Here is a 224,902-nt window from a genome sequence, read left to right on the forward strand (position 1 = left end):
AGTCCGAGATAGTCGCCGATGTCCATGCGCGACATGGGCAGTTCGATCTGCCGCAACCCGCCTTGCCGCTCGGCCATGTCGACCAAGAAGGCGGCGACACGTTCGATGGCGTTCTGACGACCGAGGACCAGCAGGTGTTCCTGAGCTCTGGTCAAGCCCTTGAGCGCCAATGGCAACAACTGACGGGACATGTCCGTTCCAGCAGTGACGCGGAAGACGCGGACACCCGTGGCATTGATTGCTTCCGCGAAGAAATGGTGCGTCGTGTCGGCTTCGAAGCCGAATGTCTCTCCAGGCAGGTGGAAGGCGCTTATCTGCCGTCGGCCGTCAGCAAGCAGGCGGTAGACGCGCACGGCGCCGAACTCGATCTGATAGACGGCTCCGGCCTTCTCCCCGTGGGCATAGATCTCCGCGCTGGCGGGATAGAAGCTAAGCGGTTGCCGCAGTGTGGGCTCGAATGCCACAGGCGATGACAGGGCAGTTCTGGAGGCCGTGTAAGCGTGCATGGCTGTTTTCCCGGTTGATCCGTGACACACAAATCGCGCGAATCGGGGGGTGGCGAAATTCGGTTTTGTCCCTACGGGAAACTACCTAGGCTGACGGTTAGCATGGTGCCAATGCCGCTTCGGAGGTGGGGCGAAGCCAGTCGAGCGTCGCCAAGGTGCTTTGCGGAAACCTATCGTTATTCGCGCTGGGATGGTGAACGCACATCTTGCCTTTGCCGATCCTGTCAAGGGAGAGACCCATACAGCCAAAGCCGGGCCAACAGCCCGCAAAGTCGACGCGCCATTGACTCGCATCAAGGTGCCGAGATCCCGTCCCTTCAATGTGGTTTCATATTCATTGAAGAGGCACGCCATGAACAGCGTCCACGATGCGAATGGCTACTCGGTTCTGTTTTCGCGCTTGCAATCATTGTGACAGGGATAGGACTTGCAGTCGGTTAGCCCCTCTCGGATTACGTGTCGCGAGTTCAAGTCGCGACAGAACGGCCGCTGACGGAGGAGAGGGTCACAGAATTGGCCCGTGGGGCGCGGAGGAACTCCGCGATGTCGTGACCGGTCGCCATGTCTCCGCACACTTGTCTGATGCAACTCACACGCCGGCAGTTCGCCGCAGTGACGCCATCCCCGACAAGCACGTGCCCTAATTCTTTCCGCTCCAACGGCAGCTATCGGAATTGCCGTAAGCCACTCTGGACGGCCGAGATGCGGCGCAAAGCGGTCATGTGCGCTTTCACCTGGGAGAGTCCGCTTTTTGGTCAAAAGCTGACGCATCCAACGTCATCAAATGATCCAAAGGAGGCATTCGAGCGCTCTCTGGTTTTTGGTCCCGTCGATGTTGGTCAACACAACATGCACTCCATTCAATGGGCGGCGCGCTTCTCAAGCGAACGCGCGTATTGCGTCAGCGGGAAGCACATGGCGAAGAAGATCAGCGCCACCAGGCCGTAAACCTTGAACGGTTCGAAGGTGGCGTTGTTGATGGCGTTGGAGGTCCGCACCAACTCCTCGAAGCCTATGATCGAGGTGAGCGCCGTCGACTTGATCAGCTGTACCAGGAAGCCGACCGTCGGCGCGCGGGTGATCGAAAACGCCTGCGGCAGGATGATCAGCCGCAGCTGCTGCAGATAGTGCAGGCCGAGGCTGGCGCCGGCGTCCCATTGGCCAAGCGGCAGCGCGTCGACGCCGGAGCGCCAGATTTCGGCGAGATAGGCACTGGCGAAGAAGGTGAGGCCGAGCACCGCCGCCGTCCACGGTTCGATGCGCAGGCCGAGCATGGGCAGGCCGAAGAACATCAGGAAGAGCTGCATGAGCAGCGGCGTTCCCTGGAACAGCGCGATGTAGCCGGAGGCGAGGCGCCGGCTCCATGTGTTCTTGGCGATCCGGAAGAACAAGACGATCATGCCGACGATACCGCCGCCGATGAAGGCGGCCAGCGACAACAGCACCGTCCAGCGGGCGGCAAGCAGCAGGTTGCGAACAATGTCCCAGAAGGTGAATTCGATCATGACACGCCAGCCCCAAGCACGTGGCGTCCGCCGGAAACCAGCAGCCGGCGCAAGGCCATCGACAGGACCAGATAGACCATCGTCACGACAAGATAGGTCTCGAAAGAGCGGAAGGTGCGTGCCTGCAGCATATCCGCCTCGTAGGTCAGCTCCCGCACCGCGATCTGCGACACGACGGCGGACTCCAGCATCATGATGACGATCTGGCTGGTGAGCGCGGGATAGATCACCGTGAGCGCCTGCGGCAGCACGATCTTGATGAACACCTGGCGTGGCCGCAGCCCAAGCGACAGGGCTGCTTCCGTCTGCCCGATAGGGACGGCGTCAAGCCCGGCGCCAACGATCTCGATGGTGTAGGCCGCCATGTTGAGCGTCATCGCCAGCATGGCGGCCAGCATCGGGTCGAGCCTGATGCCGAGGCTGGGCAGCCCGAAGAAGATGAAGAACAGCTGCACCAGGAACGGCGTGTTGCGGACGATCTCGACATACCAGGCGATCGCCCGCTTGAGCAGCACCGGGCCGTTTCGGCGTCCCGCCGCACCCAGGATGCTGAGGAACGTTCCCGCGAGCGTGGTCACAGCGATCAACAGGATCGTCGTGGCCGCCCCTCGCGCGATGTCGCCTGCAGCACCTGGAAGCCAGGCAAAGGCCACGGAAACTCAATCCTTGAGGTTGTCGGGATTGAGCGGCGTCTTCAGCCAGGCTTTTGAGCTTTCGTCCAGCTTGCCGTCGGCCAGCATCTTGGCGATGGCGTCGTTGACCGCCTTCTTGAGGCTGTCCTCATTCTTGTTGAGACCGATATGCGAGGGCGAGGTCAGAAGCTGGAATTTCTGCTCCGGCTTGAGCTGATCCTGCTTTGCCAGAACCTGCGCGCCGACATCGTTGCCGACGACCATCAGCTGGGTCTGGCCGGAGATGAAGGCCTGGATCACCGAATTGTAGTTGTCGAAGCGCTTGATGTCGGCCGAGGCGGGTGCCGCCTCGGTGAGCGAGGTATCCTCGAGCGTGCCGCGATTGACGGCGATCGACTTGCCGGCAAGGTCTTCCTTGCCTTTGACCGTCAGGGCCGCCGGACCGATCACCGCGATGTAGTAGGGCGCGTAAGCGGCGGCGAAGTCGATGACCTGCTCACGTTCCTTCGAATAGCCGACGCTCATCAGGATGTCGACGCGGTGGTCGTTCAGATAAGGGATGCGGTTCTGGCCGGTGACGGCGACGGGATTGAGCTTCACCTTGAGCGTGTCGGCAATGTATTGCGCGACGTCCATGTCGTAGCCCTTGAGGCTCATGTCGGCGCTGGCCGAGGAGAAGGGCGGAAAATCGGCGAAGACGCCGACATTGATGGTGCCGGCCTTGGTGATGTCGGCCAGTGCGTCGGCGTTGGCGGCCTGTGTGGCGAAGCCGAGGCCGGCGGCGCCCAGCACCAGGACGGCGGCGATGGTTGATTTGAGTGTCGTGCGGATTGTCATTGTTATTCCCCTGTCTGGAAGCTTTGTCTGTTTGAGGCGGTCGCCGGCTCCAGCGCGGCGGCCGCCCTTTGCTTTGGCAGGATCAGGCTGCCTTGCCGGTGACGGCCGGGCTGAACACCATCAGGCTCAGGATCTCGAACAGCACCTGTGCCGCGGCATGCGCCGTGTTTGTGGTGGCGTCGTATTGCGGCGCCACTTCGACGACGTCGCCGCCGACGATGTTGAGGCCCTTCAGGCCGCGCAGCAGTTCCAGCACTTCCCGCGTCGTCAGCCCGCCGACTTCCGGCGTGCCGGTGCCGGGCGCGAAGGCCGGGTCGACACTGTCGATGTCGAAGGAGACATAGGTCGGGCCGTCGCCGACGATCTTGCGCGCCTTCTCGATGATGGCGGGAATGCCGAGGCCGGTGACCTCCTCGGCGTGGACCACGGTCATGCCGGACTCGTAGGTGAACTCCCACAGATATTCGGCCGAGCCGCGGATACCGATCTGGATGGTGCGCGTCGGGTCGAGCACGCCGTCCAGCACCGCGTTGCGGAATGGACCGCCATGATGGAACTTGGTCATGTCGAACAGGCCGCTGGTGTCGCAATGGGCGTCGATGTGGATCAGCCCGACCGGGGCCTTCTTGCCGACGGCTTTCAGGATCGGATGGGTGATCGAATGGTCGCCGCCAACCGAAAGCGGAATGACGCCGGCATCGACGATCTGGTTGGTGCGGCGCTCGATATCCTCATGGCTGATCTCCAGCCGGTAGCGGCTGCGGAACGGCGTGTCGCCGATGTCGGCGACCCTGAGCTCGTGGGTCGGGGCGCATTCCAGCACATGATTGTAGGGGCCGATGCGCTCGATGGCGCGCAGCGCCCTTGGCCCGAAGCGCGAGCCCGGCCGATTGGTGACGCCGAGATCCATCGGCACGCCGATCATCGCCACCTGCAGGTCGCCGAAATCCGGGTTCTCGGCCGCGATTTCGCGGTAGGGCGCGGCAAGGAAGGTTGGGATGCCGGAGTAGGGCGCCAGTCTTGTGCCGGACTTGGAAAAGATCTTGTCGGCGACCTTGCGGAATTTCGGGTCGAACATCTCGCCGCCATGGCTCTCGCCATATTTGCGACGCAACGCGTCGAGCTTGCCGCGATCGTAACCCATGCTGGTTCTCCCTGCTTGACTGGAGCGATCTGGTCTTCGGCGACGCGTGGCTCGATCCGTCTCGGATCCCGCCGTGGTTGCGCCGGCCGCCTGCTGACCTGACGTCTTGATGCTGTTCCCGGGGCAAAGTGTCGGGCAGCCCCTTTGAAAAATCAATTGATATTGTTAGGTTGTTTTCTGTGAGAAAAACTCACAAACTATCGAGAGCAAGATGGCCAAACGCCTGCCGCCCCTCAATCCGTTGCGCGCCTTCGAGGCAACGGCCCGTCATGGTTCACTGACCAAGGCGGCGAGCGAGCTGAATGTCACCCACGGCGCCATCAGCCACCAGATCAAGGCGCTGGAGCAGTCGCTCGGCGTCAAGCTGTTCGAGCGTGTCGGCCAGCGGGTCAAACTGACCCCGCATGGCGCCGAACTCTTGCCGGCCGTATCGACCGCCTTCGACGGCATCGCGGCCGCCACCCAGCGGTTGACAAGGCCGGCGAGCAGCGGCGCGCTGTCGGTATCCTGCGTGCCGGCGCTGCTGTTGCTGTGGATGACGCCCCGGCTGGGCAGCTTCACCGCGCAATATCCCGACATCCAGCTGACGCTTAATCCCTCCAACGATCCCAAGGATATCCGGGCGCCGCATATCGATGTCTGCGTGCACTATGGCGACGGCAGCTGGGCCGATTGCTGGATGCGCAAATGGTCGGGCCTCGAGCTGTTTCCCGTGGTCAGCCCGACATTGATCAACAACCGCCCGATCCGCAGCGTGCGCGATCTCGCCGACCATGTCTTCCTGCATGGCGACGATGGCCGCGAGTGGCACACCTGGCTGGCAGCCGCCGATGCGCTGGATCTGGAACGCGGCCGCCGCCATCACCTGGGCGATGCCCGGATGGCGACAGAGGCCGCGGTCCACGGCCATGGCGTGGCGCTTGGCGATTCGGTGACGGCAAGCGCGCTGCTGGCCAGAGGCATGCTGGTCGCGCCGTTCGGCCTGTCGGTGCCGGCGGTCGACGATTTCTACGTCGTCTGCCGCAACGAGATGAGATCGACGCCCATCGTGCAGGTGTTCATCGACTGGCTGTTTGCCGAGAAGGCGCAGGATGACGGCCGCGCCGGCGCGCCGGTGGCGGGCCGCATCGTCAGCCGCCGAAAGCGTCCGGCACTCAGGGTCATCGGCGCCAAAACCGGGAGCTGACACAGACCCGCGGTTCGCGACGACCGCCGAATGATCTTCGGTCGGATGCAAGCGTTTCTTTTTGTCGGGCCAGCCTCAAACCGGGCAGCGTTTTGGGCAATTCGATGCTATGAGGCCTGTCGCGGTGTGGACAGCAGGCAGCGAAGGCGGTGTTGAGATATGGCTAAGACCGATATTGCGCGGCGCGTCTACAATCACACCTGGAAGCTTGACCCGATCGTGCGCAGCCTGCTCGACACCGATTTCTACAAGCTTTTGATGCTGCAGATGATCTGGGGCATGTATCCCAAGGTCGACACCACCTTCACCCTGATCAACCGCACCACTTCGGTGCGGTTGGCGGACGAGATCGATGAAGGCGACCTGCGCGAACAGCTCGACCATGCGCGCACGCTGCGCTTCTCCAAGAAGGAAATGATCTGGCTCGGCGGCAACAATTTCTATGGCCGCAAGCAGATCTTCGAACCGGAGTTCCTTGCCTGGCTCGAAAATTTCCGGCTGCCCGCATACGAACTCTGCAGGCGCGATGGCCAGTACGAGCTCACCTTCAGCGGTCCGTGGATGTATACCACGCTGTGGGAGATTCCGGCGCTCGCCATCATCAACGAATTGCGCTCACGCGCCGCCATGCGCGCCTTCGGGCCTTTCGCGCTCGATGTGCTCTACGCCCGCGCCAAGGCCAAGATGTGGGCCAAGACCGAGCGGCTGAAGGCGCTGCCCGGCATCCGCATTTCCGACTTCGGCACGCGCCGGCGGCATTCCTTCCTGTGGCAGCGCTGGTGCGTCGAGGCGTTGAAGGAAGGCATCGGCGAGGCTTTCACCGGTACCTCCAACGTGCTTTTGGCGATGGACAACGACCTCGAAGCGCTCGGCACCAATGCGCATGAACTGCCGATGGTGTTTGCAGCACTTGCCAATTCGGAGAAGGAGCTGAAACAGTCGCCCTACAAGGTGCTGCAGGACTGGCAGCGCTACTATGGCGGCAATCTGCTGATCGTGCTGCCCGATGCCTTCGGCACCGCCTCCTTCCTGCGCGACGCGCCGGACTGGGTGGCTGACTGGACCGGTTTTCGCCCCGACAGCGCGCCGCCGATCGAAGGCGGTGAAAAGATCCTGTCCTGGTGGCGCGAGAAGGGCAAGGATCCCCGGCAAAAGCTGTTGATCTTCTCCGACGGGCTCGAGGTCGAAACCATCGAGGAGACCTATCGCCATTTCAAGGGCAAGGTGCGCATGTCCTTCGGCTGGGGCACCAACCTGACCAACGATTTCGAGGGCTGCGCGCCGACCGAGACCAACAGACTGGACGCCATATCGCTGGTCTGCAAGGTCACCGAAGCCAATGGCCGGCCCGCGGTCAAGCTTTCCGACAATCCGGCCAAGGCGACCGGCGACGAGAAAGAGATCGAGCGCTATATCGGCATCTTCGGTGAGAAGGACCGCGTGGAGCATCTGGTCAAGGTTTGAGGCATGGGTGCGCCAGCCAAGATGGCAATCTTGGATAGCGTGAGTTCCTTCGCGCAACGCTGTCGTCTGGGGTTGGCGATACTGCCTGCGGCTCTCTGGCTCGTCTCACCCACCCCCGCCTTCGCCCATGCCTCCGACCGTGGCCATGTCCTTCTCTTGCCCACCGGCTACTATCTGGCCGGCGGCGCCTTCGCGGTGGCCGTCAGTTTCCTCGTTCTGGCGTTGCTGCCGGCGGATCGGCTTGAGAGTTTCTGGCGCCGCCGGCTGCCGCTCTTCGCGCTCGGTGACAGCGCCCGAGCCGCCGTCAGCCTGATATCCTTTGCCGGCTTTGCAATTTTGATCGCCGCCGGCGTCCTCGGCAGCCGCGACCCGCTCTCCAACCCGCTGCCGCTGGTGATCTGGACCCTGCTGTGGGCCGGTGGCACGCTGCTGCAAGGTGTCTTCGGCGATCTCTGGTCATGGCTGAACCCGTGGTATGGGCCGTGGCGTCTCGCCTCGCGGCTGTTCGGCACAGGCGATGACGCGGCACTGCGCCTTCCCCGCTGGCTCGGCCTCTGGGCGGCCGTCATCTTGTTTTTCGCCTTTGCCTGGTTTGAACTCGTCGATCCGGCCCCCGATGATCCGGCACGGCTCGCCGCAGACGCCGGCCTCTACTGGCTGCTCACCTTCCTCGCCATGCTGGTGTTCGGCTACCGAGACTGGAGCCGCAGCGGCGAATTCCTGACAGTCTTCTTCTCGATGGTGGCGCGCTTCGCCGTCGTCGAGCGCGACGAAACCGGCCGGCTCGGCCTGTGCTGGCCGGGCGCCAAACTACTCGCCGCCGAGCCGCTGCCGATCAGCGGCATCGCGTTTCTGTTGTTGGCCCTGTCGTCGGTGTCCTTCGACGGCCTGTCGAAAACCTTTTTCTGGCTCGGCCTGTTCGGTATCAATCCGCTCGAGTTCCCCGGCCGCACCGCCATGATCGGCAGCGGCACTTTCGGTCTTGTCCTGACCTTCGTGCTGCTGGCGGCGGTGTTCATGCTTGCTGTCTTGCTCGGCCGGCGACTTGCAGGCAACGAACATACTCCAGGGAAGGCAGCCGGCCTGCTGGTGTGGTCGATCGTGCCGATCGCGCTCGCCTATCATGTCGCGCACTATCTGACGGCGCTGCTCGTCGACGGCCAATACGCGCTTGCGGCGCTGTCCGACCCGTTCGCGCTGGGCTGGAACTTGTTCGGCACCGCCGATATGCAGATCGAGGCCGGCATTGTTGCCGGCGCGGATTCCGCGTGGTGGCTGTGGAATCTCCAGGCCGGCGCCGTCATCCTCGGCCATGTGCTCGCCGTCCTCGTCGCCCACGGTTTCGCCGGACGGTTGCACCCGATGCCGGCGCGTGCCGCACTCAGCCAGTTTCCGCTCACCGTGCTGATGATCGCCTATACGGTCTTCGGCCTCTGGTTGCTTGCCACGCCGACCGCCGGATGAGAAAAGGGCGGCCCCGATGTCGTTGGGGAAAGCTCGCTTGCCACATCAAGGCTTTGGTGATTTAGTTTGTACACATGCAATTTTTTGCACCCTCTGAGCGAGGATGCCGAAGCCGCCTTATCGTTGGTCAAGATTGAAAAACAGGGGAACGAACATGGCTGACAAGAACGGATTTTTCGACCTCTCCAAGACTGCCCTCACCCGCCGCACGGCGCTGAAGGGACTGGCCGCAGGCGCCGGCCTTGCTGTTGCCCCGGGTTTCGTCCGCTACGCGCAGGCGCAGAGCTCGGCGCCGATCAAGATCGGCTTCCAGTCGCACCGCACCGGTATCGGCGCCGCCTATGGCCGCTGGTACGAGAAGACCACCGCCGCAGCGATCAAGGCGATCAACGCAGCCGGTGGCATCAATGGCCGCCAGGTCGAGGTGATCATCGAGGATGACGGCACCGATCCCGGCCGTGGTGCCGAGGTGGTCGGCAAGTTCGCCACCCAGCACAAGACCGACATCGTCTTCGGCACGCTGTTCTCTCACGTCGTCATCGGCTCCGCGCCCGCCGCCGGCGAGGCCAAGATCCCCTACTTTGTCGTCAGCGAAGGCCACCATGTCGCCTCGACCAAGCTGAACCGCTATGTCTTCCAGCCCGGCATCACCGACGTGAAGAGCCAGATCCAGGCGATGGCGCCGTGGATCGCGGGCAATGTCGGCAAGAAGGTCACCATGATCTTCCCGGATTTCGCCTTCGGCTACGACCATCGCGACTACCTGCCGCCGGCGCTGAAGGCGCAAGGCGCCGACGTCATCGCCCAGATCGCCATCCCGCCGACGGAATCCTCCTTCACCAAATATTTCCCGCAGATCCCGGCCGAGACCGAGGTGCTCTACCACGTCATGGTCGGCCCGGCGGTGCTGACCTTCGTCAAGGAGCTCGGCGAGTTCTACGGCTCCAACCGGCCGCAACTGTTCGGCTTCATGGATTCGCTCGAGGCCACCGACATCAACAGCCCCGGGCTGGAATTCCTCGACGGCAGTCATTTCTGGGAAGGCTCGCCGCGCTATGCGCAGCCTGACGATTCCGCCGCGCAGAAGGCCTACCGCGCCGCCGTCGGCATCGACGACAATGGCGCCGCCGTCGGCGATCCCAAGGATATCTCCACCGCCTCGCACATGTTCGGCTGCTGGGAGACGCTCTACGTCGTCAAGAAGGCGATGGAAGACGCCGGCTACAAGGGGCCGGAAGATCGCGCCAAGCTGGTCGAGGCGACGGAGGCACTGACCGAGTTCGCCGAGGGGCCCGAGCATCCGCAGGGACCAAAGACCTTCAACGGCAAGATCCACCAGTGTTTCGGCATCCAGAACATCTCCAAGGTCGAAGGCGGCAAGCTGAAGGTCGTCCACAAGACCAAGATCGAGGACGGGCTCTACGAGGCCGAGGGCGATTATACGACGCAGGCGCTGTGAGGCGCCTCACCCTCCTCCTTGTGGGGAGGGTCGGCGAATAGGCTTCGCATCTTGCGAAGCCTATGAGACGGGGTGGGGCCGCGACGGCCCATGCCCCATTCCCCCACCCGACCGCTGCGCGGTCACCCTCCCCACAAGGGGGAGGGTAAAGGGCGCCCTGAATGCACTTCGGACCCCACCTCCTCCTCGCCGCCCTCGAAGGCCTCGTCACCTCGGCCGTGCTGGCGCTGACGGCGCTTGGCCTGTCACTGGTGTTCGGCGTGATGCGGGTCGTCAACGTCGCGCATGGCGAGTTCTTCATGCTTGGCGCGGTGCTGGCCTGGGCGATCACCACGGCGATCGGCGGCCACCCGGCACTCGGCTTCCTGGCGGCGCTGGTGATTGCGCCGCTGATCGTCGGCACCATTGCACTGATCGCCGAACAGCTGGTGCTGCGCCGGCTCAACTACAATCCGGAAGCCACCATCGTTGCCACCATCGGCATGCTCTACATCATCCAGCAGCTGGCGCTGACCTTCTACGGTCCGGAGGCGCGGCCGGTAGAGCCACCGTTCAGCTACCGCATCCTTTTGCCGTGGTTCGGCTATTCCGGCTACAAACTGTCTGTTATCGCCGCCTCCGCCCTGCTGCTGATCGCGACATGGCTGGTGCTGACCCGGACCAAGATCGGCCTCATCATGCGCGCCACGCAGTATGACAGCGAGACGGCGCAGGCCTTCGGCATTCCGGTCGACCGCGTCTATGGTGGCGTCTTCGCGCTCGGCGCCATGCTGGCGGCTGTCGCCGCTGTGCTGATCGTGCCGATTAGCCAGGCGCATTACCTGATGGGGCAGGATCCGCTGCTCCTGTCCTTCATCGTCGTCATCATCGGCGGTCTCGGCTCGCTGCGCGGCACCGTCGTCGCCGCCGTGCTGATCGGCCTGTCCGACGGCATCATCTCAATGTTCTTCTCGCCGACACTGGCCAAGATCATCGCCACGCTGCTCGTCGCCATGGTGCTGGTGTTCCGGCCGCAGGGCCTGTTCGGGACGGTATCGCGATGAGCGAAGCTTCGCCGGCAAAGGCCTATGCGCTGCATCTCGGCGTCATCGCGCTGCTCTTCCTGCTGAGCTTCCTGCTGCCGGACTATTATCACGGCCTGCTCGCCCGCATCATGGTGCTGGCGGTCTTCGCCATGGGCTACAACATCTTGTTCGGCTATGTCGGCCTGCTCAGCCTTGGCCATGCCATGTTCTTCGGCGCCGGGCTCTACGGTGCCGGCCTTGCCGTCATCCAGCTCGGCTGGAGCGTGCCGGCGGCAATGCTCAGCGGGATTGCCTGCGGCGCGGTTCTGGCCCTGGTCATTGCGCTGCTGGCGTTGCGCACCACGGGCGTCGCCTTCATGATCGTCACCATGATGTTCGCGCAGGTCTTTTACCTCCTCGTCCTCTACTTCGCGGCGTGGACCGGTGGCGACCAGGGCATGGTCGTGCCGCAGCCGGCGCGTGTCCTCACTTTCGGCGCGACCGCGCTTGACCTCACCAACCCGACCGTGCGCTACATGACAGCGCTGGCGCTGTTCTCGCTCATGCTGCTGATCACGCTTGCCATCGTGCGCTCCAGATATGGCCGCGTGCTGGTCGCCATCCGCGAGAACGAGGAGCGGACGAAGATGCTCGGCTACGACACCTTCTCCAACAAGCTCGCGGCCGTCGTCGTCTCCGGCACTATCTGCGCCGCCTCGGGCGCTGCCTACGCGCTGCTGTTCGGCTATGTCGGATCGAGCTTCGCCTCGGTGCAATACTCGATCCTGCCGCTGCTGTGGGTGCTGCTCGGCGGCGCCGCCACCACGCTCGGGCCGCTGATCGGCACGCTGTTCATGTACTATGTCATCGACATCACCAGCGGCTACACCTCCGCCTATCTGCTGATCGTCGGCATCGCACTGATCCTGCTGGTGCTGTTTTTCCCCAAGGGCATTCTCGGCAGCATCCGTCAGCGCTGGCTCGGGTGGCTGCCATGATGCCGCTTTTGATCACCAAGGGCCTGTCGCGCAATTTCGGCGGCCTGCGCGCCGTCGACAATGTCGATTTCACCTTGATGCCGGGCGAGATCCGCGCCGTCATCGGCCCCAACGGCGCCGGCAAGACCACCTTTGTCAGCCTGATCAGCGGCCGTATCCAGCCCTCTTCCGGCATGATCGTCTTCGACGGCGCCGACATCACCAGCCAGCCGGCCTATGCCCGGGTCCGCCAGGGCATCGCCTACACGTTCCAGATCACCAGCGTCTATGCCAACCTGTCCGTTTACGCCAACGTCGCGCTGCCCGCGCAACTGACGCTGCGGCATGGCCCTTCCAAGAGCGCGATACAGGCCGCCGTCATGGCGGCGCTCGAACGCACCGGCCTTGCCGACCAAGCCGCCATGCCGGCCGGACAATTGTCCTATGGCCATCAGCGCCTGTTGGAAGTGGCTATGGGCCTTGCACTGAAACCGCGCCTGCTGATCCTCGACGAGCCGACGCAAGGGCTGGCCGACGGCGAGATCGACAATTTCATCACCCTGGTGCGCGAGATCGCCAAAAACGCCACCGTGCTGCTGATCGAACACAACATGCCTGTGGTCATGCATCTGGCCGACCGCATCACCGTCTTCAACGCCGGGAAGATCCTGGCCGAAGGCACGCCGGAAGCGATCCGCGAGAACGCAGCGGTGCAGGAGGCCTATCTGGGGACCGCCCCATGACCGAAACAAACAAGGCGGAGACAAAGCCCGAGGCGCTGGTGATCTCGGAACTGGACTGCTTCTATGGCGAGGTCCAGGTGCTCTACGGTCTCGACCTCGTGCTGAACAAGGGCGAGGTGCTGTGCCTGTTCGGCCGCAACGGCGCCGGCAAGACGACGACGCTGAAGGCGATCATGGGACTGGTTCCGGTCAGGGCCGGCTCGATCAGGCTCGACGGCCAGGAGTTGACCGGACTGCCGGCGCATGAAGTGCCGAAGGCCGGCGTCGCCTATGTGCCGCAAGGCCGGCGGCTGTTCGCCGAGATGACGGTGGCGGAAAACATCGAGATCGGGCTAATGGCGCGCGGCAAGGGCAAGGCGACGCGCGAGACCGTGCTCGACCTCTTCCCGCTGCTGCGCCAGCGGCTCCGGCAGCGCTCCGGCACGCTGTCCGGCGGCGAGCAGCAGATGCTGGCGATGGCGCGCGCGCTCTGCCTCGAGCCGCGGGTGCTGCTGCTCGACGAGCCGACCGAAGGGCTGATGCCATCGATGATCTCCAAGATCCGCGAGACGGTGGCGAAGCTGCGCGGCATGGGCGTCTCCACCATCCTGGTCGAGCAGCGTGTCGATGCGGTGTTGTCCGTCGCCGACCGCGTGTGTTTCATCGAGAATGGCCGCAACCGCGAGACGGTCGATGTCGAGCAACTGCGCGCCGATCCGTCCGCTGTCCGCCGCTATGTCGGCGTCGGGTGAGGTTCACCCGAAGAACAGGAATCCGGCGATCAAGAAGGTCGGGATCAGCACGAGGCCAGACCACGCCATGTAGCCGAAGAAGCCCGGCATTTTCACGCCACGATGCCTGGCAATGGCATAGACCATGAAGTTGGGTGCGTTGCCGATGTAGGTGTTGGCGCCCATGAACACGGCGCCGGCCGAGATCGCCGCCAATGTCGGGGCGGCTTCCGTCATCAGATGCCGTGGATCGCCGCCGGCGAGTTCGAAGAACACCAGGTAGGTCGGCGCGTTGTCGAGGAAGGACGACAGCGCTCCGGTCAGCCAGAAATAGGCGAGGTCGTTGGGTTGGCCAGTTGGCGAAGTGACCAGCGCGACCAAGGGCGCCAATGCGCCTTCGTGGCCTGCCCTGAGGATGGCGACGACCGGCACGATGCAGATGAAGATGCCAGCAAACAGTTTCGCAACTTCCGATATCGGGCCCCAGTTGAAGCCGTTCGCCTCCCGGTGGCTCTTGCGCGACACGGCGAGCGAAAGGAAGGCGAGCGCCAGGATGATGGCGTCGCGCGCCAGGTTCTGCAGCTCGAGGCTGACGCCGAGTATGGAGAAGCTCACGCCCGGCTTCCAGCTTGCCGACAGCAGGATCGCACCGATCACACCGGCAAGGAGCGGGATGTTGGGCAGCCCCCGCAGGCGCACCGTTTTGTCCGGCGTCGGGTCCTTGATCTTCGGCGCGCCGGCCTCGCGGTGATGCAGGATGCTGTCGATCGCCAGGAAGACGATCAGCACCACCCCGCTGACGAACAGCGTCTCGCGCCAGAGGTTCGCCGTTGTCCAGAAAAAGTCGACGCCGCGCAGAAAGCCGACGAACAGCGGTGGGTCGCCCAAGGGCGTCAGCGAGCCGCCAATGTTGGACACCAGGAAAATGAAGAAGATGACGACATGGGCATTGAACCGCCGGTTGTCGTTGGCGCGCAGGATCGGCCGGATCAGGATCATCGAGGCGCCGGTCGTTCCGATGATGGAGGCGAGAATGCCGCCGACCAGCAGCAGTCCGGCATTGACCAGCGGCGTGCCATGGATGTTGCCGGCAAGGAGGATGCCGCCCGAAATGGTGAACAGCGCGAACAGCAGGATGATGAACGACATATATTCGGTAAGCAGGGTATGCAGCACGGCTTCGGCGGCAGCGGGAACGCCGAAGGCCGCGACCAGCGGCACCACCACCAGCGCTGCCCAGAGCGCCGTGATCTTGCCGTAGTGATGCTCCCAGACATGGTGGAACAGCAGCGGCCCCGTGGCAATCGACAAGAGCAGGCCGGCAAAGGGCAGCGCCCACCACAGCGACATCGAGGCGCCGGGCAGCCCGTGTTCCTCTGCCGCGAAAGCCTGTGCTGGAAACAGCAGCGCGACGGCGATCGCAGCGCCCGCCACTACCCCCGTGATCCACAAAAAGCTCCCCCGACGCCCCACTGTCCGTTCAGTCCGACAAATGGTCTTCGAGCGTCACGCCGGCGTCGCGCATGCGCTGCAGCATCGCCCCGACGGAGCCGTTGAGATCGATGCCACGGCAGGCATCGAGGCGGACGGTTATTTTGAACCCCTGTTTGGCGGCGTCCAGCGCTGAAAAGCCAACGCAGAAGTCGGTCGCCAGGCCGACCAGTGTCAGCCTGTCGATGCCGCGCTCGCGCAGATAGCCGGCAAGGCCGGTCGGCGTCGTCCGGTCGTTCTCGAAGAAGGCCGAATAGCTGTCGATCTCCGACCGAAATCCCTTGCGGATGACAAGCTCGGCCTTGGTCCAGGCGAGGCCGGAATGGAAATCCGAGCCGATACTGCCCTGGATGCAATGATCCGGCCACAGCGTCTGCTGGCCGTAGGGCATCTCGATCGTCGTAAAGGGCTGCGAGCCTGGATGGCTGGAGGCAAAGCTCGAATGGCCGGCGGGATGCCAGTCCTGCGTCAGCACGACATGGTCGGATCGCCGGATCAGATCGTTGACCAGCGGCACGATCTCGTCGCCACCGGCAACCGCCAGCGCGCCACCCGGGCAAAAGTCGTTCTGCAGGTCGATGACAACAAGCGCTTCGTCGGCCATGGGGCTTCCTCTTGGTTGTCGCGGGAGTGCGCTTCAGTGACAAAAATGCCGGTGACGCGACCGGACGCAGAAACTTGACCAGATGGCCGGCTGCGTCAACCTCTGGCGGCATAACAAATACGTGGCGGGCGAGCGGCCGCAAACTCCGGCTTTGACAATTCCCGCCGGCTTGATATCATTTGCATACGAATGAATTTGGCCAGTTCCGATGCTGGCAAGGTCTTTCGAAACACCCATTTCTGGAAGGCCCTCTTTTCTGGAAGGTAAAGCGTGATCCGTTACGCGAAACCCACCACGGTCGACGAGGCGCTCGCCCTACTCGGCGAGGGCGCCTGGCGTATCCTTGCCGGCGGCACCGATTTCTATCCGGCACAGGGCAGCAAGCCCTTCCGTGACAGTGTCCTCGACATCAATGGCCTGGCCGCGCTGCGCGGCATCGCCGAGACCGGCAGCCACTGGGTCATCGGCGCGCGCACGACCTGGACCGACATCATTCGCCATCCCTTGCCGCCGGCTTTCGATGCGCTGAAACAGGCGGCGCGCGAGGTTGGCTCGGCGCAGATCCAGAACGTCGCTTCGGTCGCCGGCAATCTCTGCAACGCCTCGCCGGCCGCCGATGGCGTGCCGGGCCTGCTGACGCTCGATGCCGAGGTCGAACTGCGTTCAGCAGCGGCGACCCGCCACCTGCCGCTGCGGGAGTTCGTTCTCGGCAATCGCCGCACTGCCCTGCAGGCGAGCGAGATGGTCACGGCAATCCGCGTCCCTAAGCCTGCCGCCTCCGGCATGTCGGCTTTCGTCAAGCTCGGCGCGCGGCGCTATCTCGTCATTTCCATCGCCATGGTGGCAGCACGTCTGGTCGTGGAGAATGGCGCCGTGACGGAAGCGGCCGTCGCCGCTGGTTCCTGCTCCGTGGTGGCCAAGCGGCTTGCCGGCGTCGAGGCCGCCTTGCGCGGGCTGGCTGTCGGCCCGTCGCTCGCCGATGCGGTCCTGTCCGCGCCGATGGCTGAACTGTCGCCGATCGCCGATGTGCGCGGCAGCGCCGAATACCGGCTCGATGCGGTGCGCGAGATCGTTGCCCGCGCCGTGCTCACGGCCACTGGACAGATGACCGGCGACAAGGCAGTGGCGGCATGAGCAAAGCTCAGCCTGGCATGGCCATGGATCGCGTCGACATCGCCTTCGAGGTCAATGGCGCCGCCATCTCGGTCAACGTGCCGCCGCTGCGCCGGCTGTCTTCCGTGCTGCGTGACGAATTGCGGTTGACCGGCACCAAGGTCGGTTGCGACGCCGGTGATTGCGGCGCCTGCACGGTGCTGGTCGACGGCGATCCCGTCTGCGCCTGCCTGATGTCGGCGGCTTCCGCCGCGGAGACGGCGATTACGACCGTCGAGGGGCTCGCCAATGGCCGGCTGTCGGCGTTGCAGGCCTCGTTCCTCGCCCATGGCGCCGCGCAATGCGGCATCTGCACGCCGGCCCTGCTCGTTGCAGCGACTGCGCTGCTGGACAAGAATCCCAACCCGACCGAGACCGAGGTGCAGGATGCGCTGGGCGGCATTCTCTGCCGCTGCACCGGCTACCGGAAGATCATCGCGGCGGTGATGGATGCCTCATTGCAGGCAGCCGGCCTCGATTTCCGCTTGCCCCAATCCGGCCACGCGATCGGCTCCTCTCCGGTCCGGCTCGACGGCGTGCCGAAGGTCACTGGTGGTGAAAAATTCGGCGGCGATTCCTTCCCCGCCGATGCGCTGGCCGTGCTGGTGGTCCGCTCGCCGCATTATCACGCCAGCTTCGCCTTCGGCGATCTCGAAGGCTGGGCGAAGCAGCATCCAGGCATCGCCGGTGTGTTCACCGCGGCCGATATTCCGGGAAAGAACTGTTTCGGCGTCATCGGCCCGTTCGCCGACCAGCCGACGCTGGCCGAAGGGTTTGCGCGCCTTCGTGGTGAAGCAGTGGCGCTGGTTGCCGGCGAGCGCGAGGCCATGCTCGATCTGGACCTGTCGGACTTCCCGGTCCGCTGGACCGAATTGCCGCATCTCCTGCAGCCCTGCGAAGCGCAGGCCAGCGGTGCCAAGCTGATCCATGAGAGCCGCCCGGCGAACCTGCTCACCTCGGGCTTCGTCGAGCGCGGCGAACCCGAGGCGGCGCTTGCCGGCGCTGCCGTCACCGTGTCCGGTGCGATCGAAACCTCCTATGTCGAGCATGCCTATATCGAACCGGAAGCCGGCTATGCATATCTGGACGGCGACACGCTGGTCGTCGTTGCCTGCACCCAGGCACCCTACATGGACCGCGACGACACCGCCAAGGTGCTCGGCCTTGCCGCCGACAAGGTGCGCATCGTGCCGACCGCGACGGGCGGCGGCTTTGGTTCGAAGCTCGACGTCTCGCTGCAGCCGCTGATCGGACTGGTGGCGCTGAAGACCGGCCGCCCGGCGGCGCTGGCCTACACCCGCAACGAATCAATGATGTCGACCACGAAGCGCCATCCCTCGGAGATGAAGGCGACCATCGGCGCCGACGCCGACGGCCATGTCACCAGCATGATCTTTGCCGGCGATTTCAACACCGGCGCCTATGCCAGCTGGGGCCCGACCGTCGCCAACCGCGTGCCGGTGCATGCTTCCGGCCCCTATGCGACGCCCAACTACCGCGCCGAGGGCCGTGCCATCCACACGCATGGGCCGATTTCCGGCGCCTTCCGCGGCTTCGGCGTGCCGCAAGCGACGATCATGCAGGAAACGCTCTACGACGAACTGGCCGGCAAGCTCGGCATGGACCGGCTCGACTTTCGCTTGAAGAACTGCCTTCGGAACGGCTCCGAAACGGTTACCGGGCAGCGGCTGGACTCCGGTGTCGGCATCGCCGAATGCCTCGAATCCTTGCGGCCGCATTGGGCGCGAGCCAACGCCGATGCAGATACATTCAATATGGCTAATGTAAATAAAAGGCGCGGCGTTGGTATCGCTTCCTGCTGGTATGGCTGCGGCAACACCTCGCTGCCCAACCCGTCGACCATCAGGGTCGGCATCTCGCTGTCCGGCGACATTGTACTGCATCAGGGCGCCGTCGATATCGGCCAGGGCTCCAATACGGTGATAGCCCAGATCTGCGCCGACGCGCTTGGCCTGCCGCTGGAAAAATTCCGGCTGAGGAGCGCCGACACGGCGATCACCCCCGATGCCGGCAAGACATCGGCCTCGCGCCAGACCTTCGTCACCGGCAAGGCGGCCGAGAAGGCCGGCCGCGCCTTGCGCGAAAAGATTCTGCGCTTTGCCAATGTGTCCGGGAAGGCGTCCCTGCAGCTGGACGGCTCGGCGATCGTCATCCGCGAGGGTGACGCCGCCCGCCGCATCGAGCTTGCCGCTCTTGACGAGGATGCCGATGGCTTCGTCTTCCGCGCCGAGGAGACGTACGATCCGCCGACACTGCCGCTCGATGCCAAGGGCCAGGGCAAGCCTTATGCGGTCTACGGCTACGGCGCGCAGATCGCCGAGCTGGAAGTCGACCTCAAGCTCGGCACGGTGAAGCTGATCAAGATCACCGCCGCGCACGATGTCGGCAAAGCGATCAACCCGCTGCTGGTCGAGGGCCAGATCGAAGGCGGCATCGCGCAAGGCATCGGCATGGCGCTGATGGAAGAGTACATTCCCGGTCGCACCGAGAACTTGCACGACTATCTCATTCCGACCATCGGCGACGTGCCGCCGATCGAGACGATCCTGATCGAGGTTCCCGACCCGGAAGGTCCGTTCGGCGCCAAGGGCCTGGGCGAGCATGTGCTGATCCCGACGGCACCGGCGATCCTCAACGCCATCAGGCACGCCACCGGCGTCCTGGTCACCAAGGTTCCGGCGACGCCGACGCGTATCCGCGCCGCCATGCGCGACAAGGAGGCACGCCGATGAGCGAGCTTGCCGAACGCTTCGAAACACATGATCCTGGCGAGAAGCTGGTGGCGGAGAAGATCCGCTGCGATGCCTGCCCGGTGATGTGCTACATCGCCGATGGCCGCACCGGCGCCTGCGACCGCTACGGCAATGTCGGCGGCAGGATCGTGCGGATGGACCCGCTGACCATCCTCGACCATGCAGCGGAGACCGGCGCCGCCGTGGTGCCGTTCGTCGCCGAGGGCGAGGCATGGGATGGCGAACTGGTCAACACCGGCCGCCGCTTCGTCACCGCCATCGGTGCGGGCACCACCTATCCCGACTACAAGCCGGCCCCCTTCATCGTCAGCCAGGAGGTCGAAGGCGTCGATCTCGTCACTGTCGTCACCGAGGGCATCTTCTCCTACTGCGGCGTCAAGGTGAAGATCGACACCGATCGTCATATCGGACCCGAAACGGCTGTCGTGCGATCGCAGGGCGAGGCGATTGGCCATGTCACCACGGGCGAATATGGTTCGCAGATGCTGTCGCTGGGCGGCGTGCACCATCTCACCGGCGGCTCCAAGGCGGAAGGCCGCGCCACCTGCGACGCGCTGCTCAATCTGTGCAACCGCAAGCCGGTGGAACTCGCCATCGACGGCGGTGCCACCATCATCGTCGAAGCCGGCAAGCCACCCGTCATCGACGGCAAGCAGGAACACCGTATGCGCGTCGGTTGCGGCTCGGCGACCATCGGCATGTTCGCCACGCAATGGCGCGGCCTCGTCGACGAGGTGGTGGTGGTCGACGACCACATCACCGGCGTCGTTTCCGAGCATCAGGCCGGCAAGGTGCTGGGCTGGCAGGATACCGGGATCAAGATCATCGGCCGCCGTTCTACACCTGGCCGCTATTTCAAGGTATCCGAGCCCGGCCTCGGCTGGGGCGGCACCAGCATATCCGACCCGCTGTCGATCCTCGGCGAGTGGAATGCCAAGAAGGGTGCGCGGCCGGGCCTGTCGCTGCTGATGGTCTCGACTACCGGCGAGCAGTTCGCCTATTACGAGCTCGACGATGAGTTGAAGCCGGAGCGGAAGCCGTTTCCGGAGCGGCTGCAAAAGTCCGTCGGACTGATCGAGGAGAATTGCGAGCCGGCGCTGTGCACCGTGTTGTTCATCGGCGGCGCCGGCGGCTCGCTGCGCGCCGGCGTCACCGAGAACCCGGTCAATCTCACCCGTTCAGTGCAAGGCTTGACCACCTATGTGACGGTCGGCGGCGCGCCGGTCTATGTCTGGCCGGGCGGCGGCATCACGCTGATGGTGGATGTCACCCGGGTGCCGGAAGGCGCTTTCGGCTATGTGCCGACCCCGGCGCTGGTGGCACCGATCGAATTCACACTGCGCCGCGACGACTACATCAGGCTCGGCGGTTACGAGGCCGAGATCCGCAGCGTCGACGATATCGTTGCCAAGGGTGGCGAATATCTCAATCCACGCCGCGGCACGGATGCTGTGGCCGGCAATCCATGGCCGCCACTTGCGCAATTGCACCGCACGCCGACGAACGGGGCCGGATGATGAACGGCCCGCAAGCGCACTGGCTGCAGGACGGCAAGCGGCTGCATCTCAACCACGGGCCAATCGACCTGATCGTCGAGGCTTTTGGCGAGGCGCACGAATGCCGCCTGGCCTATGAGCAGGCGGTTGCGCGCTTCCAGACGATCCTGATCGAGTTGGTCGAGGAGCTTCCCGAATTGCGACTCCCGGCGTTTTTCTTGGCGCCGCGTACCTTCGCCGGGCCGACGGCGCGCCGCATGGAAGCAGCCGTAATGCCCTTGGCGGAATGCTTCATAACACCAATGGCGGCCGTTGCTGGATCGGTAGCCGACGAAATGCTCGCCGCGCTGCTTGCCGGTCGCAAGCTCGATCGCGCCTATGTCAATAATGGCGGCGACAGCGCTCTCCATATCGGCAGGGGCCAGTCGATGGGTCTGGCGATTGCCGGCACCGGCAACGGCATGGCGGACCGGATCACCATTCGCTCAGAAGATGGCGTTCGCGGCGTTGCAACCAGCGGCTGGCGTGGCCGCTCCTTCTCACTTGGCATTGCCGACGCCGTCACCGTTCTCGCGCGGACTGGCGCCGAGGCCGATGCGGCAGCGACGCTCATTGCCAACGCCGTCGACCTGCCCGGCAATCCCGCCATCAGGCGCGTTCCCGCACACGAACTGTCGCCCGACAGCGATCTCGGCCCGCGCTTGGTGACACAGGCCGTCGGAACACTTGCATTTGGCGAGGTGGTGCGGGCGCTGGACAATGGCCTTGCCGTCGCCGAAGATTTTCGCCGGCGCGGGCTGATTGCCGGATCGGCGCTGTTTCTTGGCGGTGAGGCCCGCATCAGCGGCTCCGTTGCACTCGCCGCGCCCAACAAAATCCCAGGGAAGGAAGTAACCCATGCCTGAGTTTCCGATCCGCAAGATCGCGGTGCTGACCGAAGAGATCTTTCACGAGGGCGGGCCGGTGGCCAAGGTGCCGCGCCGGCGCGCCGCCGCGATGGCATTGGTCAAGAACCCGTTCGCAGGGCGCTATGTCGAGGACTTGCAGAGCGCCATGGATGACCTGAAGCCGCTCGGGCTGCTGCTCGCCGACCGGCTGATCGCGGCCCTCGGCGGCGACGTGAAACAGATCGATGGTTACGGCAAGGGTGCCATTGTCGGCACATCAGGTGAACTGGAGCACGGCGCGCTCTGGCATGTGCCGGGCGGATACGCCATGCGCGAGCGGCTCGGCGACGCCAAGGCGATCGTACCGTCGGCGAAGAAGGTCGGCGCCTTCGGCTCGAAGCTAGACGTGCCGCTCGGCCACATCAACGCCGCCTATGTGCGCAGCCATTTCGACGCCATGGAAGTCGGCATCAGCGATGGCCCGCGCCCCGACGAGATCCTGTTCTGCCTCGCCATGACCTGCGGCCCGCGCGTGCATGACCGCATGGGCGGCCTGGCGGCCAAGGATATCAAGGCCTGGGACGGGCTGCGGTGAGCGGCGAGGATAATCTGCTCAAGCTGGTCGAGGCCGAAGAGCCTGACGAAAACGACTATCGCCTGCAGGAGCAGGTCGGCTTCATCCTGCGCAAGGCGCATCAGCGCCATGTCTCGATCTTCGCCGCGCGTATCGCCGATCTGACGCCGCCGCAATTCGCGGCGCTCGCCAAGCTGCGCGACGTCGGCGAGACCTCGCAGAACCAGCTCGGCACGCTGATCGCCATGGATGCGGCGACGGTGAAGGGCGTCATCGACCGGCTGAAGGCGCGCGGCCTGGTCGAGCTCTCCAAGCATGAGGTCGACAAAAGGCGCTTGCTGGTCAACCTGACCGCCGAGGGCCGCGACGCGGTCGAGCGCCTGATCCCGCTGGCCCGCGAGATCACCCAGGAAACGCTGGCGCCGCTCTCGGCCAAGGAGATCGCCACTTTCATGAAGCTGCTGGCCAAACTGGCGTGAGTGGAGATAATCCGGATTCTTTCCAGGTGGAGCACGCTGGATCAGGATCAGAGCCTGAACGCCTCCGAAGAAAGCTCCTGCAGCTTCGAAAAGACACCCTTGCCGCCTGATATCACCAGCGTCCCGTCTCGCAGTACCGTCTTCGGATCGGGCTTGACGATTTTGCCGCCGGCCTCCTCGATCAACAGCATGCCGGCCAGGCAATCCCAGGCGTTCATGTGCTGTTCGACATAACCAAGCAGCCGGCCGGCAGCGACATAGGCAAGCATCAAGGCACCTGACGCGTTGCGGAAAAAGACGCCACCTTCGGCCAAGAGCATGCGGATCAGCACGGCGGCATGTTCGGTTTCCGCCCGGTTTGAGAATCCGGTCCCGACAGACCCTTCTTCCAGGCTGGTGGCCGCGCTCGTCTTGATCGTCTTGCCATTGACGAAGGCGCCGCCGCCGAGCCTGCCATGGAAGGTCTCGCCGGTCGACGGTTCATGGATGACGCCAACCACCGTCTCTCCGTCCCTGGCGCAAGCGATCACCACGCACCAGGCCGGGATGCCGCGCACGAAATTGGCGGTGCCGTCGATGGGATCGATGACCCAGACATAGCCGGTCGAGCCGGCGACCGAGGCATGTTCCTCGCCGACGATACCGTCATGCGGATAGTCCTTGGCAATGGCGGCGCGGATGAACAGTTCGACCTCGCGATCCGCTTGCGAGACCAGGTCCTGATGACCCTTGCTCTCGATGGTCAGACTGTCGAGATCGCGGAAATATTTCAGGCCGAGTTCACCGGCCCGCCGCGCCAGATCGATGGCGAACTGCACGCGTGCGTCGAGATCATGTGTCACCGGAGAGCTCGCTCTTGCCTATGGATGCCCCGCACTTAGAGCAGTTCACCGTTTCACGGAAACGGCGAACCGCTCTAACTCTTTGTTTTTACGCAATTTCCAAGGAAAAGCGCCGTGCGCTTTTCCCGGGAAAACCGTTTCACACTTTTCCTGTAATTGCTCTAGCAGAGCATCGATGTCCGCAAAAGCGCTTGGCGGCCGATAAATCTCAGGCCGCCTGCGACAGCGATTTGTGAGCTTCGGCCAGGATCTCGAACGACCGCACCCGGGCCGCATGATCGAAGATCTGCGCGGTGACCATCAGCTCATCGGCGCCGGTGCGGCGGACAAAGGCGTCGATGCCTTGCCTGACCGTTTCCGGGGAACCCACGACGGCGCAGGACAGCGCCTGGTCAAGCATGGTCCTGGCCATCGGATCGAGACCGCAGTCGTAGTTCTCGACCGGCGGCGGCAGTCTTCCGGGCCTGCCGGTGCGCAGATTGACGAAGGCCTGCTGCAGCGAAGTGAACAGCAATCGCGCCTCGGCATCGGTGGGCGCGGCAAAGACGTTGAGACCGAGCATGACATGCGGCTTGTCGAGCTGGTCCGACGGCTGGAAGCGCGAGCGGTAGATATCCAGCGCATTGTCGAGTTCCGCCGGCGCGAAATGCGAGGCGAACGCATAGGGCAGGCCAAGCATGGCGGCGAGTTGGGCGCCGTAGAGGCTGGAACCGAGAATCCAGATCGGCACGTTCTGGCCTTCGCCCGGCACGGCGCGGATGCGCTGACCTTCCTCGGCCGGCTGGAAATAACCCATCAGCTCGACGACGTCCTGTGGGAAATTGTCGACCCCCGCCTCGAGGTTGCGGCGCAGCGCCCGCGCGGTGCCCATGTCGGTGCCGGGCGCCCGGCCAAGGCCGAGATCGATGCGGCCCGGATGCAAGGCGGCCAGGGTGCCGAACTGTTCGGCGATGACCAGCGGCGAATGGTTGGGCAGCATGATGCCGCCGGCGCCGACGCGAATGGTCCTGGTGCCACCGGCGACATGGGCGATGACGACCGCGGTCGCCGCGCTGGCGATGCCCGGCATGTTGTGATGCTCGGCCAGCCAGTAGCGCTTGTAGCCCAGCCGCTCGGCATGGCGGGCAAGATCGAGCGAGTTGGCGAGCGACCGCGAGGCATCGCTGCCTTCGACGATCGGAGACAGGTCGAGGACGGAAAGGTCAGTCATGCGTTGGTCTCCACGATGTTCTTTTCGCGCAGCCTGGCTTCGAACGCGGCGCGGTCGGGAATGACGATGCCGAGTTGGCCTTGCAGCGTGTCGGCGAGTTCGGCTTCCGTGGCTATTTCCTTCTGCTCGCTGCGGCCGCCAATGTGGTGGATCGACAGGCGATTGCCGCGCAGTGCGTAACGTTTGTCCGGCAGGGCGAGCGCGGCGAGGATCGAAGAGAGGAAATGCGATGTCGGATTGGTCGACAGGAAGTAGTTGGTGACGGAATAGTCGACCTCATATTGCGGCTGCAGGTCGAAGCGGTAGAGCGAGCGCCAGTCGCCGCCGATGGCGGCCTGCAGTCGAAAATGATCGTCCGTCTCGACGATGCGGAAGGTCTCGTGCGGGGTCGTTTGTTCGCGGCCCGGCTCGAGCAGCAGCGGCGCGGTCAAGGTCAGGCCACCGAAACCGACATCGGCGATGACGGTGCGGCCGTCGAGTTCGACGCGTAGCAGCATGTGGCCGCGCGCGGTGATGGCATCCTCGCGCTGGCCCCACAGCACCCGCGCGGCAAGGCCGCTGACCTGAAAACCAAGCGCCCTCAGCGCATGCATGAAAACGAGATTGTGCTCGAAGCAGTAGCCGCCGCGACCGCTGGCGACGATCTTGTCCTGCAACGAGGCGAGGTCGAGCCGAACCGGCCTGCCAAGGAACGGATCGATGTTCTCGAACGGGATGGCTTGCGGATGCATGAGATGCAGTGCCTCGAGCGTGTCCAGCGACGCATCCCTCGAACCGGCATAGCCGATGCGCGTGAAGTAGGCATCGAGATCGAAGGGAGCATCGCTCATGGGACAGGCACCGGCATTGACTGGGCCGGATATAGGCATTCGATCCGGGTGCCGCAAACACGGTGCGCCGATTATGCGGGGGCCTTGCCGCCCTCCTCGGTCGGTTCCTCCACCACCACCACTGTCTGCTGCGCGGCGAGAAAATTGCCGACATGGCTGAGCCCGTCGAAATGATCGCAGAACACCTTGATGACGACCAGCAGCGGCACCGCCATCAAGGCACCGACGAAGCCCCAGAGCCATGACCAGAAGGCGATGGCAATGAAGATCGCCACGGCGTTGATCTCGAGGCGCCGGCCGACCACCATGGGTGTGACGAACTGGCCTTCGACTATATCACACAACAGCACGAAAGCCGGCGCCAGCAGCGCGTAGGAGATGGTGTCGAAGCTGATCAGCGCCATGATCGCGACAAGCACGATGGTCATCAGTGCTCCGACATAGGGCAGGAAGTTGAGCAGCGCCGCGGCCACGCCCCAGACCAGCGGATTGGGCATGCCGAGCGCCCACAGGCCGAGACCTATGACGGTGCCGAGGCCGACATTGATGATGGCGACGGTGAGCAGGTAATGCGAGATTTCGCGCTCGACGTCATAGACGACGCGCAGCGCCCGCTTTTTTTCGCTGAGGCTGGCGAAGGACTGGATGATCTTCTCGTAGAACATCGTGCCGGAGGCGAGCAGGAACAGCGACAGCACGAAGATGATGGTGAGGCTTGTCCCCGCCGACAGGATGTTGCTGGCGGCCGCCGACAGGATGCCGGACTGCGCCACCGCCACTTTCTGTATGCCCGGCTCCTGCGAGGTCTGGGTCATCTGTTCGACCTGATGCGAGATCTGCATGATCCTCTCGAGCGGACGCCGCAATTGTGCCAGTCGCTCGGTGAGCTGTTGGCCGATCGACGAGGTGTTGTTGAGGAGGTCGATGACCGGGCCGCTGAGCAGGTAGCCGGCGCCGGCGAAAACGCAGATCGACAGCAGCACCAGAAGGGTCGCCGAAACCATTTCGGGAATGCCGCGCTTGCGCAGCAGCCGGACGATCGGCGTCAGCGTCAAGGCCAGCAGGAAAGCCAGGATCACCGGCATGAAGAAGGCGCGGGCGAAGTAAAGCGCATAGACGGTCATGAACACAAAGATGCCGACGAGCAGCGAACGCATCAAATGCGTGTCCGCGCGTGCCTCGACGCGCGGATCCGGCTCATCGGCAACACCTGCGCCCGAAGCGGCGGGTTCGGCTTTCATCGTGGTCCCTCGGCGGCGCACCGCAATTGGTGCAGTCCGTCGACGGAAAACGCCGGCGTGGCTTCAAGGTTCCGTTAGCCGGCATTGCCCCTCGATGAGGGCGCTGCCGTCGGTTTATGCGGCAGGCGCCGTCACCGCCGGCGCGGACTTCGCCGTTTCCTTGCGCACGACCGGTGCCACCCTGGTGCCGTAGAGTTCGATCGCCTTCATGATCTTGGCGTGCGGCATGACGCCGATCGCCATCTGCAGCAGGAAGCGATCGTTGCCGAAGATCTTGTGCTGGGCGACGATCTTCTCGGCCACCTGCTCCGGATTGCCGACGAACAGCGCGCCGGTGGGACCGCGCGACTGGTCGAAATGCGCCCGCGATGTCGGGCCCCAGCCGCGCTCGCGGCCGATGCGGTTCATCACCTCCGCCTGGGGGCCGTAGAAATCATCGGCAGCCTGCTCGGTCGTTTCTGCAATGAAACCGTGCACGTTGATGCTGGTGGCGAGGCCCGCCGGATCACTGCCGGCGCGCTTGGCGGCCTCACGATAAAGGTCGAACAACGGCGCGAAGCGCGCCGGCTCGCCGCCAATGATGGCGAGCGCCAGCGGCAGCCCGAGCGCGCCGGCCCGCGCCGCCGACTGCGGCGTGCCGCCAATGGCGATCCAGACCGGCAGCCTGTCCTGGAACGGCCGGGGATAGACGCCGCGATCGTTGATCGGCGCACGCAGATTGCCGGACCAGGTGACCTTCACGCTGTCGCGGATGGCAAGCAGCAGATCGAGCTTTTCGGCGAACAGTTCGTCATAGTCCTCCAGATTGTAGCCGAACAGCGGGAAGGATTCGATGAACGAGCCGCGCCCGGCCATGATCTCGGCGCGGCCGCTCGACAGAAGGTCGAGCGTGGCAAACTGCTGGAAGACGCGAACCGGATCATCGGAAGACAGGACGGTGACCGCGCTGGTCAGCTTGATGCGCTTCGAACGCTCCGCGGCCGCGGCCAGCGCCACCACCGGCGCCGAGGCGGCATAGTCGGGCCGGTGATGCTCGCCGAGACCGAAGACGTCGAGGCCGACCTGATCGGCCAGTTCGACCTCCTCGATCAGATTGCGCAGCCGCTCATGCGGGCCGATGGCGCCGGGGCCCGGCTGCGGGCTGACGTCGGCAAAGGTGTAGAGACCGAGTTCCATGTCATGTCATCCTGGTGTTGGGCTTTTCGCGTTAGAGGTAGCGATCGGCCCGCTTCGTCGCCAGAGGGGCGGACGGTGAACAGTGAATGTCCGGTTCGGCCAAAAAAGGCGTCTCCCGGCTGCAACAAGCCAGAATTTCATGGCTGGCATACCGATTTGGCGCTTGAACTCTCGGCATTCGCGCGTATGTAAGCCTCGCGAATTGACTTCAGGGAAGTGGACTTGGCTATCTACAGGGAAAAAGATATTTTCGAGCGGCGCAATGCCGCGAACGAGGCAAAGAAGGCGCTTCTGGAGCGCTTCAAGTCAAAGCCGGCGGCAGATGACCCTGCGGTGCAGGCACGACAGGCCGAACGCAAGGCAATCCTCGAGGCGCGCCAGATACGCGAGGCCGAGAAGGCAAGGCTGAAGCAGGAAAAGCTGGCACGCGAGGCGGTCGAGAAGGCCGAGCGCGAGGCAGCGGCCGAAGCGGCACGCATTGCGGCCGAAGAGGCGGCACAGGCGGAGGCCAAGATTCGGGAAGCCGAAGAAAACGAGCGCATCGCCCGTTTGCTGGCCGACGAAGCCGAACGCAAGGCCAAGCGCGACGCGCGCTATGCGGCGCGCAAGCAGCGCACCGGCAGAACGCCCCCGGGCTTCTCCGCCCGCTAGCGCCTCCACGGCCAAGCGCCGAACTGACTTGGGATCAGGGTCGCCTTGCAGCGGCCCTGAAAGCGTTTGTCTTGAAGGCAGGCTCAGGCCGCGAACTTCAACCCCATGATGCCGCAGACGATGAGCGCGATGCAGGCCAGCCTGATCGCGGTGGCCGGCTCGCCGAGCAGCCAGATGCCGAGCAGTGCGGTACCGACAGTGCCGATGCCGGTCCATACCGCGTAGGCGGTACCGACGGGCAGCACTTTGAGCGCCAGGCCGAGCAGGGTGAGGCTGACGATCATCGAAGCCACCGTCAGGCCAGTCGGGACCAGCTTCGAGAAACCATCGGTGTATTTGAGGCCGATTGCCCAGCCGATCTCGAACAGGCCGGCAAAAAACAGCAAGATCCACGACATCGGGAGCGCTCCATCCGAGCATCGGACCGATGCTCGATCAAGGAATGGCGGGTCGTCCCGGCCTGATTTCGGGGGAGCGCGAGGTCGTCCCCGCCACGCCAATATGGGAATCTCGCGCGGCCGATCAACAACGGCCAGCGACATGACAATGTTGCCGGCCGTCATCCTGTCCAAAGCGGATTGACCGGACTTACTTGTCCTTGAGCTTCATCGCCTTGACCGGCGGCGCCTTCAGGGCCGGAGCCGGGGCGGGCTTCTTGGCGTCCTTCTTCGGCTTGCGGGCTTCCTTGCCTGCCTTCATCGCACCTTTAGCCATGATTCGTTCCTCCGATTGTGGGAAGCGAAGTGAAACAAGAGAATCGCCCGACCGCAAGGGGCTGCCACGGTTCGCTCGCGCCGGCCCTCCGCTGTCAACCGGTTTTCCCCTCGTAATGCGGTTCGGACCATGCCATGCTGTCTATCGCACTGCAGCATCAGCCAGGGGTTTTCGCCGGGCGATGGACCGGGCAGGCTGGTCAGGACAACAATGCGAATCCACATCGGCTGCGAGATGAGCTTCGACTTTCCGCAGGAAACGCCGCTCATCGCGATGCTGAATGTCCACTATTCCCGCGCATCCGATCTCGAGCGGCCGGATTTCCTGACCTCCAACCCGCCGGTGCCGATCGAAAGCTATCGCGACAGCTTCGGCAACTGGTGCAACCGTTTCGTCGCCCCGCCGGGACGCTTCACTTTCGGCACCGACGCGGTGATCCGCGACCCCGGCACCTACGAGATGCGCGACCTGATGGCCTGGCAGCACGAGGTGCGCGACCTGCCGTCGGACACGCTGCTGTTCTTGCTGCCCAGCCGTTTTTGCGAGAGCGACCTGCTGGCGAGCGAGGCGTGGCGGTTGTTTGGCCATACGCCGCTCGGCATCCCGCGCGTGCAGGCGGTCTGCGACTTCGTCCACAATCATATCGTCTTCAGTTACGGCAATGCGCGACCGACGCGCACCGCGGCGGAAGCCTATCGCGAGCAGAGCGGTGTGTGCCGCGACTTCGCCCACCTTGCCGTTACCTTCTGCCGGGCGCTCAACATCCCGACGCGCTACTGCACCGGCTACATCAGCGACATCGGCATGCCAAAGCCCTGGTCGAGCATGGATTTCGCTGCCTGGATGGAGGTCTATCTCGGTGGCCGCTGGCATGTCTTCGACCCGCGCAACAACGCGCCGCGCATCGGCCGCGTCCTCATCGCCTCCGGCCGTGACGCCGCCGACGTGCCGCTGACCCATATCTTCGGACCGGGCACGCTCGCCGGCTTCAAGGTGTGGACCGACGAGATCGTCGAGTAGGCACCTACCCTGAACGACTGCCCGGTTCGTGCGTTGTCAATGGCTGTGGAGCTTCGACAGGGGCTCCACTAAGCTCGGAGTTCCAACAGGGCAAGACAATGGCCGGTCATGGCGGATCGAAAAGGGTCATCTACGCGGCGCTCGCCGGCAATCTCGCCATCGCGTTGACCAAGTTCGCGGCCGCCTTCTTCACCGGCAGCTCGGCGATGCTGTCGGAAGGCGTGCACTCGCTGGTCGACACCGGCAATGGCGGGCTGCTGCTCTACGGCATGCACCGTGCCGCCCGCCCAGCCGACCGGACGCATCCGCTCGGTCATGGCCGCGAGCTCTATTTCTGGAGTTTCATCGTTGCCCTTCTCGTCTTCGCGCTTGGCGCCGGCGTGTCCTTCTACGAAGGCGTCATCCATATCATGGCCCCCGAACCGGTCGCCAACGCCAAGGTGAACTACATCGTTCTCGGCCTTTCCTTCCTGTTCGAAGGTAGCTCCTGGCTGGTGGCGCTGAAGGCGTTCCGCCAGCAGAAAGGCAAACAGGGCTGGCTGCGGGCCGTGCAAGCGAGCAAGGATCCGAGCGTCTACACGGTGCTGTTCGAGGACAGCGCAGCCCTGCTCGGCCTGATCGTCGCCTTCGCTGGCATCCTGGCGGCGGAATTACTCGACATGCCTGAGCTCGATGGCGCCGCTTCGATAGGCATCGCGCTTATCCTCGGCGCGACGGCGATTTTCCTGGCGCGCGAAAGCAAGAGCCTGCTTCTGGGCGAACCGGCCTCACCCGAAGTGCAGAAGCAGGTGCTGGCCATCGTCCAGCAAGACCCGGCGGTGCAACGAGCGAACGGTGTACTGACGCTGCATATCGGCCCGGAGGAAATCGTCGCTGGCCTGAGCATCGAATTCGAGGATCATCTGACGGCGCCGGAGATCGAAGCCTGTGTCGAGCGCCTCGAGAAACGGCTGAAGACGGAGATGCCGGAGATCATGCGGCTGTTCGTCAAGCCGCAGACCACGGGCACCTGGGAGCAGCGGCGCAATCTGATCGCACCCGCATCCGATCCGGCTCTGGACTAGCGCAGTGCCGTTGCCTCGCTGCCTTGGCCCGCTATGATCCACGGGTGGATTTTGGAGGAGCGGCGATGAAGATCGACGGCGGCTGCCATTGCGGCGCTATTGCTTACGAGGCGGAGGTCGACCCGGAAAAGACCTCGATCTGCCACTGCACGGATTGCCAGCAACTGACCGGCACGGCTTTTCGCGTGACGGTTCCGGCGCCCGAGGATCACTACCGGATCACGAAGGGTACGCCGAAAATCTACACCAAGACCGGGGCGAGCGGCGCCAAGCGCGCCCAGGCCTTTTGCGCCGACTGCGGTTCGCACCTTTACGCCACGTCGGTCGGAGATGGCCCGAAAGTCTATGGGATTCGAGCGGGAACCGCGCGCCAACGCGAGGATTTGATCCCTACACAGCAGAAATGGCACCGCTCGGCGCTGCATTGGCTGCCGGAATTTCAAGGCATGACAATCGTGGAGGAGCAGTAGCGCGGCTCAGTCGTCGCCTTCGACAACCCTCAGCCTGAGCTGTCCGGTCTTCGAATCGGCGACGCGCGCGCCGCCTTCGACTTTCGCAACGGGTGCCGACGAGGCCGCGACCGTGCCGTCTTCCACAGGCTGCGCGCCGAACTCCAGCGCCTCGATCTTCTGGCCGCGCTTGGTCACCTTCGACGTCGAGACGAGGATGTCGTCGATGTCCTTGGCCGACTGGCCGAAATGGACCTGCAATTTGCGCACCCGCTCGTCGACACGCGCGACATCCTCCATCAGCCGGATGACTTCGCCCTGGATCAGGTGCGCCTGTTCGCGCATGCGGGCGTCCTTGAGGATCGCCTGGATGACCTGGATCGACAGCATCAGCAATGACGGCGAGACGATGACGATGCGGGCACGGTGCGCCTTATGGACGATCGCCTCGAAATTCTCGTGGATCTCGGCAAACACCGATTCCGACGGCACGAACATGAAGGCGGTATCCTGCGTCTCGCCCTGGATCAGGTATTTTTCCGATATATCGCGGACATGGACCTCGATGTCGCGGCGGAACGCCTGCGAGGCGGCCTTCTGCAGTTCGACGCCATCGGCGGCGCGGATGGCATTCCAGGCCTCCAGCGGGAATTTGGCATCGATGGCAAGCGAAGGCGCGCCGTTCGGCATCTTCACCAGGCAATCGGGCCTGCTGCCGTTGGACAGCGTCGCCTGGAATTCGTAAGCGCCGTGCGGCAGGCCGTCGGCGACGATCGCCTCCATGCGCGACTGGCCGAAGGCGCCGCGCGTCTGCTTGTTGGAAAGGATCGCCTGCAGCTGCACGACCTGGCCGGCGAGCGACTGGATGTTGCCCTGCGCGACATCGATGATCGCCAGCCGCTCCTGCAATTTGGCCAGACTCTCATGGGTGGATTTGGTCTGCTCGGTCATGGTCTGGCCGAGGCGGCCGGTCATGGCGTCGAGGCGCTGGCCGATCGACTGCGTCAGTTCCGCCTGGCGTGCCCCGAACACCTCGGCGATGGCACCCATGCGGCCCTGCATCTCGGATTGAGACTGCAGAATGCCGGCCATCCGCGCCTCGGCGTCGCGCGCATGGTCGGCGGCTTCCGCAGCCGCCACGGCGCGCGCCTTGGCCGACCGCCACAACGCGACGACGAGCGCCACGAACAGGCCAAGAAACAGCAACACGGCGAAAGCCAGCGCATGGCCGAGCGTTATCGTGGAGGCGCCAAGCCGGGCGACGGGCTCCGAAAGGATGGATGTCAGGTCATTCATGTGGACAGCATAGATGATTCGGCATGCCGGCACAGATCAAAACGTGAACGCCAGCCAGGCGCCCCGGTTGACGCTTTTCACTGGACGTCTTACGTGGAACGCCATGCCGATCAAGCCGCTCATCATCCTTCCCGATCCCATCCTGCGCCAGGTTTCCAAGCCGGTGGAGCGTGTCGACGCGCCCTTGCGCAAACTAGCCGACGACATGCTGGCGACCATGTATGACGCGCCCGGCATCGGGCTGGCTGCGATCCAGATCGGCGAACCGCTGCGCATGCTGGTGATCGATCTCGCCAAGGAAGACGAAACACCGGCGCCGCACGTCGTCATCAATCCGGAAATCCTGGGCAGCGCCGACGCGCGCTCCGTCTACGAGGAAGGCTGCCTGTCGATCCCGGACTACTACGCCGAGGTCGAACGTCCGGCGGCGGTGCGGGTCAGGTACCTCGACCGCGACGGCAAACTGCAGGAGATCGAAGCCGAGGGACTGATGGCGACCTGCCTGCAGCATGAGATCGACCACCTCAACGGCGTGCTGTTCATCGACCACATCTCGAAGCTGAAGCGCGACATGGTGGTGAAGAAATTCAAGAAGCTCGCCAGGGACAAGGCGCCGGGCAAGCTGGTGGGATAGGGGAATGCCCCTTCGCGTCATCTTCATGGGCACGCCGGAGTTTTCGGTGCCGACGCTGCGCGCGATCGGCGAGGCCGGACATGAGATATCAGCCGTCTATACGCAACCGCCGCGCGCCGCCGGACGGCGCGGGCTGGAGCTGACGCCGTCACCGGTGCAGCGCGAGGCGGAGCGGCTTGGCGTCGAGGTGCGCACGCCGGTGTCGCTCAAGGGTGAGGCCGAGCAGGCCGCTTTCCACGTTCTGCGGGCCGACGTCGCCGTGGTCGTCGCCTACGGTTTGCTCCTGCCGAAGGCGGTTCTCGAGGCGCCGCGGCTCGGCTGCATCAACGGCCATGCATCGCTGTTGCCGCGCTGGCGCGGGGCCGCACCCATCCAGCGCGCCATCATGGCTGGCGACCGCGAGACCGGCATGATGGTGATGCGCATGGAAGAAGGGCTCGACACCGGCCCGGTGGGAATGGTTGAAAAATGCGCCATCGAACCCGATATGACGGCCGGCGACCTGCATGATCGGTTGATGGGCGTCGGTGCCGCACTCGTGGTGGAAGCGCTGGCGCGGCTGGAAAGGAACACCCTGACATTTACCCCCCAGGCGGTGGAAGGGGTGACCTACGCCAAGAAAATCGATAAGTCGGAGACTCGCGTGGACTGGAATCGCTCGGCGACCGAGGTCCACAATCACATTCGTGGCCTGTCGCCCTTTCCCGGTGCGTGGTCGGAGATTGAAATTGGCGGCCGCCCGGAGCGGCTGAAACTGCTTCGCTCGGTGCTTTCGCAAGGCGCGGGCGAGTCGGGAGGAATTCTCGATGACCGGCTGACGGTCGCCTGCGGGGCAGGCGCGATCAGGCTGGTCGAAGTTCAACGGGCGGGCGGAAGGCCCGCTGCCGCGTCGGAATTCCTGCGCGGGGCCAAGATCGAAAAAGGAATGAAATTCTCATGAGCATGATGTCGATACGCGCGGCGACGCCGCGGGATCGCGAGGCCATCCGCCTCGTCGAGGAGCACGCTTTCGGCCAGCAGGCGGAGGCCGGGCTGGTCGACGCGCTGGTGACCGGCGGCGACGCCGTTGCCGAACTGGTGGCGGAAGAGGACGGCCAGGTTGTCGGCCACATCCTGTTTTCCCGGCTGTTTGTCCGCAATGGCGGCAAAAGCTTTGCGGCCGTGGCGCTGGCACCGTTGGCGGTGGAACCTTCGTTCCATGGCAGCGGCATCGGCGGCGCGCTGATCCGCGAGGCGCATATCCGCCTCAGGGACGCCGGCGAGACACTGGCCGTGGTGCTGGGTGATCCGGCCTATTACAGCCGTTTCGGCTACAGCCACGCGCGCGCCGAAAACTTCGAGAGCGAGTACCAGGGCGAGGCGCTGCAGGCACTGGCCTGGGGCGACGCGCCGGAGGCAGGCAGGCTGGTCTACGCCTCGGCCTTCGGCTCGGCACTCGCCGCGTAAGCGGCGACAGCCCTGGAGCCGGATGATTTCAGGTCGAATCGACCTGAAATCTGAATCCGCCTCTAACTCAAAGAGAAAGAGCATGATGTCGTCTGAAGACCGCTTCACACTTTTCGGCATCATGCTCTAGCATGCCGCGTTTTCGCCTCGACATCGAATATGACGGCAGCTTGTTTGCCGGCTGGCAGCACCAGGCGGATCAGCCTTCGGTGCAGCAGGCGATCGAGCGGGCGATCGAGAAATTCTGCGGCGAAGAGGTCAGGTTGCGCGCCGCCGGCCGCACCGATGCCGGCGTGCATGCGACGGCCCAGGTGGCGCATGTCGACCTCGCCAAGGCATGGCCTGATGACAAGGTGCGCGACGCCGTGAACGCCCATCTTCAGGCTGCCGGCGCACATGTTGCCATCCTGAAGGCGATGGTTGTCCCGGACGATTTCGACGCGCGCTTCTCGGCCACCGGCCGCCACTATCTCTACCGCATCCTCAACCGCCGTGCGCCCTCGGCGCTGGAAAAGGGCAAGGTGTGGTGGGTGCCGAAGCGGCTCGACGCCGTCGCCATGCACGAAGCGGCGAAAGTCCTGCTCGGCCGGCATGACTTCACCACCTTCCGCTCGACGCAGTGCCAGGCCAACAGTCCGGTCAGGACGCTGGAACGGCTCGATGTCAGCCGGACAGGCGACATGATCGAGGTAAGAGCCTCGGCGCGTTCCTTCCTGCACAATCAGGTACGCTCGATGGTCGGCTCGCTGAAACGCGTCGGCGACGGCGGCTGGACCGTTGCCAACCTCCACGCGGCGCTCGAGGCGCGCGACCGCGCCGCCTGCGGCCAGGTGGCGCCGCCCGATGGGCTGTTTCTCGTCGGCGTCGACTATCCGGAGACCGATCAAGGCTGAGCGACGGCGGTATCGGTGAGGACCAGGTCCGACCCGATCAGCACGTCGGCCGCCTCGGGCGTCAACGCAAGCTTGAGTTCCACTTCCTTTGCCAACACCATAGGTCTCCGAGGTCCCAATCGCAGGCCGGCGCGACTGCTGATGCGTTTGGCCCGGCAATCTCGTCCGATGGCCTGCCAGGGATGAGAATGTCGCGATCGACCAAATCAGGCGAGACACCGCCGGTTGGTCCAGGGCCAGGCATTCATCCCTTCGTCGCGTGCAGTCGGTCGAGCCGCTGCAGCAATTCCGCCGGCACCTGCTCGGCGGTGCGCGATGCGCCCGCGAAAATCGTGCCGCCGTTGCCGTCAAGGGTGATCACCGCTCCGGGATCGAGCCATGTGTCGCCGAAACCGATCCGGTCCCTCGATTCGTCGATACGCATTGCCTCGCAGCCGACGAGGCAGACCTTGCCAAGCTGCCGCGCCACCACGGCCGCATGGGACGTACGCGCCCCGTGCCGGGTGAGCAGGCCCTGCACGCGCTCGAGCAGTGCAATGTCATCGGTCTCGGCGTTCTGCCGCGCGAGGATCGCCGGTTTTCCTTCCGTCTCGAGCGCCGCGACCTGTGCCTCGTTGAGGGCAACCACGCCGCTGACAACCCCGCTGGAGGCGGTCGCGGCATGGCTGAGCACCGTCGGCGCCGCGCCGTCCTCGGCCACGATGATGCGCGTCGTCAACGCCGCGGCGTCGAGGCCGGCGGTGCGGAGGCAGGCGGTTTCCCGGTCGATCAACCCTTCCTCCGCCATGTCGAGGGCGATGCGGGCGGCGGCCTGCGGCGTACGCTTGCCTTCGCGGGTTTGAAGCAGGAAGAGCTTTCCGTCCTCGATCGTGAACTCGAAATCCTGCATGTCGCCAAAATGCCGCTCAAGCGCCTTCGCCGCCTCGACCAGTTCCTCCCAGACGCGCGGCGCGATCGCCGCCAACCGGTCGTGACCCTGCGCGCTGCGCCGGCCGCTGACCACATCCTCGCCCTGCGCATTGAACAGGAAATCGACCCAGGGGGCGGGATTGCCGTCGCTGGGGTTTCGAGTGAAGCCGACACCGGCCCCGGACAGCCCGCCCGCATTGCCGAACACCATGCGCTGGACCGTCACCGCCGTGCCCATGCCATGGCTCAGTCCGCGCATCTCGCGGTAGGCGATGGCCTTGGCGCTCGACCAGGACCGGAACACTGCCGCGACCGCCGCTTGCAACTGCGCGACCGCGTCCTGTGGGAAGGCTTCGCCCGCTGACCGCCGATAGGTCTCCAAGTGCCGCTGCGCGAGATCGCGCAGCACGGCGAAGTCGAGAATGCGCTCTTCCTCGCCCAGCCGCACGGCGTCGAGGTCGGCCTCGAAGTCGGTCGCGTTGACACCCGCCACCACCTCGCCGTAGCCGGCGATCAGGCGGCGATAGGCGTCCCACGCCAACCGCGGATTGCCGGTCGACCGGATCAGTCCCGGCAGCGTCGCCTCGGTCAGGCCGATATTGAGCAGCGTCTCCATCATTCCCGGCATCGATACCGGCGCTCCGGAGCGGACCGACAACAGAAGCGGTCGGCGCGGATCGCCAAAGCCAAGGCCGGTCGCGGCCTCGAGCCGGACGAGTGCATCGTGCCAGAGTGCGGGTGTTGCCGTCTCCTGGTGGGCGCACAAGCCGGTGCCCAGCACGAAGGCCGGCGGCACGTTCAGCCCGAGCGCCGCCATCCGTGCAAGGTTGTACGCCTTGAAGCCCATCGTCTCGGGCGAAGCCGCTTTTTCCAGTGGCTTGCCGGCCACGATCAGACCAAGCTGGGCCGAACCTTCTGGCGGAGTACTCGTCGATGCGCCGCTCACGCTCGCCTCCCCTGGTTGCCGGCGCCGACCCGGGTGAGGACGAGGCCGCGCATCGCGTAGCCCGTGCGCAGCAGCGCGTCGGTGGATGCTTCCAGCGCGGCCGCGAAATCAGTGCCGAGGCTGAGCGTGGCCGCGTCCGAGACATTGCGCACGAACAGGCGCCTGATCTCGCGCGTCAGCACATCGCACGCCTTTTCGGCATCGACCACCCGCCAGCAGGCGGCCAGAAATTCTTCCTGGTCCTGCGCGAGGCTCGCTTCGTTGAGCGTGCGCGCGATGGCGAGCGCCTTGACATGGTCCTGTGCCGCCTCAAGCACCTTGTCGGCCAGCCGGCGCAGCGCGGTGCGCAATTCGTCGCTCCAGCCATGGTGATTGTCCTCGGCGATCAGCGACAGGATGAAAACGGCCTCCTCCAGCGCATCCGCCGCATCGTCGGCGCATTCGATCAGTTGCAGGAAGGGCAGCCAGCGCGCGTTGCCTGCGGCCTGGTCGCGCAGGCGCATCACCAGATGATCGGCCTTGCGTTCCCAGATCTTGGCACGCTCCGATAGCTTTCGAGCGGCCTTGACGTCTGTTTCGTGGCCATACGCCAGCGCATCGCGTATGCCTTCGGCCAAGGCGTGGCAGAAGGCGGCGTGCTCGCCGAGCAGCGCGAACTCGTCCCGGTGACGGCGGACATGGCGCGACAGCAGCAGCCGGATCTGGTCGGCGATCAGGGCGACGGTCTGGTCCACCTGCATGGCATGGGAGGAAAGCACGAGCGCCTCGGTCAGGAAATCCTGCGCCTCCGCCGCGCCCAGCACGCTGTCCAACCGGTCGCCGATCCGGAAATGGTCCGGAGACAGCGCTTCCATCGCGTCGAAGACCAATTGATCGGCCCCGGCCATGAGCCAGCCCATATGGCCCGCCTCGCGATGGGCTGCCTCGGTCAGCACCGCGATGGAAAGCGGCTTGGCGACAAGCCGGTTCAGCCGCTTGCGTGCCCGGTTCCAGTCGATCAGGAAGACGATGCGCGCGCCAAGACCCTCGAGGGCCGCGTCTGCCGCCGCGAGATCGGCGCAATCGAAGCGCGCCGTGCCGACGACGTAATCGGCGCCCGAGTTCAGACCGGCGCTGCGCCGCACGCCGACGTCCGACCATTGCGCTCCAATCTCCGACAGAAGGCCCTGGAAGAAGGCAAAGCGCCGCTCGTGCAGGTCCGAATAGGTGAGCGTGATCGAAAAACCCTCCATCTGGATCACCAGCACATGCACGTCGTTAGTGCCGATGTCGTTCTGGATGAGCAACCGCGCCCCGTCGCGCGTCGCCGCCGTGTCGAGGCCGGGATGGTCGAATTTGAGCCTGCGCGTGCGGTTCAGCCCGCGCATGAAGGCAGCGACGCGGGGGCGGTCGTCGGCATCGAGCTGCCAGACATGAGCACCGTCGACCGTATCGTCCGACATGTCGACCGCCAGCCGGTTCAGGCTCTTGTGCAGATCCATCACCAGAATGTGGAACGTATCGCTCTCGCCCCGCTTCCCGCCCGTCAGCGCGAGCATTTGGGCGTCGTCGAGCACGCCCGCATTCAACTTGTCCAGCCAGTCGCACCAATGATCGACCCGCGCGATTTGCGCCTTGTGGTCGGCATCCGCGCTGCCTTCCAGCGGCCGGGCCATCAGGCGGATGTCCTCCCCGAGCAGCTTGCCAAGTCGCGCCAGGTCGGCAAGATGCAACGTCCCGCCCTCCAGCCAGGCCGTCGCCTGCATCTCCATGAGCCACGGCGCGTTGATATGGGCGGCCGCATAGTCGCGACGCAGGTTGGATAGCGGAGCCGCGCCATCTGCGGCATGGGCAGCCGCGGCCTGAAGCGCGGTCAGTGCGAATTTCAGCCGGTCATTGGCTGCAAGCGCGCCGGTGATCCGGGCCGGCAGCAGCAGCTTCGATTGGCCGAGCGCGGCGACAACATCCACTTTTTCCATCTATCAGCCATCCATCCTGCCATAATGATAGATCGTTCTGTTCCTGCCTCGTTGTCCGCCTTCCAAAGTTTATCGAAATGAGAAGCCGGCTTTTTAACGAATATCGAAGCACTGTCATAATCTTGTCATGATAGATATACTCCGGAATCCGTACTTAATCATTGATCTGGCGCAAAGCATTCGATGGAAAACTTTCCAGCGAGTGACCGCTCGCAGGACGGAAGCTGCCATGATGGGCATCGTGCACGGCAATGCCCTTCATCCCGTAGGGTCGGGCAAACGTTTCAAATCACGGCCTTCTCAGCCCTTTCGGCCGCGGCAAGTCGGGATTGCGGCTCTGTCCGAATGGCGCCGACGAGATTTTGGTGGGCATGCGAATGCCAGGCCGGGTTCACCCGGACGGGTCGATATCCGCGATCCCGGCACTCGACGCGCGTTGCCTCGGCTGGATCGTGCAGGAACGTTATGAACACCCTGATATGGCGGTGGCCCAGGCCTAGATGTCACCCGGCACGGTGATGCCGAGCAGCATCTGCAGCCCGAACAGCACCATCAGCGAGGCGATGAACATGCCGACGAAAACGGCGGTGCCGACCGCGGCACCCTTGCCGATGGTGGCATTGGTCATGCGCCAGGTCAGCGCCATCGACAGCGCGAACAACAGCAGCGACACAAGGCTCGATATCTGGCTCGCGGATGTCAGGAAAAGCCTGATCAGTGCCGAGGGCAACATCAGCCAGGCGGTGATGGCCGAAGCCCAGTTGCTGGCAACGACATAGTGCACGAAGCGGCCGCCGATGCCGGCACGCCGCGCGACCAGGGCAAGGGCGACCAGCGGCAGCACCCAGGAGCCGATATCGACCGTTGCCAGGCGCACCAGCATGCCGAAGCGCCCCGCGAACGCATCGGGATCGCCGATCTCGTTGGCAATGCCGACCCAGCCGACGATCAGCGCCGGTGCGGCAACGACGATGGCAAAAAAGGAGTTCCAGAAACCGTCGGCCGACAGGTCGAGCAGACGCAATCCGTCGACCTTGCCGAGCATCAGCCGCCAGGCGCCGGTCAGCGAAGCTTGGGTCTCGTCCGCCGAAAGCATGCTGCTCAGCCCTGTCCGAACCAGTCGTCGATGAAGCGCTGGTAGATTTGCGTCAGCGTTTCGAGATCGGCAATGGCGACGCGCTCGTCGACCATGTGCATGGTCTTGCCGACCAGTCCGAACTCGACCACCGGGCAATAGTCCTTGATGAAGCGCGCGTCCGAGGTACCGCCGGAAGTGGACAGCGCCGGCTTCCTGCCGACCACCGCCTTGACCGAACCACTCAGTGTCTCGATCAGCCTGTCGTCGCGGGTCAGAAAGACGTGGCTCGGTCGATCGCGCCAGACAAGGTCGTAGTCGACCGGAGCCTTCTTGCCCGGCCGGTATTTCTTGCGCTTCGCCGCCTGGTCGAGGCGGTTGTGAATCTCAGCCTGGATCGTCTCGGCCGTCCAGGTGTCGTTGAAGCGGATGTTGAAGGTGGCGGTCGCTTTCGCTGGAATGACATTGGTGGCCGGGTTGCCGACATCGATGGAAGTGACTTCCAGGTTGGTCGGCTGGAAATCCTTCGTTCCCTTGTCGAAGACGGGATGCAGCAAGGCGTCGACAAGGCTCATCAGTCCGCGCACCGGATTGTCGGCAAGCTGCGGATAGGCGGCATGGCCCTGGCGGCCATTGACGGTGATGGCGCCCGACATGGAGCCGCGCCGGCCGATCTTGATCATGTCGCCAAGCGCATCCGGGTTGGTCGGCTCGCCGACAATCGAGGCATCCCACTTCTCGCCCTTGGCCGCCGCCCATTCAAGCAGCTTGACCGTGCCGTTGATGGCCGGACCTTCCTCGTCGCCGGTGATCAGCAGCGAGACCGAGCCTTTCGGACCGCCATTTGTCTCGACATGGCGCGCCACGGCGGCGATGAAACAGGCAATGCCGCCCTTCATGTCGACCGCACCACGGCCATACATCTCGCCATTGGCGATCTCGGCGGCGAAAGGCGGATGCGTCCAGGCGGCTTCGTCGCCGACCGGCACCACGTCGGTATGGCCGGCAAACATCAGATGCGGGCCGTTGCCGGAACGCCGCGCATAGAGGTTCTCGATATCGGGCGTGCCGTCCTCGGAGAACACTGGCCGGTCGACCAGGAAGCCGAGCGGTTTCAGCATGGTTTCCAGCGCAGTCAGCGCGCCGCCCTCAGCGGGCGTCACCGAGGCACAACGGATAAGGGCGGCGAGGTTTTCGGCGGGATCGGTCGGCAGCGTCATGGCAAAAGCGATAGTCGAAAGCGGAAGGCCTGTCACGGCCAGACATAGGGGCCGGCCCAGTGGCCGACGATACCGCCGACATTATGGTTTTCATGTCGTATAATTGTGGGCTCCGGGGGGAGCGACAGGATGGCAGAAGGGGACAGAACAATCGTCATTGCCGGCGCCGGCAGCATTGGCTGCTATGCCGGCGGCTGCCTGGCGCTCGCCGGACGCCGGGTGATTCTGCTGACCCGGCCGCGCGTCGAGGCGGCATTGCGGCAGGGCGGATTGCGGGTCAGCGACCTTGATGGCCACGACCGCTCGCTCAAGCCGGAAGCGCTTGTCGTCACCACCGATCCGGCCGTCGCCTTGCCGAAGGCGGATGTGATCCTGGTCACGGTCAAGAGCGGTGCGACCACGGATATGGCCGCCCTGATCAAGGCCCATGCCCGTCCTGATGCCGTCGTGGTCAGCCTGCAGAACGGGATCGACAATGCCGACAGGCTGCGTGCCGGGCTTGACGGGCGAATGGTGCTGGCCGGCATGGTGCCATTCAATGTCGTGCAGTCGCCGGACGGCGAGTTGCCGCTGCGTGTGCATCGCGCCAGCGACGGCAAGGTAATGGTCGAGGACGGCAACGCCGGCCTGATCGGTCTCCTCGGCGTCGAAGGGCTTGCGGTCGAAGCCCATGGCGACATGAAGGCCGTGCTGTGGGGCAAGCTGCTGATGAATTTGAACAACGCGCTGGTCGCACTGTCGGGCCTGCCATTGGCTAGCGAACTCTCCGACCGTCGCTGGCGCCTGATCCTGGCCGGCCAGATCGATGAGGCGCTGCAGGCGATGAACGCGTCGGGCATCGCTCCGGCGCGGATCGCCGGCCTGCGGCCAGCACTGCTGCCGAAGGTGCTCCGGCTGCCGGACTGGCTGTTCCGGCTGCTGGCGCGACGCATGCTCGCCATCGCCCCCGAGGCGCGCTCGTCGATGTGGGACGATCTGCAACGCGGCCGGCCGACGGAGATCGACGACCTGCAGGGCGCGATCCTGAGGCTGGCCGAAAAGGCGGGCACATCGGCGCCTCTGACAAAACGGGTAGCGGCGCTGGTGCGCACCGCCGAACAGGAAAAACGAGGATCGCCCGGCCTGACGCCGGAACAGGTCAAAGCGCGGCCTGACGACCGTCGATCAGGGTGATCTTCTGCCAGATCTTGCGCGACAGGTTGGACGCCAGGTTCTCGATGTCGTTGACGCCGTCAATGACCACATCGTCATTGACCGATTGCGCGAACAACGCGGCGATCTTGCCGGTGATCGACAGCATCTCCGAGCAGTAGTCGAGATAGCGGGCAAGGTCGGCGGCGTTGGTGATGCGGGCCGGCGAATGTTCGGTCGGCTTGAAATTGGCCGAAAGTGCCGCCGGATCCTTGGTCAGCTGGTGCATGTCGATGACGTGGATCAGCGACCTGAGACCGTGCAGCTGGCGAAACACCTGCTTGCGCTTGATACGCTCCTCAGTGCGGATCAACGCCAGGAAACCGAGCACGGCGAGGATGATCATGTTGATCGTGGCCTCGATACCTTGCACCGACTGCACCGCATCGTCGGCCTGGGAAATGTGAATGAGCGGCAGGATGGTGCCGACAAACAGAAAGATCAGCGCGCCGGCGACGACCGCGGCGATGATGAGCCCGCGCAGCCACCAGATCGGCGCTTCGAGCGCCTTCGCCGCCTTGGCCAGATCGCGCGACAGCGACACCAGCTCGGCGGCGACGCCGCGCAGTCCGGCTTCGGGAAAACGGTCGGCGATCCGCTCTTCCAGCCGTTCGGCGGTTTCGACGATCAGTTCCGGATCAAGCGTGCGGTAGCGCATGGCGAGATATCCGATCGAGCCTCATGACTGGGCCGGCTCGTTGGTGCGCCGGCCATAGCGGTTGGGTCCAGGCTGCCCTGGAAACAGGCACAACACAAGGAAGGCGACGATCGAGACGACCGGCACGAACAGGATCAGCGCGGCAATGCCCGGCTTGTCGAGATCGTGCAGCCGCTTCACCGCCAGCACGATGTTCGACCATAGCGAGGCGATGAAGGCGATGAAGAAGATGAACGACCACATGTTGCTCTCCGCCGAACCTTCCGGCACCAGCGTGAAGCGATAGAGCGGAAAGGCCTGGATGATGGCGACGAGCAACCCGCCAAGAAAATAGGCCGCGCGGCTGACGCGGCCCGAGGTTTTGAAGAAAAGCCAAGTGAGATCTGATCTGTCAGGCAAGCGGGTCCGGTCCGTATTGATTGGCACCCCTGGTGCCTTCGAGGATGCCGAGTTCGACCAGCAGCCAGATGCCGCCGATAATGGGTACCAGGCAGATCAGCGTCCACCAGCCCGACTTGTTCCGGTCGTGCCAGCGTTTGGCGTAGAGGGCAATCGCGAAATAGATCGATGCCAGTGCGACGAGCACGCCGATGATGCCAACCTGGCCGCCGCTGGCGGTGGTGAAACGTGTGCCGAGGATAGCGTCGAGAATGAAGGCAACAATGCCGATAACAATGAATACGCCGATGCCAGCCCAGAATTTGGCCCGATTGATGCGGCCGTCAAAACTCGTCAGCAGATACTTCCAGTCCATGTCACCCCTCCACGTTGAATCAGCGCGACCGATTGTCGCGCCGGCGGAAGGTGCGCTCGCTTTCCGCAAAGATCAATCGCGCAGCAATTCGTTGATCGAGGTCTTGGAACGGGTCCTGGCGTCGACGCGCTTGACGATGACGGCGCAGTACAGGCTGGGCCCAGGCTCACCATTGGGCAAGGGCTTGCCCGGCAGCGAGCCGGCGACGACGACGGAATTGGCCGGCACCTCGCCATAGAAGACCTCGCCGGTGGCGCGATCGACGATCTTGGTCGACTGGCCGATGAAGACGCCCATGCCGAGCACCGAGCCCTCGCGCACGATGCAGCCCTCGACCACTTCAGAGCGCGCGCCGATGAAGCAATTGTCCTCGATGATGGTCGGGCCGGCCTGCATCGGCTCCAGCACGCCGCCGATGCCGACGCCACCCGACAGATGGACGTTCTTGCCGATCTGGGCGCAGGAACCGACCCCGACCCATGTGTCGATCATGGTGCCCGAGTCGACATAGGCGCCGACATTGACGAAGGACGGCATCAGCACGGCGCCCGGCGCGATATAGGCCGAGCGGCGCACGATCGATCCCGGCACGGCGCGGAAGCCCGCCTTCTCGAAATCGACGGCGCTCCAACCGTCGAACTTCGACGGCACCTTGTCCCACCACACGGCCTGGCCTGGACCACCCTTGATGATCTCCATCGGGTTGAGCCGGAAGGACAGCAGCACCGCCTTCTTCAGCCACTGGTTGACATGCCACTTGCCGTCGGCCTGACGCTCGGCGACGCGGGCTGTGCCGCGGTCGAGCAGGTCGAGCGCCGACTGGATGGCGTCCCGCGTCTCGCCCCGGGTTGCCGTCGAAATCGTGTCGCGTTCCTCGAAGGCCTTCTCGATGGTCTTTTCGAGGCTTGCCAGATCGGCGTTCGACATGAATTCGCTCCATTACCAAGCTGTTAAGGGGCTGCGCCTTAACCTGTTTTGAAAGTCGCGCGGACCCTAAGCATGCTTCGCCTGCCTAGGTCTTTGCCTGTAACAGGTTCTTGTCGCAAAACCGCAGGACACTTTTGCGGAACCTGCTTAAGTGAAGCCCTGGTGAGGGTCAATCGCGGCTGCGTCATGGGACGGCGCAAGTGAAGAACTGGACGGGTAACGCAACTATGACTCCTATGGAAAAGGCGGGATGGACGCCGCTGCCGCATTCGGATGAGGATCTGGAGCGGTCAAGAAGCGTGCCGGACACGCCGCAGACGCGGGCCGAAACATACCGGCTGGCGTGGAACGACCCCGACTTCATGACGCGGCGCGAACTGCGCGCGGTCAGGCTGCAGCTCGAACTCTTGAAACCGGAAATGATCCTGGCCGAGCGCGGCATCCGTTCGACGGTGATCCTGTTCGGCGGCGCGCGCCTGCCCGAGCCCGGTGGCGCGGCCTGGGCGGCCAAGAACGAGACGCAGAAGAAGAACCTCGAGGAAAACAGCAAATACTACGAGGAGGCGCGCAAATTCGCCCGCCTCTGCTCGCAGCAGTCGGCTGCCTCATACTACCGCGAGTATGTCGTGGTGACCGGCGGCGGGCCCGGCGTGATGGAAGCCGGCAACCGTGGCGCCGACGATGTCGGGGCGCCGTCGATCGGCCTCAACATCGTGCTGCCGCACGAGCAGGCGCCGAACGCCTATGTGACGCCGGAGCTCTGCTTCAACTTCCACTATTTCGCCATCCGCAAGATGCATTTCGTCATGCGCGCCAAGGCCGTGGCGGTGTTTCCCGGCGGCTTCGGCACGATGGACGAGTTCTTCGAGACGTTGACCCTGATCCAGACCGGACGCATGGAGCGCGTGCCGGTGATCCTGTTCGGCAAATCCTTCTGGAAACGGGTGATCGACCTCGACTTCCTCGCCGAACAGGGCACGATCAGCCCTGGCGACCAGGACATCATCGATTTCGTCGACACCGCCGACGAGGCCTGGGGGATCATCAGCCGCTTCTACAATCTGTGAGAGCGTGGCGGAGTCCTTTGCGGGCCGGCATCACCTGAATATCGGCAACCCTCAGGCAGCGACCTCGACGATCGCCGTCAGGAAGCCGGCGAGATCGTCGGTGACGAAATCGACATCGTCTTCCTGGGCAGGATCGCGCTCCCAGATTTCGGAAAAGGTCGGCTCGAAATTGCGCGGCACCACGAGCACCGTGGTCATGCCCAGCGACTTCGGCACCGAAAGGTTGCGGGCAAGATCCTCGAACATCACCGCATTGTGGCCGGTGACGGCGTGGAGCTCCGCGAACTTCTCGTAGGTCTGGCGCGCCGGCTTGGGATTGAGCCCGGCGGCGACGATGTCGAAGATATCGTCGAAATGGTCGAGGATGCCGAGTTGGCGTGCCGTGCGCTCGGCGTGCTTGCGGTCGCCATTGGTGAAGATGAACTTGCGGCCCGGAAGCTGGCGGATGGCGGTGCCGAGAACGGGATCGGGCACCAGCCATGAATAGTCGATGTCATGCACCTTCTCGAGGAAGTCGTCGGGGTCGATGCCGTGGCGCGTCATCAGCCCGTTCAGCGTCGTGCCGTATTCGCGGTAGAGCTCCTTCTGCAGCTTGCGCGCCTCGTCGCGCGGCAGTGCCAGGAGCTCGCCGACATAGGCGGTCATCTTGACGTCGATCTGCGAGAACAGATTCGAATGGTGCGGATAAAGCGTGTTGTCGAGGTCGAACACCCAGTCGGTGACGTGAGCGAAGCGGGCGGGATCGGGGAACGTTGTCATGGGCTCCTTATGGCATGAAACGGACACTCTGAAAGCGACTTTATCCACAACCTATGCGCGTCGAGAGGGCAGAAAATGCCGTCACGATTCAAATTTTAGACATCCGGGAAAGGTGGCCTTCAGGGCTTGCTGGCAGAGAGACAATCCTGTGGGAGCAAGCGATGAGTCGTATATTTCTGAAGTCCGCCGCGATCGCCTTCGCCTCCGTCGCCGCCTCTCTTCTGCTGACGCTGATCATCGTTCCGGCAATGGGATTTCCCATCAACAGGACGATCTGGCTGACCTCGACGGTTTGCCCGCTCGTCATTGCGTGGATCGCCGGCGCCAGCACATTCTGGCAGAGCGACAGGCTGAAGAACGCGCATCGCGATCTCGCCCGGGCGCACGCCCAGCTCGCCGCCGCGCATCGCCGCCTCGAGGAAAAGGCGAGCCGCGACGACATGACCGGCATGCTCAACCGGGAGAGCTTCTTTGCCGCACTCGATGGCTCCAGGCGCAAGTCCGATCGTGGCGCGTTGCTGATCATCGACGCCGACCATTTCAAGAGGATCAACGACAGCTTTGGCCACCTGACCGGCGATGACGCGTTGCTTTTGATCGCCAGCGCGATCGAGCGCGGCGTGCGCAGCGGCGATGTGCTCGGCCGCATCGGCGGCGAGGAGTTCGGCGCCTTCCTGGTCGGCGCCACCGAACAGGAGGCCAAGCGCGTCGCCGAGCGCATCCGCCGCGAAGTCGAACTGATCCGGTTCCGGCCCATCGACGAGCGGACCATTCCGCTCACTGTCAGCATCGGCGGCACCGTCTGCGGCGCGGAGGCCAACGTTTCGGACCTGATGCGTGCCGCCGACCGGCGCCTTTACCGGGCCAAGCACGGGGGCCGCAATCTGACGATCCTCGACACGGATATCTCCGCGGCGGCGTGATTAGTCCGCCGATCCGGTACAACCGGCCTGTTAACGAATTTCTAACCCTGTTTGCATCCGGTTGCACCGTTTACCCGGTTTTTCGCTGACTTGCGGGCAAGCTTGGCACGAAATTGGCTTTTCCTTCAGGGCATGTGCCGTTCAGGGAATGCCATGCGCAGTCGAGGCCCCCATCGAGAGACCTGTCATGAGTTTCTTCAAGAAAATATCGCGCCGCACGATCGTGCAGGCGCTGATCGCGCTGCCTGCCCTGTCACTGTTCCGCAAGCTGCCTGATGCCAACGCTTCCGATGGCGATCCATCCCACGCCGACCCGAATGAAATCGTGGAGGTCAATGGTTGGATCCTGAAGCGGAGCGACCTGGCATGATCTTCGACAGCTACGAGGCGTATCGCGCCACCAGCTTCAAGCCGAAGGTCTGCATCCTCGGCTCCGGACCGGCCGGCACCACAATCGCCCGCAAGCTTGGCGCCGCAGGCATTCCGGTCGTGGTGCTGGAGGCTGGATCGAGGGAGTTCAGCGACGAATCGCAGGATTTCTACCGTGGCACCACGGTCGGGGATTTCTATTTCGATCTCGACATCACCCGGCTGCGCTTCATGGGCGGCAGCTCGAACCACTGGGCCGGCTGGTGCCGCGTCCTCGACAAACAGGATTTCGAGCCAAAGGCCTGGGCACCCGATACCGGCTGGCCGATCCGCCGCGCCGATATCGAACCCTATTTGCCGGAGGTGCACGATATCCTCGAACTTCCCGATTTCCGGCCGGATGTGCCGATCTCGGACGACATTCGCTGGGTGCAGCTGATCAAGAGCCCGGCGGTGCGTTTTGCTGAAAAATTCTCCGACGAGCTCGACAAGAGCAGGAACATCGCGGTCGTGCTCAACACCTATGCCACCGAGCTTGCCGGCGACGGCAAGCGAGTGACAGGCGCGAGGCTGTGGTCGAACGGACAGGATGCCGGCTTATTCAGCGCCGACTATTTCATTGTCTGCACCGGCGGACTGGAGAATTCGCGGCTGCTTCTATGGTCGAACCAGCGCTCGAACGGTGGCGTCGTGCCGAATGCGACGGCGCTTGGCCGCTACTGGATGGAACACCCGACCTTCGAGGGCGGCAATGCCATCCTGGCCGACTATGGCGAGTTCGAGGTCGATGCCGTCAACGAGGCCTTCTTCTCGCCGACGCTGGCCGCCATGGAGCGCCTGCGGATCATGAATTTCGGCATCAGGCTGATCGAGACGCCTTATGCCGGGATCAAGCACGTGATCGCCGACCTCGCCTGCACGGCACCCGACATGGCCGAGTGGGTCGCCTATCAGCTCAGCCAGAACCTGCGCTGTGCGGCCCAGCTCTATGTCGCGTGGGAACAGGCGCCGCTGGCCTCCAACCAGATCGAACTGTCGAAGACCGATGTCGACCATGCCGGCGTGCCTCGCATCGAGCTGCACTGGAAGAAATCGGAGCTGGAACGCCGCACGCTTGTCGAAGGCCTGAAGCTGTTCGGCACGACACTCATCGAGAAGGATCTCGGTCGTGTTCGTCTCATGGACTGGATTGCCAACGGCGAGGATTACCCGACCGACGAGGAGACAGCGGGGCACCATCACATGGGCGGCACGCGCATGGGCACCGACGTCACCAAGAGCGTGGTGGACGCCAACTGCAAGGTGCACGGCATGGACAATCTCTATGTCGGCGGCTCCTCGGTGTTCTGCACATCCGGTCAAGCCAACCCGACGACGACGATTACCGCGCTGGCCTGCCGGCTGGGCGAACATCTGAGCAAGGTGGTCGCCGTCTGAGCGGCTTTCCGCGGCAAGCTCGTCCCTGCCGTTGCAACGTCATGCCTGCCGGCGCCGCTAGCGGCACCGGCAGAACCCCGGCATGGTCTCAAAAACCGTAGACGGCGATGCGCAGCAGCACGGCAGCGGCGGCCAGCGCCACAAGCAGAATGCCGAGGCCGATGGGGGAGCCCCAGCCGTACCATTCCATCGCCAGCTTGGCGTATTTGAGCTCCTCCTCATGCGAGAGGGGCTGCCGCTGTTGAATCAAGCTCATTTTTCACTCCTGGTCGGCGGCTCGCTCTTGCCTTGTCCGAGTCGGAGCCGCATATTGCTGTTACAGTCTAAATGTTAGACGGATAGATAATTAGATGATCGAAGTAAATTCGTCAAGCGAGAATCGCGACGAGATGACGAGGGCAATCGGCCTAGCCATCATGCAATGGCAGGACGCGACGCAGGCCTATGACGAAGCGGTGGGGGCGAGGCTCGGGCTGAACATGGCTGAACGCCATTGCATCGGGCTGCTCCATGGCGGCCCGCAATCGGCCGGCGCGGTCGCGACCGCGACCGGGTTGACGCCGGCCGCGGTGACCGCGCTGATCGACCGGCTGGAGGCGCGCGGCCTGCTGACGCGCACGCGCAGTCTGGAAGACAGGCGCAAGGTGGTGATAGAGGCGACCGAGGCGACGCGGGAACTGTCGGAGCGCTATTACGGCGCCATATCGCGGGAAGGCGAAAAGGTCATCGCCACCTTCAGCGACGCCGAACTCGCCACCATATCGCGCTTCGTCAACGCCACGCTCGACCTGCAGCGCGACCAGTTGGCGCGACTGAAGGCCGAGGGGCCGGACACCCCAAACGGGCGATAGGGGCGCCGATGGCTCCCGCCCCATTTGGGGCGGGAGATCGCGACACGCGGAAAGCTAGACCGTGGCCGGGTCGAGCGCCGGCTGGCCCTTGCGACGCGCGACGATCGCCGCGAAATCGGCGGTCTGGAAAGCATCGCGCAAGGCATCGAAGGACGGCAGCACGAAATAGGCGCGCTGGAACTTGTCGATCTCGTAGCCGGTGCGCATCACGGTTTCGAGGTCGAAGGGCACGTGATGGGCATCCTTGCTTTCGACGGCAAACTGCAATTCGGTAAAGGACGACATCAGACCGGCGCCAAAGGCCTTCAGCGGCTGGCCGCTCTCCTGCATCAGGCCATACTCGGCCGTGTACCAGTAGAGCCGGGTGATCATCTCGTCGCCACCCAGCGCGATGATGTCGCCGGCCTTCTTGCCATACATCTGCATGAAGTCGGCGAACACCGGTTGCGACAGCACCGGCACGTGGCCGAAGAAGTCGTGGAACATGTCTGGCTCTACGATGTAGTCGAGTTCCTGCCTAGTCCGCAGCCAGTTGGTGACCGGGAAGCGGCGGTTGGCGAGATGGTCGAAGAAGGGCGCCGCGGGAATGAGACCCGGCACGGCGACGATCTCCCAGCCGGTCAGTTCGCGCAGCTTGGCGCTGACCTCCTCGAAGTCGGGGATGCGGTCGAGAAGGCCGAGTTTTTCGACACCGTCGAGATAGGAGTGGTGGGCGAGCTTGTGGGTCAGTTTGGTCTGGCGGTCGCACAGCGTGCGCCACACCGCCTGTTCCTCGGCGCTGTAGTCGTAACCCTGCGCCACGGTGAAGTCGGCACGGCAGACCGAATAGTCGCCGCGCAACCCTTGCGCCGCGCAATCGCGGGCGTATTCGGCAACGCTCATCGTCGTCATGGTTTTTCTCCTCGCAAATCATGAGTGGCGAATGATGCCATCAGGCTAACCGGATCCGCCGAGGCAAATCGGTTTTGATGATGGCTCGAACGGAATATTCGAGATAACATCCACTCAATTAGTGCATCCACGGAGTGAAAATGCCTCAATTCGATGATTTCGAGATCAAGATGCTCGATGTCCTGCAACGCGATGGACGCAAGCCCGTCTCCGAGCTGGCGCAAGAGATCGGCCTGTCGACGACGCCGTGCGCGCGGCGTTTCGAGGCGCTGCAGGATGCCGGCATCATCAAGGGCTTTGCCGCGGTGATCAGCCGCCGGGCGGTCGGCCTGATGGTCGAGGTGTTCATCCAGGTTCGCCTTGTCAGTCACAGCGACGGCTCGCCCGAAACCTTCATTGCAGCCGTGCAGCGCATGGACGAGGTGTCCTCGTGCTGGACGATGACCGGCGACCATGATTTCCTGCTGCATGTCATGGTGCCGTCGGTCGACGAGCTCAATGCCTTCGTCATGCACCGGCTGATGCGACTCGACGGCGTGCGCGACGTGCACACGCAACTGGTGCTGCAGAACATCAAGGGCCCCGGCCACGTGCCGCTCGGCCATCTCAGGCGATGATGGTGCTCGGCATTCCTGCGGAAAAGCTGCACGCAAACTGCTGAAACGGGCCAAGCGCGCGTCCATATCGCCGGCCAGCATGCGCGGACCAACTTCCCAGGAGGTCCGCCATGAAAATCGTCCTGATCAATCCGCCGCACACCGCCATCGGCAGCCGCGTGCCGGACGACCACCTGCCGCCGCTCGGCCTGCTGGCGCTCGGCGGTCCGCTGATCGATGCCGGCCACGAGGTGCGGCTCGTCGATGCCGAATTCGGGCCGATGCCGCTCGACATGGTGGTGCGCAACGCGCTCGACGACTGTCCCGACTTCGTCCTGATCGGCCATTCCGGCTCGACCTCGGCGCATCCGACCGCCCTGCTCATCGCGCGCATGATCAAGGATCGCGAACCGGCGACCATCATCATCTATGGCGGCGTTTTCCCGACCTATCACTGGCGCGACATCCTCACGGCGACGGAACTCTTCGACTTCATCGTACGTGGCGAGGGCGAGGCGACCGTCGTGGCGCTGGTCGAAGCGCTGGAGATGCACCAGCCGCCGGCGAGCGTGGCCGGCATCGCCTTTCGCGACGATCTGCGCCGTCCCTTCGCGACGCAGCCGGGAATGACCATTCCGGAACTCGACGCCTACCGCGTCGGCTGGGAGCTGATCGACATCAGGCGCTACAGCTATTGGGGCGGCAAGCGTGCGGTGGTGATGCAGTTTTCGCGCGGCTGTCCGCATCTGTGCAACTATTGCGGCCAGCGCGGCTTCTGGACCCGCTGGCGGCATCGCGATCCGGTGAAATTCGCCAAGGAGATCGCCTGGCTGCATAGAGAACACGGCGTCGAGCTGATCAACCTCGCCGATGAGAATCCTACGGTTTCGAAGAAGGCCTGGCGCGCCTTTCTCGATGCCATGATTGCGCAGAACGTGCCGGTGCTGATCGTCGGCTCGACCCGTGCCGACGACATCGTGCGCGACGCCAACATCCTGCATCTCTACCGCAAGGCCGGAATCATCCGCTGGCTGCTCGGCATGGAAAACACCGACGAACAGACGCTTCAATTGATCCGCAAGGGCGGCAGCACCTCATCCGATCGCGAGGCGATAAGGCTGCTGCGCCAGCATGGCATCCTGTCGATGGCGACCTGGGTGGCCGGCTTCGAGGATGAAGGCTTTCGTGATCTGTGGCGCGGCTTTCGCCAGCTCATCGCCTATGACCCGGATCAGATCCAGGCGCTTTACGTGACGCCACACCGCTGGACACCGTTCTTCAGGATCGCGCGGGATCGCAAGGTGATCCAAAGGGATGCCCGGCTGTGGGACTACAAGCACCAGGTGTTGCACATGACGCGGCTGAAGCCGTGGATGCTGTTCTTCAGCGTCAAGCTGATCGAGCTGGCGGTGCAGTCTCGGCCGAAGGCGCTGGCCCGCGTCCTGTTCCACAAGGATCCCGAGCAGCGACACTCGATGCGCTGGTACACGCAAATGGGCCGCCGCGTCTGGTTCCGCGAGGTCTGGGGCTTTCTGGCCCGCGACCGCCGGGTGCAGGACGGCCCGACGCTTGCCGAGTTCTGGGGCGCGCCGCAGGACGCCGAGGAGGAATCGATGACCGTTCAACGATCAGCGCGAAAGCTGACATCATCCGGGATCACGATTTTGCCGAGCCCCTGACTGTTACTGCCCTCGGTTAAGGTGTGTTGAGATTCAGGTCAGGCCGAGCCGAAAACGGTGGCTTTCGAGAACCGGAGCGCAGCGGACGTTCGGGTCCGTGAGCACCGGAAGCCGAAAAAGCCGTCGTTTGCAGGCCGGCATCACCTGAATATCAGTACACCTCAGGGAACGATCAGCGTGCCGGCGCCGTGTTCGGTGAACAGTTCGAGCAGCACCGCATGCGGCGTCTTGCCGTTGAGGACGACGACGCCTTCGACGCCGCGCTCGATCGCCTCGATGCAGGTTTCGACCTTGGGGATCATGCCGCCCGACACCGTGCCGTCCTTGATCAGCGCCTTGGCCTCGGCGACGGTCAGTTCGTCGATCAGTTTCTTGTTCTTGTCGAGCACGCCCGGCACGTCGGTGAGGAACAGCAGGCGCGTGGCCATGCAGGCGCCGGCAATGGCGCCGGCGAAGGTGTCGGCATTGATGTTGTAGGTGTGGCCGTCGCGGCCAGGCGCAACCGGCGCCAACACAGGGATCATCTCGGAGCGCGCCAGAAGGTCGAGCAGAGTGCGGTCGACCTCGACCGGCTCGCCGACGAAGCCGAGATCGAGCACGCGCTCGATGTTGGAGTCCGGATCGATCATCGTCTTGCGCGCCTTTTCGGCGAACACCATGTTGCCGTCCTTGCCGCACAGGCCGATCGCCCATTCGCCCTCGGCGTTGATCAGCGCCACGATCTCCTTGTTGATCGAGCCGGCCAGCACCATCTCGACGATCTCCACCGTCTTCTGGTCGGTGACGCGCAGGCCGCCCTCGAACTTGGATTCGATGCCCATCTTGGCCAGCATGGCGCCGATCTGCGGACCGCCGCCATGGACGACGATCGGATTGACACCGGACTGCTTCAACAGCGCGATGTCGCGGGCGAAGGCCTTGCCGAGTTCGATATCGCCCATGGCGTGACCGCCATATTTCACCACGACCGTCTTGTTCTCGTAGCGCTGCATGTAGGGCAGCGCCCGCGAAAGCAGGGCAGCCTGCATTTCGGCGGTGGCGGTGATCTCCGTCATCGGCGTGGTTCCCGGCTTTTGGTTTCATGCATGCCGTTGTCCCAAAACCGCTAGGCACTTTTGGGGCGACATGCACTTGGTTTATGCCTGTCGTTGTCCCAAAACCGCCAAGCACTTTTGGGCGACATGCACTTGGAAAGAACGGCGGCGTCTTAGCGGGAATTGCGGCGGCCCGCAAATGGCATTGCTGTCATATTCGAACGCCTCACGACGTCGTCATCATGATGGCACCTTCAGCGGCGCCCTGCGGCCCAGCCAGCCCGAGATCTTCTCCATCTGCGCCGCCAGCGACAGAAGCGTCTCCTCGTCACCCGGACGGCCGGCCGCCTGGATGCCAAGCGGCAGGCCGGCGTCGGTGACATGGACGGGCAGCGCGATCGACGGCTGGCCGCTGACATTCTGGATCGCCGGCCAATGGGTGAACCAAAGGCTCTTGTCCATCAGCTGGCCGAACAACGGCTTCAACCTCAACAAGGGCGTGAGGTGCAGCTTGTCGAGCAGGTTTTCGATGAGGTCATCGGCGCCTTTCGGATCCATGGCGCCGCAGGCGAGCGGCGGGTGGGCAATGATCGGCATCAGCACGGCATCATACCGCGCGGTCTCCTCGATCAGGCGTCGCGAGGTGGCATGCAGCCGCTGCAGGCCGGCATAGGTCTCGCCGGCCGAGACCATTTCGCCCAATCGGCCGAGCACCCGCGTGGCGCGTTCGATGTCGCCGGCAACCGAACGGCCGACGCGCAGCGCTTCGGCCCGCATCGTGCCGGCGACGGCCGAGGCAACCGTCCTGCAGAAGTCGGAGATGAAATCGCGCCCGATGAAGGGCAGGTCGATTTCCTCGACCGCATGGCCGCCCTCGCGGGCAAGCGCCACCGCCGTGTCCAGCGCCTTCAACGTCTCCAACGAAACCGGCAGGTCGAGCGGGGATTTTCGGTACACGGCCAGTTTGAGCTTGCCGGGATCGCGTGCGGCGGCGGCAGTGAATGTGCCTTTCGGCGGCAACGCCGCATAGGGCGACAGCCGGTCGGGCCCATGGGTGAGATCGAGCAACAACGCTGAATCGCGCACCGACCGGGTGACGGCATGGTCGACCACCATGCCGTACCAGCTTTCGCTCACCAATGGCGTCAATGGAATACGGCCGCGCGACGTCTTCAGGCCAACAAGCCCGGTGCAGGCGGAAGGCACGCGGATCGAGCCGCCGCCATCCGAGGCATGCGCCACCGGAACGACGCCGGCGGCGACCAGTGCCGCCGCGCCACCCGACGAGCCGCCGCTGGTGTGACCGGTGTTCCACGGATTGCGTGTGATGCCGAAGGCCTTGGATTCGGTCATTAGCCGCAGCCCGTGCTCCGGCGCTGTCGAGGTGACGATCGGAACGAGCCCAGCGGCAAGATAACGGTCGGTCAGCACCGAATTGACATCGGCCAGCCATGCCGGAATGCGGCTGCCGCCATGTGTCGGTACACCCTTGATGGCGATGCCGAGGTCCTTGATGGCGAAGGGAACGCCGGCCAGCGGCAACGAGCGGTCGATGGTCTTCGCCCGCGCCCGTGCGGCCTCATAGAGCGGCTCGGCCGTGGCATTGATGTCGGGACGGGTGGCTTCGGCGCGTGCAATCGCCGCTTCGGTCAGTTCGATCGGCGAGACCTCTCCCTTGCGGACAAGGTCGGCAAGGCCGGTTGCGTCTTGCGCCCACAGTGTATGCCCAACCGACATGCGCTCTCCCCCGTCACAGCCGGCAAGCTAGCCAGTCGTGATTCCGTTGGCAATCGATGGACCGATCCCGGCGGCAAACGCGACAGGGTTTGGCGTGCACAAGGCGATTTCCGTCGTTGCAAATACATTGCGATCCCCTAATTTGCCTGCATGACGCCGCAGGACATCACCAAGCTGATCGTCCGGACTTCGATGAAGGATCGGGCCGCGTTCGACCTGCTCTACCGGCAGACCAGCGCGAAACTTTTCGGTGTCTGCCTTCGTGTATTGAATGACCGGGGAGATGCCGAAGAAGCGCTACAGGAGGTCTTCGTCAAGATATGGATGAAGGCGGACCGTTTTGCCGTCTCCGATCTGAGCCCGATCTCCTGGCTGGTGGCGATCGCGCGCAACCATGCGATCGATCGCATAAGAGCGCGGCGCAAGCCTGCGGTCGATATCGATGCCGCGCTCGACGTGGCCGATCCGGCGCCGGGGCCGGAGGCGATGGTGGTGGCGGGCGGCGAATCCGAACGCATCCATCATTGTCTCGATGAGCTGGAAAAGGACCGGGCAGCGGCGGTCCGGGGCGCCTATCTCAAGGGCGAAAGCTATGCCGAACTGGCGGAGCGCCATGGCGTGCCGTTGAACACCATGCGTACCTGGCTGCGCCGCAGCCTGCTGAAACTCAGAGAATGTCTGGAAAGATGACGCTCGCGGAAGACAACGGACCGGAACGCGGAGGCGACGACCTGCTCGCCGCCGAATACGTTCTCGGCGTGCTGTCGGCGGACGAGCGGCAGATCGTTTCCCGACGCATCGACGCGGACACGGATTTCGCGCGGCTTGTCGACGGCTGGGAGGTCCGCCTTTCGGCCATGGCCGCCGCATACCCGGAAATCGAGCCGCCGGCTTCCGTCAAGATCGCGCTCGATCGCCGGCTGTTCGCATCAACCGCGACCGCGCCCGCCGAAGCGAGCGCCAGGCTGTGGGCCAGCCTGGCCTTCTGGCGTGGCCTCGCGGCAGCCGCGATCGCCGCGCTGGCGATCTACATTGCCGTGCCCTACCTCAATCCGCCGGTCGTGCAACCGCAGGCGCGCCTCGTCGCCTCGCTGGCCGCCGATGGCAGCGATGTCAAATATCTTGCCATCTATGATGCCGCGCATCACGAGGTCGGCCTGTCGCACGTCTCCGGTGAGCGGGCCACCGGCAAGGACTTCGAACTGTGGATGATCGAGGGCAAGAACCCGCCTGTCTCGATGGGCGTCATCCCCGTCGGCTCGACGGCGCATATCGTCGTCTCGCCGGCCGCGCAGCAGAAGCTCGCCCAGGGCGCGGTGCTCGCCGTCAGCCTCGAGCCGGCAGGCGGTTCGCCGACCGGCCAGCCGACCGGACCGGTGGTCGCGGCGGGCGATCTGAAGAGCATCTGACCAGCGTTCCCCACCACCAACATCACAAATGAAGACCAAAAGTCTATCCGCTTTCTCGTGCGCTGGTGGAAACTTGTGAGCCGCCAAAGCGTTTCCCGCCGAAATCTCGTCGTCAGGCAAATAGAATTAAAAAATCCCGATATTCTGAAACTCATGCGTTTGTGTTCCGTATCTCCTCGCGTCCCCAAAAAATGGGAAGAGAAAACCCGAGGAGTTTGACACCATGCGTAAATTCGCCACCCTTTTGCTTGCCGGCACAATCGCTGTTTCCGCGCTTGCCACCGCAGCCTACGCCGAAAACCCGATGGTTGGCGGCGCCGCCATGTACGCCAACAAGAACATCGTCGAGAATGCCGTCAACTCGAAGGACCACACGACGCTGGTAGCCGCCGTCAAGGCAGCCGGCCTGGTCGAGACACTGCAGGGCGCCGGTCCGTTCACCGTGTTCGCGCCGACCAACGAGGCCTTTGCGGCACTTCCGGCCGGCACGGTCGAGACATTGCTGAAGCCCGAGAACAAGGACAAGCTGACCAAGATCCTGACCTGCCATGTCATCGGCGCCAAGGCGATGGGGGCGGATGTGGCCGCGATGGCCAAGGCCGATGGCGGCACCCACAAGGTCAAGACGGCTGGCGGCTGCGAACTGTCGCTCAAGGCAGATGGCGGCAAGGTCACCGTCACCGACGAGAACGGCAATGTCGCCAATGTGACGATCGCCGATGTCGAACAGTCCAACGGCGTCATCCACGTCATCGACAAGGTTCTTTTGCCGAAGATGTAACAAGGGGCTTGCCGCGAGCGAAATTGCGGCAAGGGCTCTTCGTCGATTGCATGGTCTCGCTCCCGTGATCCGCAACCGACCCGCGCGCTCCGCGCCGTCCACGTTCAGATGTGGAACGGCGCGGAGTGTTCGTGCGAGGGAGCCACCGTCACCGGCTTTTGATTTCCGCGTGGCGGTATAGTTTGGCAAAGAGACAACAGGAGGAACCTGGTCATGAACCGTCGCGACTTTCTTTTGAGCGGTGCTGCCGCCATCGGCGTCGTCGGGGCCGCGGCCACCGTGCTGCGCATGGGCAAGCCGCAGGCCGCGCAGGCCGCCGAAAAGTTCGAGGTCACAAAGACCGAGGACGAGTGGAAAGCCATCCTGTCGCCGGCCGCGTTCGACGTGCTGCGCAAGGAAGGCACGGAATATCCCGGCACCAGCCCGCTGCTCAACGAACACCGCAAGGGCATTTTCGCTTGCGCCGGCTGCGACCTGCCGGTCTATCCGTCCGAGACGAAGTTCGATTCCGGCACCGGCTGGCCAAGCTTCTGGCAAGAGATCGCCAATGCCATCGGCAAGACCGAAGACCGATCGCTCGGCATGACCCGCACCGAGGTGCACTGCCGCCGTTGCGGCGGCCATCTCGGCCACGTCTTCGACGATGGCCCGGCGCCGACCGGCCTGCGTCACTGCATCAACGGCGTGGCACTGACCTTCAAGCCCGCTACGGCCTGACGAGATCCAACCGCGAAACAAAAAACTCCGGGCTTTGCGGCCCGGAGTTTTTTGCGTGGTCAGGCATTTTCGGGCGTGGACTGGAGGAGCTTCCCGAAATTTCTGTCCACGTGCGGTATCAGTGGCCGCCACCGCCGCCACCGCCGGCCGCGGCCGGCCTTTTGATCAGCATGGTGAACAGGCCGAGCGTCGCGAACAGCACCGTCAGCAGATAGAACACATCCATGAAGGACAGCAGCGCCGCCTGTTGCTGGACCATGCCCGACAGCTTGGAGATCGCAGCAGTCGTGGCGTCGAGGCCGGCGGTCTGCTCGAAGTTGAGCGTCATGTTCTGCAGCTTGGTCTGCGCGGCCGCGCTGCCCCATTGCACGTGCTCGGAAAGCCGGGCGTAGTGGAAGGCATTGCGGTCGATCAGCACGGTGTTGATGACGGCAAGGCCGACGGCGCCGCCGAGGTTGCGGGTGAGGTTGAACAGGCCCGATGCGTTCTTCAGCCGCTCGGGCGGCAAGGTGCCGAGCGCGATGTTGTTGATCGGCACCATGCACAGCATCATCGAACAGCCGCGCAGGATCTGTGGGATGAGCAGCTCATAGAAGTCCCAGTCGGCGGTCAGATGCGTCATCCACCATGTGCCGGTGGCAAAGCCGAAGAAGCCGATCATCATCATCAGCCGCAGGTCCATCTTGCTCGACAGGATGCCGGAGATGGGCGCGGTGAAGAACATGGCCAGGCCGCTGACGAACAGCGCCTCGCCGATCATCATCGAATCGTAGCCGCGAATGCGCCCGAGGAACACCGGGTAAAGATAGGTCAGGCCATAGAGGCCAACGCCGATGACGAACGAAAACAGCGAGCCGAAAGCGAAGTTGATGTTGCTGAACGCCTTCAGGTCGACGATCGGTTCCTCGGCGGTAAAGGCGCGCCAGAAGAACAGCACCGCGCCGACGGTCATGATGACGGCACAGATGAGCACTGCCTGATCCTGCAGCCAGTCATTGTTCGGGCCTTCCTCGAGCACATACTCCATGCAGCCGAGGAAGGCCGCCATACCGGCGAGGCCCCACCAGTCGAACTTGCTGAACAGCTTGAGATTGGGCTTGTCGAAGTCGATCAGCGACCAGGCCGCCGTCGTCACCAGGATGCCGGGCACGACATTGACCAGGAACAGCCAGTGCCAGGACATGGCATGGCTGATATAGCCGCCAACCGTCGGGCCAATGGTCGGCGCCAGCGTCGCCACCAGGCCGATCATCGGCGAAACGATGGCGCGGCGCGAGGGCGGGAAGATGGTGAAGGCCGCGGCAAAGACGCTCGGGATCATGCCGCCGCCGATGAAGCCCTGGACGGCGCGGTAGACGATCATCTGGTCGATGTTGGTGGCGGTCGCCGCCAGCGCACTGGCGGCGGTGAAGCCTGCCGCCGCTACCGTGAACAGCACGCGCGTCGACAGCATCCGGCTGAGGAAGCCCGACAACGGGATCATGACCACCTCGGCGATCAGATAGGCCGTCTGCACCCACGGGATCTCGTCGGAGCTGGCGCTGAGGCCGGCCTGGATCTCGGACAGCGAAGCCGAGACGATCTGGATGTCCAGGATCGCCATGAACATGCCGAACACCATCGCCAGGAAGGCGATGACGCGACGCGTCGAGATGGTGTCAGGCACCGCCGGCCTCGCCGGCAGTGATCCTGCTGTCAGGGTTGCGGTTGCCATGGCATTGCTCCCCGGCGTCCGATCAGTTCGATGCCGCAGGCGCGGTGCGGCTGTCGACGGCGACGACGACGCTCAAGCCGGCGCGCAGCCTGCCGCTCTTCAGCACGTCAGCCGGCACGTCGATGCGGACCGGAACGCGCTGCACCACCTTGGTGAAGTTGCCGGTCGCGTTTTCGGGCGGCAGCAGCGAGAACACAGCACCCGAAGCCGGCGCCAGCGACGAGACGGTTCCCTCGAAATCCTGGCCGTCGGTTGCATCGACCGAGATCTTGACCTTCTCGCCGGGAACCAGCCGCGCGAGCTGGGTCTCCTTGAAATTGGCGACGATGTAGAGCTTGTCCATCGGCACGATGACGGCGAGCTTCTGGCCGGGGCTGACGAGGTCGCCCTGCTCGACCGAACGGTTGCCGACGACCCCGTCATAAGGCGCCTTCAGCACGGTGAAGGAAAGATCCCGCACGGCCTTGTCCCGGCCGAGCTGCAGCGATGCCAGCGTGCTTGCCGATTCAGCGCGCTGTGCCTGCAGCACGCCGATATTGGCCTGCGCGGCGGCGATCTGCGCGTCGGCGCCGACAAGCGCTGCATTGGCTTGCTGGACCGCCGTCTGGGCATCATCCAGCTGCGCCTGCGTGCCGACATGCGTCTTGAGCAGCTGCGAGGCGCGCGCGGCGACCTTCGCCGCATTGTCGGCGGCGGCCTGGTCGGCGGTCTTCTGCGCCTGCGCCTGCTGCAGCGAGGCACGCGCCGCTTCGGTCTGGGCGTCGATGCGGTCGAGCGTCTTGCTCAACGTGGCGATCTGCGCCTCGGCCTGGGCAACGGCTATTCTGTAGTCGCCGTCATCGACGACGAGCAACGGGTCGCCAGCCTTGACCTTTTGGTTCTCGCTCACCTTGATCTGATCGACATAGCCGGAAATCTTCGGCGAGATGAACGCCATGTCGGCCTGGACATAGGCATCGTCCGTCGAGATCATGAAGCGGCCCGTGGTCCAGTAATTGTAGCCGTACCAGGCGCCGGCGCTCAGCAGGGCAACGCCGATGATCGGCAGCAGAAAAGAGCGAACGGAACGCTTCTTCCTGGCTGACGTTTCAACCGGAGCCGTGGTTACGGGTTCGACCGGTGCGCTTGGCGCTTCCGTCGCCGGGGCAACCTTGGCGTTGGGGAAGGGACGGACTTCGGCGGTGGTGGGCGCATTCGAGGACATGACATCTCTCTAAAATAACAATACTGAACCGTTCGGTTCGATCGGGCCGTTGACATAGCGCGGAAAGAGGACCATATCAAGAGCAATCGAACCGCTTGGTTCGAATTATTTTCCGAGGTGTGACTTTTATGGACGAGACTGCGCCCGACGTCGAAAACGAGCAGTGCGACGATCTGCTGGACACCATCCGCCGTGGCCGCCCGGCGGCCGGGCAGGATCCGGTCAAGCGCAGCCAGATCATCGACGGCGCCCGCCGTGTCTTCATCGACAAGGGTTTCGAGGCTGCGTCGATGAACGACATCACGCGCGAGGCCGGTGTTTCCAAGGGGACGATCTACGTCTATTTCGCCAACAAGGAAGAGCTGTTCGAAGCGCTGATCGAGGAAGAGCGCGGCACCATCTTCAAGAACATGTACGATGTGCTGGATCACGCCGACGACCTGCGCAAGACGCTGGTGAAGTTCGGCAAGGTGCTTGCCTTCAAGATCACGTCGGCCAAGGTCATCCAGGCGCAGCGTACGGTGATCGGCGCGTGCGACAGGCTTCCCGAACTTGGCGCGCGTTTTTTCGAGCGCGGCCCGAAACGCGGCCATGACAAGTTGATGGTCTTTCTCAATGCCGCCATCGAGCGCGGCATGCTGCGGATCGACGATGTCGATCTTGCCGCCTATCAGTTCACCGACCTGTGCCTGGCCGGCCTTTTCCGCCAGTGCATATTCGCCTACCGCACCAAAGCTCCGAGCCAGGAAGAAGTCGACCACATCGTCAGCTCCGGCGTCAGCGTGTTCCTGAAGGCCTACGGCACCGAAAGCCTTGCCGCGGAAGAGAGCCACCAGATGATTGCACTGGAGGCAAAGAGATAGAGCATGATCTTTTCCGAAAACCGGCTCCCAGTTTTCGGAATCATGCTCTAGCCGCCATTGGCGGCAAGCACGATCGCCGCCCGCAAGTCCTCGAGGCCCTCGGCCTTTTCCGACGACGTCGCCAGAACGAACGGAAATGCCGCCGGCCGTTTCTTGATCTTTTGCAGCGTCTCCTCGATCAATCGCGGCACGCCGGCGACCTTGATCTTGTCGGTCTTGGTCAGCACGATCTGGTAGGACACCGCCGCCTTGTCGAGCAGCGACAGCACTTCGTCGTCCTTGGCCTTGATGCCGTGGCGGGCGTCGATCAGCACATAGACGCGCTTCAGCGTGACGCGGCCCTTGAGATAGTCGAAGACCAGCTTGGTCCACTCGTCGACCTTCTCCTTGGGCGCGGTGGCGTAGCCATAGCCCGGCATGTCGACCAGCGCCAAGGGCGGCAGGTCGGCACCTTCGCCCGAAAATCCATCCGGCACGAAATAGTTGAGCTCCTGCGTGCGCCCCGGCGTGTTGGAGGTGCGCGCCAACCCTTTCTGGTTGACCAACGCATTGATCAACGAAGATTTGCCGACGTTCGAGCGGCCGGCAAAGGCGATTTCCGGCGGTCCTTCCGGCGGCAGGAATTTCATTGCCGGCACGCCGCGGATGAAGATCCACCCGCGCGTAAACAGGTCGATTCCGATCGTGCTGCTGTTCAGGGCGTTCAAGCTGCTGCCTCCAGAAGAGAGATATCGGCGCCTCTGATAGCATCGAGGTTGCGGCTGATCTTGTCCACCGGCCAGTCCCACCATGCCACCGCGAGCAACCGCCGGATCGTCCTGTCGTCGAAACGCATCTTCACCACCTTGGCCGCGTTGCCGGCGACGATCGCATAGGGCGGCACGTCGTGCGTCACCACCGACTTCGCGGCGATGATGGCGCCATCGCCGATCTCGACGCCGGGCAGGATCACCGCCTCCATGCCGACCCAGACATCACTGCCGACGATTGTGTCGCCGCGAACTTCCTTCGACCAAGTGACGGGGTCAAAACCCTTTTCCCAGCCATGGCCGAAGATATTGAACGGGTAGGTCGAAAAGCCGGACATGGCATGGTTGGCGCCATTCATGATGAAGCGCGCGCCTTCGGCGATGGCGCAGAACCTGCCGATGATCAGCTTGTCGCCAATGAAGGGGTAGTGATGCAGCACGCATTTTTCAGCGAACTTGTCCGGTCCGTCCGGGTCATCATAGTAGGTGAAGTCACCGATCTCGACGTTCGGCGCACTTACCAGCCCCTTGAGGAAGCCGACCCGCGTGTGCATCGGGATCGGGTGCTTGATGTCGGGGTTGGGTCCGGTCATGGGGTCTGGCTCCGTCGAATGATGTGGCCGGCGGTGCGACGAAAATTGAAATTCGCATCGCTCTGCAACGCAATGCGCGAATTTCGGGCTCAAGCCGCACAGGTCAAAATAGCGCGATCCGCTCGGCAGCACCAACGGTCTGCGGAACGCATCAACCTACCTGTTCATCGATGGAGCACTCCCGAACGAGAGCGAGCTTATAGGCATGCGTGGAGCCGGCGTCTACCCAAGCCGCGGGATCCCCGACAGGGATGACAGCGGACAATACGCTGGACGACAAAAAGAACCGGGGCCCTGTGAGGGACTACAGGACCCCGGCCTTTGCCAATGCGGCTTCCCAAGAAACATGGCGCCTCGTCATGAGGCGGGGAGGGCAAGCCGAGAAAGCCCCAACGGACTTGCCTTGATCCCCTTTGCCGGAAGCCGCTACTTCGGCAACAGCACCTTGTTGACGACATGGATGACGCCGTTCGACTGATTGACGTCGGCGATCGTCACCTTGGCCTCGCCACCGGACTCATCCATGACGTAGAGCTTGCCCTTCTTGACCTCGGCGATCAGCGTGTCGCCGGAAACGGTCTTCATCTCATACTTGCCGCCCATCGCCTTGGCCTTGGCCATCATGTCCTTGCCGGAGATCTTGCCGGCCACGACATGCGCGGTCAGCACCTTGGTGAGCTGATCCTTGTTCTCGGGCTTCAGCAGCGTATCGACGGTGCCCTTGGGCAGTGCCGCGAACGCCTCGTTGGTGGGCGCGAAGACGGTGAACGGACCGGAGCCCTGCAACGTGTCGACCAGGCCGGCGGCCTTGACGGCGGCGACCAGGGTTGTGTGGTCCTTCGAGTTGACGGCGTTCTCGACGATGTTCTTGGTGGCATACATCGGCGCGCCGCCAACCACCGGGTTCTTGGCATAGGCCGGGGCGGCGATCGTCGCACCGGCGACGAGCGCGGAAAGCGCGATGATCCTGAATGATGGCAAACGCATGTGTTCTTCCTCCGTGTGAGGGCTGATCGGAATTGACAGCCTTTGGAAATGCACACGCAGTCACGCCCCGCGACCGCTTGCAGTTTCGCCGATCACGGGAACGTGAACCGATGCTTGCCCAAATGCAAAAGCCCCGGACGAGCCGGGGCTTTTCACAAGAGAGGCGGCGGTTATTCGGCTGGCGACGGTTTCTTTCGGAACAGTGCGACCAGATTGTCCCACAGCTCGATTTTGGCGCCCTGGCGCTTCATGATCACGCCTTGCTGGAGGATCGACAGCGTGTTGTTCCAGGCCCAGTAGATGACGAGGCCGGCCGGGAAACCCGCCATCATGAAGGTGAAGATGACCGGCATCCAAGTGAAGATCGCGGCCTGGGTCGGGTCCGGCGGCGTCGGGTTCATGCGCATCTGCAGGAACATGGTGACGCCCATGATCAGCGGCCAGACGCCGATCATCAGCATGTGCGGCAAGGTGACCGGAACGAGGCCGAACAGGTTGAAGATCGACGTCGGATCGGGTGCCGCCAGATCCTGGATCCAGCCGAAGAACGGCGCGTGCCGCATCTCGATGGTGATGTAGAGCACCTTGTAGAGCGAGAAGAAGACCGGGATCTGCAACGCCACCGGCCAGCAGCCGGCAAGCGGATTGATCTTCTCGGTCTTGTACAGCTCCATCATCGCCTGCTGCTGCTTCATCTTGTCGTCCGCGTATTTCTCGCGGATCTCGAGCATCTTGGGCTGCACCTTCTTCATGTTCGCCATCGACGCGTAGGACTTGTTGGCGAGCGGGAAGAAGAGGGCCTTGACGATGACGGTGGTGGCCAGGATCGCCAGGCCGAAATTGCCGAAGAATTTGTAGAGCGTATCGATCAGCCAGAACATCGGCTTGGTGATGAAGTGGAACCAGCCCCAGTCGATCAAGAGATCGAACCGCTTGATGTGGCGGTCTTCCGCATAGGCGTTGATCTTGGCGACTTCCTTGGCGCCGGCGAAGATTTCGCTTTCCACCGTCGCCGATTGACCTGCATCGACGGTGATCGGATCGGTCAGGAAGTCGGACTGGTAGCGATGGCGGCCGTCCTCGAAATAGGCGTAGCGCGGCTGGAACGGCTGCTTTTCGGACGGCACCAGGGTCACCGCCCAGTACTTGTCGGTGATGCCGAGCCAGCCGTCGGTCGACTTGCCGGGGGTGGCCTGCTTGTCCTTTTCGATGGACGCGTATTTGTGTTCCTGCAGGCCTTCCGTGCCGGTGAAGCCGATCAGGCCTTCATGCAGCACGTAGGTGCTGGCGACGGCCGGCTTGTCGAAACGGGTGACACGGCCGTAGTTGGACAACGAGACGGAAGCCGCGCCCGAATTCTGCACCGTATCGGAAACCGTGAACATGTAGTTGGTGTCGACGGAAAAGGTGCGCTTGAAGGTCAGGCCCTTGTCGTTCGAATAGGTCAGCGTGACCGGTGTTGTCGGCGTCAGCGTCGCGTTGCCATCGACGGACCAAACCGTCTCCGGACCCGGCACCGCGCCGGTCTTGTCGTTGCCGACAAAGCCGATCTCGGCATAGTAGCCGTTGGGCAGCACCGCCGGGTTGAGCAGGCTGATCTCGGGCGAATTCTTGTCGACCGTCTCGGTGTAGTGCTTGAGCCTGAGGTCGTCGAGACGGGCGCCGGTCAGGTTGATCGACCCTTCGAGGCTCGGTGTGTCGATCTTGACGCGCTTGCTGGTCGCCAGGGCCTGTTCACGACCGGCCGGCGTCACGGCGTCGGTGCCTGGTGCGTTCGGAATGGCGCCGGGTGCCACCGGTGTCGCGGTATCGCCGGGGTTGGTGCCCCCGGCGGCCTTCTTCTGCTCCTCGACGCGCTGCTGCTCGATGCGGGCCGCCTCGCGCTGTGCTTCGCTGCGTGGCAACACGTAAAAATATTGCCACACCGCCAGAATCAGCACCGACAGCGCGATGGTGATGAAGAAGTTCCGGTTGTTTTCCATCGAAAGCCCTTGGCCTATCGTGTTCCGCGTAGTCGGCGGGAGAGCTCGGCCTTCAACTGGCCGAACGGAATGGTAAGCACGTCTTCGCGCCCGACGATGACATAGTCATTGCCAGGCGCCATGTCACTTGCCGCATGCGTGCGGACGGCCTCTCGCAGCCGCCGCCGGACGCGGTTGCGGACAACCGCATTGCCGACCTTCTTGGTGACGGTATAGCCGACGCGCGGCGACAGGCCGTCACCGCGGTCGAGAACTTCAACGAGAAACAGCCGCCCGCGTCGCTTTTCACCACGACGGACAGCCAGGAATTCCGCGCGTTTCAGAAGCCGCTTGGGATTGGGTCCCACTGGCTTGCCGGTTGCGGGCAACGATCTCGTCTTCCGTTCAGGCGCTGAGCCGCTTGCGGCCACGATTGCGGCGAGCTGCGACGACGCCGCGACCACCCTTGGTGGCCATGCGGGCACGGAAGCCGTGCCGACGTTTGCGGACGAGTTTGGACGGTTGGTAGGTACGCTTCATTTGTTTTAATACCGCGGGGTGCGGCCCTTCTTGATTCTGTCACTCTGTAACAGGAGCTTTGCCGGGCCGGTTTTGGCGCGATCGAAACCGCGCCGGGACGAATGGCCCGAGCGTGAGCGGGCTTATAGAAAGAAGGGGTTTGGGAGTCAATCCGGCGTCGGCGGGCCTAATACGGCCGTGCCTCGGCGCCGTTTATGTTTCCGCCGAAGGATGAAATTGGCAAAAAAGCCGTAATCGCCTAATCTTGGCTGATCAAGTGATCGTGAAGACAGAGCCGGATGAACGAAATCACACAAGCGGAGGAAAGGATCGGCGCGTCGGCCAGCGACGTGCGCACGGTGCCACTGTCGCGCGGCCTGTCGACAAAGCTGCTGCTCTTGACCATCGTCTTCGTGCTTCTTGCCGAGGTGCTCATCTTCCTGCCCTGGATCGCCAGCTACCGGCTGAGCTGGCTCAAGGAGCGCCTGAGCACGGCCGCGGCGGTGTCGATCGTGCTGGTGCAAGGCGAGCCCACCTCGCTGTCGCGCGCGGCCCAGAACGACGTGCTGATGGCAATCGGCGCCAAGGCGATCGCGGTGCGCGATGGCGGCGTCTCGCGCCTTCTGGTGGTGGCCGAGATGCCGCCGCAGGTCGACGAGCACATCGATATCGCCAACATCGGCATGATCAAGGGCATGACCGGCGCACTCGACACACTGTTTTTTGGCGGCAACCGGATGCTGCGCGTCTTCGGGCCGGTCGGAGAAAGCGACAAGGAGTTCGAGCTGATCATGCCGGACTACTCCCTGCGCAACGCCATGCTCATCTACTCACGCAACGTCGCCTTCGTCTCGCTGCTGATCTCGCTGTTCACCGCAATGCTGGTCTATGCCGCCATCGACTTGATCATGATCGGGCCGATCCGGACGATGACACGGTCGATGCTGTCCTTCTCCGAAGCTCCTGACGATCCCGGACGCATCATCCACCCCGCCGCACGCGCCGACGAGATCGGCGTTGCCGAGCGCGAACTGTCGCAGATGCAGGAACGGCTGCAGAAGATGCTGGCCGAGCAGAAGCACCTTGCCGACCTCGGCCTCGCGGTCTCGAAGATCAACCATGACATGCGCAACATCCTGGCGTCGGCGCAGCTGATGTCGGACCGCCTGCGCCAGGTCAAGGACCCGACCGTGCAGGCCTTCGCGCCGAAGCTGCTGCGCGCGCTCGATCGCGCCGTGTCCTATTCCGAAGGCGTGCTGGCCTATGGCCGCACCCAGGAGCCGCCACCGGCGCGCCGCAGGCTGCGGCTGCATCAACTGGTCGAGGACGTCCATGGCCTGCTCGATACGGAAGGCGGCATCGAGTTCGTCAACGCCGTCGATCTGGCCTTCGAGGTGGACGCCGATTCCGACCAGCTGTTCAGGGTGCTGACCAACCTTTGCCGCAACGCCGTGCAGGCGATGGCGGCGGATACGGAGAGCGCCATCGTGCGCCGGCTGGCCGTGTCGGCCGTGCGCCTGGGCAGTGTCAGCCGCATCGTCGTCACCGACACCGGCCCCGGCCTGCCGCCAAAGGCGCGCGAGAACCTGTTCGCGGCCTTTCGCGGCTCGGCGCGCAGCGGCGGCACCGGCCTTGGCCTGGCGATCGCGCACGAGCTGATCCGGGCGCATGGCGGCACGGTGGAACTGGTCGAGAGCATTGGCGGGCGCACGACATTCGCGGTCACTATTCCCGATCAGCCGGTGCGGCTCGATCAGGCCCGCAATGGCCTGCGCCGGCCGGCATGACGATTCGAGCGCCGTCTTCGCCCCGATTGCTGCCCCCACGACCGATGCTCTGCCCGACTTCGAGCTGTTTCGAAGCGCCGGAACCCCAGCTGTCATCACGCGCTGACATGCCTGCGACAAAACTTTTGCCGGATCGGCTTGCTTTTCGGAAATTCAGTCGCTAGGGAACAGCTCACATTCGCGGTCGGTCCTCAGGATCGGATCGCGGGTCATGGAAAGCATGGCCTGTTGCGCGCCCGTAGCTCAGCTGGATAGAGCACCAGACTACGAATCTGGGGGTCAGGAGTTCGAATCTCTTCGGGCGCGCCATTTCCAATGTATTGATTTCGCATAGATTTTCTCTTCAGGAACCGACCGGGTGTTGGTTCGCGGAGCTGCGAGCATATCGGCCGGGTGGCTGTCCGACGTAGCGGCTGAAGGCGGTACTGAACGTGCTTGCCGACCCGTAGCCGACCCGTTCGGCGACTTCGGCAATGTCAATTTCTTGTTGCCGCAGAAGATTCTTTGCCAGCGCCATACGCCATGCCAGCAGATATTCCATGGGCGGCACGCCTACATTGCGTGCAAAGCGGTCAAAGAACGCGGAGCGGGAGAGCGCCGCCTTTTTCGCCAGATCGGCCATCGTCCAGGGACGCGCGGGATCGGAATGCATCTGCCTGATTGCCTCCGCCAGCCGGGCATCGCCCAGGCCGCGCAGCAATCCCGCAGGGGCATCGGCAGCTTGTGTCAGTCGTAATGCCTCCACGAGCAAGATCTCAACGAGCCGGGTGAGCACCAGCGTGCGCCCCGAACGATCCAACGCAGCCTCATCGATCAGAAGCTTTACCAGCGTCGATAGTCTTTCCTCACCGCTGACATGAATCTGCTCCGGGAGGAGTGACAGGAGAAGGCCGGAGTCCTCATTAGCGAAGATGAAATAGCCCCCCAGAATGCGAACAGCTGGTGGGCCGTCTTGCCTGCCATGGCGGACTTCGCCGGTCGCCGCTGCCGCGACATGGGGATCAATGAACTCGGGAGTGACGGACTCGAAGCCTGACATCGTGAAGCCCGGCGTCGTCGGCAGCAGAACGAAATCGCCCGCCTGGAGAGTTAACTCAGCCTGCCCATCGACGGCCAGACGGCAGGAACCCTCGATCACGATGGCGAAGCTGGGGTGGCCGAAATCGCCGTAACGAACGCCCCAGCGTCCGGCGCCGCTGATGCCCTTGGTGAATACGGCCTGGGGACGCAGCAGCCCTATGATGTCTGAGAGAGGATCGATCATATCTGGACTATAACGAACTGAATATGGACCTTCAATTGTAGATAGTCCTATCCGGTCGGGCTAGCGTGGATTCATCGGTACCAACAAGGAGATGAACCATGAAAACCATACTGATCACCGGCTGCTCCTCGGGCTATGGACTCGAGACGGCTCGCTATTTCCTTGCGAAGCAGTGGAACGTCATTGCGACCATGCGCACCCCGCGAGAAGAAATCCTGCCGCGCTCGGAAAAGCTGCGCATTCTGTCATTGGACGTAACGGACGAAGCCAGCATCGCTCAGGCCATGAAAGCCGCCGGGCCTATCGATGTGCTGGTCAACAACGCCGGTATCGGCGTCGTCGGCGCATTTGAAGCAACGCCCATGTCTCACATCCGCAAGCTCTTCGATACAAACACCTTCGGCGTCATGGCCATGACGCATGCGGTCATCCCGCAGATGCGCGAGCGCCGATCCGGCGTGATCGTCAACATTACGTCGAGCGCAACTCTGGCCCCCATGCCATTGGCGGCTGCCTACACCGCCAGCAAACAGGCCATCGAGGGCTTCACCGGCTCTCTCGCTCACGAGCTTGGACACTTCAACATCCAGGCCAAGCTTGTGGAACCCGGCTATGCACCGACCACGAGCTTCGCCCAGAACACCTCCGTGCGGATCGAAGACCTTATTCCGGAGGCTTATGCGGACTTCGCAGCGCCGATCTTTCAGGCATTCGCGCGGCCGGCCCTGACCACCAGGGAAATTGATGTCGCCGAGGCGGTATGGCGGGCGGTCAACGATGGCACCGGCAAGCTGCGTTTCCCGGCAGGGGCGGATGCTGTAGCGCTCTCCCACGCCGCGTAACCATTGCTCAGCGCCAGCCTCAATCCATCAGGAGGCTGGCGCGGCGACCTTGCAGCCGTCAAATTCCATAGGATTACAATATGTAGCAAGTCCCGGTTTCATCCTCTCCGGCGCGCCATTCAATTCCTGAAGGCATGCGGCAAGTCAGAGGCGGGGTTCCGTCGCCGGCGATGTTGGCGGGGCAAAACGATGCGCCCCCGCGGGCCAATCTAGAAGTGCCATATATCCCGCTGCTTCCACAGATCGATCGGGGCGCGCCAAAGCCGGTATCTGGCCGCCTGCTCGATTTGTTGGCTTACGCCGAGGTGGCCATTGCCCTCGAAGAAAGCCTCCAGTCGCCTGCGGGCAAAAAGCTTCCTTCCCCTGGTATTGTAATTGCGGATGGGTAGCCGGTGGCGGCTGATTGTCCGCCCGTGCCGGGAAAGCGCCACGCCAATGCAGAACTGTTCCGTGGTGTGCGCCTTCACGACACCAATCATCTGTTCGATGGCATGGTAAGCGTCGGTCAAAGCGGGAAGATTGGAGTTGTGGACGCCGAGGACGCCGCTGTTCCACATCGGTTCGGATCCCGTGAGCTTGTAGTCGCCCAGCAAAAACCCCTTGTCCGCGATCGCGCGATAGGGCGCCTTTGGCGTTCCTTCGGATTTTCTCATGATGGAATGCGACGGAGAAATTCGGCTGAAACAGCTCGAAATGTCGTCGACCGGGTACATGTCCGTATCCATGAAGAACAGGCGGACGCAGCGCGTCAGCAGATCAATAAGGCCCGCGGCCTTTATGCCGAAGAGATATCGGCCGCCAAAAGACATTTCGGTCTTTGCCTTGGCGGCAAGTTCAATTGCTTCGATTGGGTATCCATCAAAAATCGAAGGCTTGTCGGTCAGGACCTTGATATTTGCGTCCGGGCAATAATGCATCACCCTCAGCGCGCTGAACAGCGCGCCGCGCGCATACAGCTCGTCCTCGCCGAACGCTATGTAACCGAAACTGTCGCCCATTTCCGCTCCCGGCAGGAGCGCCGCACGCTCTACCTTGCTTGAATCCGCCGAGAAGTCCATGGGCCACAGCCTCGCGAGCCAGCCCGTGTAGTGCCTCATGGCCGGCCTGGTCTCGCCCCGGCAATTTCATCGGACTCTTGCGCGAACATTCTTGCTACATCCGATTGCGGGTACGCCGATAAACCAACATACCAATCCAATCGAAAATGAGGCCAGCCGCAAAGGAGCCCGCATGGCCGCGACTACCAGCAGACGCGCTTTGATCACCGGAGCCGGAGCCGCCGATGGCATCGGCTTTGCCATTGCCCGGCAGCTCGGCCGTGCGGGCCATGCCGTTTTCCTCAATGGCGCCAGTGCGCGAGTGCTCGATCGCGCCGCCGAGCTTCGCGGCGAAGGCATCGATGCCACCGCCGTCGTCGCCGATCTCACTATAGCCGCCGATGTCGCGCGGCTGCGGGCGGCCGTCGGGGCCGTCGATATCCTGGTCAACAATGCCGGCATGGGCTCGCTGGCATCGCCATCAGTCGACAAGGCGTTTCTCTCCATGACCGAGGCCGACTGGGATCAGGGAATCGACGTCAGCCTGAAGACGGCATTCCTCGTCACCCGTGCGTTCCTGCCGGCGATGGTCGAAGCGGGCTACGGGCGCATCGTCAATGTGGCGTCGATCACCGGGCCGCTGGTGTCCTTCGAAGGCACGGCCGCCTATTCCGCCGCCAAGGCCGGCATGGTCGGCCTGACGCGCACGCTGGCACTGGAAGTGGCGAGGAACGGCATCACCGCCAACGCCGTGGCTCCCGGCTGGATCGAAACGGGGGCGTCAAGCGAGATGGAGCGGCAAGCTGCCCTGCATACGCCGCCGGCGCGAGCCGGGCGGCCGGATGAAGTGGCCGCCGCGGTCGTGTTCCTGGCATCGGAAGGCGCCAGCTATGTCAACGGCGCCCTGCTGGTGGTCGACGGCGGCAACAGCCTTCAGGAGCGCAAGGGCTGAAGGCCTGCCGGGCGCTCCGTCAGGGTCGGCCGACCCTGCTCAGGACGCCTTGGCCAGGAATGACTGATAGTCCGACTTGGCCTGCAGCAGGCGCAGCACATTGTCGCGAGATCCTCGCACATGGGAGCGCGCCAGCGTACCGGCTTGGCTGGCGTCACCGGCACAGATCGCCTCGACAATCTCGGCATGCTCGTCGCGGGCGATCTTCCATTCGTCCAGCCACAGCAGCTCCGTCCAGGCATAGTGCTGGCACTTGTCGAGGATGCCGCACAGCATGCCATGCAGCATCACATTGCCGCTGATCTCGACGATGACGCGGTGCAGGTCGATGCCGACCTCAAGCTCCTGGAATTTTTCCCTTGTGGTGCGGTCCGGGATGGCGGCCAGCCGCTCGCATTCCGCCAGCATGGCGCGCAGTTCCGTCGCCGCGACCGCGGCCAGTTCGGTCGCATGGCCGTCGAGCAGTTCGCGGATCTAAGGCCTCGCGGAACATGTTGATGTCGAATTCGGTGACGACATAGCCCTGGCGCGGGCGGCCGGTGACCAGGCCGTCGCGGTCGAGGCGGTTGAAGGCTTCGCGCACCGGCGTGCGGCTGACATTCAGTCGCACCGCGATGTCGTTTCGGTGACGCGCGAGCCCGGCGGAATCTGGCCGGTCACGATCATCGTCTTGAGCGAGGAACAGACCGAGTCGCGCAGCGTATTTTTGGTTTGCTTGGCCCCAGATTGGTTTCCAGTTTCGCGCTTTAGCCTGTTGTCGTCCCATTTGTAGTCGTAGCCGGTCTGATTTGCCACGCCCAGGGCGACACCATCCCAAAGACTCTCCCGGCCCGAAATAGATCGTGCCGGTGGTGCACTGCACCGGTATCGGCTTCTGAACGTCGTCACCGGGGTATTGACGACGAAATAAAATGCGGATTTGATAATACGTGGATACAAAAATACTTTTAGGTGCCCCATGCCAGCAGCCTTTCCGGCAGAGCCACAGATGTCCGCCACTGCTGAGGAAGAGGCGTACAGGCACGTTCATAGAGCCCTTCGCCTCGGCCGCTACAAACCGGGCGACAGGCTTATTCCGGAGGAGATTGCCGCCGAGATCGGCATGAGTCGCATGCCGGTGCGGGAAGCCTTTCGGCGCCTGGCCTCCGACGGGCTGGTGGTTCTGCGGCCCAATCGTGGATGCGTGGTCGCAGGCCTGACGGTCGATGAGCTTTACGAGATTTTCGAAATTCGCTCGGTTCTGGAGGGACTGGCCGTAAGGCTGGCGATGCCCCGGATCGATGAGGAGGAGTTCGAGGAACTCGATCGCCTGCTCCAGCGCATGGAACGCGCGGGCCAGAGCGGCAGCAGCGACTGGGTGGTCCGCCACCAGGAATTCCATGGCCGTATCTGTGCGCTAAGCCGAAGGCCCAAGCTTATCCACCAGATATCGGCGCTGCATGTGGTGATAGAGCCCTACATGCGCATCTGGTTCGACGACTGTGACAAGCCGCATTCTGCGCGCGAGGAGCATGCCGCCGTGATCGCGGCCTTGCGTTCAGGCGACGAACTTCACGCGGAAAAGGTGATGCAGGATCATATTCTCAGCACAGCACCGATGCTGGCCGAGTTCGTGAGTTCGAGCCGGTGACGAACGCCGGCCGGACAAGAATGGCCTCGAACCGGCAATGCGGCCGGACGTAGGAACAGATCGATCAGCCTATCAAAAAAGGGGAACCACATGAAAGTTTGTCGTTTGGCCGCAGTTGCGGCCGCACTCAGCATGCTCGGCTTCATGCACACCGCATTGGCCGAGGACGCGCCCAAGGCCATAACCATCGCCACGGAGGGCGCCTACGCTCCGTGGAACTTCACCAACGCAGACGGCAAGCTCGACGGACTGGAGATCGAACTCGCCAACAATCTTTGCGAGCGGATGAAGGTCAAATGCACCATCATCGCTCAGGACTGGGACGGACTTATTCCTTCGCTGAAGGTCGGCAAGTTCGATGTGATCATGGCCAGCATGTTCATCACGCCAAAACGCCTCGAGACCATCGACTTCACCCAGCCTTATGCGATCGACCCGGGCGGGTTCGCAGCCGCCAAGGATAGCGATCTGGGGAAGCTCGGCCCTTCGACCGAGAAATTCAAACTGGACGATGAGGCTGCTTCCAAGGCCGCGGTCGACAAGTTAAAGCCCCTGCTGAAGGGCAAGGTGGTCGGTGTCCAGGCGGCCACGGCCATGCTCGAATTCCTCAAGAAATACTTCGGCGACACGGTGGAGATTCGCGAGTACAAGACGACCGAGCAGCACGATCTCGATCTGGCCGCGGGCCGCATCGATGCAATATTCGCTCAGAAGACAGCGCTCGCCGCGACGCTCGCAAAACCCGAATTCTCGGGCTTCACGGTTGCAGGTCCGGGCTTTGTCGGCGGCTTGTTCGGCGCCGGAACGGGTGCGGGACTCAGGAAGGAAGACGCCAAGCTCAAGGAAATGCTGAACGACGCGATCAGCGCCGCCATTGCCGACGGGACCATTAAACGCATCTCGGAAAAATGGGTGAAAACGGACGTGACGCCGGTCAAGTAGCCACGTGTGTATTCTGTCCGGCCGATTGGTATCAACCGATCGGCCGGGTGCCGCGCTGAACGATCAGGTTTCACATGACGGACACACTCCATATCCTTTCCGTGGGCAAGGGCGGCTGGGGCGGAGCCCTGCTGCTGGCAGCTGGAGTGACATTTGCGCTGTCAGTCCTCGGCTTCCTGCTCGGCGCTCTCTTCGGCGCGGTTGCAGCAGGAGGCCGGCTCTCCACGAGAGCTTTACCGTCATGGGTCGCCAAGGGCTATGGCACGGTGTTCAGGGGTGTGCCCGATCTGTTGACGATCTACCTGCTTTACTACGGCGGCAGCATAGCATTGACTGAGATCGGTAAATTCTTCGGCAGCGCAGGCTTCGTCGGGCTGCCGACATTTGCGACTGGCGTCCTGGCGATCGGCATCATTTCGGGCGCCTATCAAGCCGAGGTCTATCGCGGAGCATATCTCGCCGTCGATCTCGGCCAGTTTGAGGCTAGCAAGGCGCTCGGCCTGTCCCGGTTCCAATCGCTGCGTCTCGTCATCGTGCCTCAACTGATGCGGCACGCCCTGCCGGGCCTCGGAAATGTCTGGCAGCTTGTGCTCAAGGATTCGGCCTTGATCTCCGTGATCGGCTTGGTGGAATTGATGCGGCAATCTCAGATCGGCGCGGGATCGATGCGGGAGCCCTTCGTCTTCTATATAGCAGCCGCGACGCTGTATTTCCTCATCGCTGCCGTGACCGGATCGGTCTTCCGCTACGGCGAGGCACGGGCGTGGCGTGGCATGGTCCACGCATGATCGACTTCGCCTTCTTTGTAGAGATCATTCCCACCCTTCTCTCCGGCTTGCCGTTAACCTTGCAACTTGCGGGGTTGTCGATCGGAATAGGCTTTGCCTTGGCCCTGTTGCTCGCACTGGCGCAGCAGGGAAACCATCGGATGCTGGTCTGGCCCATACGCTCCTTCGTTGCCGTCTTTCGCGGCACGCCATTGCTCGTCCAGATATTCCTCATCTATTACGGCCTCGGCCAGTTCCGCCCCACACTTCAGGCAGTTGGGCTCTGGTGGCTGTTTCGCGAGCCCTATTGGTGCGCCATCATCGCGCTCAGTCTCAATACCGCGGCCTATGGCAGCGAAATCCTGCGGGGTGCGATACAGGGTGTGCCGCGCGGCCTTGTCGAGGCGGCCTCTGCCTTCGGCATGACACGGCTCCAGACCCTGCGCCTCGTCGTTCTGCCTTTGGCGCTGCGCCAAGCCATACCGAGCTACAGCAACGAGATCATCCTTATGGTAAAGGGTACGTCGCTTGCATCGATCGTCACCCTGATGGAAGTGACGGGCATCGCCCAGGGGCTTATTTCGCAGACCTATCGCGCCGTAGAGGTTTTCGTGGCCGCGGGCGCGATCTATCTCACCATCAATTTCACGATCATCTCGGCACTGAACGCGCTGGAAACCTGGCTAACGCCTTATCGGGTCCGAGCCTGATACGCGTCTGGCGTAACGAGGAGAATTGGCAAAATGCGCAGTGTCGAGAAGCCGAAGCGATCCGTTGCCGTGTCGTGTTACGCCATGGCGGCAACGTCGCATCCATCAGACCAAGGGATACAAAGACAGAATGCGTGATTTCCAGTTTCCCGGCCGCTCGCCGGTTCGTGCCACTGAAGCGGTTGCCGCGACATCGCACCCGCTTGCAACCCTTGCGGCGATCGAGATGCTGCGCGCCGGCGGCAATGCCATGGACGCCGCCGTCTGCGCCGCCGCCGTGCAGGCCGTGGTCGAACCACAGTCGACCGGCATCGGCGGCGACTGCTTTGTGCTCTATTGTCCGAAGGGGCAAGGCAACGTGCTGGCCTTCAACGGTTCGGGTCGCGCCCCTGCCAAGGCGACGGTCGACTGGTATCTGGAAAAAGGCTTCGACTGTATCCCTCTGCAGGGACCGCACGCGGTCACCGTGCCGGGCGCCGTCGACGCCTGGTGCCGCCTGCTGGAGGACCATGGCCGCAAGGGCCTTGCCGATGCGCTGGCGCCGGCCATCCATTACGCCGAGAACGGCTATGTCGTGCATGACCGCGTCGCCTTCGACTGGGCCGAACCGGAGACGGATCTTTCGGCCGACGAGCACGCCGCGCGCATCTTTCTGCCGGGCGGCAAGGCACCCAGGGCCGGCGATGTCCACCGCCAGCCGGAACTCGCCGCCACCTTGCGGATAATCGCCAAACAGGGGCGCGCCGGTTTTTACGAAGGCGCCGTCGCCGACGATATCGTCAGCCGGCTCAACGAACTGGGCGGACTTCATTCGCGCGAGGATTTCGCGGTGACCAGAGGCGACTACGTGGCGCCGGTCAGCGTCTCCTATGGCGGCCATGAGATTCATCAGATGCCGCCGAACAACCAGGGGCTGACGGCACTGTTGATGCTGAATGTGCTGTCGGGGCTCGAGCTTGGCGGGCTCGACCCCAATGGTGCCGAACGCCTGCATCTGGAGATCGAGGCCGGGCGTCTGGCCTATCGCGACCGCGATCGCTTCGTCGCGGACCAGGACCATGTCCCGGTGCCGGTGAAGCAGCTTCTGTCCGGCGCCTATGCCGACCGGCTGCGCGCCGAGATCGACCGCGACCGCGCCATGACGCATCTGCCGCGCGTGGACCTGCCTGGCAGCGACACGGTCTACATCTCCATCGTCGATCGCGACCGCAACGCGGTCTCCTTCATCAACTCGACCTACTATTCGTTCGGCAGCGGCGTGGTCAGCCCGAAGACCGGCGTCGTGCTGCAGAATCGCGGCTCGAGCTTCCGCCTCGACCCGGCGCACCCGAACGCAATCGCGCCCGGCAAGCGGCCGATGCACACGATCATGCCCGGCATGGCGACGAAGAATGGCCGCGCGGTGATGCCGTTCGGCGTGATGGGCGGCGGCTACCAGCCGTTCGGGCACGTCCATCTGCTGACCAACATGCTCGACTTCGGCATGGACCCGCAACAGGCGCTGGACGCGCCGAGAGTGTTCTACAATGATGATATCGTGGAGGCCGAACGCAGCGTTCCCGCCGAGGCGATCGAGGGCCTGCGCCAGCGCGGCCATCGCATAGCCGAGCCGCACCATCCGCTTGGCGGCGGGCAGGCGGTGCTGATCGACTGGGAGAAGGGGACCCTGACCGGCGCCTCCGATCCACGCAAGGATGGTTTGGCGCTTGGCTACTGAGGCGATCCGTTGTCCAATGGCGTATCCATGTCGAGGCAAGCCCGCCCACGGCGCTCCCGCCGGTAGTCGTTCGAAATCCAGTCGGTGATCATGACCAACATTGCAAATCCCAAAGAGCTTTCCCGCCGTCTCGTCGCCGGCGCCGACAATGCGCCGGCAATTTCGGCCCCTGACAGGCCGACGCTCACCCATGGCGGGTTGCGTAGCCTTGTCGCTGCCACGGCGGAACGACTGCATGCGCTCGGCATCGGTCGAGGCGACCGGGTGGCGATCGTGCTGCCGAACGGACCCGAGATGGCCACCGCCTTCGTCGCGGTGGCGGCGGCCGCTTCGACGGCGCCGCTCAATCCCGCCTACCGGGCGGACGAGCTCGATTTCTACCTGACCGACATCGGCGCCAAGGCGATCCTTGTCGCTGCCGACGAGGCCGGGCCAGCGGTGACGGTGGCCGAACGCCTCGGCATCGGTGTGCTCAGGCTTGTCGCCCTGCCTGACGAACCTGCCGGAAGTTTTGCGATCGAGGGTGCGGCGATCGGTGCTCCGGCAGCGGCCGAGATGGCTCAGGACGGCGACATCGCGCTGCTGCTGCACACATCGGGCACCACGTCGCGGCCCAAGCTGGTGCCGCTCAGCCATGCCAACATAGCAGCCTCGGCCGCCCATATCGGCGCGACGCTCGGCCTGACGGCCGGTGACCGCTGCCTCAACATCATGCCGCTGTTCCACATTCACGGCCTGATCGCGGCCGTGCTGTCCTCGCTGGCGTCGGGCGGCAGCATCTTCTGCACGCCTGGCTTCAACGCGCTACGCTTCTTCCAGTGGCTGAGCGAGGCACAACCAAGCTGGTACACGGCGGTGCCGACCATGCATCAGGCCATCCTGTCCCGGGCAGCCCGCAATCCAGAGGTGCTGGCGGCAGCGCGTCTGCGCTTCATCCGCTCGTCCTCGGCGTCGCTGCCGGCGCAGGTGATGGCCGAGCTCGAGGCGACTTTCGGCTGTCCTGTGATCGAATCCTACGGGATGACCGAGGCGGCGCACCAGATGGCCTCGAACCGACTGCCGCCCGGCCTGCGCAAGCCGGGCAGCGTTGGCGCGGCCGCCGGACCGGAGGTGGCGGTCATGGCGCCTGACGGCCGGCTGCTGGAAGCCGGCGAGACCGGCGAGATCGTCATTCGCGGACCCAATGTGACGGCGGGCTACGAGAAGAACCCGGATGCCAACGCCACGGCTTTCGCGCATGGCTGGTTCCACACCGGCGACCAGGGCGTGCTTGACGAAGACGGTTATCTGCGCGTCACCGGCCGGCTCAAGGAGATCATCAACCGCGGCGGCGAAAAGATCTCGCCGCTCGAGGTCGACGACGTGCTGATGGACCATCCGGCGGTGGCGCAGGTCGTCACCTTCGCCATGCCGCATGACAAGCTTGGCGAGGACGTGGCGGCGGCAGTCGTGCTGCGCGAAGGCATGACCGCCACCGAGGGCGACATCCGCAGCCATGCGGCGACGCGGCTCGCCGACTTCAAGGTGCCGCGCAAGATCCTGATCCTGGACGAGATCCCCAAGGGCGCGACGGGCAAGCTGCAGCGCATCGGGCTTGCCGCCAAACTCGGACTTTAACGATGAAGATCACCATCTTCGGCGCCGGTGCGATCGGCGGTTATCTCGCGGCCAAGCTTGCGATTACCGGCCGGACCGATCTTTCGATCGTCGCGCGTGGCGCCCATCTCGAAGCGATCAAGACAAGCGGACTTCGCCTGATCGAGGACGGCCAGGAATCGGTCGCCCCCGTCAGGGCCGCCGCGAAGCCCGAGGAGCTCGGCGCCCAGGACTATGTCGTGCTGGCGCTGAAAGCCCATTCCCTCACCCCTGCCCTGGACCAGATCGCACCGCTGCTCGGCCAGGACACCGCTGTCGTCACCATGCAGAACGGCGTGCCGTGGTGGTATTTCCACGGCACTGGCGGGCCGCTCGAAGGCACGAGGTTGAATGCGGTCGATCCCGGCGGCGCGATCTGGGAGCGGATCGGGCCGCAGCGCGTCATCGGTTCGGTCGTCTATCCCGCGGTCGAGGTCGATGCGCCCGGCCTCATCCGCCATGTCGAGGGCAAGCGCTTCGCGCTCGGCGAACCCTCTGGCGAGCGCAGCGAACGGGTCACGCTGCTGGCCGAGGAAATGGTCAAGGCCGGGCTGCAGGTACCGGTGCGCGACGATATCCGCAGCGAAATCTGGGTGAAGCTGTGGGGCAATCTCTCCTTCAACCCAATCTCGGCGCTGACCGGCAGCACGCTGGCGGCGATCGTCGCCGACGAGGGCACCCGCACGCTGGCCCGCACCATGATGCTGGAGGCGCAAGCGATCGGCGAAAGCCTTGGCGTGCGCTTTCCGATCGCGGTCGACCGGCGCATCAAGGGTGCCGGTGATGTCGGCGAGCACAAGACCTCGATGCTGCAGGACCTGGAGCGTGGACGGCCGATGGAGATCGACGCGCTGGTGACGGCCGTCCAGGAACTCGGCCGGCTGACGGACAAGCCAACCCCGACCATCGATGCCGTGCTGGCGCTGGTGCGCCGCCTCGCCATCGAACGCGGCTGCTATTCCTGAGCCGATTCACCATGCTTTGAGCGGTTTCAAGCGCAGGGTGGAGCAATTGCCTTCATCGGGTCGGCGTATCGGGGCCGGTTGTTTTCGGATTGCCGAAATCGCGCCCGGAACCCGCTTCGCCCCGTCGTGTGCCTTGTTTCACATACGCCGGCCTCGAATCCACGCTTACTAAGCGGGAGCTAAAACAGTGGAGTGGCCACGCCCTCAATGGGTGGGAGCGGCGGTAAAGGGGTGAAGTTATGACAACAATTCAACCATACGAGACGGCCCAACAAAGCCTGTGCACTTTCGATATCGATCTTGATAACCCTCCCAAATCCACGGCGGCGGATATCGAGATCGCGATTATTGATGATCGACCGCTGATGTGCGACTGCCTGGCAAGAGGTCTCGCGGAAATCGAACCAGCATTTCGCTTCCGGCATTTCTCGAGCATCGAAGCCTTCGACGCGGCAGACCTGGAGGAGACCCAAAGGATCTCGACGGTCTTGATGTGCGTTATGTGGTCAAACTCCGAGGCAGACCACCATCTTGCCCGGATCGCCCACCTCAAAGCGACCAGACCTTCGGTCAGTGCCATCATCCTGGCCGATATCGAGAATCTTGACGACATTCTCAAGGCGATCGAAAATGGTGCGCGCGGTTACGTTCCGACGAGCGTCAGCTTGCAGGTTGCAGCCAAGGCCATTCATCTCGTGGCGGCAGGGGGGATTTTCATCCCGCCGAGTGTACTTTTCCAGTCAGCGCAAAACGTCAAGGACAGCCAGCAGACGGCCAAACAGCAGGCGCAGGACGACAACGTTTTTACGTCACGCCAGATTTCGGTCATAGAGGCGCTGCGTCGCGGGAAAGCGAACAAGATCATCGCATATGAACTCAATATGTGTGAGAGCACGGTCAAGGTGCATGTTCGCAATATCATGAAAAAACTTCGCGCCCGGAATCGGACCGAGGTGGCTTACATCCTGAATACGGCGCCGTATGAGGGGCTCATCAGGAATTGATCGACGGCGGCCGCGTGGTGACGCCATGACGCGTGAAGCGATCGAGATCGCCATCGCGTGATTGCAGCCGTGCCGTCCGAAGGCGGACGCACGGCTCGAACGGTCCAGGCAGAGCCCTCAGCTTCCAGCAGCAACAAGATGTCCGCCACCGACATCCTGCAACGCCAGTTTAAGCGGCGCCTCGCCGATCCTGCGGGTGGCGCTCGGTATCTCCTGGTCGAGGCGGGCGAAGCGGCTTCTTCGCTTGGCCGGGTCGGGCACCGGCACGGCTTCGATCAACCGCCTGGTGTAGGGGTGGCGCGGGTTGGAAAACACCTGGTCGCGCGTGCCCATCTCGACGATCTGGCCGAGATACATCACGGCGACGCGGTCGGAGATGTTCTCGACCACCGCCATGTCGTGCGAGATGAAGAGATAGGCGACACCAAATTCGCGCTGCAATTCCTTCAGCAGATCGAGCACGCGCGCCTGCACCGAGACGTCGAGCGCCGAGACGCTTTCGTCGGCGATGATCAACTTCGGCCGCAGCGCCAGCGCCCGCGCGATACAGACGCGCTGGCGCTGGCCGCCGGAAAATTCATGCGGATAAAGCTCCATCTGATCGGCCGACAGGCCGACACGCTCGAACAGCGCCGCAACCCGCTCCCCGCGCTCTTCCTTCGAAGCAATGCCATGGATGACGAGCGGCTCGGCGACGAGGTCGCCGACACGCATGCGCGGGTCCAGCGAGGCGAAGGGGTCCTGGAAAATCATCTGTACGTCGCGGCGCACCGCCTTGCGCTGGTCGCGGCCAAGGCCGGACAAATTGCGCCCGCCAACGACGATGTCGCCGGTGTAAGGCACCAGCCCGGCCAGCGCCTTGGCGGTGGTCGACTTGCCGCAACCGGACTCGCCGACCAGCGCCAGCGTCTCGTTGGGCGCGATCGAGAAGCTGACGCCCTCGACGGCGTGAACACGGCGGGTGACCCGGCCAAAGACGCCGCCGCGCAGATCGAAACGGACATGCAGATCGTTGACCACGGCGACATTGGCCGGCGTTGTCGTCTCGGCATCCCTGGATTTCTGCCGGCCGATCCCGGTGCCGATGCGCGGCACGGCGGCGAGCAGTTCGCGCGTGTAGTCGGCTTGCGGCCGGGCGAAGATGTCTGATGTCTTTCCCTCTTCGACCATGCGGCCATGCCGCATGATGATGACGCGATCGGCCATTTCGGCGACCACGCCCATGTCGTGGGTGATGAGGATGACGCTGGTGCCATGCTCACGCTGCAGGTCGCGCAACAGCTCCAGCACCTCGCCTTGCACGGTGACATCGAGCGCGGTCGTCGGCTCGTCGGCGATCAGCACGTCGGGCTTGAGCGCCAGCGCCATGGCGATCATCACCCGCTGGCGCATGCCGCCGGACAGTTCGTGCGGAAACTGCTTCAGCCGGCTTTCGGCTTCGGAGATGCGCACCGCCTTCAGCGCCTCGATGGCGCGCTGGCGGGCCTCGGCTGACGACAGGCTGGTATGCGCCTCGATGGACTCGGTCAGTTGCCGGCCGATCGACAGCACCGGATTGAGCGAGGTCATCGGCTCCTGGAAGATCATGGCGATGCGGTCGCCGCGAATGCGCCGCATCTGGCGCTCGTCGAGCGTCGTGAGTTCGGTCTCGCCGAGGCGGATCGTACCGGATGAAATCCGGGCTGCGGGCTGCGGCAGCAATTGCATGATCGCCAGCGCGGTCATCGATTTTCCGGAACCGGATTCGCCGGCGATGCAGAGCGTCTCGCCGCGGGAAAGTGTCAGCGAGAGGTTAGACACGACCTCTCGCTCGCCCTCCTCGCCGCGCACGCTGACGGAGAGGTTGGCGATGTCGAGGATTGTTTCGGGGATCGAAGTCATTGCAAGAGCGGGGTTCTGAGAAGTTCATTCCGGCTCGCCCCCCACCCGGACCTTTGGTCCGACCTCCCCACAAGGGGGAGGTGGGGCGCTGGCGTTTTACCCTCCCCCCTGTGGGGAAGGTCGCTGCAAAGCAGCGGGGTGGGGGTGCGGCGCCGACCTGACGTCATTCGAACACGCAGCGTGGGAAGTAGAACGACACCACCCAGTTCGGCATGTCGACGATCTCGCTGATCCTGAGATCACCGCACACCGAGGCCAGCATATAGGCCTCGACCGGGTCTATCTTGTAGCGGCCAGAGAGCAGGTCGACCATCTGCGCGACCGCCTCCCTGGCGCCGGCCATCAGGTCCGGGCCGATGCCGGTCGTCACCTCATAGCCCTTGGCATCGAGGTGGCGGGTCACCGGGCCTGGGGTGGTGAAGCGCGGCGTCTTCAGCCTGGCGTCCTTGACCAGGTCGAGCTTGAGCACGACATCCATCGGGCTTTCGATCGCCGTGCCGCAGACCTCGCCGTCGCCTTGCGCGGCGTGCGTATCGCCGACCGAAAACAGCGCGCCCGCCACCTCCACCGGCAGGTACAGCGTGGTGCCGGCGGCGAGATCGCGGATGTCGAGATTGCCGCCGACGCGCCTCGGCGGCACCACCGAGTGGTGGCCCTTTTCCGCCAGCGCGTTGCCGATGGTGCCGGCGAAGGGTTTCAGCGGCACACGCGCATTCTTGCCGAACAGCGCCGGCTCGAGCGAGGCGGCGTCGTATTTCCAGATGTTCAACGCCGGCTCCTTGAAGTCGTCGGCGAGCAGGCCAAAACCTGGAATGTTCGCCGTCCAGCCGAAGCCGGACGGCTTGAACATCTCGATCGTCACCTTCAGCGCGTCACCCGGCTCGGCGCCCTCGACGAAGATCGGCCCGGTCACCGGGTTGACCTTGGCGAAGTCGAGCCTGGCGACATCCGCAACCGTGCTGTCGGCCTGAAGCTGGCCGCCACCCGCATCAAGGCACTGGAACTCGATGGTCGAGCCGGGCGCCACCCGCTCGGCAGGGACAAACGAATTGTCCCAGCCGAAATGGTGATGGCGTCCGTGGATGGTGTAGTCGCAGTTATTGCACATCTTTTACGTACACATTGTCGTAGTTGATCGGGATATGGACCGGGTCGACATAGAGGTTGTCGGCGCCGCCCATGCGGGCCGATTTCATGGTGAAGCGCTGCTCGTTGAAGACCGGCGCCCACGGCGCGTCCTCCATCACCTTGTCGTAGATGGCGCTCCACATCTTGTCGCGCTCGCCCGCCTTGGCCGGGTCGACCACGGAGTCGGCCTCGGCCGCCTTGGCGTCGAGATCCTTGTTGCAATACCACGACCAGTTCCAGCCGCCCGGTACAGCGCCGGCACAGCCGAGGATCGGGCCATAGAAGTTCGACGGATCCGGGAAATCGGCGATCCAGGCCATGCCGCCGGACCAGATCATCGGTGCGCCGGCCTTGTCGCCGCCGGCGGCGATGACGTTGGCCTGCGCCAGCGACTGGATGCTGGCCTTGATGCCGATCGCGGCCAGGTCCTGCTGGATCGCCTGGGCGATGCGCGGGTTGGGATCGGTGTTCATGGCGAACAGCTGGGTGTCGAAACCATCGGGATGACCGGCCTCGGCGAGCAGCGCCTTGGCCTTGGCGACGTCATAGGGATAGCCCTTGAACTCCTTGTCGTAGCCCGGCATCGACGGCGGCAGCGGCTGGTTGGCCGGCACGGCGCGGCCGTTGATGATCTGGATGATGCGGGCCTTGTTGATCGCCATGTTGACGGCCTGGCGCACCTTCACATTGTCGAAAGGCGCCATGGTGGTGTTCATGGTGACGTAGCCGGTGTGCAGCTGACCGCCTTCGACGACGCGCGCCTTCTGCTCGGGATCGGCCATCACCTCCTGGAACTTGGCCGGCGGAATGCCGTCGCCGGGCACGTCGATTTCGCCCTTCTGCAGGCGCAGCAGCGCCACGATCGGCTCTTGGCCGATCTCGAAGGTGATCTTGTCCAGGTGCGGCAGGCCCTTGTGCCAGTAGTCCGGATTGCGCTCGAAGACGATGCGCTGGCCAAGCGTCCATTCGGCCAGCTTGAAGGCGCCGGTGCCGACCGGATGCTTGCCGAAATCGGCGCCGTATTTCTCGACCTCTTCCTTCGGCACGACATGCGAGAAGTTGATGGCCATGACATGCAGGAAGGTGGCGTCGGGACGGGTCAGCTCGAACTTGACGGTGTAAGGGTCGACGACGGTGACGCCGGCCAGGCTTTCGGCCTTGCCGGCGGCGACATCGTCATAGCCCTTGATCGAGCCGAAGAAGCCGGCGCCGGGGCTCTGCGTCTTCGGGTTGGTGACGCGGTCGAGCGAATATTTCACGTCGTCGGCCGTCATCTCGCGGCCATTGTGGAATTTTACGCCGTGGCGCAGCTTGAAGGTGAAGGTCTTGCCGTCGGGCGAAATCTCGTAGCTTTCGGCAAGGTCGGGCTTCAGATTGGTGGTGCCCGGCTCGTAGTCCATCAGCCCGTCGAACAGACTCTTGATCATCGACCAGTTCTGCCAGTCATAGCCGATCGCCGGATCGAGCGTGGCGACGTCGTCCTTGTAGGTGATGGTGATGGCGCCGCCCTGCTTGGCGTTCGGATCGACTGTGTCCTCGGCGCGTACGCTCGTCATGCCGAGCATTAGCGCCAGCGCCGATGCCGCTACAGTGGAGGCCAGAAATTTTTTCATTTCGTGTTCCCTTTCTCTGGTTGTTTTCTTGGTTTCATCTGAGCTTGATGCGCGGGTCGATGAAGGGCGCGATGACGTCGGCCAGGAGATTGCCGAGCACGATGGCGAAGGCCGACACCAGCGTGACGCCCATGATGATCGGGATGTCGACGCGCTGGATGGCCTGCCAGGCCAGCTGGCCGATGCCGGGCCAGCCGAACACGCTTTCGACGACAACGATGCCGCCCATGAAGATGCCGATGTCGATGCCGATCATGGCGATGACCGGCAGGATGGCGTTGGGCAGCGCGTGGCGGAAGATGATCGCGCTCCGCGCCAGGCCCTTGGCGCGGGCGGTGCGCACATAATCCTGGCGCAGCACGTCGATCATCGACGAGCGCATCATGCGCGCGTACCAGCCGGCGCCGAGGATGCCCATGGTCAGCGATGGCAGCACGAGATGGCGCCAGGTGCCGTAGCCGCCGATCGGAAACCAGCTCAGCCGCACGGCAAAGACGTAGAGCAGCAAAAGGCCGACGACGAATTGCGGCGCCGAGACGCCGACGAAGGAAGCGACCATCAGCGTCTGGTCGGTGGCGGTGCCGCGCTTGACGGCGGCGATCAGCCCCATGCTCAGGCCGATCAGCAGTTCGCACAGGATGGCGCCGACCATCAGCAACAGGCTGGCCGGCAGTCGCGAGACAATCAACTCGGTGACCTCGGAACGCTGGATGTAGGAGCGGCCGAGATCGCCGCTGGCGAGCTTCACCAGATAGCGCCAGTACTGGATGACGAAGGGCTGGTCGAGGCCGAGCTGCTGGCGGATGTTCTCGACCGTCTGCGGCGTGGCGCTCCGGCCGGCGATCTGGCGCACCGGATCGGCCGGCAACAGATAGAGCAGCGCGAAGGTGATCAGCGAGACGCCGAGCAGGATGAGCAGCGATTGGATGAGGCGGCGGCCGAGATAGGCGATCATGCCCGGCCCCTTTGCGTCGGATCGAGAATGTCGCGCAGCGCATCGCCGATCAGGTTGAAGGCCAGCGCCAGCGCCAGGATCGCCGCACCGGGGAAAAACACAAGCCAGGGGGCGGCCTGGAAGTAGGTCTGGTTCTCGAAGATGATGTTGCCCCACGAAGCCGTCGGCGGCTGCACGCCGATACCGAGGAAGGAGAGCGTCGCTTCGAGCAGCACCGTGGTCGAAATGCCGAGCGTGCCCCAGACGATAATGGTCGGCAGCAGATGCGGCAGGATGTGGCGAAACAGGATGCGGGGCGCGCTGGCGCCGATGGTGCGCTCGGCGTCGATGAACTCGCGCTCGGCGAGCGAGCTGGTCTCGGTGTAGATGACGCGCGCGGTCTGCACCCAGTTGACCAACGCGATGACCATGGCGACGATCCACAGGCTGGGCTCGAACACCGCCGCCAGGCAGATGGCGAGCAGCAGCGCCGGAAACGCCATCATCAGGTCGGTGAAACGCATCAGCGCGCTACCGATCCAGCCGCGGAAATAGCCTGCGGTGACGCCGACCAGCGTGCCGATGAACAGTGCCACGCCATTGGCGACGATGCCGATGATCAGCGAGGTGCGCGCGCCATAGAGGATGCGGGTCAAGAGGTCGCGGCCGAGCAGGTCGGTGCCCAGCCAGAATTGAGCATTGGGCGGCAAGGGCGAGCCTTCTAGTGTCAGGCCGTCGAACATCTGCTCGTTGGGATCATAGCCGGTCAGCCATGGCGCCAGCACGGCGCCGGCAACGACGATGGCGACGATCCCCAGGCCGAGCATTGCCAGGCGGCGTTTGACCAGCCGGCGCCAGACGCCGGCACGCGGCTTGACCGGCATGCGCCCGGCGGCCGGGAGATCAGGCGCGATGGGACTGGTCATCGCCGCCTTCTTCCCCCGTTGCTTCTTCGCTTGTCATCGCCACGATCCGGCGCGCGGCATCCTCGACGCTGATCTGCCAGCTCATCGCCAGCGAGCGCAGCTGCGCATAGGCGCGATCGTCGTCGGTGCCTTTCGACAGCGCCGTCACGGCGCGCACGATGGTCTGGCGCTCGGCGACGCGCTGGCGAAGCGACGCAATTTCGCTGGCCAGATGCTTGCGCGCCTCGAAACTCTGCCGCGCGATCAGCAGCGCGCTGTAGACGCCGGCAGTGCCGACCGGCTTCAAGAGTTGCGCATCGGCCTTATGCGACAGCGCCCACTCGATGCGGCCGGGTGCCTCCGAGCCGATCAGCGCCACCAGCGGCATCGGCGCCTCGCCCGGCTTCCAGGGAAACTGCTCGTCGAAGCCGAGATCGGCGTCGAAGAAGACGAAGTCGGCGGCCAGCGCCTCAGGCGGCAGTTCCGGCCAGCAGTCCAGCGTGGTCAGGCCGATGGCCGACAATTGCCTGGTGATCGCCTGCACCGTCGGATGCGGGCGATGCAGGATGAAGGCCCTGGCCCCACCGAGATTGGGGATGCGCGGCGTCCTGGTCACGACACGACCCTCAGGCGGGGACGGCCGAATGTCCTGGCCGGGTCGTAACGCGACAGATAGGGGTCCGGCGCGACCTCGTGCTGCCGGCTGACGACTTCGAAGAAGCCGTCCGCGATCCGCCCGATGATCACCGGCAGCGTCGCGTGCTGGGTGTGGGCGTCGATGGCAATGGGCCCGAGGCGGGTCGAGAAGCGCTGCTCGGCGAACGCCCTGGAAAATTCCGCCGGACCAGCGTCGGGATCGCGGGAGAGCACGTCGGCCATCACCTGCACCGACGCATAGGCGGAGGCCTCGAAGGACGAGCCGAAAGCGGCCGGCCGCGGCGCGAAATAGGGCCCGACAGACAGATGCCCTCTCCCTGTCTCGCCGATCGCCGGCAGCTCGCCCTCGGTGAGGTTGCAGGAAATGACGGGGCAGTTTTCCGGACGGAAGGCGGGATCCTCGTCGCCCAGGTCGCGATAGGCCGCCAGGAAGGCGTAGGACGAGGTGCCGATCAGATTGTTGAGGATGAAGTTCGGCCGCGTGGCCCGGATTTCCCCGATCAGACGCGACACGTCGGTCTCGCCGATGCGCAGATAGCGCTCGCCCAGGACCTTGCCGCCGGCATCCGCGATCAGGTCGCGTGCCACGCGGTTCATCTCCCAGCCCCAGATGTAGTTCGAGCCGAGCAGGAAGCCGTTGGCGCCGAAGCGCGGCACGACATAAGCCAGCAGCGGCACCAGGTGCTGGTTGGGGCAAGCGTGCATGTAGACGACATGCTCGTTGGCCTCGAACCCCTCATAGGGGCAGGCGTACCAGAGCATCCCGCCCGCCTTCTCCAGCACGGGAATGGTCTCCTTGCGGCTCCAGGAGGTGACGCAGCCGACGACATGGCGGGCGCTGCTGGTCTTGAAGATGTCCTCGCACAAGGTCGCGTAGCGATCGGCATTGCTTTGCGGGTCGCGCTCGACCGGCACCAGCTCGATGCCTGAGCTCCGATCGGCGTTGATATCGGCGATCGCGCGCATCGCGCCCATCCGGCACGCATCGGACACGAGCTGATAGCTCCCCGAGCGGGAATAGAGGATGCCGATCTCGATACGCCGTTTCAAACAGATCCCCAAAAATAACAATGCCCCGCAGCCACCGCCGGCGAGGCGAGGCATACGAGGCATTCTTGCCGCCCGGCGATCAGAGCCGGTATTTTGCCCTAGCGTATTCGGTACGGCGGGTCAGTCAAGCGGGAAAAGTGCTACGCTCAACTCAACCCTGCTCCAATTGCTTCCGGCGCCACGCGGCCGGAGCCTCGCCAACCCGCGCGCGGAAGACCCTTTGGAAATGGGCTGGATTGTCGAAGCCGATCTCATAAGGCAATACCCCCGACGGTGCGCATCGTCGACCCCGGCGGTGTCTTGTGCTCGCTGCCTTGAAATTTTTGAGAGAATATTCCCGGTATTGAGGGCAACCGCGAAACGCGATTCTTTGATAAATTCGATAGAATTTCTGACGATGTGACCAAGGCTGAGCAATCCGTTTGGCTGCCATGACTTCACAACCGCAGAGATCAATCATGTCCGACTTCAAAAACACTTTGCCATCTTCCCTTTGGTCAACCCTCAACCGGCGCGGCGGTCTTGCTCTGCTGTTCGCATCGGCTGTCGCAATTGGCAGTCTGATGGCACCCCACGCGTCGTTCGCCGAGGACAAGAAGTCGATCAAGGTCGGCATCATCAGTGGCGAGGACGAGGATGTGTGGCGGGTCGTCGTCGCGCAGGCGGCCGAAAAGGGCCTCGCCGTCGAGACCGTGGTGTTCAACGACTACACCCAGCCCAACGAGGCACTGGAGCGTGGCGAAATCGACGCCAACGCCTTCCAGCACCAGCCCTATCTCGACAACCAGATCAAGACTCAAGGCTACCACATCGTCCGCGTCGGCTATACCGGCGTCTGGCCGATCGGCCTCTACTCGAAGAAGTGCAGCAAGGTCGCCGACCTGCCCGAGGGCGCGGTCATCGGCGTGCCGAACGATCCTTCCAACGAGGGCCGGGCGCTGCGCGTCCTCCAGAACGAGGGCGTGATCAAGCTGAAGGACGGCACCGGCATTCTCGCCACCACCGCCGACATCGCCGAGAATGCCAAGAAGGTGGTGATCAAGGAGCTCGACGCTGGCATCGTCGGCCGCTCGGTCGAGGATCTCGACGCCGCCGTGGTCAACACCGACTGGGCGCTGAAAAGCGGCCTGACGCCGGAAAACCGCATCGCGCAGGAGCCCATCGCCGACAATCCGTACCGCAACTTCATCGCGGTGAAGGTCGGCAATGAGAACGAGGCCTGGGTGAAGACGCTGGTGGCTTCTTATCAGAACGAGGCCGTGAAGGCCGAGTTCGACAAGGTCTACAAGGGCACCGGCCTCAGCGCCTATTGAGAGCATCCGCGACCGGGCGACCGGTTCGAGAGCACTAGCGGTCCGTGCTTGAGCGCGGGCCGCAATCGCGTTTCGGATGGCGAGAACAGGAACACGCATGAACCAGCATTTCACGGCATCCGTGGACACCACCGATCCGACCCATGGCCGGCCTGACGCGTCTCAGGACGTCGTGCGCCTTGTCGAACTGAAGCGCCGTTTCGGCGTGACGGCGGCGCTCGACGGTGTCTCGCTGACGGTGCGCAAGGGCGAGATCCTCGGCATCATCGGTCGCAGCGGCGCCGGCAAATCGACGCTGATCCGCTGCCTGAACGGTCTGGAACGGCCCGATTCCGGTGAGGTGTTCATCGAAGGCCGCGAGATCAGCCGGCTCGGAGAGCGCGACCTGCAGCCGCTGCGGCGGCGCATCGGCATGATCTTCCAGCATTTCAACCTGCTGTCGGCCAAGACCGTCGAGGACAATGTGGCGCTGCCGCTAAAGATCGAGGGCCGGCCGAAGGCCGAGCGGCTGGCACGTGCGGCCGAACTGCTCGATCTCGTCGGCCTGTCGGAGAAGGCAAAAGCCTATCCGGCGTCGCTGTCCGGCGGCCAGAAGCAGCGCGTCGGCATCGCCAGGGCGTTGGCGGCCCGGCCGGCGCTGCTGTTGTCGGACGAAGCCACCTCGGCGCTCGATCCGGAGACGACGCGTTCCATCCTTGCCCTGCTGAAGGACATCAACCGGCAGCTTGGCCTGACCATCCTGCTGATCACCCATGAGATGGAGGTGATCCGCTCCATCGCCGACCGGGTGGCGGTGATCGACGCCGGGCGCATCGTCGAGGAAGGGCCGGTCTGGTCGGTGTTCGCCGACCCGCGCTCGGACATCACCCGCAGCCTCCTCGGCGCCATCCGGCCGCAGTTGCCGGCCGAACTGGCGGCCCGGCTGGTGCCGGGGGCCGGCGCGGAAACGATCCTGCGCGTCGACGTGGCCGGCGAGGCCGCGCGCGGCCCACTGCTCTCGGATCTCGCGGCAATCGTCCCCGGTCCGTTCCGCCTCGTCCATGGCGGCATCGACCACATCCAGGAGCAGCCCGTCGGCACGCTGTTCCTTTCTGTCCCTGGCAGCGATGCAAGGCATCTCGCCGAAGTGATCACATTCCTGAAGTCCCGCCAGGCGCGGGTGGAGGTGCTTGGCCATGTCGCCCATCCTGTTTGAGCTTCTGCTGCGTTCGATCTGGGAAACGGTGCTGATGACGGCCGCGTCCGGCCTCATCTCGCTGGTTTTCGGCCTGCCGCTCGGGCTGGCGCTGGTCGCCACCGATCGCGGCGGCATCGCCGAAAGCCTGTGGGTCAACCGCGCGCTTGGCGCCGTCATCAACGGCTTCCGCTCCGTGCCCTTCATCATCCTTCTTGTGGCGCTGATCCCGGTGACGCGGCTTATCGTCGGCACCTCGATCGGCACATGGGCGGCCATCGTGCCGCTGTCGATTGCCGCCACGCCCTACTATGCGCGCATCGCCGAAGTGTCGCTGCGCGAGGTCGACCACGGGCTGGTCGAGGCGGCGCGCGCCATGGGCGGCAACCGCTGGACGATCATCCGCGAGGTTCTGGTGCCGGAAGCGCTGCCCGGCATCGTCGCCGGCTTCACGGTGACGCTGGTGACGCTGATCGGCGCTTCAGCCATGGCCGGCGCGATCGGCGCCGGCGGGCTCGGCGACCTCGCCATCCGCTACGGCTACCAGCGCTTCGAAACCAGCGTCATGATCGCCGTGGTCATCGTGCTGATCATCCTGGTCTGCGGCATCCAGTGGGCCGGTGACCGGTTGGTGGCGAGGCTGGACCGGAGAGCGTGAGACTGAAGCCGGCTAACTATGCTCTCGGCCTGACACCTTCAGGATCGAAGAGCCGTGTCGATGTCATGCGCCGAAAAAGTCCGGTCCGATGCGGGAGATCAGGACGCCGGGCCCGCCGGTGCGACCCCAAACAGGTCCTTGGCTTCCTCGGCCGTGTAGTAGCCAAGTCTGACATCCCGAGCGACCAGTTCACGGTCACGCTGTAGTGGATCGCCATAGCCGCCACCGCCCGGGGTGCCGACGCGCACGCGGTCGCCGGCCTTCAAGGCGATGTCTTGCTCCTTGGAGAGATGCGGCGGCACATGTGCCTGGCCGTCGCGGAAGACTGTCACAGTGTTGACCGCGCCGTCCTTGCCGCCGAGCGCGCCTTGCGGACCGAAACGGCCGTGATCCATGACGAAGGAGGCGCGGGCGTCGCCACGCAGGATTTCGACCTCGTAGGCGAGGCCAAAACCGCCGCGATGCTTGCCGGCACCGCCCGAGCCCTCGCGCAAGGCATAGTGACGGTAGAGCACGGGAAAGGCCTGTTCCATGATCTCGACCGGCGGCGACTTGGAGATGCCGATGGTCGAGCAGCCATTGGTCAGGCCGTCATGGTCGGCATTGCCGCCGTAGCCGCCGCCGGAGATCTGGTACATGACGTAGTCGCGGCCGCGTGCCGGGTCGTTGCCGCCGAGCGCAAAATTGCCGCTGGAGCCGGCGGGAGCCGCCGTCACCTTGTCCGGCAGCGCCTGTACCATGGCCGCGAACACCGCCTCGGCGATGCGCTGCGACACTTCGGCGGCGCAGCCTGAAACCGGACGCGGATACTTGGCGTCGAGGAACGTGCCTTCCGGCCGCTTGACATCAAGCGGCTCGAAGGCGCCGGCGCTGATCGGCACATCCGGGAAAATATGACGCATGGCGAGATAGACCGAGGACAAGGTCGTCGCCAGCACGCTGTTCATCGGTCCGGCGCACGGCTTTGACGAGCCGGCGAAGTCGAAGGTCAGCGTGTCGCCCTGTTTCTCGACAGCGAGCGCGATGGTCAGCGGCTCGTTGACCACCCCGTCGGAATCGACAAACGCCTTGGAATGGTAGGTGCCGTCGGGGATGGCCGATATGTTGGCGCGCATCTGTTCGGCTGCACGCCGGCGCAATTCGGCGATCGCCTCGACAACAGTTTCGTCACCGTAACGATCAAGGATTCCATTGAGCCGGTCCTGGCCGATGAGCAGCGCCGCGGCCTGGGCGCGGATGTCGCCGATGCGCTGGTCGGCGACGCGGATGTTGGAACAGATGATGGCGTAGATTTCGGGATCGAGCACGCCTTTCTTGAACAGTTTCACCGGTGGCAGCCGCAGGCCTTCCTGCTCGACCGCCGTCGCCGAAGCGGAAAACCCGCCTGGCACCGAGCCGCCAATGTCGGGCCAATGGCCGGTGTTGGACAGCCAGCAGAAGATCTTTCCGTCTCTGTAGACCGGCATGGCGAAGCGCACATCCATCAGATGGGTGCCGCCGAGATAGGGGTCGTTGACGATGTAGATGTCGCCTGGGTCCGGCGGCAGGCAGCGACCATCGGCGATCATCTCGATCACCGTCCTGGTCGAATACTGCATGACGCCGACAAACACCGGCAGGCCCTGGCTGCCTTGTGCGATCAGCGAGCCATCGACGGCCGAATATATGCCGTCGGAACGGTCATTGGCTTCGGCGATGACCGGTGAAAAGGCGGCACGCGAAAAGGTCAGATCCATCTCGTCGCAGACCTGTTGCAGGGCCGCCTGGAGGACCGACAGGGTGATGGCGTCGAGCTTCATCTCAGGCCTCGCCAATGTCGATGATGATGTTGCCGTCGGCGTCCGATCTTGCGCGGTCACCGGGTTCGAGCACGGTTGTGGCGTCCATCTGTTCGAGGATCGCCGGGCCTTCGATGACGGCGTCGAGCGGCAGCTTTTCGCGTGCGTAGACCGGCGTCTCGTGCCAGCGACCGCCATACCAGACCGGCCGGATCTCGCGCCGTGCCTCGTCGAGCGTCTTTGCGCGCCCCGCCGGGTCTATCAGCCGCGACAGGTCGATCGCCGGCCTGACACCGGTGACCGAGGTGTTGAGGTTGACCAGGTTGGCGCGGATTTCCGGTAGCTCGACCTTGAAGCGGGCGAAGTAGGCTTTCTCGAACAGAAGCTGCAGTTCGTTTCGGGTCATCGACGAGGACGGCAGCGGCACGTTGATGATGTGCGTCTGGCCGACGAACTGCATGTCGGCGGAGTGGGTGACGCGGATCGTCTCCGGCTTCACCGCTTCCTTGCCGATCAGCTCTTCACCTTCGTTTCGGTGCCGTTCCAATACGGCGTGAAGCTGGGCTTCGTCGAGCACAGCCACGGGCTGGTTGACCGTGTTGACGAAGTCATGGCGCAAGTCGGCGACGACGCAGCCGAGCGCGTTGGTGATGCCGGGCCGCGCCGGCACCAACACCTTCGGCAGGCCGAGTTCGCGCGCCAGGGCGGTGGCATGCAGCGGCCCGGCGCCGCCGAAGGCAAACAGCGCGAAATCGCGCGGGTCATGGCCGCGCGACACCGAGACCATGCGGATGGCACCGGCCATCTTCATGTTGCCGAGCCGCAGCACCGCGCCCGCCGCCTCGACGCCGGACAGGCCGGTCGCCTTGCCAATTTTGTCCTCGAAGATGCCGGTGACACGCTCGACAGTGACCGGATTTTCGACCGCCAGCAGCTTCTTCGGCGCCAGCCGGCCGAGCACAAGGTTGGCGTCGGTGATGGTCGGCTCGAGGCCGCCGCGCCCGTAGCAGATCGGGCCGGGATTGGCGCCGGCACTTTCCGGGCCGATCTGGATCAGACCCGCCGCGTCGACGCGGGCGATCGAGCCGCCGCCGGCGCCCACAGTGTGCACCGCCACCATCGGCACATGGATCGGCATCGCATATTCGATCTCGATCTCGTTCGACACCGCCGGCTCGGCGTTGCGGATCAGCGCCACGTCGGTCGAGGTGCCGCCCATGTCGTAGGTGACGAGGTTTTCGAAGCCGGCGCGCTTTCCGGTGTAGGCGGCGGCGATAACGCCGGAGGCCGGGCCCGACATGACCGTCTTGGCCGACTCACGTGTGACGAAGCGGGCCGAGATCATGCCGCCATTGCCGTTCATGATCAGGAAGTCGCGGGCATAGCCTTTTGCCCCCAGCTCCTTGCGCAGCCGCTCGACATAGCGCTCGAGGATCGGCTGCACGGAGGCGTTGACCGAGGCGGTGACGCCGCGCTCGAATTCGCGCGCTTCCGACAGCAGCGCATGGCCCGCCGTGATGTAACCGTTCGGCCAGAGTTCGGCGGCGATCTCGGCGGCGCGCCGCTCATGCGCCGGGTTGGCGTAGGAATGCAGGAAATGGATGACGAGGGATTCGCAGCCGGCCGCGATCAGCATCTTCACCGCCTCGCGCATCTCGGCCTCATCGAGCGGTGTGCGTACGGTCCCGGAGGCCTCGACGCGCTCCGACGCTTCGAGCCTGAGATTGCGCGGAATGATCGGCAGGAAGCTGCCGGTCATGCCATAGGCCTGCGGCCGTGTGCGCCGGCCAAGCTCGATCACGTCGCGAAAACCGCGCGTGGTGATCATGCCGGTTTTCGCCAGCCGGCGTTCCAGCACCGCATTGGTGGTGGTGGTTGTGCCGTGCACGATGAGGTCGATGCCATCGATCGGAAATCCGGTGGCGCCGAGCGCCGAAACGACGCCGAACGCCTGGTTGTCGACCGTGGTCGGGGTCTTGGCGATATGCACCCGGCCACCGTCGCGGCCATCGATCAGGAGCAGGTCGGTGAAGGTTCCGCCGACATCGATGCCGGCGACGACGCTGCCCAGGGAATCCGGCGGCTGCACCGAAAAATTCTCTTTCATTGTCGAAACCCGAAATGCCCGGACTACGGATATGGCACAGTTTGGAAAGGTGTTTCGCGGCGGTATCTTGACGCAAATATCGTTTGTATACTAATAAATTCCGGACACAAGAGCTTACGCTTCGGAGTGTGCGAGCGGCACGCTGGAACCTGAATGGTTCGGGCGCGCAGGAAAAGGTTTGGTGCCCGCGCCCGCGGGTTGGGCCAGAAGGTTGGATTTGATGAACACCACATCCGCGCTCAACATCGCCGGCGCCCGTCCATTGCAATTCCCGATCCCCGCCAATGTCTATGCCGAAACCGTCGTCTCGGTGAAGCACTATACCGACCGGCTGTTCTCGTTCCGCATCACCCGTCCGCAATCGCTGCGCTTCCGGTCCGGCGAATTCGTCATGATCGGCCTGCCCAATGCCGAGAAGCCGGTGTACCGCGCCTATTCGGTGGCGAGCCCGGCCTGGGACGACGAGCTGGAATTCTTCTCGATCAAGGTGCCGGACGGCCCGCTGACCTCGGAACTGCAGAAGATCCAGGTTGGCGATACCGTCATCATGCGCCAGAAGTCGACCGGCACGCTGGTGCTGGACGCACTGACGCCCGCAAAGCGCCTGTTCATGATCTCGACCGGCACCGGCATCGCGCCTTTCGCCAGCCTGCTGCGCGACCCCGACACCTATGAGAAGTTCGAGCAGGTCATCCTGACCCACACCTGCCGCGACGTTGCCGAACTCACCTACGGCCAGGAGCTGGTCGCGGCGCTCGAAAGCGACCCGCTGATCGGCGAACTGACCGGCGGTCGCGTCACCCTCTACAATTCGACGACCCGCGAAGAGTCGGCATGCATGGGCCGCATCACCGCGCTGATCGGCTCCGGCAAGTTCTACAGTGATCTCGGCATCGACAAGCTCAATCCGGAAACCGACCGCATCATGATCTGCGGCTCGATGCACATGCTCAAGGACGTCAAGGAACTGGCCGAGAGCCTTGGTTTCGAGGAGGGCTCGCTCAGCCACCCGGCGAGCTTCGTAGTGGAGCGTGCCTTCGTCGGCTGAGACCCGGTCGCATCGTTCCAGGAACGGTTTTTGACCATACGGTCAAAAACCAGCTGCCTTGGCGACCTTTTTCCGCTATTGGTGCCCGAAGGACTCGTGAAGTACGACTTCGCGGGCTATCCTCGGCATGACCGCTGAACAAAGGGGCAGGAGATGAGCAGCACAATCCGCGAAGCCGAGCTCGGTGCCAGCGCATCCAAGGTGACGCCGCTGCCGGCGCGTGCCGCCGCCAATACTCCCGTGCCGCAGGACCATCGCATCGCGCGCAATCCCGGCATGAAGCTCGACCTCGGCTTCATGGAATCGATGCGCAACGTCAACCGCTCGGCGCTCGAACGCCGAGTCGCGAGCCTGACCAAGCGGCGCTCGATCAAGGCCGACAACCAGGCGGCATGGCTGTTGCGCGCCGTCGCCTGCATGGATTTGACGACGCTGAATTCCAACGACACCGAAGAGCGCGTACGCCGGCTTTGCGCCAAGGCGATCAACCCGTTCCGTCGCGACATCGTCGAGGAGCTCGGCATTGCAGGTGAAATCATCCGGCCGGCCGCGGTCTGTGTCTATCATCCCTTCGTCGCCGCCGCCGTCGAGGCCGTGCGCGGCACCGGCATTCATGTCGCCGCGGTTTCCACCGCCTTTCCGCACGGCCTTGCGCCGCTGTCCACCCGCCTGCAGGAAATCGAGGCTTCGGTGAAGGACGGCGCCGACGAGATCGACGTCGTCATTCCGCGCGGTCTGGTGTTCGGGGCCAAGTGGCGGGAGCTCTACAATGAGATTGTCTCGATGCGCGCCGCCTGCGGCGACGCGCATCTGAAGGTCATTCTCGGCACCGGCGACCTCGCCACGCTGCGCAATGTCATGCTGGCCTCGATGGTGGCGATGATGGCCGGCGCTGACTTCATCAAGACCTCGACCGGCAAGGAAAGCGTCAATGCGACGCTGCCCGTTGGGCTGGCCATGGTGCGCGCCATCCGCGCCTATTTCGAGGAGACCGGCCATCTCATCGGCTTCAAGCCGGCGGGCGGCATTTCCACGGCGAAGGCCTCGCTCGACTGGCTGGTGCTGATGAAGGAAGAACTCGGCCGGCCGTGGCTGGAGCCGGAGCTGTTCCGCTTCGGCGCCTCGAGCCTTTTGACCGACATCGAGCGCCAGCTCGAGCATCATCTGACCGGCCACTATTCGGCCAATCATCGCCACGCGATGGCTTGAGCAACCCACCCCGATCGGCTTTGCCGATCGACCCACCCCACGAGGGGGAGGGTGAAGGAGGCACCTGATGAACATTCTCGACCGCTATCACGCCATGGACTACGGCCCGGCGCCGGAGGCTCGCAATGAGGCCGATGCGTGGCTTGCCGCGCGCGATTTCGGCAAGGCGCTGTTCATCGGCGGCGACTGGAAGGCCGCTTCCGGCGGCAAGACCTTCGAGACCAGCGAGCCCTCTTCCGGCAAACTGCTGGCCAAGGTGTCCGACGCCAATGCCGCCGATATCGACGCGGCGGTTGCGGCCGCCACCAAGGCGCTGCCGAAATGGTCGGCCTCCTCCTGCTATCAACGCGCCAAAGTTCTCTACGCCATCGGCCGCGCCATGCAGCGTCATCAGCGCCTGTTCGCGGTGCTTGAGACAATCGACAACGGCAAGCCGATCCGCGAAAGCCGCGACATCGACGTGCCGCTGGCCATCCGCCATTTCATCCACCATGCCGGCTGGGCGCAGGCACTGGACAGGGATTTCCCCGGCCAAAAGGGCGTCGGCGTCGTCGGCCAGATCATCCCGTGGAATTTTCCGCTGTTGATGTTGGCCTGGAAGATCGCGCCGGCGCTCGCCGCCGGCTGCACCGTGGTGCTGAAGCCGGCCGAGTTCACGCCGCTCACCGCCATCCTGTTTGCCGAGATCTGCGAGCGCGCCGGCGTGCCGAAAGGCGTCGTCAACATCGTCCAGGGCGGCCCGGAAGCGGGCGCGGCAATCGTCAACCATCCCGGCATCCAGAAGATCGCCTTCACCGGTTCGTCCGAGGTCGGCAAGATCATCCGCAAGGCGACCGCCGGGTCGGGCAAGAAGCTGTCGCTCGAGCTCGGCGGCAAGTCGGCCTTCATCGTCTTCGAGGACGCCGATCTCGACAGCGCCGTCGAGGGCCTGGTCGATGGCATCTGGTTCAACCAGGGCCAGGTTTGCTGCGCCGGCTCGCGGCTGCTGGTGCAGGAAGGCATTGCCGAGGCCTTGATCGCCAAGGTCAAGACGCGGATGAGCCGGCTGCGCGTCGGCAGCCCGCTCGACAAGAACACCGATATCGGCCCGCTGGTCGACTTGACACAGCTCGACCGGGTCAAGGGCCTGGTCGCCGAAGGCGCCAGACAGGGCGCCATCTGCTGGCAACCGGATGCCGCGCTGCCATCTTCCGGCTACTACCACCTGCCGACTCTCGCCACCGGTGTTTCGCCGGCTAATATCCTTGCACAGGAGGAAGTTTTCGGCCCGGTTCTGGCCACCATGACCTTCCGCAACACCGAGGAAGCGATCGAACTCGCCAACAACACGCGCTATGGGCTCGCCGCCTCGGTGTGGAGTGAGAACGTCAATCTTGCCCTGCACGTCGCGCCGCAATTGAAGGCCGGCGTCGTCTGGGTCAACGGCACCAACATGTTCGACGCCGCCTGCGGCTTCGGCGGTTATCGCGAGAGCGGCTTCGGCCGTGAGGGCGGGCGCGAAGGCATGTTCGAATATCTCTCGGCAAAGCTGCCGCTCGGCCCGGTGATCAAACCGGCGACGCTCTCGGCGCAACCTGCCGAGCAGTCGGACGGCGACGCTATCGACCGCACAGCCAAGCTGTTCATCGGCGGCAAGCAGGTGCGGCCGGATGGCAATTATTCGCTGGCGATTGCCACCGCCAAGGGCAAGCTGGCCGGCGAAGTGGGCCTCGGCAGCCGCAAGGATATCCGCGACGCCGTGTCCGCCGCCCGCGCCTGCAAGGGCTGGCCGGAAGCGACCGCCTACAACCGTTCCCAGGTGCTCTACTACCTGGCCGAAAATCTTTCCGGCCGCGCGGGCGAGTTTGCCGCCCGCCTCACCGAGCTGACCGGCGCCAGCGCCAAGGCAGCGCGCGACGAGGTCGACCAGTCGATCGAACGGCTGTTCCTCTATGCCGGTCTTGCCGACAAGTTCGAGGGACGCGTGCACCAGCCGCCGGCTCGCACCGTGACGCTGGCGCTGCACGAGCCTGTCGGCGTCGTCGGCATCGTCGCGCCCGACACCTCGCCCCTGCTCGGCCTGATCTCACTGGTCGCACCGGCGCTGGCCATGGGCAATACCGTGGTCGCCGTGCCTTCGGAGCGCCACCCGCTGCTGGCCACCGACCTCTACCAGGTCATCGAATATTCCGACGTCCCGGCCGGCGCCATCAACATCGTCACCGGCCGCAGCGCCGAGCTTGCCAGCGTGCTGGCCAAGCATGACGATGTCGACGGGCTATGGGTGTTCGCCGATGCCGACACCTGCGCCAAGGCGGAAGCCGAGTCCATCGGCAACCTCAAGCGCGTCTGGAGCGGCAATGGCCGCGGCCTCGACTGGGCGTCCGACGAGGCAGCCGGCGACGCCTTCCTGCGCCGCGCCGTCGAAGTGAAGAATGTCTGGGTGCCTTACGGAGACTGATGCATGCCGCCCAAAAGCGTGCCCCCCGGGCTTGACCCGAGGGTGCGTAGCGGTTTTGGGGGCACCGACATGCATGGAAACAAACAGCGAAAGCGGGTCGAGCCCTTTGAGCGTTTGTACGCAGCTGTCGACATGGTGATCGTGTTCGGGCTTGACGCCCGGATGCGTGTTCTTTAACGAGAAAAAACATCTTTATCTGTGGGATGGCAGTGGCACAGGCCGCACAATGGCGTCCGACTGGCACATGACGCCTTGGCCAACTGCCGATAAACCCGAACGATCCAAAGCGGGCGAGGAGAACAGCATGGCGGATCTGGCAGGCAAGATCGTTGTCGTCACGGCAGCGGCGCAAGGCATCGGCAAGGCGAGCGCGCTGGCCTTCGCCAAGGCAGGTGCTGTCGTCTACGCCACCGACATCAACGAAGCGCTGCTGGCGGAGCTCGCCAAGACGTCGGGCATCAAGACCCGCAAGCTCGATGTGCTCAACGACGAGGCGGTCAACGCTGCCTTTGCCGAGATCGGCAAGGTCGATGTGCTGTTCAACTGCGCCGGCTTCGTCCATTCGGGCTCGATCCTCGAAATGAAGGACGCCGATCTCGATTTTGCCTTCAACCTCAACGTCCGCGCCATGATCCGCACTATAAGGGCCGTGCTGCCCGGCATGCTGGACCGCGGTGACGGCTCGATCATCAACATGTCGTCGGTTGCCGGCGCCGGCAAGGGCGTGCCCAACCGGTTCGCCTATGGCGTCACCAAGGCCGCCGTCATCGGCCTGACCAAGGCGATCGCCGCCGACTATGTCGGCAAGGGCATACGCTGCAACGCCATCTGCCCCGGCACGGTCGAGAGCCCGTCGCTGCAGGACCGCATGCATGCGCAGGGGGATTACGAAGCCGCCCGCGCCGCCTTCATCGCCCGCCAGCCGATGGGCCGGCTCGGCACGCCGGAGGAAATCGCCGATCTGGCCGTCTATCTGGCCGGTGCCACCTATACGTCCGGACAGGCCTATAATATCGACGGCGGCTGGTCGATCTGAACCAATCTGACTGAGGAGACCATTACATGAAGCTGCTGCGCTATGGCGAGGTGGGGAGCGAACGTCCCGGCCTGCTCGATGCGGATGGAACGATCCGCGATCTCTCCGCCCATGTCGCCGACATTGCCGGCACAACTCTTCATCCGGCCTCGCTGGACATGCTGGCCAGGCTCGATCCGAAGTCGCTGCCGGTGGTTGCCGGCAAGCCCCGCATCGGTGCCTGCGTTGCCGGCACCGGCAAGTTCATCTGCATCGGCCTCAACTATTCCGACCATGCCGCCGAGACCGGCGCCACCGTGCCGCCGGAGCCGATCATCTTCATGAAAGCAAGCTCGGCCATTGTCGGTCCGGACGACGACGTGCTCATTCCGCGCGGCTCGGTCAAGACCGACTGGGAAGTCGAGCTTGGCGTGGTCATCGGCAAGACCGCCAAATATGTCAGCGAGGCCGACGCGCTCGACTATGTCGCCGGCTACTGCGTTTCGCATGACGTCTCGGAACGCGCCTTCCAGGCCGAGCGGCAGGGCCAGTGGACCAAGGGCAAGAGTTGCGACACGTTCGGCCCGATCGGCCCGTGGCTGGTAACCAAGGACGAAGTGGCCGATCCGCAGAACATCAAGATGTGGCTGACTGTCAACGGCAAGACGATGCAGAACGGCTCGACCAAGACCATGGTCTATGGCGTGGCCTACCTGGTTTCCTACCTCAGCCAGTTCATGTCGCTGCACCCCGGCGACATCATTTCGACCGGCACGCCGCCCGGCGTCGGTCTCGGCATGAAGCCGCCGGTTTTCCTGAAGGCCGGCGACGTGGTGGAGCTTGGCATTGAGGGGCTCGGCCAGCAGAAGCAGACGTTCAAGGCTGACGTGTAGAAACCTTCCCTTCCCCCCCTGTGGGAGAAGGTGGATCGGCGCGTAGCGCCGAGACGGATGAGGGGTGCTGGAAGAAACGCGGCGTATAAAAATCAAAGGATTTGAGGCGCTCAGCGTAGCGATCCTTCCAACACCCCTCATCCGCCTTCACTTCGTTCAGGCACCTTCTCCCACAAGGGGGAGAAGGTATAGGCGCTACTTCAGCACCTTCCCATCCGCTCCAAACCGATAGGTCTTCGCCGGATCCGGCGTCGCATAGAGCGTCGCACCCGGTTCGGCATCATAGACACCGAAAATCCGCACCGTGATCAGCCCGGCCTTTTCGCAGTCGAGATAGAGGTTGGTGTCGGCGCCGAGATGCTCGGCATGCACCACCGTTCCCTTCCAGCTGCCCGACTTCGGATCAACCGTCAGATGTTCCGGCCGCACGCCGATGGTCTTGGCCGTCTCGCCGAGACGGGCACCATCGATGAAATTCATCTTTGGTGAGCCGATGAAGCCGGCGACGAACTCGTTCGCCGGCGAATTGTAGAGTTCCATCGGGCCGCCGATCTGCTCGATCCGACCGGCATTGAGCACGACGATCTTGTCGGCCAGCGTCATCGCCTCGACCTGGTCGTGGGTGACGTAGATCATTGTCGCCTTCAGCCGGCGGTGCAGCTGTGCGATCTCCAGCCGCGTGTTGACGCGCAGCGCGGCGTCGAGGTTCGACAATGGCTCGTCGAACAGGAACAGCTTGGGCTCGCGCACCACGGCGCGGCCGATGGCGACGCGCTGGCGCTGGCCGCCGGACAGTTCGGCCGGGCGCCGTTCAAGATAAGGTTCCAGCGACAGCATCGACGAGGCAATGCCGATGCGCCGCTCGATCTCGGCCGTAGGCGTGCCCGCCTGCTTGAGGCCAAGGCCCATATTGTTCTTCACCGTCAGGTGCGGATAGAGCGCATAGGTCTGGAACACCATGGCGATACCGCGCTTGGCCGGCGGCGTCGCCGAGACATCCTCGCCGTCGATGACCACTCGGCCCGAGGTCGAATCCTCCAGCCCGGCGATGACCCTGAGCAGGGTCGACTTGCCGCAGCCAGAAGGACCGACGAAGACGACGAATTCGCCATCGGTCACTTCGAGGTTGATGCCCTTCAGCACCTCGACCGGCCCGAAGGCCTTCTTCACATTCTCGATTTTCAGCGAGCCCACGGCTTCGTTCCTGTCGTTAGAGTTTGACTCGTCCTAGAGCTTGACTGGGGCGCCGCTGCGCACGCTCTCATCGGCGGCAAGGCAGACGGCCAGCGATTTGACCGCGTCGTCCATGTGTCTGGTGAGATCGAGATCCTCGCGGATCGCCTTCAGCACGAAGGCCTGTTCGAGATCGCAAAGGTCCTGGTGCCCGGGCTCGCCCTGCATCGACAGCATTTCGTCCGGGTTCGCGAACTTGCCGTCCGGGCCGGTCGCAGCGCTGTGCAGGCGGATGGTCGAGGTCTTGGTGTGGGTGTCGATGTCGTCGGACTTCACACCTTCCTTCATGACGATCGAGACGCAGCCATTCGGCGAAATGACGTCCTTCACGAAGAAAGCCGTCTCCGAAATCATCGGTCCCCAGCCGGCTTCATACCAGCCGACCGAACCGTCGTCGAACAGCACCTGAAGATGGCCGTAATTGTACATCGTGGGCGCAACTTCGTCGGTGAGCCGCACGCCCATGCCGCGCACCTCGACCGGTTTCGCGTCGGTGATCTGCAGCATCACGTCGAGATAGTGCACGCCGCAGTCGACGATCGGCGAGGTCGTCTGCATCAACTGCTTGTGCGTCTCCCAGGTATGGCCCGAGGATTGCTGGTTGAGGTTCATGCGGAAGACGTAAGGGCCGCCGAGCTTGCGCGCCTCGGCGATCAGCCTGATCCACGACGGATGATGGCGCAGGATGTAGCCGATCACCAGCTTCCTGCCATTGGCCTTGGCCGCCGCGACGACGCGTTTTGCATCCGCCACCGTCGTTGCCAGCGGCTTCTCGACGAAGACATGGCAGCCGGCCTCGAACGCCTTCACCGCATAGTCGGCATGGCTGTCGGAATAGGTGGCGATGCAGGCGACGTCAGGCTTTTCGTCGCGCAGCACCTCGTCGAAGGAGCGCCTGATGCCATAGCCCGACAACCCCTCAGGCAGCGGCACGTCGGAGCGGTTGATCAGCGCCGCGATCTCGAAGCCCGGATTGGTGTGATAGGCCAGCGCATGGCTGCGGCCCATATTGCCGAGACCGGCGACGACAACGCGAAGGGGTTTTGACGAACTCACTTGACGGCTCCGGAGGTGATGCCGCGGATCAGCTGCCGCGAGAAGATGACGTAGAGGATCAGCACTGGCATGATCGCCAGCGACAGTGCCGCCAGGATGGCGTTCCAGTTGGTGACGAACTGGCCGAGGAACAGCTGTGCGCCGAGCGTCACCGTCTTGGTTTCTTCCGACGGTGCCAGGATCAGCGGGAACCACAGATCGTTCCAGATCGGGATCATGGTGAAGACGGCGACCGTCGCCATCGATGGCCGCACCAGCGGCAGCACCAGGCGGAAGAAGATGGTGTATTCCGACAGCCCGTCGATGCGGCCGGCATTCTTCAGGTCGTCGGACACCTGCTTCATGAATTCCGACAGGATGAAGACGGCAAGCGGCAGCCCTTGCGCGGTGTAGACCAGGATCAGCGCCGTCAGCGTGTTGACCAGCCCGCTTGCCACCATCAGTTGCAGGATGGCGACAGTGCCCAGCCGGATCGGGATCATGATGCCGAGCGCCAGGTAGAGGCCCATCAGCGAATTGCCGCGAAAGCGATATTCCGACAGCGCGAAAGCGGCCATGGCGCCGAACAGAAGCACGAAGAACAGCGAGGCGACGGTGACGACGAGGCTGTTCTGGAAATAGTGGATGAAGTCGCCCTGGCCGATCACGGTGGTGTAGCCGATCAGGTCGAAGGTCTTCGGCGTCGGCGGCGTCAGCGGCGCGCCGAAGATGCCCGCGCGCGACTTGAACGAATTCATGATCACCAGGATCACCGGAAACAGCGCGATCGCCGTGTAGGTCAACAGGATCGCGTGGGCGCCGACGGTGCGGGGCAGCGAACGGGTGGCGGTGCTCATCTCTTGCCCCTTAGAACTGGTAGCGACGCAGGCGCGTCTGCACGAGGAACAGATAGACGCAGACGCCGCCAAGGATGATCAGGAACATCATCGTGGCGATCGCCGCCCCCATGTTGGGGTCGCCGACCTGCAACTGGAAGCCGAAGAAGGCGCGGTAGAGGAAGGTGCCGAGAATATCGGTGGAATAGTTCGGCCCGGCGAGCGCGCCTTGCGCGGTGTAGATCAGGTCGAAGGCGTTGAAATTGCCGACGAAGGTGAGGATCGAGATGATGCCGATCGACGGCAGGATCAGCGGCAGCTTGATCTTCCAGAACTGCGACAGGCCAGTGATGCCGTCGCACTCGGCCGCCTCGATCACCTCTTCGGGGATCGACAGCAGGGCGGCGTAGATCAGCATCATCGGGATGCCGACGAACTGCCACACCGAGATCAGGCTGAGCGCCGTCAGCGCATACTGCTCCTTGCCCAGCCATGGCGTGAACAGGCTTTTCAGGCCGACCAGGTCCATCATATGCGGCGCCACGCCCCATAGCGGCGAAAGGATCAGCTTCCAGGCGAAGCCGACGATGACGAAGGACAGGATGGTCGGCACGAAGATCGCCGTGCGGTAGAAGGCGGCGAATCTGAGCCTCGGGCTGGACAGCAAGGCCGCCAGCATGACGCCGATCGGGTTCTGCACCAGCATGTGAATGATGAAGAACCAGGTGTTGTTCCTGAGTGCGTTCCAGAAACCCACCGACCAGTTGGGGTCGCCGAACAGCGTGCGGAAATTTTCCAGCCCGACGAAGATCTGGTGCTGCTCGATGTTGCGGAACAGCGATAGCTGCAGCGTGCCGGCCAGCGGCAGGATCATGATCGCCGTGTAGACGAGCAACGCCGGCGCCAGGAAGACGCCGATGTGCCAGCGGGTCGGTCGTTTCGGTCGTGTTTCTGCGGCCATGAGTTCGGTCCCCGCCGTCTCTCGGTTCCAAATGATGTCGATGCTAGATGATGCCTCGATGCACTGCCCGGATTTCCTTCCCGTGCAGGAAGGACAAAGGCCTGTGACAGGTCAGCTTCACCTTCCCCTACGCAGAGGGTAAGGCCGAGAGGCCACGCCGACAATCACAGCCTGAAAACCAGGATAGTCCGAAACCGGCCAGGCCTGCGCCCGGCCGGCTTCGTTGCCTGAGCTCTTACTTGGCCGGCTTGTACCAGCTGTCGAGACCGGTCTGCAGCTTCTTGGCGGCAGCTTCCGGGGTGTCGGTGCCGTTGATGACGTTGGCCGATTCAACCCACGTCTCGTTTTCGAGGTTCGGCGTGCCGCGCGACAGGATCTGGTAGGTCGAGCGGATCGTCGACTTGCACTTGCCGCGCCAGGAAACGAATTCCTGCGCCAGCGGATCTTCCATCTTCACCGGCGAGGAGTTCAGGCTGAAGAAGCCCGGCAGCGCGTTGGCGTAGATGGTGGCGAAGTCCGGCGAGGCGACCCAGGACAGGAAGGTCTTGGCGGCGTCGGCGTTCTTCGAAGCTGCATTCAGGCCCATGCCGATATCGGTATGGTCGGAGATGTAGCAGGTGTCGCCGGCCTTCTCGACCGGCGGCGGGAAGGCGCCCATCTTGAACTGGGCCTGGGTGTTGAACAGGCCGATTTCCCACGAACCGGCCGGGTAGATGGCGGCGCGGCCGAGGGTGAAGAGGTTCTGGCTGTCCGGATAGGTCTGTGCCTCGAAGCCGTCGCCGAGATACGGCTTCCACTTGGCCAGTTCCTCATACGGCGCGACCCAGTCCTTGTCGGTCAGCTTCTGTTCGCCCTTGATCAAGGCGGCGCGGCCGTCCTCGCCCTTCCAGTAGTTGGGGCCGATGTTCTGGTAGCCCATCGTCGCGGCTTCCCAGAGATCCTTGGTGCCCATCGCCATCGGGATGTAGGTGCCGTCGGCCTTGATCTTATCGAGCGCGGCGAAGAACTCGTCGCGGGTCTGCGGCACCTTGATGCCGAGCTTGTCGAAGGCATCCTTGTTGTAGATGAAGCCGTGGATGACGGAGGCCATCGGCACGCAGAAGCTCGCCTTGCCGTCGTCGGTCTGCCAGGCGGCCTTGGCCACGGGCGAGAAATTCTCCATACCGGGCAGCGCCGAGAGGTCGGCGAGGTTGCCCTTCTTGTAGAGTTCAAGCGACTTGTCGAACGGGCGGCAGGTGATCAGGTCGCCCGCCGAACCGGCGGCGAGCTTGGCGCCGAGCGCGGCGTCATATTCGGTCGGCGCCGACGGGGCGAACACCACCTTGATGCCCGGGTTCTTGGCTTCGAAAGCCGGGATCAGCTTATCCTTCCAGATGGCAAGGTCGTCGCCGCGCCAGCTTTCGATGTTGAGCGTTACGTCTGCGGCAGAAGCCACCCCGGCGGTGCCGAGAATGCTGGTGCCCAGAAGCAGTGCCGTCAGTAGTTTCGTTGTCATGCTCAGTCTCCCTGTTGACCTTTTTCAGGTTCGGTTTTGATGAGAACGGAGGCAGTGCGCCCCTTGCTCCCCTCGATCGCGGAAAGGGCCGGCCGAAGCTTCTGGCCGGCCTCTTCCAGTATCTTCTCGGCCGCATCGGCGCTGTCGGCGCCGGCGGCGAGCAGAATGGCGGTCTTGACCGCGCCGCCACTCTTCTCGAGCAGCCGGGCCGCTTCGTCCCTGCCGCGCCCGCTGACGGCGGCGACAATGCGCGCCGCGCGATCACGCAGCTTGATGTTGTCGGCCATGAGGTTGACCATGTAGCCGTCATGCACGTGACCGAGATGGACGGCGGTCAATGTCGACAGCATGTTGAGCGCGATTTTCTGAGCGGTGCCCGCGCCCATGCGGGTCGAGCCGGCGATCAGCTCCGGCGGCGTTTCCAGCAGGATGGCGGTTTCGGCCTGCCGGAGCAGGAGCGAATCGCGGTTGTTGGCGATACCGATGGTGGCGGCACCCCGGCGCCGCGCGTCCTCGATGGCCCGCACCGCATAGGGCGTCGTGCCGCTGGCGGAGACAGCGATCAGACAATCGCCCGCGCCAATGCCGGCATTGGCTACGGCCGTCGCGGCCTCCTCGGTATCATCTTCGGGCCCGCCGGCCAGTGTCCTGAAAGCCGCGTCGCCGCCGGCGATCAGGATGGCGATGCGGTCGCGGTGAATGCCGAACGTGCCTGGCAGTTCAAGCGCATCGGCCAGTGCCATCAGGCCGGAGCTGCCGGCTGCCGCGTAGGCGAGCTTGCCGCCGCTCTTCAGCCGGCCGGCGATGATCTCGGCTGCCCTGGCGATTGAGGGAATGGCTTGGCGTACGACCTTTGCGGCTTCGATCTGCGCATCGGCCAACGAAGCAAGGATGGCGTCGGGGGCCTGAATATCCAGACCCTCGGCATTCTGGTGAAGCGCTTCGGTGCGCGTTTCGGCCATCCCGGTACCTCCAATACCAGAACAATACCAAAAAAATACCACTTGTCCACACGCATTAACGAAGTCCCGAGTCGGAAATCGCTGAGCCGGCGAAATGCCTAGGTTTTTCAATAAAATACGCCTTAATCTTTTTGAAACGGAAATTAACCCTTGGCTATTGGTATTTTATTGGTATTATCCGCCCGGAGGAGAAATCGCGTGAATTTCGTGCTCGGTATCGATGGCGGCGGCACCAGCTGCAGGGCTGCCCTGGCGACGGTGGACGGCGCGGTCATTGGCCGCGCCAAGAGCGGCGCCGCCAATATCCGCACCGATCTCACCGGCGCCCGATCGAACATCGTCGAGGCCGCGCGGCAGGCGTTCATCGCCGCCGGGCAGGATCCCGAATTCATCCCGCAAACACCGGCCATTCTCGGCCTTGCCGGCGCCAATGTCGGCACCTACAGGCAGCAGCTTGAAGCCATCCTGCCGTTCAGCATCAGCCGCGTCGAGACCGACGCCGAAATCGCACTCGAAGGGGCTGTAGGCTCCGGTGACGGCGCCATGGCGATCCTCGGCACGGGTACCGCCTACATGGCGCGCAAGAACGGCAAGTCGCGCGCCATCGGCGGCTGGGGTTTCCAGGTCGGCGACCAGGGCAGCGGCGCCCGCATCGGCCGCGACCTGCTCGAACAGACGCTGCTCGCCTATGACGGCGTCCGCGCGGGTTCGCCGCTGACGCAGAGCATGCTCGCCGTTTTCCGCAACAACCCGGAGGACGTTGTCGAATTCACCACCAACGCCAAGCCCGGCGATTTCGGCGGCTTCGCGCCCAAGGTGTTCGAGCACGCCGAGAAGGGCGACAGCGTCGCCAACTGGATCCTCGACAGGGCAATCACCGACGTCGAGGCCTCGCTCGGCGCACTCGACCTTGCCGACGACGCGCCGCTCTGCCTGCTCGGCGGGCTGGCGCCGCTCTACGCGCCGCGCCTGTCGGCGCGCTACCGGGCATTGCTGAAGCCGCCGCTCGACGACGCACTGGGCGGCGCCGTGCAGATGGCGGTTCGCCTTTTCGCCAGACCAGCGGAGGCCGCGCGATGAGCGACGCCGCCGACCAGATCTTCGCCACGCTGAAACAATCGTCGCAAAGCGGCGCGCCGCTTTATCTGCAGCTCCGCAAGAGCATCGAGGATGCAGTCAATCGCGGCCTGATCGGGCCGGGCGACGCGCTGCCTTCCGAGCGCGACATCGCCACCAAGGCCGACATTTCTCGCGTCACGGTGCGCAAGGCGGTGCAGGACCTGGTCAAGGGCGGCATCCTGGTCCAGCGGCATGGCTCCGGCACGTTCGTGGCGCCGCGCATGGAGCGCGTCGAGCAGTCGCTGTCGCGGCTGACATCCTTCACCGAGGACATGGCGCGGCGCGGCATGGCGGTGCGATCGGCCTGGCTCGACCGCGGCCTTTACGCGCCCTCGCCCGACGAGATGATGGTGCTCGGCCTGTCGTCGAACGAACTTGTGGCGCGCGTGGCGCGCCTGCGCATTGCGAACGACACGCCGCTGGCGATCGAACGCGCCTCGCTGTCGGCCAGCGTATTGCCCGACCCGGCGGGAATAGGCTCCTCGCTCTATGCGGCGCTGGAATTGACCGGCAACCGTCCGGTGCGGGCGGTGCAGCGCATTTCCGCCGCCAATCTCGGCGACAGCGACGCGCGCCTGCTCGAAGTGCCGCCCGGCATCGCCGGCCTGCACATCGAACGCATTTCCTATCTGGCGAGCGGCAAGGTGATCGAATTCACCCGCTCCATCTACAGGGGCGACGCCTATGATTTCGTCGCCGAACTGCGGCTGACGGGGCCGAGCGAAGAGGGCCGACCATGAGTACAGAGCCGACAGAGATGACCCATATGCGGCGCGAGATCGAAGAGATCCCGCAAGCCGTCGCCCGCCTGCTCGACGGCTCCGGCGCCGTGTTGACCGAGGCCGGACGCGGCATCCGCGAACGCGACCCGCAGTTTGTCGTCACCGTGGCGCGTGGCTCGTCCGACCATGCCGCCACGTTCATGAAATATGCCGTCGAGCTGACCGCGGGCCTGGCCGTCGCTTCGGTCGGCCCATCGATCGCCTCGATCTATGGCGCCAAGCTTAGGCTGGCAGGCTCCGCCTGCCTTGCGATCTCGCAGTCGGGCAAGAGCCCTGACATCGTCGCCATGGCCGAAGCCGCACGGGCCGGCGGCGCGTTGACCATAGCCATCACCAACACCGCCGATTCGCCGCTGGCGCGCGCCTCGGATTATGCGATCGATATCCTGGCGGGGCCCGAGCGCAGCGTCGCGGCAACCAAGACCTTCGTCAATTCCGCCGTCGCCGGTCTCGCCTTGATGGCGCATTCCACCGGCGACGAAGCGCTTCTCGAGGCGCTCGCCCGCTTGCCCGAGCATTTCAGCAAGGCGATCGGCTGCGACTGGATGACGGTGCTGGCCGAAACGATCGACAAGCAGAAGTCGCTGTTCATCCTCGGCCGTGGACCGTCGGCGGCGATGGCCAACGAAGCGGCGCTGAAGTTCAAGGAGACCTGCGGCATGCATGCCGAGGCCTACAGTGCCGCCGAAGTCATGCATGGTCCGCTGGCGCTGATCGGTCCCGATTTCCCGGTGCTTGCGCTGGCCGCGCGCGACGCGTCCGAGCCGTCGGTCGCCGAGGCCGCCGACAGCCTGGCCGCCAAGGGGGCGCCGGTCTTCATCACCTCGATGCTTGCCAATCGCGCCACGCGCCTGCCGCATGTCGCCACCGGTCACCCGCTGACCGATCCGCTGACGCTGATCGTGTCCTTCTATGTGTTCGTCGAGGCCTTTGCCCGCCATCGCGGCCTTGATCCGGACACGCCACGCAATCTTCGCAAGGTGACGGAGACCGTATGAGCGACCGTTTTGCCCTGACCGGCGCCCGGATATTCGACGGCGACGACTGGCATGAAGGCCACGCGCTTGTCGTGCGCGACGGCCTCGTCGAGGCTATCCTGCCTACGGGCGCCCTCCCCCCCGACATTCGCGTCGTCGACACCGGCGGCGGCATGCTGGCGCCCGGTTTCGTCGACCTGCAGGCCAATGGCGGCGGCGGCGTCATGCTCAACGACCACCCCGATGTCGCGTCGATCGAAACCATCTGCAAGGCGCATGCGCCCTTCGGCACGACGGCGCTGCTGACGACGCTGATCACCGACACGCCCGCGATCACCGCCGCCGCCGTCGCCGCCGGCGAAGCAGCGACGCTGCGGAAGGTGCCGGGCTTCCTCGGCCTGCATCTCGAAGGCCCGCATCTGTCGATCGCCCGCAAGGGCGCGCATGATCCGGCGCTGATCCGGCCGATGACGGACAAGGACGAGGCGATGCTGATCGCGGCGCGGCACAAGTTGCCGGTGCTGCTCACCACGATAGCGCCCGAATCCGTCGAACCGGCACGCGTCGCAGCGCTCGCCAAGGCGGGCGTCATCGTCAGCCTTGGCCATTCCGACACCGGCTACGCCACGGCCAGCACCTTTGCCGCGGCCGGCGCTTCGATGGTCACCCATCTGTTCAACGCGATGAGCCAGATCGGCAATCGCGAGCCTGGGCTGGCGGGCGCGGCCATCGACACCGGCACATTGTCCGCTGGCCTCATCGCCGACGGCATCCATGTCGATCCCGTCACCATCAAGATCGCGCTGCGTGCCAAGCAGGGACCGGCGAGGATCGTGCTGGTCACCGATGCCATGGCGACGATCGGCACCGACATGACGTCATTCACGCTGAACGGTCGCACCATCTACCGCAAGGATGGCAGCCTGCGGCTCGCTGACGGCACGCTGGCGGGGGCGGATCTCGACATGATCTCGGCTGTTCGATACGTCCACCGCGTTATCGGGCTGGACCTGTCGGAGGCGTTGCGCATGGCCTCGCTCTATCCGGCGCAAGCGATCGGCCAGTCGCACCGGCTCGGGCGCTTCGCCAACGGTACGGCGGCGGATATTGTCGCGCTGTCGGATGATCTCGATATCGGACAAGTCTGGATCGGCGGCAAGATGGTGTTCGAGGCCAGCGCTTCACCCTGAAAGGGAGCTCATGCAGGCAGTCGACTGTGTTGTCGCCGGAGCCGGTGTCGTCGGGCTCGCCATCGCCAGGGCGCTCGCTTTGGCGGGCCGCGAGGTGGTGGTGATCGAGAAGGCCGGTTCGATCGGCACCGTCACCAGTTCGCGCAATTCCGAAGTCATCCATGCCGGGCTCTATAATGCGCCGGGGAGCCTGAAAGCCCGGTTCTGCGTCGAAGGCCGCCAGCGGCTCTATGCCTATTGCGCCGAGCATGGCATCGCCCATGCGCGCACCGGCAAGTTGATCGTCGCCAGCGAGCCCGGCCAGATCGACGGATTGCGGGCGATCCAGGCCAATGCGCGACGCTGTGGGGTCGGCGATCTCGAGCTTTTGACGCGCGGCGAGGCCGAAAGCCTGGAACCGGCACTGACATGCGCCGCCGCCCTGCTGTCGCCGTCGACCGGCATTGTCGACAGCCATGCGCTGATGCTGTCGCTGCGCGGCGACGCGGAGGCCGCCGGCGCATCCTTCGCCTTCCTGACCGTCGTTGCCGGGGCGACTATCGAAGCCGACGGGATCCGGATCGACACGCGCGATGCCGATGGCGAGACCTTCACGCTGCAGGCCAGCGCTTTCGTCAATGCCACAGGCCTCGATGCGCAGGCCCTGGCCGGCCGCATCGACGGTTTCCCAAGGGATCTCATCCCCCGGCAGTGGCTGGCGCGCGGAAACTATTTCGCGCTTCCGGGCCGGTCGCCTTTTTCGCGGCTGATCTATCCGGTTCCGGTCGAAGGTGGCCTTGGCGTCCATCTGACGCTCGACCTGGGCGGCAGTGCCCGCTTCGGACCCGACGTCGAATGGATCGATCGTATCGATTACACGGTCGATCCCGGCCGAAGCGCCGTCTTCTACGAGGCGATCCGGCGCTACTGGCCCGAGCTTGGCGACGGAGCCCTGCAGCCGGCCTATGCCGGCATCAGGCCGAAGCTATCCGGCCCGGGCCAACCGGCGGCCGATTTCATGATCCAGGGTCCGGCCGACCATGGCGCCGGGCGAATCGTCAACCTGTTCGGCATCGAGAGCCCCGGCCTGACGGCAAGCCTGGCGATCGCCGACCATGCCGTCGAACTGCTGTACCGGGAATGACAGGCGCTGCCGGGATCCGTCATCTCGAGCGGACGTCATGAAACCTTTTGATTTTTAAGCCGTTATCGCCGGTATGTCCGGGGCAAGACTCAAGGCGAAATCGGTCGACGGCGCCAAACCGCGCGGTGCTGAAAAGTCGCGCCAAAATAAGCCGCGTGACGAGAAGCCATCGACAGCCGAAGTCGCACCTGAAGTCAACGGCCAGGCTGCTCCGCCGCCCGACGCCGTCGAACCCGATCCGGAGCTGACGCCCGAGGAGGCCGAGCAGGCGCGCAAGAGATACTTGCTGAGGCGTTTCTGGATCAGCGCGCGCGGTTACTGGAGCCGGCGTGGCGACCGGCTCGCCTGGCCGTTCACGATCGCGCTGTTGATCCTTATCTGCATCAATGTCGGCTTCCAGTACGGGATCAACGTCTGGAATCGCGGAATTTTCGACGCCCTTGAGCAACGCAATGCCCGCACCGTCTATTTCCTGAGCGCCGTGTTCCTGCCGCTCGTGCTTGGGAGCGGAAGTCTGGTCGTTGCGCAAGTCTACCTTCGCATGACGATCCAGCGCCGCTGGCGTTCCTGGCTCACCACCGCGGTCATCGCACGCTGGCTCGCAAGCGGCCGTTACTATCAGTTGAACCTGGTCAGCGGCGACCACCAGAACCCGGAAGCCCGCCTCACGGAGGATTTGCGGATTGCCACGGAGTCACCTGTCGACTTCATCGCCGGCGTCCTCAACGCGTTTCTGTCGGCCTCGACCTTCATCGTGGTGCTGTGGACAATCGGCGGGGCCCTGAGCTTCACGGCCGCAGGTTCGAGCATCACCGTTCCCGGCTTCCTTGTCATCACGGCGATGATCTATGCTGCGATCACGTCCACCTCGATGGCGGTCATCGGCCGCCATTTCGTCCACCTCTCCGAGGAGAAGAACCAGGCGGAAGCCGAGTTCCGCTACACGCTGACGCGCGTGCGGGAAAACGGCGAGAGCATCGCATTGCTCGGCGGCGAGGAGGAGGAGCGCAGCGGCATCGACAAGACGTTCGGCCATGTGCTCAGGCAATGGGCGCTGCTGACAGGCCAGCACATGCGCACGGCGCTGGTGTCGCAGGGGTCGAGCCTGTTTGCGCCGGTCGTGCCGATCTTGCTTTGCGCGCCAAAATTCCTCGAAGGCAGCATGACGCTTGGGCAGGTCATGCAGGCTGCCTCTGCCTTTGCCATCGTACAGGGTGCGTTCGGATGGCTGGTCGACAACTACCCGCGCCTCGCCGACTGGAACGCCTCCGCACGGCGCGTCGCCTCGCTGATGATGTCACTCGACGGGCTCGAGCGTGCCGAGCAGAGCGACGCCCTCGGACGCATCGGTCGCGGTGAAACCGAAGACGGTGCTATGCTCAGCCTGGACAATCTCTCGGTGACGCTCGACGACGGCACCGCCGTGGTCAAGGAAACCGGAGTTGTGATCGAACCGGGCGAGCGGGTGCTGGTGGCCGGCGAATCCGGTTCAGGCAAGAGCACGCTGGTGCGGGCCGTCGCGGGCCTGTGGCCCTGGGGTGGCGGCAGCGTCAATTTCCACGCCGGCAGGCGGCTGTTCATGCTGCCGCAACGTCCCTACATCCCCTCGGGCACACTTCGCCGTGCGGTCGCCTATCCCGCCGCCGCCGACAACTGGACGATCAAAGAGATCAACGCCGCCCTCGACAAGGTGGGCCTCGCTTATCTCGCCGCCAAGATCGAGGAAGACGCACCGTGGGACCAGACCCTGTCGGGCGGCGAAAAGCAGCGCCTCGCCTTCGCGCGCCTCCTCCTGCACAGCCCCGATATTGTCGTGCTGGATGAAGCAACCGCGGCACTCGATGAGAAGAGCCAGGGCAAGATGATGGAAACGCTGATCCACGAATTGCCGAAAGTCACCATCATCAGCGTGGCGCACCGCGCCGAGCTGGAAGCCTTCCACAGCCGCAAGATCACCCTGGAGCGGCGCAAGGGCGGCGCAAAGCTTGTCAGCGATATCGATCTTGTCCCGCGCAAGGGCAAGCGGAACCTGCTCACGCGCGCCTTGTGGGGCTCCCGGATCGAAAGACCGCGCAAGCTGGAGTAGGCGGCGCTGTCCGAAAACAATTCCAGGAAACGTGTGAGGCGATTTCCCGTCCGGAATTGCGTCGAAACAGAGAGGTAAGGCCTAGGATGCGTAGAGATCCTTGTAGGTCTCGCGCAAGAGATTCTTCTGCACCTTGCCCATCGTGTTGCGTGGCAGTTCGTCGACGAAGATCACCCGCTTCGGGTGCTTGTACTTCGCCACGCGCCCGGCGATGGCGCCCAGAATCTCGGCCCCGGTGATCTGCGAGGCCGGCGCGCGCACGACGACCGCGGTGACGCCTTCGCCGAAATCCGGATGGGCAACGCCGATGACGGCACTCTCCGTGACCCCGTCGAGCGCGTCGATCTCGCTTTCGAGTTCCTTCGGGTAGATGTTGTAGCCGCCGGAAATGATCAGGTCCTTGCCTCGGCCGACGATGTGGACATAGCCGTCGCCGTCGATCATGCCGAGATCGCCTGATATGAAGAAGCCGTCGGCGCGGAATTCCGCCTTGGTCTTCTCCGGCATGCGCCAGTAGCCGCCGAAGACGTTGGGACCTTTGACCTCGATCATGCCGACCTCGCCCTGGGCGAGCGGCCGGCCATCGTCGGGGTCGGCGATGCGCAGCGACACGCCAGGCAAGGGGAAGCCGACCGTGCCCGCGCGCCGCTCGCCGTCATAGGGGTTGGAGGTGTTCATGTTGGTTTCGGTCATGCCGTAGCGCTCGAGGATCGCGTGGCCGGTGCGCTCGCGCCAGGCCTTGTGCGTCTCGGCAAGCAGCGGCGCCGAACCGGAAATGAACAGGCGGATGTTCTTCGCTGCCTGGCGGTCCAGCCCGTCCTGCTGAAGCAGGCGCACGTAGAAGGTCGGCACCCCCATCAGGGCCGTTGCGCGCGGCAACAGCGAGACGATGCGGCCTGCATCGAACTTCCGCTCGAACAGCATCGACGCACCGGCCATCAGGATGACGTTGGTGGCGACGAACAGGCCGTGGGTGTGGAAGATCGGCAGCGCGTGGATCAGCACATCATCCGTCGTGAAGCGCCAGAGATCGACCAGCACCCGCGCGTTCGAGGCGAGGTTCTCGTGGCTGAGCATGGCGCCTTTCGAGCGGCCGGTCGTTCCCGAGGTGTAGAGGATCGCGGCGAGATCGCCCTCGCCGCGCGTCACATCGTGGAAGTCCGACGGCAGCCGCGAGGCCTGATCGGTCAGCGATCCCTCGCCCTTGCCGTCGAGCGTGACGGTGGCGGCGCCCGCCTTTTGCGCCAGCGCCTCGATGTCGGCCGCCCTTGCCGGATCGCAGACGACCAGTCGGGGCCCGGCATCGCCGAAGAAATATTCCAGCTCGGCCAGTGTGTAGGCGGTGTTGAGCGGCAGGAAGACGGCGCCGGCACGCAGGCAAGCGAGATAGAGCAGGACCGCCTCCGGGCTCTTCTCGACCTGAACGGCCACCCGGTCTCCCGGCTCGACGCCCAGTTGCAAAAGTGTGTGCGCCAGCTGCGCCGACCGCGCCAGCATATCGCCATAGGTGAGCGAGCGCCCGTCATCGGTTTCCATCAACAGGCGGCCTGGCGCCGGCATCCGGGAGCGGAACGCGTCGAACAGATGATTGCTCATGAAATCTTTCCCGGGGCGGCGGAAGCGGTGGCGCTGAGCATGCTTTTCGAGCGCCATGCATTGGCGGCGAAGAGTTCGCGGTTCTTGGTCCTGCCGTCAAGACCGCAAGCGGTGGTTCGCGCCCGCCAGGTCAGCGGTAATGGTTGCGAGCGATGGGTCGCGAAAAGCCCTGTCGATGAAGCGGCCGCTAGCGCCGGGCGCGTTCGGCCTTGCCGGTGACCGCCTTTGACTCTTCGCCCTGCTTGAGGTGTTCCAGGCAGATGGCAGCGGTCAACTGGTAATGATTGACCAGTGCCTCGACCGCACCATCGGCATCGCCGTCCAGGGCACGTTCGGCGATCAGGCGATGCTCGCCGAGATCGTCGCGCTGTATGCTTTCGCCATCATTGGCCATTTGCCGGTAGCGGTGGGCATGATCGGAAAGCTGATCGCAAAATCCCACCAGCCAATGCGAGCGGCAGGCCGATATCAGGACCCGGTGGAAGGTGCGGTGCAACTTCTCCCAATCCGGATCGAGCGAGGAGGGATTGTGCGGCGAAAGACGTGACGCGCGCGCCAGGCGATGCAGCGCCAGCACCAGTTGCTCTTCCCATTCGGCGGTGCGGTGAGCGATGGATTCGCGAAGCGCCCGTTCTTCGAGCCAGCAGCGCGTGCGCGTCAGCTCTTCGAGCTCCGACGCGCTGACCGGCATGATGAAGAAGCCGCGCTGGTCGTGCCGGCCGAGAAGCCCCTCCGAGGCGAGGCGATTGAGCGCCTCGCGGACAGGGGAAGCGCCAGCCCCATATTTGGAAACCACCCATTCGACCCGCAACTTGCTCTCGGCTTCAAGGACGCCGTCAAGAAGGTCCGCACGCAGTTGGTGATAGACCGTGCTGGCAAGCGTGCTCTTGGGTCCTGCGCCGTCGTCGTTGAGATTGGCAGCTCCGTATGTCAAAGCGACTCCTTGTCCCCAAAACCTGTCTTGGGCAATTCGAGTCCGAAAGCATTCCTTTTCGTACGCGCACCATACAGCGTCCGCCGGTGAACGCTCAAGCAGAAGATCACGCCATTGCACTTAAGCACAAAGGAATATGCGACACGCCGGTGTTCGATCCTGTAAATCCACGCGTTCCCACAACCTGAGGAACTCAACCTGTTTTGCATGCACGCAGGAGAATCTGTTCTTTCTGTTCTTTTGTGCGCGCGCGGCCATCTGTTCTGTTGTGTCGCACGGGGCGGCGAACATTCGAATCGGATGAGGCCGCCGCTCCTCATCCAGATCCGATGCCGTGGAGCATCTGACCTCACGAGCCCCGACACCAGAACCACTGGCCGGCATACGGAGATTGAAAACGAGATGGGTGCCGTGCGTTTAGCCGGCTGCGTTGTCGGCTGCCGTCCTGATCGCCTGAATGTTTTGCCGGTAGGCTTCGACGCTGCCGCCCTTGAAGATGGCGGCGCCGGCCACCAGCACGTCAGCGCCGGCAGCGGTGACCAGTGGCGCGGTTTCGGCCGAAACGCCGCCGTCGATCTCGATGCTGATCGGCCGGCCGCCGATCAGCGCCTTGACCCGCTTCACCTTGTCGACGATCCCCGGAATGAAGGCCTGGCCGCCGAAGCCCGGATTGACGGTCATGATCAGGATCAGGTCGAGCCGGTCGAGCACATATTCGACCGCGCTTTCCGGCGTTGCCGGATTGAGCGACACACCCGCCTTCTTGCCAAGGTTCCTGATCGTCTGCAGCGAGCGGTCGAGATGTGGCCCGGCCTCGGCATGCACCGTCATGCCGTCGCAGCCGGCCTCGGCGAAGGCCGCCAGATAGGGATCGGCCGGCGCGATCATCAAATGGCAGTCGAAGAAGGCCTTGGTGCGGTTGCGGATTGCCTTGATCACCGGCGGACCAAAGGTGATATTGGGCACGAAATGCCCGTCCATCACGTCAAGATGGATCCAGTCGGCGCCGGCCGCCACCACCGCCTCGACCTCGTCGCCAAGCCTGGAAAAGTCCGATGCCAGCACCGACGGTGCGATCAAGGTCTTCTTGCTCATGATGCGGCCTTTCCGAGGGACCTTTCATGTGGCCGCTCCGAATCGACTGCCTAATGCGCTCCAGGTGACTTGTCGAGTGGGCAGCCGCGGTGGCCGCACAGACCCGTGTGGCGCCGCAGCGGCCCCGGGGATCAAAAAAGAACCCGCCGGATTGCTCCGGCGGGTTCGCGATGTCTGACTGGGCCCGATTACGGCTTGAAGTTCTGGATGTTGTTGGTCGCCGGATCCAGTTGCTGCTGCTGGACCTGCGGCGTGCGCCGCGGCAGAAGCTGCAGGATATTCGGGTTCAGCAGGTTCGGGTTGATCTCCACGCCCGGCTGCCTGCGGATCGGCACGCAGTTCGGATACCGTCCGACCGTGCCCACCGGGCAACGCCGTTTGATGATCGGCTGGCACTGACCATTGATCATCTGCGAGCCCGGTGCGCATTCCACCTGCGGCTTGCGGCAGGCACCGTCGATCACCTGCGTCCCACGCGGACAGACACACTCGCCGCGCTTGTTGTGGACCTGGCCGCGTATGTCGCACGGTTGCACCGTCGGCTGTTTGCGCCGGCAGGCGTTGCCTTGCACCTCGGTACCCCTCGGGCAGACGCAATCGCCGTTGGCGTCGTGGACCTGGCCACGGATGGTGCACTGCTCGGGCTTCGGTCGCATCGGGCGGCAGGCCCCATTGCGCACCTCGGTCCCTTGCGGACAGACGCAATCGCCATCGGCATTGCGTATCTGGCCGGGGATGCGGCACTGCTGAGGCTTCGGCTGGATCGGACGGCAGGCGCCGTTGCGCACCTCGGTCCCTCGGGGGCAGACACAATCGCCATAGGCATCATGGATCTGGCCACGGATGGTGCACTGCTCGGGCTTGTCGGTCCTGACGCACTTCGCGTTCTCCAGTTTCGTGCCGCGCGGGCAGACGCAGCGTCCGTCCTCGGTGCGGATCTGGCCTTCGAGCAGTACGCAGCGCTTCGGCGGCGGCGGCGTTGGCAGAACGTTGGTGCCGCCGCCAGTGCACTGGCCATTGCGGAAGGTGGTGCCTTCCGGGCAGACGCAGCGACCGGCGTCGTTCATGACGAAGCCCGCCGAACATTCCTTCGTGGCCTCATGCGTGATGGTGAAGGGATGGCAAGCATAGGCCTTGCCACGATCGCCCTGCACGTTGGTCTGGTCGCCGCCCAGCACGTCGCCGCCGCCTTGCACCCGTGTGTCGGGAGACAGGACGCCAACGCAGTTCTGGCCGCTGACGTTGCCCTGCAGATTGGCCAGGCGGCCATCGTCGGGGATAATCACCGTCACGTGGTGCGACTGGCTTTCGCCCGCGCCAAGCGACAGGTTGGCGATGCAGGACGCCGGCAAGGTCGCCGGCTCCGGCGAGCAGCCGAAGGGCGGGTCGATCGAGGTGATCGCAACGCCGTCCAGCCTGCCGAGACCCTCCACGCCGATCGCATCACCGATGCGAACCGGACCGGAGAAGGGGCTCGTCCCATCGTTGGTGATGGTGATGTCGAACGAGCAGGGTTGGCCGAGCCGGCATTCGCGGTCGCCGGTCTTTTCGACGCGGATGGTCGAAGGGCCGCCGCCCTTGGCGCAGGCCTGGCCGATCGGATAGACGACATCGTCGCCCGGCGCCGGCCCATAGGAGCCGCGCACGCAGTTCTCGAACTCGCCATTCGCCGAAACCGTCACGTCGAAGTGGCGGCTGGTTCCGGGTGTCATGACGGCACCGGGAATCTGGCACGACAGCGCATTGGCCGGAACCGGTCCGCAAGCCCATTCCGCGCCGTCGGGGGTGACGGTCTGGATCTGGACGGGCGCGCCGCCGGCCACCAGCGTGGCGGCGTCGTTGACCCGCACCGGACCGGTGGGGGCAGCGGTGCCAAGGCTGCTGACGGTGATGCGGCAAGAAACGACCGCGGCACCGGCGAGCGAACCGTTGCAGACCTTGGTGATGCGCAGGGTCGGCTTGCCGCCATTGGGATGACGGAAGCGTTCCTTGGCGCAGGCCTTGTTGTTGGTGAGGTCGGTTTCACCGGGGATGGGTTTTACCTCGGCGCAGTTCTCGACCGAGTCCGACTGATAGCCGGCCGGCATCACCGCCTTGACGACGATCGGCGTCGAAGCGCCCGGAGGCAGCGAGATGCCTGCGTTGTCGCAGCGGAACTGGCCGGGGCCGTTCGGTCCGCATGTCCAGGGCGGGCTCGGCCCGAAGGTCGAGGAGGCCGGCGTGCCGCCGGGATAGCTGTCGATGACGGTCAGTGGCCCATTGTAGGTGGCGCTGCCGTTGTTGATGACGTCGATCACGAAATAGCAGATGCCGTCGGCCGTGCAGACCGGGATGCGGGCCCGCTTCTTCAGGATCAGGTCAACCTTCTTCTCGACCGGCGGCTGGCAATCGCGGTCACGATCGCCACGCCGGCAGATCGGGATCGAGGCGCAGCCGCGATCGTTCGACTGGCTGCCGAACAGTGGCTTGCCACTGGCCGCATAATTATAGGCGGCGCAGTTGCGTAAAGCACCGCCTTGCCAGCCCCCGGCCGGCTTGAAGCCGAGCTTGAGGTCGACAAAGGCGCCCGGATTGAGCGTAGTCACCGGATAGGTGCACGTCATCGGGGTGGTGCCGGGCACGCAGACCCAGGGCGGATTGGGCCCTGAACTCAGCGTCGAGCCGGCCGGCATTGTCACCTCGTTGAGCACGATCTTGCCGTTGTAGGGCGCGGTGCCGACATTGGTGACCCTGATGGTGAAGTCGCAGCCGCCGGCCATCGTGCAGCGCGGAACATCGGCGCGTTTCTCGACCTTGAGGTCCGGTTCCTTGTCCCTGGGCGGACATCTCTGGTCGCGCGGGATGACGATGTCGATGGTCTGCGTGCAGCACAGGCCCCAGCCTTCCTTCGGCCCGGCATAGGTTTCGATGCCGGTGACGATGAGATGGATGACGTCGCCAGGCGACGCACCGACGATCTTCCAGTTGAGCACACCGCCGCCCGCCGGCACCAGCTGCGTGTCGGGGATGATGGTGATGCCGGGCGTCGTCGTTGAAACCTGCACCCATTTGCCGCCCATCTCCGGGCCGACCGGCATGTGGTAGATGAAGGCGCCGCCACCGGGCACGCAATCAACCGTGCCGCGTTCCACCTTGAAGCATTCCTTGCCGGGAGGTGGTGGCGGCGGGTTGCACTTGGTGACGTCGATCTTGATCGAGGTCTTTTCACCGGTCTTGAAGTCACCGTCGTCGGGCTTGCTCGGATCCTGCGACGGGATGATGGTCCCGGTGCCCGGTCCGGCGGTCACCTTGATCATACCCTGGTTGTCGACGATGGTCGGCGAGGGAAACGCCGCGTGGTCGATCTTGGCCGTGATCTGGAAGGTGATGACGCGCTCGTTCGGAGCGCCGACGCCGTCGAGATCGGAGGCGGAAATCCGGAAATCGGAAACATCAGCCGTATCGTTGGGATTCGCCGAGGTGCTGATCGTTGCACCCGGTAGAGGTCCGCCGGACGAATCCGTGCCGTCGCCGGCCACATTGACGTTGACGATCTCAAGGCCGTGCGGGAGCTGGTCCTTGAAGTCGAGCTTGAGCTTGTTAAGTCTGGCCGCGAGGCCTGGGTCGGCAAAGCCCTGCGGGTCGCCGCGCAAGCCGAAGCTCAGCGAATAGACGACGTAGTCGCAGCCTCTTTGAGTACCTTTCTTGGTGAAGAAAGGCACGATCCGATCCGGCCTCGGATTGACGACGCGCGAATTGTCGAGGTCGAGCCTCAGCTCCGGGGTGATCGGGGCAGCGTCTTCCGCGAAGACTTGCACCGGGGTTAGCATGGCGACCGCGATACCGGCCGCCATCAGCCAGCGCGCGCCGCGCCTGGCATATGACAGGGGTTTCATGATCGTCTCCATGACGGTTTTTTGAGTGTTCGTCGCGAGCGGGGACAGGGCAAGAATGTTCATCTTTCCCTCCTCAACGTTCGCAGCTGACGGCTGGGGTTCTGAGCGGCAAAGTCATCTTGCAGCAAGGGTAGTAGCCACCCTTGTCCTTGTCGGACTTCCTGTAGAAGCAGAGCCCGACATCGACTGTGTCGCCCGGATAATGGCCGGTGATGCCGATCGTGTAGGGCTTGCCGGGCGCATGCGACTGCGGGGTGGTCACCCCGACGCCTGGCGTCCTGGACTGGGCCTTGATCGAATCGCCGCCGAAGCCGGCATGGTCATGGAGATAGAGATCGGCCTCGAGGCCGGAAGGCGTGCAGAAATACTGGACGTCCTCCACATCGAGACAGGGAGGCAGATTGCCGGGCGGTGGGAAGTCCGGCGGATAGAAGGGGGGCAGGTAGCCGCCCGGGATTTCTTCATAGTAGCCGGCGCGGCCCTCGCAAGGGTGCCAGACGGCAACGTCGCCGACATGACCCTCGACCTCGGGGTCCTCGAAATAGCCGTCGAAGTCGACGAACCAGGAGCCGAAGGGCGGCACGTTGGCCGGCTTGACCAGTTCCCTGGGCGTGATCTGCACGCCATGCACGGCGAGCGGCCCGCCGGCGGCGAGCTGTTCGGCAAGGGCCGGATTGTCGCGCAGCTTGTCGCCGGTGTTGACCAGCGTCTGGGTGCAGACCGAGGTGTCGAGATTGCCCTCCGCGTCATAGCCATATTGCAGGTCGAGACCGCCGGCCGACTGCCGGTTGCCCTGCGGGAAGCCGACGGCATATTCCTGCGGCACTTCCACCCAGACCGATTCCGTCGCCGGATCGTCCGGATTTTCACGCCAGTAACGGATGACCTCGCCCTTGCCGGAATCGGCGAACTGGCTGTAGTCGTAACGGTTCTCGACCGGGCCGCGCTGGGCCAGGTACATGAAGCCGCTGTTGTCGAAGGCGATGTCGGTGACGGCGTAGTCCTTGTCGGCCTTGACTGTCAGTTCCCAGCGCGGGTCGCCGGCAAAGGTGCCGTCGCGGGCAATGCCCACCGACCAGATTTCCGACTTTTCGCCGACCGAATAGTAGACCCGGCCACCATGATAGGAGACCGCCCAGACGCGGCGTTCGTCCTGCGTGTAGCCCCAGCTGTCGAGGTCTTCGCTGTCGAAGGCAGCACCGTGGATGTCCATCACCGCGCCATCATCGGCGACCGGAGCCAGCCCATGCGCCGGGCGCCCGGCAACGCCATGGTCGAAGCTGTCGATCAGCTCGCCGTTGGCGTCGATGCGATGGATCTGGCCGGTGTCGAGATCGGACGCGAAGAACTGGCGATGGGTGGCATCGAAGGTGAGATTGCCGATGCCTGGACCGCTGTTGGTGTCGATGTCGGCGAATTTGGAGACCTGGCCGGTGATGCCGTCGATCTTCCAGATGGTGCCCGGCCCGCCACCGTTTTCGGTGCCGAACTGACCGTCCATGAAGGTGGCACCGGCCGTACCGCGGCGCTGCCGCTCCGGCCTTCCATCGTCGTCGGCGTCCGGCGTGACGATGCGGATGCCATGCAGCGAGGTGGCGCCGGCATAGAGATTGGGAACGCCGGACGGGACGCCGTCGCGCACGCCGTCATCATAGGTGAGGCCGAACACCTGGCCGATCTGGCCGGCCGTCACCTCGAAGGGCGGCGGCGTGAAGACGAGCTGGCCGGCGGCCGGCCCGCCAAGGTGCGAAACGTCGAAGACGCGCAAGGTGGCGCGCGTTGTATCGATGAAGGTCTCGTCGACGGGATCGACGCCGGGCGGCAGGCCCTGATCGAAATTGGGAATGATGGTGCCGGAGAACCCGGTCACCGCCATCGAGCCGGGATAGATGATCTGGGTCTCCTGCGCCTGGGCGCTGCCGCCCAGCCAAAGGCTGGCGCTGAGTGCCAGCGCCAGCAGGCCTCCGCCCGCCCGCACGGCGCGGCTCAGCCCATAGTCAAGAGAAGACGCGAACGAATCCCGGACGCGAGACATGAAGCTACCCCCGTTAGCCACGGGAGAAACGTCCGGTTTTGCCGCGCAAATCAGGGCGGGGCGCGGCGGTCCGGCTCGTTCTTCCCTGATCGAATTGTCTGCTTTCCTCATAGTCACGATACGCCTGCTCTTACGCAGGGTCAACGGAATCAGCGGAAAGCCCAGCGCATCGACCCCGTCCCTGAAACGGTGGTCGCGCCGAGCTCCTGTTGTTCCCGGAGACCGCAGAGCCTCTGGGTTGCTGGTCATGGGGAGCTTCCTTTCCGGGCCGCACCATGCGGCGCCTGGATGTCAGTCGCAGGCGGAGGTGGAAAGGTTCACCGATCAGGCTCGGCACGGTGTTCCGGGCAACGGTCGAGCTGACCGCGCCGGAGCGGACGCGGATTGCGGTGGTGAAGCCTGCCGTGACGAAAGCTGCCCGCCGGGTCAGCTCATATGGCTGATCGGGCAGCGCTCGCGCACGCAGGCGGCTTCGTCGCAGACCCGGCAGACGACATTCTGGTCGTCGCCCATGTCGACCAGCGCCGGCAGGAGTTTTTCGACCAGCTGGCCCAGGCTGCGCGTTTCCTCGGGATCGAGCGCGCCAACGGCGCGCTCGATGACACCGCGCCGTGCCGCCAGATTGCGCCCGAAGACGTCATCGCCCTTGTCGGTGAGGCGCAGCGCCTTCGACCTGCGGTCGCCCTCGATCCCTTCGCCGCGCAGCACCAGCCCTTGTTCGACCAGATGATCGACCAGCCTGACGGTGGCGGAATGCGTCAGGGCGATGAAGCGCCGGAGGGTCTCGATCGACAGGCCGGGGTTCGAGCCGATCTGGATTACCGCGGCGACGGCGCTCGGGCCGAGACCGGTCTCCGTGCCGAACGCCTTCTCCATCTTGTCGACGAGAGCGAGGCTCATGGCGCCAAGGATGTTTTCCAGGCGCAGCTTTTCCAGGTCCCTGGTCATCACCATATCCCGTGGTCGGCAATCCTATGCATGATGCATAGTTAGGCCGTTTCCCGCCAGCCAGCAAGGATGGTGGACGCCTTGCGCAGAATGCTTGCGCGCGGCACTGCCTGTTCTTATATACGCGCCAAGCCGTTCGGCGCCGGAATGCCGGTAGCCGGAACGGAATTTCTTGTGAACAGGGGCTTTCATCGGAACGCCTGTACGGGTCCTGAGAGCCTGCTTAGCGGAGAGACTAGAAAAATGGCAAAAGTAATCGGTATCGATCTAGGCACCACCAACTCCTGTATCGCCATCATGGATGGCAAGGAGCCGAAGGTGATCGAGAATGCGGAAGGCGCGCGCACGACGCCTTCCATCGTCGCCATCAGCGGCGACGGCGAACGTCTGGTCGGCCAGCCGGCCAAGCGCCAGGCGGTCACCAATCCTGAAAACACCATCTTCGCGGTCAAGCGCCTGATCGGCCGCCGCTATGACGATCCGGTGACGGAGAAGGACAAGAAGCTTGTCCCCTACAAGATCGTCAAGGGCGACAATGGCGATGCCTGGGTCGAAGCCGGCGGCAAGAAGCAGTCGCCCAGCCAGATCTCGGCCATGATCCTGCAGAAGATGAAGGAAACGGCGGAAGCCTATCTCGGCGAGAAGGTCGAGAAGGCGGTCATCACCGTTCCGGCCTATTTCAATGACGCCCAGCGCCAGGCGACCAAGGACGCCGGCAAGATCGCCGGCCTCGAAGTGCTGCGCATCATCAACGAGCCGACCGCGGCAGCACTTGCCTACGGCCTCGACAAGAAGGATGGCAAGACCATCGCCGTCTATGACCTTGGCGGCGGCACGTTCGACATTTCGGTGCTCGAGATCGGCGACGGCGTGTTCGAGGTGAAGTCGACCAATGGCGACACCTTCCTCGGCGGCGAGGATTTCGACATGCGCCTGGTCGAATATCTGGCGGCCGAGTTCAAGAAGGAACAGGGCATCGACCTGAAGAACGACAAGCTTGCCCTGCAGCGCCTCAAGGAGGCGGCTGAAAAGGCCAAGATCGAGCTGTCGTCGACGACGCAGACCGAGATCAACCTGCCCTTCATCACCGCCGATGCGACCGGGCCCAAGCACCTGACTCTGAAGCTGACCCGCGCCAAGTTCGAAAGCCTGGTCGAGGATCTCGTCCAGCGCACCATCGACCCCTGCAAGGCGGCGCTGAAGGATGCCGGCCTGAAGGCCGGCGAGATCGACGAAGTCGTCCTGGTCGGCGGCATGACCCGCATGCCCAAGATCCAGGAGATCGTGAAGCAGTTCTTCGGCAAGGAGCCCCACAAGGGCGTCAACCCGGATGAGGTCGTCGCACTCGGCGCCGCCATCCAGGCCGGCGTGCTGCAGGGCGACGTCAAGGACGTGCTTCTGCTCGACGTGACGCCGCTGTCGCTCGGCATCGAGACGCTGGGTGGCGTGTTCACGCGGCTGATCGAGCGCAACACGACCATCCCGACCAAGAAGAGCCAGGTGTTCTCGACGGCCGAGGATTCGCAGTCGGCCGTGACCATCAGGGTCTTCCAGGGTGAGCGCGAGATGGCCGCCGACAACAAGGCGCTCGGCCAGTTCGACCTGGTCGGCATCCCGCCGGCCCCGCGCGGCGTGCCGCAGATCGAGGTCACCTTCGACATCGACGCCAACGGCATCGTCAACGTCTCGGCCAAGGACAAGGGCACCGGCAAGGAGCACCAGATCCGCATCCAGGCATCGGGTGGCCTTTCGGACGCCGACATCGAGAAGATGGTCAAGGACGCCGAAGCCAATGCCGAGAGCGACAAGAAGCGGCGTGCGCTGGTCGAGGCCCGCAACCAGGCCGAAGCGATGCTGCATTCCTCGGAGAAGTCGCTGAAGGAATATGGCGACAAGGTCTCGGAAGCCGACCGCACGGCGATTGCCGATGCGATCGCGGCGCTGAAGACCGCGGCCGAGGGCGATGACGCGGCCGAGATCGAGGCCAAGAGCCAAGTGCTCGCCGAAGCTTCGATGAAGCTCGGCCAGGCCATGTACGAGGCCTCGCAGAAGGAAACGGCGGAAGCCGACGCCAAGGCGGACGCCGCCAAGGACAGTGACGTCGTCGATGCCGATTTCGAGGAAATCGACGAAGACGACGACAAGAAGAAGTCCGCCTGAGCCGTTTGACGGCAGGTAAAGCGAAAAGCCCGGCGCAAAGCCGGGCTTTTTTGCAACCCCTCGCAGAAAAAGAGCGGCGCCGGCCGAAAAAATGCGAGCAAACCCGCGTCGACACTGGCATCCCGCTTCCATCGCACCTAAATCGGAACGGCAGCGCCGGCAGAAGACGCAACAATGCTTCAAGACGTTGAGCATCCGGACAGCGGGAAAAAATGAAAGCTGATTTCTACGAGACGCTGGGCGTCCAGAAGGGTGCCGACGAGAAGGAGCTGAAGAGCGCTTTTCGCAAGCTCGCCATGCAGTTCCATCCCGATCGCAATCCCGGCGATCACTCCTGCGAGCACAAGTTCAAGGAAATCAACGAAGCCTACGAGACGCTGAAGGACCCGCAGAAGCGCGCGGCATACGACCGCTTCGGTCACGCGGCCTTCGAACAGGGCGGCATGAATGGCGGTGCGCAAGGCTTTGGCGCCGGTGGCTTCGCCGACATTTTCGAGGATATTTTCGGCGACATGATGGGCGGACGCCAGCGCCGCTCGTCGGGCGGCCGCGAGCGCGGCGCCGATCTGCGCTACAATATGGAAATCTCGCTGGAGGAAGCCTTCGCGGGAAAGACCGCACAGATCCGCGTGCCGGCCTCGATCTCGTGCTCGGAATGCTCGGGCAGCGGCGCCAAGCCCGGCACCCAGCCGGTGACCTGCTCGATGTGCAACGGCCACGGCAAGGTGCGCGCCACGCAGGGCTTCTTCTCGATCGAGCGCACCTGCCCGCAGTGCCAGGGGCGCGGCCAGACCATCAAGGACCCATGCCCGAAATGCGCCGGCCAGGGCCGCGTCACCGAGGAACGTTCGCTGTCGGTCAACATTCCGGCCGGCATCGAGGACGGCACCCGCATCCGCCTCGCCAACGAGGGCGAGGCCGGCTTGCGCGGCGGGCCATCGGGCGACCTCTATATTTTCCTGGCGGTCAAGCCACATGAATTCTTCCAGCGCGACGGCGCCGATCTCTACTGCAAGGTGCCGATCTCGATGACGACGGCAGCCCTTGGCGGTTCCTTCGAGGTGACGACACTGGACGGCACCCAGACCAAGGTGAAGGTGCCGGAAGGCACCCAGAACGGACGCCAGTTCCGCCTCAAGGGCAAGGGCATGCCGGTGCTGCGCCAGCCCAATGTCGGCGACCTCTACATCCAGACCGCGGTCGAGACGCCGCAAAACCTTTCCCGCCGCCAGCGCGAACTGCTGGAGGAGTTCGAACAGCTCTCCTCGCAGGACAATTCGCCCCAATCGAGCGGCTTTTTCGCCCGCATGAAGGATTTCTTCGAATCCTTCGGCGAGCGTTGATGCATAGGACAGGACGCCAAGGCCGGCCGCGCGAGTCCGTAAGGCCTGTCGCTCCTTGGGACGCGACGAAACTTATCTTATCCACGACATCGGCACGGCCGCGCCTTGCCTTGCGTCACCCAGGTGCTAAGTAGCTTGCGGGGGGCGCTGAGGAGAGCTTGCATGACACGTGGTCCCGGACTCCGGAAGGCGCTTGCCGAAAAGTTCGACGACGAGCTCAAATTCTTCAAGGGCTGGATCGACAAGCCGAAGACGGTCGGCTCGATCGTGCCGACCAGTTCGATCACCGCCCGCAAGATGGCCTCGATCGTCAATCCGAAATCCGGACTGCCGGTGCTCGAGGTCGGTCCCGGCACCGGCGTCATCACCCGTGCCATCCTGGCCCAGGGCGTGCGCCCCGAAAATCTCTACGCGGTCGAATACAACACCGATTTCGTGCGCCACCTGCGGGGGCTCTATCCCGCCGTCAACGTGATCGAGGGCGATGCCTTCAACCTCGACGCCACGCTTGGCGACAAGAGGGGCATGATCTTCGATTCCGTCGTTTCAGGCGTGCCGCTGCTCAACTTTCCGGTCGCCCAGCGCATCGCCTATATCGAGAGCCTGCTCGACCGCATCCCGGCCGGCCGGCCGATCGTGCAGCTGACTTATGGCCCAATGTCGCCAATCCCGCCCGGCCGCGGCGACTATACGGTCGAGCATTTCCATTTCGTCATCCGCAACATCCCGCCGACGCAGCTCTGGATCTACCGGCGCGAAGCACATTAGGACGACCCGCGTTCCCTGGGCGCACAAAGCAAGGCCCCATACTTTTGAACCCGCGCATCGTGCTTGCCAAAATCGATTTCGATTTTCGGGCCAGTGCGTTGATTTGGGCGGGTCTTGGCTGTACCTGTCCGGGAACAAGGGTGGCCAATGGCAGTGATCCCGAAAATCCTCGTCTTCGCAGGCTCGGTGCGCAGCGGCGCCTACAGCGGCAGGACCGCCGACGTGGCGCAAAAGGAGCTTGCCGTGCAGGGCGCCGAGGTGACCCGCATCTCGCTTGCCGACTATCCCCTGCCGATCCTCGATGAGGACCTCGAAAAGGAAAAAGGCGTCCCTGAAAACGCCATCAAACTTGGCCGGCTGATTGCCGCCCATGATGGTGTGATGATCGCAACGCCGGAATATAACGGCTCCATCCCGCCACTGCTCAAGAACACGATCGACTGGGTGAGCCGGGTGCGCAAGGATGGCGGCCGGCCGCTCAGGCCGCTTGCCGGCAAGGTGGCTGGCCTCTGCTCGTCCTCCAATGGGCACTTTGCCGGCATCCGCTGCATCAACCATCTGCGCGCCGTGCTGGTGCGTTGCCAGATGGAAGTGGTGACGCCGGAATGCTCGGTGCCCGAAGGCGGCAACGCCTTCGACGAGGACGGCAATTTCCGCGACGAAAGACTGTACAAATCGATGGAGCACCTATGCCGCACGCTGATCGAAACCTCGCGCATGCTGTCCACTCGGATCGAGGTGTGATCGCCGATACCATGCGGGTCCAATCCATACAGGCCAAATCCATGCAGGAAAGATTGATCGTCGGCCTCGACGTGCCGACCGTGAAGGACGCCGAGAAGGCGGTGCGCGAGCTCGACGGCGTCGTCTCCTTCTACAAGATCGGTTATCAGCTGGCCTTTGCCGGCGGGTTGGACTTCGCCAGGGAGCTGGCCAGCGGCGGGACAAAAGTCTTCCTCGACATGAAGCTGCTCGACATCGACCACACGGTGGCCAAGGGCGTCGAGAACATCGTCAAGATGGGCATGTCCATGCTGACCATACACGCCTACCCGAAGGCCATGCGGGCGGCGGTGGAAGCAGCGCGAGGCAGCGACCTTTGCCTGCTTGCCGTCAGCGTGCTGACGTCGATGGACGAGCAGGACGTGATCGACGCGGGCTATGAATACGACCCGCATACGCTGGTGCTGCGGCGCTCGGAACAGGCGCTGCACGCCGGCATGGGCGGCATCGTCTGCTCGGCCGAAGAAGCGGAAGCGGTGCGCCGGATCGCCGGGCCCGACATGGCGGTGGTGACGCCGGGCATACGGCCCGCAGGCAGCGACCATGGCGATCAGAAGCGCGTGGTGACGCCGGCACAAGCGATCCGGAACGGATCCAGCCACCTCGTCGTCGGCCGACCGATCGTCGCTGCCGCCAACAGACGCGAAGCGGCCGAAGCCATCCTCGATGAAATGCGCTCGGCCTGATTTCCCAGGAACAAACTCGGAGAAAAAGCATGCCCAAGGGATACTGGATCGCCCGCGTCGATGTGCGCGACGCCGAAGGCTACAAGGACTATGTCGCCGCCGCGAAGCTCGCCTTCGACCGCTTCGATGTGAAATTCCTGGCGCGCGGCGGCGCGCATGAAAAGGCCGAGGGGCCTGGCCGCGCCCGCAACGTCATCATCGAGTTTCCGTCGCTCGCCGCGGCACACGACTGCTATCACTCGCCGGAGTATCAGCGCGCCGTCGCCATCCGCCAGAAGGTCGCCGACGGCGAGATCGTGCTGGTCGAGGGCGTCTAGAGCAATTCCAGGAAAAGTGTGAAACGGTTTTCCGTCCGGAATTGTGTCAAAACAAAGAGTTAGAGCGGTTTGCCGTTTCCGTGAAACGGTGAAATGCTCTAGGAGAAGAGCCGGTTGGCGGCGGTTTCAGCCAGGGCGTCGGCAAGGCTCAGGCCCCATTGCTGGCGGCAATAAGCTCGGAAATCGAAGCAAGGCAGGCCGGGGCAGACCTCGAACTCGATGAGGTGGACGGTGTTGTCGGCCTCGACCCTGAGATCGATGGAGAACACGTCACGCAAGCCGAGCCCACTCATCAGCCGCTCGGCGATCGCACGAATCCTGGCGTCGGCGATTGGCTGGCCGTCGGCGACCGCCACGAGTTCCGGTTCGGCATAATGTCCCGCCGCCTTCGCCGCTTCGCCGGTTTCACCATAGAGCGCGAGGCTGTCCGCCATGGTCTGGAAATCGCCGCCGGAATCGACAAAGGCGATGCCAAGCGCTTCGACGCCGACTCCCGGTGTCAGCCCAAGAAAACTCGCGCGCACATTGCGGCCGGCGACATAGGGCTGAACGACGACATCGTCGCGATAGGCGGCGAAGACACGCCGGCTGAGCTCCAGTGCGTGGCCGAGATCACTGGTGCGCGAATCCGGCCAGATGCCGATCTTGGCGCCTAGCCGGTTAGGCTTGACGAACCAGCCGGCGGGCGACGACGGCGGCTCGACCAGCCATTCTCCGTTTCGCGCCAAACCGGCTTGCGGCACCGGCAGGCCGAGCGCGCCAAGCACGGCGCCGGAGCGGAACTTGTCCTGGCAGAGGGCGAACAGCGCATCGTCGGCGCCGATCGTCTTGAAGCCGCCCAGTCTCGCCAGAGCCGGTGCGGCACCGCCACGGAAATAGGCGACGCCGTCGGTCAGCGTCCAGACCATTGTGGTGCTGGAATTCTCGCTGGCGAGCGCCGCTGCGGCATCGTCGAGCGCGACGGGCGTGAAAGACAGGCCGCGCGCCAGGCAAGCGGCGGCAAGCGCGTCGAACTCGAGCGCAAGGTCGGTCGACTGCGCCAGGTAGGAGGCGATCTCGGCGGCACGCTCCGGCACATGACCGTCGGCGACCAGACGGTCGAAGCAGGCCCTCTCCGGCTCATGGACAAGGATCAGTTTTGGCTTGCGGCTCGACATGAAACGAACGATTCCCGGCGCTACGATCACCTACCATCGCATGGCCGACGCAAACGGCTTTCGCGAAACCGACCCAGGCCAGACGCCTGCGTGACAGCAGCGGAAACCGAGGGCGCCGATCGCCCGCTCAGGCGATCAGCACCCGTGGCTCGAAGCGGCCGTTGACGGGGATGTCGAGCAGGAAGGTCATGCCCGCCTGCGGATCGAGCTGGCGCTGCTTCTCGTCCTTGCCCGACCAGGCGGAAGTGACCGCCAGCCGATCGGCGTTCTTGCCGACGAAGGCCGGACAGGATGGCTGCGTCACCGGCATGGCGACCGAGCGCAGCAACGTGCCGTCGGGGGCGTAGGCCTTGACCACCTTGCCGCCCCAGACGGCATTCCACAGCACGCCGTCGCGGTCGACGACCGATCCGTCGACATAGCCCTTCGACGAGCGGTGATCGACGAACACATTCGGTTCGCCGGCAGGCAGGCCGGTCGCCGGATCGCAGGCGACGCGCATCAACAGCCCGGTCGAGGTGTCGGTGTAGTAAGCGAGCGCGCCATCCTGCGAAAAACAGATCGAATTCGAGACGGTGATGTCCGAAAACAGGCGGCGCAGCTCGCCCTTGAAAAACCAGTAGATGGAACCGGCGCCCTTTTCCTCTTTCTTGCCCATCGTGCCGGTCCACAGGGCACCGCAGGGATGGACGCGGGAATCGTTGGAACGGGTGAGCGGATTGTCGGCCTCGATCGGCGTGTGCAGCGTCAGCCTGCCGGTGACGACATCGCGGACATGGAGGCCGGTCTCGGTGGCGATCAGCTGGCGTTGCTCGTCGATGATGGCGATGGCGCTCGCCATCTGGCCAAGCTCGTGGATTTTCAGCGCACCGCCCGCCCCGGCTTTTTCGAGAAGCTGTCCGTTGACGATGTCGAACCAATAGAGCGTATCGGTGGCGGGATCGTAGCTCGGCCCTTCGCCGAGCTGGCAGACGTGGTCGGAAAGAACGGAAACGATCGCTTCGCTCATCATGCTTCTCCGAACACCGCATCCCAGGCTGTCACCGCCGCTCGGGCCCGCGCGGCCACCTCGTCGACGCTCATGCCCGGCTTGAACAGGCTGGAGCCGAGGCCGAAGACCGTCACGCCCACCGCCTTGTAGCCGGCAAAGTCCTTTTCCGAAACGCCGCCGACAGCGCCGACCAATGTCTGCGCCGGCAGCACCGCCCGGATCGCGGAAATGCCTGCCGCGCCAAGCACGCTGGCCGGGAAGAATTTCAGCGCCGAGGCGCCGAGCCGGATCGCTTGGAAGGCCTCGGTGGGCGTGAACACGCCGGGCATCGTGACCATGCCGTGATGCATCGCGCGCGCCATCACTTCTGCATCGATGTTGGGGCTGACCAGGAGCCGCCCGCCGGCCTTGTGCAAGCCATTGACATCGGCTGCGGTCAGCACCGTGCCGGCGCCGACCAACGCCGTCTTTGGAAGCGCCTCGACAATGCTCGCGATCGAGACAAAAGGCTCGGGCGAATTCAACGGCACTTCGATCGCCTCGATGCCGGCGTCGAACAGCGCCTGGCCAATCGCGACCGCTTCGGTCGGCTTGAGGCCGCGCAGGATGGCGACCAGTCCGCGCTTGAGCTTGGGAAAGGCTGCGGTCTGGCTCATCGGGCAACTCCGGTTCTGGCGATCATGCCGTTTTCGCGCGCGGCTTCGATGAGGCCGGCGCGCACCGCTTCATCCGCGTCGACGGCGCGGACGGCAAGCCCTGCAAGGTCGAGTGCAGCCGAATAGAGCGAAGCGAGTGCGCCTGAAGCGATCAGCACGACCGGTGCATCGCCAGCGCCATAGCGGCGCTTCGCCGAGGCGATCTCGCCACCAATCAAAAGCCCGGACAGGCAGGCCGCCGCATCCTGCGACTTCAGGTCCTGCAGCAGCCCGGCCGCACGGATGGCAAACAGCTTCGACGTGACGTCGCCGCCCTCGCCGAGCGCGCGTTCGCACCATTGCCGGAAGAATGGGCTGCCCGCAGCGACGGGAGCGGGATGCTCGCCTAGCGAATGCTTGAGGATGGAATGCGCGGCCAGCACTGAGAACAACTCGCCGGTCGGCCAAGTGCCGAAGCCGGCAACGGCGCCGTCCTCGACCAGCACCCATTTCGAATGGGTGCCGGGCATGCAGACCAGCTGGCGACCCTTGGCCGGCAGGCCGGCGCCGGCAAGCTGCGTTTCCTCGCCGCGCATGACGTCGGGGGCATCGGCCAGACGCTGGGCGAGGCCCGGCACGATGCGGATGTCGCGGCTCTGGCCGGGCACAAGGGCAGCGCCACCGAGGATGGCACCGATCGGTGAAGGCACGCTGACATAAGGCGCCTCCAGCCAGCCCTGGCGGGAGCCGGCCATGCCGCAGATAATGACGGGCAGCGCATCGGGTGCCCCCATCGCCACCAGGTGTCCTTCGAGAATGGTCGAAAAGCCTTTCTGCTGCGCGGTGATCAGCCCATCGTCGCCACGGCGTTCGGCAAGAACCTTACCGTCCTTGTCGACCAGCCAGACCCGCATGCGGGTCGTGCCCCAGTCGACGGCGGCCACCGCCGGCGCGTTGCTGGCTGGGCTCACAGAAAACCTCCATCGACGATCAGCATCTGCGCGGTCAGCATGCGCGAAGCGTCCGAGGCCAGGAACAGCACCGTGCCGACGATGTCGTCCGGCTGCATCACCTGCTTGATGCATTGCTTGGCGACATGGGCGGCAAGCGCCTGTTCGGTCACCCAGAGCTCTTTCTGCCGCTCGGTGATCACCCAGCCGGGCGCGATGGCGTTGACGCGAATGCCATCCACGCCGAGCTTGCCGGCCAGCCCCTTGGTCAGGCCGAGGATGCCGGCCTTGGCGGCGGTGTAGGCCGGCATGTCGGGATGGTTGATGAGGTAGGATGTCGAGGTGAAGTTGATGATCGAGCCGCCGCCGGCCCGCTTCATGCCCGGCGCCACCGCTTGCGCGGTGAAGAAATGCGGCCGCAGATTGATCGCCTGGTTGTTGTCCCAGAATTCGACCGTCACGTCTTCGACGGCGTGGCGCTCGTCCCACGCGGCATTGTTGATCAGCACGGTGACATCGCCATGCGCCTCAGCCGCCCTCGCCGCCGACGCACGCAGGGCCGCGACGTCGCGCAGGTCGGTCTTGAGATAGAGCGGCCGGCGACCGAACTCTTTTTCGATGCGGTCGGCAAGGGCCGTGCTTGGGCCATCGGCGATGTCGATGAAGGCGACATTGGCGCCCTGGCGCACAAAACCCTCGGTCAGTGCCGCGCCAATTCCGGAGCCACCGCCGGTGATCAGCACCGAGGCTTCCTTGAGGTCGGCAAAATGCGCCGATGGCATCATGATCTGTTCTCTCCCGGCGCATGCCCCGAAAATCGGACCGATCTTCGGGAAGGGATCATGCGCAAATTCAAAATGCTCCAGCCTCCTTTGCGCGTCCTGAAGGACGCGTGGCGCTGTAGTCGGACCGGCGCGCATCCTAGCCAGACACGTCGTGCGGGCAAGGGCGAAAAGCCGGATCTGCGGGCTTATGTCAGACAAAACGACAATGCGCCGCACCGGACGTGCGCAGCGCAGTCAGCTGGATTGCTGGCGATGCCGATGTCGGCGGTCAGATCGCCTTGGCGCGCAAGGCGCCGCGAAAGGTATCGCGGAGATAGCCGAGCGTGGCGTCGGCATCGACCGGCTTGCCGAACAGATAGCCCTGCCCGCCGGCACATCCGAACTGGACGAGGCGGTCGGCCTGCGCCTCCTGCTCGATGCCTTCGGCCACGACATCCATGCCGAGCCCCTCGCACATGGCGAGAATGGCGCGAATGATGTGTTCCGAGGGACGGTCATCGAGGATGGAGGAGACGAAGGCGCGATCGATCTTGAGCTTGTCGAAATGGAATTCGCGCAAGCGGCCAAGCGAGGACTGGCCGGTGCCGAAGTCGTCGAGCGAAACGCGGATGCCGACGCGGCGCAGATCCTCGACGATCTTCTCGGCCGAGGCAGGGTCGTTCATCAGGCCGGTCTCGGTGATCTCGATTTCCAGCCGGCGCGGATCGAAGCCGGTGCGCTCGAGGATCGCCAGTATATGCAGGCCGGTGTTCTGGTCGACGAGTTGCGAAGGCGACAGGTTGAAGGACAGGAACAGGTCCTTCGGCCAGCTTCTCGCCGCCTCGGTCGCCTTGCGCAGCACCAGCTGCGACAGCGGGCCGATGATGCCGCGCTCCTCGGCGATGGGAATGAAGACCGTCGGCGGCACCGAGCCGAGGTCGCGATCGGTCCAGCGCGCCAGCGTCTCGAAGCCGATGGTGCGGCGCGTGTTGAGGTCGACGATGGGCTGGAAATGCGGCTCCACCTCACCGGCGGAGACGGCGCGGCGCAGCGCCTGTTCGATGCGGGTGACGCGCTTGGCGGCTTCTTCCATCTCGCGGGTGTAGACGACGACCCGGCCACGCCCGGAACGCTTGGCGTGGTAGAGCGCCGTCTCGGCCTTGTTGACGAGGATTTCGGTGGTCTCGTCTCCGGAATAGAACAGCGAGCAGCCGACCGAGGCCGAGAGCCTCGCGGTGCGTTCGCCGACATCGTAGGGCGCCGACAGGATCTCGATCAGCATGCGGGATTTTTCAGCCGCCGCTTCCTCGCTGAACACCATCGGATAGAGAAAGGCGAATTCGTCGGCGCCGATGCGGCAGACCGTGGAGTGGCTGTCCATCGAGGCGCGCAGCCGCATGGCGACCTGGATCAGGATATCGTCACCGGCCTTGTGGCCGAACAGGTCGTTGATCGGTTTGAAACCGTCAAGGTCGAGAATCCCGACGGTGAACGGCGCCGGGTCGTCGGCACGATCGCTGATCAGGCGATCGACCTTGTCGAAGAAGCGGCGATGGTTGCCAAGCCCGGTCAACGGATCGGTGAATGCCAGATCCGTGCTGTCCCTGTTTGCCTGACCGGTGCCAAACGTTGTTTGCATCGGTGTCCCTGTTTGTGACGTCGGATTTAGGTCCAGATTGTCAGCAAACCCTTTAGGAAACGTATCCCCAAATCGATTATTCGCGGGTAAAGTGCATCACCTTCGGGAAGGTCGACGCGGCACGCGTCAAACCTTTGTTTTCAGGCAATTCTTCAGCCGTTGGGCCTGACACGATAGAGTTCGAGCGGGGCGCCCTTGGTGTCCGCGACCGGCTCCAGCCATTCCGGCACGTTGCCGCGCATCAGCCCGGCCAGAAAGCCGTCCGGCGCCGTGGCGGCGAGAAGCTGGCTTTCTGGATTGCCACGGCATACAGCGACAAGGCCGACATGGTGGCTTTCGACCGCCGACCTGGCATCGGCGTCCGATCCGAGGAAAGCATCGAGCGCAAGCAGGTTACCCGCGATGTCGCGATGAGATAGCCCGGCGAACACGCGATGTCCGGAATAGGCCAGGATGGGCGAGCCAAGATTGGAAATGGCGAGCACGGTGGTGTCCGGCATCTGGCTGAGTGCCGTGAACGAGGCCTTGCCTTGGCAGGACCCATCGACACTGGCGTCCTTGACGACCACACGGGGTTCGAACACGCTCGATGTCGCCTCGGCGGCGGCCGACCAGATTGCGTTCACCGAGATCAGCCAGGCCGCGACCATCCTGAGCAGCGCGCCGCGTGTCGGTCTGGTTTCGGCCTGCTGCCGCCATTTGGCGATCCAGGCGGAAAGCGGGATCACCGCGAAGGCGATGGAGAAAGTCGAGCCGCGCACTTCCCAGGCGCTGACCAGGACCGCCACAACCAGCAGCCCGCCGACAAGACTGTCCTGCCGCCGCCAGCCGCCCCGGCTGAAGCGAAGCACCATCAGGGCGACCGCCAGCAGCGGCGTGGCAAAACGCGCCACCACCCGGACCGGATCGTAGAGGACCAGTTTGTACAGCGACTGCGCCTCGTCGATGTAATCGAGCCATAATCCCCTGAGGCGCGGATCGAGGTTCGCATATGGGGCTGCCAGGCATTGCGGGAACAGTGACACCACCACAGCGCCCAGCACCATGGCAAGCAGGCCGAGGAAGATCAGCCGTCGCCGGCGCGTGCGGCTGGCCGCATCGACCGAAACGATGGTGGCAAGGCCAGTTCCAGCAAGCGCCGCGACGACGAACTGCATGGTCGAGAAGGCATCGCATTGCGCCTGGCCCCAGGCCGACGGCGGGATGGTGGTGACGAACACCAGCGCCGAAACGCCGGCAAAGCCGAGGCCAAAATCCATCGCGATCCGGCGTTCGCCGCTCGGGTCGACGACAAACAACATCGCCGTGCAGGCGCCGATGGCGGCGACATAGGGCACGGTTTCCATGCCGACAGCCAGCGTCAGCGCCGCGCACAGGCCCGAAAACAGTGCCGCCCACCGCCGCACGGGTGCCTCGAGCAGCAAACCCAGGCTGGCCATGGTCAGCGTCAGCTGGACATTGTGATGATCGAGCGCGCCCGGCGAAAAGATGCCGATGAAATACAGCGCCGCGGCGCCCACGACGACAGCCGGCAACACGGCGCCCGCGCCGGCGAAACCGCGCGCGGCGCGGGCGGTGAAGAACACGGCCGCACAGAACAGCAGCGCCGGCCACAGTATCTGCGCGATGGCCTCGGCCATGGCCATGCTGCCGGTCAGGGCCGAAGCCATGAGGATGATGGCGGCGAGTGGCGCGTCGACCAGCCTCGACCAGTGCATGACGAAGCCGCCTTCAAGCCCCATCCTGTACTGATGCAGGTCGAACCAGCCCTGTCCGGCCAGCATGTCGCGAACCTCGACCAGACGTAGCAGACTGTCATTGTCGCCGCCGGCATTGGTCAATTCACGGAATCCGTTGCAGGCGCTGACGGCAACCAACACCAGCGCGGCGATCAGTGCCAGCGCGAGATCGTTACGCCATGACGGGCGTGGCGTGGCCTTGACGGACATTGTGGCATCGACAGGGGTCACGGGACGGCCTTTGGTTGCTCCCTTTCGCGAAAGGAAACCTAGCGCCAACTCACTGCGCAAACCTTAAGCCGGCCTTGCGAAAGGCAGTCCATGTCGCGAAACGCTTTGTTTGTCATTCATGGATATGTTCCCGGAATTGCCGATGAACAGGCAATTCGGTCCTGGATCCTTGGCATGAATGTTATGGCGATCGAAAAAAAGATCCTGAACGCGGCCCACAGCCGTGCAGTGTTTCAACGCCGCATCCGCGTCCTCTCCGAACATATCGGCGCCATGCTGGGCGCCGAGGGCACCGTTCTCGATCTCGGCTGCGGCGATGGCTCGCTTGCCAAGGCTGTGATGGACAGGAAACCCGGGCTGACGTTTCGCGGGATCGATGTTTTTCTCCGTCCGCGTACGGCCATCCCGGTGGAGATCTTCGACGGCGCTACGATTCCGGCCGCTTCCGGGTCCTTCGACTGGGTGACCATAGTCGACGTTCTCCACCACACGGACCATCCCGGCCATCTTATCGCCGAAGCCGCAAGGGTCGCCCGCAAGGGCGTTGTCATCAAAGACCATCTGCGGGACGGGCCCTTCGCCCACGGCACACTCAGGTTCATGGACTGGGTGGGAAACAAGGGCCACGATGTGAGGCTGCCCTATAACTACCTGTCCAGACAGGAATGGGAAGCGATGTTCGGTCAGGTCGGGCTCAAGACCCAGACCTGGCGCGAAAACCTGGCGCTATATCCCTTTCCGGCGAACCTCCTGTTCGACAGGAGTCTGCACTTCGTCGCATCGCTTCGGTAACCGGCGGGCCGCTGCCGAACGCCTTCAAGCGGCTCTTTGATCGTCGCGAAACACCCAGACCAATGAAAGCACATAGCTCGCCGCGCTTGCGGCGACCGTGGTGATGGCTGACATGACCAGCGGCGACGCGGAAAATATCGACACCGCGACATGGGCGGACAGGCCTGCGAATGCTGCGCAGCCTAGCTGGGTGACGAGATAGCGTGGCAACGCATGGGCGTGGTCGTGCTGTCCCTCGAACGTCCAGCCGCGCTGTGCCGAATACGCCACTACGAACGCCAGCACATAGGCGATGACGCTCCCGACAAACGGCGGCAAGCCGGCCGAAACCAAGGCCCACGACAATCCGAAGAACAGCAGCGCCGCGCCAATGCCGACCATGGCGAACCGGATAAGCCGCACCGAGGCGAATTTTCGCGCAAGCCCGCTCATTTTTCAGCAGGCGCGACGGATTCGCCCGATCGGTTGGCCTGGCCTGCTTTCAGCCGTTTTACCGGTATCTCCAGAACCCCCAGCAGGAACGCCGAGAAGAATGCCTGGAATGAAATGACGATCAGGCTGAGGCCGAGCACGACGATACGCGGGATTTCGGAATCGTTCAGCGGACCGAAGCCGAGATGCGCCCAGCGCGCCACGGCATAGGAGAAGAACAGCACGCCGCCGGCGAAACAGATGCCGGCATTGGTGGCGAGACAATCGGTGCTGATGGTTCTGGTCAGCCAGTCGGAACGTCGGCTTGGCGGCAGAATCCCGGTTATCTCGGCATAGTAACGCGAAATGGCGCCAAAAGTGATGAGTTGGACGCCCGTAACGACCATGAAACAGGCGGCGACGAAGGTGTTGAGGTCGAGCGACAGATTGTCGATCACGCGTAGCGGCCCGAACACCAGCAGTGCCGCAAACAGCATGCCAAGGCCGCCGAGCACCGTGCCCGGTATGAAGAACATCCAGCGCGGATTGTAGACCAGCAGGAACTTCAGGTGCCGCCAGCCGTCGCGCCAGGTCCTGAGATGCGGGGGCCGGCTGCGGCCGTCGGGCTTGAGCTTGGTCGGCACTTCCTCGATACGCAGGCCGGCCAGCGCGCCGCGCACCACCATTTCGCTGGCGAATTCCATGCCGGTCGTCTGCAAATCGAGCTTCCTGACGCTCTCGGTGTTGAAGCCGCGCAGGCCGCAGTGGAAATCACCGGTCTTGATGCGGAAGAACAGCCGGCCGACGAAGCTCAGCACCGGATTGCCGAGATAGCGGTGCAGCGGCGGCATGGCACCGGGCTCGATGCCGCCTTGGAAGCGATTGCCCATGACCAGGTCGGCGCCGTCACGCAGGCGCGCAACGAAGGCTTCCAGCGCGCCGAAATCATAGCTGTCGTCGGCATCGCCCATGATGATGAAGCGGCCCTTGGCGGCGGCGATGCCACCGAGCAAGGCGGCGCCATAACCCCTTTCGGCCACAGGCACGACGCGGGCGCCGATCGCCGCGGCGATGTCCTGCGAGCCGTCGGTGCTGCCATTGTCGGCGATCAAGACCTCGCCGGAGATGCCGGCCTTGCCGAGAAAAGCCTTCGCCTTGCCGATGCAGACGGCCAGCGTCTCGGCCTCGTTGAGGCACGGCATGAGGATGGTGAGTTCGAGCTGTTTGGCCGAGGCGGCGCGGATGGCGGTGACGGCGTTCATGGTCGTTGTTCCATCGAGAACCGGTGCGGCAGCGGCGGGCCGGGTCAATTCGGCGCTTACCCTTGCACGGCAAGGCTTAAGAAAACGATGACGCGCAGCCTTGCCTTGTCTCCAACCGGCCGGTAGCGGCCGGGCTTGCGGTTGCCTGATGCCAATCTTCAAAATGTCGCGATTGGCAGACGCGCGGCGAGGCTGTACAGGCAAGACAGTCGCCCATCCGATGCGCCGGAGACCTGCCATGAAGCTGAAAATCGCCGTCCAGATGGACCATATCTCCACCGTGTCGATCGCCGGCGACACCTCGTTCGCGCTGTCGCTGGAGGCGCAGCGGCGCGGCCACCGGTTGTTTCACTACACGCCCGACCGGCTGTCGCTGCGCGACGGCAAGGTGTTTGCCCGCATCGAGGAGATGCAGCTGCGCGACGAGAAGGGCGATCACTATTCGCTGGGCGAGCCGGTGCGCACCGATCTCGCGGAAATGGACGTCGTCCTGCTGCGCCAGGATCCGCCCTTCGACATGAACTACATCACCACCACGCACATCCTCGAGCGCATCCATCCCGGGACGTTGGTGGTCAACGACCCGGCCTGGGTGCGCAACAGCCCGGAAAAGATCTTCGTCACCGAGTTTTCCGACCTGATGCCTGAGACGCTGATCACCAAGGACAGCCAGGAAGTCGCCGCCTTCCGCAAGGAGTTCGGCGACATCATCATCAAGCCGCTTTACGGCAATGGCGGCGCCGGCATCTTCCATCTGCACGAGGCCGACCGCAACCTCGCCTCGCTGCTCGAGATGTTCGGCCAGATGTTCCGCGAACCCTATATCGTGCAGCGTTACCTGAAGGAGGTGCGCAAGGGCGACAAGCGCATCATCCTGATAGACGGCGAGCCGGTCGGCGCCATCAACCGGGTGCCGGCCGAGCATGACTCCCGCTCCAACATGCATGTCGGCGGCCGCGCCGAAAAGACCGAGCTGACGGAGCGCGAGCGCGAGATCTGCGCCCGCATCGGACCCTCGCTGAAGGAGCGCGGCTTCATCCTCGTCGGCATCGATGTCATCGGCGACTACATGACCGAGATCAACGTGACGTCGCCGACCGGCGTGCGCGAGGTCAGGCGCTTCGGCGGCGCCGACATCGCCAGCCTGTTCTGGGACGCGATCGAGGACAAGCGGAAGTAAGCCGTTTTCATTTTGTCTTAACCATGTTCCGCTTCTGCAACCGCGCACAATCCGGCTGCAACCCAAGCGATTATGCGTTCCCGTAATGTTCTTGCTTTGACCGGGAAACTGTGATTGTCTCGCCAAGGGCTATCTGGGCCCTGATCGCACGGGCTGGGGCAAGCCCATCTCCAGGGTGGGGAAAATGGTGGCGCGGGTTCGTACGGTCGCTTTCCAGGGTATCGAGGCCGTGCCGGTCGACGTCCAGGTGATGATCGCACCCGGCAAGGTCAACATGCATATTGTCGGCCTGGCCGACAAGGCGGTGGCCGAAAGCCGCGAGCGGGTGCAGGCGGCTCTGCATGCATCCGGCCTGTCGATGCCGTCCAAGAAGGTCACGGTCAATCTGGCGCCGGCCGACCTGCCGAAGGAGGGCAGCCACTACGATTTGCCGATCGCGCTTGGCCTGATGGCGGCGCTGGGCGCCATTCCGGGCGACATGCTGGCCGGCTATGTCGTGCTTGGCGAGTTGTCGCTCGACGGCACGATCGCCGCCGTCGCCGGCGCCTTGCCAGCGGCGATCGGCGCCAACGCCGAGGGCAAGGGCCTGATCTGTCCGTTCGCCTGCGGGCCGGAAGCGGCCTGGGCGGGTGCTGATTTCGATATTCTGGCGCCGCGCAGCCTGATCGCCATCGCCAATCATTTTCGCGGCACGCAGGTGCTGTCGCGGCCGGAGGCCGGCATCCACGCCTCGGCGCGCGACCTGCCGGACCTTGCCGACATCAAGGGCCAGGAGACCGCCAAGCGGGCGCTGGAAGTGGCGGCTGCCGGTGGCCATAATCTGCTGATGGTCGGGCCGCCCGGCTCGGGAAAATCGATGCTGGCGCAGCGCCTGCCGTCCATCCTGCCGCCGCTGGCGCCGAAGGAGCTGCTGGAAGTCTCGATGATCGCCTCGGTGGCGGGCGAGCTCGGCGAGGGCAAGCTGACCGACCGGCGGCCGTTCCGCGCCCCGCACCATTCGGCCTCGATGGCGGCTATGGTCGGCGGCGGCATGCGGGCACGGCCGGGCGAAGTGTCGCTCGCCCATCACGGCGTGCTGTTCCTCGACGAATTCCCGGAATTCACGCCGCAGACGCTCGATGCGCTGCGCCAGCCGCTGGAGACCGGCGACTGCATGATCGCGCGCGCCAACCATCGCGTAACCTATCCGGCGCGCATCCAGCTGGTGGCGGCGATGAACCCCTGCCGCTGCGGCATGGCCGGCGAGCCGGGCTATCGCTGCCTGCGCGGTGAGCGCTGCCGCACCGACTACCAGGCGCGTATCTCAGGGCCGCTGCTCGACCGCATCGATCTCAGGATCGAGGTGCCGGCAGTCTCGGCCAGCGACCTGATCCGGCCCGACCGGGCGGAGAAAAGTGCCGATGTGGCGCTGCGCGTGGCGCGCGCCCGCACCATCCAGCGCGAGCGGTTCGAGCGGCGCGGCGTCATCAGCGCCACCACCAACGCGCATTGCGCGCCGGCGGTCATCGAGGAGATCGCCATGCCCGACGCCGCCGGCCTGTCGCTGCTCAAGGACGCCAGCGAAAAACTCGCCTTTTCGGCGCGGGCCTATCACCGCGTGCTGAAAGTGGCGAGGACGCTCGCCGATCTCGACGCCAGCGAAACCGTAGGCCGCATCCATCTCGCCGAAGCGATCTCCTACCGCATGAGTTCGGAGCGGGTGGCGCAGGCGGCTTGATGGCGTTTCACTGCATGCCTCAGCGCGCCACCTGGCTGGCCTCGCCGATATCAAGGGCTGGCGTAGCTTTGCGGAGGGTCAGAACTTATAGGCAACGGCCGCGCGAACGATGCTGAAGTTCGTCTTCACGTCATAAGGCGTGCCCGGCGCGAACCCAAAATCTTTCTTTCCAAGGTCAACGTAGAGATATTCAGCGCGCGCGGTCCAATTGCTATTGAAGGCATACTCAATGCCGCCGCCAACCGCATATCCTGTCTGGAACTTGCTCTCGGCAGCGCTGAAGACATGCTCATCAATCTTTACGTCGCCCATTGCAACGCCGGCTGTGACATATGGAAGCCAACGATCAAAAGCGTAGCCCACACGGCCACGAATGGTTCCGAAAGCATCCAGCCTCGCTTCGGCACCGAGCTCGCCGCCGCCCAGGCCAGGCGAGAATTCTTTCTTGAATCCTAGATAATTGATATCGCCTTCAACGCCAAGAACCCACTGACCGTATTGATAGTTGGCGCCAACCAAAGCGCCGCCGGTGAAATTCCTGATGTCAGCTGATCCGGGAATACCAATAAAGTCACCGTCGATCTTGCCGAATGCGCCGCCAGCGTTTGCGCCGACATAAAAACCCGTCCAGGAATACGGAAGATCCATGGCGGCCACTGGCTCGACCATGTCTGCGGCATAGGCGCCGCTTACGCTCATGGCCGTAGCAAAAAATATCCCTGAAATAAGACGCATTGTTGCCCCCCCTCGATCCGAACCGCCATCGCCACTGTTGAAACTAATATAGCCTAACGGTTAGAAAAGCCCGTGCCAAAACAGTCACTTTGTTGAATAAATAAGCGACGTCGGCCCTTGGCATCCCCACGGTACTTTCCGGACCTTCGGATCAGGCCGTTGCTTTCGCCTTCAACTCCAGCCTCCGCGCATGCAGCACCGGCTCGGTGTAGCCGTTGGGCTGGACGCGGCCCTTGAAGACCAGGTCGCAGGCGGCGAGGAAGGCGATCGACTTGTCGAAATCGGCCGCCATCGGCCGATAGAGCGGATCGCCTTCGTTCTGGCGGTCGACGATCGCGGCCATGCGCTTCATCGTGGCCATCACCTGGTCGGCGCTGCACACGCCATGATGCAGCCAGTTGGCGATGTGCTGCGAGGAGATGCGCAGCGTGGCGCGGTCTTCCATCAGACCGACATCGTTGATGTCCGGCACTTTCGAGCAGCCGACGCCCTGGTCGATCCAGCGCACGACATAGCCGAGAATGCCTTGCGCGTTGTTGTCGAGTTCCTTCTGGATGTCGGCCTCGCTCCAATTCGGCCGCACCGCGACCGGCACCGACAAGATATCGTCGAGCCTGGCCTTGGGCCGGTTCTTCAGCGCTGCCTGCACGGCGTGGACGTCGACCTTGTGGTAGTGCGTGGCGTGCAACGTCGCCGCCGTCGGCGACGGAACCCAGGCGGTGTTGGCGCCGGCCTTGGGATGGGCGATCTTCTCGACCAGCATCGCCGCCATCAAATCGGGCATCGCCCACATGCCCTTGCCGATCTGGGCGTGACCGGCCAGCCCGCATTCCAGCCCGGTGTCGACATTCCAGGCCTCGTAGGCGGAGATCCAGGCGGCCTGCTTCATGTCGCCCTTGCGGATCATCGGGCCGGCTTCCATCGAGGTGTGGATCTCATCGCCGGTACGGTCGAGGAAGCCGGTGTTGATGAACACCACGCGCTCTTTTGCCGCGCGGATCGCCTCCTTGAGGTTGATCGTGGTGCGCCGCTCCTCGTCCATGATACCCATCTTGATGGTGTTCCTGGCCATGCCGAGCAGCGCTTCGACACGATCGAAGATCTCGACGGCGAAGGCGACTTCCTCCGGCCCGTGCATCTTGGGCTTCACGACATACATCGAGCCGGCGCGGGAATTGGCGCGGCGGCCATTGGACCCGACATCGTGCAGCGCGATCAGCGCCGTCATCGCCGCATCCATGATGCCTTCCGGAACCTCGTTGCCGTCGCGGTCTGTTATCGCCGGGTTGGTCATCAGGTGGCCGACGTTCCTGACCAGCATCAGCGAGCGGCCGGGCACCGTCAGCGTGCCGCCGGCGGGCGCGGTGTAGGACCGGTCGGGGTTGAGCTTGCGGGTGAACGTGCGGCCGCCTTTGCTGATCTCCTCGGCCAGGTCGCCCTTCATCAGGCCGAGCCAGTTGCGGTAAACGACGACCTTGTCCTGCGCATCCACCGCCGCGACCGAATCCTCACAGTCCTGGATGGTGGTCAGCGCCGATTCCAGGATGACGTCGGCGATCCCGGCCGGATCGGTGCGGCCGATCTGGTTGTTGCGGTCGATCGATATCTCGATGTGCAGCCCATTTTTCACGAGCAGCACGGCGTCGGGATTGGCGGCGTCGCCGCGATAGCCGACGAATTGTCTGGGGTCGGCCAATGTCGTGGAGCCCGCACCGGCGCTCAGCCGCAGGGCGCCATTGGCCACCGAAAGGCCGTTGACGCCGGGCCATTTGCCCAGGGTGAGGGGGGCGGCCTCGTCAAGAAGTGTCTTCGTCCAAGCCACGACCCTGGCGCCACGCGCCGGATTGAAGTTCTTGCCCTTTTCGGCGCCATCCGTCTCGGGAATGGCGTCCGTGCCATAGAGCGCGTCGTAGAGCGAACCCCAGCGCGCATTGGCGGCGTTGAGGGCGTAGCGGGCATTCATCACCGGCACGACCAGCTGTGGCCCGGCGACCACGGCGATTTCCGGGTCGACATTGTCGGTCGACACGCTGAAGGCCGGCCCTTCGGGGACGAGATAGCCGATCTCTTTCAGGAAACCTTTGTAGGCCTCCATGTCGACGGGCGCGCCATGGTCGCGATACCAGCCGTCGAGCTTCTCCTGCATGGCGTCGCGCTTTGCCAGCAGCGCCCGGTTTTTCGGGGCGAGGTCATGGACGATGACTGAGAAGCCGCTCCAGAACGCGTCCGCCGCGACGCCGGTGCCGGGCAACGCCTCGTCAGCCACAAAATCATGCAGCTCGCGGGCAATCCGCAATCCAGCGATCTCGATGCGATCGGTCATAAGGCTTCTCCAGACGAAAGGCTTCGCGGGCCTTTGGCATGTCAGGGGTGCAGGGTCAATTCGGCTTAAGGTGAAGGGAACATTTAGGCAAGGTTGGCAAAACCGGCCATGAGAGCGTCCTTCTTCCCGGCGCGGAGAAGACGCTACACCGCAATGCGCGGCCTTCCCGAGGCCACCGCCACGACATGCGCCTCGATGAACATGCGCTGGGCTTCGACGGTCGAAACGCGGAATTCGGTGGTGACGTCGATCTCGGCGCTGTCGGTGCCGGCATCCCTGGCCCGCTGGGCGACGATGGCGCGGACATCGGCCTCGGCCGCCGCGATCGCCGTGGCTTCGTCGAGGAAATCGCGCACGGTTTCACCCGAGGCAAGACGGAACAGCCCTTCCTTGGGCTGGCTGACCCGCGCCTCGGCCGACACCCGCACCTGACCGACGACGGCGCCGAGCGCATTGGCGACATCGGTATCTTCCGGCACCACGCAGTCATTGCCGACCAACGGTGGCAGGCCGGCATAATGCAGCGGCGCCGAGGCGCCAAGGCCGATGACCGGGCGGTCGAGCGCGACGCTGAGGCGGGCGATGCCGGGATGCGCGTCGACGGCACGCTGCACCAGCGCGTGCGCCACCGTCGCCGCGCCATCGAGCCCATCCTCGGCAAAGGCGGTTTCGAGGATATATTCGGCCGACCAGCGCGTCAGCGTCACCAGCACGCGCTCCGAGATTGCTTCGGGCGAGGCGGCGATAGGCTGGCCACGGCCGTCCCGCTTGCGCGCGAACAGCTCGGCGCCGAGCCGAGCCGCGACCGGATCCCAGTTCGCCTGCTTGCCCAGCACATGAGCGGCGTCCGACGGGGTGAAGCCGGCGACATGCACCAGTCCGCGCGACACAAGCCGGTTGAGCGTGGCGTTCTGCGCGTTCGAGGTCAAAAGCTTGTCGATGGCGAGCGGCACCGCCCCGATCGCCTCGTAGAGCCTGGCTTCAGCGCCGGTCAGCCCGGCGGCGAGCCGGTCCGGCACGCCGGTGCGCACCGCGAAGCGGCCATCCATGCGGCCGGGATTGGGTGCCCGCAGTTGCCGTTCGAGTTCCGCTGTGACCGCGGCGCCATGCGCCATGCCGGCCAGCGCCAGCGGCACCAGGCGGCGCGGCCCCAGCAGGATCTTCGGGTTGAGTGCGCCATCCTCCAGCGCCACTTCGGAATCACCGCCGAGGCCGTAAGTGCGCATGGCGACCGCCTCGACCATGGTGCGAAAGCCGCCGACGGTGGCGCCTTCCGGATCAAGCCGCGGGCGGCCGTTGTCGAGCACGGCGACGTCGGTGGTGGTGCCGCCGATGTCGGAGACGATGGCATTGTCGAGCCCGGTCATGTGGTGGGCGCCGACCAGGCTGGCGGCCGGACCGGACAGGATCGTCTCGATCGGCCGCTGGCGGGCGAAGGCGGCCGAAACCAGCGCGCCGTCGCCGCGCACCACCATCAGGGGCGCCATGATCTTGCGTGCTTCCAAAAAGCCTTCGGTCGCCGCCACCAGCCGGTCGATCATCGAGATCAGCCTGGCGTTGAGCAACGTCGTCAGCGCCCGGCGCGGACCGCCGAGCTTGGCCGACAGCTCGTGGCTGGCGGTGACCGGCAGGCCCGTCCTTTCGCGGATCAGGTCGCGGGCGGCAATCTCGTGCGCCGGGTTGCGGGTGGCGAAATAGGCGCAGACGGCAAAACCGGACACCGAGGCGCCGAGTTCCGGCAAGGCGGCCTCCAGTCCGGACAGGTCGAGCCTGGCGGCATTGCCGTGCACATCGTGGCCGCCGGGGCAGAACACCACCGGGTCGGTGCCGAGAGCGGCCCTCAGCCCGTCGCGGGCGAGGTCGGCCTCGGAAAAACCGATCATCACCAGCGCGACGCGGCCGCCCTGGCCCTCGACCAGCGCGTTGGTGGCAAGCGTCGTCGACATCGAGACCAGCTTGATGGCGGCCGGATCGGTGCCGGCCTTCCGCAGCACCGCGTCGACGGCGCCGGCAATACCAACGGCGAGGTCATGCCGCGTGGTCAGCGCCTTGGCCTTGGCCAGCACCTTGCCCTTGTTCGGCCCCTGCTGCGGGCCTTCCGTCTCGGACCACAGGACGGCATCAGTGTAGGTGCCACCGGTGTCGATCCCGAGGAACAGCGGCTTTGGCTTGGTCTTGGCGATCATTCTTTTGGCGGATCCGGACAGGCGAGGCTTTTTGCTCTCCGCCCTTAGCCGATACGGGCCGGCCGATAAAGCGGCGAGCGCTGGGCCAACACGCGATGGCCGCGATGGGGACCCGATCTGCCCCTTGCCGAGGGAGGGCTGCTTTGGCGCAACGATAAAGCGCGCCGCGTTGAAACGGATTCACGCGACGCGCTTCAAGTCCTTGTTATCATGCATGTCGTTGCCCCAAAAGCGCTGCGCACTCTTGGGCGACATGTATTGGTGACCATCTCCTGCCGATGCTGGAGGTGTTCCCGGCATGGCGAAAGATCAAGTCTGGCGAGGATGCCGCTATTTCGCCGTGACGGTGCCCTTCATCGAGCTGTGGATCGCACAATGGAAGGGGTGCGCACCGGCGGCCGATATCTTGACCTTGGCGCTCTTGCCGGTGGCGAGATGGCCGGTGTCGAAGGAGCCGTCGAGCGCGGTGGCGGTGTGCGTCATCGCGTCGGCATTGGTGAAGGTGATGGTGTCGCCGACGGCGACCGAGATTTTGGACGGGTTGAATTTCATGCCCTTGATCTGGACCGCGTGATTGGCGGCGTAGGCGGGCATGGCAAAGGCAAGCAGAGCAAGAACAAGCATGGTGCGCATGGTGAATTTCCTCCTGAGCGCGAACCCTCATCCTACACTAACGCTGGCGAATGGTCTTTCATGCCACGAAGCCGATCTTTTTATGCGTGCCGTCGCAAAACGGCTTGTTGGCCGAATGGCCGCAGCGGCAGAGGAAGGTGCGTTGCGTGCGGTCGATCGTGTGACCGGTGCCGGTGACGATCTCGACATTGCCCTCGAGCTTGAGCGGGCCGTTGGTGGTCGGCGTCACTTTCAGCGGGCCATTCCTCGCCTCCAGCGCCGGCGTGTCCTTGAGCGGCGGCTCGCCGGTGGCGGCAAAACCCGATTTGGTGTGGCTGCCGTCGCAGAACGGCTTGTTTTCCGAAGCGCCGCAGCGGCAGAGCGTGGCGCGATAAAAGGTCTCTCCGTCGAGTACGATCTCGGCATGGACCGCCAGCGGGCCGTTTTCCCGCAGCCGCACGGTGTTGACCACCGGCGGCTGTTCCTGCGGCCCGCCGTCCTTTCTGATGTAGGTGATGGCGCCGGAAGGACAGCTTTCGGCGATCGCTACCACCTTTTCGACGCTGGCCGCGTCGGGGTGGATCCACTGCCCCGGCGCGTTGGGTACGAAGACATGCGGATCGCCAAGCACGCAATTGCGCGAATGGATGCAGCGTTTGCTGGAAAATCCGACGTCGATCTTGTCGCTTTCGACCATGCCTGCCATCGCCGCGCTCCTGCTCGCCCCGCCAGGGCTTCCTGTCACGCCGGACCGGCTCCCGCAAGCTAGTCCGATTCACGGGGTCAATTCAATTTCCTCGGTCTCGCCGCCGTTGCAGGTATAGCAGCAGTCGTCGCATTTTTCCTTGTTGCCGGGACCGACGCCCCAATAGGTCTCTTCGTCGCCATCGACCCAGGCGCCGTAGCAGATCGACTCGCCCTCGTTGCAGGAGACCGGTATCTGCTTGGTCTCGCCGTCGTCGAGATAGAAATCCTTGCCGTCACCCGGCCAGACATAGTCACGGTCCTGGCTGTAGAGCTCGAGCCGCATGGCATTGGGGTGGCTGTTCTTGATGGCGAAGGTGATATCGGCGGCATGCGCCGCCGGCGCAAACAGCGCGGCAAGAGAGAGCGCGACCAGCGTGCGGCGCGCATAAGCGTAAAACATGATAACCCCCTGAATAAGCGGCCCACGCGGCCGCGCGGCGACCATCGCATGCGGCATCGAATCGCGGAAGTGGGCCATGCGCGCCGACCCCTGACTAAATTTGGGTCCGACGTCTCATGGCACCAGATCGATCGTCTCGGTGGTATGTTCCACGCAGATGAAGCAGCAGGTGTCGCAGGGCTGGTCATTGTCCGGCCCGACGCCGGCGGAGATGCTGTCGTTGCCGTTGACCCAGGCGCCGTAGCAGATGTGTTCGCCCTGATTGCAGGACAGCGGCACCGATTTCTGCGAGCCCGGATCGATCAGGAACACCTGGTCGTTGCCCGGCCAGACGGTTTCGCGGTCATGGCTGAACAGTTCCACCGCGACCGCTTCCTTACGCAGGTTCTTGACGAAGAAGGCAATGTCGGCGGCCTCGGCCGAAGTGGTGAAGACCAGTGCCAAGAGCGCGGCCATGCGAAAGAGCGTCACGATCGGACCTCCCGAATCATCCCGGCAGAATCGCATGCCTGCCACGAACTAGGAAGACGTGGAGCTCTCCGCCGTAATTTCCCGCCCCAGCCGCACCGTTTCACGCATCAGAAGGTCGAGATCCTCTCGCCGAGTGCGATGGTTGTTGATCGCCACGCGCAGGCAGTGTTCGCCATGCACCGTGGTGTCCGACAGCACGGCGATGCCCTGTTCCTGCAGCCGCAGCATGATCTCGGTGTTGAGCGCCTTCAGCGCCTCGCCGGCGAGGCCGGGCTGATAGCGGAAGCAGACGATGTTGATGGTTGGCGGCGCGACCAGTTGCAGCAGCGGCTCGGCCTCGATTAGCCCGGCGAGATAGGCCGCTTGCGCGATGTTCTGGTCGATCAGGCGGCCGAACTTGTCGGCGCCATGCTCCTTCAGCGCCATCCACACCTTGAGCGCGCGAAAACCGCGCGTCGTCTGCAAACCGTAGTCGTGCAGCCATTCGCCGGAGGCGAGGCCACGCGGCGTCGATTCCAGATATTCCGGCGTTACCGCGAAGGTCTTGCGGTGCGCGACGGCATCCCTGACCAGGGCGCAACCGACCTCGAACGGCGCATGCAGCCATTTGTGCGGGTCGAGCGCGACCGAATCAGCCCATTCGATGCCGGCAACGCGATAGGCGTTGCGTGGCGCGATGGCGATGAGCGCGCCGATGCAGCCGTCGACATGGAACCAGAGGTCTTCCTCGTGCGCCAGTTTGGCAAGCGTCCGCAGGTCGTCGATCGCCCCGGTGTTCACCGTGCCGGCATTGCCGATGACACAGGCCGGCTTGAACCCGGCCGCGCGATCCTCGGCAATCGCTGCCCGCAAGGCGGCGATGTCGATGCGCAGGCTGGCGTCGGTCGCAATACGGCGCAGCGCCCGATTGCCGAGGCCGAGCGCTTCCATTGCCTTACGATGGCAGGAATGGATCTGGTCCGAGCCATAGAAGCGCAACGGCTTTTCGATGGCGGCAACGCCGTGCTCGCGCACGTCGATACCGGCCTTGGTGTTGCGCGCCACCGTCAGCCCGATGATGTTGGCCATCGAGCCGCCGCTGACCAGCGTTCCGCCGGCCGAAGCGGGAAAGCCCAGCATCTGCTTGCACCAGTTGACCACCTGGCCGTCCATCAGCCCGGCGGCGTGGTTGCCGCCGCCGAGATTGGAGCCCTGGACCGCCGCCAGGAAATCGCCAAGCGCGCCGGTGAAGTTGCTCGACCCCATGTACCAGGCCCAGAAGCGCGGATGGATGTTGCCCATCGGGTAGGACATCACGGTCCGGGAGACCTCGCCATAGACGGCGGCAAGGGACGCCGGCGATCGCGGCAGGGGCTCCGCGAAGAACTCTCGCACATCCGCCGGCATCTCCCGCCAGACCGGGCGGTCGCGCACATCGCTCAGATAGGCGACGGCATCATCGATGACCCGGTGCGACAGGACCTGAACATCGGCCCAGTCAGTGGGGTCAAGCGTTTCCTCGGCCAGCATGCCAGAGGCTTCCTGCACGGCGTCCATGCTTAGGTCTCCCGTCAAGCCGCCGGGAACTGGCAGCCCGGCGTCGAGCGCGACAGCGCCATCTCATCGGCGTCCATCTCGGCCTCGATGCCATCGAACAGCGGCGTCGACATGTAGCGCTCTCCGGTGTCGGGCAGCATGCACAGGATCACCGCGCCAGCCGGCGCTTTCTCCGCGACCTGCCGCGCCACCGCGAAGGTGGCCCCGCCGGAGATGCCGGTGAAGATGCCTTCCTGGCGCGCTAGCGCCTTGGCCCATTTGATGCCTTCGGGCCCGGCAATCGGAATCACCTCGTCATAGAGGCTGGCGTCGATGGCTTCCTGCAGCACGTTGGGGATGAAGTCCGGCGTCCAGCCCTGGACAGGATGCGGCTCGAAGGCCGGATGGCTGGCGGCCGGGGCGCCATCGGCACCGCGCTGCTGCGCCTTGCCGCTGCCGACAAGCTGCGCGTTGGCCGGCTCGGAGAGCACGATGCGGGTCTCCGGCCGCTCGCGGCGCAGCACGCGGGCCACGCCGACGACGGTGCCGCCGGTGCCATAGCCGGTGACGAAGCAGTCGAGCCGCGAGCCGGCGAAATCATTGATGATCTCGCGCGCCGTGGTGGTCTCGTGGATGGCGGCATTGGCCGCCGTCTCGAACTGGCGGGCGAGGAACCAGCCATTGGCCTCAGCCAGTTCCACCGCCTTCTTGTACATACCGAAGCCTTTTTCGGCGCGTGGCGTCAGCACCACCTTGGCGCCCAGCATGCGCATCAGCTTGCGGCGCTCGACGGAAAAACTGTCGGCCATGGTGACGACCAGCGGATAGCCTTTCTGCGCGCAGACCATGGCCAGCCCGATGCCGGTGTTGCCGCTGGTCGCCTCGACCACGGTCTGTCCCGGCTTCAGCGCGCCGCTGCGCTCGCCCTCCTCGATGATGTTGAGCGCCAGCCGGTCCTTCACCGACGCGCCCGGATTGAAGAACTCGGCCTTCACATAGATCGTCGCGTGGGCCGGCCCGAGATTGTTGATGCGGATCGCCGGCGTGTCACCGACGGTGTCGAGAATGCTGTCGAACAGGCGGCCGCGGCCGGCCGTGGTCCTGATTTTCCGTTGCTGCAACATGGAAGAACTCCTCGTCTGTCGTCGTTGTCGTCACGAACCGGTTACAAGCCGGCGGCTTGGGCGGCGAGGTTTCGACACCTGGTCGCGCTACAGTTCCTTGACTTGCCGGCAATAGCGCATCCAGCGCGGAAGGTGCTGCTGGGTGTGCCCTGTCGCGTTCGGTGATAGACTGGAGGCCGACTGGCCAGCGTGGGAGAAGGCGTGGGAATACGCGTGGAATCCGCTCTATCGAGCCTGGACGGCGAGGCCGCCGGCCTTTCCGTGCGCCTGCTCGGACCGCTGACGATCGCCCGCAATGGCGTTCAGGTGAAGTTGCCGGCCTCGCGCAAGCTGCGCGCCCTCTTCGCCTATCTGGCGCTCGCCCCGCACGCCGTCGGGCGCAGCCGGCTCTGTGAACTTCTGTGGGATGTGCCGAACGACCCGCGAGGCGAGCTTCGCTGGTGCCTCAGCAAGCTTCGCGGCGTTCTCGACGAACCGGATCGCAGCAGGATCGAGACATCGGCCGACACCATCGCGCTCGATCTGAAGGACGTTTTCATCGATGCCGCCGAAATCGCCTCGGTCGCCGCGAGAGGGGTGGAAGAGCTCGGTCTGGACCGGCTGCAAGCCCTGTCCAGACTGTTCATCGGCGATTTCCTCGATGGGCTGGAGATCGACCGCAGCCCCCATTTCAACAGCTGGGTGACAGCGCAACGGCGTCGCTTCAGCTCCTGCCACGCCGCTATTCTGGAACACCTTGTCAACAATCTCCCGGCGGACGGCGACGACGTCTCCGCCCATCTCGAAAAATGGCTGGAGCTCGCACCGTTCGACGCGCGCGCGCATATAGCTCTTCTGACAAGGCTTGCGCGGCACGGTCAGTTTGGCACCGGCGAGGACCATCTTGCATCCGCTGCGCGGTTGTTCCAATCGGAAGAACTGGATTTCGGGCCTGTGCGCGAGGCATGGCGAACGATCCGCGACAGGCAACCGAGCACGGCGTTGTGGGTGCAGTCGGCTAGTCCGGCTTCAGCAGACCAGGCACCTATCCTGCTTGCCGATTCTGATGCCGCCGCAGCGCGGAAAGCTTCGCTCGCCGTGATGCCGTTTGTCGAAGACGCCGCCATTGGTGGCGTTCGCGGCGGGCTCGCCGACGGCCTTACCCACGACATCATCACCCGGCTCGCCAAGCTCAGGGATTTCTTTGTCATCGCGCGCGGATCGGTGTTTGCGCTGGCCGAGAAGAACATCGCCCCCGAGGATGCCGGCCGCAGGCTGAATGTCGACTATATCGCCACGGGCACGGTGCGCAGCCCGACAGGCGGCGCGGTGCATGACGCGTCCGGCCGTCTCATTGTCAGTGTCGAACTCATCGAGGTGCGCACGGCCAGGATCGTCTGGGCCGAGACGTTCGAGCGCCGGCCCGACGACATCTTCGCCGTGCTCGACGATATCTGCAACAGCATCGTCTCATCGATCTCGGCCGAGATCGAAACGGTCGAACGCAACCGTGCGATGCTGAAGGCGCCCAACTCGCTCAACGCCTGGGAAGCCTACCATCGCGGCCTCTGGCACATGTACCGCTTCACCCAGACCGAGAACGAGCAGGCGCGGCATTTCTTTGACATGGCCCTGCGGCTCGACCCGACCTTCGCCCGCGCCTATGCCGGCCTGTCCTTCACCCACTGGCAGAACGCCTTCCAGCGCTGGGGCGACCGCGACCGGGAAAGCGCGCTCGCCTTCGAGAGCGCCGGCCACAGCCTGCTGGTCGACGACCAAAATCCGGCCGCGCACTGGGCGATGGGCCGGGCGCTGTGGCTGCGCGGCGAGCAGGACGGCTCGCTGCTCGAACTGGAACGGGCGGTGGATCTCAGCCCCAATTTCGCGCTTGGCCATTACGCGCTGTCCTTCGTGCACTCGCAGTCGGGCGACCCGCAAGCGGCAATCGGCTCGTCCGACCATTCGCGCCATCTCAGCCCGTTCGACCCGCTGCTGTTCGGCATGCTGGGGGCGCGGGCGATGGCGCATGTCCGGCTCGGCCAGTTCGAGGAAGCGGCCGAATGGGCGCTGAAGGCGGCGGCGCGGCCAAACGCGCATGCCATCATCCTGGCGATCGCCGCGCATTGCCTGGCGCTGGCGGGTCGCCTCGACGAGGCACGAGGCTTTGCCGCCGCCATCCGCAAGACATTGCCGCACTACTCGAGCGACGATTTCATCGGCACTTTCCGCTTCGAGCCCGATGCGGCGGCACTCTTCCGGCAAGGCGCCGGGCGCATTGGTCTGGGCTGAAGCCGGGCGCAATTTCCCGCCGGTTAACAAAGTCGGAAGGGGTTGCTTAACCGTTCGCGGCTATGTCACGCCCTGGGGGGCATGACAAAGTGAGTATGATGAGCAACAGCCCCAAGAAGCGCAGCGAATGGCGCGCCATTTTCTATGTGCAAGCCCGCGTTGCCATCCTGTTTGTGCCGGTCGTTGCCAGCCTGCTGATCATAGCGGCACTTGCCGGCAACGAACGCAAATCCGTTCCCAATACGCTCGACCCGACTGTCACGGGGTCGGTGCGATAAACGGCGCGGCGGCAAACGCCTGCCAAGAAGCTTCGAACCGCGCCTGCTTAAAGAATCTTGGTCACCAGTTTGTCCAGCCGGGAGTTCTCCCGGTAAGCCAGCCGCACCATGATGGCGCCCGCGACGCCAGTGATGGCCCCGCCGACAACGTCGGTCAGGTAGTGCGTCCCGATGTAGATTCTCGACCAGCAGATCAGCAATGCCATGACGAGAAGCGCAATCGTCCGGCGCGGCAGACCTTGCATCGCAAAGGCCGCGACAATCGCAATGGTGGCTGTCGCGTGATCGGACGGGAATGACCAGTCTGCGCTGGGCGCAATCAACAGATGCGTCACACCGGCATCGTAGGGCCGTATCCGATGCACGAAGAGAAGAATGAACTGGTTGACCGCAAGACCCAGCAGGAACGCCAGGCCGGCCGAAACCGCCGCATGACGAACATGGTGGCGGTCGACCTTCGCCCACCATTGCAGGACCACGGCCAGCACCATGAGGGGAACGCCGATTTGTGAGATACCGACCATTGCTTTATCAAGCAAAGGGCTGATACCGGCCGCGGCGTTTATCCAGTGCGTTAAAGCTGCATCCATTTGGCGTCGGTCTCCTCGATTGGTCGTGAGGTGAATTTTTGAAGCCCGTCGATGAACACCGCATCCATCAGATTTTTGAAGTCAGCGTCTGGCTCAAGGGCGCGCATGCCCTGATCGAGTGCATCGGCGGGATACTGCTCTATGTCATCACCACCGACACCATTGCCATCTGGGTCAAGGCTCTCACCCAGGAGGAATTGATCGAAGATCCGAACGATTTCATCGCGGGACATCTGTTGCAGATGGCAAGCCATTTTTCGATCGCCAGCAAGGAGTTCTACGCCTTCTACCTGCTCAGCCACGGCCTGATAAAGCTGGCCCTGGTTGCTGGCCTCCTGAGAGGCAAGCTCTGGTCGTATCCGGCATCGCTCGCGGCATTGGGCCTGTTCATGGTCTATCAAGTCTACCGCTACTCCTACACCCATTCGTTCGGCCTGCTCGTCCTGACCGTCTTCGACGCCGCCGTCATGGTGCTGATCTGGCATGAGTGGAAGATCGTGCGACAACACAAGCCGGCATGAAGGTTGAACTGCCGGCTGCAAACGCCTGGTCGCAAGGAGCGCCCTGTTGCCGGGGAACCCCACGCACCGTTGGACATTGTGTTCCAGGACAGGAACTGGAGGACATGATGACAAGAGCCCTCGACGTGAATGACAACACCGCGCAAGATCCGAAGCGCCCGCCGCAAACGCAGACCGGCGACACGCTCAAGAAAAAGATGGTCCAAGGCAAAGCCTTGCAGGTGAACGAAAACAGCGTGGAAAACCAGGAAACCGCCCCGCCGCCTAAACGGCGAGACTGATCGAAGAGAGGGCTGGGCTCTGGAGCCCAGTCTCCGGACGGAAAACCGTTTCACGCTTTCCTGAGATTGTTCAGGAGCCCGTCGCTTCCGGCAGCATTCGCTTGAGCACGTCGTCCTTGCGGATGAAATGATGCCAGAGGGCCGCCGCCGCGTGCACTCCGGCAAGGATGAGGATCAGATTGGCGCAGAGGCTGTGCAGCTCCTTGATGAACCGGGCCGTGTCGCGGTCGGGAGTAACCGGAGCCGGGATGGTGAACAGGCCAAAGAAGCTCAAGGCGTCGCCCCTGTACCACGTCAGCAGGATGCCAAGAACCGGAATGGCCACGAGCAGCCCATAGAGCAGCAGATGCGCGATCTTTGCCGCCCATCGTTCAAGCTCTGACATTTCCCTCGGCAGCCCTGGCGTTCCCAGCATCAGCCGCAGGCCGACGCGGATGACGACCAGCGCGAACAGCAGCAGCCCAAACGAGATATGAAGCCACCAGACGAGCGCACGACCGGGGTCGCCGCGCGGAAAAAGCTCCTCCATGTAGGTCAAGCCATAAAGGCCGATGACCAGCGCAAACACCGCCCAGTGAATGGCCTTCTGGGCGCTTGTATAGGTAGGGTTCATGCGAGTCTTCCAGTTTTGAATGATTCCAAACTAGCCGCGATCATGTCAAAGCTTTGTCTGGCGGCGATCCCTTTTTGGTCGCACTCGATGACACAGGTATGATTCCGCTGAAGGAAGCGTCCGAGGATCGGGCTCCGGTGATCGTGATTTGCCGGACACTGGAACAGGAAACCTGTCAGTTCGCTGACAGTCGGGCAGCGGACGACGCCTATGCGTCAGACAAGGAAAAGCCCGGACGAACCGGGCTTTGGGGCTCCGGGCGCCATCTGGCAGGCGCCGCTCAATAGAAGCGCGGGATCGGACCGTTCTGTGGCGTGGTATCGTCGCCGAGGTCGAGAAAGACCTCGTCGACATAGCACCATCCCCAGCCTTCCGGCGGATCATAGCCCTCGATGATCGGGTGGCGGGTCGCGTGAAAATGCTTGGTGGCGTGACGGTTGGGCGAGTCGTCGCAGCAGCCGACATGACCGCAGGTGCGGCAGAGCCGCAGATGCACCCATTCCGAACCGCTCTTCAGGCATTCCTCGCAGCCGAGCGCGCTCGGCGTCACGTCCTTGACCTCAGCAGCATGTCTGCATTCATCCGCCATCACACTCTCCCGATCCGTTCAGGCTCAACTATTCCTTTTGCGCAATTCCCAAGGGAAAGCGCCATCCGCTTTCCCGGGAAAACCGTTACACACTTTTCCTGGAATTGCTCTGCGTGGCGTGGCTGCCGTCTTGCGCGAGATATGCATGCAATGCCGCGACCACCTGGGCGCCCTCGCCGACAGCCGCCGCGACGCGTTTGACCGAGCCGGAGCGGACGTCGCCGATGGCAAACACCCCGCTGCGGCTCGTCTCCATCACGCCATGCGCCGATCCGAGGTCCGATCCGGTGCGCACGAAACCCCTGGCATCCAGCGCCACGTTGCAGTTCGCCAGCCAGTCCGTATTCGGGTCGGCGCCGATGAACAGGAAGAGATGGCGGATCGGGCGCGTCGTCTGCACGCCGCTCGCACGGTTGCGCCAACGCACACTGGCAAGATTGCCCTCGTTGCCTTCCAGCGCCTCGATCTCGGTTTCGGTCAGGATCTCGATGTTCGGCTGCGCCTTGATGCGCTCGACCAAATAGCGCGACATGCTTGCCTCGAGGCTGCCGCCGCGCGCAAGCAGCGCCACCTTGCGCACATGGCTGGCCAGATAGACCGCCGCCTGCCCGGCCGAATTGCCGGCGCCGACCAGTGCCACTTCCTGGCCGCCACAAAGCCGTGCTTCGATCGGCGACGCCCAGTAGTGCACCGACGTTCCTTCGAACTGCGCCAGGTTGGCGACATCGAGCCGGCGATAGCGCGCGCCGCTGGCGATCACCACCGCGCGCGTCCGCACGCCCTCGCCGTCGCCGACATCGAGCGCGTAACGGGCGCCGTCGGTCGCGGCGCTCAGCAGCTTCGCCTCGTCCGGTATCACCATTTCGACGCCGAACTTCTGCGCCTGGTTGTAGGCGCGCGCCATCAGCGCCATTCCCGAAATACCGGTGGGGAAGCCGAGATAGTTCTCGATGCGCGAGGAGGCGCCCGCCTGCCCGCCAAAGGCACGGCAATCGAGCACGATCGTCGACAGCCCTTCGGAAGCCGCGTAGACGGCGGCCGCCAGCCCCGCCGGCCCGGCGCCGACGATGGCGACGTCGTACAGCCTGGAAGCATCGATCGGCCGCAGCAGGCCGATGCAACGGGCGAGATCCTTCTCGCCGGGGTTGAGCAACAGCCTGCCGTTCGGACACAAAACGATCGGCAGATGATGAGGATCGACGTCGAAGCGCTCGACCAGGGTTTTCGCGCAGGGATCGGTATCGGAATCAAGCACGCGGTGCGGCTGGCCGCTGCGGGCCAGGAACCCCTGCAGCCGCAACACGTCGCCATTGTCGACGGGACCGATGATGATCGGCCCGCTGGTGGCGCTTTCCAACAGCCCGACACGGCGCAGGATCAGCGCCCGCATGATGCGCTCGCCGAGATTGGCTTCCTGCACCATCAGGTCGCGCAGTCTGCGCGAGGGGATGACGAACGCCTCGACCGGCTCGGCGGCCCGCGCATTCACCAGCGAGGGGCGGGCCGAAAGCTGGGCCAGCTCGCCGACGAAGCTGCCCGGACCGTGGGTGACGATCGTTTCACGCCGGCCGAGCCCGCCATCCTGGGTGATGTCCACCCTGCCCGACAGAACGACGATCAGGCCGGGCGCCACATCGCCGGCGGTGACGATGTGTTCGCCAGCGGCGTAGGCGCTGGCCTCCCCGAACCGGCGCATGCGATCGATGTCGGCCTCAGCCAGCGTGGGGAAGGCCTGGTCGCGACGGGCGCCAAAGATTGCGGTGGCGGACTGGGACATGGTTTGAGCGTAGCGAAGCGGCCGCAGAGTTTGAAGCGGTTTGTTCGGGACTAGCCGGGAGGGGAGGTCGGCGGCAACAAAAAAGCCCGGACGAACCGGGCTTTTTCTTTGGGTTTCTGAACCATATCGAGCGGTTCGAAACGGGAATTTGGTGCCCAGAAGAGGACTCGAACCTCCACTCCTTGCGGAACACGGACCTGAACCGTGCGCGTCTACCAATTCCGCCATCTGGGCTGGTGCGGGCTCATGTAAGCGGGCAAGCGATGTGTGTCAACGCGCTTTTTTCAAAGCGGTTTGCCGCTTGCCGGCTCAGCTCTCCAGCACTTCCTTGGAAGCCACGGTCGAATCGGCGTTGAGCGTGTAGATGATCGGCACGCCGGTGCCGAGTTCCAGCTTGACGATCTCCTCGCCCGACTTGCCGTCGAGCGCCATGATCAGCGCGCGCAGCGAGTTGCCGTGCGCGGCGACCAGCACCGTGCCGCCGCGCAGCACGTGCGGCTGCAAATCATGCAGGTAGTAGGGCCAGACACGCGCGCCGGTGTCCTTCAGGCTCTCGCCGCCGGGTGGCGACACGTCATAAGAGCGGCGCCAGACATGCACCTGCTCCTCGCCCCACTTCTTGCGGGCATCGTCCTTGTTGAGGCCGGAAAGGTCGCCATAGTCGCGCTCGTTGAGCGCCTGGTCGCGGATGGTCTTCAGGTCGCTCTGGCCGACCGCGTCGAGAATGTGCTGGCAGGTTTTCTGAGCCCGGATCAGCGCCGAGGTGAAGGCGATGTCGAATTTCAGGCCGCGCGCCTTGAGCTTCTGCCCGGCGGCCTTGGCCTCGGCGTGGCCCAGCTCGGTCAGGTCGACGTCGCGCCAGCCGGTGAACAGGTTCTTCAGGTTCCATTCGCTCTGACCGTGGCGCACGAGCACGAGGGTTCTCGACATGTTTGCTCCCTACAAGGGCAATTCCAGGAAAGGCGGTTTTCCGTCCGGAATTGCGTTAAGACAAAGAGGTGTGGATGGTCCGCCTCAGCTCAGGCCGAGCACGTCCCGCATCGAATACAGTCCTGGCTTCCTGCCACGCGCCCACAGCGCCGCCTTGACGGCGCCGCGGGCGAAGATGGCGCGGTCCTCGGCATGGTGGGACAGCGTGATGCGCTCGCCGGTGCCGGCCAGGATTACGCTGTGATCGCCGACCACCGAGCCTCCGCGCAAGCTGGCGAAGCCGATCGAGCCCACTTTTCGCACGCCGGTATGGCCGTCACGGACACGCACATCATTGCCGGCCAGCGGCACGCCGCGTCCGGTGGCGGCGGCTTCGCCGAGCAGCAGCGCCGTGCCCGACGGCGCGTCGACCTTGTGCTTGTGGTGCATCTCGAGGATCTCGATGTCGAAATCGTCGGCGTCGAGCGCGCGCGCCGCCTGTTCGACCAGCACCGCCAACAGATTGATGCCGAGGCTCATATTGCCCGACTTGACGATCGTCGCGTGGCGCGCCGCCGCCTCGATCCTAGCATTATCTTCGGCCGAGCAGCCGGTCGTGCCGATGACATGGACGATGCGCGCCTGCGCCGCGTAGCCGGCGAACTCGACGGTCGAGGCCGGCGTGGTGAAATCGAGCACGCCGTCGGCCCTGGCGAAGACCGGCAGCGGATCGGCGCTGATCGGCACGCCGATGCGGCCGATGCCGGCCAGTTCGCCGGCATCCTTGCCCAGATGGGGCGAATCCGCACGTTCGACCGCGCCGATGACGCGGGCGCCGCGAATGGTGTGGATGGCGCGGATCAGCGTCTGGCCCATGCGGCCGGCCGCGCCGACCACCACGAGGCCCATGTCGGTTGCTGGCGTGTCGGTTGCGGGCGTGTCGCTCATGTCGTGCTCCCGGCGATGCTCTGCGTCTCGATGTCTTGTGATGGGATTGGCGCCGAAGTCTGGATCGGCGCGGCGTCGTCGACAAGCCCCAGACCCTTGATGCCCTGCACCCTGTGGAAGCGCGCGTAGACGCTGTGCGGATCGGCCATCAGCGAGGCATGGGTGCCTTCCTCGACCAGCCGGCCCTGTTCCATGACGACGATGTGGTCGGCATTGACCACCGTCGACAGACGATGCGCGATGACGATGGTGGTGCGCCCTTCCATGACCGTTGTCAGCGCCTGCTGGACGCGCGCCTCGGCCTCGTTGTCGAGCGCCGATGTCGCCTCGTCGAGCAGCAGGATCGGCGCCTGCCGCACGATGGCGCGGGCGATCGACACGCGCTGGCGCTGGCCGCCCGACAGCGTCACGCCGTTCTCGCCGACCGGCGTGTCATAGCCCTGCGGCTGCTGGCGGATGAAATCGTCGGCCGCGGCCTGCCGCGCGGCCTGTTCGATTTCGGCGTCGGTGGCGCTCAGCCGGCCGTAGCGGATGTTGTCGCGGATGCTGCCTTCGAACAGATAGGGCTGCTGCGAGACATAGGCGATCGAGTTGCGCAGCGACTGCTTGGTGACCTTCGAAATGTCCTGGCCGTCGATCTCGATCGTACCCGCCTCGACGTCGTGGAAGCGCTGCAGCAGCGCCACCAGCGTCGTCTTGCCGGCGCCCGAGGCGCCGACGATGGCGGTCACCTTGCCGGCGGCGGCGACAAAAGTCAGATCCTGCAGCACCGGCGCCTCCTCGACATAGCGGAAGGACACGTTGTTGAAACGCACTTCGCCGGAGGTGAATTTTGCCTCGGCGGCTCCCGCCACATCACCTTGCTGCGGCTCCAGGTCGAGAAGCTCGTAGATCATGCGCGCATTGACCAGCGCGCGCTCCATGCCGACCTGCATGCGCGCCAGCCGGCGGGCCGGATCATAGGCGAGCGTCAGCGCCGTGATGAAGGAAAAGACTGCGCCCGGCGGCTGGCCAAGAACGGTGGCCCGGTAGCCGGAATAGGCGATGACGCTGGCGAAGGCGACACCGGCCAGCATTTCGGAAATCGGCGTCAGCCGCTCCGAGACGCGGGCGATCTTGTTCGACCGCTGTTCCGCGTCGTTGGCAAGCTTGCCGATGCGGCGCGCCAGTTCGTCCTCCATGGTGAAGGCCTTGACGATGGCGATCCCTTGCGTCGCCTCCTGCATGGCGCCGATCAGCCGCGAATTGATCTGCACCGATTCGCGGGTGATGCGCCGCACCCGGCGCATCAGGTAGGTGACGGTGTAGATCAGCGGCGGCCCGATCAGCAGCGAACTGAGCGAGAGTACCGGGTCCTGATAGATCATGACGCCGACCAGACCGACCAGCGAGACGGCGTCGCGCGCGATCGACGTCACCGTCATCGACAAAAGGTCGCGAATGCCGTTGACGTTCTCGTTGATCTGCGCTGCCAGCCGCCCGGAGCGGGTGTCGTTGAAGAAGCTGACGCCAAGCTTCATCAGATGATTGAAGATGCGCTGCTGGTAGCGCGCCACCAGATTGTTGCCGATCCTGGCCATCGTCACCGCCTGGCCGTAGCCGGCAAGGCCGCGCAGGATGAAAGCCCCCAGAAGTGCTGCGCAGATCCATGGGATCAGATCGCCGCGCCGTTCATAGAATATCTGATTGACGACCGGGCTCATGATCCAGGCGGAGAGGGCCGTCGTCGCGGATACGGTCAGCAGGCAGAGGATCGTGAAAATATACGCCCCTCGATAGTCGCGGCCGTTCTCCTCGAGGATGCGGCGGATGACCGCCACGATCTCGCCCGCACGGGGTTTCGACAGGTTGGGGGGTGGAAGTGTCAAATCGGAGCGCTTCGTAGGTTTTCGCTTCCCGCGGCCGGGCAATTCGGCACCCCTCTTAACGCCAAGGAGCCGGCTTGCCTATGCCTTGGCTTGACTAACTTCGTCGCGCCAGCGCCGGCCCGCCGTCTGGACGCCGAACAGCGAGGGGTTGCGGGCATAGGCGGCAAGGCCCAGGAGCGCCGCCAGCGGATGGGTTATCACGTAGACGGGCATGGTGCGCATCAGCGCGCTGTGCGGCGCCTTGTCCTCGAAGGCGGCGCGGAAATTCCCGGCTTTCAGCGCCGGCACGATCTTCTGCGCGATGCCGCCGGTGAGGAAGACGCCGCCTCGGCTCATGAACACCAGAGCGAGGTCGCCGGCGGTGCGCCCGAGGCAGGTGACGAAGGTCTCCAGCGCTTCCTGCGCGACGGGATCGGTCTTGGCCAGCGCCGCCGCGGTGATCTCGGCTGGCGTGGTGAAGGGCGACGGCTTGCCGTCCGCCTTGGCCACCGCCCGGTAGACGTTGACGAGGCCGCGTCCGCACAGGATCTGCTCGCCCGAAATGCGGCCCTCGAGCTTCTCGATATGCGGGAAAACCTCGAAATCGCGCGGTGTGCGCGGGCCGATATCCATGTGGCCACCCTCGCCGGGCACCGGTATCCAGTGACGCAGCGCATAGACCAGCCCGGCGACGCCGAGCCCGGTTCCGGGACCGAGCACCACGCGCCCGGCATTGGGCTCCGGCGCCCCGCCGCCGATCTTTTCCATGTGCTCCTCGCCGAGCGCGACGACGGCCAGCGCCTGTGCCTCGAAATCGTTGAGCACGACGATGTCGCTCAATCCCAAGCTGGCGAACATCTGCCTGGGCTTGACGATCCAAGGGCAGTTGGTGAGCTCGATCTCGTCGCCATCTACCGGGCCGGCCACCGCCAGCACCGCTGAATTGGGGTGAACCGACGAGCGGTCGAGCACCGCCGCCTGGATCGCCTCGTCTATGGTGTTGTAGTTGGCGGTCTGGACGATGGTCGGCTCACCGGCCTCGGAATTGGCGTCGAGCACGATCGAGAAGCGCGCATTGGTGCCGCCAATGTCGCCGATCAGGATCGGAAACCGCAGCAAAGTATCGTCATCGCCTGTGCCTGGCATGCTCTCGTCCGTCCCCGGCGCCCCCTGACGGCGTATCGCCGTTCTCCGTTGACTAGCGCATGAGTTTGAAAAGGGAAAGCTGCTTCGGCGGCAGTTCGTTTCAGGTTTCGAATTCGTCCTACCATCTTTTCCGAGTGCCGGTGCCGCCCCTCACCTGCCTGCCGGCATCCTCTCCCCGTATAGTGACGGGGAGAGGGGCGCTCTCGCCACCGGTCTCGCTAATCATCGGGGTTGCAAGAAGGGCGCCGAGGTTTCGGCCAGCCCCCTTCTCCCCGTCACTATACGGGGAGAAGTGCCCGGCAGGGCGATGAGGGGCAGCGCTGACATCGGCGACTAACTCGTCTCCAGCCCAAGTTGGAAGCTGGAGCGACTTGCCTGACGTCAGTTGCCAGGCGGCCGTGGCCGCGGCACCGGGACGCCAACCTCGGGCGTCGCGGTGAAGGCGTTCATCGAGGCAGGCAAGGCGGCCGTGCCGCTGGCCGTGGTTGTCGGCAGCGCTTCAGGCTCGGGCGCGGCGACCGCGACCGGGACGGCGCCGCCATGATAGGTCGCCGCCTCGACCGAGGCCGGTCCTGGCGCGTCGAGCACGGCGCGGCATTCCCGGGGCAGGTTCGCCATCGTCATGAGGTCGCGGGCTTTCGGCGCATCGGGGTTCTTGTTGGGACGCCAGGGCTGTTCGGTGAACCACCAGGCCAACGGCTTGCCGCAGCCGTCATCACCTGGTGTCGCCTCCTGGGCCTTGCAGCCGGGCGAGCCCGGCTGGCAGCCGATGCGCATGTGGAAATGATAGTCGTGGCCCCAGAACGGCCGGATCTTGCGCAGCCAGGAGCGGTCGCCCTTGACGGTGTCGCAGAGCTTTTTCTTGATGCCGGGATTGACCAGGATGCGCTCGACCTCGGGGTAGCTCGCCGCCCGCTTCAGAAGGTTTGTATGCTGCGGCGTCCACAGCGCGTCCTTCACCAGATGCGTCTTCTCGTCGACCATCAAGGTGGCGCTCATGTTTTCGCGTTGCGCCATCGACAGCGGGCGACCGGGCATCGGCGTCAGCCAGATGTCGGCGTCGAGCCCGATCTGGTGCGACGCGTGGCCTGATATCATCGGACCGCCGCGCGGCTGCGAAATGTCGCCGATCAGCAGGCCCGGCCAACCGTCGGCGGCGGCGTCGCGCGAAAGTTTCTCGATCAGCGCGATCATCGCCGGATGGCCCCAGCGGCGGTTGCGCGACGGCCGCATCACCTCCCAGGTCGGACCGTCCATGGGAATGGCGACGCCGCCGGCAAAACAGCCCTTGGAATAGAAGCCGATCGACTGTGCCGATGTCGCCGCCGGCAGTTTCTCGGCGCCGAACAGGTCCTTCGCCCGTTCCTCGGCCGCGGCCGGCCGCGCGGCGAGCCCGGCCAGGGCGGCCAGGCCAAACGCCGCGGCCAGGATTGTCCCGCTGCCCAACGGCGATCGAACCGATGACATCATGCAACCTTTCCCTCCGCAAACCCCTGAACGGCAACCCAAATCATATCACGCCGCGCCGCCGGCTTCGATCGCTAACGCTTCATCGGGCTGCGCGGCTCGCCGTCACGCCAGTCGCCGCTAGCCCACATATGGTCGAGAGCCGAGCGGTAATCCGGAAAGCGAAAGCGATAGCCCGCCGCCTTGATCGCCGCGTTGGCGACCCGTTTGTTCTCACCATAGAAGGACCGCGCCATGGGCGAAAGTTGGGCGGCGTCGAAGGGAATTTCGGGTGGCGGTGTGACACCCATCAGCGAAGCGGCATAGGTGACGACATCCTGCGGCGGTGCCGGCAGGTCGTCGGTGACGTTGAAGATGCCGCCGGTATTGCGCTCGATGAGCTGCCAGAGCGAGCCGGCAATGTCGTCGCAATGGATGCGGTTGAAAACCTGGTCGGGCTTGACCAGCCGTCTTGCGGTGCCGTTCTCCAGATTGACCAAAGCGTTGCGGCCCGGCCCGTAGATGCCGGAAAGGCGCAGGATCGCCACCGGCCAACCGATATCCCGGCCGAGTTTCAGCCAGTCCTGCTCGGCCGCGACCCGCATCACCGAGCGCTTCGACACCGGCCGGCATTGCGCCGTTTCATCGACCCATGCCCCGTCATAATTGCCATAGACGCCGACGGTCGAGAGATAGCCGATCCATTCCAGCGCCGGCATCTGGCTGATTGCCGCGCGGGCGGCATTCAGCACGGGATCGCCGGCCTCTTCCGGGGCGACCGAAATCACCAGATGCGTCGTTTCTTTCAGTGCATCGCCGATTTCGTCCTTCAGCGCGCCATCGAACAGCAGCGGCGCGATGCCGGCCCGGCGCAGCGCCTCGAATTTCTCCGGCGAGCGTGTCGTGCCGAGGATCGTGGCGGCATCCTTGTTGGCGCGGGCAAAGGCCTTGCCGGAATAGCCGGCGCCGAAGACGAAGATCTGGCGTTCGCTCATGCATGTGCCCCGGTTGGATTTGGCCGCGCCAGACGCCATTCCTCGCGCACGGCCCCGTCGCTCTCGGTTTTCAGGCCGGTCGCGGCCCGTTGCGAATATTCGGCCTCGGGCACCAGCCGCGCCAGCGCCCATATTGCCGCGCCCCGCACCAGCGGCGAAGCGTCGTCCAGCAAGACAAGCACGGCGCGGGCAAGCGAGGCATCGCCGGCATTGCCGGCGGCGATCAGCACGTTGCGGACAAAACGATCGCGGCCGATGCGTTTTATCGGCGAACCGGAGAACAAGGCGCGGAACGCCGCATCGTCCAGCTGCAACAGGTCGGCGAGCGGCGGTTCGCGCAAATCATCGCGTGCGGCGAGCTTGGCCTCGGAAGCAACCCGCGCAAACTTGTTCCACGGGCAAGCGGCGAGGCAGTCGTCGCAGCCATAGATACGGTTGCCGATCTTGTCGCGGAACTCATGCGGGATCGGCCCCTTGTTCTCGATGGTGAGGTAGGAGATGCAGCGCCGCGCATCGAGCCGGTAAGGCGCCGGGAAAGCATCGGTCGGGCAAGCGTCGAGGCAAGCGCGGCAAGAGCCGCAATGGTCGATCTCCGCCCGATCGGGAACGAGTTCGGCTGTGGTGAAGATGGTGCCGAGGAACAGCCAGGAGCCGTGTTCGCGGCTGACCAGGTTGGTGTGCTTGCCCTGCCAGCCAAGCCCGGCGGCTTCGGCCAGCGGCTTTTCCATGACAGGCGCGGTGTCGACAAACACCTTCACGTCGCCGCCGGCGCGCGCCACGATCTTGCCGGCGATTTCCTTCAGCCGGCCTTTCATCACATCATGATAGTCGCGATTCTGCGCATAGACCGAGATCGCGCCACGGTCGCGCTTGGCCAGCACCCCGCGCGGATCGTGGTCGGGGCCGTAATTCATCGCCAGGACGATGATCGAACGCACCTGCGGCCAGAGTGCGGTCGGTTCGCCGCGGCGCGCAATCGTCTCGGCGATCCAGTCCATCGAGCCGTGAAAACCGTCGGCAACGAATTCGGCCAGGCGAGCCGGCGCCAGCGGGATTGCATCGGGAGTGGTGACGGCGACGGCATCGAAGCCGGCGCGATGCGCCTCTGCGTCGATCAGCGCGCGCAGTTTCGACGCGTCAGAAGTCGAGGTCCGCATAATGTGACACCGGCGACAGGCCGCGCACCCGATCGGTCAAAAGCGGCCGGAAGGAAGGCCGCGACTTCACCCGCGTGTACCATTCGCGCGCAGCAGGGTGCTCGCGCCAGTCGATCTCGCCGAGATAGTCGAGCACCGACAGCGTCGCCGCCGCCGCGAGGTCGGCGTAGGTGACCCTGCTGCCGGCCAGCCAATGGCGGGTGCCAGCCAGCCAGTTGGTGTATTTCATGTGCTGGCGGATGTTGGCGCGCGCCGCGCGGATCGCGCCCGAATCGGGCGAGCCGCCGCCGGCGGTTTCCGGCATGATCGGCTTCAGCACGCGCTCGCGCACAAGATGCCGGGTGACTTCGCTTTCGGCCTTGTTGAGATACCAGTCGGTCAGCCGGCGGATTTCGGCGCGCTGCATCGGGTCCTCGGCGAACAGCCGCTTGTCGCGCTTCAAGACGCCGCGCGTCTCGTCGAGATATTCGGCGATGACGGTTGCGCCGACGATCGGCACGTCGCCCTCGGCAAGCAGGATCGGCAGCGTGCCGGCCGGGTTCAGCGCCAGGAACTCCTTGCGCCGTGTCCACGGCTTTTCCTCGATCAAAGCCAGCTCCTCGCCATACTCGCCGAAAGCGAGGCGGACGAAGCGGCAGGTGGCGAACATGGGATGATGGAAAAGCGTCAGCATGGTTCCGCGATGATAAAGCGCACTGGCGAATCGCCGGGCGCACCGGTAAGTCTTGGCCGCCCGGTTAGCGGGCCGTCATGGTGTTGCGACCTATAGGTGGACTTGCAGGCCATGACAAGCAACCCGTTCCGTCAGCCGTCACGCCAATGCCGAGGTAGCCATGGAAAGCCAGACCATCGTCGAAGCCTTGCTGCTCGGCCTGCTTGAGGGGCTGACCGAGTTCATCCCGGTTTCCTCGACCGGCCATATCCTGCTCGCCGGCCATTTCCTCGGCTTCCATTCGACCGGCAAGGCCTTCGAGATCCTGATCCAGCTCGGCGCCATCCTCGCCATCCTGAGCGTCTATTTCCGCCGCCTGTGGCAGATGCTGCTCGACCTGCCGCATGACCGGCTGACCCGGCATTTCGTCATCGGCATCCTGGTCGCCTTCCTGCCGGCGGCCATCATCGGCGCGCTGGCGCATGATTTCATCAAGACGGTGCTGTTCGAATCGCCACGGCTGATCTGCATCATGCTGATCATCGGCGGCGTCGTCCTGCTGGCGGTGGACCGCATGAACCTCAAACCGGTCTACCGCGACGTCGAACGCTTCCCGACCCGGCTTTACCTGCAGATCGGGCTTTTCCAGTGCCTGTCGCTGATCCCCGGCACCTCGCGCTCGGGCTCGACCATCGTCGGCGCGCTGCTTCTGGGCGTCGACAAGCGGGCGGCGGCCGAGTTTTCCTTCTTCCTCGCCATCCCGACGATGGTCGGCGCCTTCGCCTTCGACCTGTTCAAGAACCGCAACGTGTTGAGCAGCGCCGACCTGCCGATCATCGCCATCGGCTTCGTCGCCGCCTTCGTCACGGCACTGGTCGTCGTCCGTTACCTGCTCGATTACGTCTCGCGCAACGGCTACGCGCTGTTCGGCTGGTGGCGGCTGGTGGTGGGGATCGTCGGGCTGATGGCGCTGATGATCTGGGGGTGAGCTCAGGGCATCGCTTCGCTCATGGGGCGTCAGTGCTGCCCCTCACCTGCCTGCCGGCATCCTCTCCCCGTATAGTAACGGGGAGAGGGGCTCTCTCATCAACGATTTCGCCAATCGCCAACGTTGCAGGGATAAGCGCCAAGGTTGCGGCAGCTCCCTTCTCCCCGTCACTATACGGGGAGAAGTGCCCGGCAGGGCGATGAGGGGCGGCGCCGACTTCCGCGAATGAGTCGCCTCCAACAACAGGTCTAGTTCCTTCCATAAAACGCGTTCTCGACATGCACGGGCCAGCGCCAGGGCAGCACCGCGACCATGTCGAAACGCATCGACAGCTTGCCATAGTCGGGCTGGCGCGACAGCCAGATGTCGGCCGCCGCCTCGATGCGGCGTTCCGATTCATGGCCGATCGCCTCCATGGCTTCGATCAGCGTGCGGCGCGCCTTGACCTCGACGAACAGCACCAGATCGCCGCGCCGCGCGATCAGGTCGATCTCGCCGAAGCGGGTGCGGTGGCGGCGCGCGAGAATCCGGTAGCCCTTCAGCATCAGCGCCGCCGCGGCCACCCATTCGCCGCGATGGCCGCGCTTGTAGGCCTTCTGGCGGCTGGCACTTGGGCGCTCAGCCACCGTCGCCTTCTCCGGAATTTTGTTTGACCATGATCTCTGGACAAACGGAACCGTTTGTCGGGGAAAACCGGTTCCCACTTTTCGGGATCATGGTCTGTCCTTGAGCTCCAGCAGTCGCCTATAGAGCGCCTGCTTCTGGCCGCCGGTCATCTTCGCGGCTTCGGCCGCGGCCTTGGAGGCCGGCATTTCGGCGGCGAGCGACAACAGCAGACGATCGATGTCCGCCGGTTCGTCGGCCTTGGACTCGGCCGGGCCGACGCAAACGACGATCTCCCCCTTCGGCGTGTCGGCCGCCGCGTAGTGGTCGGCAAGCGCCTGCAGCGTGCCGGTGCGCATCTCCTCGAAGGTCTTGGTCAATTCCCGGCCGATCGCGGCTTTTCGGCCGCCGCCGAGGGCTTCGACCATGGCGCCAAGGGACTCGGCCAGCCGACGCGGCGATTCGAAGAAGATCAGCGTCGCCGGCACGGCCTTCAAGGCTTCCAGCCGCGTCAGTCGCTGGCCTGTCTTCACCGGCAGGAAGCCGGCGAACAGGAAGGCGTCGGAGGGCAGGCCGGAGGCCGTCAGCGCCGCGAGGGGCGCCGACGGCCCCGGGATCGGCACGACGCGAATACCACGGTCGAGCGCCTCGCCGACCAGCCGGTAGCCGGGATCGGACACAAGCGGCGTGCCGGCGTCGGAAATCAGCGCCACGCTCTGCCCGGCTTGAAGTGCCGCGATCAGCTTCGGCCCGGCCTCGCCGGCATTGTGCTCGTGATAGGCCGTGGTGCGGCGGCGGATGCCATAGCGGTCGAGCAGCACGCGCGACACCCTCGTGTCCTCGCAAGCGACGATGTCGGCGGCGGCCAGCGTCTCCAGCGCGCGCAGCGTGATGTCGGCCAGGTTGCCGATCGGCGTCGCCACCAGATACAGCGCCGGTTCGAGCGGACGGGCCGCGATCTCGGTCTGCCCGACCACATAGCTGCGCTTGCCCGTTTCGCCGGTCACTGATGCCTTCTCCGTTCGGCCCTGTTTGGCACGGCTCACGCCCGGTTGCAAAAGCGTCGAGCGAAGTGAAATTCCCGCCATTCCTTTGCCACAGTAGGGAACGAAACCGGGGTTGGCAGATTTAGCCCCTGATTCCGAGGAGGACAGGATGGACAGCCTGAAGATACAGGACGCTTTCACGCCCTACTATGCCGGCCGCAAGCGCTTTGCCGCGCCCAAGGACAGGCGCCTGCCTGCCAGGACCGAAAACAGCGTGACCAAAGAGCTGGCCGCAATCGCCCTGCCAGCGGACATCAGGCTTTCCGACACCGAAACCGACAGCACGACGGAGCACTGACCGGACGATGCCCAATCGCTTCGATATTTTCATCACCCGTCTTGAAACAAAAAGCGCTCGCGACGGCGTTCCATCGCACCCGATAGGCGACCAGCACCGCGCCCGCCGCGACAAGGTCGACGCCAAGCCGGTTCGCGCCGGAGAGCCGCTCGCCGAGAAAGACCGCGCCAAACACCGCCACAAGCACGACGCCTGACGAGATAGCTCACAAAATTGAAGCGCAACGTGGCTGAAACGCTGGTTGGTCCACGAATATTGGCGCTTGCCGTTGGCCTTATCGCCTCCACATCCTTAGCCGATACCCGAAATCATGCGACGTCTCCCGTCCGCGACTCACAATCGCACGTCGCGCCGCAACCCGCACAGGCCAGCTCTTCATCACCCTCCCAAATCCCACGAACGATCAAGTTCAGGGCAACGGCAGCCAGTGGCCTCTTTGGCAAAACACTTTCGCTGCGAGGGACGCTGGTCGGCGAGACTGAAGAACGTGAATTCGCAAAAATTCGCTACCCAGCGCTCAACCAGCCTATTTCCAGCCACGACTGGATAACCATTGAAAATCTTTCAGCCGCCTATCTCCAACTGGACATTGATCGGCAATTCGCAATGCCCGGCATCCACTTGCATATGCGCTCGAACGATCCAGCCACCTCACACTACATGTTCCATAAGGTTGGCGAACAATGGATACAGGCGCCGAGGGCTACAAAGATCGACGTGTTTTCCTATGCAGGCTGCGGCCTCACGCAACAATCCTGGGAGGACGGCGGCGATTTTCGCCATCAGGATTTCTTCTTTGAAGTAGAATCCAGTTCGGATTGCGCGGTGGCTGATGCTTCATCGCCAGGCACGCGCGGCAAGCCATTCGTCACCCCAGATACCACAGCACCTTAGCCTCGAGAATCCGCACCGGCGTGTCGGCGTCGTGGTTGGTTCCCGCCGACGCAACTTCGATATCCCGTCGCCTGGAAAACACCTGCTCGGCCGTCGGGCTGCGCAAGCGGTTCTGGCTGCAGACGATGAGGACGTTTTTCAAGGTTGTTCAGCGCGCCAGATCGGCCACCACGGCATCGAGCACGATCATGCCGGCCGGAGTGGCGCGCAGGCGTGCATTGCCGATCGGCGCCACCAGCCCCTCGCCCTGCAGCATCGACAGCCGCGCGCTCGACAGCCCACGTCCGGAAAACGCTTCGTAGCGGGAGAGGTCGATGCCTTCTGCCAGCCGCAGCCCCATCAGCAGGAACTCGTCGGCCTCTTCGGAGCGGGTCAGGATCTCGCCGCCGGTGACGCCATGACCCTTGGCCTCGACCAGATTGGCCCAGGTTTCCGGCATCCGCTCGGCGATCGTCACGGTGCGGCGGCCGTTTTCGACGAAGCGGCCATGCGCGCCGGGGCCGACGCCGACATATTCGCCATAGCGCCAGTAGGTCAGATTGTGCCGGCTTTCGGCGCCCGGTCTGGCGTGGTTGGAAATCTCATAGGCCGGCAGGCCGTGCGCCGTGGTGATCTCCTGCGTCAGCGCATAGAGATCGGCGGCATGGTCGTTGTCGGGGATGACGAATTTCTTCGCCGCATGCAGCGCATGGAAGGGCGTGCCCTCCTCGATGGTCAGCTGGTAGAGCGACAGATGATCGGCGGCATGGCCGATCGCCTGTTCGAGCTCCGATGCCCAAGCCTCCGGCGTCTGGCCCGGCCGCGCGTAGATCAGATCGAAGGACAGCCTTGGGAATATTTCCCGCGCGAGCCCGATGGCGTGCAGTGCTTCCTCGACGTTGTGCAGCCGGCCGAGGAAGCGCAGATCCTTGTCGTTCAGCGCCTGCACGCCGAGCGAGACGCGGTTGACGCCCGCCGCCCGGTAGCCGCGAAAGCGCTCGGCCTCGACCGAGGACGGATTGGCCTCCAGCGTCACCTCGATGCCATCTGGAGCGGTCCAGTTCTTCGCCACCGCGTCGAGGACCCTGGCCACCGTTTCCGGTTTCATCAGCGACGGCGTGCCGCCGCCGAGAAAAATGCTGGTCACTTCGCGCGGCCCGGTGCGCTGGCGCATGGTCGCCAGTTCCGCCTCGAAGGCGGTGGCAAAGCGCTCCTGGTCTACCGGCTGGTGGCGGACATGGCTGTTGAAGTCGCAATAGGGGCATTTGGCCGCGCAGAACGGCCAATGGATGTAGACGCCGAAGCCGGGCGTCCGGTCGAGCAGCATGCTCATGTCGAACCCAATCTGGCCAGATTCAATCGTGCTTCGGCAAACTTTTGGAAGGCGCGGGCGCGGTGCGACAGCGCCGTGGCCTGGCCAGGCTTCCAGCCGTGCTTTTCCTCGGCGCTCATCTCGCCAAAGGTCTTGTCGAAGCCATTCGGCAGGAACACCGGGTCATAGCCGAAGCCGAGTTCGCCGCGCGGCGGCCAGACCAGCGTGCCTTCGGCCTCGCCGCGATAATATTCGGCGTCACCGTCGGGAAACGCCAGGCAGATGACGGCGACAAAGCGCCCCTTGCGCTGTTCGGCCGAGGCAGCGCCGACTTCCTGCAGCGCCACTTCGGTGCGTTGCATGGCCATGCCGAAATCGCGCGACCCGTCCGGGGTTTCGGCCCAGTTGGCGGTGTAGACGCCGGGCGCGCCGTCGAGCGCGTCGACGCACAGGCCGGAATCATCCGACAGCGCCGGCAGGCCGGTGGCCTTGGCGGCGGCCAGCGCCTTGATGTAGGCGTTTTCCTCGAAGGTGGTGCCGGTTTCGTCAGGCTCCGGCAGGCCGTACTCCTTGGCCGATTTCGCTTCGAAGCCGAACGGCGCCATCAGGTCGGCGAATTCGCGCAGCTTGCCGGCATTGTGGCTGGCGACGACGATCTTCTTTCCATCGAGAGAATGCATCAAAGGCCCCAGATTCTTGGCTCGGCGAACTCGATCGAATTTCCCGACGGGTCGCGTATATAGATCGAACGTCCGCCTTGCGGCCATTCGAATTCGCTTTCGATGGCGATCTTCTTCGCCTCGAGATGGGCTCTCCAGCCGGCGATTTCCACGGCGGTCGCCGCAAAGCAGAGATGGCCCTCGCCGACCGCGCCGTGCGGCGGCACCGGCAGCCTAGCGTCGGGCGCCGGCGGCACCCTGGTCGCCTCGGCATTGAAGACCAGCAGCACGCCGGGGCCGCAGCGGAAGAAGATATGCCTGCCCTCGACCTTGCCGAGGAGGTGAAGCCCAAGCACGCCGACATAGAATTCTTCCGCCGCCGCCAGGTCGGTGACGTAGAGGGCTGATTCAAGGATGGCGGAGGGGGTCACCAGAAAACCGATGGCTTACGCCACCGCCATCTGCTGGAGGCTGACCAGGCGCTGGATGCCTTTCTTGGCCAATCCCATCAATTCCGCGAACTGTTCCTCGGAAAACGGCTCGCCCTCGGCGGTGCCCTGGATCTCGACGATGCCGCCCTTGCCGGTCATGACGAAATTGGCATCGGTTCCGGCCGCGGAATCCTCTAGATAATCGAGGTCGATGACCGGCTGGCCGTCATGGATGCCGCAGGAAATGGCCGCGACATGGTCCTTCAGCACCTTGGCGACACTGGCCATCTGCCGCGCCTCCATCCAGCGCAGGCAGTCGTACAGCGCCACCCAGCCGCCGGTGATCGAGGCGGTGCGGGTGCCGCCATCGGCCTGGATGACGTCGCAGTCGACGGTGATCTGCTGTTCGCCCAGCGCCTGCAGGTCGACGACGGCGCGCAAGGAGCGCCCGATCAGCCGCTGGATTTCCAGTGTGCGGCCACCCTGCTTGCCCGCGGAAGCCTCGCGGCGCATGCGCTCGCCGGTCGAGCGCGGCAGCATGCCGTATTCCGCCGTCACCCAGCCCTTGCCGGAATTGCGCATCCAGCCCGGCACCTTTTCCTCGAGGCTGGCCGTGCACAGGACATGGGTGTCGCCGAACTTCACCAGGCACGAACCTTCGGCGTGCTTGGAGACGCCGCGCTCGAAGGAGATGGCGCGCATTTCGTCGAATTGGCGTTTGGAAGGGCGCATTCAGGCTGCTTTCTTGTCATTTTTCGGAATCTTGGCCGGCTTGTAGCCGCATGGGAGGCATGGCGCAAAGGAAAATGGCCTGAAGACCCCACACAGACACCGGGTGATCTGACGCAGAGACCGGGTGATCTGAGACGCAGACACCGGGTGATCTGACGCAGACACCGGGTTGCGCGGGCCGTGGTGAAGTCTATATCCTTGGTATAGAGGTTTTTTGCCCGCAATGACCAAGGCAGTCGATCCCAGTTCGCAGTCGCCCGCGCTTCAATCGCTAGACATGCGCTCGCGCGACATCTTCCGGCGCATCGTCGATTCCTATCTGAGGGACGGGGAACCGGTGGGATCACGCAGCCTGTCGCGCATCCTGCCGTCCTCGCTGTCGCCCGCCACCATCCGCAATGTGATGAGCGACCTCGAGCATCTCGGCCTGATCTACGCCCCGCACATCTCCGCCGGGCGGCTGCCGACCCAGGCGGGCCTGCGTTTCTTCGTCGACGCCTTCATGGAGCTTGGCGACCTCTCCGACGAGGAGCGCCGCACCATCGAGGCCCAGGTGAGGGCGTCCGGCTCGGGCGCGACGCTCGAACATATGCTGACCGAGGCCAGCCAGATGCTGTCGGGCATGTCGCGCGGCGCCGGCCTCGTGCTTGCCGCCAAGAACGAAGTGGCGCTGAAGCACATCGAATTCATCCAGCTCGAGCCGACCAAGGCGCTGGCGGTGCTGGTGTCGCAGAATGGCGACGTCGAAAACCGCGTCGTCGACCTGCCCGCCGGCATCACCGTCTCGCAACTGCATGAGGCGTCGAATTTCCTCAACGCCCATATCCGTGGCCGAACGCTGGCCGAGGCGCGGGTGGAGATCGCCCGCATCAAGGAAGAGACCAGGGCGGCGCTCGACACGCTGTCGCAGGACCTGGTCGAAAAGGGGCTGGCCGTGTGGGCGGGCGCCGACAGCGGCCTGCCGGCGCGGCTCATCGTGCGCGGCCGTGCCAACCTGCTCGAAAACGTCACCGCCCAGGCCGACATCGAATTGCTGCGGCACCTGTTCGAGGACATGGAAACGCAGGACGGGCTGATCCAGCTGCTTGACCTTGCCGAGGAGGGGTCGGGCGTGCGCATCTTCATCGGCTCGGAAAACAAGCTGTTTTCGTTGTCGGGCTCGTCGCTGGTCGTCGCGCCCTATCGCGACAAGGATGCGCGCGTCGTTGGCGCGCTTGGCGTCATCGGTCCGACCCGGCTGAATTATGCCCGCATCGTGCCGATGGTCGACTATACCGCACAGCTGATTTCCCGCATGCTCCGTTGAGCCGGGCTAACCGAGGAGACGATGATGGCGCTCGAAGAACTCAAGGCCCGGATCAGCCTGCTGCTGGAGGAAATGGTCAACCAGCCGGAAGACCAGCACGAAATCCAGGAACAATTGCGCGAAAAACTGCGGGAGATGCGCGCCATGGGCCTGCCGCTGCCGGCCGATCTCGTCGCGCTGGAAAAACGCCTCGACGACGATTTCTACGCCGCCGGGAGCTGAGCCCGAAATCGGATCCTCACGTCCCTTCAACTCATCGTGCGAGGCGGAACCCACGAGCAAACCGGCCGTTACTTTCCTTCGTGACCAGGTGGAGGACAGAATGATACGATTGGCCGGGCTGGTGCTTCCCGCATTGTTTCTCACCACCGCGGCATTCGCCCAGCAGGCGGATCAGCAGGCGCTGAAGGGCGCGGCCGCCTTCGGCGACTGGCGGGCCGACAGGCCGGGAGTGCGCCGCCTGATCAAGCCGGAAGACCTGCCGAAGCCTTACGTCACCAAATCCGCTTCGAACAGCGCCGGCCTCGCCGAAAGGCCGGCAGGTGCCAAGCCGCGACTGCCGCCGGGCTTTTCGGCCGAGCTGGTCGCGTCGGGCATCGACAATCCGCGCGTCGTGCGCGTCGCGCCGAACGGCGACCTGTTCGTCGCCGACAGCGAAGCCAACCAGATTCGCGTCTATCGCCTGGGCGAGGGCAGCGCCAGGCCCGTCAAGGACGGCATCTTCGCCGGCAACCTCAACCAGCCCTATGGCATTGCCTTCTACCCGCCGGGCAACGACCCGCAATGGGTGTATGTCGCCAACAGCGACAGCATCGTGCGCTTTGCCTACCGCAAGGGTGACCTGAAGGCCGCCGGCGACCCGGAAACCGTCGTCGACAACATCCCTTCCAATCATCACTGGACCCGCGACATCGTTTTCTCGCCCGACGGCAAGACGCTCTATCTGTCGGTCGGCTCGGGATCGAATGCCGCCGAGGACATGGGCAAGGCGCCGCAGGGTGGGCTGGCGGCGTGGGCGACGTCAAAGCCGCTGGGTGCCGCCTGGGGTTCCGAGGATGGCCGTGCCGATGTGCTGGCCTTCGATCCGGACGGCAAGAATGGCCGCATCGTCGCCACCGGCCTGCGCAACTGTTCGGGCATGACGGTTCAGCCGGCGACCGGCGCGCTGTGGTGCGTGGTCAACGAGCGCGATGCGCTGGGCGACAATGTGCCGTCCGAATACGCAACTGTTGTCAAGCAGGGCGCCTTCTATGGCTGGCCCTGGTATTATATCGGCAGCAACGAGGATCCGCGCCACAAGGGCGAACGCCCCGATCTTGCCGGCAAGGCGACCATTCCCGATGTGCTGATGCAGGCGCATTCGGCGCCGCTCAACATCGCCTTCTACGACGGGAAGAATTTTCCCCGGGAGTACCAGGGCGACGCTTTTGTGGCCCTGCACGGTTCGTGGAACCGCGGCAACAGGACCGGATACAAGGTTGTCCGATTGCTGTTCAGGGATGGCAGACCGACCGGCGAATACGAGGATTTCATCACCGGCTTCGTCATCTCCAACGGCGAGGTGTGGGGACGACCGGTCGGCGTGGCGGTGGCGAGCGACGGCGCGCTCATCGTCAGCGAAGATGGCAACGGCACCATCTGGCGCGTCACCTATGGCGGCGCTCGTTCCTGATCCTGCTTGGCGGAGGGAGAGGAGCCTGCCAACGCCGCCGCCAGACTCTTCTCCCGTTGGGCGAAGGTGGCCGCGAAGCGGCCGGATGAGGGGCCTGCGCGTGTCGCAGCAATATCTGGTGCAATGGATTCCGACCCGAGGGAATTCAACCCTGGTCCGTTCCATGCGACAAGGCATTCTGATCTGAGACCAATGCCATGACCCTCACCGGATTTCTCGCCTACAGTGCCGCTCTCGGCATCGCCGCTGCCATTCCCGGCCCCGGTATCACCGCGCTCGTCGCGCGTGCGCTCGGGTCGGGTTTCCGCTCGTCGCTGGCAATGTCCTTCGGCCTGATGCTAGGCGACCTCACCTATCTGACCGCCGTGGTGCTTGGCCTCGCCTTTGTCGCGCAGACCTTCGGCATGGTCTTTCTCGCCATCAAATGGCTGGGTGTCGCTTATCTCGCCTTCCTTGGCTGGCGCTTCTGGAACAGCGGCATCACGCCCGAGACGGTCGAGGCGAGAAAAGGCAAGGGCGGGCTGCTGTCGAGCTTTGTCGCCGGTCTCACCGTCACGCTCGGCAACCCGAAGACGATGATCTTCTATCTCGCCATCACGCCGACCATCGTCGACCTGAAGACCATCACGCTGGCCGACTATGGCATTCTCGTCGCGCTGACGATCGTCGTGCTTCTGGTGGTGCTGGTGCCGTATCTGGCGTTGGCGGCCAAGGCGCGCTGGTTCCTCAAGTCGCCGCGCGCGCTCAAGGCGCTGAACCGCACCGCCGCCGGCTTCATGGTCGGCGCTGCGGCGGCGATCGCCGCCCGTCAGTAGGGCTCTTTCGGCCAAAATATTCCCGGGACGGGCCTTTCCGGGAAATGCTTTTCCGGGACCGGGGCGTTTTAGACACGGGTCCCACTCGGATATTTTCAGTCGACAGTCTATCTTGCGCGACCGAAGGCTCTATCTTGCCGGCTGCAGTGCCATTTGCCTGAATCCTCACTTGCCTGAAGTTCTGGGAGCGAAACCAATGAACAAGCCCGTCACCTCCGCCCGCGTGCCCGGTCGCGGCCGCGTCTACAGTTCCATCACCGACACGATCGGCGACACGCCGCTGGTGCGGCTCGACAAGTTCGCCAAGGAAAAGGGCATCGTCGCCAATCTCATCGCCAAGCTCGAATTCTTCAATCCGATCGGCTCGGTCAAGGACCGCATCGGCGTGGCGATGATCGAGGCGCTGGAGGCGGCCGGCAAGATTTCTCCCGGCAAGACCACGCTGATCGAACCGACGTCCGGCAACACCGGCATCGCGCTTGCCTTCGCCGCCGCCGCCAAGGGCTACAAGCTGATCCTGACCATGCCGGAGACAATGTCGGTCGAGCGCCGCAAGATGCTGGCGCTGCTCGGCGCCGAGCTGGTGCTGACCGAAGGGCCGAAAGGCATGAAGGGCGCCATCGCCAAGGCCGATGAACTGGCGGCGACGATCCCCAACGCGATCATCCCGCAGCAGTTCGAGAACCCGGCCAACCCGGAAATCCATCGCAAGACGACGGCCGAGGAGATCTGGAACGACACCCATGGCGAGGTCGATATCTTCGTCGCCGGCATCGGCACCGGCGGCACGATCACCGGCGTCGGCCAGGTGCTGAAGAAGCGCAAGCCCTCGGTGCATGTCGTCGCCGTCGAGCCGGAAGCCTCGCCGGTGCTGTCGGGCGGCCAGCCGGGCCCGCACAAGATCCAGGGCATCGGCGCCGGCTTTGCGCCAAAAATCCTCGACACCACGATCTATGACGAGATCGTCAAGGTCTCGAACGAAGATTCCGTCGCCAATGCGCGCCTCGTCGCCCGCCTCGAAGGCGTGCCGGTCGGCATCTCGTCCGGCGCGGCCCTGCAGGCGGCAATCGTCGTCGGTTCAAGGCCGGAGAACAAGGGCAAAAACCTTGTCGTGATCATCCCGTCCTTCGCCGAACGCTATCTGTCGACGATCCTGTTCGAGGGACTGGGGGCTTAAGGGCGGGTTTCGGCCTGGTGGACCGCCTGGTCCGTTGAAAAAAGCTTCGTGGCCGCGGTTGCGCGCTTGAGTGCAAGGCGGCTTGCGTATCAAATCCGCTGCCGGCCGCGCGCCGGCGGCGGAGGATTTCATGTACAAGCTCTACACCCGTCCCGGCAGCGGCGGCTTCGTCGTCGAGGCGGCGCTGGCACTGGCGAACGCGCCATTCGAGCAGATCGACGTGCCGAAGACGGACCGGCCCGATCCGGCCTTCCTCGCCATCAGTCCCTTGAACCAGGTGCCGGTGCTGACCTTGCCGGACGGCCGCTCGATCACCGAATCGGCGGCGATCTGCGTCCTGCTTGCCGAACGCCATCCCGACGCCAGACTGGCGCCGGCGATCGACGCGCCCGCCCGCGCCGACTTCCTGCGCTGGATGGCCTTCATGTCGTCGGTTCTCTATCCGGCGGTGCTGCGTTTCTACTACGCGAACCGCTATACGTCCGATGCCGACGGAACGAAGGCGGTCAAACAGGCGGCCGTTGCCGAGATGGACCGCGGCTTTGCCGTTCTCGATACCGCTCTCGAAGGCCATGACTGGCTGGTCGGCGACCTGATGTCGCTGGCCGACATCTATCTGGTCATGCTGGTGGCCTGGCATCCCGACGTCGACAAAGCGCGTACGGCCTGGCCGAACATCGAACGGCTGTGGGCCAGGTTGCGCGACCATCCGCTGATGAAGAAGCTCAACACGGCGCACGAGATGTGGCCGATCTGAACGGGCGGCGAAGCTCAATTTCGGAGCGCGGCCCGTTTTCCATGCAGGAAGCGGCGCACCGCCGGATCGCGTTCGAGGCCGATCGCCCGCTCATAGGCGTCGGTCGCCAACTGTACCTGACCCAGCCTGGCCAGCAGGCCCGCCCGGGCTGCCCAATAAGGCTGGTAGTCATCAAGCCGCTTGTCATCGCCCAGCACGTAAAGGGCCGCCAGTCCCGCCGCGGCGCCCTCTCCTTCGGCGATCGCCACCGCGCGGTTGATCGCCACCACCGGCGATCCCGCGATCGAAAGCAGCGCGTCGTAGAGTTCGCGGATCGCCACCCAGTCGGTGCGCCCCGTCCGCCGTCGTGTCGCATGGGCGGATTGCACGGCTGCCTCGAGTTGGTAGCGGCCGATGATGCCCTTGGTGGCGGCGTGACCGAGCAAAGCCTCCGCCTCGTCGACCAAGGCGTGATCCCAGAGCGCGCAATCCTGCTCGGCGAGCGGCACATAATCTCCGGCCGCGTCGCGCCGCGCGGCGCGGCGCGCTTCGGCAAACAGCATCAGCGACAGCAGGCCGAGCGCCTCCGGCTCATCAGGCAGCAGCGAAGCCACCAGCCGGCCGAGCCAGATGCCTTCGGTGGCGAGATTGCGCCGCCGCGTCTCGGTGCCAGCCGGGTCGGACCAGCCTTCGGCGAAGGTCGCGTAGATGGCTTCCAGCACCGCGTCCAGCCGCTCGCCGAGTTCGGCCCGCTCCGGCACGCGGAACGGAATGCCGGTTTCGCGGATGCGGGTCTTGGCGCGCACCAGGCGCTGGCCCATCGTTGCCGGCGAGACCAGGAAGGCGGAAGCGATCGCCGCGGCGTCGAAGCCCAGCACGGTCTGCAGGATCAGCGGAGCCCGCACGCTCGATTCGATCGCCGGATGGGCGCAGGCGAACATCAGCCGCAGCCGTTCGTCGGGCAGATCTTCATCGGTCATGCGCGCCTCCACCTCCTCGGCGATCAGCTTGAGATGGTCACGGCCGGCTTCGCTGGTCAGCCGCCGGCGCACCGCATCGACGCGGCGCCTCCGCGCCACCGCCAGCAGCCAGGCTTCCGGCTTTTCAGGCACGCCGGTTCGCGGCCAGCGTTCGAGCGCCGCGGCAAAGGCATCGGCAAGCGCGTCCTCGGCGGCCGCCACGTCGCGGGACCGTGCGGAGAGATAAGCGATCAGCTTGCCGTAGCTTTGCCGGGCGGCCGCCTCCGCGACCGCCCGCGCGGTATCCGACCCTATGTCCCTCACGCAGCAGTATACTTTGTCATGTATTCCGCCATCGGCCAGATCGGTCGCACTTCCATGGTGCCCGCGCTGGCACCGGGACAGCGCGACGCCCATGAAATTGCCGCGTCCATGTCCGGCACTTCGATCATGTAGTAGCCACCAAGCTGTTCCTTGGTATCGGCGTAGGGGCCGTCAAGCACGTTGGTTTTGCCGCCGGCCACCCGCACGGAGGTTGCCACCGACGTCGGCCTCAACCGCTCGCCGCCAACGAACACGCCAGCTTTCTTCATCGCTTCGGTATAGGCGCCGTAAGCGGCGCTCATCTGGACGGCCGCCTCCTTGGGTGCTGCTGCCATTGCGGCTTCGTTGGAATAGATAAGAAGCAGATACTGCATGGTCATCTCCCGTGGTTACAGGGCCGCATCGTTGCGGGCCGAACGTATGTCGCGCGGCCATGTCCGATTTCGACAGGCTGGAGAAAAAAACTTTCGCGCCTGCTCGGCCGTTGTGCAAGCAGACGCTGGCCGACGGTGCTACCCAGCGACTGAACCAAATGACACCGCATCTCTGGAACCATGCGAGTCCACGGGCACGAGCCAGCCGCGATAGCGCACGATCAGCCGGTGAGCGGGCGAAGCGGAAGCGGCTTTGGCGGTCGAACCTGACCACTATGCGGACGAAGCCGGAGCACAGCACGCGGACGCCATCGAAGACGATCAGCGGATGGCGTGCGTTGAAGGGCTCAGGGGGACTTGGGCCGTTTTGACTGGGGCCAATTTGACTTGGAAAGGTCGGTCACGCGGGCCTGGGCTGCTCGTGTCTGAAGACACCAAGCCAGCCAGAGGCGGCATCAAGGACGTGGCGATGTCGCACGCCGTCTGTCGGCGAGAGCGGGACGCTCGGCGCGATAGGTCGTGGCGCGGGATTCGGCCGCTGGCCTGCAGATCCGGCTGTCGTGACGGGTCTCGAAGGCCATGATCAGTGCGCGCCCAGCGAATTGCCGCGACGGGCGCAGGCCGGGCCGGGGCCGCGCATGTAATAGCGCTCGGGCCGATAGGTTGGCGCGACGAATTCGCGGATGGCGGCGGCATAGCCGATGAGGTGCGCGAGGAAGTTCATTTACCCTGTCCCTGTCCCGATTTTCGGATGTCCCTTCCGATTTGCGAGAACGATAGCATCGAGGCGTGAATAGTCGGTGAACGTGATGTTAATTTCTGGTCGAAAAGGCCTTGCTTCGTGGCCGGAATGCGGCTGATTCGGGGTCTTTCCATGCAGTTGGTCGGCATTCCGCCTAGTGTGACTTTTGCATCACATATGTTTCGTTTGAATGTCGCCTGCGCGCGGTTCTGTTTCAATTTTTGCCGCCGCCACGAAATGTCCGTGCTTGCCTGCCCGAATCCGGCGCGGCGCCCCGGCATGTGGATCATCACGCGGCGGCGGAACTGGAGCGGGGTCTGTCCGTTCTCACCTTCATCTGGATCCTGAAGGGAAAATGTCATGGCGCCGCGTCCGGCCTGGAAGGGCTATCTCAAGCTGTCGCTGGTCACCTGTGCCGTCGAACTGACCAATGTCGTCACCCATACCGAGAAGGTCTCGTTCCGGGTGCTGAACCGCAAGACCGGCAATACGGTGAAACGCATCTACGTCGACTCGCAGACCGGCAAGCCGCTCGGCGACGGCGACGAGATCAAGGGCTATGAAGTCAGCGACGGCGATTTCGTCCACATCGAGGAAGACGAGATCGAATCGGTGCAGATCGAGTCCTCGCACACGATGAGCCTCGAAGGCTTCGTCGACAAATCCTCGATCCAGCAGATCTATCTCGACACGCCCTACTATGTCGCGCCGGCCGACGAGGTGTCGGAGGAAGCGTTCGCCGTCATCCGCGATGCCATGGCGGGCAAGAAGATGGCCGGGCTGGCGCGCATCGTGCTCTACCAGCGCGAACGCCCCGTGGTCATCGAACCGTTGGGCAAGGGCATGGTGCTGACGACGCTGCGCTACGACAACACGGTGCGCCAGCCAGACACCGTGTTCGGCGATATCAAGGCGGTGAAGACGGACCAGGAGATGACCGATCTGGCCGAGCTGATCATCGACAAGAAGAGGGCGAAGTTCGATCCGTCGAAATTCGACGACAAATACGAGGACGCCCTGCTCGAACTGATCCGTGCCAAGAAGGCCGGCAAGAAGGCACCCAAGGCCAAGGCCGCGCCAAAGCCTTCCAATGTCGTCAATCTGTTCGACGCGCTGAAGAAGAGCCTGTCGTCGGACGCGGGCTCAACAAAGGCTTCGTCCGCGAAAGCCAAACCGGCGGCCAAACGCGCCAAGCCGAAAGCCGGCGCGCCCAAGCGCAAATCGGCCTGAGGAGACGCAGAGATGGCCAGCCTCGAACAGTATCAATCCAAGCGCGACTTCAAGAAGACGTCCGAGCCGGCCGGCAAGGTGCCGCTCGGCAAGGGGGGCAGCGCAGGCGGCATCTTCGTCATCCACAAGCACGCGGCGACGAGGCTGCATTACGACCTTCGCCTCGAGCATGACGGCGTGCTGTGGAGCTGGGCGGTGACGCGCGGCCCGAGCCTGGACCCGCATGAGAAGCGGCTGGCGGTGCATGTCGAGGACCATCCGCTCGACTACGCGCCGTTCGAGGGCACCATTCCCAAGGGCGAATATGGCGGCGGCTCGGTCATCGTTTGGGACGAAGGCACCTGGGTTCCCGAGATCGATCCGGCCAAGGCGATGAAGAAAGGCCATATCAGCTTCGAGCTGCACGGCCACAAGCTGCACGGTCTCTGGCATCTGGTCAGGTTGAAGCCGCGCGCGGGCGAGAAGCGCGACAACTGGCTCTTGATCAAGTCCGATGATGCCGCCGCGCGTCCCGGCGAGGATATCCTCAAGGAGGCGCCGGAATCGGTGAAGTCCGGCCTGACAGTCGAGGAGGTCGGCGAGGGCAAGACCGCGAAGGGGCAGAAGCCTGACGTCTGGCACTCCAACAAGCCGGCCGCCGGGAACGTGCAGCCCGGCAAGCGCCTCGACTTCATCGAGCCGCAGCTCGCCACGCTGGAGCGGGACGCACCGCCGGGCAAGGACTGGCTGCACGAAGTGAAGTTCGACGGCTATCGCATGCAGGCGCAGATCGCCGGCACCGACGTGCGATTGCTGACCCGCACCGGCCTCGACTGGACGGAAAAATTCGGCAGCGAGATCGTCGCGGAGCTGGCAGCGCTGAAATGCAGCGACGCCATCATCGACGGCGAGATCGTCGTGCTGGCCGACAGCGGCGTCTCTTCCTTCGCGCTGCTTCAGGCCGACCTGTCGGCGAAGCGGACAGATCGCTTCACCTACTATGTCTTCGACCTGATGCGCCTCGACGGGAAGGATCTGCGCGGCGAGCCGCTGGTCGAGCGCAAGCAGGCCTTGCAGGAACTGCTCGGCAAGCAGTCCGAGAATGCGGCGGTCCGCTTCAGCGACCATTTTTCCGAACCCGGCAAGATCATGCTGGAGCATGCCTGCCGCATGGGGCTGGAAGGCGTCGTCTCCAAGCGCGCCGACGCGCCCTATCGCAGCGGGCGTGGCCCCTCCTGGGTGAAGTCGAAGTGTACCGCGCGACAGGAATTCGTCATCGGCGGCTATTTGCCGTCGGACAAGACCGGGCGCGGACTGCGCTCGCTGCTGGTCGGCTATTATGAGGGCGGCAAGCTGCACTATGCCGGGCGCGTCGGCACCGGTTTCTCCGCCAGGGGCGCCACCGACCTGAAGACAAAACTCGACGCGCTGAAGGCAACATCGTCGCCTTTCGACAAAGCCGTGCCGAAGGGCAAGGGCCTGGTCTGGGTCAAGCCGGAGCTGGTCGGCGAAGTCGAGTTCCGCAGCTGGACCTCCGACCGTATAATACGCCATGCCTCGTTCCAGGGATTGCGCGAGGACAAGCCGGCGGAGGAAGTCGTGCAGGAAAAGCCGATGGCATCGACAAGCAAGAGCCCGGCCAGGGCGATATCAAGCGGCGGCGCCAAATCCACCGGGGCGATGACGACCACGGTAAAACTTTCCCATCCCGACAAGCTGCTGTGGCCCGAGGAAAAGATATCCAAGCAAGGCCTGCTCGACCACTACGCGCAGGTCTGGCCGCGCATGGAACAGTTCATCGTCAACCGGCCACTCAGCCTGGTGCGGGCGCCGGACGGTGTTGGTGGCGCGCGTTTCTTCCAGAAGCATGCATCCGCCGGTATGAGCGACAAAATCGCGCGGATGAAAGACCCGACGGACGGCGAGGAGATCCTGTTCGTCAGGGATTTCGACGGCGTTGCCGCGCTCGTCCAGTACGGCGTGGTCGAGATCCACATCTGGGGCTGCACCGTTGAAGAACTGGAAAAGCCCGACCAGGTCATCTTCGATCTCGACCCGGATGATGGCGTCGAGGTCAAGGCGGTGCGCGAGGCGGCACTCGATATCAGGGCCAAGCTCGAAGAGCTGTCGCTGCCGAATTTCGTCAAGACATCAGGCGGCAAGGGCTACCATGTCCTGGTACCGCTCAAGCCATCGGCGGATTGGGACGCGGTGAAAACCTTCGCCCATGATTTCGCCAAGGCGCTCGAACAGGCTTCCCCCGACCGCTACACGGCAACGCTGTCGAAGAAGGCGCGCACGGGGAAAATCTTCGTCGACTATCTGCGCAATGGCCGGGGCTCGACGACCGTCGCGCCCTATTCGTCGCGCGCCAAGAAGGGCGCCACCGTGTCGATGCCGGTGACCTGGGCCGAGATCGAGGCCGGACTGGCGCCGAACGCCTTCCCGATCGGCGACAAGACGACGCTGAAGCGGCTGGCGCAAGCCGATCCGTGGGCGGATTTCTTCGGGCAGGGGAAAGTCTTGAAGCGGGGGTAGTCGCCCCATCCGCAGCGTAACGATCCTTCGCGCCCCCCTCTGGCCTGCCGGCCATCTCCCCCAAGAGGGGGGAGATTGGCTGTTTCAGCGCTTCGCTCACCTTGCAACATGGAGATTGGCGAAAGCCAGCGTGACGTCCAATCTCCCCCCGTGTGGGGGAGATGCCCGGCAGGCCAGAGGGGGCGCTGTCCCGCGGGCATCGCCAAATCAGCGCCGGCAAAGCATCAGGCCAGAAACACCTTCTCGAAAGCCTGTTTGCCGGGCGGCGAGAAAATGACCGCGCGGCTGTCCTTCTCGCGGCGTGCCCATTTCTCGGCCAGGATCTTGTCGAGGATGACGGCGCCCAGCGTGCCGGCGAGGTGCGAGCGGCGGACGCTCCAGTCGAGGCAGGCGCGGCAGACCGGCCGTCGCGGCTTGGCATCCACATCGATGCCAATAGCGGCGAAATGCGATGCCGCCGACGGCCCGAGCCTGATCTCCTGGTCATCACGCAGGATAATCTCTCTTTCGACAAGACGGTCGAGCATCGCCACGGCCTGCTCGCCAGCGAGGTGATCGTAGCAGACCCGCGCCACGCGCATGGCCGCGTCGCGCGGGCCTGGCCGCACACGCTGCGGCCCGACAGAAGCGGCGACGCCGGTGATGGCTTCGATCATTCCGGCCACTTGCGGACCGGCGAGGCCGTAGTAGCGATGCCGGCCCTGGCTCGCCAGCGTCAGCAAGCCGCCCTCCATCAGCTTCGACAGATGCGAACTGGCGGTCGGCAGCGATACGCCGGCCTCGAGCGCCAGTTCGCTCGCCGTCAGCGCCGTGCCGCCCATCAGGGCGCTCAGCATGTTGGCCCGCGCCGGATCGCCGACCAGGCTGGCTATACGGGCAATGTCGGGTCCTTCACGCATAGTTCGTTCCTCATCGAAGCATTCTTGTCAGATAATCCTTATTCTCCGATCAGATCAAGGAGACGTCGATGACAACCGCTTCCACCTCCGGACCGTTCGAGAGCCGCCAATCGTTCCCGTTCGTCACCTGGTTCCGCTCGGGCACGCTGGCCCGGTGGCATGACCGCTATCTGCAGCGTATCGACCTTGCCGAGATCGATGATCATCTGTTGCGCGACCTTGGCCTGACGCCGGAAGACGTGCGCCGAGAATGCACGAAGTCCTTCTGGCGATCATGACCCGCAAGCAAATTGCCTAGCAGATCGGGCGGCACAACGTTTCGACACCGCTCGAACCATCGACGCAAGAACACATCCCCCTCACGGAGACGACAATGGCCATCACCTGCTTCATCCGCTACGAGATCGACCCGTTCGGCAAGGCGGCCTTCGAGGAGTATGCCCGCAACTGGGGCCAGGCCATTCCGCGTTGCGGCGCCGATTTGATCGGCTACTTCGCGCCGCATGAAGGCTCGGCCACGACAGCCTATGCCGCTTACAACATCGACAGCCTGGCCGCCTACGAAGCCTATCGCGCCCGGCTTGCCGCCGATCCCGCCGGCAAGGCAAACTACGAGTTCGCCCGCCGCGAGAAATTCATCCTCAAGGAGGATCGCATGTTCCTGAAACTGGCTTCCGGCCCACACGCGCCAAGGCTTGATCCTGAAAAGTTGCAGACTTTTCAGACCGAGATCATGCCAGCGGAAAGGTGAAGGTATGATCGCTGTCATCTTCGAAGTCGAACCGGCGGCGGGCCGGCGCGATGCGTATCTGAGCATCGCCGCCGACCTGCGTCCGCTGCTCGACGGCATCGACGGGTTTGTCTCCATCGAGCGCTTCCAGAGCCTGGTCGACCCGAACCGCATCCTGTCCTTGTCGTTCTGGCGCGACGAGGACGCGGTCAAGGCCTGGCGCAACACCGAGGAACACCGGCACGCGCAGAAGGCAGGACGCGGCGGTATCTTTGCCGGCTACCGTTTGCGCATCGCGCATGTAGTGCGCGACTACGGGCTGACCGAAAGGGCCGAGGCGCCGCAGGATAGCCGGGCGGTGAATGGGTGAGGCTTACGGGTTGATGTGGGTGCCGCCCCTCATCCGCCTGCCGGCACCTTCTCCCCGTATAGTGACGGGGAGAAGGGACAAGCTCCCGCGCCGGCGACCCCCCTCTCCCCGTTCTTCACGGGGGGAGGGTAAGGGTGAGGGGCGGCGCTGACCTTTGCCGCTCTACCTAAGCGTTGCCGATCAGCACGCCGGCGGCGAACACCAGCGCGCCGCCGAGCACCACCTGGAAGGCGGCGCGCAGGAAGGGGGTCTGCATGTAGCGGTTCTGGACGAAGGCGATGGCCCATAGTTCGAAGAACACCACCACCGCAGCGACAGCGGTCGCGGTCCAGAAATGCGGGATGAGATAGGGCAATGCGTGGCCAAGGCCGCCCGCCGACGTCATGACGCCGGTGGTGATGCCGCGTTTTATCGGCGAGCCGCGGCCCGACAGCTTGCCGTCGTCGGACGCCACTTCGGTGAATCCCATCGAGATGCCGGCGCCGATCGAGGCGGCAAGGCCGACCAGAAAGGTCTGCCAGGTGTCATGCGTGGCGAAAGCGGCGGCGAAGATCGGCGCCAGAGTCGATACCGAACCGTCCATCAGGCCAGCCAATCCCGGCTGCACATAGGTCAGGATGAACTGGCGCCGCTCGGCCGCGGCCTCTTCGTCCTTCACTTCGCCCGGCACGTGCTGTTGCTCCAGACGCTGTGCCAGCGTCTCGTGCCCCTGTTCGGCCAGCGCCAGATCGTCGAGCAGTTTTCTGGTCGAGGCATCGGTGGTGCGCTTTGCCGCTTCGACATAAAACAGGTAGGCCTGCCGTTCCATCGCCTCGGCCTGGCTGCGCACATGCTCGACGCCAAGCGGTCGCACCAGCCAGTCGGGCTTGCGCTCATAATAGCCCTTCACATGTTCGCGCCGGATCAGTGGAATGCGCTCGCCGAAACGCTGGCGGTGAAGCTCGATCAACGAGTCGCGATGGCCGTCCTCTTCCTCGGCCATCTCCTCGAACACCTTCGCCGATTGCGGAAAGCTTTCGGCCAGCCCGTCAGCATAGGCACGGTAGATGCGCCCGTCGTCTTCCTCGGACGAAATGGCCAGCGCCAGGATCTCCTGCTCGGAGAGCGATTCGAAGGGACGGCGGCCGAAGCCGAAGCCGAAAACACGGGAAAGCATGAGGAATTCACCCTAGTTTAGAATGGTTCTAAACTAGGGTTTGACGCGCCTCCGGTCAATCGCGCGCTTGGGGTCGCGGGTCAAGAATTGTTGAAGCCGCCGATCGCCGTTGACCCTTCATTATCGGCGAAGATTTCCCTATATAGGCAAACCTAAGCCGATAGAAGGAAAGCCGCAGATGACGACAAAGGCGCACGCACCGGAATTCGACCCAAAGCCCGCTCTCGATCTCATCGCCAGCATCGAGGCCGATTTGCAACGCCTGAAGGGCCTGGTCGAGCAGGAGGTCGAGAAATTCGATCCCGCCAATCCGCACAACAAGGCGCCGGACGGCAAGTTGACGGAAGAAGGCGTGGAGTGCTGCTACCGCATGTTCGACGAAGGCAAGTCGCGCTATTCGGTCGCCCAGCAGATGAAGATCTCGTTTGCCGCCGCCACCCACCGGTTCAACAACTGGCGCAAGTTGGGTGGGACGAAGAGGCAGCGGACGCTTCTGGGATGAAGAGTGGTTGGCTGCAAGGCCAATTGCCGGCCTCGGCGCCGCGCTGGCGACGGCAGGCCGGTGAGGGGCACCGCCAACGCCGCTCAAGACATGCCAAACTTTGTAACGGTCACATTTTTTCAATGGTGTGCTACCGTTGTTTGCGGGCATCATGAGAAGACACTGTCTCTTTTGCTGGACCTCGCATGACCGCCACCACGCCTCCCGGCATAGCCGACCTCCGCCGTGCCGCAGCCCGGCTTTCCGGCCTGATTGTTGAAACGCCGTTGATCGAATCGCTTGAACTCAACAAGCGCTTCGGCGCCCGCATCCTGTTCAAGCCGGAGACGCTGCAGCGCACCGGCTCGTTCAAGTTCCGCGGCGCCTACAATAAGCTGTCGTCGCTCAGCGAAGAGGAGCGCGGCCGTGGCGTCGTCGCCTTCTCGTCGGGCAACCACGCGCAAGGCGTCGCCGCCTCCGCCGCGATGTTCGGTGTCAAGGCGGTCATCGCCATGCCGGCCGACGCGCCGGCGATGAAGGTCGGCAATGTCCGCAAGATGGGAGCGGAGGTGGTGCCGTTCGACCGCTTTCGCGACGACCGCATGGCCGTCGTGGGCCCGTACATCGAAAGGGGCATGGTGCTGGTGCCGCCCTTCGACGATCCGGCCATCATCGCCGGCCAGGGCACGATCGGCCTCGAATTGATGCGCCAGGTGGAAGCGCTTGGCGTGAGCCTCGACGCGGTGCTGGTGCCCTGCGGCGGCGGCGGACTGAGCAGCGGAATCTCGGTTGCCGTCAAGGACGCCTCGCCCAGCACGGCCGTCTGGGCGGTGGAGCCCGAGCATTTCGACGACACCCGCCGCTCGCTGGCCGCGGGCATCAGGGTGGCGAACGAGCCGGGCCACAGTTCGATCTGCGATGCGATCCTCACCGCCGAGCCGGGCGTGATCACCTTCGAGATCAACCGCAGGAACCTTGCCGGCGGCATCGCCGTCTCCGACAAGGCGACGGCACAGGCGATGCGCGACGCCATGGCCTATCTCAAGCTGGTGGTCGAACCCGGCGGCTGCGTCGGACTGGCGGCGCTGTCGTCGGGCGAGATCGAGCTGGCAGGCAAATGCGTCGCCGTGGTGCTGTCCGGCGGCAACGTCGATTTCGGCACCTATGCGGGGATCATGGCAGCCGCATAGGATGCGGCCCGTCTGGGTCACGCACCGGTCCAAAGTGCCGGAGCGCCACAGCACTGTATCGGCGGCGATGGTCAAGGAGATTTGACATGGAGGACCGGGAGATTCGAGCGGCCCTCGATCATCACTGGGCTGCCTCCGATGCGAACGATTTCGAGGGGGAGCACCAGATCTACCGGGAGGACGCGGTGCTCGACTACCCGCAGTCAGGGGAGCGCGTCCGCGGGCGGCGCGACATCCAGTCGTCGCGCGCCGCGCAGCCGAACCGGAAGCGCTTCACGGTGCGGCGGATCATCGGTGCGGGCGACCTCTGGATCACGGAATATGTCCTGGCCTATGACGGGCGGCCGTCTTACACGGTGAGCATCATGGAGTTCCTCGATGGCAAGGTGGCCCGCGAGACCCAGTATTTCGGCGATCCGTTCGAGCCGGGGCCTTCGCGCGCGCAATGGGTCGAGCGGATGCCTTGAGCCTTGGCGATAAGGATGATCCGTCCGCTCGCCCGCTCTGAATTGCCCGGCGATACGACCGATCTCGCCCGCACCCTCATTGGCAAGGTGGTGGTGCGCGAGTTGCCTGAAGGCATCGTCAGCGGACGCATCGTCGAGACCGAGGCCTATGTCGTCGGTGACGCCGCCGGGCATGGTTACCGGGGGATGACCCCGCGCAACCGCTCGCTGTTTCTCGAACGCGGGCACGCCTATGTCTATCTCGCCTACGGCATCTCCTACATGCTGAATGTCTCGAGCGAGAGGGCCGGGATCGGAACCGGCGTGCTGATCAGGGCGCTCGAGCCGCTCGAAGGCATCCCGATCATGCGGCTCAATCGCGGCGTCGAGCGCCTGCGCGACCTGGCGCGAGGACCGGGAAGGCTCGCTGCGGCGTTGCGGATCGATCGTTCGCTCGACGGGCTCGATCTTTGCCGGCAAGGCCCGCTGTGGCTCGCAGGCGATGACCACCAACCCGGCGAAATCGGGCAGAGCATCAGGATCGGCATTTCGAAGGATGCGGACCGCCTGCTGCGATTCTATGTCAGGGAGAGCCCGTTCGTCAGCGGTCCGGGATCGCTCAGGGACTAGGAGACAGCCACACCTTCAGGGTCACCCCAATGTTCGTTCATGCGCCCGAAGTCCGCGGCTCGATCCAACTGTCCGTCGTCCAACCCGTCTCGGCCCTTTGCGGCAGCCAGTTGATCAGACCTTGATGCTAATCCAGCGTGCGGCGGAACCGCAGCAGCGCCGTGCCGGCAAACACCACCACGAACAGCACCAGCCAGCCGACCTCGGTCCCTATCGCATGGAAGTCGGCGCCCTTGAGCATCACCGCCCGGGTGATGCGCAGGAAATACGTGAGCGGGAAGATCTCGCCCAGGACCTGTGCCCAGCCGGGCATGCCGCGATAGGGGAACATGAAGCCCGACAGCATGATTGACGGCAGGAAGAAGAAGAAGGTCAGCTGCATCGCCTGCATCTGCGAGCGCGCCATGGTCGAGATCGTGTAGCCGAGCAGCACCAGTGCAAGCACGAAGACAAGCACCGCCGACAGAAGCAACGTCAGCGAACCGACGAACGGAACGCTGAACAGGAGCTTCGCGGCGACCAACACCACCACCATCTGTACCGCGCCGACGACGAGGAAGGGCAGCACCTTGCCGAGCATGATCTCGGCCGGGCTGGAAGGCATGGCAAGCAGGTTCTCCATCGTGCCGCGCTCGGTTTCGCGCGTCAGCGCCATGGCCGTCATCATAACCATGGTCATCTGCAGGATGACGCCGAGCAGGCCGGGCACGATGTTGTATTGCGAGACGCCTTCCGGATTGTAGCGCTGGTGCACCACCACCTGCAGCTGCCCCCTGGCGCTTTCAGCGGCGGTCGCCTGCATGCCCTGCGCGCGCAGCAGCGCCTGGCTCGCCACCTTGCTCAAGGTCGAAACGGCGCCGCTCGCGGCGGAAGGATCGGTTGCGTCGGCCTCGATCAGGATCTGCGGGTTGTCGCCGCGCTCGACCCGCCGGGCGAAATCGGCCGGGATCGTCACCACGAAAGAGACAACTCCCTTGGCCATCAGCGCTTCGGCCTCGGTGGCGCTCTGCGCCACATAGTCGAAGTGATAATAGCCCGTCATCTGCAGGGCAGAGACCATGGCACGCGTATACTGGTCGTTGCTGATGGCAACGAGCGCGGTCGGCAGGCTCTTGGGATCATTGTTGATGGCGAAGCCGAACAGCACCAGCTGCATCAGCGGTACGCCCAGCATCATGGCGAAGGTGATGCGGTCACGCCGCATCTGGATGAATTCCTTGATCAGCAGGGCGCCGAGCCTGGCGAAGGAAAAGACGCTGTTCATGCCATGTTGTCCTTCGAGCCGGACATGAACTGGATGAAGACATCCTCGAGGCTGGTTTCGCCCGGCGTCAATGTCACGCCCTTGTGCTCTTTCTCGACATCGGCGAGCGCGGCTTCGAGCTTCTTCCTGTCGGAACCGACGACATGCAGCGTCGCGCCGAACGGCGCCACCTGGTCGACACCGGGGCGGCCATCGAGCGCCGCCGCGACCCGGTCGAGGTGCGGGCCCTCCACGATGAACGTGGTCAGCCCGGCATTCCTGACCACCTCGGCCACGGTGCCGGTGGCCAGCATCTTGCCATAGGAGATGTAGCTGATGCGGTGGCAGCGCTCGGCCTCGTCCATGTAGTGGGTGGAGACCAGTACGGTCAGTCCGCCGCTGGCGAGGCGATGGATTTCGTCCCAGAATTCGCGCCGCGCCTTCGGATCGACGCCAGCCGTAGGCTCGTCGAGCAGAAGCAGCTTCGGCTTGTGCATGATGCAGGCGGCCAGCGCCAGCCGCTGCTTCCAGCCGCCGGACAATGTGCCGGCAAGCTGGTCGCGGCGCGAGGTCAGGCCGAGTTCCTCCAGCGTCCTGGCGACATACTCGCCGACCGGCTTCAGCCGGTAGAGCCGCGCCACGAATTCGAGATTCTCGCCAATCGTCAGATCCTCGTAGAACGAGAATTTCTGCGTCATGTAGCCGACTTCACGCTTGATGCGCAGACTGTCGGTGCGGATGTTGAAGCCGAGCACCGTGCCTTCGCCTTCATCGGGCGTCAGCAGGCCGCACATGATACGGATGGTGGTGGTCTTGCCCGAACCGTTCGGCCCGAGAAAGCCGACGATCTCGCCCTCCGCCACCGCCATCGTCACATGGTCGACGACGGTCTTGTCGCCGAAGCGCTTGACCAGGCCGTGAACGTCTATGGCGTTCATTTTCCAGCGTCCAGCTCGACATCGACGATCTGGCCGGGCTGCAGCGGGCCGGCATCGCCCTCCGGCCGCGCCTCGACCAGGTAGACCAGCTTCTGCCGGTTCTCGAGTGAGTAGATCACCGGCGGAGTGAACTCCGGATCCGGCGAGACATAGCTGACCCGCGCCTTCACATCCGGGCCGCAACCGTCGCAATGGACGTCGAGCACGGTGCCGATTTTGACAGAGGAGAAGGCACTTTCCGGTATATAGACGGTGAGCTTCACCGCGCCGTCGGGCAGGATCGAAATGACCGGCGCGGTCGGGCCGGCGGTGTCGCCGGGATTGCGGATGACGTCGTTGACGCGGCCGGGCGAGGGTGCGGCCAGCGCGCGCTTGGACAGCCGCCACTCAGCCTGTTCGAGCGTTGCCTGCGCCTGCTTGACCTGATTGTCGGCGGCCTTGATCGTCTCGGGGCGCGCCGGCAGGCCGCCGACCGCGAGATTGGCCTCTGCCTGGCCGAGCTGCGCGTCGGCTGTCTCCAGCGTTGCCGACGCGGTGTCGAAATCGGCCTGGCTGCCGGTGCCGCGCTTGAACAGGTCGGCAGCGCGCGTGTATTTGCGCCTTGCGTCATCCGCCTGCGCCTTGGCCATGTCGACCTGGGCCTTGAGCGCCGCGATCTCCTCCGGCCGCTTGCCGACCTGCAGGTCGGCAAGCTGCGCCTGGGCCTGGGCGAGGCTTGCCTGCGCCTGCGCCACCGCGATCTTCGCATCGGCACTTTCCAGCGTCACAACGGTCGTGCCGGGCACGACACGATCGCCGCGCTTGACGGTGACCGTCTCGACCTGCGCCACCTCGATCGGCGCCAGCAGCACATAGTCGCCTTCGACATAACCGACGGCCAGAGGTGCTGCCGGGGCACAGGCGCCGAGAAGCTGCGCGGCGAGCGGCAGCGAACACAGAAAGCTCATGGTCTTTGCCCCTTCCTGGCAGCCAATATAGCCTTGAGATTGTCCGATGTGGCCGCCACCACCTTGGCCGCCTCGGCGGCGCCGATGTCGCGCCAGCCCATGCGACGCATCACGGCTTCGCGGCCGATGCGGAAATAGATGACCTGGCCGATCAGCGTGAACACGGTGAGCCGGGTCGCCTCGCTTTCGGCCGGCTCGCCCGTCGCCTGCTCCCACAGCTGGCAAAGCCGGCGGTGCGTCGGCTCGAAGACGCCGTCATAGATGCGGTCGAGCGCCGCCGTCGGATGGGAGAGCTCGCGCAAGACGAACTGCACGATCTCGCCGGCCTGCGGACTTGCCACGACAAAGCCGACCATCCGTTCCAGCGCCGCGAACAGTTGCGCCCGCGCCGCCTCCGGACTGCCCGGGACAGGCGCCTGCGCATTGCCGAGCGCCTGGCCGGCAACCGTCTGGATGGTCTCGACGATAAAGTCGGCGGCAGCGGTGCGAAGGCCTTCCTTGCCGCCGAAATGATAGGCGATCGAGCCGATATTGGCTTGCGCCTCCGCCGCGATCTCGCGCGTCGACGTGCCGTCAAAACCCTGCCGCCCGAACAGTCTCAGCGCCGCCCGGACAAGGGCGGCTCGAGTAGGCTCCGCGGGAGATGTCTCGCGGCGTGGGTTTTTGGCGTTGGACGACCTGATCATGCGAGCTATTTAATCAATCGATTGATTAAAGTCAACCTGTATACGCGGCTGTCTTTACCATCGCCGGCGGCACTTGCCATCGCCGGCGGCAACCGCTTTAGTGCGCGGCCATGGGCAAGGAAGTCGAGCGCAAGTTCCTGGTCTCCAGCACCGCATGGCGGAACCTGGCGGAGGCGGATATCCGCATTCGCCAGTTCTATCTGGCCGCGGCACCCGGTCGAACCGTGCGCATCCGCATCAGCGATGGCGCCTCGGCCAAGCTGACGCTCAAATTCGGCAGCAGGGCGCGTGAGCGTGACGAATTCGAATATTCGATCCCCTTGGCGGAAGCCGAGGAGATGCTGGCCTTCGCCATCGGACGTGTCATCGAGAAGACACGCCACCATGTTAGGCATCGCGGCTATCTCTATGAAGTCGATGTCTTTGGCGGGCCGCTTGCGGGACTTGTGGTCGCCGAACTCGAGACGCCGGAAGACGTGCCGGACGAAATGCTGCCTGACTGGCTCGGCCGCGAGGTCACCGGCGAGTCAAAATTCTACAACGCGTCGCTCGCCCTCGGGGGGATACCGGAGATCGCCGCATGAGTTTTCGCATCGATCCGCGCCTGCCGCTGACCGGCGAGGTCAGGCGTATCCTAGCCGAGGAAATCGGCAAGGCGCTGGCTCATCTCGACGCCGCGTCCAGCCGGCCGGAACAGGCGCTGCACAAATGCCGCAGGCGACTGAAGAATGTGCGCGCGTTGTTGCGCCTCGTTCGTTCCGGAGACGAAACATTCTGCGATACAGAAAACCAGTGCTACCGCAACGTGGCGGGCCTGCTTGCCGGGCCACGCGAGGCGACGGCGCTGATCGAGACCATCGACCGGCTGGCGGCAAGCTTCCCCAAGGAGAGTGCCGGCGACGAGCTGGGCGTGGTGCGCGACAGGCTGGTCGCCCACCAGCAGGAACTGCATGAAGGCAGCGGGCTCGAAGCGGCGGTCGGCGCGGCAACCGCCGCTTGTGAAGACGGCTTGAAGCGGATCGAAAGCCTCACCCTGCCGGACCAGCCGGAACAGGCCGCCGACGTGCTTGCCGACGGCGCCCGCGCCACCTTGCGCCGTGCCAGGAAGGCGCTCGACAAGGCCGGGTCGCGCGGCGAAGCCAACGACTTCCACGATCTGCGCAAGGCGGCCAAGACGCACGGCATGCATCTGTCGCTGCTCGGCAGGCTGTGGCCGACCCCGATCAAGGCCCGGCGCAAGGCGGTCGACCAGCTGGGCGAGCGGCTGGGCGAGCTGCACGACGTGCTGGTGATGCGCGCGCTCCTCGACAGCGGTGAGCGGCCGCTCGGATCGCCCGAGGACAAGAAGCTTCTGGGCAAGCTTCTGAAACGGTCGGAGAAGAACCTCAAGAAGACCTGCCTAGCCGAGGCAACCGAGCTTTTCGGGGACAGTCCCAAGCGCTCGACACGAAAACTGGCCCGCAAGGCACGCCACGACCTGGCCCCGTCGCCGGAAGACGCGAGCGCGGCGGCCAGCTGACGGACGGTGCGGCTGGCGTCCAGCCGCCTGCATATGCTAATCGCCGTATGGCATGACCAAGCCCGGCGACACGCTTCTGGATCGACTTGGCCGCTGGCTTGCCGGCCGGCTGCAGGAAGAATCCTCCGGCTACGAACCTTACACGCCATCCGATGCCGAGACGCTGCGCCGCACGCTGGAGCTGGGCGACATCCTGCTGATCGAGGGCAACCAGAAGATCTCGGCGGCGATCAAGTACCTCACCCAGTCGACCTGGTCGCATGCGGCCTTCTATGTCAGCGATGCGTTGCCCGAGCCGGAGGACGGGTCGGAGCGGCCGCGCCTGATCGAGGTCACGCTCGGCGAAGGCTGCGTCGCCGTGCCGCTGTCGCGCTATCGCACCTACAACACCCGTATCTGCCGGGCGAACGGGCTGACACCGGAGGACCGCGACAAGGTCGTCGCCTTCATGATCGGCAAGCTCGGCCTCAAATACGACCTCAAGAACCTTTTCGACATGCTGCGCTATTTCCTGCCGACGCCGCCGGTGCCGGTGCGCTGGCGTCGCCGCATGCTGGCCTTCGGCTCCAGCGACCCGACCCGGGCGATCTGCTCGACGCTGATCGCCGAGGCCTATGGCCAGATCCGCTATCCGATCCTGCCCGGGATCACCCGCGCGCCCGGCCGCGCTTCGGCGCAGTCGAACTATTCGCGCAAGGAGATCCTGCACATCCGCCATCACTCGCTGTACACGCCGCGCGACTTCGACCTGTCGCCGTTTTTTCGCATCGTCAAGCCGACGCTGGAATATGGGTTCGACTACCGGACCGTGACGTGGGACGACAGGGTTGCCGACGCAAAGGCGGCTGAGAGCAGTTCACCGTTTCACGGAAACGGCAAACCGCTCTAACTCCTTGTTTTGACGCAATTCCCAAGGAAAAGCGCCGTGCGCTTTTCCTGGAATTGCTCTCGCAGGCTCAACTACGCCGGCATGGGTCTCCGTGCCTTGGCGGCCCGGTCGTTTGCTGTCGCGCCGGCGTCGCGCGGGTGGGGGCCGATCGGCATGATCGCCTCAAACGGCGTTGCACCAAACGCGAACGTCCATTTGTAGCCGGTGAGCCCGTCCTCCGGCGTGGTGTGCTGGTCATGATGGGCCAGCAGTTTGGCGCGATCGGCCAGATCCTCGGCCTCGCGTCGCACCATCTCCGCCGTTTCCGGCCGCATACGCCTGCTGAAGCTGACGAAGGTCGCCTCCTTGTCGATATGGGTGATGGCCCAGCCGACGAAGTTCTTGTTGGTCATCTCGAACAGCGGCCTCAGCGGCCCTTCGAAATTCCACTGGATCGGCGTCTCGATCAGCAATCTTGCCGACAACCCACGGCCGAGCGCGACCAGACCCAGTTCCTCCAGGTCGCGCAGGTACAGGAACATCGAAGCCTCGCTCAAGCCTTGCGAGCGCATGATGCCTTCGGGCGTGAATTTCTCCGACAGCATGACGAAGACGAACAGCAGCGCCGGCCGGCCGGCCAGCTTGCGCTCGATCTCCGGCGCGATGTGGTTGACCGGTCCCGGCCCGCGGTTCATCGAGCCGAGCACGTTTTCCAGCTCGACGGCGGCGGCGGCGCAGATTTCCATCAGCCGGTCGAGCTTGCAGTTGCGCTCGTGGAAGATACGCTTCACCGTCGGCTCGGAAACGCCCATGCGTTCGGCAAGTTCGCGATAGGTGACCCCCTTCGCCTTCAGCGTCCGTTTCAGCGCCTCGAAGATCAGGCCGTTCATGGGATGCACCTCTTGCCGGCAGTTTCGTATCGACTTTCGATACTAGCGGTAATCTGACTTTCGCAAAAGTATCGAAAATCATAGCTGTCCGCCGTCATCACAGGAGACCAGCCATGAACAGCTTCATCACCCCGGCCTTTCTCGCCATCGGCATGGCCACGGCGCCAGTCGCCCAGGCCGGCGAGCTGTGGCGCGCCACCGGCCTCGAACAACCGGAATCGGCGCTGTTCGACGCCGCCAACAACCGCATCATCGTCTCCAACATCGTCGGCAATCCCGGCGCCGCCGACGGCAATGGCTATCTGTCGGTGCTGTCCCTGGACGGCAAGACGGTCAGCCAGCACTGGGCCGACGGCATGGATGCGCCCAAGGGCATGGCGATATCGGGCGGCAAGCTCTATGTCGCCGACATCACCAAGGTTCGCGTCGTCGACCTCGCCAGCGGCAAGCTCGTCGCCAGCATCGCGGTGCCGAATGCCGTCTTCCTGAACGACATGACATCCGACCAATCCGGCAAGGTTTATGTCACCGACATGCTGGCCGATACGATCTACCGCATCGACGGCGACAAGCCGGAATTGTTCCTCAAGGACGCGATGCTGGCCTCGCCCAACGGCGTCTTCGCCGATGGCGACCGGCTGATCGTGGCGTCCTGGGGCAAGGGTATCAAGCCCGACTTCAGCACCGCCGAGCCGGGCGGGCTGCTGTCGGTCGATCTCGCCAGCAAGGTGGTTTCGCCATTGCCAGGGGCGGAAAAATTCGCCGATCTCGATGGCGTCGTCGCTCTTCGTAACAGCATCTATGCGACCGCCTACATGACCGGCACGCTCTACCGCTATCATGCTGGTGGCGCGCCGGAAGCGGTGGCGCATTTCAAGCCGGGCAGCGCCGACATCGGCACCGACGGCAAGTCGATCCTCTATGTGCCACTGATGAATGAGGGCGAAGTGGCGGCACTGAAGCTCGACTGAGAATGAGAGCAGTGCCTCCGGGTCGGCCCTTGAGACTCTCGCAAGGCGTCGCCCAAGGCATTGGACCTCCATATCGACGAGGCTGCCATCTGGTCCTGCCGTTCGCTCCGGGATATGCGGCTGCAATCCGTTGCATGAGTGAAGCCGTGAAGACACCCAGCCTGACCGGCGCCGTTTCCCCGATGATCCCGGTGCTTGTATGCGCGCTGGCGATCTTCCTGCTGTCCGGGATGGATGCGGCGATGAAGACCCTGGTTATCGCCGTGGGGGTCTACAACACGGTGCTGTGGCGCAGCATGGTCGCGACTGTCGTCGCGGGCGCGGCCTGGTCGGCGGGGCCGCGCTCAACGCCAACCCTTGCGGTGCTGAGGCTGCATGCGCTGCGCGCCGCGATTGTCGCCATGGTTCTCATTTGTTTCTTTTGGGGTCTGGCCAGGCTGCCGCTGGCGGTGGCGATCGGGCTCAGCTTCGTCGCGCCCTTGTTCGCCCTCTTCCTCGCCGCGCTGTTGCTGGGCGAACGCATCCGGCGGCAAGCGATCTGGGCATCGCTGGCCGGCATCGCCGGCGTCGCCATCATCTTGGCCGGTCAGTTCGGGCGGGCAAGCTATTCGCAGGATGCCCTGCTTGGCACAGTGGCGGTGCTCGTCTCGACGGTGTTCTACGGCTACAATCTGATCCTTGCCCGGCAACAGGCGCAGTTGGCCAAGCCGATCGAGATCATGCTGTTCCAGAACCTTTGCGTTGCCGTCATAATGGGTCTCGCGGCGCCCTGGCTCGCCGTCGCTTTGCCGGCTAATCTCTGGCTTCCTCTGGCCGGGGTGACGGTGCTGTCGCTAGCCGGGCAATTCCTGATGAGCTGGTCCTATGCGCGCGCCGAAGCGCAATATCTGATCCCGACGGAATACTCGGCCTTCATCTGGGCGATCGCGCTTGGCTGGTTCTTCTTCGACGAAGCGGCAGCCTGGACCACGCTGGCAGGAGCATGCCTGATCGTCGCCGGCTGCCTGATCGCCGCGCGCGCAAACCCGAGGCTTGCCGAGCCAATCGAGGCGACGGTTTAAGGAAGCATGTCTGACGCTGTACGCCGCTGGCTTGGAAGCTAGCCAAGAAGTTGCGCGCGGTGCCCATGAATACCTTGGAACCCAATCGGGTCGGGCCAGCTGATCCAGCCGGCGCAATTTCCAGGCGATTACACGCCACGGTCGATAACGCTGTGACGAGATGGCGGTGCGTGCGGCTGTCATGCTAGCCTGTTGCATTGTCGTCGTTTGCGCGTGAGCCCGACGGCGATCCCGATTCATCTCATCGACAAATCGAAGGAATAAGCCGTTGAAGATCCTGAAGGCTTTCATGACGCCGGCATGCGTGCTGTCAATGATCTTGCTGCTGGCAGGTTGCGGGCATGTCATCAACAGGATGATCTGACGCCGAGCTTGCCGGTCAGGCGTCGTCGTCCACCACCTTGCGTCGCTGCAGAAGCCGCGCCACCAACCAGCACAGCATCGCCCAGGCGAAGCCAGCGCACCAGCCGGCCAGCACATCCGACGGCCAGTGGACACCGAGATAGATGCGGCTGACGCCAACCAGCAGCGTCGTCAGCACCGCCAGCGACAACACATAGACCTTGGTTGTCCGGCCTGGCAGGAAGCGAGCCGCCAGGGAGCCGAGTGTCAGATAGGTCACCGCCGACAGCATGGCGTGGCCGCTCGGAAAGGACAGCGAGGTCTCGGTGACCAGATGCGAGACGAGTTCGGGTCGTGGCCGGTCGACGCCGACTTTCAGCAGGCTCGACAGCGCCTGGCCGCCCGCCACCGCTACGAAGATGAGAAACGCCGTTGCCGGGCGGCGGATCAACAGCAGGTAGATGATTGTCGCTGCCGTGATCAGCACCAGCACGCTGACGCTGCCGAGGCTGGTGATGTCGCGCATCGCGCCCTCCAGCCATGGAGCACCGATCGGGACACCCGGCTGACCGGCCTGACGGAAGGCAAGCAGGATTTCGGTGTCGAAGGCGTGCGGCGTGGTGGCCCGCGCCACCTCCATCAATTCCTCGAATCCCCACAGGCCGCCGGCGATGACCAGGCCGGCGAGCAGCACCGGGAATTCGAGCCGGTTGAGCAGAGCGTTCGCAGCGTTCTTCATCAGTTATCCGCCGTTACAACCGCGCTTGCAGATAGGGCCCGAGCGTGATCAGCGCCACGGCGGCGACCGCCAGCACGATGCCGGTTGCCTGCAGCACGTTGACGCGCTCGCCGAAGAACACCAGCGCCACGACATTCACCGAGACCAGCTGGATGACGGCTGACAGGCTGAACGACACCGACATGCCGAACTCGCGGATCAGCCTCAGCATGATCAGATTGCCCAGCGAATAGAGCGCGAGTGTCAGCAGGATCTTGCCCAGGCTTGGCGCCAGTCCCCATTGCTTGGCGGCGGTCGCCGCCAGCAGGAAGATCACCGTCGAAAAGCCGAGCTGCAGCAATCCCGAAAAACTCACGCCCTGTCCCCTCTCGAAGCGGCGCGCGCCGCGTGCGTCGCAGACCTTGTTTCCGAAGCGCGCGGGCACGTCAAGCGGACCTCTTGCCCGGACGGCGGATCGCGGATTGCCGTGGGCGGCTGAAAGTGGCGGCCGGTGTCACGAAAATGTGATCGGCCGGCTATAAGGGATCAAACTCGTATCCCGCTCCAGCCACTCCAATAGCCAGAGGCTAGCCCCATGACTGATCATCGCTCCCCCGACACCCGATTCGCCACCAGCCGGCTCGAGGAAAACGAAGGACCGGCCACCAACCCCACCGACAACCGCACCATGGGCGAAATCATCGCCGCGCGATTCTCGCGCCGTGGTTTCCTGAAGGGTTCGCTGGCCGTCTCGGCGATCGCCGCCACCGTCAGCCCGCTGGCTCTGGTCAGCGCCGACGAGGCGCGCGCCGCGGAAGGCTCCGCCTTCTCGTTCGACGAGCTCGAGGCTGGCATCGACGACAAGCACCATGTCGCGCCGGGCTATGATGCCGATGTGCTGTTGCGCTGGGGCGATCCGCTGTTTGCCGATTCGCCGGAATTCGATCCGACGAAACAGTCGGCGCAGGCCCAGGCAAAACAGTTCGGCTACAACAACGACTATGTCGGCTATATGCCGATCGACGGTTCGGCCGAACACGGCCTACTGGTGGTCAATCACGAATACACCAATCCGCATCTGATGTTTCCGGGCCTCGTCACCATCGCCGACGGCAAGGCCAAGCAGGCGCCGCTCAGCAAGGAACAGGTCGATGTCGAGATGGCGGCACACGGCGGCACCATCGTCGAGATCCGCAAGCAAGCCGGCAAATGGCAGGTGGTGCGCGACGGCAAGCTCAACCGCCGCATCACCGCCAACACCGAAATGGCGCTGTCCGGCCCGGTCGCCGGCCATGACCGCGTCAAGACCAATGCCGATCCGTCCGGCACCAAGGTGTTCGGCACCATCAACAATTGCGCCGGCGGCGTTACGCCCTGGGGCACCTATGTGATGTCCGAGGAGAACATCCACGGCTATTTCTCAGGCGAACTGCCCGAGGGCCACAAGGAAGCCGCCAACTACAAGCGCCTCGGCATCCCCGAAGGCGCCTATGAATGGGCGGCGCATTACGACCGCTTCGACCTCGCCAAGGAACCGAACGAGCCCAATCGCTTCGGCTGGATCGTCGAGGTCGACGTCAACGATCCGACCTCGACGCCGAGGAAGCGCACCGCCATGGGCCGTTTCAAGCATGAGGGCGCCGAATCGATCGTCGCCAGGGATGGCCGCGTCGTCTTCTATCTCGGCGACGACGAGCGCTTCGACTATGTCTACAAGTTCGTCACCGCCGGCCGGTTCAATGCCAGCGACCACGCCGCCAACAAGGACCTGCTCGACGACGGCACGCTGCATGTCGCCAAATTCGCCGATGACGGTTCGGTGGAATGGCTGCCGATCGTCTTCGGCCAAGGCCCGCTGACCGCCGAGAACGGTTTTGCCAGCCAGGCCGACGTGCTGATCGAGACGCGGCGCGCGGCCGACCTGCTCGGCGCCACCAAGATGGACCGCCCCGAAGACATCCAGCCCAATGCCGTCAACGGCAAGGTCTATGTCATGCTGACCAACAATTCGAAGCGCAAGGCCGACCAGGTCGATGCCGCCAATCCGCGCGCCGCGAACGCCTTCGGTCACATCATCGAGATATCGGAGGACGGCGGCGATTTCACCTCTGCGAAGGGCAAGTGGGAGGTGCTGCTGAAATGCGGCGATCCGGCGGTTGCCGAGGTCGGCGCCACCTTCTCGACGGCAACGACGGCCAATGGCTGGTTCGGCATGCCCGACAATTGCGCGGTCGATTCGGCCGGCCGCCTGTGGGTCGCCACCGATGGCCAGGGCCCGAAGGCCACCGGCCGCACCGACGGCCTGTGGGCGGTCGACACCGAAGGAGCGGCCCGGGCCACCTCAAAACTGTTCTTCCGCGTGCCGATCGGCGCCGAAATGTGCGGCCCGCTGTTTACGCCTGATGATCAGACCGCCTTCGTCGCGGTCCAGCATCCGGGCGACGGCGGCGAGGACTGGGAGGCGTTCGGCCGCCCGTCCTACTATGAGGACCTGTCGACCCGCTGGCCCGACTTCAGGCCCGACATGCCGGTGCGGCCGGCGGTCGTTGCGATCACCAAACAGGGCGGTGGCAAGATCGCGGTCTGACACGAACCCTTTTTTCAATTTTCAATTTGAAGAGGGGACTTCGGTGATCCGGAGTCCCCTCCTTTTTGCACGAGATCATTCAAGCCTCGGGAAAGATTGGCAATTTACACGTGGCGCCCTAGGTCATGACCAGGAGACCCACACCATGCCGAAGTCCGTCTATGACCGTGGCCTGCTCAAGCCTGGCGAGATCGCCAGGCTGCAGCGCGTCTTCGACGAGGCCTGCCGACAGCGCGAAGCGCATCCCGATTCGGCCGAGGCCCGCGAGATCGCCCTTAACCTGCTCGCCCTGCACAATGCCGGCATGGTCGAGGAGGACATGCTGATGGAAGCAGTCGGTTTCCGCCGGCTCGAGCCGAAGTCGGCATGACCCACGAGCCGGCGGCGGCCCTACTCCGCGCGCTGAACCACGGCAACGTTCATTGCGCTTCTCAATCGGAAGCCGATGGACTCGTATAATTTGATGGCAGCAGCGTTTGTGGCATAGGCGTGAAGATAGGGTATCTCGCCGCGCGCCATGATCTGGTTTGCCACGAACAGGGACAGCAGCCGGCCCAGGCCGCCGCCGCGAAACTCCGGATGCGAGCACACGCCGCTGAGTTCGGTATAGCCAGGCTGCTTCATGCGCTCGCCGGCCATCGCCACCAGCCGGCCCTCGATTTTTACACCCCAGAACTCGCCGAGGCTCAATGCCCCGAGCGTGAACGGGCCAGGCCTGGTGAGCGACGCCAGGGCCAGCATCTCGGCTGCATCGTCTTGCGTCAGGGGCTGCACGCGCTCATCCGACACGGTCCGCAGTGGCGCCTCGGCAACCATCTGGACGCCGAAGGCGGTCGAGATCGCCGATAGCCCAGCAGGAAGAGCAATGGCGTCCGCCTGAAGCATGATCACGCTCTCGTTTGGGGGAACAAGCTTCGCGAGCGCCTGGAGGCTTTCCGCGTCGTCCGTGGCGGTGGCCGCGAAGGGAACGATCGACGATGGATAGCGCCTGGCGAGCTTGTCCCCTTGCGCGAAGGCCTGATGGCGCGTGTCCAGCGCGCTCCAGACGGGACGATCGAGCACGTGCCTCATTGCGCTGCGCCCTTGCTCATTTTTACACGACGATCGAGCGGGGCCGCGACCAGACCGTCCTCGATGGCGGCCAGTTGATCGAGCAGCGGCCCGGAAAGGCCCCGGCACAAATCCGCGACGGCGCCCTCGATACGCGGCCAGACGTCTCGCTTTGCAACATCGACAAGGCCCTGACCGCTCTTGGTCAGGGAGACCATCCTGCGCCGCTGGTCGCCGTCCGATTGCGTGACCTCGACCAGTCCCAGATCGGCCAGGAGCGATACGCTTCGCGTCACGCCTGGCTGCGTGATGCCGAGAGATTGCGCCAGCTCGCCGACAGGCAGCGGCCCCAGCCTGTCGAGCGCGGCCAGGAGAGGGTACTGGCTGGACTGAACCGGAACATCCAGGCAATCGAGCAGACGCTGCGTATCGGCCTGCAATTGCTCGCCGATCCGCTTCAACCTGCTGCCCAGGCACAGGAAACCAAGAGATCGCAGGACGTCTTCCATCATTCTCTCGCTCGCTGTTAAACCATAACATGTTATATAACAAGGCAAGAAATAGGTCAATCCATGCTATTCGGGCGTGCATCGATCCCTATGCCGCAAGCGGATTCCCGAACCGACCGGGGTGCGCACCGCCGGTTCCCGGCGCATCGAACCTAAATCAGCGTGAAGCGCCGGCTTGGCGGGAGACGCCCGCGGAACTGGCAATCCGCTTGGCGATCGCTTTTGCCATGATGACGGAATTGGCGAAGCAGCCGCGGATGCTTGGCCGCATGCCGGTGAACCAGAGGCCGGGCAATTTCGGATCGCTGTCGCCGCCATTGAAAAGCGGAAAGCCCTTGCCGTCGAGCACCCCCAGCTTGCCGACCATGGGCTCCAGTCCAGTGCGGTAGCCTGTCGCGGCAATGACGATATCGGGAGCGACCAGGTTGCCATTGGCCAGTATCACGCCGTCGCGGGTGAATTCCCGTATTGCCGGCACCACGACGATCCGGCCCGACTTGATGGCGTTGACGGCGCCATCGTCGGCGGCGATCGCCGTGTAGTCCGAGGCCAGGCGCGATACGCCGCCGGAAGGCGCGGGCGGCATGCCGAATTTGGTCAGGTCGCCGAAAGCCAGGCGCTGCGTCGCCGCGATCACCGCATCGGCGAGGCGCAAGGGCAAGCGCGCCATGAGCGGCGAGAGCCGGTGCACGGCGATCTTGCCGATCCGCTTGGGCAGAAGGGCAGGGCCGTTGCGGGCCGACAGCCAGACCGCGGCCGTGTCCACAGTTGCCAGATGATTGAGCGCGTCGAAGCCCGAATTGCCGGCGCCGACCACCAGCACCTTTTTACCCGCATAGTCCTTCGCGTCACCAAAATCCGCCGAATGGATGATCCGGCCGGCGAAATCCTTCATTCCTTTCCATTCGGGAACGAAGGGCTGCCTGTCACGCCCGGTGGCGATGACGACATGGTGGGCCAGGCGCGGTCCGGCGCTGGTCAGCACGGCCCAATGATCGCCCTTGAACGCGATCTCTTCGACAGCGACGCCGAACTGCACCGGCAGCCCATGCATCTCGCTGAACTCATTGAGATGGCGGATGACAAGGGTGCGGGGCGGAAAGGCCGGCGTGCCGGCGGGGAAGCTGACGCCGGGTAGCGAAGAGAGGTCGCGATGGGTGTTGAGGTGCAGGTTGAGGTGCCGCCGGTGCCAGGGCTCGGCCAGCCGGCTTTCCTTCTCCAGGATCGCCGCAGGCACGCCGGCCTTGATCAACGCATGCGCGGCGGCCAGTCCGGCGGCGCCGGCGCCAATGACGATTGCCGGCTCGACTGCCACCGGCTGGTGCGCCACCGGTTTGATTGTCGTGTCAGCCATTGTCTCTCGAACCCTCATTCGACCCTTCCAGCGCCACACCTCCGCCGTGGAAGCGCAAGGCACGCCGCGTCGTTCTGATACTGCGCATGATCCTTATCGCGAATCGCCAGCGATTCTCGAGCCGTGCGCCGGCCGCGGTTGCGTCCTATATGGCACATACGCCACATCGGCGGTAATCAGGTCGCGGCAATGTGATTGATTCGAGGTCCGGGGGCTTGGCGGATCTTCTGTCACAGCGCGGGAACTCGAAACTCGCAGTCGGTTTTCGAGTTCACGGGCGAAATCAAAGCGCCACGGCGTGTCTTGCGTGTCCACAAGATGCGCGGCGCTGTAGACGGTACGCGGAATCTCGACCATGCCCTCCTTGCGGATCTATTTCGACAAAATTCTCGAGGGCGCCGCGCCCAAGGTCCCGCGGCAGGACCTGACGCATGTCGAGCGCCTGGCGCTGGTCCGCCGCCATGGCGATTTCTCGCTCGCCTATTCCACCGCAGTGCAAGGCAAGCTTTCTTATTTCGGCGATGCCGACGGCTACATCGCCTTCGGCACCAAGATGAGGCATCATTTCGCGCTCGGCGATCCGGTGACGGCTCCGGCCCATCGGCCCGACTACATCAGGCGCTTCGTCGAGACCGCCGGCAGCCCCTGGTTCGTTCAGATCGGCGAGCCGACCGCGCGCGTGCTGGCCAGGCTCGGCTACAAGGTCAATCGGCTCGGCATCGACACCCGCCTGAGCCTGCCCGACCATGATTTTTCCGGAAAGCGGAACGAAACCGTGCGCTACTCCGAGCGCTGGCTGTTGAAGAAGGGTTTTTCGTTCGACGAGGACAAGCGGACGATCTTTCTCGACGAGATCGCCCGGCTTTCCGAAAACTGGCGCGGCGACCGCATCGTCAAACGCTGGGAGATGGGCTTTCTCAACCGCCCGTTTGCCGACCATCTCGGCATCGACATGCGCCGTTTCGTGCTGCACGGCCCCGATGGCGAGCTCGTCGCCCTGCTCGACTTCGATCCGCTGTTTCGAGACGGCAAGGTCATCGGCTACACCACGGCCTTCAAGCGAAAGCATATCAATGCCTCGCCGCATGCCGAGATCGGCCTGACCAAATTCGCCGTCGACCGTTTTCGCGAGCAAGGCATGTCGGTGGTCACGCTCGGCCTGTCGCCGATGCTCGATATCGGGCCAAGCGGATTCGCCGAAAGCGATTTCTGGCGCAACACCTTCCAGCGCGCCTACGAATCGCCATGGGTCAACCGCCGCAGGTTCAACCTGCAAGGCCAGGCGGCGTTCAAGCGCCGCTTCCATGGCACCGAGGAGCCGACCTATATCGCCTTCCGCAAAGGAACATATGTCGAGATGCTGGGACTGCTGCGGCTGGTCAAGGCCATTTGAAATTCTGCGGGAGCTGGGCTTTGCGAAGCCGCGTCAGTTTCTCAGCCGGTAGCCGGTCCTGAAGATCCAGGCGACGATCGTTATGCAGACCAGCAGGAAGACGACGGTCATGCCGAGGCTGACGCCGACCGAGACGTCGGACTTGCCATAGAAGCTCCAGCGGAAGCCGCTGATCAGGTAGACGACCGGATTGAACAGCGTCACTGTGCGCCAGATGCCGGGCAGCATGTTGATCGAATAGAAACTGCCGCCGAGGAAGGTCAGCGGCGTGATGATCAGCAGCGGCACCAGTTGCAGCTGTTCGAAACTCTTCGCCCAGATGCCGATGATGAAGCCGAACAGGCTGAAGGTCACCGCCGTCAACACCAGGAAGACGACCATCCAGAATGGATGCTGGATGGAAAGCGGCACGAACAGCGAGGCGGTGGCCAGGATGATCAGGCCGAGGATGATCGACTTGGTCGCCGCGCCGCCGACATAGGCGATGACGATCTCCAGATAGGAGACCGGCGCCGACAGCAACTCGTAGATCGAGCCGACGAATTTCGGGAAGTAGATGGCGAAGGAGGCGTTGGAGATCGACTGCGTCAGCAGTGACAGCATGATCAGCCCCGGCACGATGAAGGCGCCGTAGCTGATGCCGTCGATCTCGGTGATGCGCGAGCCGATGGCCGAGCCGAAGACGACAAAATACAGCGATGTCGAGATGACAGGCGAGACGATGCTCTGCAGCACGGTGCGAAAGGCACGCGCCATTTCCATCCGGTAGATCGCCCAGACCGCGCGCAGGTTCATGGCTCTCTCCTCACCAGATTGACGAAGATCTCCTCGAGCGAGCTGTTTTGCGTGTCGATGTCGCGGAACTGGATGCCCCCAGCCTCGAGATCGCGGATCAGCGAGGCGACGCCCGGCCGCTCGGCCTGGTTGTCATAGGTATAGGTCAGCTGCCCGCCGTCAGGCGACAGCTCCAGTGCGTAGCGCGAGAAGGCCTCGGGAATGGCCGTCAGCGGGCTGCGCAGCTCCAACACCAGCCGCTTGCGGCCAAGCTTGCGCATCAGTTCGGCCTTGTTCTCGACCAGGATGATCTCGCCGCGATTGATGACGCCGACGCGGTCGGCCATCGCCTCGGCCTCTTCGATATAGTGGGTGGTGAGGATGATGGTGACGCCGTCCTCGCGCAGGCGCCGCACCATCGCCCACATGTCCTGGCGCAACTCGACGTCGACGCCGGCGGTCGGTTCGTCGAGGAACAGGATGCGCGGCTCGTGCGACAGCGCCTTGGCGATCATCAGCCGCCGCTTCATGCCGCCCGACAGGGTGATCGCCTTGGCGTCCTTCTTGTCCCACAGCGAAAGATCGCGCAGCACCTTCTCGACGAAGGCATGGTTAGCCGGCTTGCCGAACAGGCCACGGCTGTAGTTGACCGTCGCCCAGACGGTCTCGAAAGCGTCGATGGTCAGTTCCTGCGGCACCAGGCCGATCAGGCCGCGCGCGGCGCGGTAGTCCTTGTTGATGTCATGGCCGTCGACCGTGACGGTGCCCGACGAGCGGTTGACTATGCCGCATACGATCGAGATCAGCGTCGTCTTGCCGGCGCCATTGGGACCGAGCAGCGCAAAGATCTCGCCGCGCTCGATATCGAGGTTGACTTCCTTGAGCGCCGTGAAGCCGGTTGCGTAGGTCTTGGAGACCCCGGAAATGGAGAGGATGGAGGGCATGATTGAAAACGGCTGCTTGAAAGAGGTGACCTGATATAGGCCGAATGTCGTTGCATGCAACCGCAAGTCAATGCCGCTGCTGACAGTTCTCGACAATCATCGCGAGTCCGCAGCCTATCGCATGGTGATGCTTTCCTTGATCTGCTGCGACAACGCGCCCCGCGTGGCGCCACGCCGCTTTGACCCAGCCCCACTTCGAGCCTATTCTTCCGCGCATTAGCAGCAGCCGGAGCCCGCCAATGGACCCGCTCATCCTGTCGCGCATGCAGTTCGGCGCGAATATTTCGTTCCACATCCTGTTTCCGACAATCACCATTGCGCTTGGCTGGGTGCTGCTGTTCTTCAAGCTCCGCTACAATGCCACGGGCGATTCCGCCTGGATGCGCGCCTATTTCACCTGGGTGAAGGTGTTTGCGCTGTCCTTCGCCATGGGCGTGGTCACCGGCGTCACCATGAGCTTCCAGTTCGGCACCAACTGGCCGGGCTATATGCAGAAGGTCGGCAACATCGCCGGGCCGCTGCTGGCCTACGAGATCCTCACCGCCTTCTTCCTCGAAGCGGCCTTCCTCGGCATCATGCTGTTCGGCTTCCGCCGTGTCTCCAACCGCATCCACACGCTGGCGACGGTGCTGGTGGCCGGCGGCACCACCGTCTCGGCGTTCTGGATCATCGCGCTGAATTCCTGGATGCAGACGCCGGCCGGCTTCGAGATGCGCGACGGCGTGGCGCATGCCGTCGACTGGTGGGCGATCGTCTTCAACCCGTCGATGCCCTACCGGCTGGTCCACATGCTCTTGGCTTCCGGGCTGACGGTATCGTTCCTCATCGCCGGCCTGTCGGCGCTGCGCTACCTCAAGGGCGACCGTTCGGAATCGATGTGGAAGGCGCTGCGCACCGGCGTCTTCACCGCGGCGATCCTGATCCCGATCCAGATCTTCGCCGGCGACCAGCACGGGCTGAACACGCTGGAGCACCAGCCGCAGAAGATCGCCGCCATGGAGGCCAACTGGAACACCGGCCCCAACGTGCCGCTGGTTCTCTTCGCCCTGCCCGACGAGGCAGCCAAGGAAAACAGGTTCGAAATCGCCATTCCGGACGGTGCCAGCCTCGTGCTGCGGCACAGCACCGACGGGGTCGTGCCGGGGCTGAACGACTATGCCGGCAACCATCCGCCGGTCTTCCCGGTGTTCTGGGGTTTTCGCATCATGGTCGGCACCGGCCTGCTGATGCTGGCCGTCTCCTGGTCCGCCGCCTTCTTCCTCAAGCGCCGGCATCGCCTGCCGACGCCGCTCGCCTTGCTGATGGTGCCGATGGCGCTGTCGGGCTGGCTGGCGACGCTGGCCGGCTGGTACACCACCGAAATCGGCCGCCAGCCCTGGCTGGTGACAGGCGTGCTGAAGACCGCCGACGCCGTCGGCCCCGTGGCTGGCAGCCATGTCGCGCTGACGCTGGCCATCTACCTCATTCTCTACGCGTTCTTGTTGATCGCCTATCTCGGCGTGCTGGTGCATCTGGCGCTGAAGGCGGCGAAGGACGGCGATTCATCGCCGCTGCCGGGGGTGATGAACGCAGCGCTGTCGCAGCCGGCCGCAGGAGAGTGACATGACCTACGACTGGCCAACCCTGCTGCCGCTGATCTTCGCCGGCCTGATGGGCCTCGCCATCCTGATCTACGTCATCCTCGACGGTTTCGATCTCGGCATCGGCATCCTGTTCGCTGCGGCGCAAGACGCCGAGCAGGACACGATGATCGCGGCCATCGGCCCGTTCTGGGACGCCAACGAAACCTGGCTGGTGCTGGCCGTCGGCCTGCTGCTGGTCGCCTTCCCGCTGGCGCACGGCGTCATCCTGACGGCGCTCTACATTCCGGTGTTCGTGCTCCTGGTCGGGCTGATCCTGCGCGGCGTCGCCTTCGATTTCCGCGCCAAGGTGCCGACCGAACGCAAGCACCGCTGGAACCGCATTTTCTTCCTCGGTTCGCTCATCGCCTCGCTGGCGCAGGGCTATATGCTGGGCGTCTATGTGCTCGGCCTCGATGTCGGCTTCGGCGGCATGGCTTTCGGCGCGCTGGTGGCGCTCTGCCTCGCCGCCGCCTACGCGGCGATGGGAGCAGCGTGGGTCATCTACAAGACCGAAGGCGACTTGCAGAAGAAGGCGGTGCGCTGGCTGCGCACGGCGCTGGTGCTGACCGCGCTCGGCATGGCCGCGGTGTCGCTGGCGACGCCCTTCGCCAGCCCGCGCATCTTCGACAAATGGTTCGTCTGGCCCTCGATGCTCTATCTGTCGCCGCTGCCGATCCTGTCGGCGCTGCTGTTCCTCTGGCTGTGGCGGCAGACCTTCCATCTGCCGAAGGCAGACGACCGCCATTCGCTGACGCCGTTCCTGACGCTGGCCGCCATCTTCGCGCTCGGCTTTGCCGGTCTTGCCTGGTCGTTCTACCCGTTCGTGGTGCCCGACAAGCTGACCATCTGGCAGGCGGCTTCGGCGCCCGAAAGCCTGGCCGTCATCCTGGCCGGCACCGTGGTCGTGCTGCCGGTCATCATCTTCTATTCGTTCTATGCCTACCGGGTGTTCGGCGGCAAGGCGACCGACCTGACCTACGACTGAGATCACTGATATTCGGGGCAAAGCGGCCCGGTTTCAGATCAGCCCCGAGTCGCGTGCCGCCGCCGTGGCCTGGCCGCGAGAGCCGGCGTCCAGCTTGCCCAGCACCGCCGAGACATGGTGATCGACGGTCTTCGGCGAAATGGTGAGATGCTCGGCAATCCTCTTGTTGGAGAAGCCTCGCTCGATCAGTTGCAGCACCTCCATCTGGCGCTGGGTCAGGCCGGCGCCATTCGCGCGCGTGGTGCGGCGCGGCCCCCGCGCGATGTTGATGAGGCCGTTTCTGCGCATGATGTCGCGCATGTGCTGGGCAACCGTCCTCGCGCCGAGGGTTTCGAAGATCTCCAGCGCCGAACGCTGGGCCGCCTCGTCGCCCTGCATCAGCGCAAGCCCTTGTTCGAACGGGGCTTGCAGCTCCGCCCACAAAGCCGCCGCTTCCAGCCAGTTTCCCGCCAGAAGCAACCTGTAGGGAGCCGCCATGCCGTCAGTGTCACCGGGGTCGCTGTCGGGAGCCAGCAGCTGCCGCCAGCTGGCCAGTTCGGCGAAAACCGCCCGCGTGGGGGAAAGGGTCTCGGCACGGTCGATCAAAGCGAGCGCCTGCGCCTTGTCGATCTGCCCGAGCCAGGCCCGCTCGGCCATGACCGCCGCATAGGACGCCAGGCGCTGCAGCTCGGTTCCTCTTTCCAGGAACCGGGTCATCTCCTCGAAAATCGGCTCGGCCGACGGATCGCCGCGCCGCAGCCGCAGTCGGGCCAGAGCCACCAGGGCGGGATAACGCACAAGGGCCGTCGCCTGGTCGTTGGTGATGACATCGAGGGCCTCGGCGGCGGCCTCGTCCCATCGTCCGTGGCGCACCAGCAACTGCGCCTTTACGCCGCGCATGTAGTCACGCCAGGTCGCGAGGTCGTTTTCGACGCAATAGTCGATCCCGCGATCGAGGAAGGACCGGGCCTGGCTGTAGCCGAGCTGGTTCATCTCGCTGCAGGCGCAGTTGGTGAACGCGCGTGCCGCATGTTCCTGAAAATTGTGCTCGAGCGCGATTTCAAGGCTGCGGGCAAGCTGCTGCCGGCCGGTGGCCAGGTCCAGCCACTGGCCGACGGCGCCGACATTGTTGAGGGCGTGGCAGATAATGTCTGGCCGGTCCAGCCGTTCGGCGAGCTTGATCGCCTTGTCGCCGAGCAACACCGTCTCGTCGAGCCTTTCGGCCAGCATCGCCAGCTGCGAGAGGTTGGAATAGGCCATGGCGAGTTCGGCGCCGGCCGGCACGCTCTCCAGCAGCGCAACCGCCTGCGCTCCGAAGGCATCCGCGGACGTGCGGTCGCCCAGCAGGTAGGCGAAGCGCGACAGGCATCTGAGGCTGTCTCCCTCTTTCAGCGTATTGCCCATGGCCCGCTGCAGCGTGCGTGCCTGTTCCTGCGCGGCGACGGCCTCGTCGATCTGCCCGATCAGGTGGAGTTCGAAGGCATGGCGCTCGTACAGATCCGCGCACTCGGCCACCGGCAGGCTGTCGGCCTGGCGCAAGGCGACCTCATAGTAGCCGGCGGCGTCGCGATGCGCGCCGACGCGGGAGGCTTCCTTCGCGGCGATCGGTGCCAGTTCGCGCACCGCTTCCAGATTGTGAGCCTCGACGGCGTGATGCACCAGCCGGGCGGTGGCAACGTCGCCTTTTTCGAGCAGTGCCGACAGCGCGCGCTGGTTGAACTGTCTCCTGTGGCTCGTCGACAGCATCATCTCGATGGCGCGGCGGGCGATCTCGTGCCGGAACGCGTAGCCGTCGCCGAGATCCTCAAGCAGGCCGTTCGCGACGCACTCTGCCAGTTGGCCGGCGCTGGCCACGCCGCACAGGTCCTGCAAGGCCCAGGCGTCGGCGCGCCTCGGGAACACCGAGACCGCGTCGAGCATCGAGCGGGCGCCGGCGGACAGGCGTTCGGCCCGCGCGACGACGGCGTCGCGCACGCTGGCCGGCAAGGCGGTTTCATCTTCCGCGCTCAACAGTTCGGTGACGAAAAAGGCGTTGCCGGCCGTGGCCCGGTAGATGGCATCGCCATCGCGGCCGGCGGCGCCGGCAAGCGACAGGACCGCCGCCTCGCTCAAGAGCGGCACATCGATGCGTGCGACGCTGCTGGCCGGAATTTCGCCGAGCGCGCGGCGCACGCGCATCTGTCCCTCGCTGCGGTCGGTGCGTGCCGTCAGCAGCAGAAGGATGTGGGTGTTTGAAATGCGCCGACCGAGAAACCGCACGAAATCGAGGGTTGCGTCGTCCGCCCAATGGAGGTCCTCGATGACCAGCAGGGTTGGCTGCGCCTTCGTCTCGAAGACGTCGAGCGCGTCGGAGAACAGCGGCAGCCTTTGTCCCTGCCGGATGTCGATCGCCTGCGGCAGCGCCCATCGCGCCTCGCGGGCGAGATCGTAGAGCGGCCCCAGCGTATCCGGTATCGACAGATCCTCGCAGGCGCTGCGGAACAGGCGCGTGCCCTCGGCTACCGCGCCGATGAAGGCCTCGACAAGCGTTGTCTTGCCGGCGCCGGCCTCGCCGGTCAACGCCGCGACGCGGCCGTGACCGCGCGCCGCCTCCGCCAAAAGCCCGTCCAGCTGCTCCAGCTGTGCCTGCCGTTCCAGAAGCATCATCACCCTCTCACAGGTCGAGGCCGGCGGCCTCACAATCCGTCCGCCAGGGTAGCCTGGGTCGGTATCCGCTTTGTGGCTCCCGAAACCAAACGTTGCAAACATGGGGAATCGTCCCGCCAAACATAGGGAAAGGCTCCGATGCGCGCCGTTGACGGG

General features: G+C 64.3%; 217 protein-coding genes, 2 tRNA genes and 4 pseudogenes. 102 read left to right on the forward strand and 121 right to left on the reverse strand.

Annotation, left to right across the window (positions count from 1 at the left end):
• The 5 genes from BLS48_RS03680 to speB form a co-directional block, all read right to left on the reverse strand.
• On the reverse strand, positions 1-506 hold a 506-nt coding region (locus tag BLS48_RS03680), incomplete at its 3' end, for a cyclic nucleotide-binding domain-containing protein (RefSeq protein WP_091576186.1).
• A gap of 860 nt (positions 507-1,366) precedes the next feature.
• Positions 1,367-2,011: an amino acid ABC transporter permease gene (locus BLS48_RS03690; protein ID WP_091575677.1), complete on the reverse strand. Its 645-nt coding sequence runs from the start codon at positions 2,009-2,011 to the stop codon at positions 1,367-1,369.
• On the reverse strand, positions 2,008-2,664 hold the full coding sequence (locus BLS48_RS03695) for an amino acid ABC transporter permease (protein ID WP_091575678.1): 657 nt from the start codon (positions 2,662-2,664) through the stop codon (positions 2,008-2,010). The genes BLS48_RS03690 and BLS48_RS03695 overlap by 4 nt, the downstream gene beginning before the upstream one ends.
• 6 nt (positions 2,665-2,670) lie before the next feature.
• Entirely contained in the window at positions 2,671-3,480 is an 810-nt protein-coding gene (locus tag BLS48_RS03700) for a transporter substrate-binding domain-containing protein (RefSeq protein ID WP_091575679.1), read from the reverse strand.
• Between the two features lie 82 nt (positions 3,481-3,562).
• A complete protein-coding gene (gene speB, locus BLS48_RS03705) occupies positions 3,563-4,624 on the reverse strand; it encodes an agmatinase (protein ID WP_091575680.1) in 1,062 nt (353 codons plus the stop codon).
• Between the two features lie 211 nt (positions 4,625-4,835).
• Between speB and gcvA the strand changes: the two genes are divergently transcribed.
• From gcvA to BLS48_RS03745, 8 genes are all read left to right on the forward strand, one after another.
• Entirely contained in the window at positions 4,836-5,810 is a 975-nt protein-coding gene (gene gcvA / locus BLS48_RS03710; protein WP_091575681.1) for a transcriptional regulator GcvA, read from the forward strand.
• Between the two features lie 159 nt (positions 5,811-5,969).
• Positions 5,970-7,274 (forward strand): nicotinate phosphoribosyltransferase, encoded by a 1,305-nt coding sequence (pncB, locus tag BLS48_RS03715; protein WP_091575682.1) that lies wholly within the window; start codon positions 5,970-5,972, stop codon positions 7,272-7,274.
• A 21-nt stretch (positions 7,275-7,295) separates the two neighbouring features.
• Positions 7,296-8,738: a hypothetical protein gene (locus BLS48_RS03720; RefSeq protein ID WP_091576187.1), complete on the forward strand. Its 1,443-nt coding sequence runs from the start codon at positions 7,296-7,298 to the stop codon at positions 8,736-8,738.
• A 154-nt stretch (positions 8,739-8,892) separates the two neighbouring features.
• Positions 8,893-10,197, forward strand: coding sequence for an ABC transporter substrate-binding protein (locus tag BLS48_RS03725; protein WP_091575683.1), 1,305 nt, complete (start codon positions 8,893-8,895; stop codon positions 10,195-10,197).
• A gap of 161 nt (positions 10,198-10,358) precedes the next feature.
• Positions 10,359-11,240, forward strand: coding sequence for a branched-chain amino acid ABC transporter permease (locus BLS48_RS03730; RefSeq protein WP_091575684.1), 882 nt, complete (start codon positions 10,359-10,361; stop codon positions 11,238-11,240).
• On the forward strand, positions 11,237-12,199 hold the full coding sequence (locus BLS48_RS03735) for a branched-chain amino acid ABC transporter permease (RefSeq protein ID WP_091575685.1): 963 nt from the start codon (positions 11,237-11,239) through the stop codon (positions 12,197-12,199). Before BLS48_RS03730 ends, BLS48_RS03735 begins: the two co-directional genes overlap by 4 nt.
• Entirely contained in the window at positions 12,196-12,921 is a 726-nt protein-coding gene (locus tag BLS48_RS03740) for an ABC transporter ATP-binding protein (protein WP_091576188.1), read from the forward strand. The genes BLS48_RS03735 and BLS48_RS03740 overlap by 4 nt, the downstream gene beginning before the upstream one ends.
• Positions 12,918-13,652, forward strand: a complete 735-nt coding sequence (locus BLS48_RS03745) for an ABC transporter ATP-binding protein (protein WP_091575686.1) — start codon at positions 12,918-12,920, stop codon at positions 13,650-13,652. The genes BLS48_RS03740 and BLS48_RS03745 overlap by 4 nt, the downstream gene beginning before the upstream one ends.
• A gap of 3 nt (positions 13,653-13,655) precedes the next feature.
• Here BLS48_RS03745 and BLS48_RS03750 read toward each other — a convergent pair whose 3' ends face one another.
• Together BLS48_RS03750 and pncA are read right to left on the reverse strand one after the other, a co-directional pair.
• Entirely contained in the window at positions 13,656-15,065 is a 1,410-nt protein-coding gene (locus BLS48_RS03750) for a sodium:proton antiporter (protein WP_091575687.1), read from the reverse strand.
• A 46-nt stretch (positions 15,066-15,111) separates the two neighbouring features.
• Entirely contained in the window at positions 15,112-15,726 is a 615-nt protein-coding gene (pncA, locus tag BLS48_RS03755) for a bifunctional nicotinamidase/pyrazinamidase (RefSeq protein ID WP_091575688.1), read from the reverse strand.
• Positions 15,727-15,996: 270 nt separating this feature from the next.
• On the opposite strand from pncA, the gene BLS48_RS03760 reads away from it, so the two are divergent.
• The 6 genes from BLS48_RS03760 to BLS48_RS03785 are packed head-to-tail and all read left to right on the forward strand — an operon-like array spanning position 15,997 to position 23,088.
• Complete coding sequence (locus tag BLS48_RS03760; protein WP_091575689.1) at positions 15,997-16,860, forward strand: FAD binding domain-containing protein; 864 nt, start codon at positions 15,997-15,999, stop codon at positions 16,858-16,860.
• Positions 16,857-19,631, forward strand: coding sequence for a molybdopterin-dependent oxidoreductase (locus tag BLS48_RS03765; protein ID WP_244529508.1), 2,775 nt, complete (start codon positions 16,857-16,859; stop codon positions 19,629-19,631). The genes BLS48_RS03760 and BLS48_RS03765 overlap by 4 nt, the downstream gene beginning before the upstream one ends.
• Entirely contained in the window at positions 19,628-21,169 is a 1,542-nt protein-coding gene (locus BLS48_RS03770) for a 6-hydroxynicotinate reductase (RefSeq protein WP_091575691.1), read from the forward strand. The genes BLS48_RS03765 and BLS48_RS03770 overlap by 4 nt, the downstream gene beginning before the upstream one ends.
• Positions 21,169-22,053: a UPF0280 family protein gene (locus tag BLS48_RS03775; protein WP_091576189.1), complete on the forward strand. Its 885-nt coding sequence runs from the start codon at positions 21,169-21,171 to the stop codon at positions 22,051-22,053. The genes BLS48_RS03770 and BLS48_RS03775 overlap by 1 nt, the downstream gene beginning before the upstream one ends.
• Positions 22,046-22,630: an amino acid synthesis family protein gene (locus BLS48_RS03780; RefSeq protein WP_091575692.1), complete on the forward strand. Its 585-nt coding sequence runs from the start codon at positions 22,046-22,048 to the stop codon at positions 22,628-22,630. The genes BLS48_RS03775 and BLS48_RS03780 overlap by 8 nt, the downstream gene beginning before the upstream one ends.
• On the forward strand, positions 22,627-23,088 hold the full coding sequence (locus BLS48_RS03785) for a MarR family winged helix-turn-helix transcriptional regulator (RefSeq protein WP_091575693.1): 462 nt from the start codon (positions 22,627-22,629) through the stop codon (positions 23,086-23,088). Before BLS48_RS03780 ends, BLS48_RS03785 begins: the two co-directional genes overlap by 4 nt.
• Positions 23,089-23,135: 47 nt before the next feature.
• Here the strand turns inward: BLS48_RS03785 and BLS48_RS03790 are convergent, their stop codons facing one another.
• The 5 genes from BLS48_RS03790 to BLS48_RS03810 form a co-directional block, all read right to left on the reverse strand.
• A complete protein-coding gene (locus BLS48_RS03790) occupies positions 23,136-23,930 on the reverse strand; it encodes an inositol monophosphatase family protein (protein ID WP_091575694.1) in 795 nt (264 codons plus the stop codon).
• 208 nt (positions 23,931-24,138) lie between these two features.
• Positions 24,139-25,140 carry an LLM class flavin-dependent oxidoreductase gene (locus BLS48_RS03795; protein WP_091575695.1) on the reverse strand — a complete coding sequence of 334 codons (1,002 nt, stop codon included), beginning with the start codon at positions 25,138-25,140 and terminating at the stop codon, positions 24,139-24,141.
• On the reverse strand, positions 25,137-25,970 hold the full coding sequence (locus BLS48_RS03800) for an arylamine N-acetyltransferase family protein (protein ID WP_091575696.1): 834 nt from the start codon (positions 25,968-25,970) through the stop codon (positions 25,137-25,139). Before BLS48_RS03800 ends, BLS48_RS03795 begins: the two co-directional genes overlap by 4 nt.
• A 71-nt stretch (positions 25,971-26,041) precedes the next feature.
• Positions 26,042-27,211, reverse strand: a complete 1,170-nt coding sequence (locus BLS48_RS03805) for an AI-2E family transporter (protein ID WP_091575697.1) — start codon at positions 27,209-27,211, stop codon at positions 26,042-26,044.
• A gap of 114 nt (positions 27,212-27,325) precedes the next feature.
• Complete coding sequence (locus tag BLS48_RS03810; RefSeq protein ID WP_091575698.1) at positions 27,326-28,387, reverse strand: LLM class flavin-dependent oxidoreductase; 1,062 nt, start codon at positions 28,385-28,387, stop codon at positions 27,326-27,328.
• A 222-nt stretch (positions 28,388-28,609) separates the two neighbouring features.
• On the opposite strand from BLS48_RS03810, the gene BLS48_RS03815 reads away from it, so the two are divergent.
• Complete coding sequence (locus tag BLS48_RS03815) at positions 28,610-29,038, forward strand: DUF6481 family protein (protein ID WP_091575699.1); 429 nt, start codon at positions 28,610-28,612, stop codon at positions 29,036-29,038.
• 83 nt (positions 29,039-29,121) lie between these two features.
• On the opposite strand, the gene sugE is transcribed toward BLS48_RS03815, so the two are convergent.
• Positions 29,122-29,436 (reverse strand): quaternary ammonium compound efflux SMR transporter SugE, encoded by a 315-nt coding sequence (gene sugE, locus BLS48_RS03820; RefSeq protein WP_091575700.1) that lies wholly within the window; start codon positions 29,434-29,436, stop codon positions 29,122-29,124.
• A 190-nt stretch (positions 29,437-29,626) separates the two neighbouring features.
• Complete coding sequence (locus BLS48_RS36540) at positions 29,627-29,752, reverse strand: hypothetical protein (protein ID WP_013528464.1); 126 nt, start codon at positions 29,750-29,752, stop codon at positions 29,627-29,629.
• Positions 29,753-29,962: 210 nt separating this feature from the next.
• On the opposite strand from BLS48_RS36540, the gene BLS48_RS03830 reads away from it, so the two are divergent.
• From BLS48_RS03830 to BLS48_RS03840, 3 genes are all read left to right on the forward strand, one after another.
• Positions 29,963-30,772: a transglutaminase-like domain-containing protein gene (locus BLS48_RS03830; protein ID WP_091575701.1), complete on the forward strand. Its 810-nt coding sequence runs from the start codon at positions 29,963-29,965 to the stop codon at positions 30,770-30,772.
• A gap of 98 nt (positions 30,773-30,870) precedes the next feature.
• Positions 30,871-31,836: a cation diffusion facilitator family transporter gene (locus tag BLS48_RS03835; RefSeq protein ID WP_091575702.1), complete on the forward strand. Its 966-nt coding sequence runs from the start codon at positions 30,871-30,873 to the stop codon at positions 31,834-31,836.
• A 65-nt stretch (positions 31,837-31,901) separates the two neighbouring features.
• Complete coding sequence (locus tag BLS48_RS03840; protein ID WP_091575703.1) at positions 31,902-32,306, forward strand: GFA family protein; 405 nt, start codon at positions 31,902-31,904, stop codon at positions 32,304-32,306.
• A gap of 6 nt (positions 32,307-32,312) precedes the next feature.
• Here the strand turns inward: BLS48_RS03840 and BLS48_RS03845 are convergent, their stop codons facing one another.
• The gene (locus BLS48_RS03845) at positions 32,313-33,581 is read right to left on the reverse strand and encodes a DNA recombination protein RmuC (RefSeq protein ID WP_091575704.1); all 1,269 of its coding nucleotides are present in this window, start codon (positions 33,579-33,581) and stop codon (positions 32,313-32,315) included.
• Between the two features lie 103 nt (positions 33,582-33,684).
• Between BLS48_RS03845 and def the strand changes: the two genes are divergently transcribed.
• The 4 genes from def (at position 33,685) to truA (ending at position 36,554) form a co-directional block, all read left to right on the forward strand.
• Entirely contained in the window at positions 33,685-34,215 is a 531-nt protein-coding gene (gene def, locus BLS48_RS03850) for a peptide deformylase (protein WP_091575705.1), read from the forward strand.
• A 4-nt stretch (positions 34,216-34,219) separates the two neighbouring features.
• Positions 34,220-35,155: a methionyl-tRNA formyltransferase gene (fmt, locus tag BLS48_RS03855; protein WP_091575706.1), complete on the forward strand. Its 936-nt coding sequence runs from the start codon at positions 34,220-34,222 to the stop codon at positions 35,153-35,155.
• The gene (locus BLS48_RS03860; protein ID WP_091575707.1) at positions 35,152-35,661 is read left to right on the forward strand and encodes a GNAT family N-acetyltransferase; all 510 of its coding nucleotides are present in this window, start codon (positions 35,152-35,154) and stop codon (positions 35,659-35,661) included. The genes fmt and BLS48_RS03860 overlap by 4 nt, the downstream gene beginning before the upstream one ends.
• Before the next feature lie 131 nt (positions 35,662-35,792).
• Entirely contained in the window at positions 35,793-36,554 is a 762-nt protein-coding gene (gene truA / locus BLS48_RS03865) for a tRNA pseudouridine(38-40) synthase TruA (protein ID WP_091575708.1), read from the forward strand.
• 244 nt (positions 36,555-36,798) lie between these two features.
• Here truA and BLS48_RS03870 read toward each other — a convergent pair whose 3' ends face one another.
• The 4 genes from BLS48_RS03870 to dapE all read right to left on the reverse strand — a co-directional run bounded on the left by BLS48_RS03870 (position 36,799) and on the right by dapE (position 42,662).
• Positions 36,799-38,409 (reverse strand): PEP/pyruvate-binding domain-containing protein, encoded by a 1,611-nt coding sequence (locus BLS48_RS03870; protein ID WP_208604581.1) that lies wholly within the window; start codon positions 38,407-38,409, stop codon positions 36,799-36,801.
• Complete coding sequence (locus BLS48_RS03875) at positions 38,406-40,367, reverse strand: DUF47 family protein (protein ID WP_091575709.1); 1,962 nt, start codon at positions 40,365-40,367, stop codon at positions 38,406-38,408. Before BLS48_RS03875 ends, BLS48_RS03870 begins: the two co-directional genes overlap by 4 nt.
• A 496-nt stretch (positions 40,368-40,863) precedes the next feature.
• The gene (locus BLS48_RS03880; protein ID WP_091575710.1) at positions 40,864-41,463 is read right to left on the reverse strand and encodes a transporter; all 600 of its coding nucleotides are present in this window, start codon (positions 41,461-41,463) and stop codon (positions 40,864-40,866) included.
• Between the two features lie 5 nt (positions 41,464-41,468).
• On the reverse strand, positions 41,469-42,662 hold the full coding sequence (dapE, locus tag BLS48_RS03885) for a succinyl-diaminopimelate desuccinylase (RefSeq protein WP_091575711.1): 1,194 nt from the start codon (positions 42,660-42,662) through the stop codon (positions 41,469-41,471).
• Positions 42,663-42,791: 129 nt separating this feature from the next.
• On the opposite strand from dapE, the gene BLS48_RS03890 reads away from it, so the two are divergent.
• Entirely contained in the window at positions 42,792-43,835 is a 1,044-nt protein-coding gene (locus tag BLS48_RS03890; RefSeq protein WP_091575712.1) for a 2-dehydropantoate 2-reductase, read from the forward strand.
• Here BLS48_RS03890 and BLS48_RS03895 read toward each other — a convergent pair.
• The 4 genes from BLS48_RS03895 to dapD form a co-directional block, all read right to left on the reverse strand.
• The gene (locus BLS48_RS03895; RefSeq protein ID WP_091575713.1) at positions 43,801-44,511 is read right to left on the reverse strand and encodes a hypothetical protein; all 711 of its coding nucleotides are present in this window, start codon (positions 44,509-44,511) and stop codon (positions 43,801-43,803) included. The two genes, BLS48_RS03890 and BLS48_RS03895, sit on opposite strands and share 35 nt — an antisense overlap.
• A gap of 21 nt (positions 44,512-44,532) precedes the next feature.
• Positions 44,533-44,910, reverse strand: coding sequence for a DUF805 domain-containing protein (locus BLS48_RS03900; RefSeq protein ID WP_167364938.1), 378 nt, complete (start codon positions 44,908-44,910; stop codon positions 44,533-44,535).
• Positions 44,903-45,265: a DUF805 domain-containing protein gene (locus BLS48_RS03905; RefSeq protein WP_091575714.1), complete on the reverse strand. Its 363-nt coding sequence runs from the start codon at positions 45,263-45,265 to the stop codon at positions 44,903-44,905. The genes BLS48_RS03900 and BLS48_RS03905 overlap by 8 nt, the downstream gene beginning before the upstream one ends.
• A 72-nt stretch (positions 45,266-45,337) precedes the next feature.
• Entirely contained in the window at positions 45,338-46,192 is an 855-nt protein-coding gene (gene dapD / locus BLS48_RS03910) for a 2,3,4,5-tetrahydropyridine-2,6-dicarboxylate N-succinyltransferase (protein ID WP_091575715.1), read from the reverse strand.
• A gap of 227 nt (positions 46,193-46,419) precedes the next feature.
• On the opposite strand from dapD, the gene BLS48_RS03915 reads away from it, so the two are divergent.
• A complete protein-coding gene (locus BLS48_RS03915; protein ID WP_091575716.1) occupies positions 46,420-47,259 on the forward strand; it encodes an LOG family protein in 840 nt (279 codons plus the stop codon).
• Positions 47,260-47,310: 51 nt separating this feature from the next.
• Here the strand turns inward: BLS48_RS03915 and BLS48_RS03920 are convergent, their stop codons facing one another.
• Positions 47,311-48,018 (reverse strand): pyrimidine 5'-nucleotidase, encoded by a 708-nt coding sequence (locus BLS48_RS03920; protein WP_091575717.1) that lies wholly within the window; start codon positions 48,016-48,018, stop codon positions 47,311-47,313.
• A gap of 161 nt (positions 48,019-48,179) precedes the next feature.
• Between BLS48_RS03920 and BLS48_RS03925 the strand changes: the two genes are divergently transcribed.
• The 3 genes from BLS48_RS03925 to BLS48_RS03935 all read left to right on the forward strand — a co-directional run bounded on the left by BLS48_RS03925 (position 48,180) and on the right by BLS48_RS03935 (position 50,747).
• Positions 48,180-48,941: a GGDEF domain-containing protein gene (locus BLS48_RS03925; RefSeq protein ID WP_091575718.1), complete on the forward strand. Its 762-nt coding sequence runs from the start codon at positions 48,180-48,182 to the stop codon at positions 48,939-48,941.
• 187 nt (positions 48,942-49,128) lie between these two features.
• A complete protein-coding gene (locus BLS48_RS03930) occupies positions 49,129-49,311 on the forward strand; it encodes a hypothetical protein (RefSeq protein WP_091576192.1) in 183 nt (60 codons plus the stop codon).
• Positions 49,308-50,747, forward strand: a complete 1,440-nt coding sequence (locus tag BLS48_RS03935) for a GMC oxidoreductase (protein ID WP_091575719.1) — start codon at positions 49,308-49,310, stop codon at positions 50,745-50,747. Before BLS48_RS03930 ends, BLS48_RS03935 begins: the two co-directional genes overlap by 4 nt.
• A gap of 88 nt (positions 50,748-50,835) precedes the next feature.
• Here the strand turns inward: BLS48_RS03935 and BLS48_RS35550 are convergent, their stop codons facing one another.
• Positions 50,836-51,003 carry a hypothetical protein gene (locus tag BLS48_RS35550; RefSeq protein WP_167364939.1) on the reverse strand — a complete coding sequence of 56 codons (168 nt, stop codon included), beginning with the start codon at positions 51,001-51,003 and terminating at the stop codon, positions 50,836-50,838.
• 94 nt (positions 51,004-51,097) lie between these two features.
• Between BLS48_RS35550 and BLS48_RS03940 the strand changes: the two genes are divergently transcribed.
• Positions 51,098-51,598: a MarR family winged helix-turn-helix transcriptional regulator gene (locus BLS48_RS03940; RefSeq protein ID WP_091575720.1), complete on the forward strand. Its 501-nt coding sequence runs from the start codon at positions 51,098-51,100 to the stop codon at positions 51,596-51,598.
• A gap of 54 nt (positions 51,599-51,652) precedes the next feature.
• On the opposite strand, the gene phhA is transcribed toward BLS48_RS03940, so the two are convergent.
• Complete coding sequence (gene phhA / locus BLS48_RS03945) at positions 51,653-52,489, reverse strand: phenylalanine 4-monooxygenase (protein ID WP_091575721.1); 837 nt, start codon at positions 52,487-52,489, stop codon at positions 51,653-51,655.
• A 140-nt stretch (positions 52,490-52,629) separates the two neighbouring features.
• Between phhA and BLS48_RS03950 the strand changes: the two genes are divergently transcribed.
• A complete protein-coding gene (locus tag BLS48_RS03950) occupies positions 52,630-53,106 on the forward strand; it encodes an Lrp/AsnC family transcriptional regulator (RefSeq protein WP_091575722.1) in 477 nt (158 codons plus the stop codon).
• 110 nt (positions 53,107-53,216) lie between these two features.
• A complete protein-coding gene (gene bchE / locus BLS48_RS03955; protein ID WP_091575723.1) occupies positions 53,217-54,764 on the forward strand; it encodes a magnesium-protoporphyrin IX monomethyl ester anaerobic oxidative cyclase in 1,548 nt (515 codons plus the stop codon).
• A gap of 161 nt (positions 54,765-54,925) precedes the next feature.
• Here bchE and argB read toward each other — a convergent pair whose 3' ends face one another.
• Positions 54,926-55,819, reverse strand: coding sequence for an acetylglutamate kinase (argB, locus tag BLS48_RS03960; RefSeq protein WP_091575724.1), 894 nt, complete (start codon positions 55,817-55,819; stop codon positions 54,926-54,928).
• 219 nt (positions 55,820-56,038) lie between these two features.
• A complete protein-coding gene (locus tag BLS48_RS03965; protein WP_091575725.1) occupies positions 56,039-57,535 on the reverse strand; it encodes an amidase in 1,497 nt (498 codons plus the stop codon).
• Between the two features lie 150 nt (positions 57,536-57,685).
• Between BLS48_RS03965 and BLS48_RS03970 the strand changes: the two genes are divergently transcribed.
• The 4 genes from BLS48_RS03970 (at position 57,686) to msrB (ending at position 60,442) form a co-directional block, all read left to right on the forward strand.
• A complete protein-coding gene (locus tag BLS48_RS03970) occupies positions 57,686-58,225 on the forward strand; it encodes a sigma-70 family RNA polymerase sigma factor (protein ID WP_091575726.1) in 540 nt (179 codons plus the stop codon).
• Positions 58,222-58,944: an anti-sigma factor gene (locus BLS48_RS03975; RefSeq protein ID WP_091575727.1), complete on the forward strand. Its 723-nt coding sequence runs from the start codon at positions 58,222-58,224 to the stop codon at positions 58,942-58,944. The genes BLS48_RS03970 and BLS48_RS03975 overlap by 4 nt, the downstream gene beginning before the upstream one ends.
• Before the next feature lie 223 nt (positions 58,945-59,167).
• Positions 59,168-59,725 carry a fasciclin domain-containing protein gene (locus tag BLS48_RS03980; protein ID WP_091575728.1) on the forward strand — a complete coding sequence of 186 codons (558 nt, stop codon included), beginning with the start codon at positions 59,168-59,170 and terminating at the stop codon, positions 59,723-59,725.
• A gap of 213 nt (positions 59,726-59,938) precedes the next feature.
• Positions 59,939-60,442, forward strand: coding sequence for a peptide-methionine (R)-S-oxide reductase MsrB (gene msrB, locus BLS48_RS03985; protein ID WP_091575729.1), 504 nt, complete (start codon positions 59,939-59,941; stop codon positions 60,440-60,442).
• A gap of 118 nt (positions 60,443-60,560) precedes the next feature.
• On the opposite strand, the gene BLS48_RS03990 is transcribed toward msrB, so the two are convergent.
• A complete protein-coding gene (locus BLS48_RS03990) occupies positions 60,561-62,156 on the reverse strand; it encodes a DHA2 family efflux MFS transporter permease subunit (RefSeq protein WP_091575730.1) in 1,596 nt (531 codons plus the stop codon).
• Between the two features lie 22 nt (positions 62,157-62,178).
• Positions 62,179-63,360, reverse strand: a complete 1,182-nt coding sequence (locus BLS48_RS03995) for an HlyD family secretion protein (protein ID WP_091575731.1) — start codon at positions 63,358-63,360, stop codon at positions 62,179-62,181.
• 128 nt (positions 63,361-63,488) lie between these two features.
• On the opposite strand from BLS48_RS03995, the gene BLS48_RS04000 reads away from it, so the two are divergent.
• Positions 63,489-64,223 (forward strand): TetR/AcrR family transcriptional regulator, encoded by a 735-nt coding sequence (locus tag BLS48_RS04000; protein ID WP_091575732.1) that lies wholly within the window; start codon positions 63,489-63,491, stop codon positions 64,221-64,223.
• A gap of 47 nt (positions 64,224-64,270) precedes the next feature.
• On the opposite strand, the gene yihA is transcribed toward BLS48_RS04000, so the two are convergent.
• The 6 genes from yihA to rpmH form a co-directional block, all read right to left on the reverse strand.
• Complete coding sequence (gene yihA / locus BLS48_RS04005) at positions 64,271-64,930, reverse strand: ribosome biogenesis GTP-binding protein YihA/YsxC (protein ID WP_091575733.1); 660 nt, start codon at positions 64,928-64,930, stop codon at positions 64,271-64,273.
• Complete coding sequence (locus BLS48_RS04010; protein WP_091575734.1) at positions 64,927-65,565, reverse strand: CatB-related O-acetyltransferase; 639 nt, start codon at positions 65,563-65,565, stop codon at positions 64,927-64,929. Before BLS48_RS04010 ends, yihA begins: the two co-directional genes overlap by 4 nt.
• 426 nt (positions 65,566-65,991) lie before the next feature.
• Positions 65,992-66,552: a fasciclin domain-containing protein gene (locus BLS48_RS04015; RefSeq protein ID WP_091575735.1), complete on the reverse strand. Its 561-nt coding sequence runs from the start codon at positions 66,550-66,552 to the stop codon at positions 65,992-65,994.
• Positions 66,553-66,722: 170 nt separating this feature from the next.
• On the reverse strand, positions 66,723-68,534 hold the full coding sequence (gene yidC, locus BLS48_RS04020) for a membrane protein insertase YidC (RefSeq protein WP_091575736.1): 1,812 nt from the start codon (positions 68,532-68,534) through the stop codon (positions 66,723-66,725).
• Positions 68,535-68,548: 14 nt separating this feature from the next.
• Positions 68,549-68,902, reverse strand: a complete 354-nt coding sequence (gene rnpA / locus BLS48_RS04025) for a ribonuclease P protein component (protein WP_091575737.1) — start codon at positions 68,900-68,902, stop codon at positions 68,549-68,551.
• A 16-nt stretch (positions 68,903-68,918) separates the two neighbouring features.
• Complete coding sequence (gene rpmH, locus BLS48_RS04030) at positions 68,919-69,053, reverse strand: 50S ribosomal protein L34 (protein ID WP_008833937.1); 135 nt, start codon at positions 69,051-69,053, stop codon at positions 68,919-68,921.
• A 278-nt stretch (positions 69,054-69,331) separates the two neighbouring features.
• Between rpmH and BLS48_RS04040 the strand changes: the two genes are divergently transcribed.
• Entirely contained in the window at positions 69,332-70,819 is a 1,488-nt protein-coding gene (locus tag BLS48_RS04040; RefSeq protein WP_091575739.1) for a sensor histidine kinase, read from the forward strand.
• A gap of 232 nt (positions 70,820-71,051) precedes the next feature.
• A tRNA-Arg gene (locus tag BLS48_RS04045) sits at positions 71,052-71,128 on the forward strand.
• A 34-nt stretch (positions 71,129-71,162) separates the two neighbouring features.
• On the opposite strand, the gene BLS48_RS04050 is transcribed toward BLS48_RS04045, so the two are convergent.
• Positions 71,163-72,083, reverse strand: a complete 921-nt coding sequence (locus tag BLS48_RS04050) for an AraC family transcriptional regulator (protein WP_091575740.1) — start codon at positions 72,081-72,083, stop codon at positions 71,163-71,165.
• 98 nt (positions 72,084-72,181) lie between these two features.
• On the opposite strand from BLS48_RS04050, the gene BLS48_RS04055 reads away from it, so the two are divergent.
• Positions 72,182-72,925: an SDR family oxidoreductase gene (locus tag BLS48_RS04055; protein WP_091575741.1), complete on the forward strand. Its 744-nt coding sequence runs from the start codon at positions 72,182-72,184 to the stop codon at positions 72,923-72,925.
• 209 nt (positions 72,926-73,134) lie between these two features.
• Here the strand turns inward: BLS48_RS04055 and BLS48_RS04060 are convergent, their stop codons facing one another.
• Complete coding sequence (locus BLS48_RS04060; protein WP_244529509.1) at positions 73,135-73,983, reverse strand: hypothetical protein; 849 nt, start codon at positions 73,981-73,983, stop codon at positions 73,135-73,137.
• Between the two features lie 172 nt (positions 73,984-74,155).
• Between BLS48_RS04060 and BLS48_RS04065 the strand changes: the two genes are divergently transcribed.
• Positions 74,156-74,914 carry an SDR family NAD(P)-dependent oxidoreductase gene (locus BLS48_RS04065; protein ID WP_091575742.1) on the forward strand — a complete coding sequence of 253 codons (759 nt, stop codon included), beginning with the start codon at positions 74,156-74,158 and terminating at the stop codon, positions 74,912-74,914.
• 39 nt (positions 74,915-74,953) lie between these two features.
• Here the strand turns inward: BLS48_RS04065 and BLS48_RS36100 are convergent, their stop codons facing one another.
• From BLS48_RS36100 to BLS48_RS36105, 3 genes and pseudogenes are all read right to left on the reverse strand, one after another.
• A complete protein-coding gene (locus BLS48_RS36100; RefSeq protein ID WP_342028500.1) occupies positions 74,954-75,388 on the reverse strand; it encodes a GntR family transcriptional regulator in 435 nt (144 codons plus the stop codon).
• 88 nt (positions 75,389-75,476) lie between these two features.
• Positions 75,477-75,524, reverse strand: a pseudogene (locus BLS48_RS36745) (hypothetical protein); the annotation flags it as partial.
• Entirely contained in the window at positions 75,515-75,874 is a 360-nt protein-coding gene (locus BLS48_RS36105) for a hypothetical protein (protein WP_244529510.1), read from the reverse strand. The gene BLS48_RS36105 and the pseudogene BLS48_RS36745, both read right to left, overlap by 10 nt.
• Here BLS48_RS36105 and BLS48_RS04075 point away from each other — a divergent pair.
• The 8 genes from BLS48_RS04075 to BLS48_RS04110 all read left to right on the forward strand — a co-directional run bounded on the left by BLS48_RS04075 (position 75,873) and on the right by BLS48_RS04110 (position 84,284).
• Positions 75,873-76,544, forward strand: coding sequence for a GntR family transcriptional regulator (locus BLS48_RS04075; RefSeq protein WP_091575743.1), 672 nt, complete (start codon positions 75,873-75,875; stop codon positions 76,542-76,544). The two genes, BLS48_RS36105 and BLS48_RS04075, sit on opposite strands and share 2 nt — an antisense overlap.
• 90 nt (positions 76,545-76,634) lie before the next feature.
• Positions 76,635-77,486: a transporter substrate-binding domain-containing protein gene (locus tag BLS48_RS04080; RefSeq protein ID WP_091575744.1), complete on the forward strand. Its 852-nt coding sequence runs from the start codon at positions 76,635-76,637 to the stop codon at positions 77,484-77,486.
• A gap of 74 nt (positions 77,487-77,560) precedes the next feature.
• Positions 77,561-78,274 carry an ABC transporter permease gene (locus BLS48_RS04085; RefSeq protein WP_091575745.1) on the forward strand — a complete coding sequence of 238 codons (714 nt, stop codon included), beginning with the start codon at positions 77,561-77,563 and terminating at the stop codon, positions 78,272-78,274.
• Positions 78,271-78,963 carry an ABC transporter permease gene (locus tag BLS48_RS04090; protein WP_023777791.1) on the forward strand — a complete coding sequence of 231 codons (693 nt, stop codon included), beginning with the start codon at positions 78,271-78,273 and terminating at the stop codon, positions 78,961-78,963. Before BLS48_RS04085 ends, BLS48_RS04090 begins: the two co-directional genes overlap by 4 nt.
• A 130-nt stretch (positions 78,964-79,093) precedes the next feature.
• The gene (gene ggt / locus BLS48_RS04095) at positions 79,094-80,680 is read left to right on the forward strand and encodes a gamma-glutamyltransferase (RefSeq protein ID WP_091575746.1); all 1,587 of its coding nucleotides are present in this window, start codon (positions 79,094-79,096) and stop codon (positions 80,678-80,680) included.
• Between the two features lie 90 nt (positions 80,681-80,770).
• A complete protein-coding gene (locus BLS48_RS04100) occupies positions 80,771-82,297 on the forward strand; it encodes an acyl--CoA ligase (RefSeq protein WP_091575747.1) in 1,527 nt (508 codons plus the stop codon).
• A 2-nt stretch (positions 82,298-82,299) separates the two neighbouring features.
• Positions 82,300-83,280 carry a 2-dehydropantoate 2-reductase gene (locus BLS48_RS04105; protein ID WP_091575748.1) on the forward strand — a complete coding sequence of 327 codons (981 nt, stop codon included), beginning with the start codon at positions 82,300-82,302 and terminating at the stop codon, positions 83,278-83,280.
• Between the two features lie 239 nt (positions 83,281-83,519).
• On the forward strand, positions 83,520-84,284 hold the full coding sequence (locus tag BLS48_RS04110) for a LuxR C-terminal-related transcriptional regulator (RefSeq protein WP_091575749.1): 765 nt from the start codon (positions 83,520-83,522) through the stop codon (positions 84,282-84,284).
• A gap of 117 nt (positions 84,285-84,401) precedes the next feature.
• On the opposite strand, the gene BLS48_RS04115 is transcribed toward BLS48_RS04110, so the two are convergent.
• The 8 genes and pseudogenes from BLS48_RS04115 to BLS48_RS36110 form a co-directional block, all read right to left on the reverse strand.
• Complete coding sequence (locus tag BLS48_RS04115; protein ID WP_091575750.1) at positions 84,402-86,165, reverse strand: ABC transporter ATP-binding protein; 1,764 nt, start codon at positions 86,163-86,165, stop codon at positions 84,402-84,404.
• Positions 86,166-86,328: 163 nt separating this feature from the next.
• Complete coding sequence (locus BLS48_RS04120; protein WP_091575751.1) at positions 86,329-87,273, reverse strand: acetamidase/formamidase family protein; 945 nt, start codon at positions 87,271-87,273, stop codon at positions 86,329-86,331.
• Positions 87,263-88,858, reverse strand: a complete 1,596-nt coding sequence (locus BLS48_RS04125) for an ABC transporter substrate-binding protein (RefSeq protein ID WP_425284656.1) — start codon at positions 88,856-88,858, stop codon at positions 87,263-87,265. The genes BLS48_RS04120 and BLS48_RS04125 overlap by 11 nt, the downstream gene beginning before the upstream one ends.
• Positions 88,859-88,940: 82 nt before the next feature.
• Positions 88,941-89,861 (reverse strand): ABC transporter permease, encoded by a 921-nt coding sequence (locus BLS48_RS04130; protein WP_091575753.1) that lies wholly within the window; start codon positions 89,859-89,861, stop codon positions 88,941-88,943.
• Positions 89,858-90,724 carry an ABC transporter permease gene (locus BLS48_RS04135; protein ID WP_208604589.1) on the reverse strand — a complete coding sequence of 289 codons (867 nt, stop codon included), beginning with the start codon at positions 90,722-90,724 and terminating at the stop codon, positions 89,858-89,860. Before BLS48_RS04135 ends, BLS48_RS04130 begins: the two co-directional genes overlap by 4 nt.
• A 19-nt stretch (positions 90,725-90,743) precedes the next feature.
• Entirely contained in the window at positions 90,744-91,361 is a 618-nt protein-coding gene (locus tag BLS48_RS04140) for an ANTAR domain-containing response regulator (protein WP_091575755.1), read from the reverse strand.
• A complete protein-coding gene (locus BLS48_RS04145) occupies positions 91,358-92,452 on the reverse strand; it encodes a transporter substrate-binding protein (protein WP_091575756.1) in 1,095 nt (364 codons plus the stop codon). Before BLS48_RS04145 ends, BLS48_RS04140 begins: the two co-directional genes overlap by 4 nt.
• A 151-nt stretch (positions 92,453-92,603) precedes the next feature.
• Positions 92,604-92,705 (reverse strand): annotated as a pseudogene (locus BLS48_RS36110) (helix-turn-helix domain-containing protein); the annotation flags it as partial.
• 205 nt (positions 92,706-92,910) lie between these two features.
• Here BLS48_RS36110 and BLS48_RS04150 point away from each other — a divergent pair.
• From BLS48_RS04150 to BLS48_RS04160, 3 genes are all read left to right on the forward strand, one after another.
• Complete coding sequence (locus tag BLS48_RS04150; protein ID WP_091575757.1) at positions 92,911-93,765, forward strand: MetQ/NlpA family lipoprotein; 855 nt, start codon at positions 92,911-92,913, stop codon at positions 93,763-93,765.
• 97 nt (positions 93,766-93,862) lie between these two features.
• Positions 93,863-94,960, forward strand: coding sequence for a methionine ABC transporter ATP-binding protein (locus BLS48_RS04155; RefSeq protein WP_091575758.1), 1,098 nt, complete (start codon positions 93,863-93,865; stop codon positions 94,958-94,960).
• The gene (locus BLS48_RS04160) at positions 94,941-95,597 is read left to right on the forward strand and encodes a methionine ABC transporter permease (protein WP_091576194.1); all 657 of its coding nucleotides are present in this window, start codon (positions 94,941-94,943) and stop codon (positions 95,595-95,597) included. Before BLS48_RS04155 ends, BLS48_RS04160 begins: the two co-directional genes overlap by 20 nt.
• Positions 95,598-95,695: 98 nt before the next feature.
• Here the strand turns inward: BLS48_RS04160 and BLS48_RS04165 are convergent, their stop codons facing one another.
• Complete coding sequence (locus tag BLS48_RS04165) at positions 95,696-97,396, reverse strand: hydantoinase B/oxoprolinase family protein (protein WP_091575759.1); 1,701 nt, start codon at positions 97,394-97,396, stop codon at positions 95,696-95,698.
• 1 nt (position 97,397) lies between these two features.
• Complete coding sequence (locus tag BLS48_RS04170; RefSeq protein ID WP_091575760.1) at positions 97,398-99,482, reverse strand: hydantoinase/oxoprolinase family protein; 2,085 nt, start codon at positions 99,480-99,482, stop codon at positions 97,398-97,400.
• A gap of 220 nt (positions 99,483-99,702) precedes the next feature.
• Between BLS48_RS04170 and BLS48_RS04175 the strand changes: the two genes are divergently transcribed.
• From BLS48_RS04175 to BLS48_RS04195, 5 genes are all read left to right on the forward strand, one after another.
• Positions 99,703-100,530 (forward strand): ferredoxin--NADP reductase, encoded by an 828-nt coding sequence (locus BLS48_RS04175; RefSeq protein ID WP_091575761.1) that lies wholly within the window; start codon positions 99,703-99,705, stop codon positions 100,528-100,530.
• A gap of 153 nt (positions 100,531-100,683) precedes the next feature.
• The gene (gene deoC, locus BLS48_RS04180; protein ID WP_091575762.1) at positions 100,684-101,739 is read left to right on the forward strand and encodes a deoxyribose-phosphate aldolase; all 1,056 of its coding nucleotides are present in this window, start codon (positions 100,684-100,686) and stop codon (positions 101,737-101,739) included.
• A 67-nt stretch (positions 101,740-101,806) separates the two neighbouring features.
• Entirely contained in the window at positions 101,807-104,179 is a 2,373-nt protein-coding gene (locus BLS48_RS04185; RefSeq protein ID WP_091575763.1) for an aldehyde dehydrogenase family protein, read from the forward strand.
• A 304-nt stretch (positions 104,180-104,483) separates the two neighbouring features.
• On the forward strand, positions 104,484-105,215 hold the full coding sequence (locus tag BLS48_RS04190; protein WP_091576195.1) for an SDR family oxidoreductase: 732 nt from the start codon (positions 104,484-104,486) through the stop codon (positions 105,213-105,215).
• A 26-nt stretch (positions 105,216-105,241) separates the two neighbouring features.
• Complete coding sequence (locus BLS48_RS04195; RefSeq protein WP_091575764.1) at positions 105,242-106,087, forward strand: fumarylacetoacetate hydrolase family protein; 846 nt, start codon at positions 105,242-105,244, stop codon at positions 106,085-106,087.
• Positions 106,088-106,282: 195 nt separating this feature from the next.
• On the opposite strand, the gene BLS48_RS04200 is transcribed toward BLS48_RS04195, so the two are convergent.
• The 6 genes from BLS48_RS04200 to BLS48_RS04225 all read right to left on the reverse strand — a co-directional run bounded on the left by BLS48_RS04200 (position 106,283) and on the right by BLS48_RS04225 (position 112,609).
• On the reverse strand, positions 106,283-107,281 hold the full coding sequence (locus tag BLS48_RS04200; protein WP_091575765.1) for an ABC transporter ATP-binding protein: 999 nt from the start codon (positions 107,279-107,281) through the stop codon (positions 106,283-106,285).
• 33 nt (positions 107,282-107,314) lie between these two features.
• A complete protein-coding gene (locus BLS48_RS04205; RefSeq protein ID WP_091575766.1) occupies positions 107,315-108,376 on the reverse strand; it encodes a Gfo/Idh/MocA family protein in 1,062 nt (353 codons plus the stop codon).
• Positions 108,373-109,212 (reverse strand): carbohydrate ABC transporter permease, encoded by an 840-nt coding sequence (locus BLS48_RS04210; RefSeq protein WP_091575767.1) that lies wholly within the window; start codon positions 109,210-109,212, stop codon positions 108,373-108,375. The genes BLS48_RS04205 and BLS48_RS04210 overlap by 4 nt, the downstream gene beginning before the upstream one ends.
• A gap of 10 nt (positions 109,213-109,222) precedes the next feature.
• On the reverse strand, positions 109,223-110,152 hold the full coding sequence (locus BLS48_RS04215) for a carbohydrate ABC transporter permease (RefSeq protein WP_091575768.1): 930 nt from the start codon (positions 110,150-110,152) through the stop codon (positions 109,223-109,225).
• A gap of 235 nt (positions 110,153-110,387) precedes the next feature.
• Complete coding sequence (locus tag BLS48_RS04220) at positions 110,388-111,647, reverse strand: ABC transporter substrate-binding protein (protein ID WP_091575769.1); 1,260 nt, start codon at positions 111,645-111,647, stop codon at positions 110,388-110,390.
• A gap of 2 nt (positions 111,648-111,649) precedes the next feature.
• On the reverse strand, positions 111,650-112,609 hold the full coding sequence (locus BLS48_RS04225; RefSeq protein WP_091575770.1) for an N-acetylmuramic acid 6-phosphate etherase: 960 nt from the start codon (positions 112,607-112,609) through the stop codon (positions 111,650-111,652).
• A 198-nt stretch (positions 112,610-112,807) separates the two neighbouring features.
• On the opposite strand from BLS48_RS04225, the gene BLS48_RS04230 reads away from it, so the two are divergent.
• The 6 genes from BLS48_RS04230 (at position 112,808) to BLS48_RS04255 (ending at position 119,886) form a co-directional block, all read left to right on the forward strand.
• Complete coding sequence (locus BLS48_RS04230; protein ID WP_091575771.1) at positions 112,808-113,689, forward strand: glucosamine kinase nucleotide-binding domain-containing protein; 882 nt, start codon at positions 112,808-112,810, stop codon at positions 113,687-113,689.
• Positions 113,686-114,468, forward strand: coding sequence for a GntR family transcriptional regulator (locus BLS48_RS04235; RefSeq protein WP_027040955.1), 783 nt, complete (start codon positions 113,686-113,688; stop codon positions 114,466-114,468). The genes BLS48_RS04230 and BLS48_RS04235 overlap by 4 nt, the downstream gene beginning before the upstream one ends.
• Complete coding sequence (locus BLS48_RS04240) at positions 114,465-115,508, forward strand: SIS domain-containing protein (protein ID WP_091575772.1); 1,044 nt, start codon at positions 114,465-114,467, stop codon at positions 115,506-115,508. Before BLS48_RS04235 ends, BLS48_RS04240 begins: the two co-directional genes overlap by 4 nt.
• Positions 115,505-116,677 (forward strand): N-acetylglucosamine-6-phosphate deacetylase, encoded by a 1,173-nt coding sequence (nagA, locus tag BLS48_RS04245; RefSeq protein ID WP_091575773.1) that lies wholly within the window; start codon positions 115,505-115,507, stop codon positions 116,675-116,677. Before BLS48_RS04240 ends, nagA begins: the two co-directional genes overlap by 4 nt.
• Before the next feature lie 10 nt (positions 116,678-116,687).
• On the forward strand, positions 116,688-117,800 hold the full coding sequence (locus BLS48_RS04250; RefSeq protein WP_091575774.1) for an NAD(P)/FAD-dependent oxidoreductase: 1,113 nt from the start codon (positions 116,688-116,690) through the stop codon (positions 117,798-117,800).
• A 73-nt stretch (positions 117,801-117,873) separates the two neighbouring features.
• Positions 117,874-119,886, forward strand: coding sequence for an ABC transporter ATP-binding protein/permease (locus BLS48_RS04255; protein WP_091575775.1), 2,013 nt, complete (start codon positions 117,874-117,876; stop codon positions 119,884-119,886).
• An 81-nt stretch (positions 119,887-119,967) separates the two neighbouring features.
• Here the strand turns inward: BLS48_RS04255 and BLS48_RS04260 are convergent, their stop codons facing one another.
• From BLS48_RS04260 to BLS48_RS04285, 6 genes are all read right to left on the reverse strand, one after another.
• Positions 119,968-121,482: a malonate--CoA ligase gene (locus tag BLS48_RS04260; protein WP_091576196.1), complete on the reverse strand. Its 1,515-nt coding sequence runs from the start codon at positions 121,480-121,482 to the stop codon at positions 119,968-119,970.
• 187 nt (positions 121,483-121,669) lie between these two features.
• The gene (locus tag BLS48_RS04265; protein WP_091575776.1) at positions 121,670-122,416 is read right to left on the reverse strand and encodes a GntR family transcriptional regulator; all 747 of its coding nucleotides are present in this window, start codon (positions 122,414-122,416) and stop codon (positions 121,670-121,672) included.
• Positions 122,417-122,833: 417 nt separating this feature from the next.
• Positions 122,834-123,511, reverse strand: a complete 678-nt coding sequence (gene rpe / locus BLS48_RS04270; protein WP_091575777.1) for a ribulose-phosphate 3-epimerase — start codon at positions 123,509-123,511, stop codon at positions 122,834-122,836.
• A gap of 188 nt (positions 123,512-123,699) precedes the next feature.
• Positions 123,700-127,449, reverse strand: a complete 3,750-nt coding sequence (locus tag BLS48_RS04275; RefSeq protein ID WP_091575778.1) for a DUF7929 domain-containing protein — start codon at positions 127,447-127,449, stop codon at positions 123,700-123,702.
• 10 nt (positions 127,450-127,459) lie between these two features.
• Entirely contained in the window at positions 127,460-129,421 is a 1,962-nt protein-coding gene (locus BLS48_RS04280; RefSeq protein ID WP_091575779.1) for an NHL repeat-containing protein, read from the reverse strand.
• Positions 129,422-129,847: 426 nt separating this feature from the next.
• Positions 129,848-130,369 carry a MarR family winged helix-turn-helix transcriptional regulator gene (locus BLS48_RS04285; protein ID WP_091576197.1) on the reverse strand — a complete coding sequence of 174 codons (522 nt, stop codon included), beginning with the start codon at positions 130,367-130,369 and terminating at the stop codon, positions 129,848-129,850.
• A gap of 243 nt (positions 130,370-130,612) precedes the next feature.
• On the opposite strand from BLS48_RS04285, the gene dnaK reads away from it, so the two are divergent.
• The 6 genes from dnaK to BLS48_RS04315 all read left to right on the forward strand — a co-directional run bounded on the left by dnaK (position 130,613) and on the right by BLS48_RS04315 (position 136,426).
• Positions 130,613-132,529: a molecular chaperone DnaK gene (gene dnaK / locus BLS48_RS04290; RefSeq protein WP_091575780.1), complete on the forward strand. Its 1,917-nt coding sequence runs from the start codon at positions 130,613-130,615 to the stop codon at positions 132,527-132,529.
• A gap of 212 nt (positions 132,530-132,741) precedes the next feature.
• Positions 132,742-133,872, forward strand: a complete 1,131-nt coding sequence (gene dnaJ, locus BLS48_RS04295) for a molecular chaperone DnaJ (protein ID WP_023765366.1) — start codon at positions 132,742-132,744, stop codon at positions 133,870-133,872.
• 162 nt (positions 133,873-134,034) lie between these two features.
• Positions 134,035-134,640, forward strand: coding sequence for a phospholipid N-methyltransferase PmtA (pmtA, locus tag BLS48_RS04300; protein WP_091575781.1), 606 nt, complete (start codon positions 134,035-134,037; stop codon positions 134,638-134,640).
• 147 nt (positions 134,641-134,787) lie between these two features.
• Positions 134,788-135,384: an NADPH-dependent FMN reductase gene (locus BLS48_RS04305; RefSeq protein ID WP_091575782.1), complete on the forward strand. Its 597-nt coding sequence runs from the start codon at positions 134,788-134,790 to the stop codon at positions 135,382-135,384.
• An 11-nt stretch (positions 135,385-135,395) separates the two neighbouring features.
• Positions 135,396-136,109, forward strand: coding sequence for an orotidine-5'-phosphate decarboxylase (pyrF, locus tag BLS48_RS04310; RefSeq protein ID WP_167364966.1), 714 nt, complete (start codon positions 135,396-135,398; stop codon positions 136,107-136,109).
• A gap of 29 nt (positions 136,110-136,138) precedes the next feature.
• Positions 136,139-136,426 carry a DUF1330 domain-containing protein gene (locus BLS48_RS04315; RefSeq protein WP_091575783.1) on the forward strand — a complete coding sequence of 96 codons (288 nt, stop codon included), beginning with the start codon at positions 136,139-136,141 and terminating at the stop codon, positions 136,424-136,426.
• A 98-nt stretch (positions 136,427-136,524) separates the two neighbouring features.
• On the opposite strand, the gene BLS48_RS04320 is transcribed toward BLS48_RS04315, so the two are convergent.
• The 7 genes from BLS48_RS04320 to BLS48_RS04350 form a co-directional block, all read right to left on the reverse strand.
• Complete coding sequence (locus BLS48_RS04320; RefSeq protein ID WP_091575784.1) at positions 136,525-137,583, reverse strand: D-alanine--D-alanine ligase family protein; 1,059 nt, start codon at positions 137,581-137,583, stop codon at positions 136,525-136,527.
• 127 nt (positions 137,584-137,710) lie between these two features.
• Entirely contained in the window at positions 137,711-138,592 is an 882-nt protein-coding gene (locus tag BLS48_RS04325) for an SMP-30/gluconolactonase/LRE family protein (RefSeq protein ID WP_091575785.1), read from the reverse strand.
• Positions 138,592-139,230: a 2-dehydro-3-deoxy-6-phosphogalactonate aldolase gene (locus tag BLS48_RS04330; RefSeq protein ID WP_091575786.1), complete on the reverse strand. Its 639-nt coding sequence runs from the start codon at positions 139,228-139,230 to the stop codon at positions 138,592-138,594. Before BLS48_RS04330 ends, BLS48_RS04325 begins: the two co-directional genes overlap by 1 nt.
• On the reverse strand, positions 139,227-140,180 hold the full coding sequence (locus BLS48_RS04335) for a 2-dehydro-3-deoxygalactonokinase (RefSeq protein ID WP_091575787.1): 954 nt from the start codon (positions 140,178-140,180) through the stop codon (positions 139,227-139,229). Before BLS48_RS04335 ends, BLS48_RS04330 begins: the two co-directional genes overlap by 4 nt.
• The gene (locus BLS48_RS04340) at positions 140,177-140,944 is read right to left on the reverse strand and encodes an SDR family NAD(P)-dependent oxidoreductase (RefSeq protein WP_091576199.1); all 768 of its coding nucleotides are present in this window, start codon (positions 140,942-140,944) and stop codon (positions 140,177-140,179) included. The genes BLS48_RS04335 and BLS48_RS04340 overlap by 4 nt, the downstream gene beginning before the upstream one ends.
• 268 nt (positions 140,945-141,212) lie before the next feature.
• Positions 141,213-142,562, reverse strand: a complete 1,350-nt coding sequence (locus BLS48_RS04345) for a putative bifunctional diguanylate cyclase/phosphodiesterase (protein ID WP_091575788.1) — start codon at positions 142,560-142,562, stop codon at positions 141,213-141,215.
• A 152-nt stretch (positions 142,563-142,714) separates the two neighbouring features.
• Positions 142,715-144,511, reverse strand: coding sequence for a GtrA family protein (locus BLS48_RS04350; RefSeq protein WP_244529511.1), 1,797 nt, complete (start codon positions 144,509-144,511; stop codon positions 142,715-142,717).
• 204 nt (positions 144,512-144,715) lie between these two features.
• Between BLS48_RS04350 and BLS48_RS04355 the strand changes: the two genes are divergently transcribed.
• Positions 144,716-145,324 (forward strand): class I SAM-dependent methyltransferase, encoded by a 609-nt coding sequence (locus BLS48_RS04355; RefSeq protein ID WP_167364942.1) that lies wholly within the window; start codon positions 144,716-144,718, stop codon positions 145,322-145,324.
• Positions 145,325-145,348: 24 nt separating this feature from the next.
• On the opposite strand, the gene BLS48_RS04360 is transcribed toward BLS48_RS04355, so the two are convergent.
• Complete coding sequence (locus tag BLS48_RS04360) at positions 145,349-145,756, reverse strand: GtrA family protein (RefSeq protein WP_091575791.1); 408 nt, start codon at positions 145,754-145,756, stop codon at positions 145,349-145,351.
• Positions 145,753-146,997, reverse strand: coding sequence for a glycosyltransferase family 2 protein (locus BLS48_RS04365; RefSeq protein ID WP_091575792.1), 1,245 nt, complete (start codon positions 146,995-146,997; stop codon positions 145,753-145,755). Before BLS48_RS04365 ends, BLS48_RS04360 begins: the two co-directional genes overlap by 4 nt.
• A gap of 238 nt (positions 146,998-147,235) precedes the next feature.
• Between BLS48_RS04365 and gshB the strand changes: the two genes are divergently transcribed.
• The gene (gshB, locus tag BLS48_RS04370) at positions 147,236-148,177 is read left to right on the forward strand and encodes a glutathione synthase (RefSeq protein WP_091575793.1); all 942 of its coding nucleotides are present in this window, start codon (positions 147,236-147,238) and stop codon (positions 148,175-148,177) included.
• Positions 148,178-148,361: 184 nt separating this feature from the next.
• Entirely contained in the window at positions 148,362-149,894 is a 1,533-nt protein-coding gene (locus BLS48_RS04375; RefSeq protein WP_091575794.1) for a YifB family Mg chelatase-like AAA ATPase, read from the forward strand.
• 78 nt (positions 149,895-149,972) lie between these two features.
• Here the strand turns inward: BLS48_RS04375 and BLS48_RS04380 are convergent, their stop codons facing one another.
• From BLS48_RS04380 to BLS48_RS04420, 9 genes are all read right to left on the reverse strand, one after another.
• On the reverse strand, positions 149,973-150,629 hold the full coding sequence (locus BLS48_RS04380; RefSeq protein ID WP_091575795.1) for an outer membrane protein: 657 nt from the start codon (positions 150,627-150,629) through the stop codon (positions 149,973-149,975).
• A gap of 151 nt (positions 150,630-150,780) precedes the next feature.
• Complete coding sequence (locus BLS48_RS04385; protein ID WP_091575796.1) at positions 150,781-152,952, reverse strand: malate synthase G; 2,172 nt, start codon at positions 152,950-152,952, stop codon at positions 150,781-150,783.
• A gap of 143 nt (positions 152,953-153,095) precedes the next feature.
• A complete protein-coding gene (locus BLS48_RS04390) occupies positions 153,096-155,138 on the reverse strand; it encodes a hydantoinase/oxoprolinase family protein (RefSeq protein WP_091575797.1) in 2,043 nt (680 codons plus the stop codon).
• Between the two features lie 330 nt (positions 155,139-155,468).
• Positions 155,469-155,771 (reverse strand): cupredoxin domain-containing protein, encoded by a 303-nt coding sequence (locus BLS48_RS04395; protein WP_091575798.1) that lies wholly within the window; start codon positions 155,769-155,771, stop codon positions 155,469-155,471.
• Between the two features lie 58 nt (positions 155,772-155,829).
• On the reverse strand, positions 155,830-156,456 hold the full coding sequence (locus BLS48_RS04400; RefSeq protein ID WP_091575799.1) for a CDGSH iron-sulfur domain-containing protein: 627 nt from the start codon (positions 156,454-156,456) through the stop codon (positions 155,830-155,832).
• A gap of 69 nt (positions 156,457-156,525) precedes the next feature.
• Complete coding sequence (locus BLS48_RS04405) at positions 156,526-156,897, reverse strand: hypothetical protein (protein ID WP_091576200.1); 372 nt, start codon at positions 156,895-156,897, stop codon at positions 156,526-156,528.
• Between the two features lie 114 nt (positions 156,898-157,011).
• Positions 157,012-157,368 (reverse strand): hypothetical protein, encoded by a 357-nt coding sequence (locus tag BLS48_RS04410; RefSeq protein WP_091576201.1) that lies wholly within the window; start codon positions 157,366-157,368, stop codon positions 157,012-157,014.
• A gap of 48 nt (positions 157,369-157,416) precedes the next feature.
• The gene (locus BLS48_RS04415; protein ID WP_091575800.1) at positions 157,417-158,904 is read right to left on the reverse strand and encodes a pyridoxal phosphate-dependent decarboxylase family protein; all 1,488 of its coding nucleotides are present in this window, start codon (positions 158,902-158,904) and stop codon (positions 157,417-157,419) included.
• Between the two features lie 14 nt (positions 158,905-158,918).
• Entirely contained in the window at positions 158,919-160,007 is a 1,089-nt protein-coding gene (locus BLS48_RS04420; protein WP_091575801.1) for a PLP-dependent cysteine synthase family protein, read from the reverse strand.
• A gap of 201 nt (positions 160,008-160,208) precedes the next feature.
• On the opposite strand from BLS48_RS04420, the gene BLS48_RS04425 reads away from it, so the two are divergent.
• The gene (locus tag BLS48_RS04425; protein ID WP_244529512.1) at positions 160,209-162,275 is read left to right on the forward strand and encodes a transcriptional regulator; all 2,067 of its coding nucleotides are present in this window, start codon (positions 160,209-160,211) and stop codon (positions 162,273-162,275) included.
• A gap of 98 nt (positions 162,276-162,373) precedes the next feature.
• Positions 162,374-162,553 (forward strand): hypothetical protein, encoded by a 180-nt coding sequence (locus BLS48_RS04430; RefSeq protein ID WP_167364943.1) that lies wholly within the window; start codon positions 162,374-162,376, stop codon positions 162,551-162,553.
• 47 nt (positions 162,554-162,600) lie between these two features.
• Here the strand turns inward: BLS48_RS04430 and BLS48_RS04435 are convergent, their stop codons facing one another.
• Complete coding sequence (locus BLS48_RS04435; RefSeq protein ID WP_091575803.1) at positions 162,601-163,143, reverse strand: phosphatase PAP2 family protein; 543 nt, start codon at positions 163,141-163,143, stop codon at positions 162,601-162,603.
• Positions 163,144-163,181: 38 nt separating this feature from the next.
• Between BLS48_RS04435 and BLS48_RS04440 the strand changes: the two genes are divergently transcribed.
• Together BLS48_RS04440 and BLS48_RS35555 are read left to right on the forward strand one after the other, a co-directional pair.
• Positions 163,182-163,664 carry a DUF2127 domain-containing protein gene (locus tag BLS48_RS04440; RefSeq protein WP_091575804.1) on the forward strand — a complete coding sequence of 161 codons (483 nt, stop codon included), beginning with the start codon at positions 163,182-163,184 and terminating at the stop codon, positions 163,662-163,664.
• Positions 163,665-163,771: 107 nt separating this feature from the next.
• Entirely contained in the window at positions 163,772-163,945 is a 174-nt protein-coding gene (locus tag BLS48_RS35555) for a hypothetical protein (protein WP_167364936.1), read from the forward strand.
• A 70-nt stretch (positions 163,946-164,015) separates the two neighbouring features.
• Here BLS48_RS35555 and BLS48_RS04445 read toward each other — a convergent pair whose 3' ends face one another.
• The 12 genes from BLS48_RS04445 to BLS48_RS04510 all read right to left on the reverse strand — a co-directional run bounded on the left by BLS48_RS04445 (position 164,016) and on the right by BLS48_RS04510 (position 176,045).
• Positions 164,016-164,558, reverse strand: a complete 543-nt coding sequence (locus BLS48_RS04445; RefSeq protein WP_091575805.1) for a cytochrome b — start codon at positions 164,556-164,558, stop codon at positions 164,016-164,018.
• A gap of 280 nt (positions 164,559-164,838) precedes the next feature.
• The gene (locus tag BLS48_RS04455; RefSeq protein ID WP_091575807.1) at positions 164,839-165,147 is read right to left on the reverse strand and encodes a UBP-type zinc finger domain-containing protein; all 309 of its coding nucleotides are present in this window, start codon (positions 165,145-165,147) and stop codon (positions 164,839-164,841) included.
• Between the two features lie 85 nt (positions 165,148-165,232).
• Entirely contained in the window at positions 165,233-166,924 is a 1,692-nt protein-coding gene (locus BLS48_RS04460) for an FAD-dependent oxidoreductase (RefSeq protein ID WP_091575808.1), read from the reverse strand.
• A gap of 149 nt (positions 166,925-167,073) precedes the next feature.
• A tRNA-Leu gene (locus BLS48_RS04465) sits at positions 167,074-167,158 on the reverse strand.
• A 75-nt stretch (positions 167,159-167,233) separates the two neighbouring features.
• Positions 167,234-167,854: a 2,3-bisphosphoglycerate-dependent phosphoglycerate mutase gene (locus tag BLS48_RS04470; protein WP_091575809.1), complete on the reverse strand. Its 621-nt coding sequence runs from the start codon at positions 167,852-167,854 to the stop codon at positions 167,234-167,236.
• 84 nt (positions 167,855-167,938) lie between these two features.
• Positions 167,939-168,781, reverse strand: a complete 843-nt coding sequence (dapB, locus tag BLS48_RS04475; RefSeq protein ID WP_091575810.1) for a 4-hydroxy-tetrahydrodipicolinate reductase — start codon at positions 168,779-168,781, stop codon at positions 167,939-167,941.
• Positions 168,778-170,649 carry an ABC transporter ATP-binding protein gene (locus BLS48_RS04480; protein WP_091575811.1) on the reverse strand — a complete coding sequence of 624 codons (1,872 nt, stop codon included), beginning with the start codon at positions 170,647-170,649 and terminating at the stop codon, positions 168,778-168,780. Before BLS48_RS04480 ends, dapB begins: the two co-directional genes overlap by 4 nt.
• Before the next feature lie 78 nt (positions 170,650-170,727).
• Complete coding sequence (locus BLS48_RS04485; protein WP_091575812.1) at positions 170,728-171,774, reverse strand: glucokinase; 1,047 nt, start codon at positions 171,772-171,774, stop codon at positions 170,728-170,730.
• 381 nt (positions 171,775-172,155) lie between these two features.
• Positions 172,156-173,244, reverse strand: a complete 1,089-nt coding sequence (mepA, locus tag BLS48_RS04495) for a penicillin-insensitive murein endopeptidase (RefSeq protein ID WP_091575813.1) — start codon at positions 173,242-173,244, stop codon at positions 172,156-172,158.
• A gap of 71 nt (positions 173,245-173,315) precedes the next feature.
• On the reverse strand, positions 173,316-174,215 hold the full coding sequence (locus BLS48_RS04500; protein WP_091575814.1) for an SDR family NAD(P)-dependent oxidoreductase: 900 nt from the start codon (positions 174,213-174,215) through the stop codon (positions 173,316-173,318).
• On the reverse strand, positions 174,212-175,372 hold the full coding sequence (gene queG / locus BLS48_RS04505) for a tRNA epoxyqueuosine(34) reductase QueG (RefSeq protein ID WP_091575815.1): 1,161 nt from the start codon (positions 175,370-175,372) through the stop codon (positions 174,212-174,214). The genes BLS48_RS04500 and queG overlap by 4 nt, the downstream gene beginning before the upstream one ends.
• Positions 175,353-176,045, reverse strand: a complete 693-nt coding sequence (locus BLS48_RS04510) for a glutathione S-transferase family protein (protein ID WP_091575816.1) — start codon at positions 176,043-176,045, stop codon at positions 175,353-175,355. The genes queG and BLS48_RS04510 overlap by 20 nt, the downstream gene beginning before the upstream one ends.
• A 160-nt stretch (positions 176,046-176,205) precedes the next feature.
• Here BLS48_RS04510 and BLS48_RS04515 point away from each other — a divergent pair, with 160 nt between their 5' ends.
• Positions 176,206-177,012 carry an undecaprenyl-diphosphate phosphatase gene (locus BLS48_RS04515; protein WP_091575817.1) on the forward strand — a complete coding sequence of 269 codons (807 nt, stop codon included), beginning with the start codon at positions 176,206-176,208 and terminating at the stop codon, positions 177,010-177,012.
• 248 nt (positions 177,013-177,260) lie between these two features.
• On the opposite strand, the gene BLS48_RS04525 is transcribed toward BLS48_RS04515, so the two are convergent.
• Entirely contained in the window at positions 177,261-177,638 is a 378-nt protein-coding gene (locus tag BLS48_RS04525; protein WP_091575818.1) for a YraN family protein, read from the reverse strand.
• A gap of 87 nt (positions 177,639-177,725) precedes the next feature.
• On the reverse strand, positions 177,726-178,622 hold the full coding sequence (gene rsmI, locus BLS48_RS04530; RefSeq protein ID WP_167364944.1) for a 16S rRNA (cytidine(1402)-2'-O)-methyltransferase: 897 nt from the start codon (positions 178,620-178,622) through the stop codon (positions 177,726-177,728).
• A gap of 148 nt (positions 178,623-178,770) precedes the next feature.
• On the opposite strand from rsmI, the gene BLS48_RS04535 reads away from it, so the two are divergent.
• Entirely contained in the window at positions 178,771-178,959 is a 189-nt protein-coding gene (locus BLS48_RS04535; protein WP_091575820.1) for a hypothetical protein, read from the forward strand.
• Positions 178,960-179,038: 79 nt separating this feature from the next.
• Here BLS48_RS04535 and BLS48_RS36115 read toward each other — a convergent pair.
• Positions 179,039-179,149 (reverse strand): annotated as a pseudogene (locus BLS48_RS36115) (EamA family transporter); the annotation flags it as partial.
• A gap of 35 nt (positions 179,150-179,184) precedes the next feature.
• On the opposite strand from BLS48_RS36115, the gene BLS48_RS34810 reads away from it, so the two are divergent.
• Positions 179,185-179,853, forward strand: coding sequence for a hypothetical protein (locus tag BLS48_RS34810; RefSeq protein WP_143019385.1), 669 nt, complete (start codon positions 179,185-179,187; stop codon positions 179,851-179,853).
• Between the two features lie 13 nt (positions 179,854-179,866).
• Here the strand turns inward: BLS48_RS34810 and BLS48_RS04545 are convergent.
• From BLS48_RS04545 to rph, 5 genes and pseudogenes are all read right to left on the reverse strand, one after another.
• A pseudogene (locus BLS48_RS04545) lies at positions 179,867-179,995 on the reverse strand (arsenate reductase/protein-tyrosine-phosphatase family protein); the annotation flags it as partial.
• 6 nt (positions 179,996-180,001) lie between these two features.
• Positions 180,002-181,165: a radical SAM family heme chaperone HemW gene (gene hemW / locus BLS48_RS04550; protein WP_091575821.1), complete on the reverse strand. Its 1,164-nt coding sequence runs from the start codon at positions 181,163-181,165 to the stop codon at positions 180,002-180,004.
• Entirely contained in the window at positions 181,162-181,824 is a 663-nt protein-coding gene (rdgB, locus tag BLS48_RS04555) for an RdgB/HAM1 family non-canonical purine NTP pyrophosphatase (protein WP_091575822.1), read from the reverse strand. The genes hemW and rdgB overlap by 4 nt, the downstream gene beginning before the upstream one ends.
• Complete coding sequence (locus tag BLS48_RS04560; protein WP_091575823.1) at positions 181,824-182,234, reverse strand: VOC family protein; 411 nt, start codon at positions 182,232-182,234, stop codon at positions 181,824-181,826. Before BLS48_RS04560 ends, rdgB begins: the two co-directional genes overlap by 1 nt.
• Before the next feature lie 15 nt (positions 182,235-182,249).
• Positions 182,250-182,966, reverse strand: coding sequence for a ribonuclease PH (gene rph, locus BLS48_RS04565; protein ID WP_091575824.1), 717 nt, complete (start codon positions 182,964-182,966; stop codon positions 182,250-182,252).
• 223 nt (positions 182,967-183,189) lie between these two features.
• Here rph and hrcA point away from each other — a divergent pair, with 223 nt between their 5' ends.
• The 6 genes from hrcA (at position 183,190) to BLS48_RS04595 (ending at position 188,693) form a co-directional block, all read left to right on the forward strand.
• Positions 183,190-184,272, forward strand: coding sequence for a heat-inducible transcriptional repressor HrcA (gene hrcA / locus BLS48_RS04570; RefSeq protein WP_091575825.1), 1,083 nt, complete (start codon positions 183,190-183,192; stop codon positions 184,270-184,272).
• A 24-nt stretch (positions 184,273-184,296) separates the two neighbouring features.
• Positions 184,297-184,494: a hypothetical protein gene (locus BLS48_RS04575; protein WP_091576205.1), complete on the forward strand. Its 198-nt coding sequence runs from the start codon at positions 184,297-184,299 to the stop codon at positions 184,492-184,494.
• Positions 184,495-184,594: 100 nt separating this feature from the next.
• The gene (locus BLS48_RS04580) at positions 184,595-185,944 is read left to right on the forward strand and encodes a PQQ-dependent sugar dehydrogenase (RefSeq protein ID WP_091575826.1); all 1,350 of its coding nucleotides are present in this window, start codon (positions 184,595-184,597) and stop codon (positions 185,942-185,944) included.
• Positions 185,945-186,141: 197 nt separating this feature from the next.
• A complete protein-coding gene (locus BLS48_RS04585; protein ID WP_091575827.1) occupies positions 186,142-186,759 on the forward strand; it encodes a LysE family translocator in 618 nt (205 codons plus the stop codon).
• 196 nt (positions 186,760-186,955) lie between these two features.
• Positions 186,956-187,936 (forward strand): cysteine synthase A, encoded by a 981-nt coding sequence (gene cysK / locus BLS48_RS04590; RefSeq protein ID WP_091575828.1) that lies wholly within the window; start codon positions 186,956-186,958, stop codon positions 187,934-187,936.
• A 130-nt stretch (positions 187,937-188,066) separates the two neighbouring features.
• Positions 188,067-188,693 carry a glutathione S-transferase family protein gene (locus tag BLS48_RS04595; protein ID WP_091576206.1) on the forward strand — a complete coding sequence of 209 codons (627 nt, stop codon included), beginning with the start codon at positions 188,067-188,069 and terminating at the stop codon, positions 188,691-188,693.
• Between the two features lie 14 nt (positions 188,694-188,707).
• Here BLS48_RS04595 and BLS48_RS04600 read toward each other — a convergent pair whose 3' ends face one another.
• From BLS48_RS04600 to BLS48_RS34815, 4 genes are all read right to left on the reverse strand, one after another.
• Positions 188,708-189,955, reverse strand: a complete 1,248-nt coding sequence (locus tag BLS48_RS04600) for an RNA polymerase sigma factor (RefSeq protein WP_167364946.1) — start codon at positions 189,953-189,955, stop codon at positions 188,708-188,710.
• Positions 189,952-190,329, reverse strand: a complete 378-nt coding sequence (locus BLS48_RS04605) for a YciI family protein (protein WP_091576208.1) — start codon at positions 190,327-190,329, stop codon at positions 189,952-189,954. Before BLS48_RS04605 ends, BLS48_RS04600 begins: the two co-directional genes overlap by 4 nt.
• 583 nt (positions 190,330-190,912) lie before the next feature.
• Positions 190,913-191,053 carry a hypothetical protein gene (locus BLS48_RS04615; protein ID WP_013528645.1) on the reverse strand — a complete coding sequence of 47 codons (141 nt, stop codon included), beginning with the start codon at positions 191,051-191,053 and terminating at the stop codon, positions 190,913-190,915.
• Positions 191,050-191,433, reverse strand: a complete 384-nt coding sequence (locus BLS48_RS34815) for a hypothetical protein (RefSeq protein ID WP_143019386.1) — start codon at positions 191,431-191,433, stop codon at positions 191,050-191,052. Before BLS48_RS34815 ends, BLS48_RS04615 begins: the two co-directional genes overlap by 4 nt.
• Between BLS48_RS34815 and ku the strand changes: the two genes are divergently transcribed.
• Positions 191,432-192,301, forward strand: coding sequence for a non-homologous end joining protein Ku (gene ku / locus BLS48_RS04620; protein ID WP_091575829.1), 870 nt, complete (start codon positions 191,432-191,434; stop codon positions 192,299-192,301). The two genes, BLS48_RS34815 and ku, sit on opposite strands and share 2 nt — an antisense overlap.
• Positions 192,302-192,313: 12 nt before the next feature.
• A complete protein-coding gene (ligD, locus tag BLS48_RS04625; RefSeq protein ID WP_091575830.1) occupies positions 192,314-194,818 on the forward strand; it encodes a DNA ligase D in 2,505 nt (834 codons plus the stop codon).
• 224 nt (positions 194,819-195,042) lie between these two features.
• On the opposite strand, the gene BLS48_RS04635 is transcribed toward ligD, so the two are convergent.
• Positions 195,043-195,717, reverse strand: a complete 675-nt coding sequence (locus BLS48_RS04635) for an ArsR/SmtB family transcription factor (RefSeq protein ID WP_091575831.1) — start codon at positions 195,715-195,717, stop codon at positions 195,043-195,045.
• A gap of 68 nt (positions 195,718-195,785) precedes the next feature.
• On the opposite strand from BLS48_RS04635, the gene BLS48_RS04640 reads away from it, so the two are divergent.
• The 3 genes from BLS48_RS04640 (at position 195,786) to BLS48_RS04650 (ending at position 196,817) form a co-directional block, all read left to right on the forward strand.
• Positions 195,786-195,995: a DUF1127 domain-containing protein gene (locus BLS48_RS04640; protein WP_091575832.1), complete on the forward strand. Its 210-nt coding sequence runs from the start codon at positions 195,786-195,788 to the stop codon at positions 195,993-195,995.
• 95 nt (positions 195,996-196,090) lie between these two features.
• On the forward strand, positions 196,091-196,468 hold the full coding sequence (locus BLS48_RS04645) for an NIPSNAP family protein (protein ID WP_091575833.1): 378 nt from the start codon (positions 196,091-196,093) through the stop codon (positions 196,466-196,468).
• A 4-nt stretch (positions 196,469-196,472) separates the two neighbouring features.
• Positions 196,473-196,817 carry an antibiotic biosynthesis monooxygenase family protein gene (locus tag BLS48_RS04650; protein WP_091575834.1) on the forward strand — a complete coding sequence of 115 codons (345 nt, stop codon included), beginning with the start codon at positions 196,473-196,475 and terminating at the stop codon, positions 196,815-196,817.
• 166 nt (positions 196,818-196,983) lie between these two features.
• On the opposite strand, the gene mbfA is transcribed toward BLS48_RS04650, so the two are convergent.
• The gene (mbfA, locus tag BLS48_RS04655) at positions 196,984-197,973 is read right to left on the reverse strand and encodes an iron exporter MbfA (RefSeq protein ID WP_091575835.1); all 990 of its coding nucleotides are present in this window, start codon (positions 197,971-197,973) and stop codon (positions 196,984-196,986) included.
• Between the two features lie 178 nt (positions 197,974-198,151).
• On the opposite strand from mbfA, the gene BLS48_RS04660 reads away from it, so the two are divergent.
• From BLS48_RS04660 to BLS48_RS04675, 4 genes are all read left to right on the forward strand, one after another.
• On the forward strand, positions 198,152-198,475 hold the full coding sequence (locus BLS48_RS04660; RefSeq protein WP_091575836.1) for a hypothetical protein: 324 nt from the start codon (positions 198,152-198,154) through the stop codon (positions 198,473-198,475).
• Positions 198,476-198,660: 185 nt separating this feature from the next.
• Entirely contained in the window at positions 198,661-199,644 is a 984-nt protein-coding gene (locus BLS48_RS04665; RefSeq protein ID WP_091575837.1) for a threonine/serine dehydratase family protein, read from the forward strand.
• Positions 199,645-199,730: 86 nt separating this feature from the next.
• On the forward strand, positions 199,731-200,111 hold the full coding sequence (locus BLS48_RS04670; protein ID WP_091575838.1) for a nuclear transport factor 2 family protein: 381 nt from the start codon (positions 199,731-199,733) through the stop codon (positions 200,109-200,111).
• A 15-nt stretch (positions 200,112-200,126) separates the two neighbouring features.
• Positions 200,127-200,720, forward strand: a complete 594-nt coding sequence (locus BLS48_RS04675; RefSeq protein ID WP_167364947.1) for a DNA-3-methyladenine glycosylase — start codon at positions 200,127-200,129, stop codon at positions 200,718-200,720.
• A 127-nt stretch (positions 200,721-200,847) separates the two neighbouring features.
• On the opposite strand, the gene BLS48_RS04680 is transcribed toward BLS48_RS04675, so the two are convergent.
• The 4 genes from BLS48_RS04680 to BLS48_RS04695 are packed head-to-tail and all read right to left on the reverse strand — an operon-like array spanning position 200,848 to position 204,534.
• Positions 200,848-201,984: an ABC transporter permease gene (locus tag BLS48_RS04680; protein WP_091575839.1), complete on the reverse strand. Its 1,137-nt coding sequence runs from the start codon at positions 201,982-201,984 to the stop codon at positions 200,848-200,850.
• A complete protein-coding gene (locus tag BLS48_RS04685; RefSeq protein ID WP_091575840.1) occupies positions 201,981-202,901 on the reverse strand; it encodes an ABC transporter ATP-binding protein in 921 nt (306 codons plus the stop codon). The genes BLS48_RS04680 and BLS48_RS04685 overlap by 4 nt, the downstream gene beginning before the upstream one ends.
• On the reverse strand, positions 202,898-203,848 hold the full coding sequence (locus BLS48_RS04690; protein WP_091575841.1) for an HlyD family secretion protein: 951 nt from the start codon (positions 203,846-203,848) through the stop codon (positions 202,898-202,900). The genes BLS48_RS04685 and BLS48_RS04690 overlap by 4 nt, the downstream gene beginning before the upstream one ends.
• Complete coding sequence (locus BLS48_RS04695) at positions 203,845-204,534, reverse strand: CerR family C-terminal domain-containing protein (RefSeq protein ID WP_091575842.1); 690 nt, start codon at positions 204,532-204,534, stop codon at positions 203,845-203,847. The genes BLS48_RS04690 and BLS48_RS04695 overlap by 4 nt, the downstream gene beginning before the upstream one ends.
• Positions 204,535-204,644: 110 nt before the next feature.
• On the opposite strand from BLS48_RS04695, the gene BLS48_RS04700 reads away from it, so the two are divergent.
• Genes BLS48_RS04700 through BLS48_RS04710 form a run of 3 tightly spaced genes read left to right on the forward strand, consistent with a single transcriptional unit; the run spans position 204,645 to position 206,942 of the window.
• Positions 204,645-205,118, forward strand: a complete 474-nt coding sequence (locus tag BLS48_RS04700) for a CYTH domain-containing protein (RefSeq protein ID WP_091575843.1) — start codon at positions 204,645-204,647, stop codon at positions 205,116-205,118.
• Positions 205,115-206,053, forward strand: a complete 939-nt coding sequence (locus BLS48_RS04705) for a CHAD domain-containing protein (RefSeq protein ID WP_091575844.1) — start codon at positions 205,115-205,117, stop codon at positions 206,051-206,053. Before BLS48_RS04700 ends, BLS48_RS04705 begins: the two co-directional genes overlap by 4 nt.
• A 52-nt stretch (positions 206,054-206,105) precedes the next feature.
• Positions 206,106-206,942 (forward strand): C40 family peptidase, encoded by an 837-nt coding sequence (locus tag BLS48_RS04710; RefSeq protein ID WP_091575845.1) that lies wholly within the window; start codon positions 206,106-206,108, stop codon positions 206,940-206,942.
• 71 nt (positions 206,943-207,013) lie between these two features.
• Here BLS48_RS04710 and BLS48_RS04715 read toward each other — a convergent pair whose 3' ends face one another.
• The gene (locus BLS48_RS04715; protein WP_091575846.1) at positions 207,014-207,811 is read right to left on the reverse strand and encodes a helix-turn-helix domain-containing protein; all 798 of its coding nucleotides are present in this window, start codon (positions 207,809-207,811) and stop codon (positions 207,014-207,016) included.
• Between the two features lie 113 nt (positions 207,812-207,924).
• Here BLS48_RS04715 and BLS48_RS04720 point away from each other — a divergent pair, with 113 nt between their 5' ends.
• Positions 207,925-208,782: an SMP-30/gluconolactonase/LRE family protein gene (locus BLS48_RS04720; protein WP_091575847.1), complete on the forward strand. Its 858-nt coding sequence runs from the start codon at positions 207,925-207,927 to the stop codon at positions 208,780-208,782.
• Between the two features lie 134 nt (positions 208,783-208,916).
• Positions 208,917-209,843 carry a DMT family transporter gene (locus BLS48_RS04725; RefSeq protein WP_091575848.1) on the forward strand — a complete coding sequence of 309 codons (927 nt, stop codon included), beginning with the start codon at positions 208,917-208,919 and terminating at the stop codon, positions 209,841-209,843.
• 379 nt (positions 209,844-210,222) lie between these two features.
• Here the strand turns inward: BLS48_RS04725 and BLS48_RS04730 are convergent, their stop codons facing one another.
• Together BLS48_RS04730 and BLS48_RS04735 are read right to left on the reverse strand one after the other, a co-directional pair.
• The gene (locus BLS48_RS04730) at positions 210,223-210,924 is read right to left on the reverse strand and encodes a phosphatase PAP2 family protein (protein WP_091575849.1); all 702 of its coding nucleotides are present in this window, start codon (positions 210,922-210,924) and stop codon (positions 210,223-210,225) included.
• Between the two features lie 13 nt (positions 210,925-210,937).
• Positions 210,938-211,279, reverse strand: coding sequence for a hypothetical protein (locus tag BLS48_RS04735; RefSeq protein ID WP_091576210.1), 342 nt, complete (start codon positions 211,277-211,279; stop codon positions 210,938-210,940).
• A 219-nt stretch (positions 211,280-211,498) separates the two neighbouring features.
• Here BLS48_RS04735 and BLS48_RS04740 point away from each other — a divergent pair, with 219 nt between their 5' ends.
• Together BLS48_RS04740 and BLS48_RS04745 are read left to right on the forward strand one after the other, a co-directional pair.
• Positions 211,499-213,490, forward strand: coding sequence for a PhoX family protein (locus tag BLS48_RS04740; protein WP_091575850.1), 1,992 nt, complete (start codon positions 211,499-211,501; stop codon positions 213,488-213,490).
• A 145-nt stretch (positions 213,491-213,635) separates the two neighbouring features.
• Positions 213,636-213,860 carry a hypothetical protein gene (locus tag BLS48_RS04745; RefSeq protein WP_091575851.1) on the forward strand — a complete coding sequence of 75 codons (225 nt, stop codon included), beginning with the start codon at positions 213,636-213,638 and terminating at the stop codon, positions 213,858-213,860.
• A 20-nt stretch (positions 213,861-213,880) separates the two neighbouring features.
• Here BLS48_RS04745 and BLS48_RS04750 read toward each other — a convergent pair whose 3' ends face one another.
• The 3 genes from BLS48_RS04750 to BLS48_RS04760 all read right to left on the reverse strand — a co-directional run bounded on the left by BLS48_RS04750 (position 213,881) and on the right by BLS48_RS04760 (position 216,403).
• Positions 213,881-214,561 (reverse strand): GNAT family N-acetyltransferase, encoded by a 681-nt coding sequence (locus BLS48_RS04750; RefSeq protein ID WP_091575852.1) that lies wholly within the window; start codon positions 214,559-214,561, stop codon positions 213,881-213,883.
• Entirely contained in the window at positions 214,558-215,049 is a 492-nt protein-coding gene (locus BLS48_RS04755; protein ID WP_091576211.1) for a MarR family winged helix-turn-helix transcriptional regulator, read from the reverse strand. Before BLS48_RS04755 ends, BLS48_RS04750 begins: the two co-directional genes overlap by 4 nt.
• A 157-nt stretch (positions 215,050-215,206) precedes the next feature.
• Complete coding sequence (locus BLS48_RS04760) at positions 215,207-216,403, reverse strand: flavin-containing monooxygenase (protein WP_091575853.1); 1,197 nt, start codon at positions 216,401-216,403, stop codon at positions 215,207-215,209.
• A 355-nt stretch (positions 216,404-216,758) separates the two neighbouring features.
• Between BLS48_RS04760 and BLS48_RS04765 the strand changes: the two genes are divergently transcribed.
• Positions 216,759-217,796, forward strand: coding sequence for a phosphatidylglycerol lysyltransferase domain-containing protein (locus BLS48_RS04765; protein WP_091575854.1), 1,038 nt, complete (start codon positions 216,759-216,761; stop codon positions 217,794-217,796).
• A gap of 33 nt (positions 217,797-217,829) precedes the next feature.
• On the opposite strand, the gene BLS48_RS04770 is transcribed toward BLS48_RS04765, so the two are convergent.
• Positions 217,830-218,591, reverse strand: a complete 762-nt coding sequence (locus tag BLS48_RS04770; RefSeq protein ID WP_091575855.1) for an ABC transporter permease — start codon at positions 218,589-218,591, stop codon at positions 217,830-217,832.
• Positions 218,588-219,514 (reverse strand): ABC transporter ATP-binding protein, encoded by a 927-nt coding sequence (locus BLS48_RS04775; protein WP_091576212.1) that lies wholly within the window; start codon positions 219,512-219,514, stop codon positions 218,588-218,590. Before BLS48_RS04775 ends, BLS48_RS04770 begins: the two co-directional genes overlap by 4 nt.
• Positions 219,515-219,753: 239 nt before the next feature.
• Between BLS48_RS04775 and BLS48_RS04780 the strand changes: the two genes are divergently transcribed.
• A complete protein-coding gene (locus BLS48_RS04780) occupies positions 219,754-221,115 on the forward strand; it encodes a cytochrome ubiquinol oxidase subunit I (RefSeq protein ID WP_091575856.1) in 1,362 nt (453 codons plus the stop codon).
• 1 nt (position 221,116) lies between these two features.
• Complete coding sequence (locus tag BLS48_RS04785) at positions 221,117-222,121, forward strand: cytochrome d ubiquinol oxidase subunit II (protein ID WP_091575857.1); 1,005 nt, start codon at positions 221,117-221,119, stop codon at positions 222,119-222,121.
• A gap of 33 nt (positions 222,122-222,154) precedes the next feature.
• Here the strand turns inward: BLS48_RS04785 and BLS48_RS04790 are convergent, their stop codons facing one another.
• Positions 222,155-224,743, reverse strand: a complete 2,589-nt coding sequence (locus BLS48_RS04790; RefSeq protein ID WP_091576213.1) for a helix-turn-helix transcriptional regulator — start codon at positions 224,741-224,743, stop codon at positions 222,155-222,157.
• Positions 224,744-224,902 lie beyond the last annotated feature (159 nt).

The organism is Mesorhizobium qingshengii, from assembly GCF_900103325.1.
Taxonomy (GTDB): domain Bacteria; phylum Pseudomonadota; class Alphaproteobacteria; order Rhizobiales; family Rhizobiaceae; genus Mesorhizobium; species Mesorhizobium qingshengii.

Bases quoted from the DNA above. Each gene is read 5' to 3' on its own strand.
- BLS48_RS03690 (WP_091575677.1), bottom strand. From the start codon at position 2,011: ATGATCGAATTCACCTTCTGGGACATTGTTCGCAACCTGCTGCTTGCC.
- BLS48_RS03700 (WP_091575679.1), bottom strand. From the start codon at position 3,480: ATGACAATCCGCACGACACTCAAATCAACCATCGCCGCCGTCCTGGTG.
- speB (WP_091575680.1), bottom strand. From the start codon at position 4,624: ATGGGTTACGATCGCGGCAAGCTCGACGCGTTGCGTCGCAAATATGGC.
- gcvA (WP_091575681.1), top strand. From the start codon at position 4,836: ATGGCCAAACGCCTGCCGCCCCTCAATCCGTTGCGCGCCTTCGAGGCA.
- pncB (WP_091575682.1), top strand. From the start codon at position 5,970: ATGGCTAAGACCGATATTGCGCGGCGCGTCTACAATCACACCTGGAAG.
- BLS48_RS03720 (WP_091576187.1), top strand. From the start codon at position 7,296: ATGGCAATCTTGGATAGCGTGAGTTCCTTCGCGCAACGCTGTCGTCTG.
- BLS48_RS03725 (WP_091575683.1), top strand. From the start codon at position 8,893: ATGGCTGACAAGAACGGATTTTTCGACCTCTCCAAGACTGCCCTCACC.
- BLS48_RS03730 (WP_091575684.1), top strand. From the start codon at position 10,359: ATGCACTTCGGACCCCACCTCCTCCTCGCCGCCCTCGAAGGCCTCGTC.
- BLS48_RS03735 (WP_091575685.1), top strand. From the start codon at position 11,237: ATGAGCGAAGCTTCGCCGGCAAAGGCCTATGCGCTGCATCTCGGCGTC.
- BLS48_RS03740 (WP_091576188.1), top strand. From the start codon at position 12,196: ATGATGCCGCTTTTGATCACCAAGGGCCTGTCGCGCAATTTCGGCGGC.
- BLS48_RS03745 (WP_091575686.1), top strand. From the start codon at position 12,918: ATGACCGAAACAAACAAGGCGGAGACAAAGCCCGAGGCGCTGGTGATC.
- pncA (WP_091575688.1), bottom strand. From the start codon at position 15,726: ATGGCCGACGAAGCGCTTGTTGTCATCGACCTGCAGAACGACTTTTGC.
- BLS48_RS03765 (WP_244529508.1), top strand. From the start codon at position 16,857: ATGAGCAAAGCTCAGCCTGGCATGGCCATGGATCGCGTCGACATCGCC.
- BLS48_RS03770 (WP_091575691.1), top strand. From the start codon at position 19,628: ATGAGCGAGCTTGCCGAACGCTTCGAAACACATGATCCTGGCGAGAAG.
- BLS48_RS03775 (WP_091576189.1), top strand. From the start codon at position 21,169: ATGAACGGCCCGCAAGCGCACTGGCTGCAGGACGGCAAGCGGCTGCAT.
- BLS48_RS03780 (WP_091575692.1), top strand. From the start codon at position 22,046: ATGCCTGAGTTTCCGATCCGCAAGATCGCGGTGCTGACCGAAGAGATC.
- BLS48_RS03795 (WP_091575695.1), bottom strand. From the start codon at position 25,140: ATGACTGACCTTTCCGTCCTCGACCTGTCTCCGATCGTCGAAGGCAGC.
- BLS48_RS03800 (WP_091575696.1), bottom strand. From the start codon at position 25,970: ATGAGCGATGCTCCCTTCGATCTCGATGCCTACTTCACGCGCATCGGC.
- BLS48_RS03805 (WP_091575697.1), bottom strand. From the start codon at position 27,211: ATGAAAGCCGAACCCGCCGCTTCGGGCGCAGGTGTTGCCGATGAGCCG.
- BLS48_RS03810 (WP_091575698.1), bottom strand. From the start codon at position 28,387: ATGGAACTCGGTCTCTACACCTTTGCCGACGTCAGCCCGCAGCCGGGC.
- sugE (WP_091575700.1), bottom strand. From the start codon at position 29,436: ATGTCGTGGATCTTGCTGTTTTTTGCCGGCCTGTTCGAGATCGGCTGG.
- BLS48_RS36540 (WP_013528464.1), bottom strand. From the start codon at position 29,752: ATGGCTAAAGGTGCGATGAAGGCAGGCAAGGAAGCCCGCAAGCCGAAG.
- BLS48_RS03830 (WP_091575701.1), top strand. From the start codon at position 29,963: ATGCGAATCCACATCGGCTGCGAGATGAGCTTCGACTTTCCGCAGGAA.
- BLS48_RS03835 (WP_091575702.1), top strand. From the start codon at position 30,871: ATGGCCGGTCATGGCGGATCGAAAAGGGTCATCTACGCGGCGCTCGCC.
- BLS48_RS03840 (WP_091575703.1), top strand. From the start codon at position 31,902: ATGAAGATCGACGGCGGCTGCCATTGCGGCGCTATTGCTTACGAGGCG.
- BLS48_RS03845 (WP_091575704.1), bottom strand. From the start codon at position 33,581: ATGAATGACCTGACATCCATCCTTTCGGAGCCCGTCGCCCGGCTTGGC.
- def (WP_091575705.1), top strand. From the start codon at position 33,685: ATGCCGATCAAGCCGCTCATCATCCTTCCCGATCCCATCCTGCGCCAG.
- fmt (WP_091575706.1), top strand. From the start codon at position 34,220: ATGCCCCTTCGCGTCATCTTCATGGGCACGCCGGAGTTTTCGGTGCCG.
- BLS48_RS03860 (WP_091575707.1), top strand. From the start codon at position 35,152: ATGAGCATGATGTCGATACGCGCGGCGACGCCGCGGGATCGCGAGGCC.
- truA (WP_091575708.1), top strand. From the start codon at position 35,793: ATGCCGCGTTTTCGCCTCGACATCGAATATGACGGCAGCTTGTTTGCC.
- BLS48_RS03875 (WP_091575709.1), bottom strand. From the start codon at position 40,367: ATGGAAAAAGTGGATGTTGTCGCCGCGCTCGGCCAATCGAAGCTGCTG.
- BLS48_RS03880 (WP_091575710.1), bottom strand. From the start codon at position 41,463: ATGCTTTCGGCGGACGAGACCCAAGCTTCGCTGACCGGCGCCTGGCGG.
- dapE (WP_091575711.1), bottom strand. From the start codon at position 42,662: ATGACGCTGCCGACCGATCCCGCCGAAAACCTCGCCGCCCTTATCCGT.
- BLS48_RS03890 (WP_091575712.1), top strand. From the start codon at position 42,792: ATGGCAGAAGGGGACAGAACAATCGTCATTGCCGGCGCCGGCAGCATT.
- BLS48_RS03895 (WP_091575713.1), bottom strand. From the start codon at position 44,511: ATGCGCTACCGCACGCTTGATCCGGAACTGATCGTCGAAACCGCCGAA.
- BLS48_RS03905 (WP_091575714.1), bottom strand. From the start codon at position 45,265: ATGGACTGGAAGTATCTGCTGACGAGTTTTGACGGCCGCATCAATCGG.
- dapD (WP_091575715.1), bottom strand. From the start codon at position 46,192: ATGTCGAACGCCGATCTGGCAAGCCTCGAAAAGACCATCGAGAAGGCC.
- BLS48_RS03915 (WP_091575716.1), top strand. From the start codon at position 46,420: ATGACTCCTATGGAAAAGGCGGGATGGACGCCGCTGCCGCATTCGGAT.
- BLS48_RS03920 (WP_091575717.1), bottom strand. From the start codon at position 48,018: ATGACAACGTTCCCCGATCCCGCCCGCTTCGCTCACGTCACCGACTGG.
- BLS48_RS03925 (WP_091575718.1), top strand. From the start codon at position 48,180: ATGAGTCGTATATTTCTGAAGTCCGCCGCGATCGCCTTCGCCTCCGTC.
- BLS48_RS03930 (WP_091576192.1), top strand. From the start codon at position 49,129: ATGAGTTTCTTCAAGAAAATATCGCGCCGCACGATCGTGCAGGCGCTG.
- BLS48_RS03935 (WP_091575719.1), top strand. From the start codon at position 49,308: ATGATCTTCGACAGCTACGAGGCGTATCGCGCCACCAGCTTCAAGCCG.
- BLS48_RS35550 (WP_167364939.1), bottom strand. From the start codon at position 51,003: ATGAGCTTGATTCAACAGCGGCAGCCCCTCTCGCATGAGGAGGAGCTC.
- BLS48_RS03940 (WP_091575720.1), top strand. From the start codon at position 51,098: ATGATCGAAGTAAATTCGTCAAGCGAGAATCGCGACGAGATGACGAGG.
- phhA (WP_091575721.1), bottom strand. From the start codon at position 52,489: ATGACGACGATGAGCGTTGCCGAATACGCCCGCGATTGCGCGGCGCAA.
- BLS48_RS03950 (WP_091575722.1), top strand. From the start codon at position 52,630: ATGCCTCAATTCGATGATTTCGAGATCAAGATGCTCGATGTCCTGCAA.
- bchE (WP_091575723.1), top strand. From the start codon at position 53,217: ATGAAAATCGTCCTGATCAATCCGCCGCACACCGCCATCGGCAGCCGC.
- argB (WP_091575724.1), bottom strand. From the start codon at position 55,819: ATGACGGAGATCACCGCCACCGCCGAAATGCAGGCTGCCCTGCTTTCG.
- BLS48_RS03965 (WP_091575725.1), bottom strand. From the start codon at position 57,535: ATGTCGGTTGGGCATACACTGTGGGCGCAAGACGCAACCGGCCTTGCC.
- BLS48_RS03970 (WP_091575726.1), top strand. From the start codon at position 57,686: ATGACGCCGCAGGACATCACCAAGCTGATCGTCCGGACTTCGATGAAG.
- BLS48_RS03975 (WP_091575727.1), top strand. From the start codon at position 58,222: ATGACGCTCGCGGAAGACAACGGACCGGAACGCGGAGGCGACGACCTG.
- BLS48_RS03980 (WP_091575728.1), top strand. From the start codon at position 59,168: ATGCGTAAATTCGCCACCCTTTTGCTTGCCGGCACAATCGCTGTTTCC.
- msrB (WP_091575729.1), top strand. From the start codon at position 59,939: ATGAACCGTCGCGACTTTCTTTTGAGCGGTGCTGCCGCCATCGGCGTC.
- BLS48_RS03990 (WP_091575730.1), bottom strand. From the start codon at position 62,156: ATGGCAACCGCAACCCTGACAGCAGGATCACTGCCGGCGAGGCCGGCG.
- BLS48_RS03995 (WP_091575731.1), bottom strand. From the start codon at position 63,360: ATGTCCTCGAATGCGCCCACCACCGCCGAAGTCCGTCCCTTCCCCAAC.
- BLS48_RS04000 (WP_091575732.1), top strand. From the start codon at position 63,489: ATGGACGAGACTGCGCCCGACGTCGAAAACGAGCAGTGCGACGATCTG.
- BLS48_RS04010 (WP_091575734.1), bottom strand. From the start codon at position 65,565: ATGACCGGACCCAACCCCGACATCAAGCACCCGATCCCGATGCACACG.
- BLS48_RS04015 (WP_091575735.1), bottom strand. From the start codon at position 66,552: ATGCGTTTGCCATCATTCAGGATCATCGCGCTTTCCGCGCTCGTCGCC.
- yidC (WP_091575736.1), bottom strand. From the start codon at position 68,534: ATGGAAAACAACCGGAACTTCTTCATCACCATCGCGCTGTCGGTGCTG.
- rpmH (WP_008833937.1), bottom strand. From the start codon at position 69,053: ATGAAGCGTACCTACCAACCGTCCAAACTCGTCCGCAAACGTCGGCAC.
- BLS48_RS04040 (WP_091575739.1), top strand. From the start codon at position 69,332: ATGAACGAAATCACACAAGCGGAGGAAAGGATCGGCGCGTCGGCCAGC.
- BLS48_RS04050 (WP_091575740.1), bottom strand. From the start codon at position 72,083: ATGATCGATCCTCTCTCAGACATCATAGGGCTGCTGCGTCCCCAGGCC.
- BLS48_RS04055 (WP_091575741.1), top strand. From the start codon at position 72,182: ATGAAAACCATACTGATCACCGGCTGCTCCTCGGGCTATGGACTCGAG.
- BLS48_RS04060 (WP_244529509.1), bottom strand. From the start codon at position 73,983: ATGGACTTCTCGGCGGATTCAAGCAAGGTAGAGCGTGCGGCGCTCCTG.
- BLS48_RS04065 (WP_091575742.1), top strand. From the start codon at position 74,156: ATGGCCGCGACTACCAGCAGACGCGCTTTGATCACCGGAGCCGGAGCC.
- BLS48_RS04075 (WP_091575743.1), top strand. From the start codon at position 75,873: ATGCCAGCAGCCTTTCCGGCAGAGCCACAGATGTCCGCCACTGCTGAG.
- BLS48_RS36105 (WP_244529510.1), bottom strand. From the start codon at position 75,874: ATGGGGCACCTAAAAGTATTTTTGTATCCACGTATTATCAAATCCGCA.
- BLS48_RS04080 (WP_091575744.1), top strand. From the start codon at position 76,635: ATGAAAGTTTGTCGTTTGGCCGCAGTTGCGGCCGCACTCAGCATGCTC.
- BLS48_RS04085 (WP_091575745.1), top strand. From the start codon at position 77,561: ATGACGGACACACTCCATATCCTTTCCGTGGGCAAGGGCGGCTGGGGC.
- BLS48_RS04090 (WP_023777791.1), top strand. From the start codon at position 78,271: ATGATCGACTTCGCCTTCTTTGTAGAGATCATTCCCACCCTTCTCTCC.
- ggt (WP_091575746.1), top strand. From the start codon at position 79,094: ATGCGTGATTTCCAGTTTCCCGGCCGCTCGCCGGTTCGTGCCACTGAA.
- BLS48_RS04100 (WP_091575747.1), top strand. From the start codon at position 80,771: ATGACCAACATTGCAAATCCCAAAGAGCTTTCCCGCCGTCTCGTCGCC.
- BLS48_RS04105 (WP_091575748.1), top strand. From the start codon at position 82,300: ATGAAGATCACCATCTTCGGCGCCGGTGCGATCGGCGGTTATCTCGCG.
- BLS48_RS04110 (WP_091575749.1), top strand. From the start codon at position 83,520: ATGACAACAATTCAACCATACGAGACGGCCCAACAAAGCCTGTGCACT.
- BLS48_RS04115 (WP_091575750.1), bottom strand. From the start codon at position 86,165: ATGACTTCGATCCCCGAAACAATCCTCGACATCGCCAACCTCTCCGTC.
- BLS48_RS04120 (WP_091575751.1), bottom strand. From the start codon at position 87,273: ATGTGCAATAACTGCGACTACACCATCCACGGACGCCATCACCATTTC.
- BLS48_RS04125 (WP_425284656.1), bottom strand. From the start codon at position 88,858: ATGCTCGGCATGACGAGCGTACGCGCCGAGGACACAGTCGATCCGAAC.
- BLS48_RS04130 (WP_091575753.1), bottom strand. From the start codon at position 89,861: ATGATCGCCTATCTCGGCCGCCGCCTCATCCAATCGCTGCTCATCCTG.
- BLS48_RS04135 (WP_208604589.1), bottom strand. From the start codon at position 90,724: ATGCCGGTCAAGCCGCGTGCCGGCGTCTGGCGCCGGCTGGTCAAACGC.
- BLS48_RS04150 (WP_091575757.1), top strand. From the start codon at position 92,911: ATGTCCGACTTCAAAAACACTTTGCCATCTTCCCTTTGGTCAACCCTC.
- BLS48_RS04155 (WP_091575758.1), top strand. From the start codon at position 93,863: ATGAACCAGCATTTCACGGCATCCGTGGACACCACCGATCCGACCCAT.
- BLS48_RS04160 (WP_091576194.1), top strand. From the start codon at position 94,941: ATGTCGCCCATCCTGTTTGAGCTTCTGCTGCGTTCGATCTGGGAAACG.
- BLS48_RS04165 (WP_091575759.1), bottom strand. From the start codon at position 97,396: ATGAAGCTCGACGCCATCACCCTGTCGGTCCTCCAGGCGGCCCTGCAA.
- BLS48_RS04170 (WP_091575760.1), bottom strand. From the start codon at position 99,482: ATGAAAGAGAATTTTTCGGTGCAGCCGCCGGATTCCCTGGGCAGCGTC.
- BLS48_RS04175 (WP_091575761.1), top strand. From the start codon at position 99,703: ATGAACACCACATCCGCGCTCAACATCGCCGGCGCCCGTCCATTGCAA.
- deoC (WP_091575762.1), top strand. From the start codon at position 100,684: ATGAGCAGCACAATCCGCGAAGCCGAGCTCGGTGCCAGCGCATCCAAG.
- BLS48_RS04185 (WP_091575763.1), top strand. From the start codon at position 101,807: ATGAACATTCTCGACCGCTATCACGCCATGGACTACGGCCCGGCGCCG.
- BLS48_RS04190 (WP_091576195.1), top strand. From the start codon at position 104,484: ATGGCGGATCTGGCAGGCAAGATCGTTGTCGTCACGGCAGCGGCGCAA.
- BLS48_RS04195 (WP_091575764.1), top strand. From the start codon at position 105,242: ATGAAGCTGCTGCGCTATGGCGAGGTGGGGAGCGAACGTCCCGGCCTG.
- BLS48_RS04210 (WP_091575767.1), bottom strand. From the start codon at position 109,212: ATGAGCACCGCCACCCGTTCGCTGCCCCGCACCGTCGGCGCCCACGCG.
- BLS48_RS04215 (WP_091575768.1), bottom strand. From the start codon at position 110,152: ATGGCCGCAGAAACACGACCGAAACGACCGACCCGCTGGCACATCGGC.
- BLS48_RS04220 (WP_091575769.1), bottom strand. From the start codon at position 111,647: ATGACAACGAAACTACTGACGGCACTGCTTCTGGGCACCAGCATTCTC.
- BLS48_RS04225 (WP_091575770.1), bottom strand. From the start codon at position 112,609: ATGGCCGAAACGCGCACCGAAGCGCTTCACCAGAATGCCGAGGGTCTG.
- BLS48_RS04235 (WP_027040955.1), top strand. From the start codon at position 113,686: ATGAGCGACGCCGCCGACCAGATCTTCGCCACGCTGAAACAATCGTCG.
- BLS48_RS04240 (WP_091575772.1), top strand. From the start codon at position 114,465: ATGAGTACAGAGCCGACAGAGATGACCCATATGCGGCGCGAGATCGAA.
- nagA (WP_091575773.1), top strand. From the start codon at position 115,505: ATGAGCGACCGTTTTGCCCTGACCGGCGCCCGGATATTCGACGGCGAC.
- BLS48_RS04250 (WP_091575774.1), top strand. From the start codon at position 116,688: ATGCAGGCAGTCGACTGTGTTGTCGCCGGAGCCGGTGTCGTCGGGCTC.
- BLS48_RS04255 (WP_091575775.1), top strand. From the start codon at position 117,874: ATGTCCGGGGCAAGACTCAAGGCGAAATCGGTCGACGGCGCCAAACCG.
- BLS48_RS04260 (WP_091576196.1), bottom strand. From the start codon at position 121,482: ATGAGCAATCATCTGTTCGACGCGTTCCGCTCCCGGATGCCGGCGCCA.
- rpe (WP_091575777.1), bottom strand. From the start codon at position 123,511: ATGAGCAAGAAGACCTTGATCGCACCGTCGGTGCTGGCATCGGACTTT.
- BLS48_RS04275 (WP_091575778.1), bottom strand. From the start codon at position 127,449: ATGAACATTCTTGCCCTGTCCCCGCTCGCGACGAACACTCAAAAAACC.
- BLS48_RS04280 (WP_091575779.1), bottom strand. From the start codon at position 129,421: ATGTCTCGCGTCCGGGATTCGTTCGCGTCTTCTCTTGACTATGGGCTG.
- BLS48_RS04285 (WP_091576197.1), bottom strand. From the start codon at position 130,369: ATGACCAGGGACCTGGAAAAGCTGCGCCTGGAAAACATCCTTGGCGCC.
- dnaK (WP_091575780.1), top strand. From the start codon at position 130,613: ATGGCAAAAGTAATCGGTATCGATCTAGGCACCACCAACTCCTGTATC.
- dnaJ (WP_023765366.1), top strand. From the start codon at position 132,742: ATGAAAGCTGATTTCTACGAGACGCTGGGCGTCCAGAAGGGTGCCGAC.
- pmtA (WP_091575781.1), top strand. From the start codon at position 134,035: ATGACACGTGGTCCCGGACTCCGGAAGGCGCTTGCCGAAAAGTTCGAC.
- BLS48_RS04305 (WP_091575782.1), top strand. From the start codon at position 134,788: ATGGCAGTGATCCCGAAAATCCTCGTCTTCGCAGGCTCGGTGCGCAGC.
- pyrF (WP_167364966.1), top strand. From the start codon at position 135,396: ATGCGGGTCCAATCCATACAGGCCAAATCCATGCAGGAAAGATTGATC.
- BLS48_RS04315 (WP_091575783.1), top strand. From the start codon at position 136,139: ATGCCCAAGGGATACTGGATCGCCCGCGTCGATGTGCGCGACGCCGAA.
- BLS48_RS04320 (WP_091575784.1), bottom strand. From the start codon at position 137,583: ATGTCGAGCCGCAAGCCAAAACTGATCCTTGTCCATGAGCCGGAGAGG.
- BLS48_RS04325 (WP_091575785.1), bottom strand. From the start codon at position 138,592: ATGAGCGAAGCGATCGTTTCCGTTCTTTCCGACCACGTCTGCCAGCTC.
- BLS48_RS04330 (WP_091575786.1), bottom strand. From the start codon at position 139,230: ATGAGCCAGACCGCAGCCTTTCCCAAGCTCAAGCGCGGACTGGTCGCC.
- BLS48_RS04340 (WP_091576199.1), bottom strand. From the start codon at position 140,944: ATGATGCCATCGGCGCATTTTGCCGACCTCAAGGAAGCCTCGGTGCTG.
- BLS48_RS04345 (WP_091575788.1), bottom strand. From the start codon at position 142,562: ATGCAAACAACGTTTGGCACCGGTCAGGCAAACAGGGACAGCACGGAT.
- BLS48_RS04350 (WP_244529511.1), bottom strand. From the start codon at position 144,511: ATGTCCGTCAAGGCCACGCCACGCCCGTCATGGCGTAACGATCTCGCG.
- BLS48_RS04355 (WP_167364942.1), top strand. From the start codon at position 144,716: ATGGCGATCGAAAAAAAGATCCTGAACGCGGCCCACAGCCGTGCAGTG.
- BLS48_RS04360 (WP_091575791.1), bottom strand. From the start codon at position 145,756: ATGAGCGGGCTTGCGCGAAAATTCGCCTCGGTGCGGCTTATCCGGTTC.
- BLS48_RS04365 (WP_091575792.1), bottom strand. From the start codon at position 146,997: ATGAACGCCGTCACCGCCATCCGCGCCGCCTCGGCCAAACAGCTCGAA.
- gshB (WP_091575793.1), top strand. From the start codon at position 147,236: ATGAAGCTGAAAATCGCCGTCCAGATGGACCATATCTCCACCGTGTCG.
- BLS48_RS04375 (WP_091575794.1), top strand. From the start codon at position 148,362: ATGGTGGCGCGGGTTCGTACGGTCGCTTTCCAGGGTATCGAGGCCGTG.
- BLS48_RS04380 (WP_091575795.1), bottom strand. From the start codon at position 150,629: ATGCGTCTTATTTCAGGGATATTTTTTGCTACGGCCATGAGCGTAAGC.
- BLS48_RS04385 (WP_091575796.1), bottom strand. From the start codon at position 152,952: ATGACCGATCGCATCGAGATCGCTGGATTGCGGATTGCCCGCGAGCTG.
- BLS48_RS04390 (WP_091575797.1), bottom strand. From the start codon at position 155,138: ATGATCGCCAAGACCAAGCCAAAGCCGCTGTTCCTCGGGATCGACACC.
- BLS48_RS04395 (WP_091575798.1), bottom strand. From the start codon at position 155,771: ATGCGCACCATGCTTGTTCTTGCTCTGCTTGCCTTTGCCATGCCCGCC.
- BLS48_RS04400 (WP_091575799.1), bottom strand. From the start codon at position 156,456: ATGGCAGGCATGGTCGAAAGCGACAAGATCGACGTCGGATTTTCCAGC.
- BLS48_RS04405 (WP_091576200.1), bottom strand. From the start codon at position 156,897: ATGTTTTACGCTTATGCGCGCCGCACGCTGGTCGCGCTCTCTCTTGCC.
- BLS48_RS04415 (WP_091575800.1), bottom strand. From the start codon at position 158,904: ATGGACGCCGTGCAGGAAGCCTCTGGCATGCTGGCCGAGGAAACGCTT.
- BLS48_RS04420 (WP_091575801.1), bottom strand. From the start codon at position 160,007: ATGTTGCAGCAACGGAAAATCAGGACCACGGCCGGCCGCGGCCGCCTG.
- BLS48_RS04430 (WP_167364943.1), top strand. From the start codon at position 162,374: ATGAGCAACAGCCCCAAGAAGCGCAGCGAATGGCGCGCCATTTTCTAT.
- BLS48_RS04435 (WP_091575803.1), bottom strand. From the start codon at position 163,143: ATGGATGCAGCTTTAACGCACTGGATAAACGCCGCGGCCGGTATCAGC.
- BLS48_RS35555 (WP_167364936.1), top strand. From the start codon at position 163,772: ATGACAAGAGCCCTCGACGTGAATGACAACACCGCGCAAGATCCGAAG.
- BLS48_RS04445 (WP_091575805.1), bottom strand. From the start codon at position 164,558: ATGAACCCTACCTATACAAGCGCCCAGAAGGCCATTCACTGGGCGGTG.
- BLS48_RS04455 (WP_091575807.1), bottom strand. From the start codon at position 165,147: ATGGCGGATGAATGCAGACATGCTGCTGAGGTCAAGGACGTGACGCCG.
- BLS48_RS04460 (WP_091575808.1), bottom strand. From the start codon at position 166,924: ATGTCCCAGTCCGCCACCGCAATCTTTGGCGCCCGTCGCGACCAGGCC.
- BLS48_RS04470 (WP_091575809.1), bottom strand. From the start codon at position 167,854: ATGTCGAGAACCCTCGTGCTCGTGCGCCACGGTCAGAGCGAATGGAAC.
- dapB (WP_091575810.1), bottom strand. From the start codon at position 168,781: ATGAGCGACACGCCCGCAACCGACACGCCAGCAACCGACATGGGCCTC.
- BLS48_RS04485 (WP_091575812.1), bottom strand. From the start codon at position 171,774: ATGCCAGGCACAGGCGATGACGATACTTTGCTGCGGTTTCCGATCCTG.
- mepA (WP_091575813.1), bottom strand. From the start codon at position 173,244: ATGATGTCATCGGTTCGATCGCCGTTGGGCAGCGGGACAATCCTGGCC.
- BLS48_RS04500 (WP_091575814.1), bottom strand. From the start codon at position 174,215: ATGAGCGAACGCCAGATCTTCGTCTTCGGCGCCGGCTATTCCGGCAAG.
- queG (WP_091575815.1), bottom strand. From the start codon at position 175,372: ATGCGGACCTCGACTTCTGACGCGTCGAAACTGCGCGCGCTGATCGAC.
- BLS48_RS04510 (WP_091575816.1), bottom strand. From the start codon at position 176,045: ATGCTGACGCTTTTCCATCATCCCATGTTCGCCACCTGCCGCTTCGTC.
- BLS48_RS04515 (WP_091575817.1), top strand. From the start codon at position 176,206: ATGGAAAGCCAGACCATCGTCGAAGCCTTGCTGCTCGGCCTGCTTGAG.
- BLS48_RS04535 (WP_091575820.1), top strand. From the start codon at position 178,771: ATGGACAGCCTGAAGATACAGGACGCTTTCACGCCCTACTATGCCGGC.
- hemW (WP_091575821.1), bottom strand. From the start codon at position 181,165: ATGAGCATGCTGCTCGACCGGACGCCCGGCTTCGGCGTCTACATCCAT.
- rdgB (WP_091575822.1), bottom strand. From the start codon at position 181,824: ATGCATTCTCTCGATGGAAAGAAGATCGTCGTCGCCAGCCACAATGCC.
- rph (WP_091575824.1), bottom strand. From the start codon at position 182,966: ATGCGCCCTTCCAAACGCCAATTCGACGAAATGCGCGCCATCTCCTTC.
- hrcA (WP_091575825.1), top strand. From the start codon at position 183,190: ATGACCAAGGCAGTCGATCCCAGTTCGCAGTCGCCCGCGCTTCAATCG.
- BLS48_RS04575 (WP_091576205.1), top strand. From the start codon at position 184,297: ATGGCGCTCGAAGAACTCAAGGCCCGGATCAGCCTGCTGCTGGAGGAA.
- BLS48_RS04580 (WP_091575826.1), top strand. From the start codon at position 184,595: ATGATACGATTGGCCGGGCTGGTGCTTCCCGCATTGTTTCTCACCACC.
- BLS48_RS04585 (WP_091575827.1), top strand. From the start codon at position 186,142: ATGACCCTCACCGGATTTCTCGCCTACAGTGCCGCTCTCGGCATCGCC.
- cysK (WP_091575828.1), top strand. From the start codon at position 186,956: ATGAACAAGCCCGTCACCTCCGCCCGCGTGCCCGGTCGCGGCCGCGTC.
- BLS48_RS04595 (WP_091576206.1), top strand. From the start codon at position 188,067: ATGTACAAGCTCTACACCCGTCCCGGCAGCGGCGGCTTCGTCGTCGAG.
- BLS48_RS04605 (WP_091576208.1), bottom strand. From the start codon at position 190,329: ATGCAGTATCTGCTTCTTATCTATTCCAACGAAGCCGCAATGGCAGCA.
- BLS48_RS04615 (WP_013528645.1), bottom strand. From the start codon at position 191,053: ATGAACTTCCTCGCGCACCTCATCGGCTATGCCGCCGCCATCCGCGAA.
- ku (WP_091575829.1), top strand. From the start codon at position 191,432: ATGGCGCCGCGTCCGGCCTGGAAGGGCTATCTCAAGCTGTCGCTGGTC.
- BLS48_RS34815 (WP_143019386.1), bottom strand. From the start codon at position 191,433: ATGACATTTTCCCTTCAGGATCCAGATGAAGGTGAGAACGGACAGACC.
- ligD (WP_091575830.1), top strand. From the start codon at position 192,314: ATGGCCAGCCTCGAACAGTATCAATCCAAGCGCGACTTCAAGAAGACG.
- BLS48_RS04635 (WP_091575831.1), bottom strand. From the start codon at position 195,717: ATGCGTGAAGGACCCGACATTGCCCGTATAGCCAGCCTGGTCGGCGAT.
- BLS48_RS04640 (WP_091575832.1), top strand. From the start codon at position 195,786: ATGACAACCGCTTCCACCTCCGGACCGTTCGAGAGCCGCCAATCGTTC.
- BLS48_RS04645 (WP_091575833.1), top strand. From the start codon at position 196,091: ATGGCCATCACCTGCTTCATCCGCTACGAGATCGACCCGTTCGGCAAG.
- BLS48_RS04650 (WP_091575834.1), top strand. From the start codon at position 196,473: ATGATCGCTGTCATCTTCGAAGTCGAACCGGCGGCGGGCCGGCGCGAT.
- mbfA (WP_091575835.1), bottom strand. From the start codon at position 197,973: ATGCTTTCCCGTGTTTTCGGCTTCGGCTTCGGCCGCCGTCCCTTCGAA.
- BLS48_RS04660 (WP_091575836.1), top strand. From the start codon at position 198,152: ATGACGACAAAGGCGCACGCACCGGAATTCGACCCAAAGCCCGCTCTC.
- BLS48_RS04665 (WP_091575837.1), top strand. From the start codon at position 198,661: ATGACCGCCACCACGCCTCCCGGCATAGCCGACCTCCGCCGTGCCGCA.
- BLS48_RS04670 (WP_091575838.1), top strand. From the start codon at position 199,731: ATGGAGGACCGGGAGATTCGAGCGGCCCTCGATCATCACTGGGCTGCC.
- BLS48_RS04675 (WP_167364947.1), top strand. From the start codon at position 200,127: ATGATCCGTCCGCTCGCCCGCTCTGAATTGCCCGGCGATACGACCGAT.
- BLS48_RS04680 (WP_091575839.1), bottom strand. From the start codon at position 201,984: ATGAACAGCGTCTTTTCCTTCGCCAGGCTCGGCGCCCTGCTGATCAAG.
- BLS48_RS04685 (WP_091575840.1), bottom strand. From the start codon at position 202,901: ATGAACGCCATAGACGTTCACGGCCTGGTCAAGCGCTTCGGCGACAAG.
- BLS48_RS04690 (WP_091575841.1), bottom strand. From the start codon at position 203,848: ATGAGCTTTCTGTGTTCGCTGCCGCTCGCCGCGCAGCTTCTCGGCGCC.
- BLS48_RS04695 (WP_091575842.1), bottom strand. From the start codon at position 204,534: ATGATCAGGTCGTCCAACGCCAAAAACCCACGCCGCGAGACATCTCCC.
- BLS48_RS04700 (WP_091575843.1), top strand. From the start codon at position 204,645: ATGGGCAAGGAAGTCGAGCGCAAGTTCCTGGTCTCCAGCACCGCATGG.
- BLS48_RS04705 (WP_091575844.1), top strand. From the start codon at position 205,115: ATGAGTTTTCGCATCGATCCGCGCCTGCCGCTGACCGGCGAGGTCAGG.
- BLS48_RS04710 (WP_091575845.1), top strand. From the start codon at position 206,106: ATGACCAAGCCCGGCGACACGCTTCTGGATCGACTTGGCCGCTGGCTT.
- BLS48_RS04715 (WP_091575846.1), bottom strand. From the start codon at position 207,811: ATGAACGGCCTGATCTTCGAGGCGCTGAAACGGACGCTGAAGGCGAAG.
- BLS48_RS04720 (WP_091575847.1), top strand. From the start codon at position 207,925: ATGAACAGCTTCATCACCCCGGCCTTTCTCGCCATCGGCATGGCCACG.
- BLS48_RS04725 (WP_091575848.1), top strand. From the start codon at position 208,917: ATGAGTGAAGCCGTGAAGACACCCAGCCTGACCGGCGCCGTTTCCCCG.
- BLS48_RS04730 (WP_091575849.1), bottom strand. From the start codon at position 210,924: ATGAAGAACGCTGCGAACGCTCTGCTCAACCGGCTCGAATTCCCGGTG.
- BLS48_RS04740 (WP_091575850.1), top strand. From the start codon at position 211,499: ATGACTGATCATCGCTCCCCCGACACCCGATTCGCCACCAGCCGGCTC.
- BLS48_RS04745 (WP_091575851.1), top strand. From the start codon at position 213,636: ATGCCGAAGTCCGTCTATGACCGTGGCCTGCTCAAGCCTGGCGAGATC.
- BLS48_RS04750 (WP_091575852.1), bottom strand. From the start codon at position 214,561: ATGAGGCACGTGCTCGATCGTCCCGTCTGGAGCGCGCTGGACACGCGC.
- BLS48_RS04755 (WP_091576211.1), bottom strand. From the start codon at position 215,049: ATGGAAGACGTCCTGCGATCTCTTGGTTTCCTGTGCCTGGGCAGCAGG.
- BLS48_RS04760 (WP_091575853.1), bottom strand. From the start codon at position 216,403: ATGGCTGACACGACAATCAAACCGGTGGCGCACCAGCCGGTGGCAGTC.
- BLS48_RS04765 (WP_091575854.1), top strand. From the start codon at position 216,759: ATGCCCTCCTTGCGGATCTATTTCGACAAAATTCTCGAGGGCGCCGCG.
- BLS48_RS04770 (WP_091575855.1), bottom strand. From the start codon at position 218,591: ATGAACCTGCGCGCGGTCTGGGCGATCTACCGGATGGAAATGGCGCGT.
- BLS48_RS04775 (WP_091576212.1), bottom strand. From the start codon at position 219,514: ATGCCCTCCATCCTCTCCATTTCCGGGGTCTCCAAGACCTACGCAACC.
- BLS48_RS04780 (WP_091575856.1), top strand. From the start codon at position 219,754: ATGGACCCGCTCATCCTGTCGCGCATGCAGTTCGGCGCGAATATTTCG.
- BLS48_RS04785 (WP_091575857.1), top strand. From the start codon at position 221,117: ATGACCTACGACTGGCCAACCCTGCTGCCGCTGATCTTCGCCGGCCTG.
- BLS48_RS04790 (WP_091576213.1), bottom strand. From the start codon at position 224,743: ATGCTTCTGGAACGGCAGGCACAGCTGGAGCAGCTGGACGGGCTTTTG.